The following is a 230,686-nucleotide window of genomic DNA, read 5'->3' on the forward strand; positions in this document are numbered from 1 at the left end:
AAATGGGGGATTGGCGTGCTGTTTCTGGCGATCGCCGCGCTGTGCTACATCCTCGGTCAGTTGGGCTTTATCTCCTGGGTTCCGGAATACGCCAAAAGCCTGGGTATGAGCCTGAACGACGCAGGTAAACTGGTCAGCGACTTTTGGATGTCTTACATGGTTGGCATGTGGGCGTTTAGCTTCATTCTGCGTTTCTTCGATTTGCAACGCATCCTGACCGTACTGGCGGGTCTGGCCACCGTACTGATGTATCTGTTTATCACGGGTACGCCGGAACATATGCCGTGGTTCATTCTGACGCTGGGCTTCTTCTCCAGCGCGATTTATACCACCATCATTACCCTTGGCTCCCAGCAGACGAAGGTCGCCTCACCCAAACTGGTTAACTTCGTTCTGACCTGCGGCACCATTGGTACTATGCTCACCTTCGTGGTAACCGGCCCTATTGTGGCACATAGCGGCCCGCAGGCGGCATTGCAGACGGCTAACGGCTTGTATGCGGTTGTATTCGTAATGTGCTTTATTCTTGGCTTCGTCACGCGTCATCGCCAGCATAACGCGCCAGCAACGCATTAATCTCAGTGTCGGGGGCGCTTCGCTAGCCCGGTCTACACACTGCCGGATGGTATCCACATCATCCGGCATATTTTCGCCTCCTCTCTTCTTTCACTGGTCATGTAGGCCAATTCTTACAAAAACCCCTTAATTTGTACGCTATTTATACAAACACGAAAACTCAAATAATTCCGTCACTTATAAAAATGCTGACAAATCAGTTATATACCTCTTAAGGAGTATATAAGGGCGAATTTGATTTGCATCAATAAGTGCGGTTGCTGAATCGTTAAGGTAGGCAGTAATAGAAAAGAAATCGAGGCAAAAATGAGCAAAGTCAGACTCGCTATTATCGGTAATGGTATGGTCGGCCATCGCTTTATTGAGGATCTTCTTGATAAATCCGACGCTGCCAATTTTGATATTACCGTCTTCTGTGAAGAACCCCGCAAAGCATACGACCGCGTACACCTGTCTTCCTACTTCTCCCACCACACCGCCGAAGAGCTTTCTCTGGTGCGTGAAGGATTCTACGAGAAGCACGGCGTTAAGGTGTTAGTGGGCGAGCGCGCAATTACCATTAATCGCCAGGAGAAAGTAATCCACTCCAGCGCAGGTCGTACGGTTTACTACGATAAGCTAATCATGGCGACAGGCTCTTACCCGTGGATCCCACCGATTAAAGGTTCGGAAACCCAGGACTGCTTCGTTTACCGCACCATCGAAGACCTCAACGCGATTGAGTCTTGCGCGCGCCGTAGCAAACGCGGTGCCGTGGTCGGCGGTGGCCTGCTGGGCCTGGAAGCCGCTGGTGCGCTGAAAAGCCTCGGCGTTGAAACCCACGTGATTGAATTCGCCCCAATGCTGATGGCTGAACAGCTGGATCATATGGGTGGCGAGCAGTTACGTCGCAAAATTGAAAGCATGGGCGTGCGTGTGCACACCAGCAAAAACACCAAAGAGATCGTTCAGGAAGGCACCGAAGCGCGCAAAACCATGCGTTTTGCCGACGGTAGCGAACTGGAAGTCGATTTCATCGTCTTCTCTACCGGTATTCGTCCACGCGACAAACTGGCCACCCAGTGCGGCCTTGACGTCGCGCCACGCGGCGGTATCGTCATTAACGACACCTGCCAGACTTCTGACCCGGACATCTATGCCATCGGCGAATGTGCAAGCTGGAACAACCGCGTGTATGGTCTGGTCGCTCCTGGCTACAAAATGGCGCAGGTTGCCGTTGACCATATTCTCGAAACTGAAAACGCCTTTGAAGGCGCGGACCTGAGCGCCAAGCTGAAGCTGCTCGGCGTTGACGTCGGCGGTATTGGCGACGCGCATGCTCGCACGCCGGGCGCACGTAGCTATGTCTATCTCGACGAAAGCAAAGAAGTCTACAAACGCCTGATCGTTAGCGAAGATAACAAAACCCTGCTCGGCGCGGTTCTGGTTGGCGACACCAGCGATTACGGCAATCTGCTGCAGTTGGTGCTGAACGCCATTGAACTGCCGGAAAATCCAGATTCACTGATTCTGCCAGCACATGCGGGCAGCGGTAAGCCATCTATCGGTGTCGATAAACTGCCGGACAGCGCGCAGATTTGCTCCTGCTTTGACGTCACCAAAGGCATGCTGGTTGCCGCTATCAACAAAGGCTGCCATACCGTTGCGGCGCTGAAAGCGGAAACCAAAGCCGGTACCGGATGTGGCGGGTGTATCCCGCTGGTAACGCAGGTCCTGAACGCCGAACTGGCGAAACAGGGTATCGAAGTTAACAACAACCTGTGCGAACACTTCCCGTATTCACGTCAGGAACTGTTCCACCTGATCCGCGTAGAAGGCATTAAAACTTTCGAAGAGTTGCTGGCTAAACACGGTAAAGGTTACGGCTGCGAAGTGTGTAAACCTACCGTGGGTTCCCTGCTGGCGTCCTGCTGGAATGAGTACATCCTCAAACCGCAGCACACGCCGTTGCAGGACACCAACGACAACTTCCTGGCTAACATCCAGAAAGACGGTACTTACTCCGTGATCCCGCGCTCTGCGGGCGGTGAAATTACCCCTGAAGGCCTGGTGGCCGTGGGCCGTATCGCGCGTGAATTTAACCTGTACACCAAAATTACCGGTTCTCAGCGTATCGGTCTGTTCGGCGCGCAGAAAGATGACCTGCCGGAAATCTGGCGTCAGCTGATTGAAGCTGGTTTTGAAACTGGCCACGCGTATGCCAAAGCGCTGCGTATGGCGAAAACCTGCGTAGGTAGCACCTGGTGTCGTTATGGCGTCGGCGATAGCGTCGGCTTCGGCGTGGAGCTGGAAAATCGCTACAAAGGCATTCGTACCCCGCACAAAATGAAATTCGGCGTCTCCGGTTGTACCCGCGAATGTGCGGAAGCTCAGGGCAAAGACGTGGGTATCATCGCCACTGAGAAAGGCTGGAACCTGTACGTTTGCGGTAACGGCGGGATGAAACCTCGCCATGCAGACCTGCTGGCAGCAGATATCGATCGCGAAACGCTGCTCAAGTATCTTGATCGTTTCATGATGTTCTACATCCGTACCGCCGACAAACTGACCCGTACCGCACCGTGGTTAGACAATCTGGAAGGCGGTATCGAGTATCTGAAGTCCGTCATCATCGACGACAAGCTGGGCCTGAACCAGCATCTTGAAGAAGAGATGGCCCGTCTGCGTGAAGCGGTGGTCTGCGAGTGGACAGAAACCGTTAACACTCCATCCGCGCAGGTTCGCTTCAAACACTTTATCAACAGCGATAAACGCGATCCGAATGTCCAGGTTGTGCCTGAACGTGAACAACATCGTCCGGCCACGCCTTATGAGCGTATCCCGGTGACTCTGGTGGAGGAAAACGCATGAGCCAGTGGAAAAACATCTGCAAAATCGATGACATTCTGCCTGCAACAGGCGTCTGCGCCCTGTTAGGTAACGAGCAGGTTGCAATTTTCCGCCCGTATCACAGCGACCAGGTGTTTGCGATCAGCAACATCGACCCGTTCTTTGAGTCCAGCGTGCTTTCTCGTGGGCTTATTGCTGAACATCAGGGCGAATTGTGGGTTGCCAGCCCGCTGAAAAAACAGCGTTTTCGTTTAAGCGACGGACTGTGCATGGAAGACGAACAGTTCTCCGTGAAACATTACGAAGCGCGAGTGAAAGACGGCACGGTGCAACTGCGCGGTTAATAAATTTTTGGGAGGCGCAACGCCTCCCCTTTTTTGACGTATTTGTAGGTCTTTTATTGGTAGGCCTGATAAGCGTAGCGCCATCAGGCAATTGCAAAAGCACATTGCCGGATGGCGGCATAAATGCCTTATCCGGCCTACGGTTACGATTTCTTTTTATTTTTGTACTTCAAGGATAATCAACACATGTTCACAGACACTATCAATAAGTGTGCGGCTAACGCTGCGCGCATCGCACGCCTGTCGGCAAATAACCCGCTCGGGTTCTGGGTCAGTTCGGCAATGGCAGGGGCCTACGTTGGCCTCGGCATCATCCTTATTTTTACCCTTGGTAACCTGCTCGACCCGTCCGTACGTCCGCTGGTGATGGGTGCAACCTTTGGTATCGCCTTAACGCTGGTTATTATTGCCGGTTCAGAACTGTTTACCGGTCACACCATGTTCCTGACGCTCGGCGTCAAAGCGGGCACCATCAGCCACGGCCAAATGTGGGCTATCCTGCCGCAAACCTGGCTGGGAAATCTGGTCGGATCCGTGTTTGTCGCCCTGCTTTATAGCTGGGGAGGCGGCAGTCTGCTGCCGGTCGATACCAGCATCGTCCATTCGGTCGCGCTGGCGAAAACCACCGCGCCTGCAACGGTGCTGTTCTTTAAAGGCGCACTGTGTAACTGGTTGGTTTGTCTGGCAATATGGATGGCAATCCGTACCGAAGGCGCGGCAAAATTCCTCGCTATCTGGTGGTGTCTGCTGGCGTTTATCGCTTCCGGCTACGAGCACTCGGTGGCCAACATGACGCTGTTTGCCCTCTCCTGGTTCGGTCATCACAGCGAAGCTTATACCCTGTCAGGAATTGGTCATAACCTGCTGTGGGTGACACTCGGTAATACTTTGTCCGGTGTCGTATTCATGGGATTAGGTTATTGGTATGCTACGCCAAAATCGGAGCGTCCGGCTCCGGCAAAAATCAACCAGCCAGAGGCGGCTTCTAATAATTAATTAAGGGGTAATGTCGTGGACCATTTGCCTATATTTTGTCAACTACGTGACCGCGACTGCTTGATCGTCGGCGGTGGTGATGTCGCAGAACGCAAAGCGCGGTTACTGCTGGAAGCGGGCGCCCGTTTAACGGTTAATGCACTGGCGTTTATTCCGCAGTTCAAAGTATGGGCAGATGAAGGCATGCTGACGCTGGTTGAGGGACCGTTCGATGAGTCCCTGCTCAACACCTGCTGGCTGGCTATTGCCGCCACCGATGACGATGCCGTCAACCAAAGCGTCAGCACCGCCGCGGAGTCACGTCGTATCTTCTGCAACGTGGTCGACGCGCCAAAAGCAGCCAGTTTTATCATGCCCTCTATTATCGACCGCTCGCCGCTGATGGTGGCGGTCTCCTCCGGCGGGACATCGCCGGTGCTTGCCCGTCTGCTGCGTGAAAGGCTTGAATCCGTACTGCCTCAGCATTTGGGCCAGGTCGCACAATATGCCGGCAAGTTGCGCTCCCGGGTGAAGAAACAGTTTGCCAGCATGGGTGAACGTCGCCGCTTCTGGGAAAAATTGTTCGTGAATGACCGCCTGGCGCAGTCGCTGGCGAACAATGACCTGAAAGCCGTCGAGGAAACCACCGAGCAAATGCTCAGCGAACCGCTGGATCACCGTGGTGAAGTGGTGCTGGTTGGCGCCGGTCCTGGCGATGCCGGCCTGCTGACGCTGAAAGGGCTACAGCAGATCCAGCAAGCGGATGTCGTGGTCTATGACCGCCTGGTTTCCGACGACATCATGAACCTTGTACGCCGCGATGCAGACCGGGTGTTCGTCGGCAAACGTGCGGGCTATCACTGCGTACCGCAGGAGGAGATCAATCAGATCCTGCTGCGTGAAGCACAACAGGGCAAGCGCGTGGTACGACTGAAAGGTGGCGACCCGTTCATCTTTGGCCGTGGTGGCGAAGAGCTGGAAACGCTGTGCCATGCCGGTATTCCATTCTCTGTAGTGCCTGGTATTACCGCAGCATCCGGTTGTTCTGCCTATTCCGGCATTCCACTGACCCATCGTGATTACGCTCAGAGCGTGCGTCTGGTTACCGGACACCTGAAAACCGGCGGTGAGCTGGACTGGGAAAACCTGGCGGCCGAGAAACAGACGCTGGTGTTCTACATGGGACTGAATCAGGCAGCCACCATCCAGGAAAAACTGATTGAATTTGGCATGCAGCCTGATATGACCGTCGCGCTGGTAGAAAACGGGACTTCCGTGAAGCAACGCGTCGTCAACGGGGTTCTGACACAGCTCGGCGAGCTGGCACAGCAGGTTGAAAGCCCGGCGCTGATTATCGTCGGTCGCGTGGTTGGACTACGCGATAAGCTGAACTGGTTCTCGAATCATTAATTGAATGCTAATAAATGCCCTGATATTCAGGGCATTTATTTATGATTCACAAAAGTTAATATTTAATCTAAATAAAATATCATTCATCAATTTATTAATAATAGATACATTTCATAGCATTTTAATTCATTAAAAATATAATTTACCCTAACATTATCACGTCCTTATTCGGACTATTTAAAATCTTCCTTAGTTGATATCTTAACCGCCGAGAAATGGATTTCATCCATTTAAAAAATAGATATCTTACAAGGATTTTATCATGTTTAAATTTGCAAAAATCACCATCGTGGCAGGTGTACTGGCTACGTTGACCGCATGTACTGGTCATATTGAAAACACAAAAAACAACTGTAGCTACGATTATTTATTCCATCCGGCGATTTCAATTTCTAAAATTATCGGTGGCTGCGGCCCGGCTGCAAATCAATAATATACGCGATTGCGCAGATACAAAAAAACCGGGAATTTCCCGGTTTTTTCATTTTAGATTTACGCTCACTCACATGCACTCACGCTTTCCCGCAAAATCCGCAGCACCGTGTCCTCGCCACTGCGATTGGGATTAATACGAATCGCATAGTCGCTCAGCTCTGGATTCGCTTCACGGAAGGTCCCGGAGAGGCGATAAAACAGCGGCGGGATTTCATATTTCGACTCCGCTCCTACCGGATACGGTAGCGCACCTCTCTCTTGCGCCGCTTTCAGCACACCGGCGGCAATCGGCTGGTGAAACTCCACGATCAGCACCTTCGACTGGGCATTAGCAATAACCGCTTTTTTCACCTCAGGTATCGCTCCACTATCGAGCAGATTCAGCAGACGCTCAGAAACGCCAGCCTGCACCGCATGCATCACCGGAGCGAAAACCAGACCGCGAAGTACCTCGAGCGCCTGCGCTCCCTGGATCTGGCTGCCGCCGGAATAGAGGGTGCTACGAATTTTAGCGATGACCTCTGCCTTGCCGACAACCGCCCCTACGCCTTCCGGGCCGAAGAGCTTAAAGCAGGAAAAGGTGGACAGCGTCGCCCCACACTCGCAGCCGATACCCTCTACTTTCATCACCGCGTAGTTATCATCGGTTAACGTCGGCACGTCACACCGTGTAATTTCCGCCAGTACCTCGGCTAAAATATAGCTGTCCTGTGGTTGTTGACGCGTATGCTGCACCAACGCTGCATCGGGGCGGTGCTCAGTGATAGCCCGCTTAATCGCCGAAAGATCGTTGAAATCAGTCCTGACCAGCACGATCCCCATCTGATCAATAAGCACCTGTGTAGTGGGATACACAGGCGCATCATGAACCAGAAGCTGCTGGCCGGGTTTGAGCAGTGCGGCCAGCCCGGCGCGAATAGCCCCGGTGCCAGCACCCTGAACCAGCACGGCGGCTTCAGCATGAAACGCCTCGGCCAGCACCTTTTCCACACGCTGCGTGACCCGGGGCTGATTCAGCCCCGGGGCCAGCCCCAAATCGCCACCGGCCAGAAAGTCAGCGCCAGGAAAGTGACGGCAGAGCGTATCCACCAGCGCAAACTGCTTTTGTTGTGCTTGCGCGAGCGTAAGACTTTGCAGAGGGAACGTCTTCATGTTTTACGCCTCCTCAGGCCGGAACAAACAGACCAAACCAGTAGAGAATATTCAGCACAATACCCGTAATCATCACCGCCACGACCGGGGCCGCCATCTTCTGCACCGGACGCCCTATCGATTCGTTAAGGAAGTAAATCGCCACCGCAATCGAGAAACCGGTGTAGCCAGCCATCTTAATGGCGGCAAAAATCGAGCCTATCAGCAGCGCCATTTCCATCAGCATATTCATCGCATTACGAATATTGTCCGATGCGTTACGCACTGACGGATAACGCCCCAGCCATTTGCCAATTGAGCGCAGCAGCAGCGCTTCCGCGGAAATCACGATAGCGCCCAGGATGGCCGCTATCCACGGGTTCGGAGCCAGATAACCAACGGAATAAACAAAGGTGAAGCCCGCTACCGCGTATACACCGGTTGCCAGCGCGGTGGTGGCAATCAACGGCACAAAACCCAACCCACGCATAAATTCCGCCAGCGCCGCCTGGTTAACCAGCGTCTGCGATTGCTCAGGCGTAATCCCCGCTGAATAGGCTTTTTCCAGCGTAAAAATTGAGACCTCGCTACCAGCAAAAATTTTCATACTGGCAACGGCGGCAATCAGCGCGCCGACAATCGCGATGTACGGCAGGTTTTTAATAATCCGTGAGGTTCGTTCTTCAAAGACCGATAGCCCGCTGGCATCCATCTCCTCATCACCGCGATGGCGAATATCATGCGTAATGGCGATCGCCAGCAGCATCATCATCCCCACAAAAATCTCAATTGATTCCGGGTTCAGATGCGGGAAGTAACGCACCACCACCACGCGGGTCATCAGTACTACCACCGCCGCGATAATGCTGTGCTTCCAGCCAAACTGGTAGAAAATCGCCACCAGCGGGAAGAGTGCGAATGCGGAAACCACCGGAGAACTCAGCTCACCGAGGCTGCCCAGTACATCAACCGGCAGCGCCGTGAGCAAATGGTTCACCGGCAGCAGGCAGGTCAGAATCAATATGCCCCAGATAGCGCCCAGACCGAACGCGAGCAGGCTGTTCATTGCCAGCACGCCGAGAATATCCGTCGGCAGAAACAGCAGCCAGGCGTTGAGCAAGCCGGTTTTCAGGGTAAAGGAGATCCCCACTGACGCGACAAAGCCGATACTCAGACCAAACGCGATACTTCCCGCCTCCCGGCGGTTCATGTACCCCTCGATCAGCTGCGGCAGGATCGGGCGGATGCCGTCATGAAAGACGGCCGCCGAGCGGTGTGCCAGAAGTGACGTCATGCCGGTCAGGCAGGCCACCACCACAATCTGAATATACAGATCCATAGTCATGCCTTTTATTTCAGGTGGTTAACCAGCATCGGAATCGCATGTTCAACATGTTCGACGGAGAGACCAAACGCCACTTTCCCTTCCGCAACCATTTTTGCGATATGTTCGTCTTTCGCCTTAATACCCGGCTTGGCGATAGTGCAGCTTTTGTTGTAGCCAATCACCGCGATGGCAATCGACAGTGCTGCACCCGCGCCGGTGTTACAAGCGCCGATGTAGTAATCCAGTTGTCCGGATTTCACCTTCATCGCCGCTTCCATATCGTTATGAATGGAGACTTCAAAGCAGCCCGGTGCTGCGGTTTCGATGGTTTTTTTAATCTGCTCACGCTGTAAGCCAGCAACGCCAATCTTTTTCATGATTCTGTCCTTATTGGAAAAATTTTGAGGGGTTATCACGTAACATCGTGTCCACATCGGCCTGACTGAATCCTGACTGGCGCAGCTGTGGGATAAAGGTGGTTAACAGATAGTCGTAGCCATTGCCGCCATTGGCTTTTAAATGCGAGCGGCGGGTAATGTCCATAGAGAGCATGACGTGGCTAAGCAGTCCACGATCGCGTATCGCGTGCAGCATGGCGATGCGTTTCTCGTCCGGGTAATAGTTGTTTTTTCCGATGGTATCGAATTGCACATACGCGCCGAGCTCGATCATGCGTAAGATATTGTCGAGATTATCTTTCAGGTCGCAGTGACCAACGGTTACGCGGGAAAGGTCGACGCCGTGCGCCTGTAGCAACACCAGCTGTTCCACTCCCATCGTGCTAAAAGAGGTATGGGTTGAGATGGGGCGTCCGGTTTCGATGTGTGCCCGTGCCGCGGCGATAAACACCTTCTCTTCAAGCGGCGTAATCACGCCTTCACTAGAGCCAATTTCCGCGATAATTCCGGCCTTCAATTCAGTACCATCAATACCGATGACTATCTCATCGACCATCTCCTGCGCGAGCTGTTCCACGCTGTGCGCCGCAACATGTTCAGGGAAGAACGCATCCTGGTAATAGCCTGTGCAGGCCACGACGTTGATTCCGGTATCGCGCATCAGGTCGAGCATGAATTGCGGATTACGTCCCATATAGCGGTTGGTCATCTCAATAATGTTGCTGACGCCTGACGCCCGGAGATCCTTCATTTCCTGACAAATGAGATCGTACTGATCTAACCGGCAGTCGAGGTTATTCTTAAATCCGGAGAGATCGATATGCAGATGTTCGTGGACCCAGGTGTAGCCCGTCGGATCAAAGTTCATAAGGTGTCTCCTGTAAGGCGCAATGCCGAGAGAAAAGAACAGCCGTTTTGTGGCGCCGCCGCGCCGAAAAATTCACACACCGTAGCGCCAACATCGGATAACGTCGCCCGGATGCCTAATTGCGCAGGCTCAAGCCCCTGTTGATACACCAATACCGGCACAACTTCCCGGGTATGGTGGCTGTGCCCTATGGTCGGATCGTTGCCGTGATCGGCCATGACCACCAGACAGTCATTTGGCTCCATAGCGGTCAGAAGGCGTGAAAGATTAAGATCAACAAGCTGCAGCCGTTCGGCATAACGTGCGACGTCTTCAGCGTGTCCGGCGAGATCGGTTTCCTGAATGTTGGTACAGATAAATACCGTCGATTCCGCGTTAAATTCGTTAAGCGTGATATCCATAATCTGCTGGCTATCCACCAGGTTTTGCCAGCTGCGCCCGTGCGGATTGCCAACGATGTCCGCCACTTTACCGACCAGCACGGTAGGGATTCCGGCGTCATGCAGTTTTTGCGGTACCTGTACCTGCTCATCTACGCCATAGCCCATATGCCTGACCTGAAAACCGCTTTCATACGCGCCGGAGCGTGGGGCATTAATGCCGACAAAGCGCCCTTCCATCGTTTCGGCGGCATCCAGAATGCGCTGGCTGTTCGCAAGCTGGCCGCCAAAGGTGATGACGCGCCCGACCTGAACCTGTTCACGCACTACGCGGCCAATCTTTAGCACCTCATCAAACGCAATAGCGGACAGGTTGGCTGTGACGTTGTAGACCTGACCTAAATCCGCCTCTAGGTTATCGCCCACTGCAACCGCATCGTTGATCCAAAGAAACGACAGGTCACCGCCGCGGCGTTCCACCTGCCAGCCCGCGACTTTCAGCGCTTGCTCAACGCGATCAATAACGTCGCTAAATGGCATCCGCAGCGGTGCCTGAGGCCGTGTGCCTAAAATCTCCTGATGGCCCATAAAGGTATCTCCCCCTTCATGCTGCAGCTCCGCAACGCCCCAGACTGCCGATTCCGAAGGTTTCATCACGCCCGGCGCAAAGCCCAGAGCGTTAATCAGCCCCAACTTCTCAAGCGTTGGCAGCCGTAACTGCGGGAGTTCGCCCAGGATATGACCACAGGTATTCGCTCCGGCATCCTGCGGTCTGACCCGCGTGACGTCTTTCATTGCGCCAACGCCAAAACTGTCGATTACCAACACCACAAATCGGGCCATTAGTCCTCCAGAATATTGCCGAGACTGTCGTATCGCGCGACGATTTCAGCTACGCCGCGCTGAATGCCCGACACCAGCACCACGTCGCTACGCGTCACGAAGATCTGGGTGCGAAAACAGAAGATCACCGCGCTGCTCACCGGAAACTCACCGGCCACAGGCAGGTAGTAGTCAATGCTGCTGTCGTCCACGGGTTTTAGCTTCGCTGCGATCGGCGCATCATTTTCTGGCGTAAAGACCAGCGCATTTTGCGCATGGCCGCGACGATAATAGCCCCCGCCGTAGCAATAACTGTCTCCGCGAAAATTGTGCGATATCTCGCTCAACCACAGCATCGCAATGCGTTCCGGCTGGTCGCCTTTTTGATTGGAAGGAATGGTGCCGGTCAACGCATGACCCGGCTCCGCATGGGTGACGCCATATTCCGCCAGCAGGGGGAGTGACGAACAGCTACTGGCTGACGGCGCATTAAGCTGCTCAATGGCAATCCCGGCCTCAACCAACTGACGTCGGGCATTTACCAGCGTATGCAGATTAGGCGTCGGCATCGTCTGCGCGGAGTTTTCATCCCATAACAAGCAGGGGAAATGGGTGAGGCCGCTCAGGCGCAGGCCCGGCAGCCTGCGGATTTCATTGACCACATCCGTCAGATACATCAGCGGAAATCCGCTTTCCTGCCCCGGGTAGAGAAAATCATCTTTGTCGTACACCTTCAGCATCACGTTCTGTTCACAGCCGGCCTTCACCGCAGCAGCGGAAACTTCGCGCGCTTTCTCCAGTGAGAACAATGTGATGACTTCAGTACCTTGCGCTACAGCCTCATTGACCAGCCGCGACGGGATCTGCACCAGATGTCCCTGATGCGCAACCGGCAACCCGGCACGGCGCATGACGCGACTCTCCTTGTAATCGACAACCACGATGCCTTCATAGCCAAGCTGCAACAGTTTCTCCGCCAGCCACGGGTTACGTCCAACCTGTTTGGTCATCAGATACAGCGAGATACCATGTTGCCCCGCGACATCCAGCAGACGTTTGCCATTCTCAATAACCTGGTCAACATCAATGACCCAACTATCAGGGGCGATCTTTCCCTGCTGCCATAACGCGATAGCGGCGGAGATTAGCGCGGGGTTCTGGCGTTTCAATGCGTCTATAAACATTTCTCGGCCTCGTTTCTAATCCTTCAGTTAAATATTCATTTTTTTGAATATTTAAGATGCAATAAGCTCATTCCCCATTGATTTCAGACGCCTTCGTTCGCCGCCATCCACAATCCATACAAGTTCGCCAGCATATAGCCTTCTTCATTCGCGTGCAGCGCCACCGTAAACTCTTTCATCAGCGCCTGATGTACCAGCAAAATAGTTGGCCAGAGATGAGATTGCGCCAACTCCTCCAGCAACTCGCCATCCAGCGCTTCAATCACTTCGCCCTGGCGGCTGCGCATTAACGCACTCGCCATATGGGTCATCGCCATGGTTCCTTGCTCGCTGTGAATCGGCAAACGCCACTCTTCATCCAACCGCCTGACCACTTGCAGCATGCCGCTACAAATATCCTTGTCGATAACGCCTGCTTCACACAGCAGGTTAAGCCTGTTTTCCATGTCGTTTGCCTTCACTTAATAACTGGGTTCCTGTTCACCGTTCGCCACACGTTGTTGGTGGGCAAGCAGCGCCTCTTTGTTAACAACGGCGCGCAGTAGCTGCTGCATCGCATAATCCTCTGCGCGGGTAAGTACCACGGCCTCCGTGGCCTGCAGAAATCGCGGGTCGTTGGTGAGCGGCGTGGCTTCTAACCCCAGTACCGCCAGCTCGGCCTCTGCAACCACGTTCCAGATAACCGCATCCACATCCCCTTTCGCGATGCGCTGCAAGCTTTCGTGATAAGGCATATCGATCAATTCAACGTTACGGTTGCCAAAACAGGCCTCGGTCATGATTTTCTGATCCGCCGAACGGTTATCGAGCCCGACACGTTTTACAACTGCAGATTCGCCCTTGCGACAAATTAGCTGATGCTCGCCAACGTAGGTATGTGGTCCCAGCGCCAACGTGATGCGCAGCCCGTCCTGAGCAAGGTAACTTTCCGCCGCCAGACGAGAAACCACCGCCATGTCGTAGACGCCGTTTAGCAGGCATTCCACGCGAATATCAGCCCCACGCATGTGTGCGTAATAAAACGGGATCCCATCGAACTGCGCTTTCAGCCCACTCGCCAGCCCTTCATATAAACGGGTGTAAGGCAGCGGCATCGCACAGACCACGTTATTAATATCCACATGCTTTAGCAGCGTACGGTTATCCATCTCCACCAGATAGCTACCGTTGCGCCCACGACGCTCAATACGGATTGCCCCAGAGGATTCCAGCGTTTTCAACGCAGCCTGGGTTAACCCTACCGATGAGTGACACTCGGCTGCCAGTTCATCGATAGTTTTCAATCTGTTACCGCACTTCTCACCGAGCAGGTAACGGGCCAGGGTTGTCAGCACAACCCCCTCTTTCTTGATAAATGTCCGACGCATTTTATATTTTCAGTAAATTGAATATTTATATCTTCATTAAAGTGAAGATATAACGCAATGAGGAAATATGCAAACGGCGAGGCGCTTCACATTTTTTGAGGTTCACAAACCAACAGGCGAAAAAAAACCGGGCGTAACCCGGTTTCTTCAACAACACAGAGCGCATTACGGCTTGGCGACAAAACCAATCGCTTCGTAAACGGCTTTCAGCGTAACAGACGCACGTGCGCTGGCTTTTTCCGCACCGTCTTTCATCACTTTCTGCAGGAAAGCTTCATCGTTACGGAAACGGTGATAACGCTCCTGAAGCTCGGTCAGCATACCGGAAACGGCCTCTGCGACTTCACCTTTCAGATGACCATACATTTTGCCTTCGAAGTGCTGTTCCAGCTCCGGAATGCTCTGGCCGGTGACCGCAGAGAGGATATCCAACAGGTTGGAAACGCCCGCTTTGTTCTGCACGTCGTAGCGTACAACAGGCGGCTCTTCAGAGTCGGTCATCGCGCGTTTGATTTTCTTAACCACAGATTTCGGATCTTCCAGCAGACCGATCACGTTGTTGCGGTTGTCATCCGACTTGGACATTTTCTTCGTCGGCTCCAGCAGCGACATCACGCGCGCACCGGATTTAGGAATGAACGGCTCAGGCACTTTGAAGATCTCGCCATACAGGGCGTTGAAGCGCTGGGCGATATCGCGGCTCAGTTCCAGATGCTGTTTCTGATCTTCGCCAACCGGTACCTGGTTGGTCTGATACAGCAGAATGTCTGCCGCCATCAGTACCGGATAATCAAACAGGCCGGCGTTGATGTTCTCCGCATAGCGTGCGGATTTATCTTTGAACTGGGTCATACGGCTCAGCTCGCCGAAGTAGGTGTAGCAGTTCAGTGCCCAACCTAACTGTGCATGCTCCGGTACGTGAGACTGCACGAAAATTGTACTTTTTTCAGGATCGATACCGCATGCCAGGTACAGCGCCAGCGTATCGAGCGTTGCTTTACGCAGCTGCTGCGCATCCTGACGAACGGTGATGGCATGTTGGTCAACGATGCAGTAGATGCAATGGTAGTCATCCTGCATGCTCACCCACTGACGCAGCGCACCCATATAGTTGCCAATGGTCAATTCACCTGAGGGCTGTGCGCCACTAAAAACGATGGGCTTAGTCATTTTTTGATTCCTGATTTTCGCTATGCGGAAGCCCGAGAGCGGGCAGTAGTTCATTAATACGGTCGTAAATAACGTCGGGCTGGCTCAGCGCGATCGACTCACCGTAGTTGTAGCCATAGGTCAGGCCAACGGACGGACAGCCAGCAGCTTTTGCCGCCTGAATATCATTGCGTGAATCCCCTACGAAGAGCATTTGCTCAGGCTTGATGCCAAGCTTGCTTGCCACCAGCAGCAGCGGATCCGGATGCGGTTTTTTATTCTGCACGTCGTCACCACCGATGACCACGCTAAAGTATTTGGCGATATCTAATGCTTCGAGTAATGGTGCGACAAACGGGGTCGGTTTGTTGGTCACCAGACCCAGCGGCAATCCTTTCGCATGCAGCGCGCCCAGCGTGTCGGCAACATCAGGGAACAGGAATGTCCCCTCTTCTGCGACATCACCGTAGTATCTGTCGAACAGCTTACGCAAAATACGTACCTGTTCCTCAGCGGGAATATCATCATCAACGGGCGGTTTACCCATCGTTTTACGTAATGTCGCGCGCTCCTGACGAGACCACGCCAGCGCGCGCTCCATCAGTACGTCTGCACCGTTGCCAATCCAGGTGATAACGCGTTCTTCTCCGGCAACCGGCAATTCCAGCGCATACAGCGCCATATCCACCGCTGCGGCTAATCCCGGCGCGCTGTCGACCAGCGTACCGTCGAGGTCAAATGCAGCGCCCCGAATATCCTGAAACTTATCCATGACTTACCTTCGCCAGTTCATTGCGCATTTCATCAATGACTTTTTTGTAGTCTGGTTGGTCGAAAATCGCGGAGCCTGCGACAAACATATCTGCGCCTGCCGCGGCAATTTCGCCAATGTTGTTCACTTTGACACCGCCGTCCACTTCGAGGCGGATATCGTAGCCAGATTCATCAATGCGACGACGCACTTCGCGCAGTTTATCCAGCGTTTGTGGGATGAAGGACTGCCCGCCAAAGCCTGGGTTAACGGACATCAGCAGGATCACATCAAGCTTATCCATGACGTAGTCCAGATAGCTCAGCGGCGTTGCCGGGTTGAACACCAGGCCCGCTTTACAGCCATGCTCTTTGATCAGCTGTAAAGTGCGATCGACATGCTCGGAGGCTTCCGGGTGAAAAGTAATGATGCTGGCACCGGCGGCGGCGAAGTCCGGGACAATACGATCGACCGGTTTCACCATCAGGTGAACATCAATCGGGGCAGTGATGCCATATTTACGCAGCGATTTCAGTACCATCGGTCCGATGGTCAAGTTCGGTACGTAGTGATTGTCCATGACGTCGAAGTGCACAACGTCGGCACCGGCAGTCAGCGCCCTCGCGGTGTCCTCACCCAGGCGGGCAAAATCAGCCGACAGAATTGAGGGGGCGATCAAATACTGTTTCATCCGCTTCTCCTTGAGATTTATTTCTTCGCAGGCGTTACGACTCCTGGTTTATACAGTGCCAGCAGTTCGTTCACCTTTTTACGCGTGCCGCCATTGCTGCTTATGCTGCGCCGCACTTTGACCTGAAAATGTTTCGCCGCTCGGTACCATTCACGGGTATCGGGCGTGTCATGGTTCGAAATTAACACTGGGATCTGCTTACTGACCAGCTTTTCTGCCATCTCGGCCAAATGCGCCTGTTCTTTCGGGCTAAAGCTGTTGGTGTGATACGCAGTGAAATTTGCCGTCGCCGAAAGTGGTGCATAAGGCGGGTCGCAATAGACCACAGAGTTGCTATCCGCACGGTCCATGCACTCTTCATAGGAGAGGCAATGGAACTCCGCATTCTGCGCTTTCTCAGCAAAATGGTACAACTCGGCTTCCGGGAAGTAAGGTTTTTTATAACGCCCAAACGGGACGTTAAACTCGCCGCGCAGGTTATAACGGCATAATCCGTTGTAACCAAAGCGGTTCAGATACAAGAACAGCACTGCTCTGCGGAACGGATCCTGGCTGGCATTAAATTCTTCTCTGAACCGATAGTACACCTCAGCCTGATTGGTTTCAGGCATAAACAGCTCACGAGAAGCCTGCACATACTCATCGGTACGCGTCTTCACGATGTTATAGAGACTGATAAGGTCGCTGTTGATATCGGCAAGAATATAACGAGAAAAGTCGGTGTTGAGAAACACCGACCCGGCACCCACGAAAGGTTCAATCAGGCACTCACCCTGAGGTAAATGCCGTTTGATATCATCAAGCAGGGGGTATTTCCCCCCTGCCCATTTCAAAAAAGCGCGATTTTTTTTCATGCTGACTAACTAATTACACCTTCTCCGGCTGTGGAGAAAGCTCCGACAGCATCCTGCGCTTTAGTCTTTGTCCCGCAATTGGGCGAAACAGCAAACCATTGCAGAACATATCCTATCTTACTTCAAATCGGCCTGAACCTGGTGCAGCGGTTTTGCCCACGGGTTTTTCGCCTGAATATCAGCGGGTAACGTAGACACTGCACGTTTCGCATCTTCTTTAGACGCATACACGCCTGTCACCAGAACATACCACGGTTGACCGTTACGCGTCGTCTGGTACACCACATAGTTCTTCAGGTTTTCTTTCTTCGCCCAACCGTTCAGATTGTCGTAGTTAGAAGAACTGCTGAGCTGCAGCGTGTAATGGCTGGACGGCGCAGATTTTAACGCTCCAACGTTACCTGCACTTTTCGCTCCGCCAGCAACAGGTGTTGTCGTTGTTGCTGTCGCCGTTGGCGCAGGCGTTGCGGTCTGTGCTGGCGCCGTCGTGGTTGCTTTCGGCTCAGCGGTCGCTTTCGGCGTAGCGGTTACCACAGGCGCTTTGGTTGTGGTAGTCGGCGCAGTTGCGGTTGGTTTTGCCTGGGCAACAGGTTTCGGCTCTGTCGGCGTCGCTTTCACCGTAGTTTGCGGTTTGATCTTCGGCTCAATTACGGCCTGTTTACGTTCCTGATGCGTAGCCGCAGGACGTTCAGTCGTTTCCGTTTTCGCAGTCTGGCGCGCAGCATTACCATTACGCATCGGCGCAACGGTCGCAGGTTCGGTCGGCAGCGTAGAGTTAACCACAGCGTTGTTAACTTGCTCCTGGCCTTGCGGTTGTGTCAGAGCGTTGTTCAAATCGCCCTGCACTTCAACACGCTGCTGCCCTTCAGTTGCCGCAGGTGCCTGACCTTGAGTCGGGGTAGAGGAAATCGGTGGCAGGGAAACATCCTGCTGGGTATTGCCAGCAGTCTGCTCTGCGCCCGTTGCAGGTGTCGTTGCACTCGCCTGATCCGTTGCATTGCTGCCAGAGAGATCGATGCTCTTCTCACCAGATGCGGCCTGCTCATTGGAAGAAGATGAGGGGGCTTTCAGCGCAGAACCAATGCCGATAATCAGCAGCAGCAGTACCAGAACACCCACGCCCATCATCATATACTGGCGGGAGGCAGGCTTGCTGGCGACTTTCTTACGCTTGCGCGGACGACGTTCTACACGCTCTTCATCCACGGTATCGTCATCAGATTCATACTCTTCTTCAATGTTCTGCTCTTCATCACGCTCTTTGCGTGCGCGCGCAGGACGGCGATCGTCAGCATCCAGATCAACATCATCAAAATTGATTTGCGGCTCATTATCGCGTTCAGACGATTGACGAGAACGACCAGTACGACGATCGCTGGGATCGGGTTTCAGCTCGTCTTCTGGTTTGAATTCATCCATTTAACACCCCACTCAAAGGTTAATGCTTACGACTTTGCACATAACCTGAAGCTAAAAGACCTACGTTTCGCAACGTAAGCCTGACCTTTCTTGTTGTTACGCCTGCTGGCAATCAGCAATAGCGTTAAGAACCACCTCGTGCGACACTCCGCCGCGCACTTCACTCTTCCCTATCGCTCGCGGAAGCACCAAACGAATCTCTCCCGCTAACACTTTTTTATCTCGCAGCATGTGCGGCAGATAAGCCTCAGTGGACATTTCACGCGGCCCGTTCACCGGTAAGCCTGCTCGCTGTAACAGCGTAATGATGCGCTGCGTATCAGCGGAGGTGAACTGACCCAAACGTTCAGACGTACGGGCAGCCATTACCATACCTGCTGCAACTGCTTCACCATGTAACCAATTGCCATAACCCATTTCAGCTTCGATCGCATGGCCAAACGTGTGCCCCAGATTCAGTAAAGCACGTAAGCCCATTTCGCGCTCGTCTGCTGCGACAACTTCTGCTTTCAGCTCACAACAACGACGAATACAGTACGCCATCGCCGGACCGTCCAGACGCAACAACGCATCCAGATTGTCTTCCAGCCAGCTGAAAAATTCACCGTCAAGAATGATGCCGTATTTGATCACTTCCGCCAGCCCCGATGCCAGCTCACGCGCAGGAAGCGTTTTCAGACAATCGAGATCCACCACCACGGAGGCCGGTTGGTAAAACGCGCCAATCATGTTTTTACCGAGGGGATGGTTTACGGCGGTTTTGCCGCCAACGGAGGAGTCGACCTGCGACAACAGGGTTGTCGGGACTTGAATAAAACGAACACCACGTTGATAGCTGGCTGCCGCAAAACCGGTCAGATCGCCAATCACGCCGCCGCCAAGGGCAACTAACGTGGTATCACGACCGTGCGGTTTTTGCAGTAACGCGGTGAAAACCGTATCCAGAACCGTCAGGCTTTTATGCTGCTCGCCATCGGGAAGGATAACGCTATCAACGTTAACACCCGCCTGTTCAAGTACGCCGCGAACCTTATCGAGATAAAGGGGGGCCAGGGTTTCGTTGGTCACCAACATAACCTGATCGCCCGATTTCAGCGGTAAGAATGAAGCTGGCTCATTGAACAAACCAGCCGCGATGGTGATAGGGTAACTACGTTCCCCGAGAGTGACTGTGATCCTCTCCATTACGCGACATCCACCTTAGTTACTTGTACCCGCAGACGAGTGTGTATTCAGCCAGAATTAGTTGCTTTCCAACATATGAATAATCTGGTTTGCTACGACTTTTGCGCTCTGATCGTCGGTGCGAATGGTCACGTCAGCAATCTCTTCGTACAGAGGATTGCGTTCGTCAGCCAACGCTTCCAGAACTTCACGAGGCGGTGATTCTACCTGCAGCAACGGGCGTTTCTTGTCACGTTGAGTACGCGCAAGTTGTTTTTCAATTGTCGTTTCAAGATAGACCACGACGCCACGCGCGGAAAGACGGTTACGTGTTTCACGTGATTTTACAGAGCCACCGCCAGTTGCCAGCACAATACCCTGTTTTTCCGTCAACTCGTTGATGACTTTTTCTTCGCGATCACGGAAGCCGTCTTCACCTTCTACATCGAAGACCCAGCCCACATCAGCTCCGGTTCGTTTCTCAATCTCTTGATCAGAATCGTAAAATTCCATATTGAGTTGTTGAGCTAACTGGCGCCCAATAGTGCTTTTTCCGGCACCCATAGGCCCAACCAGAAAGATATTGCGTTTCTCTGCCATTTTTTCGGTACTACTAAGACTATTCGTTAATGGTAAACCCGCTTCGCAGACACCCAGCGCAGCAGGACATGAACTGAAACCTCATAAGATATTGCGAGAGTCAGACTGAAAATTATCTCAATACTCAAGCGGGTTTGGCAACTGAATAAATCACCAAACCTAACGCATTTCTGGTCGTGGCAGGCATGCTACCCTGCAAACATCAGACCTGGCGACGTATCGCGCAGCCAAATGACACCCAATAAGCCTATGGCACACCACCGGAAAGGCAAAGCGTATTCACTGCCGCATAAGTAAAGAAAAGTACCGACGCTCAAATCGGTACTCCTTGTATGCTAAATACACCCTCACGTCAAATCCCTGAAACGTGTTCAGTGCAAAAACAATGGCTTTTCATGCATAAGTTATTCCGTTGAAACCAGTCTGGGCGTTATAAAGACCACTAATTCGCGCCGTTCATCTTCTTTACCATCATGGCGAAAAAGAGAGCCAAGCCAGGGAATGTCGCCTAATAGCGGCACGCTGTCGGCTGCGGATTTATTCTTATGTGAAAAAATCCCGCCAAGCGCAATCGTCTCGCCGCTTCTTACCTCGACCTGCGTTTCAATCTCTTGCTTGTCGATAGCCAACACTTCGCCATCTGCCTGCTGTAGAACCTGTCCCGGAACATTCTGGCTGATATGCAGTTTCAGCCTGATTCTCCCTTTCTGCAACACCGTTGGCGTCACCTCCATCCCCAGTACCGCTTCCTTGAACTCGACGGATGTCGCACCGCTTTCACCGCTGGAGACCTGATAAGGGATCTCACTGCCCTGCTTAATACTGGCAGGTTGCAGGTGAGATGCCAGTAATCGTGGACTGGCAATGATATCCAGTTGCTGTTTTTGCTCCAGCGCAGACAACTCCAGTTCCAGTAAACGACCGTTAATACGGCCAATGTTAAATCCCACACGGGATGTGGCGGTGGCTACAGAGAGATCGCTGGCAAGCGTTGTGACATTCCCAACCGCCCCCGGTTGTTGTGCGTCAGCCAGTGACCACTTCACCCCCAGCTCACGCAAACTTTTCTCATTAATGGTGACGATATGCGCCGCCAGTTCAACCTGGGCAACCGGCAAATCCATTTGCGCCACCCACGTTTCCAGGGTGTTGAGAACAACACGATTGTCACGCAGCAGTAAGCGGTTGGTTCGTTTATCCACCGTCATGCTTCCTTTGGCACTGAGCAGCTTTTCTCCGGCTTTTACCAGCTCTGTGGCATCAGCATAGTGCAAAATGATGCTGCGATGTTCCAGCGGAAGACTAGCCTGAATCCGCGCCTGCTCGTTTTCCTGGCGGGCCGCATTTTCACTCTGCCATTGAACAGAATGCACATGCAGAATATTGCCCTCCTGGCGTAATACCAGACCGGCGCTTTTCACCACCGTCTGCAATGCCTGCTTCCAGGGCACATTCGTCAGATGCAGCGACAGCACACCGCTGACATCCGGCGAAACCACCAGGTTTTTTTGTTCCTGTTCAGCCAGCGCCTGCAATACCTGCGTAACCGGCACATCATCGACTACCAGCGTCACGTTTTGCGGTTTCGTCGCCAGCGCGCTTGTTATCCCGACCGCCAGTGCCATTACTATCAACGCTATCCATCGCTTCATTTACCGCTCCTTGTCGCTGCCACTGCCACCGCGGCGGTTCGCAGTTTTTTTCTGTGTCGAGAGTTATGTTCTGGGCCGTTATCTGCATAATCGTCCAACCGTTTTTCAGGACGTCATTTCGCTTAACCCGCCGCCATTTTTTCTGGCTATCCTGAACGATGCCGATGGGTCGTGTGCCCTGACTCACCATGCCCTGAAAACGCCATGTCGACAGCTCAGCAATTTGACAACGGTCCTCCGGCGGCAGGAAGGGATTACGCATACCGGTAAGCATCAGTACGCTTACGCATATCAACAGCCAGCGCTCAACCATCATTCAGGCGCTCCAGCTTTAGCGTTAGCAGCAGCTCCGTGCCTTCTGCGCTAAGCGAAAATCGGCTGACGTTCATCCCCTGAGCCGCCAACTGGACAAACGTCAGCGGGATAGCATCCCAGGCCGATATCAGCGCCATCTCTCCCCCCTGAGCTGAGGGTTGCCAGTGGATAAGACGGGTAAGTGAATTCTGAAACAGCAGCGGGGAGAACAGGGGCAGTTTCTCTTCTGACTCTGCTGGTGATGCCGCCAGCAGATATACATCTCGCCATTGCATCTGAATAGCCGCACGTTGCTGGACCAGCGACTCGCGTTGCATAGTCCGCTCCCGCGCTACGGGGTAAAGACATAGCGTCACCAGTATGAGTAACCCCAACATCCAGCCGCACCAGCATATGATTCGAAAGCGTGGCGACTGCGCTAACCAGACATCACAGAGCGTTATCATGCGCACCGCTCCGTGTCAGTCGAAAGTGGAATTGCCAGCGTCCCTGCGCATCCTGCTGCGTTTCTCCAGGGCTGTTCAACATAAACAACGGCAACTGGCGTAATTGCGCTTCCAATGCCTTCAATGCGGCAAAGTTCAGTGTGTTTCCCGTCAGTTCCAGCGTGTCCTCCTGCCAGGTCATTTTTGTTAACCACGCCTGCTCCGGCAGTAATTCCGCCAGCCCTTGCAAAGCCCGCTGCCAGCTTCGGGTCTGCTCACGCTGTTTGTTCCGCGCCTGAACCTGCTGCCATCGTTGCTGGCGCTGTTGCATACGCGGCTTCAGCGCCATGAGGGCCTCGGCCCGCGTCTTTTCGGCGTCTGCCAGCAACAATTCAGCCCGATTTTCTACACTCAAAGCGCTGTAATAGCGCAACAACACTCCAATACTAAGCAAGAGTGAAGCGCTAAATAAGATGCCCCAGAAGCGCAGGCAAGCGTAACGCCGAGCCTGACGCCAGGGCAGAAGATTAATGGTCGCAATCATCAGTACACGCCCCCCATAGCGAGTCCCAGCGCAATGGCGAAGTGATGGCTTTGCGTTGGAATGGGCGGCTGGCGTACAAACACGGCGCTTAAAGGATCGAAGCCGCCGGGGGAGCATTGCGCAATGGCTGTCGTGGGCAGAGATAATGTCGTGGCAAGCTCCTCGATACAGCTAATATCGCCCGTTGATTTACGTCCCCATGCTGAACGGGTCGCCCATAACCACTGGGCATCATCACGCCATACCAGACACTGGTGATGCTCCGGCAGGAAGGGAATAAATCGCTGTAACGCGCTGGCGTCCGGGGTAATCGCCGTAACCTGCACCTTCAGGGTTTGGATAAGCGTCAGAAGCGCTGAAATCTCTTTGCTTTGCGCAGCAGTGACGTTAAACGCCGGGCTCAACGTGTCTTCGCTATAATCAAAATGCAGCGCATCCGGCGCCATATCCAGTTCACGCGCCATCGAACCGGACAACCATGCGGTTTGCTCTGGCTCGCGTAACGTCATTGTCGGACGAGGAAACTTTTTTTGTAACGTCCTGTTGGCGGGAAAAGAGAGATGAATATGGTGTCGGCGAGGGAGCTCCCGACTCCACGACAGTAGCGCGGCGACCAGCTGTTCAGGCTCGCGAATGTGGCCATCGACGATAACCTGAGGCGTCAGCGGTATACGCCACCAGCGTTGCAGATACCAACCTGATGCTTCGCGAACGATAGCGACAGCCAGCACTTCATGTTGCTGAATATGCAGACCAATTTTCCAGATATTGAAAGCCATTGCTGATGATCTCCTTATCACCCGTCGCTTTAACGGGTATATCAATGCGTCTGGCTTGCCTTTATACTACCGCGCGTTTGTTTATAAACTGCCCAAATGCCACTAAATGGGAAATCTCCAGTGAAGTTCGTAAAGTATTTATTAATCCTTGCAGTATGTTGCATCCTGCTGGGAGCAGGCTCGATTTATGGCCTTTATCGCTATATCGAGCCGCAATTACCTGACGTCGCGACGCTCAAAGATGTGCGTTTACAGATCCCGATGCAGGTTTACAGCGCTGACGGCGAGCTAATCGCGCAGTATGGCGAGAAACGTCGAATCCCGGTCACGCTGGATCAGATGCCGCCGGTAATGGTTAAAGCCTTTATCGCCACAGAAGACAGCCGCTTTTATGAGCACCACGGGGTAGACCCGGTGGGGATTTTCCGTGCGGCCAGCGTAGCATTGTTCTCTGGTCACGCGTCGCAAGGGGCGAGTACCATTACCCAGCAGTTGGCGAGAAACTTCTTCCTGAGCCCGGAACGTACGCTGATGCGTAAGATCAAAGAAGTGTTCCTGGCGATCCGCATTGAACAACTGCTGAGTAAAGATGAGATCCTCGAGCTGTATCTGAACAAGATTTACCTAGGGTATCGCGCCTATGGCGTGGGTGCTGCCGCGCAGGTCTATTTCGGTAAAACGGTGGATCAACTCAGCTTAAGTGAAATTGCGGTGATTGCCGGTCTGCCAAAAGCGCCGTCAACCTTCAACCCTCTCTATTCGATGGACCGGGCAACCGCGCGACGTAACGTTGTACTGTCGCGTATGTTGAGCGAAAACTACATCACGCAGGCCCAGTACGATCAGGCGCGCGGCGAGGCCATTGACGCCAACTACCACGCGCCGGAAATCGCTTTCTCGGCACCATATCTGTCTGAAATGGTGCGCCAGGAGATGTATAACCGTTATGGAGAGAAAGCCTATGAAGACGGGTATCGCATCACCACCACCATTACACGCAAAGTACAGCAAGCAGCTCAGCAGGCAGTACGTAACAACGTGATGGATTACGACATGCGCCACGGCTACCGCGGCCCGTCGAACGTGCTGTGGAAAGTGGGCGAAAGCAGTTGGGACAGCAAAAAAATCACCGATACGCTGAAAGCGCTGCCGACTTATGGACCGCTGTTACCGGCGGTTGTTACCAGTGCCAATCCGCAGGAAGCCATTGCCGCGCTGGCGGATGGTACGTCAGTGTCATTACGCATGGATGGCATGCGCTGGGCGCGTCCTTACCGCTCGGATACTCAACAAGGCCCAACGCCGCGTAAAGTGACCGACGTAGTACAGGCCGGCCAGCAAATCTGGGTACGTCAGGTGGGCGATGCCTGGTGGCTGGCGCAAGTGCCAGACGTCAACTCCGCACTGGTCTCCATCAATCCGCAAAACGGCGCGGTGCTGGCACTGGTTGGTGGTTTTGACTTCAACCAGAGCAAGTTTAACCGCGCAACGCAGGCGTTACGCCAGGTGGGTTCTAACATCAAGCCATTCCTGTATACCGCCGCGATGGATAAAGGTCTGACGTTGGCGAGCATGCTCAACGACGTACCAATCTCCCGCTGGGATGCCGGTGCTGGTTCCGACTGGCAGCCGAAGAACTCCCCGCCGCAGTATGCCGGTCCTATCCGCTTACGTCAGGGGCTGGGTCAGTCGAAAAACGTGGTGATGGTACGCGCCATGCGCGCCATGGGCGTGGATTACGCGGCAGAGTATCTGCAACGTTTCGGTTTCCCGGCACAGAACATTGTGCATACCGAGTCACTGGCGCTGGGTTCGGCTTCGTTCACACCGTTGCAGGTGGCGCGCGGTTACGCAGTGATGTCTAACGGCGGCTTCCTGGTCGATCCGTATTTCATCAGTAAGATCGAAAGCGATATGGGCGGCGTTATCTTCGAAGCGAAGCCGAAAATTGCCTGCCCGGAATGCGATATTCCGGTGATTTACGGCGATACCCAGAAATCTAACGTGCTGGAAAACAGTAACGTAGAAGATGTCGCCGTCTCGCAGGAACAGCAGAATGCCGCCGTGCCTATGCCGCAGCTTGAGCAGGCTAACCAGGCACTGGTCGCGCAAAGCGGCACACAGGAATACGCTCCGCACGTGATCAACACACCGCTAGCCTTCCTGATTAAAAGCGCGCTGAACACCAATATATTTGGTGAACCAGGCTGGATGGGAACCGGTTGGCGCGCAGGTCGCGATTTACAGCGTCATGATATCGGCGGGAAAACCGGAACCACCAACAGCTCTAAAGATGCGTGGTTCTCCGGTTACGGACCAGGTGTGGTGACGTCAGTATGGATCGGCTTTGATGATCATCGCCGCAACCTTGGTCATACGACAGCTTCCGGCGCGATCAAAGACCAAATCTCCGGCTACGAAGGCGGTGCGAAGAGTGCGCAGCCAGCATGGGATGCCTACATGAAGTCCGTGCTGGAAGGCGTGCCTGAACAGCCGTTGACGCCGCCACCGGGTATCGTGACGGTCAATATCGATCGCAGCACAGGACAACTGGCAAGCGGTGGCAATAGCCGCGCAGAGTACTTCATTGAAGGCACTCAGCCGACGCAACAGGCGGTGCATGAAGTGGGGACGACCATTATCGATAATGGTGAGACGCACGAACTGTTCTGATCAAAAAAGGCGCTTAGGCGCCTTTTTTGTTGTTCGTGTATTAGCTGCAGAGAAATTAAAGCCGCCCCTGCCCTTTCAGCCATTCGCGTACGAGGAACAACGCACTGACATTACGCGCTTCGTGAAAATCAGGATCTTCCAGCAGGTCCATCAAATGCGCCAGCGGCCAGCGCACCTGCGGCAATGGCTCAGGTTCATCACCCTCCAGCGATTCAGGATATAAATCTTCTGCCACCACGATGTTCATCTTGCTGGAGAAATAAGATGGTGCCATGCTGAGTTTCTTTAAAAACGTCAGATCTTTTGCGCCAAACCCCACCTCTTCTTTCAGCTCCCGATTCGCCGCCTCAAAAATGCTTTCGCCAGGATCGATTAATCCCTTAGAAAAACCCAGTTCGTAAGATTCGGTCCCGACTGCGTACTCGCGGATGAGGATCATGTGGTCGTCAACAATCGGCACAATCATTACCGCTTCACGCGTGGATGGACGCATACGTTCATAAACGCGGCGTACGCCATTGCTGAACTCAAGGTCCACGCTTTCGACTTTAAACAGCCGGGATTGGGCGACGGTTTCCACTTTCAAAATCGTGGGTTTCTGTAATGATTTGCTCATTGTGAGGATCTTTGCTGTGAAATCTGGGGTTATTGTGCGATATACCGCACGGTTTCGGCAATGTGAATTGCCGTTTATTTACATTTATGTAACGTACTAAAAGTTAATCCCTATTTCAAATTAAAAGTCAATAGGTTGAAATAACTCCAGGAATTTGCTGATATTCCATTTTTAGTGATTTTGCTATGATTCGCTTTTACTGGGCTGTACTTAAAGATGCTCAAGTTCGACTCCACACTTGCCGATAGCCAACCACAGAATCACGAATATTGAACAGGGTGCGACTGACCACGCCTGACAGACTAAGTAAGATGGGGAAAGCATGAGCACCATTCTGATTTTTTTAGCTGCTTTGCTGGCCTGCTCATTGCTTGCAGGATGGCTACTCAAATCAAAATCCAGGCAGAAAAATTTACCCTTGAGCAGCGTCTTCTCAGACGCCTCGAAACGTAAACTCGCGCCTGAAGAACGCACTGCCGTCGAAAACTATCTCGAAAGCCTTAGTCAAATTCAGCAAGTACCTGGTCCAACTGGAGCCAGTTCTGCGCCAGTCTCATTAACGTTGAATGCCCAAAGTAATAGCGTCATCGTGCTTACTCGTTCGATTACACGTTACGGCATCACTACCGACGATCCTAACAAATGGCGCTACTATCTTGATTCCGTTGAGGTACACCTTCCCCCTTTCTGGGAACAATACATCAATGACGAAAATAGCGTTGAGATAATCCATACCAATACAATACCGCTGGTTATCTCGTTGAACGGCCATACGCTGCAGGAATATATGCAGGAAGCGCGTGGCTATGCGTTGCAGCACACCGCTTCTACCCAGGCATCCATTCGTGGTGAAGAAAGTGAGCAGATTGAACTGCTGAATATTCGCCAGGAAACCCATGAAGAATATGCGCTCAGCCGCCCTTCGGGATTGCGCGAGGCGTTGCTGATAACCGCATCATTCCTGCTGTTCTTTTTCTGTTTGGTTATCCCGAATACGTTTGTTCCATGGGCAGTCGGTGGCGCGGTGTTGCTGTTAGCTGCGGGTCTGTGGGGATTATTCGCCCCGCCGTCCAAAACCGCCCTGCGGGAAATTCATTGTCTGCGCGGTACGCCGCGTCGCTGGGGGTTGTTTGGCGAAAACGACCAGGAGCAAATTAATAATATCTCGCTGGGTATTATTGATCTGATCTACCCACCTCACTGGCAACCTTACATCGCCCAAGACCTTGGCCAGCAAACGGATATCGATATTTATCTCGATCGCCACGTTGTCCGCCAGGGGCGTTTTTTATCTCTGCACGATGAAGTCAAAAATTTCCCGTTGCAACATTGGCTGCGCAACGCCGTCATCGCTGGCGGCTCGTTGCTGGTACTGCTGATGCTGCTGTTTTGGATCCCGCTGGATATGCCGATAAAGGTCACGCTTTCCTGGATGAAGGGCGCGCAAACTATCGAAGCCACCAGCGTTAAACAGCTCGAAAACGCGGGCGTTCGCGTGGGTGACACGCTGCACCTGAGCGGTACGGGTATGTGTAATATTCATACCCAAGGGAGCTGGAATGCACAGCCCACCACGCCGTTTATGCCTTTCGATTGCTCGCAAATTATCTGGAATGACGCACGCGCATTACCACTGCCCGAATCCGATTTGGTGAATAAGGCCACTGCGCTCACGCAGGCCGTGAACCGCCAGCTGCATCCCAAACCTGACGATGACTCTCGCGTCAGCGCATCGCTACGCTCGGCAATCCAAAAGTCCGGCATGGTGTTACTGGACGATTTTGGTGAGATTGTCCTGAAAACGGCCGATCTGTGTGCAGCCAAAGATGAATGTGTACGCTTAAAGAATGCGCTGGTTAACCTCGGTAACAGCAAAGACTGGGCCGCGCTGGTAAAGCGAGCGAACGCAGGCAAACTGGATGGGGTGAACGTGCTGCTGCGTCCGGTAAGCGCTGAGTCGTTAGATAATCTGGTGAATACCTCTACGGCACCATTTATTTCACGCGAGACTGCGCGAGCGGCCCAGGCGCTGAATAGCCCTGCTCCCGGCGGTTTCCTGATTATCAGCGATGAAGGCAGCGATCTGGTCGATCAGCCGTGGCCGACGACCTCGCTATATGACTATCCTCCCCAGGAACAGTGGAACGCCTTCCAGCGCCTGGCGCAGATGCTGATGCAGACACCGTTTCGCGCAGAGGGGATCGTCACCAATATTTCGACTGACGCCAATGGCACCCAGCACATTGGCCTGCACCGTATCCCGGATCGTTCAGGGTTATGGCGCTACCTTGGCACGACGCTGCTGATGTTCTCCATGCTCGGATGCGCTGTCTACAACAGCGTGCAGGCATTCAGACGCTACCAGCGTCACCGCACCCGCATCGCGGAAATTCAGAGCTACTACGAAAGTTGCCTGAATCCAACGCTGATTGACGACCCGGAAAGCCTGATTCGATAACACGCTCGCACGACAGGATATGCTACTCTGTCGCGCATCATGTTTTCTTGTGGGGAGTTTCCATGCATATCAATATTGCCTGGCAGGATGTCGACACCGTGTTGTTAGATATGGACGGCACGCTGCTCGACCTGGCATTCGATAACTATTTCTGGCAAAAACTGGTGCCGGAAACCTATGGCGCGAAGCAGGGTATCTCTCCCCAGGAAGCCCAGGACTATATTCGTCAGCAGTATCATGCCGTGCAGCATACGCTAAACTGGTACTGCCTGGATTACTGGAGCGAGTGCCTGGATCTGGATATTTGCGCCATGACAACGGAACAGGGACCGCGCGCCGTTTTGCGTGAAGATACCGTACCGTTTCTTGATGCTTTAAAAGCCAGCGGCAAGCGCCGTATTTTGCTCACCAACGCGCATCCGCATAATCTGGCGGTGAAGCTGGAGCATACCGGTCTGGCCTCACACCTTGATTTATTACTTTCCACCCACACATTTGGTTATCCCAAAGAGGATCAGCGGTTATGGCACGCTGTGGCTGAAGAAACGGGAATGAGTGCAGAGAAGACGCTGTTTATTGACGACAGCGAACCCATTCTCGACGCCGCTGCTCTGTACGGTATTCGTTACTGCCTCGGCGTGACCAATCCCGACTCCGGCATCGCCGAAAAGCAGTACGCACGCCATCCGTCACTGAATGACTACCGCCGACTGATCCCCTCACTGATGTGAAGGAGACGCCATGAAAGAAAAGCCCTCTGCTGAAGTCAGGCTGGATAAATGGCTGTGGGCTGCACGCTTTTACAAAACGCGTGCGCTAGCCCGCGAAATGGTTGAAGGCGGTAAGGTGCACTACAACGGCCAGCGCAGTAAGCCGAGCAAGATTGTCGAGCTGAACGCCACACTCACCCTTCGCCAGGGAAATGACGAGCGAACGGTCATTATCAAGGCCATTACCGAGCAGCGTCGCCCGGCAACGGAAGCCGTTACGCTGTATGAAGAAACCGCGGAAAGCGTGGAAAAACGCGAAAAAATGGCGCTGGCGCGTAAACTTAACGCGTTAACCATGCCGCACCCGGACAGGCGACCGGACAAGAAAGAGCGCCGCGACCTGTTACGATTTAAACATGGCGACAGCGAGTGACTGTCACCTGCAAGAGAGATGATTATGCCGCAACATGACCAATTACATCGTTATCTGTTTGAAAACTTTGCCGTGCGCGGCGAGCTGGTGACCGTTTCGGAAACCCTGCAACAGATCCTCGAAAATCATACTTATCCGCAGCCGGTCAAAAACGTACTGGCTGAGCTGCTGGTTGCCACCAGCCTGCTCACCGCTACGCTGAAGTTTGCCGGTGATATCACTGTGCAGTTGCAGGGTGATGGTCCGCTGAGCCTGGCCGTCATCAACGGCAACAACAATCAGCAGATGCGCGGCGTGGCCCGCATGCAGGGTGATATTCCTGAAGATGCCGATTTGAAAACCCTGGTGGGCAACGGCTACCTGGTGATCACCATTACCCCGGAAGAAGGCGAGCGTTATCAGGGCGTGGTCGGTCTGGAAGGTGACACGCTGGCAGCCTGTCTGGAAGACTACTTCATGCGTTCCGAACAGCTGCCGACACGCCTGTTCATCCGCACTGGCGACGTTGATGGCAAACCCGCTGCTGGCGGAATGCTGCTGCAAGTGATGCCGGCGCAAAACGCACAGGCAGATGATTTCGATCACCTGACCGCCCTGACCGAAACCATCAAGGCCGAAGAGCTGCTGACGCTGCCGGCCAACGAAGTGCTGTGGCGCTTATACCACGAAGAAGAGGTTACTCTCTACGATCCGCAGGACGTTGAGTTCAAATGCACCTGTTCACGCGAACGCTGCGCAGGCGCACTGAAAACGTTGCCGGACGAAGAAGTTGACAGCATTCTGGCGGAAGAAGGCGAGATAGATATGCACTGCGATTACTGCGGTAGCCACTATCTGTTTAACGCCATGGATATTGCAGAGATCCGCAGCAACGCCTCCCCTGCCGATCCACAGGTGCATTAATCACCGTCTTGCCTGAAGGCGCGGCGCTTATCAGGCCTACGGAAAAACTGTCGTAGGCCTGATAAGGCGTTCGCGCCGCTATCCGGCAAAAACGCGGTCGGCAACACACTCACTCGGTGTAATAAGTCATCGGCAGTCTTTTGCCATCAATAGTGATATCCCGCCAGATTCTGGGGGCTGACCCCAGTTGCTGATTCGCCACCGCCTGCAGCAATTTATCCTTATTGAATCCTTCAGGTAGCCTGGCAACAGCTAACAAATCCCATTTGTTTTTCTGCATGCCGAAGACCAGACTCTCCCCATCGCCAAAAGCATATAGCACCTGCTCAGGATGACCATCCGCATTGAGGTCCTGACTCACCAATACGCACGCATTCTGCTCAGCACAAGAGGTGATGCGATACCCCTGTGCTTTGACAAACGTCCAGAACGCATCGTCTGGCTTCTCGCTCCCCGGAGCAATCACAACCTTCGATACTAACTGTGTTGCGGTTAGCTCTTTAACCGGATCCCGGCTCCCTTGCAGCAGAGAATTCAAGTCGCGTCTGCGCTTACTGTCTTGATTAAACGCCACATCTTTTTGTAATGCTTCCAACGCTGCGCGCCCCGGTTTTCCGCTGTGATCCAACATATACAGGCTGACCTGATCCGGTTTAATTTTCCCGCTGTGATACAGCCCCATATGGCTGTTAACGCTGATACGCCAGGCATCAATAACCGGCGACGACAGCAGAACCAACAGCCCCAACGCCAGCAACGAAACGCCAAGAATGACCGGCCCCTGAAGCTCAAGCGGATTGCGCCCGCGGCGTAAAATGCTGGCCAGATAGCCAAACGACCATACCAGCAGTACCACGACCACCAGCACGCCATACAAACGCTCAGGCGTCCAACCGTACTGCTGTATTCGCACCCACAGTGACCAACCAGCAATCAGCATATAGATGGGCGCGACAATCAGAGAGCATTTGATCAGGTAGCGTAACGCGCCAGGATAGGGTAACGCCTCTTTTTGCGGTTCACGCACGATAGCCATCAACAGCAACAGGAGCAGCGTCAGCGTTGACATCAACCCGGCCGCAGACACGCGTTGCGAAATAGCCTCCAGTCCGGTGAAGGGCAAGGTCAGTATGAACATCAGCGCCAACAGCGCGACCAGAGGTAACAGACCGGTGGCAATAAACGTCAGTAATTTTTGTACCGCCGTGACCAAACGCGACTGTGTACGAGCCAGTACCACTGCCAGTGCGGTAATCAGACCAAAGGCCACATAGCCAAACCAGTCGGTATCAAAGAAGAGCGTGCTGAAGAAGGGAATACCGACCAGCTTAAACATCTCGCTCCATAGCAGGAGCACCAGCCAGAACAACCCGTTGGAAATGAACACAATCAGCAGCGTCAGCGTGTTAAGCCACAATTGTGTATAAAATTGCGCATAGCGTGTCTGTTGGCGGGACGCGCGAAGCGAGTACTGAATCCAGGGCAAGGCAAGCATCGCCATCAGCAGTAAGCGCCAACCGTAGAACATAAAAACTTCATGTTGCCGCCACTTATCACTGTCCTCAACTTGCCACTTTAGCCAGATGCTCATCGCCAGCACCACAACAAAGATCAGCACCATCCAGTACCACAGCGCGCGTTGTTTGAAAGAAACGACAGTAAGCAAAAGTGCCGAGGTGATCGCAATCGTCGCAGGCATGCCATAGAACAGCCAGCCGTCGTTATGGGGCACCAGATATGTCATCAGCAGGTAGCATAATGCCCCCTGCAGCAGGCCGATAAATATCATGCCCAAACGCGTTGTACGTGAAATTTCAGCACTATCCATGTCAGTTTCCAGAATGAAGGGAAAAGCTAATTATCGCATCAACTTCACAATTTTGAGCATTGGTAGGCTGATTTCAGACTAACGCGACGGGAAGTGAATCGATATTGTATATGTATGAGTTACGTTATTTTCTTACGTGAATGCGATTACACTCACAAGATTCCCGCCAAAAACACTCTTCATTAACGTTTTAAGAACATTTTCCACAACAAAAAAGGGTTTCCTGCCATAATATCCGCCTCTTTGTGACAGGAGTCGCAGCGTATTCGGTAACCCGTGATTTTCCCGGATGCGTAAATCTATGAGCCTTGTCGCGGTTAGCAATCCCTAAAAAACCTTACTATTCCAGGTAATACATATTGGCTAAGGAGCAGTGAAATGCGTGTGAACAACAGTTTAACCCCGCAAGATCTCAAGGCTTATGGTATCAATGACGTTCAGGATATCGTTTACAATCCAGACTACGACACGCTTTTCCAGGAAGAACTTGATCCAAACCTGGAAGGTTATGAACGTGGCGTGTTAACGAATCTGGGCGCCGTTGCCGTTGATACCGGTATCTTTACCGGACGTTCGCCAAAGGATAAGTACATTGTCCGTGACGACACCACGCGCGACACGCTCTGGTGGTCCGACAAAGGTAAAGGTAAGAACGACAACAAACCGCTCTCCCCGGAAACCTGGCAGCATCTGAAAGGATTAGTTACCCAGCAACTTTCCGGCAAGCGCCTGTTTATCATTGATGCATTCTGCGGCGCTAACGCCGATACCCGTCTTTCCGTGCGCTTCATTACCGAAGTTGCCTGGCAGGCGCATTTCGTCAAAAACATGTTCATCCGCCCAAGCGACGAAGAGCTGGTTGATTTCAAACCGGATTTCATCGTGATGAACGGCGCTAAGTGCACCAACCCACAATGGAAAGAGCAGGGTCTGAACTCTGAAAACTTCGTGGCTTTCAACCTGACTGAGCGTATCCAGCTGATTGGCGGCACCTGGTACGGCGGCGAAATGAAGAAAGGTATGTTCTCCGTGATGAACTACCTGCTGCCGCTGAAAGGCATTGCCTCCATGCACTGCTCGGCAAACGTCGGGGAAAAAGGTGATGTGGCAGTCTTCTTTGGCCTGTCCGGTACCGGTAAAACAACGCTGTCCACCGATCCGAAACGCCGCCTGATTGGCGATGACGAACACGGCTGGGATGACGACGGCGTATTTAACTTCGAAGGCGGTTGCTACGCGAAGACCATCAAACTGTCTAAAGATGCCGAGCCAGAAATCTACAACGCAATTCGTCGTGACGCGCTGCTGGAAAACGTCACCGTGCGCGAAGATGGTTCCATCGACTTCGACGACGGTTCCAAAACTGAAAACACCCGCGTTTCCTACCCGATTTATCACATCGATAATATCGTTAAGCCAGTGTCAAAAGCGGGTCATGCGACCAAAGTGATCTTCCTGACTGCCGACGCATTTGGCGTGCTGCCGCCGGTTTCTCGCCTGACAGCAGACCAAACTCAGTACCATTTCCTGTCTGGCTTCACCGCCAAACTGGCCGGTACCGAACGCGGCGTTACCGAACCGACCCCTACCTTCTCTGCCTGCTTCGGCGCAGCATTCCTGTCTCTGCACCCAACGCAGTATGCAGAAGTGCTGGTGAAACGTATGCAGGCGGCAGGTGCGCAGGCGTATCTGGTTAACACCGGCTGGAACGGTACTGGCAAACGTATCTCTATCAAAGATACCCGTGCGATTATTGACGCCATCCTGAACGGTTCGCTGGATGACGCAGAAACGTTCCGTCTGCCGATGTTTGACCTGGCTATCCCGACCGAGTTGCCGGGCGTGGATACGCGCATTCTCGATCCGCGTAATACCTACGCGTCTCCAGAGCAGTGGCAAGAAAAAGCCAATGCACTGGCGAAACTGTTTATCGAGAACTTCGAGAAATACACCGACACCCCTGCGGGTGAAGCGCTGGTTAGCGCCGGACCGAAGCTGTAATTTTTGATTCCTTATATAGCCCCTTATCCGAGAGGGTAAGGGGTTTTTTATTGTGTTTATCTTTTAAAATGTACTCGGTACACCTATAATCTGTACTATCAACCCCATGCGCAGGACGCGCTATGTTCACATTTATTGAGCTACAAGGATTTAGTAAACGCCGTCCGTTACTTTTGCCTGACGATGAGTTTCGCGCTTTTCAAGAGGCGCTTATAGAGAACCCTGAGGCTGGAGATACTATCGCTGGTACAGGTGGATTCAGAAAAATTCGCTGGAGTCGCTCTGGTATGGGCAAACGCAGCGGTATTAGGGTTATCTATTACAACGTGACGCGCAAAGGTCGAATCTATCTCGCTTTGCTCTATCCTAAAAATGAACAGGATGATTTAACCGAAGAGCAAAAAAGAGTTTTAATGCACTTATCCAATATGCTGATTTAATCATGGGAATTTTAATCATCAGGACACCGCTATCCGGTGTGGTGAGGCCAAAATGAAAGACGAATTATTTGCCGATTTGCTGGCCAGTGCAGAAGAAATGGTGCGTATAGAGAAAGGTGAAGAAACACCTAAGCCTGAACATGTACATACCTTTAGCGAAATTGATGTTAAAGCCATCCGCGAAGCAACAGGGTTACGCCAACAGGATTTTGCCATAGCTGTTGGCGTGAGTTATGACCTGGTTAAAAGCTGGGAAACGAAACGACGCCAGCCGACTGGTGCACCAAGAAAACTGCTTTTATTAATTCAAAAAAATCCATTTATAATTAATCAATTAAAAGCAATTTAAGCCAGAGGTTTTACTCTGTATCCCGTAAACAAAGGGAGGCATTTCGCCTCCCTTTCTTATACGTCTTTCGTGATACCCTGCGCGCGAGTGAAAGGAACCGGAAGCCATGCACGAATCGACAACCCACCACGTTCACTGGTACCAATCTCCAGCATGCCGTTATGGTTATCGATAATACGTTGCACAATCGCCAGACCCAGCCCCGTGCCGCTGGTACTGCGCGCGCTGTCGCCGCGGACAAATGGCTGGAACAGGTGCTTACGCTGCTCCGGCTTGATGCCCGGACCATCATCTTCTACCTGGAACCAGGCGCGATGCGTCTCCGTACCGCTACTGACCTTAATCCAGCCGTTGCCGTAACGGGCGGCGTTAACCACCATATTGGCAACCGCACGCTTGATCGACAGCGGGTGCATTTTCACCTGAATGGCGCCAGGCTGCAGCGCAGTTTCGATTTCACGTTCGTATCCGCTTTCTGCCGCAACCACTTCACCCAGCACCGAGTTCAGATCCGCCATCTCCATCGGCATCTCCTGACCGGTACGCAGGTAATCGATGAACTGCTCGATGATGGCGTTACACTCTTCGATGTCCTTATTGATGGACTCCGCAAGATAACCGTCCTCTTCGCCCATCATTTCCGTTGCCAGACGAATACGCGTCAGCGGAGTACGTAAATCGTGGCTCACGCCCGCCATTAACAGCGTACGGTCATCGGCCAACTGCTTCACACCTGCGGCCATATGGTTAAAGGCTCGGGTTACGGAGCGCACCTCTGAAGCGCCATACTCCCGCAACGGCGGTGGAATGATACCTTTCCCCACCTGCAGCGCCGCATGTTCAAGATCCACCAACGGTCGGTTCTGGATACGGATAAACAGCCACGCGCCACCGATAGCCAGCAGCATAATCGCCAGCGTATAGCGGAACAGCGGTGAGAAATCGCCTTGATGAATTTCCGTAAGCGGCACACGTACCCAGATGTTGGGCGACAGCCAGGTTTTCAGCCACACAACCGGCGAGCTTTTGTTTACCTCAACGCGGACTTCCGTTGGGCCACCCAACTGCTGCGCCATCTGATGGCTTAAGAATTCATAGTGTTGCGCCCAACGCAGTCCGGCTTCTTCAGCGGCCTCGTTGGAATAGAGGGAAATACCCAGCTCACGATAAATTTCCCGACGGAATGCGGGCGGCACCACCAGTTGCGTACCGTCCTCCAACTGTAGTTTATCGGTCATCAGCATACGAACTTCGTAGGCCAGGACCTTATTAAACTGCTGGAGGCTCGGCAGAATCGCGAAGTTCAGCACTACCAGGTAAGTCGTCACCAGGCTGGCAAACAGCAAGGTGACGATGAGCAATAACGTGCGGGCAAACGAACTTCGTGGCGAGAAGCGCATTCGCCTCATGCTTTAGAACCGTCCGGAACAAAGACGTAGCCCAGACCCCATACGGTCTGAATGTAGCGTGGATGCGCCGGATCTTCTTCCACCATGCGACGCAGACGGGAAATCTGGACGTCGATAGAACGTTCCATCGCAGAATATTCACGACCACGGGCGAGGTTCATCAACTTGTCGCGGGACAGCGGCTCACGCGGATGGCTGACCAGTGCTTTCAGCACCGCAAACTCACCGCTGGTGAGCGGCATAGGCTCATCTTCACGGAACATTTCACGCGTACCGAGGTTCAGTTTGAACTTACCAAACGCAATAACTGCTTCTTCCTGAGAAGGCGCGCCCGGCAGTTCGTTCGCCTGACGACGCAGCACAGCGCGAATACGCGCCAGCAGTTCACGCGGGTTAAACGGTTTCGGAATGTAATCGTCAGCGCCGATTTCCAGTCCAACGATACGGTCCACTTCTTCGCCCTTCGCCGTAACCATAATGATCGGCATCGGGTTGCTCTGGCTGCGCAGGCGACGGCAAATAGACAGGCCATCTTCTCCCGGCAGCATTAAATCCAGCACCATCAGGTGGAAAGACTCACGGGTCAGCAGACGATCCATCTGCTCAGCGTTTGCGACGCTTCGAACCTGGAAGCCCTGCTCGGTCAGATAACGCTCCAGAAGCGCACGTAAGCGCATGTCGTCATCGACCACCAGAATCTTATAGTTCTCTTGCATTGTTATTACTCCCAAAGGTTCGCAACAATTAAGTGTATATTCTTAAGAAAGCTAACGTGAGTCACCAGCGAATTCTGGTATGAATTCCAGGCTAAATTGTTACAAAGCATATTAAACAGCAGCTTAAGTATACAATGTTTCTCGCAATACATTATTTATTCTGTTGATATGCTCACGTAATACTAATTGTGCGCATCATCACAGAGTCGAAGGTAAAACAATAAGATGAAAACGCCCCTGATAACCCGTGAAGGGTATGAAAAACTCAAACAAGAGCTGAATTATCTCTGGCGTGAAGAGCGCCCGGAAGTCACCAAAAAAGTTACCTGGGCCGCAAGTCTGGGTGACCGCAGCGAAAATGCCGACTACCAGTATAATAAAAAGCGCCTGCGTGAGATCGACCGCCGCGTCCGATATTTGACCAAGTGCATGGAGAATCTGAAAATCGTCGATTACTCCCCGCAGCAGGAGGGCAAAGTCTTCTTTGGCGCATGGGTTGAGATTGAAAATGACGATGGCGACATCCGCAAATTCCGTATTGTTGGCTACGATGAGATCTTCGGTCGTAAAGATTACATCTCTATCGACTCACCAATGGCGCGAGCGCTGCTGAAAAAAGAAGTCGGCGATCTCGCAGTAGTAAACACTCCTGGTGGCGAAGCCAGCTGGTACGTGAACGAGATTGAATACGTTAAGTGAGACCGGAACAATCCGAAGCCCCGGCAGATGGCTGGCATTTTTGTCAGTCAATCCGTATAACTATCCCCTGATTTTTTATCCTATAGACGAAGCTATCCATGATGAATGATTCTTTCTGCCGCATTATCGCAGGTGAAATTCAGGCTCGTGCTGAACAGGTAGAAGCTGCCGTTCGCCTGCTTGACGAAGGGAACACCGTGCCGTTTATCGCACGATATCGTAAGGAAATCACCGGCGGTCTGGACGATACGCAACTGCGTAATCTGGAAACCCGTCTGGGATATCTGCGTGAACTGGAAGACCGCCGTCAGGCAATCCTGAAATCTATCGGCGAGCAAGGCAAACTGACCGACGACCTGGCGAAAGCGATCAACGGCACGTTAAGTAAGACCGAACTCGAAGATCTCTATCTGCCGTACAAACCTAAACGCCGTACCCGTGGGCAGATCGCCATTGAAGCAGGCCTTGAACCGCTGGCAGACCTGCTGTGGAACGAGCCGTCTCACGACCCGGAAACAGAAGCCGCTAAATATCTCAACGCCGACAACGGCGTGGCGGATACCAAAGCGGCCCTCGACGGCGCACGTTACATCCTGATGGAACGCTTCGCTGAAGATGCCGCGCTGCTGGCGAAAGTGCGTGACTATCTGTGGAAGAACGCGCATTTGGTTTCCACCGTGGTAAGCGGTAAAGAAGAGGAAGGCGCGAAATTCCGCGACTACTTCGATCACCACGAACCGATCTCTACCGTGCCATCCCACCGTGCGCTGGCCATGTTCCGTGGCCGTAACGAAGGCGTGCTGCAGCTTTCGCTGAATGCCGATCCGCAATTCGATGAGCCGCCGAAAGAGAGCCACGGCGAACAGATTATCCAGAACCACCTGGGACTGCGCCTGAACAACGCACCGGCAGACAGCTGGCGTAAAGGCGTTGTAAGCTGGACATGGCGAATTAAGGTGCTGATGCACCTCGAAACCGAACTGATGGGCACCGTGCGCGAACGCGCGGAAGATGAAGCAATCAACGTCTTTGCCCGCAACCTGCATGACCTGCTGATGGCGGCTCCGGCCGGCCTGCGCGCCACCATGGGCCTCGATCCCGGCCTGCGTACCGGCGTGAAGGTGGCGGTTGTTGACGGTACCGGTAAGCTGGTCGCGACCGACACCATTTATCCACACACCGGTCAGGCCGCCAAAGCCGCCGTTGCCGTTGCGGCGCTGTGTGAAAAATACAACGTTGAGCTGGTGGCGATTGGTAACGGTACAGCGTCGCGCGAAACCGAGCGCTTCTTCCTCGACGTGCAGAAACAGTTCCCGAAAGTCACCGCGCAGAAAGTGATCGTCAGCGAAGCCGGGGCATCGGTTTACTCGGCTTCCGAGCTGGCGGCGCAGGAGTTCCCGGATCTCGACGTTTCATTGCGTGGCGCAGTGTCTATCGCCCGTCGTTTGCAGGATCCGCTGGCTGAGCTGGTGAAAATCGATCCGAAATCCATCGGTGTAGGCCAGTATCAACACGACGTTAGCCAGACACAACTGGCGCGTAAGCTGGACGCGGTGGTGGAAGACTGTGTGAACGCCGTCGGCGTCGATCTCAATACCGCTTCCGTTCCGCTGTTGACCCGCGTGGCCGGCCTGACACGCATGATGGCGCAAAATATCGTTGCCTGGCGTGATGAGAACGGTCAGTTCCAGAACCGTCAGCAATTGCTGAAAGTCAGCCGTCTGGGGCCAAAAGCTTTTGAACAGTGCGCAGGCTTCCTGCGCATCAACCATGGCGATAACCCACTGGATGCCTCCACCGTTCACCCGGAAGCCTATCCGATTGTGGAACGCATTCTGGCCGCTACCGAGCAATCGCTGCGTGACCTGATGGGCAACAGCAACGAACTGCGCAATCTGAAAGCCGCCGATTTTACTGACGAACGCTTCGGGGTGCCGACCGTCACCGACATCATCAAAGAGCTGGAAAAGCCGGGTCGCGATCCGCGTCCTGAATTTAAAACCGCGCAGTTTGCCGATGGTGTCGAAACCATGAACGATCTGCTGCCGGGAATGATCCTGGAAGGGGCGGTCACCAACGTCACCAATTTCGGCGCGTTTGTTGATATCGGCGTTCATCAGGATGGCCTGGTGCATATCTCTTCGCTGTCGAATAAGTTCGTCGACGATCCACACACCGTGGTGAAAGCGGGCGACATTGTGAAGGTGAAAGTGCTGGAAGTGGACCTGCAACGTAAGCGTATCGCGCTGACCATGCGTCTGGACGAGCAGCCGGGTGAAACCAATGCGCGTCGCGGCGGCGGGAATAACGATCGCACTCAGGGCAATCGCCCAGCGCCAAAAGCGGCGAAACCGCGTGGCCGTGACGCCCAGCCTGCGGGCAACAGCGCTATGATGGATGCGCTGGCGGCGGCAATGGGTAAAAAGCGCTAAGTTTAAACCGTGTGCCGGATGACGGAATCAATACCTTATCCGGCATATTTAATATATCCCCCGCTTTTCACCACAATATATTTATCACTTTATTAACAGATGAAACCTTAATTAAACATTAAGATTCTCAATAATTACCTCCGCGAACCATTCTTTCCCTACAAGAATAAATATTGAGGAATATCAAAATTGGCTCAAATTATTATCCAATTGTACATTCCGTCACATTTATTCTATTGATGATAGAAACCATTCTCATTATCATTGTTTTGTTGATTATTTACTCTTTCCTTACGTTGGCTAATCATCTGGTCTCATGCCGCCCTGTCGCCCCATGAGGTAATCATCCAGTTAGCGAGATATAAGTAGGTCCCTATGCAATTCACTCCTGACAGTGCGTGGAAAATTACCGGCTTTGCCCGTGAAATCAGCCCGGCTTATCGTCAGAAACTGTTGTCACTTGGCATGCTGCCCGGCTCCTCCTTCAACGTAGTACGCGTCGCCCCGCTCGGCGATCCTATCCATATCGAAACGCGTCGCGTAAGTCTGGTATTGCGTAAAAAGGATTTGGCGTTATTAGAAGTGGAAGCGGTTTCCTGTTAATACAGTGAGTCTATAAAAATGAAAAAACTAACCATTGGTTTAATTGGTAATCCTAATTCCGGCAAGACAACTTTATTCAACCAGCTTACCGGCGCGCGCCAGCGTGTAGGTAACTGGGCTGGCGTTACCGTTGAGCGTAAAGAAGGTCATTTCGCCACAACGGACCATCAGGTCACGCTGGTGGATTTACCCGGCACCTATTCTCTGACGACAATCTCATCCCAGACCTCTCTCGATGAGCAGATTGCCTGCCACTATATTTTAAGCGGCGACGCGGATCTGTTGATCAACGTGGTCGATGCTTCAAACCTTGAACGCAACCTCTACCTGACGTTGCAACTGCTTGAGTTGGGCATCCCCTGCATCGTCGCGTTGAATATGCTGGATATCGCTGAAAAGCAGCAAATCCGTATTGATATCGACGCCCTCTCAGCACGTCTTGGCTGCCCGGTGGTTCCGCTGGTTTCCACCCGCGCCCGCGGCATTGAAGCGCTGAAGCTGGCGATCGATCGCTACAAAGAAAACGACACCGTCGAGCTGGTCCATTATGCCCAGCCGTTGCTGCAGGAAGCGGATTCCCTCGCCGACGCGATGGCCAAAGATATGCCGCTCAAACAGCGCCGCTGGCTGGGCCTGCAGATGCTGGAAGGCGATATCTACAGCCGCGCATATGCGGGTGATGCCGCGCAAAATCTCGATGCTTCCATCGCACGCCTGAGCGAGACTATGGACGATCCGGCGCTGCACATCGCCGATGCGCGCTATCAGTGCATTGCCGCTATCTGCGATACCGTCAGCAATACTCTGACGGCAGAACCGAGCCGTTTCACCACCGCGGTAGATAAAATCGTTCTCAACCGCTTCCTCGGGCTACCGATTTTCCTGTTCGTGATGTACCTGATGTTCCTGCTCGCCATTAACATCGGTGGCGCGCTGCAACCGTTGTTTGACGTTGGCTCCGTAGCACTCTTTATCCATGGTATTCAGTGGATTGGCTACACGCTGCACTTCCCGGACTGGCTAACCATCTTCCTGGCCCAGGGCCTTGGCGGCGGGATTAACACCGTGCTGCCGCTGGTACCGCAAATCGGCATGATGTACCTGTTCCTCTCCTTCCTTGAAGACTCCGGCTACATGGCGCGCGCCGCGTTTGTGATGGACCGTCTGATGCAGGCGCTGGGACTGCCGGGCAAATCGTTCGTCCCGCTGATCGTCGGCTTTGGCTGTAACGTACCGTCCGTGATGGGCGCACGTACGCTGGACGCCCCGCGTGAGCGTCTGATGACCATCATGATGGCGCCGTTTATGTCCTGCGGCGCACGTCTGGCGATTTTCGCCGTCTTTGCCGCGGCGTTCTTTGGTCAGAACGGCGCACTGGCGGTCTTCTCGCTGTACGTACTGGGTATCGTGATGGCTGTGTTGACGGGCCTGATGCTCAAACACACCATCATGCGTGGTGAAGCAACGCCGTTCGTGATGGAGCTGCCGGTATACCACGTGCCGCACATCAAGAGTCTGATTATTCAGACCTGGCAACGGCTGAAAGGCTTCGTTCTGCGTGCAGGTAAAGTCATCATCATCGTCAGCATTTTCCTCAGCGCGTTTAACAGTTTCTCGCTGAGCGGGAAAATCGTCGATAACATCAACGACTCTGCTCTGGCCTCCGTTAGCCGTGTTATTACTCCTGTGTTTAAACCGATTGGCGTTCACGAAGATAACTGGCAGGCAACCGTAGGTTTGTTCACCGGCGCGATGGCGAAAGAAGTGGTGGTGGGTACGCTGAACACGCTCTATACCGCGGAAAACATTCAGGAAGAAGAGTTCAACCCGGCAGATTTCCACCTCGGTGACGAGCTGCTCGGCGCAGTGGATGAAACCTGGCAAAGCCTGAAAGACACCTTTAGCCTGAGCGTACTGGCTAACCCTATCGAAGCCAGCAAGGGCGACGGCGAAATGGCGACGGGCGCAATGGGCGTGATGGGCGAGAAATTTGGCAGCGCCGCCGCCGCGTACAGCTACCTGATCTTTGTTCTGCTGTATGTGCCGTGCATTTCAGTGATGGGCGCTATCGCACGTGAATCCAGCCGTGGCTGGATGGGCTTCTCGGTTCTGTGGGGGCTGAATATCGCTTATTCGCTGTCAACGCTGTTTTATCAGGCGGTCAGCTACAAAGAACACCCGACCTACAGCCTGGTGTGCATTTTAGCGGTCATTCTGTTTAACATCGTGCTGCTGGGCCTGCTGCGTCGAGCTCGCAGCCGCGTGGACCTCGCACTGCTGGCAACCAACAAAACGGCGAGTTCCTGCTGTTCCAGCACGACTGGCGATTGCCACTAAGGTTATCGACAATGGCATCACTTATTCAGGTTCGTGATTTATTGGCTTTGCGGGGGCGTATGGAGGCAACACAAATTAGCCACACGCTGCATACCCCGCAGCCCATGATTGACGCCATGCTGAATCAGTTAGAAAAGATGGGCAAAGCGGTGCGGATTCAGGAAGATGCCGACGGGTGTCTTTCCGGAAGCTGCAAAAGTTGCCCGGAAGGTAAAGCCTGCCTGCGCGAATGGTGGGCTTTACGCTAATCAGATGCTCTTTGCCGGATGGCGCTACGCTTATCCGGCCTACAAATGATGCAAACGTCCAGGCCGGATAATTCGTTTATGCAGATATCCGGCTTTTTTGCGTAATGGATTCCACATAGATTTCATTATTTCAGCAAAAAAGATCTATCCTCCAGCCAGCCACGCATCGTTATTAATTCGTGGATGATTACTGCCGACCATGAAAGTAGAGTCTCGTCATCTTGTTCCTCAGGTGACGGACCGCCATGAATGCTGACACGACTGCTACGCCGCATGACGCGATTTTCAAAACGTTCTTAAACCACCCGGCAACCGCACGCGACTTTCTACAGCTCCATCTTCCAGCCTCTTTACAAAAACTATGCGATCTTAAAACGCTGCAACTGGAATCAGGCAGCTTTATCGAGGACGATTTACGCGCGTACTATTCCGACGTGCTGTGGTCGTTAAAAACTCGCGAAGGTGATGGTTACATTTACACCATTATTGAACATCAAAGCAGCGCCGATGCTCACATGGCATTTCGGCTAATGCGCTATGCCATTGCGGTAATGCAGCGTCATCTGGATGCGGGACATAAGAAACTGCCTCTGGTAATCCCCCTACTTTTTTATCATGGTGCAACAAGCCCCTACCCCTATTCACTTTGTTGGCTGGACGAGTTTGATGACCCGGAGTCCGCCAGACAGCTTTATAGCACCGCGTTTCCACTGATCGATATCACCGTTGTGCCCGATGACGAGATTATGCAGCATCGCCGGATGGCGCTGTTGGAACTCATCCAAAAACATATCCGTAAACGCGATTTGATGGGGCTGGTAGAAAAACTGGCCATCCTGCTTGTTAAAGGACACGCTAATGACAGCCAGTTGAAAGCCTTGTTTAATTACCTGATGCAAGCCGGAGACACCGTGCATTTTGGCGAGTTTATTCATGAAATCGCCGAACGTTTACCCCAACATAAGGACAAGTTGATGACTATCGCCGAAAGATTACGACAGGAAGGGCATCTTAATGGCCTTCAGGAAGGCCATCGGAAAGGATTACAAGAGGGGTTACAAACGGGCAAACGAGAGGAAGCTTTGCGCATCGCGACGACCATGCTAGCGGATGGTATCGACAGATTAACAATACTCAGAATTACTGGGCTTAGCGCTGAAGACCTGCCAGCACAACCCCATTAATTTCAGGCCCGGCAAGCGCGACGCTACCGGGCAAATCAACAGGGGCTATAGCTGGTGTTTTAACGCCACCAGCGCTGAGCAGAACTCCGCCGGATGCGAGATAAACGGCGCATGCGCCGCCTTAGCAAACACCAACGACTCACTCTGCGGCCACAGGGCATCCAACATCGGGACGACTTTGCGCGGCACCAGGCCATCAAGATAGCCGTATAGCCGCAGGAAAGGCATTTCCACCGTGCACAGCGGTTCTCGCAGATCGACCGTTTTCAGGATCTCCAGCCCGCCATTAAGCACTTCGACGTCCGGCATGGGTAAAGCCAGCACCGTTTTCTTCAACGCTCGCGCATCCTGACGCGCGGTTTCCGTACCCATCGTTTGCAATGCCAGAAAACGCTCCACTGTACGCTGGAAATCTTCGCTCAGCTGCTGCTGGAAGCCTGCCAGCACCTCTGGCTTGATACCCGGCCACTCATCCCGCGCGCTAAAGCAAGGGGAAGACGCGACGGTCACCAGCGCCTGAACACGCTCAGGATGCGTTAGGGCTACCTGACTCGCGACCAGCCCGCCCAGACTCCAGCCGAGCCAGATAGCTTTCTCCGGTGCCTGTTTCAATACCCGCTCAGCCATCTCTTCCAGCGACATTGCACCGAAACCCTGGCTACGACCAAATCCCGGTAAGTCGACAAGATGCAGCGTAAAATGCGAACTCAGTTCCTCGCTTATGCAATGCCACACTTGCGCATTCAGTCCCCATCCGTGCAGCAGCACAAGATGGCAATTTCCCGAACCCTGGGTCTGCCACCAGATGTCATTCATCAGTTATTGTTCTCTTTTAGCCTGAAAGGATGCATCTATGCTAACAGTACCGGGATTGTGCTGGCTATGCCGAATGCCCCTGACGTTAGGGCATTGGGGGATCTGCTCAGTCTGTACGCGGGCAACGCGCCAACACGCCAGCCTATGCCCCCAATGTGGACTCCCTGCCGCTCATACCGTCATTCCCTGTGGGCGCTGCCTGCAAAAACCGCCGCCGTGGCAGCGGCTGGTCACCGTCAGCGACTATGCTCCGCCGTTGAGCGGGCTTATTCACCAGCTCAAGTTTTCGCGACGCAGCGAAACAGCCTCCGCTCTTTCGCGTTTGCTGTTGCTGGAGGTACTACAGGCCCGGCGCGTCAGCGCTCTTCCTCTGCCGGACAGGCTGGTCAGCGTCCCGCTCTGGCAACGCCGACACTGGCGCAGAGGGTTTAATCAGAGCGATTTACTGTGCCGTCCGCTTGCACGCTGGCTGGGTTGCGACTGGGACAGCCGGACCATCTCGCGGGTTCGGGCAACCGCCACACAGCACCATCTCAGCGCCCGATTACGTAAACGTAACCTGAAAAATGCCTTTCGCCTTGAATTGCCGGTGCAGGGACTCCATATGGTTATTGTGGATGATGTCGTCACTACCGGAAGTACCGTCGCGGAAATCGCGCAGCTGCTTTTACGCAACGGCGCGGCGACTGTCCAGGTATGGTGCCTGTGTCGAACCTTGTAGAGCCTCGATGATGGGCGTATTATAACCAAGTAAAATAGTCAACTATTAGGCCATTACTATGATCCATATTTCCGATGCTGCACAAGCGCACTTTGCCAAACTGCTGGCAAATCAGGAAGAAGGGACGCAAATCCGCGTATTTGTGATTAATCCCGGCACGCCTAACGCTGAATGCGGCGTTTCTTATTGTCCGCCGGACGCCGTGGAAGCAACCGACACCGCCATTAAATTTGACCTGCTGACCGCATATGTTGATGAACTGAGCGCACCGTATCTGGAAGATGCAGAAATCGATTTCGTTACCGACCAGTTAGGCTCCCAGCTGACCCTGAAAGCACCAAACGCCAAAATGCGTAAAGTTGCCGATGATGCGCCGCTGATGGAACGCGTGGAGTACATGCTGCAATCGCAGATCAACCCACAGCTGGCTGGCCACGGTGGTCGCGTATCTCTGATGGAAATCACCGATGAAGGCTACGCCATTCTGCAGTTTGGCGGCGGCTGTAACGGCTGTTCAATGGTCGATGTGACGCTGAAAGAAGGTATCGAGAAGCAGCTGCTGGCTGAATTCCCTGAACTGAAAGGCGTTCGCGATTTAACCGAACACCAGCGCGGCGAGCACTCTTACTACTAACGACCAGACTTGTAGGCCCGGTAAGACGCATCCGCGTCGCCACCGGGCATCGATGCCGGATGGCAGCGTAAACGCTTTATCCGGCCTACGCCCTTACATTTCTCTGCACGTACCCTGTAATAATCCCCTGCATAATTTGACCAGCCTCTCATAATTTAAATTTTGCCTGCCCAGGTGATTTTCAAGCGCCACATGTTACCCGTATCATTCGTATCAGCACCTAACACACACATAATAGCCAGCTAAACTGATTAGTTTTGCAGGCAACCAGCATTGGTGCTGAGAATACTCTGTTCCCGGTCGGGACAATCGGAATTTGTCATCTAAACACTGACGTTACCCATAACAAAGTTAAGGCCAGGTAAATCATGCCATTAGTCATCGTTGCTATCGGTGTAATCTTGTTACTCCTCCTGATGATCCGTTTCAAAATGAACGGTTTCATCGCTCTCGTCCTGGTGGCGCTTGCTGTCGGATTGATGCAAGGGATGCCACTGGATAAAGTCATCGGTTCAATTAAAGCCGGCGTCGGCGGAACCCTTGGCAGCCTCGCCCTGATTATGGGTTTTGGCGCCATGCTGGGCAAAATGCTGGCGGACTGCGGCGGCGCACAGCGCATCGCAACCACCCTGATTGCTAAATTCGGCAAAAAACATATTCAATGGGCGGTGGTATTAACCGGCTTCACCGTTGGTTTTGCCCTGTTCTACGAAGTTGGTTTCGTACTGATGCTGCCGCTGGTGTTCACCATTGCCGCTGCTGCCAATATCCCGCTGCTGTACGTTGGCGTGCCAATGGCTGCGGCACTGTCCGTAACGCACGGCTTCCTGCCACCGCACCCGGGTCCAACCGCTATTGCCACCATTTTCCACGCAGATATGGGTAAAACCCTGCTGTTTGGTACGATTCTGGCAATCCCGACCGTTATTCTCGCCGGTCCGGTATACGCACGTTTCCTGAAAGGCATTGATAAGCCAATCCCGGAAGGTCTGTACAGCGCAAAAACCTTCACTGAAGAAGAGATGCCAGGCTTTGGCGTCAGCGTCTGGACCTCTCTGGTCCCGGTTATTCTGATGGCAATGCGCGCCGTGGCGGAGATGATTCTGCCGAAAGGTCATGCTTTCCTGACGGTTGCAGAATTCCTCGGTGACCCGGTCATGGCAACGCTGATTGCAGTGCTGATTGCGATGTTCACGTTTGGTCTGAACCGCGGACGTTCGATGGATCAGATTAACGACACGCTGGTGTCTTCAATCAAAATCATTGCGATGATGCTGTTGATCATCGGCGGCGGCGGTGCCTTCAAACAGGTTCTGGTTGATAGCGGCGTCGACAAATACATCGCCTCAATGATGCACGGCTCTAACGTGTCTCCGCTGCTGATGGCATGGTCTATCGCTGCAGTACTGCGTATCGCATTGGGTTCCGCAACCGTTGCAGCGATCACCGCTGGTGGGATAGTGGCGCCGCTGATTGCAACAACCGGCGTAAGCCCTGAGCTGATGGTTATTGCGGTTGGTTCCGGTTCTGTCATCTTCTCCCACGTGAACGATCCAGGTTTCTGGCTGTTCAAGGAGTACTTCAACCTGACCATCGGTGAAACCATCAAGTCATGGTCAATGCTGGAAACCATTATCTCCGTCTGCGGTCTGGTAGGGTGTCTGCTGCTGGGTATGGTGGTCTGATAAAACGGTGCCGGGTGGCGCTTCGCTTACCCGGCCTACCGCTGTCATCGTAGGCCGGATAAGACGCACTCTGCGTCGCCATCCGGCAAAATAACACTACTTCTTCTTCGCCGCCGCTTTTCGCCGCTTATCCAAATCCTTAATCAGCTTATTCACTCTCTCATCGGCAAACATCTGCTCCAGCGTGGCGGTGAGCTTACGCCGCCAGTTTTTGTACTGGTCGCTGGTCCCCGGAATGTTGACCGGTTCAGCCATATCCAGCCAGTCTTCCGGTTGTAGGCCCAGCAGCGCACTGTTGCTGTCAGCGATGTAGCGTTGCATGCCGCGATTAAGAATCGGCGTCATCGACATCAGGGATGCCTTGTGACCGGCACGTTTTGGCAGGCAGCCGTATTTGTGCAGCGCGTCCAGCAGCCCCTGTTTCGCCAGTTCTCGGTCCTGATACAACCCGCGCAGCACGACTTCATCCGGATACAGGCCCAGTGCTTTACCTAGCGTCAAATCGCCGCTATCCCAATAACCTTTAAGCGTAGGAAGGTCATGCGTCGCCGCGACTGCCATTGATTGTTCCGGGTACGCTTTCGGCGTACGGAAGTTTTTCTCATGGTCATTCTCGAAATAAAGCACTTTGTAGGAGTACACGCCGCTGTCGCGCAGCTTGCTGACGATCTCCACTGGCACAGTACCCAGATCCTCACCAATTACCATGCAGTGATGACGTTTACTCTCCAGCGCCAGAATTGAAAGCAGGTCATCGACCGGATAGTGCACGTAAGCGCCGTGATCGGCAGTTTCACCGTAGGGGATCCACCACAGACGCAGCATCGACATAACATGGTCGATACGCAGCGCACCGCAGTTCTGCATATTGGCGCGCAGCAGTTCGATAAACGGTTCGTAGGCGCGTGCCGTAATGATGTGCGGATCCATCGGCGGCAGCCCCCAGTTTTGTCCGAGCGGACCGAGAATATCCGGCGGCGCACCAACCGAGGCTTTCAGGCAATACAGCTCGCGGTCGCACCAGGTTTCCGCCCCACCTTCGGCCACACCAACCGCCAGATCGCGATACAGTCCAATCGGCATCGCAAAACTCTGGCTGGTTTTCCAGCAGTCAGCAAACTGGGTATACGCCAGCCACTGTAACCACAGATAGAAATCCACATCGTCACGATGTTCTTCGCAGAAGTGTTTTACCTCCGACGAGTCCACTGACTGGAAAGCTTCCGGCCACACCGGCCATCCCCAGCGCAATGCGTCCTCTTTCACCTGATGCGCATGCAGCGCATCAAAGGCTGCCTGCCAGTAGAGGCTGTCCCCTTCCTGAGACACAAACTGGCGAAATGCCGCCATCTGCTCATCATCACGTGCGGAGAAGCTTTTCCACGCCATACGTAGCGCCGTCATCTTCAGTGCAGTAACGGCAGAATAATCAACCCACTCGGCATCGCGCGCACGTTGCAGAGCTTGCTGAGTCGCGGGTTTCTGCCACCACGCCTGCGCCTCTTTACTCAGGCGGAAATCGTCTACGGCGTTCACATCAATATAAATCACGTTCAACCAGCGGCGTGAAGACGGGCTGTACGGGCTGGCGCTCTCCGGGTTAGCCGGATACAGCGCGTGAATAGGATTTAGCCCGATAAACGCGCCGCCGCGTTGCGCCACATCTACCAGCATGGCGCGGAGATCGCCAAAGTCGCCAATCCCCCAATTCTTTTCTGATCGCAGGGTGTAGAGCTGAACGCATGCGCCCCACAGCTTCTGCCCGGCTAACAGCGCCTGCGGTTCATAGCAGCGCTTTGGCGCCACGATGATACGACAATGGGTACGCAGCTCGCCCTGGGTCAGGGTCAACGTGTGATACCCCTCCGGCAGCTTCGCCGGAAGAGTGAAAGATTTACCGCCGACGGCATGCCCTTTGTGCTGCACGCCCTCTTCGGTGGTCAGCAGCCAGTTAAACTCTCCGCTTCCCTCAACCGCCAGCGGCATTTTCTTGCCAGCGGTGTAGACCATGACATTCGGCACCGGAGTTACCGCCACCTGAGTGGCAGCGGTGGTGCGATGCATGGCGTCAAGCAAACGCCGTTTGGTTTCGGCACCAATAGACTGCGGTTTACCGTGGGCATTAATGTAATTGGGGCTGATCCCCGCCGCCAGCGCGGCATTATCCAGACGTTTGCTTTCCATCGCGATTCCTTAACGTTTCGCCTGCCAGATACGAGCCTGATAATCGCGGATGGAGCGATCCGAGCTGAACATGCCGCAACGTGCGGTATTCAGAATCGCCGCCCGGGTCCAGGCTTCCTGGTCACGATACAACACGTCAACCTGCTTCTGAGCTTCAACGTAGGCCGCGAAGTCCGCCATCACCAGATACGGGTCGCCGCCCTGCTTGCCGATACTGTGCAGCATCTGGTCAAAGGCATGCTTGTCGCCGTCGCTGTATTTCCCGCTTTCCAGCTCTTTCAGGACAGCATCCAGCACTTTGTCTTTTTTACGCCATTTCACCGGGTCGTAGCCTTTGGCTTTGAGCACCTTCACCTCTTCCACGGTATGACCAAAGATAAAGATATTCTCGTCACCTACCTTCTCGGCGATTTCGACGTTTGCGCCATCCAGCGTACCAACGGTTAACGCACCGTTCAGCGCCAGCTTCATGTTACCGGTGCCGGAAGCCTCTTTCCCTGCGGTTGAAATCTGCTCAGAGATATCCGCCGCCGGGATCAGCATTTCCGCCGCCGAGACACAATAATCCGGCAGGAAGACGACCTTCAGCTTGTCGCCAACTTTCGGGTCGTTATTGATAGTTTGTGCAACCTGGTTGATGGCGAAGATGATATTTTTCGCCAGGTAGTAACCTGGAGCAGCTTTTGCGCCAAACAGGAATACGCGCGGCACGCGATCTGCCTGCGGGTTCTCACGGATTTCTTTGTACAACGCCAGAATATGCAGCAGGTTGAGGTGCTGACGCTTGTACTCATGCAGACGTTTAATCTGAATATCAAAGATAGCGTTAGTCGTTATTTCAATACCGGTACGCGCTTTAATAAACTTCACCAGACGCTCTTTGTTCGCCAGCTTGATGTCGCGATACTGCTGACGGAACTTCGCGTCGTCTGCATATTTTTCCAGGTTAATCAACTGGTCGAGGTCGTTGGCCCACTCTTTTTTCAGCGTTTTATCCAGCAGTGCGGCAAGCGCCGGGTTGCACTGCTTAATCCAGCGACGTGGGGTAATCCCATTGGTGACGTTATGGAATTTGTTCGGCCAGAGCTGGTGATATTCAGGGAACAGATCTTTCACCACCAGATCGGAGTGCAGCGCCGCCACACCGTTAACAGCAAAGCCGCTGACCACGCACATGTTAGCCATGCGCACCTGTTTGTTGTGCACCACCGCCAGCTTCGCCCAGACTTCAGCATCACCCGGCCAGGTTTTATCGACCAACGTCTTAAAGCGCTCGTTGATCTCTTTGATGATTTGCATATGGCGCGGCAGTAGCGCTTTCACCAGCTTCTCGTCCCAGCACTCCAGCGCCTCTGGCATAAGGGTGTGGTTGGTGTAAGCAAAGGTTTTGCTGGTAATGGCCCACGCATCGTCCCAGCTCATCTGGTGCTCATCAATCAGCACGCGCAGCAGCTCAGGAATGGCAATGGTCGGGTGAGTATCGTTGAGCTGAATAACTTCAAAATCAGCCAGCTCATGCAGTTTACGCCCTGCCAGATGATGGCGGCGCAGAATGTCAGCTACGGAACAGGCACACTGGAAGTACTGCTGCATCAGGCGCAGCTTTTTACCCGCGGTGTGGTTATCGTTCGGGTACAGCACTTTCGTCAGTTTTTCGGCGTCGATGCCCTGCTGCTCTGCGCGCAGGAAATCACCGTCGTTAAATTTGGTCAGGTTAAACGGATGCGCGTGGCTGGCCTGCCACAGACGCAGCGGTTGCGCTACGCCGTTACGGTAGCCGAGAACTGGCAGATCCCAGGCCTGACCGGTGATGGTAAAACCTGGCTCCCAGTGGCCTTCTTTGCTGACCTTACCGCCAATCCCAACCTGCACATCCAGCGCCTCGTTGTGACGGAACCACGGGTAGCTGCCACGATGCCAGTCATCCGGGGCTTCCATCTGTTGCCCATCGGCAAACGACTGACGGAACAGGCCGTACTGGTAGTTGAGGCCATAGCCCGTCGCCGACTGGCCGACAGTCGCCATCGAATCGAGGAAGCAGGCTGCCAGGCGTCCCAATCCACCGTTACCCAACGCCGGATCGGTCTCTTCTTCCAGCAGGTCGGTCAGGTTGACATCATGTGCTTTCAGCTCATCGCTCACCTCCTGATACCAGCCGAGGTTGAGTAAGTTGTTGCCGGTCAGACGGCCAATCAAAAACTCCATCGAGATGTAGTTAACGTGACGTTGATTTTTTGCCGGTTTCGCCGCAGGCTGGGCGCTGAGTAACTCAGCCAACGCCCCACTCACTGCCTGCCACCACTGGCGCGACGTCATTTCTTGAGCCGACAGTAAACCGAAGCGCTGCCACTGACGCGTCAGGGCAGCCTGAAATTGATCTTTGTTGAAAGTAGGCTGTGACATAGGGGTTCCAGATCCTTAGGTAATAAAACAACGTTATCGCTAGTTTGCCTGGCTCGTTGTTGACATTCCTCATCCTGGCACGGATTAGGGAGGGAGGAGGAGCGGGGATGAGCATAAAAGTGTGATCTCCGCCACTTAAAGGGGGCGTAATCACCCGTAAATTCGCGCAAACCGTGCATAACGCCCTTTGGATGACGCATTAATAACAAAGGATTAATCCACAATCTCAAATAATGGAGTGACGATGAGAAACAAAATGTAAATAGAGAAATAGTTTCTAACCTGAAATATCTATGCCGGGTAAGATAATTCACATAAAAATTTTAAGTCGGCCACAAAATTCGTCGATTTTGATTAGTCGCCTGAGTAACTATATAAAAACAGAGGGATTTTTCGACACATTAAAAATTACAACGGATCCAGTCGCCACGCCTGTTGCGACTCTTTAAAACAATTATTGCAATAGATGTATAGATTTGTGACATAGTGCAAAATCAGACACACAAAAAGTCCGCTTAGCTTGCATAAAACACCAATCTGGCCGACCTTATATCTATTAATTACGAAGCGCAAAAAAAATCATTCTTCCCTATTTTCACACAGTGAAGTGACTAACTTATGTTGATTCCGTCTAAATTAAGTCGTCCGGTTCGACTCGACCATACGGTGGTTCGTGAGCGCCTGTTGGCTAAACTTTCCGGCGTGAACAATTTCAGGCTTGCCCTGATAACAAGTCCTGCTGGTTATGGAAAAACAACGCTGGTTTCACAATGGGCGGCGGGGAAGAACGACTTAGGCTGGTACTCTCTGGATGAAGGCGATAATCAACAAGAGCGCTTTGCCAGCTATCTGATCGCCGCCATCCAACAGGCAACGGGTGGACATTGCACCACCAGCGAAGCGATGGTGCAAAAGCGCCAGTACGCCAGTCTGACGTCACTGTTTGCCCAGCTATTTATCGAACTGGCCGAGTGGCACCGTCCGCTCTACCTGGTGGTGGATGATTATCATCTGATCTCCAATCCGGCTATTCACGAAGCGATGCGTTTCTTCCTGCGCCACCAACCTGAAAACCTCACGCTGGTCGTACTGTCGCGCAACCTGCCGCAGTTAGGTATTGCCAACCTGCGGGTGCGCGATCAACTGCTGGAGATAGGCAGCCAACAGCTGGCCTTTAACCATCAGGAAGCCAAACAATTTTTCGACCGACGCTTGTCCTCTCCCATTGAAGCGGCAGAAAGCAGCCGGATGTGCGATGACGTTGCTGGCTGGGCCACAGCGTTACAGCTGATCGCCCTTTCCGCCCGCCAGAACAATAACTCTGCTCACCAGTCGGCACGACGCCTCGCCGGGATCAACGCCAGCCATTTGTCCGATTATCTGGTTGATGAAGTGCTGGACAGCGTCGACCTCGGCACCCGTCACTTCCTGCTGAAAAGCGCCATTCTGCGTTCCATGAACGATGCGCTGATCGTCCGCGTTACTGGGGAAGAAAATGGCCAGATGCGACTGGAAGAAATTGAGCGCCAGGGGTTATTCCTGCAGCGGATGGATGACGTTGGCGAGTGGTTCAGCTATCACCCGCTGTTTGGCAGCTTTTTACGCCAGCGCTGCCAATGGGAGTTGGCGAACGAACTGCCCGAAATACACCGCGCCGCCGCCGAAAGCTGGATGGCGCAAGGCTTCCCCAGCGAAGCTATCCACCACGCGCTGGCGGCCGGTGACGCCCATATGCTGCGCGATATCCTGCTTAATCATGCGTGGGGACTGTTTAACCACAGCGAGCTGACGTTACTGGAAGAGTCGCTGAAAGCCCTGCCGTGGGAAAGCCTGCTGGAAAATCCGCGTCTGGTTCTGCTACAGGCCTGGCTGATGCAGAGCCAGCACCGCTACGGAGAGGTTAACACCCTGCTGGCGCGCGCAGAGCAGGAAATAAAAGGCGACATGGAGCCAACGCTGCACGCCGAATTCAACGCTTTACGGGCGCAGGTAGCGATTAACGATGGCAACCCTGACGAAGCCGAACGCCTGGCAAAACTGGCGCTGGATGAATTACCCATCGCCTGGTTCTATAGTCGTATCGTCGCCACCTCGGTGCACGGCGAAGTCCTGCACTGTAAGGGCGATCTCACGCGCTCTCTGGCGTTAATGCAGCAAACCGAGCAAATGGCACGTCATCATGACGTCTGGCATTACGCACTGTGGAGCCTTATCCAGCAAAGCGAAATTTTGTTTGCCCAAGGCTTTTTACAGGCCGCCTGGGAGACTCAGGAAAAAGCGTTCCAGCTGATCAAAGAGCAGCACCTGGAACAGCTGCCAATGCACGAGTTCCTGGTGCGCATTCGTGCGCAGCTACTGTGGGCATGGGCGCGTCTGGATGAATCAGAAGCCTCTGCCCGTAGCGGTATTGAACTGCTTTCCACTTTCCAGCCGCAGCAGCAGCTACAGTGTCTGGCGCTGCTGGTTCAGTGTTCACTTGCGCGGGGCGATCTTGATAACGCTCGCAGCCTGCTCAACCGTCTGGAAAACCTGCTGGGCAACGGTCACTATCACAGCGACTGGATCTCCAACGCCGATAAGGTGCGGGTGATTTACTGGCAAATGGTGAGCGACAAAAACTCTGCCGCCAACTGGCTGCGCCACACGCCGAAACCAGAATTCGCCAATAACCACTTCCTGCAAAGCCAGTGGCGCAACATCGCTCGCGCGCAAATCCTGTTGGGTGAGTTTGAACCGGCTGAAATTGTGCTGGAAGAGTTGAATGAAAATGCACGCAATCTGCGCCTGATGAGCGATCTGAACCGTAACCTGCTGCTGCTTAATCAGCTCTACTGGCAGGCAGGACGCAAAAATGACGCCCAGCGTGTGTTACTCGAGGCCCTACAGCTGGCGAACCGCACCGGGTTTATCAGCCACTTTGTTATCGAAGGCGAGGCCATGGCGCAACAACTGCGTCAGCTGATTCAGCTCAATACCTTACCGGAACTCGATCAGCACCGCGCCCAGCGCATTTTGCGTGAAATTAACCAGCATCATCGCCATAAATTCGCCCACTTCGATGAAGGGTTCGTTGAGCGTCTGCTGACTCACCCGGAAGTACCGGAGCTTATCCGCACCAGCCCGCTGACCCAGCGCGAATGGCAGGTTCTGGGACTAATTTATTCGGGCTACAGCAACGAGCAGATCGCCGCAGAGCTGGCCGTCGCGGCAACGACCATCAAGACGCACATCCGCAATTTGTACCAAAAGCTCGGCGTCGCACACCGCCAGGATGCGGTGCAACATGCGCAGAAGCTGCTGAAAATGATGGGATACGGCGTGTAGTTAATGCCTGATACGCGACGCTTATCAGGCCTGGAATTACCTTAGCACAGCTCTAACTGAATATGATGGTCAGCAATCACCTGCATCACACCAGCAGGCGGCAGCGTGTCGGTATACACCGCATCCACCATGCTGATGCTGCCCATATTCACCATCGCGTTACGCCCAAACTTCGAGTGGTCCACCACCAGCATCACATGACGTGAATTCTCAATGATCGCGCGTTTGGTGCGAACTTCGTGATAATCAAATTCCAGCAGCGAACCATCGCTGTCGATACCGCTGATGCCTAAGATGCCGAAGTCCAGACGGAACTGAGAAATAAAGTCGAGGGTCGCTTCGCCCATAATACCGCCGTCGCGGCTACGCAGTTCGCCACCGGCGAGGATTATGCGGAAATCCTCTTTCGCCATCAGCGTATTCGCCACATTGAGGTTGTTGGTCACAATGCGTAAATTGCTGTGATTGAGCAGCGCGTGAGCCACCGCTTCCGGCGTGGTTCCGATATCAATAAACAGCGTAGAACCGTTCGGGATCTGCGTGGCAACTTTGCGAGCAATGCGCTCTTTTTCCGCCGTCTGCGTTGCTTTACGGTCATGCCACGGGGTGTTAACCGAGCTGGATGGCAACGCCGCGCCGCCGTGATGGCGCAAAATCATGTTCTGTTCGGCCAGATCGTTAAGATCGCGGCGAATCGTCTGCGGGCTGACGGAGAAATGCTCCACCAGCTCTTCAGTACTGACGTATCCCTGTTTTTTTACCAGCTCGATGATCGCGTCATGTCGTTGTGTTTGCTTCATTATTGTTCCCTGAAATTTTGCCGGATGCGCTGACGTTTATCCGGCCTACAAATTGGTCCAAACGCACACCGCCTTCCGGCACCACAAAACTTGAATCAAGTTCGTTTTCGTACATTTATAGTATCGGCAAACGCCATTGCCAAACCCACGGCCAACCCGGCGATATGAGCACCATTCGCCATCGACATGCCGAATAGATCAAACCAGCCGGCAACAATCCAGATCAAGGCAAAGATAATCAAACCACGCTGCAGGAAAATACCGCTCTGCGGATCGCGCTCGCCGCGCAACCACACGTAGCCCATCAGCGCATACACCACGCCAGACAATCCACCAAACCACGGGCCGCTAAATTTCTGCTGAACATAGCCGCTCAACAGGGCGCTGATCACGGTAATAACAATCAGTTTTCCACTGCCCAGACGCTTTTCAACCGCACCGCCGAGATACCACCACCACAGCAGGTTGAACAGAATATGCATCAGCGAGAAGTGCATAAAAGCGTGGGTGAAATAACGCCAGAATTCAAATTTCAGTGAAGGGTCAAACGGCCATGCCAGCCAGAGCATCACAGCCTGGTCGCCCAGCACGTTCATCGCGATAAACACCAACACACACGCGGCCATCACCAACCAGGTTACCGGACCTGCGCGTTCGCGCAATGTGGCCAGGAACGGATAACGTTGGTAGCGCAGACCGCTGTCGGTCTGACCCGACTGCCAGCTTGCTGCGAGGTAGCGCGGATCGCCCGGATTCTCCAGAAACCGCACCAGTTCAGCGTGCACGCGCTGAGCCTGGGACTCATCCGCCAGCCAGACATCCGTTTGCTGATGTTGTTGAATCGTCAGGATAACGCCCTGTGTCGCCATATAATCAACAAATGCCTGCGCCACGCGGGGGTTAGCAAAAGAGGTAATCATCAACATGGTTGCTGTCGCTTCATCCACACAAAAGAGGACAGTATATATACCCTTCTTACTTCGAGCTGCATCTTTGTTGGCTTTCCTCGCTCACTCCGGTCACGTACTGTTCGTACGCTCCCGGAGATTCGCTGCGTCGCCGTCGCGATGCAACTCGAATTAATTTGGGTATAGCCTTACGAACCGTATGCCACTTCTGCCGGAAAATGTCGATGCCAGGCATCGAAGCCGCCGTCAACGCTGTAAACCGCGTCATAGCCCTGCTGCAGAAGATATTGCGCTGCGCCTTTACTACTGTTGCCGTGATAACACATCACCAACACGGCAGTGTCGAAATCATGCTCGCGCATAAATGATCCCAGCGTGTCGTTCGTCAAATGAAATGCCTGTGGGGCATGGCCCATTGCATAGCTTTGCGGGTCGCGAATATCCACTAACACCGCCGCCCCCTGATGCAGCTTCTGATGCGCTTCTTCGACATTAATACATTCAAACTGATCCATTGCTCTCTCTTCTTTTTTTGGCAGGTGACGCTTTTCGGACATGTTACTGCTTAGTGTAAGTCCCGACGGCAGTTAAACGCCATAATGTTATATGTATCACTGTAAATTGTTTATCCGATGTTACCAATGGCGCGATTCTTTGCTATTATGCTCGATAACGAACATTAATGAGCTATAACGAAAGTGCGAGAGGCCAGCATGGAAACCAAAGATCTGATTGTGATAGGTGGAGGCATCAACGGTGCCGGTATCGCGGCAGATGCCGCTGGACGCGGTTTATCCGTGCTGATGCTGGAAGCGCAGGATTTAGCCTGCGCCACCTCTTCCGCTAGCTCCAAACTCATCCACGGTGGCCTGCGCTACCTGGAGCACTACGAATTTCGTCTGGTGAGCGAAGCGCTGGCCGAACGTGAAGTGCTGTTGAAAATGGCACCACACATCGCCTTCCCGATGCGCTTTCGTCTGCCCCACCGCCCGCACCTGCGTCCGGCGTGGATGATCCGCATTGGTTTGTTTATGTACGATCATCTGGGCAAACGCACCAGTTTGCCAAGTTCTACCGGTTTGCGTTTTGGCGCAGATTCCGTAATGAAACCTGAGATTGTGCGCGGTTTCGAATATTCTGACTGCTGGGTAGACGATGCACGACTGGTTTTGGCAAACGCCCAAATGGTCGTACGCAAAGGCGGAGAAGTATTAACCCGCACTCGCGCCACCTCTGCTCGCCGTGAAAACGGTTTGTGGATTGTTGAAGCTGAAGATATCGATACCGGCAAAAAACACACCTGGCAGGCGCGTGGCCTAGTCAACGCCACCGGTCCGTGGGTGAAAGAGTTTTTCGACGACGGTATGCACCTGCCATCGCCGTACGGTATTCGCCTGATTAAAGGCAGCCACATCGTGGTGCCGCGCGTCCATACCCAGAAACAGGCTTACATCCTGCAAAACGAAGATAAACGTATTGTGTTTGTCATCCCATGGATGGACGAATTCTCGATCATCGGGACGACCGACGTCGAATACAAAGGCGACCCAAAAGCGGTGAAAATTGATGAGAGTGAAATCAATTACCTGCTGAAGGTCTACAACGCGCACTTTAAGAAACAGCTGGGCCGTGATGATATCGTCTGGACTTACTCAGGCGTGCGCCCGCTGTGCGACGACGAGTCCGACTCGCCGCAGGCTATCACCCGTGATTACACGCTGGATATCCATGATGAAAACGGCAAAGCGCCGCTGCTGTCGGTCTTTGGCGGTAAGCTGACGACCTATCGTAAGCTGGCTGAACACGCGATGGAAAAACTGGCATCGTACTATCAGGGAATTGGTCCGGCGTGGACCAAAGAGTGCATTCTGCCAGGCGGTGACATTGGCGGCGATCGCGAAGACTACGCGGCCAAACTGCGCCGTCGCTACCCGTTCCTGACCGAGTCGCTGGCGCGCCATTATTCTCGCACCTACGGCAGCAACACCGAATGGGTCATCGGCGAAGCCACCTCGCTTGCCGAGTTAGGTGAAGACTTTGGCCATGAGTTTTATGAGGCCGAGCTGAAATACCTGGTCGATCACGAATGGGTTCGTCGTGCGGAAGATGCGTTGTGGCGTCGCACGAAAGAAGGTATGTGGCTGAACGCTGAGCAGCAGTCGCGCATGACCCAGTGGCTGGCTGAATACATTGAGAAGCACCAGCTGTCGCTGGCGTCCTGATAAAAATGCCGGATGGCGGCGACGCCTTATCCGGCCTACAAAGGTGCATAAACGTAGGCCGGGCAAGCGCAGCGCCCCCGGCCTCGTGTTTTACAACCGCACCGAATCAATATGCCAGATGTTTTCGGCGTACTCTTTGATCGTCCTGTCCGACGAGAAGTAGCCCATGTTGGCGATATTAATCATCGACTTAGTAGTCCACTCTTCCGGATGACGATACAGTTCATCAACCTTATCCTGACAATCAACGTAACTACGATAATCCGCCAGCACCTGATAGTGGTCGCCAAAGTTGATCAATGAGTCCACCAGGTCGCGATAGCGTCCCGGCTCCTCTGGGCTGAATATGCCACTGCCGATCTGCGTCAGCACCTGGTGCAGTTCCTCGTCTTTCTCGTAATATTCACGCGGCTTATAGCCCTGACTACGCAAAGCCTCAACCTCTTCCGCCGTATTACCAAAGATAAAGATATTTTCTGCGCCCACATGTTCCAGCATCTCGACGTTGGCACCATCCAGCGTACCGATGGTCAACGCGCCATTCAGCGCAAATTTCATGTTACTGGTCCCGGAGGCTTCGGTCCCGGCCAGTGAAATCTGCTCAGACAGGTCGGCTGCAGGAATAATCACCTGCGCCAGGCTGACGCTGTAATTGGGGATAAACACCACTTTCAGTTTGTCGCCAATTTGCGGATCGTTATTGATCACTTTTGCGACGTCGTTGATCAGATGAATAATGTGCTTCGCCATGTAATAGGCCGAAGCCGCTTTACCGGCGAAGATATTCACACGCGGCACCCACTCGGCGTCAGGATCGGCCTTAATGCGGTTGTAGCGGGTGATCACATGCAGCACGTTCATCAGCTGACGTTTGTATTCGTGAATACGCTTGATCTGTACGTCAAACAGCGATTTCGGATTCACTACCACGTTAAGCTGCTGGGCAATGAGCGTGGCCAGACGTTTTTTGTTCTCCAGCTTCGCCCGGCGTACCGCCTGGTTCACCAACGGGAAATCACAGTGCTGTTCAAGCTCGCTCAACTGGCTGAGATCGGTACGCCAGGTGCGGCCAATATTCTCATCCAGCACCTCAGAGAGCGGCGGGTTAGCCAGCGCCAGCCAGCGACGCGGCGTCACGCCATTGGTAACGTTGCAGAAGCGGGTCGGGAAGATCTTCGCAAAGTCAGCAAATAGCGACTGCACCATCAGGTTGGAGTGCAGTTCAGACACACCATTAACCTTGTGGCTCACCACGACCGCCAGCCATGCCATACGCACCCGGCGGCCGTTAGATTCATCGATAATCGACGTCCGCCCCAGCAGACCGGTATCGTTCGGATACTGCTCCTGCAGCGTTTTCAGGAAGTAGTCGTTAATCTCAAAAATGATTTGCAGATGGCGCGGCAGAATTTTGCCCAGCATATCCACCGGCCAGGTCTCCAGCGCTTCGCTCATCAAAGTGTGGTTGGTATACGAGAAAACCTGACAGCACACTTCAAACGCATCATCCCAACTGAACTTGTGCTCATCAATCAACAGACGCATCAGCTCAGGGATCGACAGCACCGGGTGGGTGTCGTTGAGGTGAATGGCGATTTTATCCGCCAGATTATCGTAGGTTTTGTGCAGTTGATAATGACGATTCAGAATGTCCTGCACCGTGGAGGAGACCAGGAAATACTCCTGGCGCAAGCGCAGCTCGCGTCCTGAATAGGTGGAGTCATCCGGGTAAAGCACGCGGGAGACGTTCTCGGAGTGGTTTTTATCTTCCACCGCCGCAAAGTAGTCGCCCTGGTTAAATTTACCGAGGTTGATCTCGCTACTGGCCTGGGCATTCCACAGGCGCAGCGTGTTGGTGGCATCGGTGTCGTAACCGGGGATAATCTGGTCGTAGGCAACCGCGAGGATCTCTTCAGTTTCTATCCAGCGCGTTTTCTTGCCTTCCTGCTGTATACGCCCGCCAAAGCGCACTTTGTAGCGCGTATTGTGGCGTTTGAACTCCCATGGGTTACCGTATTCCAGCCAGTAGTCCGGCGACTCTTTCTGTCGGCCATCAACAATGTTTTGCTTGAACATGCCGTAGTCATAGCGAATACCGTAGCCGCGTCCCGGCAGTCCCAGCGTTGCCAGCGAGTCCAGGAAGCAGGCCGCCAGGCGCCCGAGGCCACCGTTGCCAAGACCCGGGTCGTTTTCTTCATCGATCAGATCTTCCAGATCCAACCCCATACCTTCCAGCGCATTTTTGACATCGTCATAAATACCCAACGATAACAGTGCATTGGAAAGCGTGCGGCCAATCAGAAACTCCATTGACAGGTAATAGACCTGACGAGTTTCCTGGGATAATTGCGCACGGTTAGAACGCAGCCAGCGCTCCACGAGACGATCGCGCACCGCGAACAACGTGGCGTTCAGCCACTCATGTTTATTGGCAATGACCGGGTCCTTACCAATCGTGAACATCAGCTTGTAGGCGATAGAATGCTTAAGTGCCTCTACGCTGAGTGTGGGCGATGCATAAGTAAATGGAGCATTCATATAGGTGATTCCTGGATAACTATTTCAAGCGATAGTAAAGCTCACGGTATGACTTCGCCGCGACTTGCCAGCTAAAATCCATGGTCATGGCCTGACGTTGTACAAACCGCCACAGCGAAGGCCGGGACCACAATACGAAAGCACGCCGGATCGCACGTAGTAGCGACCAGGCATTACTATCTTCAAATACAAACCCACTGGCGATACCGTCCGCCAGGTTTTCCAGCGAACTGTCAGAGACCGTATCAGCCAGCCCACCGGTGCGCCGCACCAGCGGCAGCGTGCCGTACTTCAGTCCATACAACTGCGTTAAGCCACATGGCTCAAAACGGCTGGGAACCAATATCACATCGGCCCCACCCATGATGCGGTGCGAGAAGGCTTCGTGATAGCCAATCTGCACGCCCACTTGCCCCGGATGTTCCGCCGCTGCGGCGAGGAAACCTTCCTGCAACACTGGATCGCCCGCGCCAAGTAACGCCAGTTGCCCCCCCTGCTCTAACAGACCCGGCAGAGCCTCCAGCACCAGATCCAACCCTTTCTGACTGGTCAGACGGCTCACGACAGCAAACAGCGGCACTTTGTCGTTAACCTTAAGTCCCATCGCGATCTGCAGCTGACGTTTGTTCTCCGCCTTCTCTTCCAGCGTGTCACGCGTATAGCGCGACGCCAGCAGCAGGTCGGTTTCCGGGCTCCAGATTTTTTCATCCACGCCGTTCAGCACGCCGGAAAGCCGTCCTTCCCGATGACGCTGCTGCAACAGACCTTCCATACCATAGGCAAACTGCGGCTCGGTAATCTCCCGCGCGTAAGTTGGACTCACTGCCGTAATGTGGTCTGCGTAGTACAACCCTGCCTTCAGGAACGAAATCTGGCCGTTAAACTCCAGCCCGTGCACATTAAAGAACGACCATGGCAATTGGATGTCATCCATATGCTTTGCATAAAACATGCCTTGATAAGCCAGGTTGTGTACGGTGAACACCGATTTCGCCGGATGGCCGCGCGCCGCCAGATACGCCGGGGCCAGACCGGCATGCCAGTCGTGCGCATGCACCACATCCGGGCGCCAGAATGGGTCAAGGCCGCAGGCCATTTCACATCCGGCCCAGCCAAGCAACGCAAAACGCAGGACGTTATCGGTATAAGCGAACAGGTTGGTGTCGTGATACGGGCTACCGGGACGGTCGTAAAGATGCGGCGCGTCAATCAGGTAAATACCCACGCCGTTGAAATGCCCGAAAAGCAGCGTGATACGTCCAGCGAAGGTATCGCGACGCGTCACGACCTGTGCATCGGGAATGCCGCGACGAATATCTGGAAACGCCGGGAGCAACACGCGGGCATCCACGCCGTCCGCAATTTGCGCGGCAGGTAACGCCCCAATAACATCCGCCAGTCCCCCGGTTTTTAACAGGGGGAACATCTCTGAACAAACGTGTAAAACCTGCATTATCGCTCCTGTTTGATCTGCAGTTTGCGCAGCATTTCACGCGTGACCAGCACAATGCCTTCCTCTGAACGGTAGAAACGACGCGCATCTTCTTCCGCGTTTTCACCTATCACCATGCCTTCAGGAATAACGCAGGCGCGGTCGATAATGCAACGACGTAAGCGGCACGAACGTCCCACCCACACTTCAGGTAACAACACTGCCGAATCAATGTTACAGAATGAATTCACCCGCACTCGCGGGAACAGAACGGACTGCACCACCACCGAACCTGAAATTATGCATCCGCCAGAAACCAGCGAGTTCAGCGTCATTCCGTGGCTACCGGAACGGTCCTGCACAAATTTCGCCGGTGGCAGCGATTCCATGTGCGTTCGGATTGGCCAGTCCTGGTCGTACATATCCAGTTCAGGCGTCACCGAAGCCAGATCAAGGTTCGCCTTCCAGTAGGCTTCCAGCGTCCCCACATCGCGCCAGTACGGTTCGGATTCCGGGTCAGACTGCACGCAGGACAACGGGAATGGATGTGCATACGCCATGCCAGCTTCGGTGATTTTCGGGATAATGTCTTTGCCAAAATCGTGACTGGATTTTTCATCGAGATCATCTTCCGCCAGCAGTTCATACAGATAATCGGCGTTGAAAATGTAGATCCCCATACTGGCAAGAGATTTGGTCGGGTCGCCTGGCATGGCTGGCGGGTTGGCGGGTTTTTCAACGAACTCGATAATTTTATCGGTGTCGTCCACGTCCATCACGCCAAACGCGCTGGCCTCTTCAATAGGCACTGGCATACAGGCCACGGTGCAACGCGCGCCCTTCTCGACGTGGTCGATCAGCATGCGTGAGTAGTCCTGCTTATAAATATGATCGCCCGCGAGGATCACCACGTATTCCGCTTTATAGCGTCGAATGATGTCCAGGTTTTGGGTCACCGCATCCGCCGTACCGCGATACCAGTTTTCACCCTGCATTCTCTGCTGGGCAGGCAGCAAATCGACAAACTCGTTCATCTCTTCGCTAAAGAACGACCAGCCGCGCTGAATATGCTGCACCAGCGTATGGGACTGGTACTGGGTGATCACGCCAATACGGCGGATCCCGGAGTTAATACAGTTGGATAAGGCAAAATCGATAATGCGGAACTTACCGCCAAAGTGCACAGCAGGTTTGGCACGTTTGTTGGTCAAATCTTTTAAGCGGGTACCGCGGCCACCGGCCAGGATCAGGGCAACAGATTTTAATGGCAGCTGGCGCGCCAACATTACACGATCGTTCTTCTCTAAACTCACCATGACTAACTCCTTTTTTATCTTCTCTGGAACACACACAGTCCGTGCGCAGGTCCCTGCCAGACAGCCGTAAGCACCGGATTATCCTCTCCGGCAAATGGGGGAATGGCATGCCATTCCCCTTCAGGTAAAACGATATCTGTCACCTCAAGCGTGGCGTTTATTGCAATAAGAAAACGGTCTGAAAGCTGGATTTGCATCTGCCTCGGGCCGTTTTGCCACTCATCCGCACTTAAGGGTTGTGCGTACTTATTCAGCCAACGAACATTGCCATCGCCCTCTTCCCACCAACAATCCCCTGTTAATGCTGGGATTTGCCGGCGCAGATGAATCAGCGCGGCGGTAAATGTGGTTAGCCCACTGTTTGCCTGCTGCCAGTCCAGCCACGTTAAGGCGTTATCCTGACAGTAAGCGTTATTGTTGCCGTGCTGGCTATGACCATGCTCATCGCCCGCCAGCAACATCGGCGTCCCCTGAGAGAGCAACAGCGTAGTTAACAGCGCATGAATGCTGTCGCGCCGTCGCTCAATCAGGTCCAGCGTGCCGCCTAATCCTTCTTTACCATGATTGTCGCTGTAGTTATTGCTAGTGCCGTCGCGATTTTCCTCACCATTCGCTTCATTGTGCTTATTTGTGAAGCACACACAGTCGCGTAGCGTAAAACCGTCGTGCGCGGTCACCAGATTGACCGTGGCGCTGGGTTTGCGACCCTGGCGTTTAAACACATCGCTGGATGCGGCAAAACGCCCGGCAAACTCGCCCAACGAGAGATTACGCTGGAGCCAAAAGCGTCGCGTCGCATCGCGGAAATGGTCATTCCACTCGGCAAACGGAGGGGGGAAATTCCCCACCTGATACCCGCCTTCACCAATATCCCACGGTTCCGCAATCAGCTTCACGCGTGAGAGCAGCGGACAGGTTTGGATCGCGGTAAACAGCGGCGCATCCTGACGAAACGCAGGTGTACGCCCCATGACGGAAGCCAAATCAAAACGAAAACCATCTACATGGCAGGTTTCAACCCAATAGCGCAGGCATTCACATGCGTATTCCACAACGCCGGGATGGCTCAAATTGAGGGTGTTCCCACAACCGGTCCAGTTGTAGTAATCACCATCGTCCCTGATCCAATAATAGCTACGGTTATCAATTCCGCGCAGCGAGAAGACAGGCCCTTCGAGATCCAGCTCGGCGCTGTGGTTCAAAACGATATCGAGAATGACCTCAATCCCCGCTTTGTGCAGCGCTTTTACCGCGTCGCGAAACTCATCAAGCGCACTCTCCGGCGAACAGGCATAGGCCGGATGCAGCGCGAACATGGCCACCGGGTTGTAGCCCCAGTAGTTCGACAGGCCCAGCCGCTGAAGTCGCGGTTCGCTGGCAAAATGCGCCACCGGCAGCAGCTCCAGCGCGGTAATGCCGAGACGCTTGAAATAGTCGATCATCACCGGATGACCCAGCGCTTTGTAGGTTCCGCGAATCTCTTCCGGCAGGTCAGGATGCAAATACGTCAACCCTTTGACATGCGCTTCGTAAATTACGGTATTGCCCCACGGCGTGCGCGGCGGGGCATCATCCTCCCAGTCATAATGGTCGGACACCACCACGCCCTTCAGCGCGATGGTGGCATTATCATGGTGATCCGGTTCATTTAGCCCGCCGTGCAGCAGCGGGTTATCTTTTAACTCGCCCTCTACCCGACGGGCGCAAGGGTCGAGCAGCAGCTTGGCTGGGTTAAACCGGTGGCCCTGCTGCGGTTGCCATGGGCCATGGACGCGATAGCCATAGCGCAGACCGGGCCGGGCGTTGGCCAGATAGCCGTGCCAGACATCGCCGCTACGCCCCGGCAGGTCGTAGCGGAGTTCGCAACCGTCCTCGTCAAATACGCATAATTCAACGCGTTCAGCGTGGGCTGAGAAGAGAGTAAAATTAACGCCATGGCCGTCATACGTTGCACCATGGGGGGTGGCGTTGCCGGTTGCCAGTTGCGTCATTCCCCCTCCCGAACCAGCCAGATCGTTGCCAACGGCGGCAACGTGAGGCTCAGTGAATGCTGACGACCATGACTGGCGATTTCATCACTGTGCACCGCACCGCCGTTGCCAGTATTGCTGCCGTGGTAATGCATCGAATCGGTATTGAGGATCTCACGCCATTTCCCCGGCTGATTGATACCGAAGCGATAGCCGTGGCGGGGCACAGGCGTAAAGTTACTGACCACGATGATTTCATTGCCGACCTTGTCACGACGCACGAAAGCCAGCACCGAACGTTCTTTGTCATCCACCACCAGCCACTCAAAGCCATAGGCGTCAAAGTCGAGCTCGTGCAGCGCTTTGTGATGACGATAGGTGAGGTTCAGATCGCGCACCAGACGCTGTACGCCGTGATGCCAGTTATCACCGCCTTCCAGCAGGTGCCAGTCGAGGCTCGCGTCATGGTTCCATTCACGTCCCTGCGCAAACTCGTTGCCCATAAACAGCAGTTTCTTGCCTGGGAAGGCCCACATCCAGCCGTAGTAGGCGCGCAGGTTGGCAAACTTCTGCCACGCATCGCCCGGCATGCGGTCGAGAATCGATTTCTTGCCGTGCACCACTTCATCGTGCGACAACGGCAGGACAAAGTTCTCGGTGTAGTTGTACAGCATGCCGAAGGTCAGCTTATCGTGGTGATGTTGGCGATAAACCGGATCCAGTTTCATGTAGTCCAGCGTGTCGTGCATCCAGCCGAGGTTCCACTTATACCAGAACCCTAAACCGCCCATGTCCTGCGGTCTTGAAACGCCAGCAAAATCAGTGGACTCTTCCGCCATGCTCACCGCACCAGGCACCTGTTCGCCAAGAATACGGTTGGTATTGCGTAAAAACTCAATGGCTTCGAGGTTTTCACGACCGCCAAATTCATTTGGGATCCATTCCCCTTCTTTACGGCTGTAGTCGCGATAAATCATCGATGCCACGGCATCCACGCGCAGCGCGTCGATACCAAAGCGCTCAATCCAGTACAGGGCGTTGCCCACCAGATAGTTGCTGACTTCACGGCGGCCATAGTTGTAGATCAGCGTGTTCCAGTCCTGGTGATACCCTTCTCGCGGGTCGCTGTGCTCATACAGCCTGGTGCCATCAAACTCTGCCAGACCAAAGTCGTCCGACGGGAAATGGCCCGGCACCCAGTCAAGAATGACGTTCAGCCCCGCCTGATGCGCGGCATTCACAAAATAGCGGAAGTCATCGCGCGTACCAAATCGACGGGTCGGCGCATACATGCCGGTAGGTTGGTAACCCCAGCTACCGTCGAACGGATGCTCGTTAATCGGCAACAGTTCAAGGTGGGTAAAGCCCATCCACTTGGCGTAAGGCACCAGTTGATCCGCCAGCTCGCGGTAGCTCAGCCAGAAGTTGTTATCGGTATGACGACGCCATGACCCCAGGTGCACTTCATAGATAGAAATCGGCGCATCAAACTGGTTGGCTTTTTTACGCTCCTCGCTTTGCACCACTTTTTCCGGCAGACCACAGATAAGCGACGCGGTTTCCGGGCGCATTTGCGCTTCGAAGGCGTAAGGGTCCGCTTTGATTCGCAGCTTACCGTTGGCATCGATCATCTCGTATTTATACAGCTGACCATGCTGCGCACCGGGGATAAACAGCTCCCAGATACCGCTCTCTTTACGCAGGCGCATCGGGTGGCGGCGGCCATCCCAGTAGTTGAACTGCCCCACCACTGACACGCGTTGCGCGTTAGGTGCCCAGACAGAGAAGCGCGTACCGGTGACGCCATCCATGGTATCCGCATGCGCGCCCAGCGTTTCGTAAGGTCGCAGGTGCGTACCTTCAGATAACAGCCAGGCATCCATATCCTGGATCAGCGGGCCAAAACGATAAGGGTCATCAATCAGATTCTGCTGTCCATGCCAGACAACGGCCAACTGATAGCGAAAGAAATTTTTACGGCGGGGAAGTACAGCACAGAAAAAGCCACGAGAGTCGAGGCAATCCAGCTTGCCGACTTTGCGTCCGGTTTTGGGTTCGATCACCCACACTTCGGTGGCGTCAGGTAATAGGGCGCGGACTTCAAGTCCAGCGTCAGTTTGGTGCATACCGAGTACGGAAAAAGGATCCGCAAAATGGCCTGCAATTAGCGCATTAATCACGTCTCTATCGATACGAACGGACATGGTTGTCATCCTGTTTTATGGTGTCACCCCTTCCAACTGATTTTCGACATCAGGTAGCGACACTTTTTTTGACCTGAACGGCGCAGCACAATTGTGCATCCTCTCTGCGTCGTCCCACCTTCAGGCAACAACTTAATACCTCCGGTACTAAGTCACCCTTAAAGAATAGCCAATGCTTTATCTTACTCCCGGTAAAAAATGAAACATCTGCGCTTACTCCTGTATTACGCAAAAAAAAGGGTGACTCAGCACCCTTTGATCATTAACAAACCATTACGCCAGTTGACGTAACATGCGGCGCAATGGCTCCGCAGCACCCCAAAGCAGCTGGTCACCTACGGTAAAGGCTGACAGGAACTCCGGTCCCATATTCAGCTTACGCAGACGACCTACTGGCGTGGTCAACGTGCCGGTAACGGCCGCCGGGGTTAACTCACGCATGGTGATTTCACGATCGTTTGGTACTACTTTCGCCCACGGGTTGTGCGCCGCCAGCAGTTCTTCCACGGTCGGAATAGACACATCTTTTTTCAGTTTGATGGTGAACGCCTGGCTGTGGCAGCGCAACGCGCCGACGCGCACGCACAGACCATCAACCGGGATCACGGAAGACGTGTTGAGAATTTTGTTGGTTTCCGCCTGTCCCTTCCACTCTTCACGGCTCTGACCGTTATCGAGCTGTTTGTCGATCCACGGAATCAGGCTACCGGCCAGCGGTACGCCGAAGTTATCAACCGGCAGTTCGCCGCTGCGGGACAGCGTCGTTACTTTACGTTCGATATCGAGAATAGCAGAGGATGGGGTCGCCAGTTCATCGGCCACATGGCCATACAGATGACCCATCTGAGACAACAGCTCGCGCATATGACGCGCGCCGCCGCCGGAAGCCGCCTGATAGGTCGCCACGGAGACCCAGTCGACCAGGTCGTTGGCAAACAGGCCACCGAGGGACATCAGCATCAGGCTAACGGTACAGTTACCGCCGACAAAGGTCTTAATCCCTTTATTCAGGCCATCGGTGATGACATCCTGGTTAACCGGATCGAGAATAATGATGGCATCGTCTTTCATACGCAGCGAAGAGGCCGCGTCAATCCAGTAACCCTGCCAACCGCTTTCACGAAGCTTTGGATAGATTTCGTTGGTATAATCGCCGCCCTGACAGGTCACGATGATATCGAGCGCCTTCAGCGCATCCAGATCAAAAGCGTCCTGAAGCGTGCCGGTCGCGGTTCCACCGAATGTCGGTGCCGCCTGCCCGAACTGGGAAGTAGAAAAGAAAACAGGGCGAATGGCGTCGAAGTCACGCTCCTCAACCATGCGTTGCATGAGAACAGAGCCGACCATACCGCGCCAGCCGATAAAACCAACATTTTTCATAGCGTTTTTTCCTGCAGAGATGTGTGCTGTGTATGTATGCCAGTGTCCTGGTGGCATATCCTTCACCATACAAAATGCAGCCAAAGTCGCAAGTGAAATTAATCAATGATAGCGAAGCCATCAGTAATGCGACTTATCCCGCTGCGCAAGCAAGCAGAAAGTCCGCGGTAATTATCAGGGAATTTGAGTTATGAATGAAATCATTTCAGCGGCAGTTTTATTGATCCTGATTATGGATCCACTCGGAAATCTGCCCATTTTCATGTCCGTATTGAAACATACCGAACCGAAACGCCGCCGCGCGATTATGATTCGCGAGCTGTTCATTGCGCTGTTAGTGATGCTGATATTCCTGTTTGCGGGCGAGAAAATTCTGGCATTTCTTAACCTGCGCGCGGAAACCGTTTCTATCTCCGGGGGCATCATTTTGTTCCTGATCGCCATTAAGATGATTTTCCCCAGCGCCACCGGGAATAGCACCGGGCTTCCGGCGGGTGAAGAGCCGTTTATCGTCCCGCTGGCGATTCCGCTGGTGGCAGGCCCAACAATCCTGGCCTCATTAATGCTGTTGTCGCATCAGTACCCGAACCAGATGGGGCATCTGGTGATTGCCCTGCTGATCGCCTGGGGCGGTACGTTTGTGATTCTGTTGCAGTCGTCGCTGTTTTTGCGTCTGCTGGGGGAGAAAGGGGTGAACGCGCTGGAGCGCCTGATGGGGCTGATTCTGGTGATGATGGCCACCCAGATGTTCCTTGATGGCGTACGGATGTGGATGAAGGGGTGACCGTTTTGAAGCTGGAGAGCATGGCATTTCAGAGAACGATTCCGTTCACGTTATGTTCATTGCTTCTCTGAGATCTCGTCACCAGTGAACGTGTTAAGGGGGCTACGCAGCCCCCTTAACAATCCCGGCTCCCGGCAGGAAAATTGCCACTTCGTGGTTCCCTCCACTTATTCCTCCAGGCTACCGGGCCGGGCGCGAGGCAGCGTCCATGCAAAACGCGCCCTGAACCCGCATCCCTGCGGGTTCTCCCGGCCTTACGGAAACGCGTCGGCAATTTTCAGCCGGACCAGCCCACACCTGACCACCTGAGCTTTTACTTGAATACCTCTGAACAGCAAAACGGATATAGCTGAAAGCCAGATCGCTGAAGCGACACCCTGGTCCGGCTGAAAATCGATGAGGCGTTGACGGCTGACCGGGTCTGCCCGCAGGGATGCGGGCAGAGGGGACGGCCTGCATGGATGTAGGCTCGGCCCCGACCCGACAGGCAGACGGAATAAGACGAATAACTCGCGCAGCGACGATTTTCCCGCCGGGAGCCTGGGTTGCAAGGGAGGCGGCGGTGAGCCTCCCTTGCACGTTCACGGGCATCAGCGCTTCAGAGAAATGACACCACTGAGGTGAACGGAACCCTGAGCAATAATCACATGTTCACCCTACATGCTTAACTGAACGGCATTGCACTGTAATACCAGGTATTCCTTATGCTTTTAAGTCGCTGATATAACGTATTTTCATTTCTGCGAGGTGCCTTCCAGAATGCCCTCTTGTCAGCATCGTGGATAAGCCTTATCTTCTCGCTGCACCTGCAAAATCAGGTGTCAGAATTAGCCTTCTGAAAATCATACTGGCGACATATACTTCTATGTCGTGCGACCGATTTCGCCTCAATGGCGGGTCGAGCGGGGGCGTCGCAAGACGCGCCGGTATCCAGTATGACCGGTAAGGCTAACTCCGCTCGATTCTGCCACCCGCGAGATTAGCCTCTCCGGTGGTGGTTTAAATAAAACATACTGGAGGCTGCCCTATGGCGACTACCCCTCTCTTTTCACACTCTTTATTTACCCTGCCCTTTAGCCATGCCACGGATTTCACCGAGCTGGCGGATAACTGCGAGCGTTTTGTCGAAGGGCTGGTTGAATGCCATGACCCGGTTGAAAAGCTGGCGATTTGTGCACGTCTGTCGGCCTGTTTCGCGTTATTACAACCGACCTTAACGGAACCTGTACCGCAGCATCTACAGGCCAGTCTGACGGTAGAAACCTTACCGACCCGTTTTCCCCTTTTCGAGCCTGAGCCCGACCAGATGGGGCGTTACTGCCAGCTTTTGACGCATTTGCTGATGAGCAAAACGCTTTCTGATGATATGGAGCGAGTGGCAGGTGATTTGCTGCAGGATTTGGTGGGTTATTTCGCCGACACGCTGAAAGCACCGCGCTGGTTGAAAACAGATGAAGGCATGGTAATGCTGTAAAAAAGCCGGGTGACGCTTACCCGGCTTACGGTGTGCAATGAATTCAGGCCCGGTAAGCGCAAGCGCCACCGGGCAACAAGACTCAGCTCAACAGCTGGAAGGCAATCATACCGACAATTGCGCCGACCGTGCCGAGGATGGTTTCCATCATCGTCCAGGTCTTCAGCGTTTGTGCTTCCGTTGCGCCGGTAAATTTACCGAACAACCAGAAACCGGCGTCGTTAACGTGGCTGACCACGATCGAACCGCCCGCGATACAAATTGACAGTGCCGCCATCTGCGCACCGGAGAAGTTCAGCTGTTCAATCACCGGCATCACCAGACCGACCGCCGTTAAGCAGGCCACGGTCGCGGAACCCTGAATGATACGCACCGCCGCCGCCAGTACGAAGCAGGTAATGGCAATCGGCAGACCCATTCCGGTTAACGCTTCGCCCAGCGCCGGACCGACGCCGGAATCAACCAGCACTTGTTTAAACACGCCACCTGCACCGATCACCAGCAGGATAATTCCCGCCGGTTGCAGCGCATGACCGCAGATCTCCATCACTTTGTCTTTTGGCATACCCTGGCGAATCGCCAGACCGTAAATCGCCACCAGACAGGCAACCAGAATCGCGGTAAACGGGTGGCCGATAAACTCAAACCATTCGTAAGTTGAAGAACCAACCGGCACAAAGCGCGCGGCGATGGTTTTCAGACCAACCAATACCAGCGGCAGCAGGATCAGCGACAAGCTAAAGCCGAAGGACGGCATTTTACCTTCGCCCAGATGCGGCTCGGTAATGTCATCAGGAATGTTCAGCTCAACGTAACGGCTGATGAAATTACCCCACAGCGGCCCGGCGATAATCATGCCCGGAATCGCGGCACACAGGCCAATCAGGATCATCCAGCCAAAGTCAGCGTGCATCTGCGAAGCCAGCAACATCGGCGCTGGCCCCGGCAGTAAAAACGCCGCAGCCGCCGCTACGCCGGCAAACAACGGAATGACTAATTTAACCAGGTTGGTACCGGTGTGACGCGCCATCGAGAACGCTACGCTAATCAGCAGCACAATCGCCACCTCAAAGAACAGCGGCAGCGCGCAAATCAGACCGGCCAGGCCAATCGCGTAATGCGCGCGGCTGTGGCCGAAGGATTTCAGCATTTTGACGGCAATTTGATCGACTGCGCCGGTCTCATGCAAAATCTTGCCGAACATCGCCCCCAACGCCACAACAATCGCCAGGAAACCGAGCGTGCCTCCCATCCCTTTTTCCATAGTCGCGGCGATTTTATCGAGCGGCATACCGGAAAAGAGACCTGCACCAATAGACACCACCATCAAAGCAAGGAAGGCGTGCATACGCGCCTTCATCACTAAAAACAGCAGTAATAAAACGGACCCTACTGCTGTTAAAACAAGCGTTAATGTACTCACTACTTACTGCCCTGGTTAATAACCTCAATGGTGCTGGCGACCACACCGTCCAGTGGTTGATCGATATCGACCACCAGTACATCGTTTTCATTCGCACCTGGTTCTTCCAGCGCTTCAAACTGGGTCACCAGCATCTGCGTTTTGAAGAAGTGGCCTTTACGCGCTTTCAGACGGCTTTCGATAACGTCAAAATCCCCTTTCAGATAGATGAAAGAGAGGTTCGGGTTACCTTCGCGTAGCTGGTCGCGATAGACTTTTTTCAGAGCGGAACAGACGATCAGCGAAACCTTGTTGGTACGCTGCATCGCAAAGGCGGCGTCGTTCAGCGCCTGTAACCACGGTTTACGGTCATTATCGTTGAGTGGCTCACCGGAAGCCATTTTCATGATGTTGCTGCGCGGATGGAGAAAATCGCCATCAAGAAACGCGGCCTGCAGTTGATGCGCCACTTCGCTGGCGACAGCAGATTTACCGCTGCCCGATACGCCCATCAGAACGTAAACGTGGTGATCATGATTAGTCGTGCTCAAAGCGTTGCCCCCACTGGTACAAGAATCTGGAAATTGTTACGGGTAACTGTTATCGGTAACATTGTCCAGCCGGATAAATAGAGAAGCAATATCCATTCGTGCTCGAAGTGTATAAGTGTGAGCTACTTCAAACTTGTTGGCTTAAATAGATCCGCCCGGTGACAAGGTGAAACCTAAATCTAACATTTTAGGTGTGACTGCTTCACCACGGATGCGTGCCAGCAGACGTTCAGCACCAATGCTGCCCATCCGTTCACGCGGCGTGAGCACGCTCGCCAGACGCGGCTCCATCACCTGCCCGATGTCGTGACCGTGGAATCCGGCAATCGCCATGTCATCCGGGATTTTCAGCCCTAAACGCTGGCATTCGAAGGCCGCCCCTACCGCCAGGTCATCGTTGGTACAAAAAATGCCGTCGAGCTGCGGATATTCGCGCCGCGCCTGACGGATGAGTTCAATACCGGATGAGTAAGAAGAAGACTGTTCCACCATCACACTGTACGGCACCAGGTTGGCATCGCGCATTGCCTGCTCGTAGCCCCGCTGTTTGATGATAGTACGTTCATCAAGACGTGCGCCAAGATAGGCAACATGACGGTGCCCGCGGGCGATGATAGCGGCGGTCATTTGACGCGCGGCTTCGAAGTTGTCAAAGCCGACGGCGATATCCAGACACGGGGACTGGCTGTCCATCAGCTCAACCACCGGGATACCGGCGACCTCAATCATTTTCAGCGTACGAGGCGTATGGCTACGTTCGGTGAGGATCAGGCCATCGATATTCCACGACAGCATCGATTCCAGACGCTCCTGTTCCATCTCGGGTTTATAGCCGTAGTGCGCCAGCATGGTTTGATACCCATGGGCGTCGGTAACGGCCTCAATGCCGCGTAACACTTCAGCAAAAACCTGGTTAGTGAGAGACGGTAACAACACGCCGATAGCGCGGCTGGTGGCGTTAGAAAGGATATCAGGAGCGCGATTGGGAATGTAACCCAGCTCATCAAGTGCAGCGGCAATTTTGCCCCGCAGCGCCACGGAGACCTGCTCCGGGTTACGCAAAAAGCGACTGACCGTCATTTTGGTCACGCCCACGCGGTCGGCTACATCCTGAAGTACGGGTCTTTTCTTTTTCATCGTCCTGAAGCGTTAAAAAGGGATAGATTCCCCCAGTTTACCACGGACGTGCATGAACCTTTGCAGAGAAAAAAAGGAGTTTTTATTGTGAGAAATACACAAAATCATTCGAGTTGCATCAAGGCGGCGACGTAGTGAATCCCCGGGAGCGTACATTAAGTACGCGACCGGGGTGAGCGAGGAAAGCCAACACAGATGCGGCTTGAAGGATGCCGTGTATTTTTATACAGGCGGCAGGTCAAACAACAACACTTCGCTGTCGCTGTCGGCATGAATAGAAATTGCCTGTTCATCCCAGATTGCCAGACCATCACTGGTGGTCGCTTTGGTTCCGTTAATGGTGACGTTGCCTTTAACGACCTGGATCCAGACGCGACGTTCAGCGGCAATCTGATGTACCGACTGCTCATCTTTGAGTAACGCCCAGCGGTACAGCTCCATATCCTGGTACACTTTCAGCGAGCCATCGCGGGCATCAGGCGACAGCACCAGTTGTTTACCCTGAGCGGCATCGAAACGGCGCTGTTCATAGCGCGGCGTAATACCGTTTTCCTGCGGCATGATCCAGATCTGATACAGATGCAGCTTCTCAGTATTACTCGGGTTGTACTCCGAGTGACGGATCCCCGTCCCGGCGCTCATAATCTGGAACTCACCGGCAGGAACCTGCTCTTTGTTGCCCATGCTGTCCTGATGTTCTACTGCGCCTTCCAGCACGTAGGTCAGGATTTCCATGTCTTTATGGGGGTGAGTGCCAAAGCCCTGGCCTGCGTCAATCACGTCATCGTTAATCACGCGCAGTGCCGAGAACCCCATAAAGTTCGGGTCATAGTAGTTGGCAAAAGAGAAGGTATGCCAGGAATCGAGCCAGCCATGATTCGCATGACCGCGGTCGTTAGCTTTGCGTAAATAGATCATTGTGTTCACCCCCAGATGTTTTCGATGGAGTAAGTGTGGACTCAATCCGCCTGGGATCATAGAGGGTGAAAATTGACTCCTCTGTTCAAAAAATATGAATAAACCCAGAGGAGTCTGTGCAGGCTATTTGGCGAGGGTTATCGTCGCAGGCGTTGCCTGTTCGAAGGCGCGTTCGAGGATCTCCAGGTTGGTTAGAACTTCAGATTCCTTGACGTAATTAGGCGTACCGGCGGTCAGCGTCTGGTACAGCGCATCATAGACGCGACCGTAATCCCCCACCTCCGGCTTCACCTCTTCTTTTACTGTGATGCCGTCATCGTTGACATACTCCAGCATTCCGATGGAATCATCAGCAGCAAAACCGGGCTCACCCGGCATGATATTGGCCTTCAGGCTGGTTTCCTGCTGGTCGATACCGTACTTCACAAACGAGCCTTTGGTGCCATGAACGATAAACTTCGGATAGTCGATTTTTACCAGGTGGCTGGTTTTGACGATAGCCTTCAGGTCGCCGTAAAACAGTTGCGCTTCAAAGGTATCGTCCGGGTTCGCTTTATTACGCAGGCTGCGGATGTCATACGCCACATGATCGGGGCGTCCGAACAGCGAGATAATCTGATCCATGGTGTGTACGCCCAGGCCATAAAACGCGCCGTCCTGCGGCAGTCCCGGCTTAGTTTCCGCCTCGGGACGGTAATAATCAAAATGGCTTTCAACCTCAACAATCTTGCCGAGTTTGCCGCTCTCAATCGCCTTTTTGGCGGTAAGGAAGCAGGAGTCAAAACGGCGATTCTGGTACGGCGTAACGGTCAGTCCTTTGCTTTGCGCCAGTTCGAACAGCACTTTTGCTTCTGCCAGCGTCGGCGTGAACGGTTTCTCAACCAGCACGTTTTTACCCGCCTCCAGCGCACGTTTGGCGTAGTCAAAATGGCTGTCAGCATGGGTACAGACGATCACTAACTTCACCTGCGGATCGTTTAAGATCTCGTCGAGGTCGCTGGTGAAGTGAATATGCGAATACTGCGGCGCCTGCTCTTCCGGCCTGGCGTTACGGCGGAAAATGTGCGCGACATGCCAGCTATTTTTGCGATTGAGGACGTACGGCAAATGGTAGCGAGTGGTACTTTTACCAAAACCAATAAATGCGCAGTGTAAGGTCATGAGACAGTCCTTTTGAAGATGATTATCTACACCATAGCGCAAAGCGGCTGGAGACTGAATGTTGGATCTTTGCCGGATGGCGTTTGAACTGCACCACAGGTGCGACAGGATCGGCCGTCGGCGTCGCGGTCAGTTTGTTCACGGCAAGCGCGCAGGACCCGGAGCGTACTAAATGTACGTGAGGAGCACGAGCACTTCCCGGGGACAAAATGACAAGTAAGCCAGGCTGAAACAAAACCCCAAAAAAAAAGCCAGCAAAAGCTGGCTAAAGTAATACTGGAAGCAATGTGAGCAATGTCGTGCTTTCAGGTTCTCCGTAGGGGTTCCCCTGAACGCAGAGCAATAATAATCATTCTCATTCGCACTTGTCTACTTCTTTTTGCAAAAAAATGCAGTTGACGGAATTTTCTTTCTCAGCGAGGGTAAAGACTCAATTAACCCTGAAGGAGATAAGGAATGAGTGAGATAGTGATACGCCACGCTGAACAGAAAGATTACGACGCAATTCGTCAGATCCATGCCCAGCCGGAGGTGTATCACAACACGCTACAGGTTCCTCATCCTTCCATGGAGATGTGGCAAGAACGACTAACCGAACGGGTCGGAATCAAACAACTGGTCGCGTGCATTGACGATATCGTCGTGGGGCACCTCTGTATTGAGGTCGCGCAGCGCCCGCGCCGCAGCCATGTCGCCGATTTTGGTATCTGCGTGGATGCCCGGTGGCACAATCGCGGCGTTGCCAGCGCGCTGATTCGCACGATGATCGACATGTGCGACAACTGGCTGCGCGTCGAGCGTATCGAGTTAACAGTGTTTGTGGATAACGAACCTGCTGTTGCGGTCTATAAAAAGCATGGCTTTGAGATCGAAGGCACCGGTAAGAAATACGGCCTGCGCAACGGCGAGTACGTGGATGCGTACTTTATGGCGCGCGTGAAATAACGGGTAAGAAACCGTCAGGAAGCACTCGCCGGGCCTGCATCAACGGCAGACCCGGCAATACCATCAGTATCCCGCCGTTAAATCATCCACGGAACGCGGGTCGGACGCGCCATACAGTGCGCCATCCGGTCCTACCATAATGCTCTGCGTGCTGCCCATCGCTTCCTTCAGCGCGACTTTCTGCCCTTTCTGCTCCAGCAGCTTAATGGTGTCCGGGCTAAACCCTTTCTCAACGCGCAGTTCATCCGGCAACCACTGATGATGGAAGCGCGGCGCGTTGGTTGCTTCGGCGACGTTCATTCCAAAATCAATGCTGTTGACTACCATTTGCAGCACGGTAGTGATAATTCGGCTCCCACCAGGGCTGCCGGTAACCAGCCAGGTTTTCCCGTCTTTTACCACGATAGTCGGCGACATTGATGACAGCGGACGCTTCTTAGGCCCAACCGCGTTGGCATCACCGCCCACCAGTCCATAAACGTTTGGTACGCCCGGCTTAGCGGAGAAATCGTCCATTTCGTTATTAAGCAGAATGCCGGTGTTACCCGCCACAATCCCGGTGCCGAAGGTGGTGTTCAGCGTATACGTCACCGCCACGGCATTACCGTCTTTATCCACCACCGAGAAATGGGTGGTCTGATTGCTTTCATACGGCGCGAGCTTGCCAGGTTTGATCTGGCTGGAAGGCTTCGCCTTGTTGATATCAATCTGATCGGCAAGCGATTTGGCATAGGCTTTGTTGGTCAGCGCCTGCCACGGTACTTTCACAAAATCCGGGTCGCCCAGATACTCCGAGCGGTCGGCGTAGGCATATTTCTCCGCTTCAGCCATCACCTGCATGGCATCAGCGCTGCCAAACCCGTACTTCTTCATATCGAAGTTTTCAAGAATATTGAGGATCTGCACGATGTGAATACCGCCAGAGGACGGCGGTGGCATGGAGAAGACCTGATACCCGCGATAGTCGCCGCTAATCGGCGTACGCTCCACGGCTTTATAGGCGGCTAAGTCCTCTTTCGTCATCAGCCCGCCGTTTTTCTGCATTTCCTCCGCAATCTGATCGGCAATCGCCCCTTTATAAAACGCATCCGGACCGTTCTCGGCAATCATCTCCAGGCTTTTCGCCAGGTTCGTTTGCACCAGCTTGTCGCCCTTTTTCAGCGGCTCGCCGTCTTTCCAGAAAATGGCTTTGCTGTTCTCGTGATTAGGGAGCACTTCGCTGCCATAGGTTTTCAGATCGTCAGCCAGCGCGTCGTTAACCACAAAGCCTTCTTCCGCCAGCTTCATCGCCGGGCGCACGACTTTGTTCAGCGGCATCGTGCCGTATTTCTCCAGCGCCAGCGAGAAACCCGCCACCGTACCCGGCGTACCGGATGCCAGATGCGATGTCAGCGACTTTTTCGCATCGGCGTTGCCCTGCTCATCGAGGAACATGTCGCGGGTCGCGCCAGCAGGGGCCATTTCACGAAAATCAATCGCCGTGGTGTTACCGTCTTTGGTACGCAGCAGCATAAACCCACCGCCGCCCAGATTGCCCGCCTGCGGATGCGTCACCGCCAGCGCGTAACCAACGGCAACGGCGGCATCAACGGCATTCCCGCCCTGTTTAAGAATATCCACCCCAACCTGGGTGGCTAAAGCATCCACGGAAGCCACCATCCCCTGCTGAGCACGAACGGGATGGAACACATCTTCCTCAACGCCGTAGGATACCGGCGGTGGCGCAGCCGGTGCGGCAGCCACGCTAAAACAACTTCCTGAGAGCAGAGCAGCAATGGCTACCCGGCGTAAAAACGTCGGTTTTATCATCGTTATTCTCCAGATGTACGGGGTCGGCCCCCAATAAGCCTGGTGCATAACTCTGAAATAATCATCGTAACGGCGAGAAAGGAGTAAACTTAAACGATCCCCGAGAGGAGAAAAGCGATGAAACGACTCTTACTTTTAGCCATGCTCTTGCCGTTTGCTGGCTTTGCACAGCCCATCAACACCATGAATAACCCGAATCAACCCGGTTATCAGATCCCGAGTCAGCAGCGTATGCAAACCCAAATGCAATCACAGCAGATTCAGCAGAAAGGGATGCTCAACCAGCAGTTGCAAACGCAGACGCGCATGCAGCAACAGCATATGGAAAACCAAATCAACACGAACACCCAGCGCGTGCTGCAGTCTCAGCCGGGCGAGTTGAATCCTGGACAGCAGCAAATGCTGCCTAACAGTAACGGTGGGATGTTGAGTGGAACCCGTAATCCGGACAGCTCGCTCAATAAGCAACATATGCTGTCGGAGAAAAAGAACGGCGACATGCTGAAGCCCTCCAGCACGCCGCAGCCTAACGTTCCGTTAAAAACGATTGGGCCTTAACAGGGCTGGAAATCCGGGCCAATCGTATCAATGGCATCGGTACAGATGCAGTCCACACCCCAGCGCAGCAGTTCCGCCGCGCGCTGGGGTCGGTTGACGGTATACACCAGAATACGTAGCCCCGCATCGCGCAGCGCATCCACGCGCGCCTCATCCAGCAGCTTATGATTAAGATGAATAGAGACGCAGCCAAGCCGCGTGGTCAGCTCGCGCCAGTCTTCGCGCCATTCATCCAGCAGCAAACCTCTCGGCAGTTCAGGCACCGCCTGCTGCGCCGCTTCTAGCGCATCAATTTCAAAGGATGACAACAGTGGTGGCGTCATTCCCGCCCACAGTTCCCGCGCGGCCAGCGCCACGACCTTCCCGGTGAGCGCCCCCGTCCCGGTGGTGGGTTTGATCTCAATATTTGCCATCATGCCGTGCTGGCGACAGCGCTCAGCAACTTGCGAGAGCAGCGGCAACGGTTCGCCTTTAAACTCACCGCTAAACCAGCCGCCGGCGTCCACGCGCAATAGATCCTGCCAGTTCAATTCGCCAGCCACGCCCCAGCCGTTGCTGGTGCGTTCCAGGTTGTCGTCATGCAGTAAGAAGATCTCACCGTCTTTCGACAATTTAGCGTCAAACTCAATCATGGTATGCCCGTATCGCGCCCCCACGTCGATCGCCGCCAGGGTATTTTCCGGTGCCAGCTTACCGCCGCCACGATGGGCGACAATATGGGGGTAAGGCCAGTTACTCATACACGTTGTCCTGTTTCGCCATCAAAAAGATGCAGATGATTTTCTGGCAGATGCAGCCACAGCGTGCTACCTGCCGTCGGGCGATGCTGATGCGCCAACCGCACCACCAGCTTTTGCTCACCCCAACGTCCATGTGCCAGATTATCCGCACCCAGCATTTCCAGCGTGTCGACAACCAGCGGCACGCCGCCTTCAGCCTGCGAGCTTAGCGCAATATGCTCCGGGCGGATACCCAGCGTCATGTTACGCCCAATACACTCCCTGGCGCTTCTTCCGATGGGCAACGTCATGCCGCCCTCCAGCTCAAAATGGGTACCCGCAGCGCTGATGCGCCCGTCGAGCAGATTCATCGCCGGGCTGCCGATAAAGCTCGCCACAAAGCGGCTGGCAGGCTTTTCATACACCTCAACCGGCGTCCCTACCTGCTCGGCAATGCCTTTGTTCATCACCATCACCCGTTGGGCGAGGGTCATCGCTTCAACCTGGTCGTGCGTCACGTACAGCGAGGTGGTTTTCAGTCGGCGATGCAGATGTTGTAACTCCAGACGCATCTGTACGCGCAGCTTGGCATCAAGGTTAGAAAGCGGCTCATCGAACAGGAATACCGCCGGGTCACGCACAATCGCTCGTCCCATCGCTACGCGCTGGCGCTGGCCGCCGGAAAGTTCGCGCGGACGACGTTTGAGCAGCTCACCCAGCTCGAGAATACGTGCCGCCTCTTTTACCCGCTCAGCAATATGCTCCTTGCCCATCCCGCGGATTTTCAGCCCCCAGGCCATGTTTTCTTCCACGCTCATATGCGGGTAGAGAGCATAGTTTTGAAAGACCATCGCAATGCCGCGATCCTTCGGCTCCATCTCGGTGACGCGTTTATTATCAATCCAGATATCGCCGCCGCTTACCCGTTCAAGCCCGGCCACCATCCGCAGCAGCGTAGACTTACCGCAGCCGGATGGCCCAACCATCACAATAAATTCCCCGTCCGCGACGTCCAGCGTCAACGGTTTAATCACCTGGGTTTTGCCGTCCCAGCTTTTGGTTACTGCCTGTAGTTTTAAACCAGCCATTTTTATTTCTCACTATCGACCAGGCCACGTACGAAGGCACGCTGCATGGCTAACACGATGATTACCGGAGGGATGAGCGTCAGCAGCATGGCTGCCATTACCTGGTTCCACTGCGTTGTGCCTTCACCGGTGGCAATCATGCCTTTGATACCCGCCACCGCAGTGCCCAAATTGACGTCGGTAATAATTAACAACGGCCACAGATACTGGTTCCAGCCGTAGATAAAGGTAATAACGAACAGCGCCGCCAGATTGGTTTTTGACAACGGTAGTACGATATCGCGGAAAAAACGCATTGGTGACGCGCCGTCAATACGCGCCGCCTCAACCAGTTCATCCGGCAGGGTCATAAAGAACTGACGGAACAGGAAAGTCGCTGTCGCAGATGCCATCAACGGCAGTGTCAGACCCGCATAGCTGTCGAGCATCTTCAGATTGGCGATCACTTCTACCGTCGGGAAAATACGCACCTCAACCGGTAGCATCAGGGTGATAAAAATCATCCAGAAGAACAGGTTGCGCAGCGGAAAGCGAAACCAGACGATGGCGAATGCGGAGAGCATAGAGACGGTAATTTTCCCTACCGTAATGCTGAACGCCATGATGAAACTGTTGAGCATCATCAGCCAGAACGGCGCGCTGTTGACGCCCACGCCGTTGACCCAGATGTATTTCATGTTTTCCAGCAGTTGCGAGCCGGGAACCAGTGTCATCGGCGTCTCAAACACCGCTTTGTTGTCCAGCGTCGCCGCGACAAACGCGACGTACAACGGAAACAGGATCACCATGATCCCCATAATCAACATGGCATGGCTGAATATTGTCAGCCCACGACGGTTCTCAATCATTGGTAACGCACCTTACTTTCCACATAGCGGAACTGCACCACCGTCAAAATAATGACCAGGAACATCAGCACCACCGATTGTGCAGCGGAAGAAGCCAGATCCAGCCCGACAAAACCTTCGCGATAGATCTTATAAATCAGCGTCGTGGTCGCCTGTACCGGCCCGCCTGCAGTGGCAGCATCAATCACCGGGAAGGTGTCAAAGAAGGCATACACCAGATTCACCACCAGCAGGAAGAAGCTCACCGGGGCAATGAGCGGCAGCGCCAGTTTAAAGAAGCGGCGAACCGGCCCCGCACCGTCAATCGCGGCGGCTTCAATCAGTGAGCGAGGAATAGACTGCAGTGCGGCAAAGAAGAACAGGAAGTTGTAACTAATCTGCTTCCAGACCGACGCAAACACCACCAGGAACATTGCCTGACCGCTGTTTTGCGCATGGTTCCAGTCATAGCCAAACTCACCGAGAAAATGGGTAATCAACCCGCGCCCGGGGTTAAACAGGAAGATCCACAATACGGCAGCAACGGCGGGCGCAACGGCGTAAGGCAACAGCATCAGCGTTTGGTAAAAACGGCTGCCGCGCACCACGTAATTCACCAACGCCGCAAAAAATAACGACACCAGCAGACCGCTTACCGTGACTAACGTACTGAACTTAATGGTGGTCCAGAATGAGTCGAGGTAGTACGGGTCATGAAACAGCGCGACAAAGTTTTCCAGTCCGACAAACTGGCTGGAAAGACCAAACGGATCAACGGATTGTAGCGAGTACCACAGCGCTTCACCGGCAGGCCAGATAAAGAAAATAACGGTGATAACCAGCTGCGGAGCCACCAGTAAATAGGGAAGCCAGCGCGAACGGAACACCGGACGGGATGAAGACATGGAAGTTTGATTCCTGAACAGCGCCGGATGGCGCTACGCTTATCCGGCCTACGCGCATTTGTAGGCCGGGTAAGGCGCAGCCGTCACCCGGCATTTCACATTACGATTTGGTCGATTGCTCAAAGCGACGCAGTAACTGATTGCCACGCTCAACGGCGGCATCCAGCGCCTGCTGCGGGGTTTTCTTCCCGGTCCAGACGCTTTCCAGCTCTTCATCCACGATGGTGCGGATCTGCGGCATGTTGCCCAGACGCAGCCCTTTGGTGTACGGCAACGGCGGCTTGTTGAGCATTTGACGCGTAGCGATATCCGCCCCCGGATTCTTCTCATAGAAGCCCTGCTCACGGGTCAAATCGTAGGCCGCGGTGGTGATCGGCAGATAGCCAGTCTTCTGGTGCCATTCGGCAGCAATTTCAGGCTTCGCCAGGAAGTTGAGGAACTTCGCCACGCCTTCGTAGGTGGGTTTGTCTTTACCCTGCATCACCCACAGGCTGGCTCCACCGATAATGGCGTTCTGCGGCGCGCCCTTCACATCGGCATCGTACGGCATCATCCCGACGCCATAGTTGAATTTCGCGTAATGGCGGATGTCAGCCAGAGAACCGGAAGAGGCGGTGGTAATGGCGCAATCCCCGTTATAGAACTTCTCAGTGGATTCGTCCTTACGCCCGAAGTAGCTGAAATCGCCTTTTTTGTTCAGCTCTTCCAGCAGGGCGATATGTTTTACCTGTTCCGGTTTATTGAACTCCAGCACCGCGTCAGTACCGTCAAAACCGTTGTTTTTGGTAGCGACCGGCAGACCGTTCCAGGCGCTGAAGTTTTCAATCTGAATCCATCCCTGCCAGCCGCTGGCGTAACCGCACTTCATGCCTGCCGCTTTCAGCTTCGCGGTGTACTCCGCCAGGTCCTGCCAGGTTTTCGGCGGCTGCTCAGGGTCTAAACCAGCTTTTTTAAAGGCATCTTTGTTGTAGTACAGCACCGGAGTGGAGCTGTTAAACGGTTGAGAAAGCAAATGTCCGCTTTTAGAGTCGGTGTAATAACCGGATACCGTCGGTACGAACTGAGACTCATCGAAGTTGATGCCAGCCTCTTTGAATACTTCATAGACCGGTTTAATGGCTTTCGAAGCCATCATCGTTGCCGTACCCACTTCATAAACCTGTAGCAGCGCAGGCGCGTTTCCGGTACGGAAAGCGGCAATTCCTGCACTCAGGCTCTGCTCGTAGTTGCCTTTGTACTGCGGAACAATTTTGTAGTCGGGATTGGCGGCATTAAAACGTTGCGCCAGGGAATCAACTTCTTTACCCAGTTCGCCTTCCATTGAGTGCCAGAATGGGATGGTGGTGACCGCCAGTGCCTGACCTGCAAACGCCAGGCTAAGTGCCAGTCCTAAAGCTGTATGTCGTAACGATATCATCGGTTATCTCTCTTGTTGTGCCGGATGCGCGATATCACGCGTTTTATGCTCGCGGGGGTAACATGACATGCTCGAATGACAGAAAAATAACTTTTTTATTACAAAAAAAAGATAGTAAGGCGACAAACAGATGGCAAGGCGGTGAAAGCGTAGTGACAGGAAAATGCGGAGTGGTGCACAACAAAGCCGGGTAGCGGTATGCCTTACCCGGCCAGGATGGCGTTATCTGTTGCTGCAGGAGAAAGATTAATCTCTGCGCCAGCGTCGTTCGTACTCATTCTGTAAACGCTGCTGCTCTCGTCGCTCACGTTCACGTTGGATATCTGATTTATCATCTTCCCAGCCCGGGCATACCGAGCTGGTAAACACTTCGCAGGGCGAGTCGGATTGCGCTAACGGGTTGTCCGATTTCTCTTCCCAGATTGCGGGATCGCGCGGGTCAAACGCTGGCGGTGTCGAGGCCAGGGTAGTTAAAGAAAGCGTCAAAAACAAACTGCCAATCATCATGCAGGTACCTGAACGAATCATCCTTTCTCCATGTTCATTTTTTATTATTGATAATTATTCTCAATAATAACATAGCGCAATAAAAAGGGGCCACAGCGGGCCCCTTGTCTATTCAGAGAATGATTAACCGCCCAGATACGCACTGCGCACCGCTTCGTTAGCCAGTAGCGCATCGCCGGTGTCTTCCAGCACCACATGACCGTTTTCCAGCACGTAGCCGCGATCGGCGAGCTTCAGCGCCTGGTTAGCGTTCTGTTCGACAAGGAAAATGGTCATCCCCTGCTCGCGCAGTTGCTCAATGGTGTTAAAGATCTGCTGGATGATAATCGGCGCCAGACCCAGCGATGGTTCATCAAGCAGTAGCAGCCTCGGCTGGCTCATCAGCGCACGGCCTATCGCTAGCATCTGCTGTTCACCGCCGGACATCGTTCCCGCACGTTGAATACGACGCTCATGCAGGCGAGGAAACAGGTCATACACCCACTTGATGCGTTCCTGAAACTGGTCTTTCTCGGCAAAGAAACCGCCCATCGCCAGGTTCTCTTCCACCGTCATACGGGAAAACACGCGACGCCCTTCCGGCACAATCGCTACCGCTTCGCGCATGATTTTCGCCGTCTGCCAGTCGGTAATGTCTTTACCATCAAAGACGATTCGCCCGCTGGTCGCTCGCGGGTCGCCACACAATGTGCCGAGCAGCGTGGTTTTTCCCGCGCCGTTGGCACCAATCAGAGTAACGATTTCACCCTGGTTGATATACAAGCTGACGTCATGCAGCGCCTGTATCTTGCCGTAGTGGGCGTTGACTTTGTCGAACGATAACATCGCCTTATCCATATTAATCCTCGCCCCCATTATGCTTCACCTAAATAGGCGCGGATAACATCCGGGTTATTACGAATCTGTTCCGGCGTCCCATTCGCCAGCGGCGTGCCCTGGTTCACCACGTAAATACGATCGGAAATACCCATCACCAGCTTCATGTCGTGCTCAATCAACAAAATGGTGGTGTTGTGATGGTTACGCAGTTCAGCAATCAGCTCGTCCAGCTCTTTGGTCTCTTTCGGGTTGAGTCCCGCAGCGGGTTCGTCGAGCATCAGAATTTCCGGCTGGGTCACCATGCAACGGGCAATCTCCAGACGACGTTGATCGCCATAGGCCAGGTTACTCGCCTGACGGTTGGCGTGCTCCAGCAAACCAATACGCTCCAGCCAGGTGGCGGCACGATCCAACGCTTCACTCTGCGCGCGACGGAACGACGGAGTTTTCAACAGGCCGGAGAAGACGCCGGTTTTCAGTTGCTGATGTTGCGCCACCAGCAGGTTTTCAATCACCGTCATTTCGCGAAACAGACGTACGTGCTGGAAAGTACGCACCACGCCCATACGCGCGATTTGCTGACCCGGTAGTCCTTCCAGGTGCTGGTCGCGCAGCTTAATCGTCCCGCCGGTCGGCTTATAAAAACCGGTCAGACAGTTAAAGACCGTGGTTTTTCCCGCGCCGTTTGGCCCGATTAACGAAACTATTTCCTGCGGCCGCAGTTCCAGTTCAACGTTGTTTACCGCCAGCAGACCGCCGAAGCGCATCATCAGGCCGTTAACGGATAATAATGGCTGACTCATGCCTGCTCTCCTTTTGCTTCCCCGTTTTTCAGCTTCAACTGTGGACGGGTCATCGGCAACAAGCCCTGCGGACGCCAGATCATCATCAGTACCATTAAACCACCCAGCATTAACATGCTGTATTCGTTGAAATCACGCATCAGCTCGCGTGACACTACCAGCAGGATGGCCGCGAGGATCACCGCAAACTGTGAGCCCATTCCGCCCAATACCACAATCGCCAGCACAAAGGCCGACTCGGCAAAGGTGAAGGATTCCGGGCTGACGAAGCCCTGGCGCGCGGCAAACAGCGTACCGGCAAAACCGGCAAACGCAGCGCTGATGGTAAAAGCTGTCAGTTTGATGCGCGTAGGGTTTAAGCCCAGCGAGCGACAGGCTATTTCATCTTCACGCAGCGCTTCCCACGCACGGCCCAACGGCATACGCAGCAGACGGTTAATCACAAACAGCGAGAAGACCACCAGCAGCAGCGCCACCAGATAGAGGAAAATGACGCGGTCAGAGGGATCGTACTTGACGTTAAAGAAGTTGCTGAAGGTATCCCAGCCACCTTCACGAGCGGTACGGCTAAACTCCAGACCGAAAAAGGTCGGTTTCGGGATCTGGCTGATACCGTTCGGGCCACCGGTCACTTCGGTGTTGTTGAGCAGCAGGATACGGACGATTTCACCGAAGCCTAAGGTCACAATAGCCAGATAATCACCGCGCAGGCGCAGTACCGGGAAGCCGAGCAGGAAGCCAGCAGCAGCGGAAACCAGCCCCGCCAGCGGCAGACAGGTCCAGAAGCCGAGTCCGTAATAGTGGTTCAGCAGCGCGAAGGTGTAAGCGCCGATGGCATAAAAGCCGCCGTAGCCCAGCACCAGCAGGCCGGAAAGCCCCACCACCACGTTTAAGCCGAGGCCGAGGATGATATAAATCATCGTCAGCGTGGCGATATCCACCGTACCGCGCGAGACCATAAACGGCCACGCCACGGCAATCACCAGCAACGCCACCAGGAACAGCTTCTGTTTAACGGTGGAGCCGTCAATCGCCGGCAGAATAAACTTCGGTCCGGAGACGCTCTTCAGGCCCTTCTGGAAAGCTGGACGCAGCAACTGAAAGAGGAAGACCACGCCAGTACCAATAAACACCCACTGCCAGCGAATATCCGCCGCGGAATCCACCACCAGTTTGGTGCCGTCAAGCTCTAACTGAACGCCCATAAAGACGCCCGCCAGGACAAAGAACATGGCGGCAGAGAGCAGCGCCATTGCAAAATGCATCGGTTTCATACTTTCTCTACCTCCGGGCGACCCAGAATACCGGTCGGCATCACCAGCAGCACCAGAATCAGCAGCGCGAATGAAACGACGTCTTTGTATTCAGTACTCAGATAAGCAGAGGAGAGCGCTTCCGCGACGCCCAGAATCAGGCCGCCGATCATCGCCCCAGGAATGCTGCCGATGCCACCAAGCACCGCTGCGGTAAAGGCCTTCATCCCGGCCATAAAGCCGATGTACGGGTTAATTACGCCATAGAATTGACCAAGCAGCACGCCCGCGACCGCCGCCATTGCCGCGCCAATCACAAAGGTCAGCGCAATCACGCGATCGGTGTTGATGCCGAGCAGGCTGGCCATTTTCAGGTCTTCCGCGCAGGCACGGCAGGCGCGACCCATACGGGAGTAACGGATAAACAGCGTCAGCGCCAGCATCGCCAGGAAGGTTACAATCCAGATAACCAGCTGCATGGTGGTGATGGAAGCAGAGAAGTTTTCGCTACTGCCAACGGTCCACTGGCCATTAAACAGGCTGGGCAGTGCCACATCGCGCGAACCTTCCGTCAGGCTGACGTAGTTTTGCAGGAAGATGGACATCCCGATAGCGGAAATCAGCGCGATCAGGCGCTTAGAGCTGCGCACGGGTCGATACGCCACGCGTTCAATGCTCCAGCCGTAGGCGCTGGCAATCACAATCGCGCCAACGAAGCCCGCCGCGACCAGTAGCCAACTGGAATCAATGCCCATCATCATTAGCGCGGCGATGATCATAAAGGAGACATAGCTGCCGATCATATACACCTCGCCATGGGCGAAGTTGATCATGCCGATAATGCCGTACACCATCGTGTAACCGATGGCGATCAGCGCGTAGGTGCTTCCCAGCGTGACGCCGTTAAACATCTGCTGCAAGAAATAGAGGAACTGCTCGGACATAAGGTAACCTTTTTATACCCGCCCATTTTACACGGGCGGTGGGATAACTCGTCTTCAGGTATTACTTCGCGACGGTCGATGAACCGTCCGCATGCCACTGGAAGACACCAAACTCAAATCCCTTCAAATCGCCTTTTTCGTCCCATTTCAGCGGCCCAATCACGGTATCAGCCCCGTGTGCTTTCAGATCTTTCACCAGGTCCAGCGGCTCTTTGCTACCGCTGCGATCCATTGCTGTCGCCAATGACTGGACGGCTGCATAAGTGATCCACACGTACGGTCCAGTTGGATCTTTCTTGTCAGCTTTGAGCGCATCGACGATAGCTTTATTCGCCGGATCCTGGTCATAGCGTTTTGGCATGGTCACCAGCATGCCTTCAGCTGCATCACCAGCAATGTTAGACAGCGACGCATTGCCGACACCCTCTGGTCCCATAAACTGGGTTTTCAGCCCGACGGAACGTGCCTGGCGCAGCATCTGCCCCATTTCCGGGTAGTAGCCGCCGTAATAAACAAAGTCGATATTTTCTTTTTTCAGGCGAGCGATCAGCGCAGAAAAATCTTTTTCCCCGGCGGTGATACCGTCAAAGAAAACGATGTTGGCTTTGCCCGCTTTCAGGCTGTCCTGCACTGAACGCGCCAGGCCTTCACCGTATTGCTGTTTATCGTGAATGATGGCAATGCGCTGCGGCTTCACCTTCTCCAGAATGTATTTCGCGGCGGTCGGCCCTTGAGAGGAGTCCAGGCCCGCTGTACGCATAATGTGAGCGTAACCGCGCTGGGTCAGTTCCGGGTTTGTGGCGCCCGGAGAAATCATCAGAATGCCTTCATCTTCATAGATATCTGATGCGGGCTGCGTGGAAGATGAGCACAGATGTCCAATAACGTACTGAATGCCGTCATTGACGATTTTGTTCGCTACCGCAACGGCCTGTTTCGGATCGCAGGCGTCGTCATATTCCACAGCGACCAGTTTGTCGCCTTTGACCCCGCCTTTGGCATTGATATCTTTAATGGCCTGACGTGCGCCATTAAATTCCATATCACCCCACTGCGCGACCGGACCTGACATCGCGCCGACAACAGCGACCTTGATATCTTCCGCCATGACCGCGTGTGACATTGCCAGTGCTATCACCCCTGCGATGATTGTTTTCGCATTCCGTTTCATTACCTGAATCCCCATTCGTGACGTAATTAATATTTTGTATTTATGTGGTTAAAAAGCAGTCTGTGCTTTTTTTGAACTGCACTATTTTTACCAGTCTCATTAATGGTTTAGCGCAGTCATTTAAGCAAAATCAGGCTAAAATCTCTATTTTTCAGTCGATTAAGAAAAGATAATATTCTGCTTTTCACTATAGATAAACAAAAAAAAGCACGTTTGTCAGCATAAAATAACGGTACAAAGAGCCGAATAAAATGCTGCATTCCAGGGTATTATTCTGCCTGTTTTTCAATCTCTACGGTTTCAAACTGTCATTACTGTTGTTACAAAATTATTAATCTGGTTATTCACATAAAAAAGAGAAAGCATCCGGGTGAATTATTTCGGTACACTCATTCCATCTTTTGTGATTTGGACATGCTGTTAATGAAGCTGACCATCGTTCGTTTAGAGAACTTTAGCGACCAGGACCAGATTGATCTGGGCAAAATCTGGCCGGAATATTCCGCCTCATCATTAAGCGTAGATGAAACGCACCGGATCTACGCCGCGCGCTTTAACGAGCGTCTGTTAGGCGCAGTTCGCGTAACCCTGAGCGGCACGCAAGGCGCATTGGATTCCTTGCGCGTACGCGATATCACCCGCCGCCGCGGCGTCGGGCAGTATTTGATCGAAGAAGTGATCCGGGAAAACCCTGACGTGAGTTCATGGTGGATGGCCGACGTCGGCGTTGAAGACCGCAGCGTGATGGCCGCGTTTATGCAGGCGTTAGGGTTTACGGCCCAGGAAAATGGCTGGGAAAAAAGATAAAAAAGCCGGATGGCGCTGACGCTTATCCGGCCTACATGCTGGGAGCAAAAAATAAAAAACCACCTCGCAATTTTCCAAGAATTTCACGTTGCAGGAAGGCGGCAAGTTATGAAGTCCCCGGAAGCTTACATAAGTAAGTGACCGGGGTTGAATAACGCAGCCAACGCGTCTGCAGCGCGAAAGGCGCCAGGAAAATTATTTGGCGTCGGTCGCCGTCCCGTTTGCATGCCAGTCAAACACGCCGAATTCGAAGCCCTTCAGATCGCCCTTCGCATCCCATGACAGCGGCCCCATTACGGTTTCCACTGAGTTTGCTTTCAGGTATTTGGCAATTTCAGCCGGGTCGTCAGACTGGTTCAGACCGGCCTGCAAGGATTGCAGCGCGGCGTAGGTGGTCCATACGAATGCACCGCTCGGATCCTGTTTCTTGGCTTTGATCGCGTCCACAATCGGTTTGTTCGCCGGAACCTGATCGTAGTTCTTCGGTTTCGTTACCAGTAAGCCTTCTGCAGACTCACCCGCGATGTTAGACAACGACACGTTCGCTACCCCTTCTGGTCCCATAAACTGGGTTTTCAGACCCGCAGCGCGTGCCTGGCGCAGAATCTGCCCCATTTCCGGGTGGTAACCACCGTAGTAAACGAAATCGATATTCTCTTTCTTCAGACGCGCCACCAGAGTAGAGAAATCTTTCTCGCCAGCGGTGATCCCGTCGAAGAACACCACGTCAGCGTTGGCTTTCTTGAGGTTGTCCTGCACGGAACGCGCCAGGCCTTCACCGTACTGTTGTTTGTCGTGAACGATCGCAATGCGCTTCGGCTTCACTTTTTCAACGATATATTTGGCAGCAGTCGGGCCCTGATCGGAATCCAGACCGGTGGTACGTAACACCAGGTTATAGCCGCGTGCGGTCAGCTCTGGCGCCGTTGCCGCTGGGGTAATCATCAGAATGCCTTCGTCTTCATAGATATCTGACGCAGGCTGAGTGGAAGATGAGCACAGGTGGCCGATAACATATTTAATCCCGTCGTTGACCACTTTGTTAGCTACCGCTACCGCTTGTTTCGGGTCACAGGCATCGTCATATTTCACCATGACCAGTTTGTCGCCTTTCACGCCGCCTTTGGCATTGATATCTGCAATCGCCTGCTCTGCGCCAGTAAATTCCTGATCGCCATACTGCGCTACCGGACCGGACATCGCGCCGACGACAGCAACTTTAATATCCTTAGCAAACGCCATATTGCTCAAAGACAGGGCGATACATCCTGCCAATAACGCTTTACCCTTCATATTCATCCTGACAATCCCCATTATTGTGGTTATTACGTGTGTTGTGATGTTGTTGTTCAGCACTTTATTTCGATTATTGGATAGCCACCCGTGCTTTAGCAGCATACTCTGCTAAAACATACCCGATTTTTATTATTTTGGAATAGCTAAATTTGACATGCAGATAACAACTTGATGACAAAAAGCATAAACGTCAGGAGAGAGGGGGAGAGATAAAAACAAAAAACCCCGGATTTTCATCCAGGGTTTATCAGCATTTCCAGGTCGGCTGGAAGATTATGCTTCGATCGCCGCGCGCAATTTTTTCATGGCGTTCTTTTCAAGCTGACGAACACGTTCAGCGGAAACGCCGTAGCGATCGGCCAGTTCCTGCAACGTCGACTTGTTGTCTTCGTCCAGCCAACGAGCACGAATGATGTCCTGGCTACGCTCGTCCAGACCTTCCATTGCGTGGGTCAGTTTGTTCGCGGCCTGATCTTCCCAGTTATCTTCTTCAATGCCGTCGGCAAAGTTAGAAGATTTATCCTGCAGATACAGCACCGGGGCCATCGGCTGGCTGTCAGACTCATCGTCTGAAGACATGTCAAACGTCATGTCCTGCGCCGCCATACGGGATTCCATTTCGCGCACGTCTTTGCTGGAAACACCCAGCTCGCGAGCAACCATTTCAACTTCGTCCTGGTTAAACCAGCCCAGACGCTGCTTGGTTTTACGCAGGTTAAAGAACAGCTTACGCTGCGCTTTAGTGGTCGCGACTTTAACGATACGCCAGTTACGCAGAACGTATTCGTGGATCTCAGCTTTGATCCAATGCACAGCGAAGGAAACCAGGCGCACACCCACTTCCGGGTTGAAACGGCGCACGGCTTTCATCAGGCCGATATTACCTTCCTGAATCAAATCCGCCTGCGGCAGGCCATAGCCCGCATAATTACGAGCAACATGAACAACAAAGCGCAGGTGAGACAGGATCAGCGTTTTAGCTGCTTCCAGATCGCCCTGGTAATGCAGCTTTTCAGCCAGTGCCCGCTCCTCGTCAGCCGACAACATCGGCCACGCGTTCGCAGCCCGGATGTAAGATTCCAGGTTACCAACAGGGGCTAAAGCTAAATTTTGCATTTCTTTGGTCATTCAAATCCTCTCAATCTTTTCATCTGGCGCATTGGCTAAAACCAATAGCAACAACCATGCCAGAGCTTATGAGCAACGAGAATATCATTCAATCTTTTATCAGACAGTGATTTTATCCACAAGTTCCATGTCGTAATGTGTATAGATTACGCACAAAATGTGACATCACAATGAATACGCCGGGAAGAGATCACAGGGACTCTTTCCCTGCAGAGCGAACTACTCAGTGCAGGGAAAGATTATACCAGAGATTTTTTAATCGGGGGTAAAGTGGCGTAAATGTTGAACCGTGGCAAGCCAGGCTGCCACCCAGCCAATCATCGAGCACACCAGCAGCAATAACAGGCATTCATCGAATGATAAGCCATTGATATCAAACTTGGTTCCAAATACCTGTGCCACTTCAGTCACCGCTGACGACAGACGCATCACCAAAATTTCTGACAAAATCAGTGAAAGAAATGCACCGGAAAAACCGAGCAGTGCCCCGCCGTAGAGGAACGGACGCAGGATAAATCCATCCGTCGCGCCAATCAGTTTTTGCACGTTAATGGTATCGCGACGCGCAAAAATACTCAGACGCACGCTGTTACCGATGACGAGGAAGACCGCCGCTACCATCAGCACGCCAATCATCGCGGAAACGCGTCCGACAAGGCCCGTCAGCGCCGCCAGGCGAGCGAACCAGCTGTCATCCATCCGCACTTCATCAATACCGTTGATTTGTGCGATGCGGTCACGCAGCGTGTTTAGCGACTCCGTACCCTGGAAATCCAGTTTCGGGATCACCACCGCCACGGCCGGCAGCGGGTTCTCTTCCAGCATATCCAGCGCACCGCCAAATCCAGACCAGTTACGGAATTCGCCCAGCGCGTCGTCACGGGAAAGATAATTCACTTTCTCCACGCCCTGCTCGGCCTGCAACTGACCAACCACCCGCGCCGCCGCATCATCATCCAGCGTTTTTTGCAGGTAAACGGTGATCTGCGGGGACGGATAATACTGGCTTGCTGCATGGTTTACGTTCTTATAAACCATGTAGCACACGCTTGGCAGCGTCAGGGAGATGGCAATAACCATCACCGTCAGGAATGTCGCCAGCGGCTTGCTTTTCAGGTCCTGTAACGCGCCCTGGAACGCATAACGTACCTGCTCATTAAAGACATTGGTTTTACGCGAGTTCGGCTTTGGCGCGGCCTTCGCACGCTTAGGCGCGTTGCGACCGCCGTCACCCGGCGCACCGCCCGATTTACGAAAGCGATCCAGTCGGCCACCGAACTGTTTGATTTGGTTAATAGCGTCACGTCTATTCATGCGCCAGGCCTCCATGCAGATGTCCATCGCTCAGAACCATTTGGCGATAGGAGCGACGGGAGATCAGGCCAATATCGTGCGTGGCCATTAATACCGTGACCCCGACGCGGTTAAACTCTTCGAACAGGCGCAGGATTCCTTCCGACAGCGCGTCATCCAGGTTCCCCGTTGGTTCATCCGCCAGCAGCACCGCTGGTTTATTCACCACCGCACGGGCAATGCCGACGCGCTGCTGTTCACCGCCAGAGAGCTGAATAGGGAAGTTTTTCGCTTTGTCCAACAGCCCGACCTTATCCAGCGCCGCTGACACGCGACGACGAATATCGTCCCCGCTGGCGCCCGCGATGATCAGTGGGATTGCCACGTTGTCAAACACGGTTCTGTCCATCAACAGGTGGTGATCCTGAAAAATCATGCCAATCTGACGACGCAGAAACGGCACTTCGCGGTTTTTCAAACGGCTGATGTCATGCCCGCTAAAGTAGATTTTCCCGGCGCTGGGCCGTTCAATTCCACAAATCAGCTTCAGCAGGGTACTTTTCCCCGCGCCGGAGTGGCCGGTCAGAAACGCCATCTCGCCAGGCTGCATATGGAAGGTCACTCCCTGCAGCGCTTGTCTCCCACCGAGATAGGCCTTGCTGACATGTTCAAAGCGAATCATTGTTAATCCTCTCGGGCAAAAAGTGCCTCTATAAAATCGTCCGCTTTAAACGGACGTAAATCCTCGATACGTTCGCCCACACCGATATAGCGGATAGGGATGCCAAACTGATCGGCAACCGAGAAGATAACCCCGCCCTTCGCCGTACCATCCAGCTTGGTCAGAGTGATACCGGTTAAGCCCACCGCTTCATGGAACAGTTTGGCCTGGCTTATCGCATTCTGCCCGGTGCTGGCGTCGATAGTCAGCATAACTTCATGCGGCGCATCTTCGTCCAGCTTCTTCATGACGCGAACGATTTTTTTCAATTCTTCCATCAGGTGCGATTTATTCTGCAAACGCCCTGCGGTATCAGCGATCAGCACATCTACGTTACGCGCCTTCGCCGCCTGGATGGCATCAAAGATAACGGACGCGGAATCCGCACCGGTATGCTGAGCAATCACCGGGATATTATTACGCTGACCCCAGACCTGCAGCTGTTCTACCGCCGCCGCACGGAAAGTATCGCCCGCCGCCAGCATTACTGATTTACCCTGCTGCTCAAACTGACGCGCCAGCTTACCAATAGTGGTGGTTTTGCCCACACCGTTGACGCCAACCATTAAGATAACAAATGGTGTTTTGCCCTCAACATTCAGCGGTTCGTCAACCTTCGCCAGAATCTCGCCCATCTCTTCTTTCAGCAGGCCGTACAGCGCTTCCGCATCTTTAAGCTGCTTGCGGCTGGCACCTTCTGTCAGATTCGCAATGATCTTACGGGTCGTTTCTACGCCCACATCGGCGATCAGCAGCTGCTCTTCCAGCTCTTCAAACAGATCATCGTCGATCTTTTTACCACGGAACAGACTGATAAATCCGGAACCGAGGTTTTCTTTTGTTTTCAGCAGGCTGCGTTTCAGACGCGCAAAGAAACCTTCTTTGGTTGGTTTTTCCTGCTCCTGGACCACCTCTTCTTCTACCGGTTCTTCCACAGCAGGTTCTTCTACCGGCGCCACCATAACCGCTTCTTCAGCAGCCTCAGCGGCCAGCGCCTGGGCTTCCAGCTCTTCGTCGGTCAGTTGCGGCTCGTTTTCAGCTTCTTCTTCAGCCGCCTCAACGATTTCCACGGTTTCCGCTTCGGCCTGCCACTCTTCGGCAGAAACTTCTTCGGTTTTCACCTCTTCCGGCAGCGGCAATTCTTCGCGTTCGATAACCACCGCCGCTGGCGTTTCCACTACAGTTTCAGCAACGGGTTCAGCAACCGGCTCAATTTCCGGCTGCGCTTGTTCGGCGACAGGTTCTTCTTCCGGCTGAGGTTTCTCAATTTCCGCAACCTGTTCAGTTACTTCAACGACTTCAGCTGCAAAGGCTTGCGTTTCCGCCTCGCTACGGGTTTCCTCGGCGCGCGGCTGTTCGTCAACGACGGTAGTTTCTTCAGCAACCGGTTGTTGTTCTTCGTTTTTTACTTCTGTCTCGTTTTCCGGTGCCTGCTCTTTTTGACCAAAGCCCAGCCAGGAAAAAAAGCCACGTTTTTTCTCTTTCGCCATTTGCGACTACACTCCCCCGCTGTTGCTTCATGGCACAGCGTCAACGCTATGTACATAGCAGCTAAAAAAATGATGAAATAGTCTATCACTTATACCCAATGAATTTCGAGTTACGTCAAGGCGGCAAGCGCACGAATCCCGATGAGCTTACTTTTAGTAAGTGATTCGGGTGAGTAAGTGCAGCCAACGAAGAGGTAACTTGAAAGGCGACGGGTTAACTTAACTCACATCACCGCCTGGAATGACATGCTATAGGCGGATTGAGCAATAATAGAAATGAAAAAACCGAATCACTCTGGTAGCGGCCAGATCCGCATTATTGGCGGACAATGGCGTGGCCGTAAACTCCCGGTTCCGGACAGCCCCGGCCTGCGTCCGACCACCGACCGTGTGCGCGAAACGTTGTTTAACTGGCTGGCCCCGGTAATGGTCGATGCTCACTGTCTGGACTGCTTCGCCGGCAGCGGCGCGCTGGGGCTGGAAGCCCTCTCTCGCTATGCGGCAAATGCGACGCTTCTGGAGATGGATCGCGCGGTATCTCAGCAGCTACAAAAGAATCTCGCCACGTTGAAAGCCTCCCATGCCCGTGTCGTCAATACCAATACGCTGGCATTTTTGGCTCAGACGGGTACGCCGCATAACGTGGTATTTGTGGATCCGCCGTTTCGCAAAGGGTTACTGGAAGAAACATTAACGCTTCTGGAAACTCATGGCTGGCTGGCAAATGAAGCGTATATTTACGTTGAAAGCGAAGTAGAAAACGGTTTGCCGCCGGTTCCGGTGAACTGGTCGCTATACCGTGAGAAAGTTGCCGGACAGGTCGCCTATCGCCTGTACCAACGTGAAGCACGAGGAGAACACGATGTTGATTAACCTGGGACGCCTGCTGATGCTGTGCGTCTGGGCATTTTTACTACTGAATATTTTCCAACCCTTTCCACGCCCGCTTAACATCTTCGTTAACGTCGCACTGATATTTATGGTGCTGATGCATGGCATGCAGTTGGCGCTACTAAAAAGCACCATGCCTAAAGATGGCCCACAGATGACCAACGGAGAGAAAATCCGTATTTTTCTGTTCGGCGTCTTTGAGCTACTGGTGTGGCAGAAGAAGATTAAAGATCAGTTGAAGAAGTAACTGCGATCTTTTCGCCCGGCGGCACGTTGCGAGCCGGGGCGAAAAAATCTGTAGGCCGGATAAGGCGTAAGCCGCCATCCGGCTGCAGTCAGATGACACCTTAGCGTTCAAGCGTAAAATCAACAAAACGCGAACCTTTGTAACTTAGCGTGCCTTTATCCCCGACCGTTAGCGCATGGTACTGCTGAGCATCCAGACGAAACGTCTGCTCCAGGCCGCCGTTTTGTGGCTTAAAGCTGGCTTCATAGCGCATGCTGGTTCCCGCCGGGCTCACTTCCTGTTGACGGGATCGTCGTTCGTTAAGCGGTTTTTCCCGTTTGTTACTCACCACCACCTGCTTTTGCACCAGCGGCGCCGCATCATTATCGGCTTTTTCACGCCGCTGCTGAACAAAGCGAAACGACGCGGCGACAACAATTAAGATAATGATAACAATGAAAAAAAGTGGTGGTTTGCTCATAGTATTAACCCATCAGAAAATGCGGAAATAAGCATACATTGCCCGTTATGGTGTTGTCATCTGGCAGTGTCGACCTCTACACTGGACAGTAGAGCCGTAAGCACCCCGCTTACGAAAAAATAACGAATTCAAGGAACTAAGATGCTTTGGTCGTTTATCGCTGTCTGCCTTTCCGCATGGTTGTTCGTGGATGCTTCCTATCGTGGGCCCGCCTGGCAACGCTGGGTCTTTAAACCCCTGACGTTACTCCTGCTGGCGCTGCTGGCCTGGCAGGCGCCAATGTTTAACGCTATCAGTTACCTGGTACTGGCTGGTCTGCTGGCCTCGCTGCTGGGCGATGCGCTGACGTTATTGCCGCGCCAACGCCTGCTGTACGCAGTTGGGGCATTCTTCCTGTCGCATCTGCTGTATACCATTTACTTCGCCAGCCAAATGACGCTGTCATTCTTCTGGCCTTTGCCGCTGGTACTGGTGGTACTGGGGGCGTTGCTGATCGCCGTGATCTGGACGCGTCTGGAAGAGTTGCGCATCGCTATTTGTACCTTTATTGGCATCACGCTGATGATGGTCTGGATGGCTGGCGAACTGTGGTTCTTCCGCCCGACCGCTCCGGCGCTGTCGGCATTTATGGGCGCATCGCTCCTGTTCATCGGCAATATTGTCTGGCTGGGTAGCCATTACCGTCGTCGCTTTCGCGCCGATAACGCCATTGCCGCCGCCTGCTACTTCGCCGGACATTTCCTGATTGTTCGTTCGTTGTATCTTTAAAACGCTTGACTCTGGAGTCGACTCCAGAGTGTATCCTCCGGTTAATACGAAATGATTATCAACCGGAGGATGCCATGTCGACACCTGATACCAGTGGCAAAAAGGCCCCACAATTTTCTTCTTTCAAACCAGCGCCTGCGCCACAAAAGGCGGATGACTGCTGCTGCGAAGGAAGCTGCTCCACTACACCGCCCGTATCCGATACCGTACTAGGTACCCGCTATTCCTGGAAAGTGGCAGGCATGGACTGCGCAGCCTGCGCCCGCAAAGTAGAGAATGCGGTCCGCCAGGTCAGCGGCGTCAACCAGGTCCAGGTTCTGTTCGCCACTGAAAAACTGGTGGTCGATGCCGGTTCCGATATCCGCCAGCAAGTTGAAAACGCGGTGCAAAAAGCAGGCTATACCCTGCGCGATGAGCACGCGACGGACGCCGCCCCCGAGTCACGTTTTAAAGAAAACCTACCGCTGATTTCGCTGATTATCATGATGGCGATTAGCTGGGGGCTGGAGCAGTTCAATCATCCCTTCGGTCAGATAGCGTTTATCGCCACCACGCTGGTCGGTCTGTATCCCATTGCCCGTCAGGCCCTGCGTCTGATGAAAACCGGCAGCTACTTTGCCATTGAAACATTGATGAGCGTGGCCGCCATCGGCGCACTGTTTATCGGCGCGACGGCGGAAGCCGCCATGGTGCTGCTGCTGTTTTTAATTGGCGAACGCCTGGAAGGATGGGCCGCCAGCCGGGCCCGTAAAGGGGTCAGCGCACTGATGGCGCTCAAACCGGAAACCGCCACGCGCCTGCGTAACGGCGGGCGCGAAGAGGTGGCTATTAATAGCCTCCGCCCTGGCGATGTTATTGAAGTTGCCGCGGGTGGGCGTTTACCTGCCGACGGCAAACTGGTTTCCGGCTTTGCCAGTTTTGATGAAAGCGCACTGACCGGCGAATCGATCCCGGTTGAACGCGCCACCGGCGAGAAAGTCCCGGCAGGTGCTACCAGCGTGGACCGTCTGGTTACGCTGGAAGTGCTCTCCGAACCGGGCGCCAGCGCCATTGATCGTATTCTGAAGCTGATTGAAGAAGCGGAAGAACGTCGCGCCCCCATTGAGCGCTTTATTGACCGTTTCAGTCGAATTTACACTCCAGCCATTATGGCGGTTGCGCTGCTGGTCACCCTCGTACCGCCGCTGCTGTTTGCCGCATCCTGGCAGGAGTGGATTTATAAAGGACTGACGCTGCTGTTGATTGGCTGTCCTTGCGCACTGGTGATTTCAACCCCCGCAGCCATTACCTCTGGTCTTGCCGCCGCGGCGCGTCGTGGAGCGTTAATCAAAGGCGGTGCCGCGCTGGAACAGTTGGGTAGGGTCACGCAGGTGGCGTTTGATAAAACCGGCACCCTGACCATCGGTAAACCGCGCGTCACAGCGATTCATCCGGCAAGCGGTATTGGTGAGGATGAACTGCTGGCACTGGCGGCAGCGGTAGAGCAAGGTGCGACACACCCGCTGGCACAAGCGATTGTCCGGGAAGCACAAACACGCGAACTAACTATTCCTGTCGCAAGAGAGCAACGGGCTCTGGTTGGCTCTGGAATTGAAGCGCTGGTCAACGGCGAACGCGTGCTGATTTGCGCCGCCGGTAAGCAGCCTGCTGATGCCTTTGCCGGGCAGATAAGCGAGCTGGAAAGCGCGGGCCAAACGGTGGTGCTGGTGCTGCGTAACGATACTGTACTCGGCGTGCTGGCCCTACAGGACACGCTGCGCGACGACGCTCGCAGCGCTATCGCCGAGCTTGATCAGATTGGCGTGAAAGGCGTGATCCTGACCGGTGATAACCCGCGTGCGGCGGCCGCCATTGCCGGTGAACTGGGTCTCGAATTTAAAGCAGGACTCTTGCCGGAAGATAAGGTGCAGGCCGTTACCCATCTCAACCGACAATCGCCGCTGGCGATGGTTGGCGACGGTATCAACGACGCTCCGGCAATGAAAGCGGCTACCATCGGCATTGCGATGGGAAGCGGGACCGACGTCGCGCTGGAAACCGCCGATGCCGCCCTGACCCACAACCGCCTGCGCGGTCTGGTGCAAATGATTCAATTGGCGCGGGCCACCCATGCCAATATTCGCCAGAACATTGCAATTGCGCTGGGCCTGAAGGGGATTTTCCTCGTCACCACGCTGCTCGGGATAACCGGATTGTGGCTGGCAGTGCTGGCCGATACGGGGGCAACGGTACTGGTGACCGCTAACGCGCTGCGGTTGTTACGTAAAGGATAGTTTTTTGCCGGATGACGGCGTGGCCTTATCCGGCCTACGGGTTACACGTTCTTTGTAGGCCGGATAAGCGTTAGCGCCATCCGGCAAACAAAACTAGTGACCTTTACGCAGCAGATAGCGGTACGGCAGCGAGTCGGTCTCTTTAGCCACCAGCTCATGCTCCATAAAGGTACAGAAACCAGGAATATCGCGGGTTGTTGCCGGATCGTCGGCGACAATCAGCAGTGTTTCACCGGCCTGCATGCCACGTACGGTTTTACGCACCATCATCACCGGTTCCGGGCAGCGCAGTCCCTGGGCATCAAGAGTATGGTCGGGGGAAGTAAACAGGTCGCTCATCGTCGTCTCATTCATACAAAAACGGCGTTATTTTACGCTCTGTTGTGGCGTAAGCCAATCAGGTTAACGATTGCGTGAAAAACAACCATTGCAATGTGCTCTTAAAGCAGTATCATGCGACGGTTTTTTATTGGGTTCCCTCACCCCATCCAACAAAAAGGTCACAATATGACTCCGTTTACACAAACTCAGCGCGTAAAAGCGTTGTTCTGGCTATCGCTATTTCATCTGCTGGTGATCACCTCCAGCAACTATCTGGTGCAGCTTCCAATCTCCATTTTTGGTTTCCATACCACATGGGGCGCGTTTAGCTTTCCGTTTATTTTCCTCGCGACCGACCTGACCGTGCGTATTTTTGGCGCGCCGCTGGCTCGACGTATCATCTTTGCGGTGATGATCCCCGCGTTGCTGATCTCCTATGTCGTTTCGTCCTTGTTTTATATGGGATCGTGGCAGGGATTTGGCGCACTGCTGCACTTTAACCTGTTTGTTGCCCGTATCGCCGCCGCCAGCTTTATGGCTTACGCGCTGGGACAAATTCTGGATGTGCATGTCTTTAACCGCCTGCGCCAGAACCGTCGTTGGTGGCTGGCACCGACAGCGTCCACGCTATTTGGCAATATCAGCGATACGTTGGCCTTCTTCTTTATCGCTTTCTGGCGTAGTCCGGATGCCTTCATGGCCGAGCACTGGATGGAAATCGCGCTGGTCGATTACTGTTTCAAGGTGCTGATCAGCATTATTTTCTTCCTGCCAATGTACGGCGTGCTGCTGAATATGTTGCTGAAAAGGCTGGCAGATAAATCCGAAATCGCTGCATTGCAGACGAGTTAAAGGTTCATTTTCCGAGTTGTGATAAGATGGACGAATGAGCCGTTATGGCCGTTTATCGAAAGGAAGAAGTCAATGCGCAATCTGGTTAAATATGTCGGTATTGGCCTGCTGGTTATGGGGCTTGCAGCCTGTGATAATAGCGATACAAAAGCGCCAGCCGAGGGTGCTGCCGCAGAAAGTAGCGCCAGCGGACAACCGGTCAGCCTGCTGGACGGCAAACTCAGTTTTTCCCTGCCAGCGGATATGACCGATCAGAGCGGCAAGCTGGGCACCCAGGCGAACAATATGCACGTCTATTCTGACGCAACCGGCCAGAAAGCGGTGATTGTGATTGTTGGCGACAACACCAACGAAGACCTGGCCGTGCTGACAAAACGTCTGGAATATCAGCAGCGTAGCCGCGACCCACAGCTGCAGGTCGTCACCAATAAATCTATTGAGCTGAAAGGCCACACGCTGCAGCAGTTAGACAGCATCATCTCAGCCAAAGGCCAGACCGCTTACTCTTCCGTAGTGCTGGGTAAAGTGGACAATCAACTGCTGACCCTGCAAATCACGCTGCCTGCTGACGATCAGCAAAAAGCGCAGACTACCGCAGAAAACATCATTAACACGCTGGTTATCCAGTAACGGTTAAGACGATGACGCGGCCTCCGGTGACACCACCTGAGGCCGTTTTTTTAGCCGCCAGGTCAGCAATAGCGCCACCGCTACCAACCCTGCTGCCGCCAGATAGATAACCGGCACGCCCGCCCACGTCATTATCAACCCGGCCAGCGGCCCGGTAACCCCCAGCGATAAATCCATAAACACCGTGTAGGTCGCCAGCGCAGCGCCCTGATTTTGCTGCGGGACGGCTTTTACCGCGACCACGCCCAGCGCCGGGAAAACCAGTGAGAACCCAGCCCCAGCCAGCAGAACGCCGATTTTCGCCATCCACGGCATGGAAGCCATCCCGACCAGCAGCAGCCCGACAATCTCGACGCTAAAGCAGATCATTGCCACATTCAGCCCGCCTAAACGGTTGATACCATTTGGGAACAACAGTCGAGTGCCGACAAATGTGCAGCTAAAAAGCGTCAGCGCGAAAGCTGCGCCGTCCCAGCCTTTGGCATCATAAAACAGGGTAATAAACGTGGCGATCACCCCAAATCCAGCGGAGGCCAGGGCCAGCGCCATACCGTACAACCAGACACGCCCGAGCACCGCGCGAAACGGCAACGGTTTGCCTTTGCTGGCCTTCACCGCAGGACGAGGGAGCGCCAGCAGTATCGCCACCAGCGCCACGCCCATCACGGTCAGCGCCAGCCCCTGTAAGCCCCCCCAGGCATAAAACAGAACGCCCAGCGGCGCGCCTATCGCCATCGCGCCATAGGTCACGATGCCATTCCAGGAAATCACCCGTCCGATGTGCATTGAGCCAACAACCCCCACGCCCCACAGCGTAGAGCCAGTTCCGGCAAAGCTCTGCCCAATTCCGAGAATCACCCGCCCCAGACACAGCAGCAGCAGACTAGCCAACGGCCAGCCGTTCGTTGATCCCGCCAGCAAATAGCCCAGACCACTTAAAAAGCAGCCACACAGCCCGAATACCACAATCTTCTTTGGCCCCAGCAGGTCGGCATAGCGACCGGCATGCGGACGGCTCAGCAGCGTAGCGAAATATTGCAGGCTGATAACCAACCCAGCCCAGAAGGCGCTGAACCCCATCACATCGTGGACGTAGCCCGGCAATACCGCGAGCGGCAGGCCGATGGTCAGATAGCTGGCGAAGTTGAACATCACCACAGAGACAATGCGCAGGTTAAGGCGTAAACCGCTCAGCGTCGGTTCAGCGACGGGTTCGGGCATGGAGGGTCACCACATTTTCACAACAGTGTTTCATTTCTACCATGTTGCCGCGCAGAAATCAGCAGTCAGTTTAGGAATCTCAGCCGCAAGCCAGCCGCTACACTTAATGCAAAAACGCAAACAGGAAGAAAATATGACAACCGCTCAGCCCGATAAAACGGGTTTGCACATTTTACTCAAACTGGCTGCTTTGGTGGTGATCCTCGCCGGTATTCATGCCGCGGCGGATATCATTGTGCAACTGCTGCTGGCCCTCTTTTTTGCCATTGTATTGAATCCGCTGGTCGCCTGGTTTATTCGCCGGGGAGTACGTCGCCCGGTTGCCATTACGCTCGTAGTGGTGGTGATGCTGTTCGTCCTCACGGCACTGATCGGCGTCCTCGCGTCTTCGATCACGGAATTCATGGCCATGCTACCCAAATACAACAAGGAGCTGACACGTAAGGTCCTGCATCTGCAAGAGATGGTTCCCTTTTTAAATCTGCATATGTCCCCGGAGCGTATGCTGCAACGTATGGACTCCGACAAAATAATGACCTTCACCACCACGCTGATGACAAGTCTTTCCGGCGCCATGGCCAGCGTCGTTCTGCTGGTGATGACAGTCGTCTTTATGCTGTTTGAGGTACGTCATGTTCCTTATAAGCTGCGCTTTTCGCTGAACAACCCACAAATCCATATTGCGGGGCTGCATCGGGCGCTCAAGGGCGTATCTCACTATCTGGCACTGAAAACGTTGCTCAGCTTATGGACCGGTGCCATCATCTGGCTGGGTCTGGCGCTGATGGGGATTCAGTTTGCTCTGATGTGGGGCGTGCTGGCCTTCCTGCTAAACTACGTGCCCAACATTGGCTCGGTCATTTCCGCCGTCCCGCCCATGATCCAGGCGCTGCTGTTCAACGGCATTTACGAATGCGTACTGGTTGGTGCGCTATTCCTGGTGGTGCATATGGTTATTGGCAATATCCTCGAACCCCGCATGATGGGGCATCGGCTGGGATTATCGACGCTTATCGTCTTCCTCTCTTTGCTGGTATGGGGATGGCTGCTCGGCCCGGTAGGCATGCTGCTCTCCGTGCCGCTAACCAGCGTGTGTAAAATCTGGATGGAAACGACCACAGGCGGTAGCAAACTGGCAATTTTACTGGGACCCGGCAGGCCCAAAAGTCGATTACCGGGATAAACTTGCAAACAGCATGTGAAGAGTGGTACACAACCCCATTATTACTAAAGGTTAGTCCTGATATGTACCGGATCGTTCATGGGAAAGTTTCTGTTTTAAGCGCTGGCGAACTGCCTGCCGCTATGAAAGAGCAAGCGCCGCAAGGTGTTCGCCGTGCGCGCTGGCTGGCTGGTCGCGTGCTGCTTTCCCATGCCCTTTCGCCATTACCGAACATCATCTATGGCGAGCAAGGAAAACCGGCCTTTTCCGCCGACACGCCGCTGTGGTTCAATCTCAGCCATAGCGGCGATGACATCGTCCTGCTGCTCAGCGACGAAGGGGAAGTCGGCTGCGATATTGAAGTTATTCGCCCGCGCGATAACTGGCAAACGCTGGCAAATACGGTATTCAGTCTTGGGGAACACGCTGAAGTTGAAGCCGAACACCCGGAGCAACAGCTGGCGGCGTTCTGGCGCATCTGGACGCGTAAAGAAGCTATCGTGAAACAGCGCGGCGGCAGTGCCTGGCAAATCGTCAGCGTCGACAGCACCGCACTGACCTCCTCACTCTCCGTCAGCCAGTGCCAGATCGATACCCTGAGCCTGGCGGTTTGCACCCCCACGCCATTTACCCTGACCGCCGACGCCGTACACAGGCTGTAATGTTTTCATTCCCGTGCGCCGCCGCGCAATATCGTAAGGTTGAAATCTGATGCAACGTATCACCATCACACTTGATGACGATTTATTAGAAACGCTCGACGGCCTGAGTCAGCGCCGTGGCTACAACAACCGTTCCGAAGCGATCCGCGATATTCTGCGCGGCGCACTGGCGCAGGAAACCACTCAGGAGCACGGCACTCAGGGCTTCGCGGTGCTCTCGTATGTTTATGAGCATGAGAAGCGTGACCTGGCGAGCCGCATTGTTTCTACCCAACACCACCACCACGATTTATCGGTCGCCACGCTGCACGTGCACATCAATCATGACGACTGCCTGGAAATCGCCGTACTAAAAGGCGACATGGGCGATGTACAGCATTTTGCCGATGACGTGATCTCCCAGCGCGGCGTGCGCCACGGTCATTTGCAGTGCCTGCCGAAAGAAGAGTAATTGCCTGTTTCGTTGCCGGATGGCGGCTACGCATTATCCGGCCTACTCCGTTACCGTTTGTAGGCCAGGCAAGCGAAGCCCCCCTGGCAATAATGTTTACGCCATCGTGCCAATCGTCTTTCTAAAGCGCAGCAGCGCTATCAGGAAGAACGCGCTGCCAATCGCCAACAGCGTCAGGAACTGCGGCCAGACGATGCCAAACCCAGCGCCGCGGTAAAGTATCGCCTGCGCGAGGCTGACAAAATGGGTAGTTGGCATAGTCAGCATTATGTCCTGCACCGCCTGCGGCATGCTTTCACGCGGTGTAGAACCACCAGAGAGCATCTGTAGCGGCAGCAGTACCAGAATCATCAGTAACCCCAGTTGCGGCATAGAGCGCGCCAGCGTGCCCATAAAAATGCCGATCGAGGTGGTGGCGAACAGGCTCAGCGCCACGCCCAGCATAAACAGTGGTATCGAACCTTCAATGGGTACGCCGAGCACGCCTTTTACCATCAGCATCAGCGACAGACCGGAAACCACCAGCACCACCAGACCCATCGACCAGATTTTTGCCATCATGATCTCAAACGGCGTCACCGGCATAACCAGCAGATGTTCTATTGTCCCGTGCTCGCGCTCGCGGATCAGCGCCGACCCGGTAAGCACGATCGCCAGCATGGTGATGTTGTTGATAATCGCCATCACCGCGCCAAAGCGGGCAGGTTCCAGATTAGGGTTAAAGCGCATACGCATTTCCAACGCCACCGGCGGCTCATTGTTGTCACGGTAACGCGCCACAAAGCTGTTCACCTCGCCGCTGATGATATTCTGGATATAGCTGTTGCCGGTAAAGGCCTGGCTCATCCGCGTGGCATCGACGTTAACCTGTATATCCGGCTGCCGACCGGCCAACACATCACGCTGAAAATCAGGTGGAATGTTCACGGCGAAGGTGTAGCGCCCGGCGTCCAGTCCGGCATCCATCTCATCAGCGGTGATCATCTCCGGCGGTAAAAACCACGGGCGATAAAAGCTGTTCACAATCCGGTTCGACAACTGCGACTGGTCCATATCGGCAATAGCAATCGGAGCCAGATGCAGCGAACCCGGCAGGACGGTCGCGGAAGAATAAACCGAAATCGTGAAGGCAAAGACGATCAGCGTCAGCATCGCTTTGTCACCCAGCAGGCTGCGCAACTCTTTGATGCCGAGGTTATAAATATTGCGTAATCGGCGCATCACCCCTCCTGTTTTTTCAGCAGTAATACGCTCAGACCAATCACCACCGGAATGGCTACCACCAGCGGAATAAACAGCTGCCAGAGATCGGTCAGATCCAACGCTTTAGAGAACGTCCCACGCGCGATGGTCAGAAAATGGCTGGTCGGGTAAATTTCACCAATCCAGCGTCCAGGCCCTTCGAGCGAGGCGACCGGATCGATCATCCCGGAAAACTGCGTCGCCGGGATCAGCGTAATAATCGCCGTACCAAAAATAGCCGCGATCTGGCTTTTCATAAACGTGGAAATTAACAGACCCAGCCCGGTGGCAATGGTGACGTACAACAGCGCGGCCAGCGTCAGGGTTAAAAAACTCCCTTTATGCGGGACGCCGAACACAAACACCGACAGCGCACACAGCAGCAGGAAGTTCAGCATCCCCAGCAAGATGTACGGCAACTGTTTGCCAAGTAAAAACTCGCTGCGGGTCGTGGGCGTAACGTACAGGTTGATAATCGACCCCAGCTCTTTCTCACGCACTACGCTGAGGGCGCTGAGCATCGAGGGGATCATCATCAGCAGCAGCGGGATCACCGCCGGAACAATCGCCGGCAGACTCTTTACATCCGGGTTGTAACGATAGCGAGTTTCAATGGTCATCAGCCCATTTTGCCCACTGGCATTGGGTTGACGCGCCATCACATCCTGCAGCCAGGTCTGGTGCATCGCCTGTACGTAGCCTCTGACCGTTTCAGCGCGGCTCGGCATTGCGCCATCGACCCAGACGCCAATCTTCACCGGCGTGCCACGCGCGATATCGCGGCCAAAGTTTGGCGGGATCTCTATTGCTACCGCCACTTCGCCCGAACGCATCCGTTTGTCCAGCTCGTCATAACTGGTGAGCGGCGGCTGTTCGATAAAATAGCGCGATCCCGCCAGATTCAGCGTCCACGCCTGGCTGCTGACGGTCTGGTCACGATCGAGCACCGAAAAACGCAGGTTCTCCACATCCATGCTGATGCCGTAGCCCATGATTAGCATCAGGATCACTGTGCCCATCAGCGCCAGCGTTGAACGTACCGGATCGCGTCGTAGTTCCAGCGCTTCACGGCGGCTGTAGCTGAACAACCGCCGCAGGCTAAAGCCCTGCCGCGGCGGCTGACTATTTTCATGCACTATCGGAACATTGGCTGGCGGTAACTGAGCTTCCGGAGCCGGGCCTGCCGCTTCCTGTAACCAGGAGATAAACGCCTCTTCCAGACTGGCGGCGCCACGCTGTTTCACCAGTTCCTGCGGCGTGCCGCTGGCCAGTACTTTTCCGGCGTGCATCAGCGACATCCGGTCGCAGCGCTCCGCTTCGTTCATAAAGTGGGTGGAGATAAAAATGGTCACTTTGTCCTGCCGCGACAGATCGACCATCAGTTGCCAGAACATGTCCCTCGCCACCGGATCGACCCCGGAGGTCGGCTCATCAAGAATGAGCATTTCCGGGCGATGGATCACCGCCACCGCCAGCGACAGGCGTTGACGGATCCCCAACGGCAGCGCGCCGGGCAACGCGTCTTCGACATCGGTCAGCGAAAAACGCTCGCTCATCTCTTGTACCCGCCCGGGGATTTCCGCTTCGGGGATATGGAACAGCCGCGCATGTAGTTCGAGGTTTTGCCGGACGGTCAGCTCGCTGTAGAGCGAAAACGCCTGCGACATATAGCCCACCCGGCGGCGGGTATCGATATTCTTCGGGTCAACCGCTTGCCCAAACAACCAGGCCTCACCTTCGCTTGCGGGTAGCAGACCGGTGAGCATCTTCATGGTGGTGGATTTACCGCAGCCGTTGGAGCCGAGAAAACCGAAGATTTCCCCGCGCGGAATACGAAAGTTAACGTGGTCAACGGCGACAAACTTACCGAAGCGCATAGTCAGGTCTTTCGCCTCGATGGCAATCTCTTCCTGCTCAGCGTGATACGGCGGGATCACCACCGGCTTATGCGCCTGGCGCTGGGCTTCAGGTAGCAGCGCGATAAACGCCTGCTCCAGCGTGTTGCTGTTGGTTTGTTCGCGTAGCTGCTGGGCGCTCCCGGTGGCTAACACCTCCCCGGCGTTCATCGCTACCAGCCAGTCAAAGCGCTCGGCTTCTTCCATGTAAGCGGTCGCAACCAGCACGCTCATGTTGGTCTGCCGCTGGCGAATGCTGTTAATTAGATCCCAGAACTGGGCGCGGGACAGCGGATCGACCCCGGTGGTGGGTTCATCGAGAATTAACAGTTCCGGGTCGTGGATTAACGCGCAGCACAGCCCCAGTTTTTGCTTCATCCCGCCCGAGAGTTTCCCGGCGGGACGGTCGCGAAACGGTGCCAGGCCGGTGCTGTTCAGCAGCTCGGTAATCCGCGCTTCGCGTTCCGCTTTATCATGACCAAACAGCCGGGCAAAGAAATCGACGTTCTCATACACCGACAGCGTATGGTACAGGTTTTTCCCTAACCCCTGCGGCATCCAGGCAATGCGCGGGCAGACATCCCGTCGATGTTTTGGGTCGCGCATATCGCCGCCCAGCACCATCACGTTGCCGTGTTCAATGACCCGCGCGCCGGAGATGAGCGACAGCAGGCTCGATTTTCCGACGCCATCCGGGCCAATAAGCCCCACCATACAGCGGGCAGGGATATCCAGCGTGATGTTGTTCAGCGCGACCGTTTTCCCGTAATGCTGACTCACGCCGTCAAGGTGCGCCACGGGAGGAACGGGAACCAGCGCCAGATGCGTCATTGCGGCAACCTCACCACCAGGTCGTCAGGCCAGGGGCGATTTTCATCAACACGCACCCACGCCATGCCCGGCAGACCGGTTTTCACGTACTCCAGATGCTGCTGCAACAGCTCTGGCGGGATACGCGCTTTAACGCGGAACATCAGCTTCAGCCGTTCATCACTGGTTTCGACCGTTTTCGGCGTGAACTGCGCGACGCTAGCCACAAAGCTAATGGTCGCCGGAATACGCAGATCCGGCGCAGCATCCAGCACCAGGCGAGCTTCACCGCCAATCTTCAATAAACCAGCCTGTTCGGTAGGTAAGAAGAACGTCATGTAGACATCGCTGAGATCGACCATATTCAGTACGCGACCGCCCGCGGAAAGCACCTCGCCCGGTTCAGCGACGCGGTACTGCACACGACCATCGCGCGGGGCTTTCAGCTCGCTGTCATCAATATCAGCGGCAATGCGACGTTCGGTGGCCTGCGCGGCTTCTACACGGGTTTGCGCCTGAATGATGCTGGTACGGGCGGCTTCAATTGCGGCTTTTGCCGCAGAGACCTGCGCCTTGGCGGATTCCAGTGCCGCGCGAGCACTTTCAGCCGCGGCCCTGTCGTCATCCAGCTGTTGCTCGGATACAGCCCCACGCAGGGATAGCGAACGGGAGCGAACGTGACGTTTAGAGACCGACTGCAGTTCCGCCTCGCGCTGTTTTACCACCGACTGCGCGGCGCGCATTTCACTTTGCCGCTGCTCTAACAGCGCTCGCGCCGCCGCCACCGCGCTTTCGGCTTCTTTGATTTGCGCGACAGCTTCCAGTCGCTGCTCCTGCAGCACGCGGGTATCCATTTTCGCCAGCACCTCGCCCTGACGAACGAACTGTCCTTCCGATACGAGGATCGTATCGATACGCCCGGCAATTTTGGTGGCAATATCCACTTCGGTAGCTTCTATTCTGCCGTTGCTGGCCGCGAAACCTTCCGGAATCCCCGCAGGACGCAACATCCACCATGCTATTGCAGCAACCACCACCACAATACCCGCGCCCCACCACACCAGATGACGCTTAATCTTTTCCATATCCGACCCGCCGTAATCCCTGTTATCAAACGATGCGTGTCACAAAGCCCACTGAACAGCTATTCAGCGGGAGATTCCATCCGGGATGAGAAGGAATGAGAAATAATGGCCAGAGTGCGGACAGGCGTTATAGCAACGCACACCGCGAAGGAAGTGAGTGACGAAAATGCTGCGAAATCGGGTACTAATGTTGTCATCATCAGCGTTCCTGGCCGGAAATGAAACACGCATACTCATAACTGCTGTCTATTGAATACTAACACCTGGATTCAATATGTCTATTCGGTTGTCGTTTCCAGTTCAGCCCTGGCACAAGAAATATTTCGTATATCAACGATTGATAAACAATCGCAACTATAAACATAATCAATGATTAGGCATCCCTATAATAGCGGCTCATTTACCGATCTCGTTATGGCGAGGCTCCTGTACAAATACAAGTTACCGCCCTGCTGGTATCGAGAGAGACCACTCAGGGAAATACAGGCATCCATCGAATCAAGGTGTTGCCAAGGTAACTTCTGACGATTTCACCATCGGACAGATACGTTGTTCAGTGCTAAAACCAGGACGTAGGGATCTGCCTGTGCTAACCCTGTCTTGTTCGCCCCTATGAGAGATTTTTATAGGGAATTACACCATGTCATCTATGCCACTCTGCGCCGCTCATCATCCTATGCCGGATTTCAATGGCGACGCTATCGCCCAATATATGCGCACCGATTTTATTACTCTGCCAGACCATCTCAGCGTGAACGGCGCTCGCGAGTACTTTGTCTCCCAACTCACAACGGATGACATCCCAGGCCAGGTCTTTGTTGTGGCCGGAAAAGCGCTGCGCGGGGTGTTATCCATCAAGCGCTTATTGCAGGAAAAAGATACGTCGCTGAACATCAATCATCTTACGGACAGCTGTTTATTTCATGTAAAGCCTGATGATGAACGGGCGCAGGTCGTTGCCGAGTTAGCCGAACGCGAAGTCGATCTGGTTGCTGTCGTTGAGAGAGGTGAGCTGGTCGGTTGTCTGATGGAAAAAGAGATCGCTCATCTACAGGAAGATGATGTTACCGAAGACGTTCAGCTTCAGGGCGCCACGCTACCGCTGGAAAAACCCTATCTGGAAATTAGTCCGTGGACATTGTGGAAAAAGCGTTCGGTCTGGCTCCTGCTGCTGTTTGTCGCAGAAGCCTATACCAGCAGCGTGCTTCAGCATTTTGAAGAGGCGCTGGAATCCGCAATTGCCCTGGCCTTTTTTATTCCGCTATTAATTGGTACTGGCGGCAACAGCGGTACGCAGATCACTTCGACGCTGGTACGTTCAATGGCGCTGGGAGAAGTGCGGCTGCGCGATATGGGCCGGGTGATCCGCAAAGAAGTTTCAACTTCGCTGCTGATCGCTCTGACGCTGGGCCTGGCAGGGTGCTTGCGCGCGTGGATGATGGGCATCGGTATGGAAATCACGCTGATCGTCAGCCTGACGCTGGTTTGCATTACGCTGTGGAGCGCCGTGGTGTCATCAGTGATCCCCATGGTGCTCAAGCGTATCGGCATTGATCCCGCCGTGGTTTCGGCCCCGTTTATCGCCACGCTTATCGACGGTACCGGGTTAATTATCTACTTTAAAATCGCCCAGCACTTTCTTGGTCTGAACTAATGATAACGCCCGGCAGCTCAGGTTGTCGGGCGTCACAGTCAGGCTGGCGCTAAATCTTGCGCGCACGCCCAGGCACTCGACCATGCCCACTGGAAGTTATAGCCTCCCAACCAGCCGGTAACGTCCATAACTTCGCCGATAAAATAGAGTCCCGGCACTTTACGTGCTTCCATCGTGCGCGATGAAAGCTCATTGGTATCAACGCCGCCCAGCGTGACTTCAGCGGTACGATACCCTTCTGTACCGTTCGGCTGCACCCGCCAATCGGTCAGCGTCTCAACCAGCGTTTGTTGATCGCGCACGTTAAGCTGTTTCAGCGAGACGTCCGGGATTTGCCCTAACTGCTGTAAACATTCCACCAGACGTTTTGGCAACTGCATAGCAAGCGTATTCTTTAAGCTCTGATTAGGGTGGGCGCTGCGTTGGTCATCGAGGAAGCTCGCAAGGTCAACATCCGGCAACAAATTAATGCTGACAAATTCGCCTGGCTGCCAAAAACTGGAAATCTGCAGTACGGCCGGACCAGAAAGCCCACGGTGCGTAAAGAGCAGATTTTCACGAAAGACGGTGCCGTCCTCGGCGGTGATAACGGAAGAAACGGACACGCCAGAGAGCACCTGAAGCTGCTCCAGCAGTGGCTTATGCAACGTAAAGGGCACCAGTCCTGCGCGCGTTGGCAATACGTTCAGACCGAACTGTTCGGCAATTTTATAACCAAACGGCGTTGCCCCCAGACCCGGCATAGAGAGACCACCGGAGGCAATAACCAGCTTTTTCGTGCCCACGGTCATCCCGTTCAATTCGAGAATGAAATCATCACCCTCTCGCTCGACGCTCAGGACTTCGCTACGTAACCGCATAGTTACGTTACCTTTTTCACACTCGTCTACCAGCATATCGACAATTTGCTGTGCGGAATCATCGCAGAACAGCTGGCCTAGCGTTTTTTCGTGCCAGGCAATACCGTGTTTGCCCACCAGGTCGATAAAATCCCACTGCGTGTAACGCGCCAGCGCCGATTTGCAAAAATGGGGGTTTTGGCTCAAATAGGCGGCAGGCTCGACATAAAGATTGGTAAAGTTGCAGCGTCCCCCGCCAGACATGAGAATCTTACGCCCCGGCTTTTTACCATTATCAATCAGCAGTACGCGACTACCTGCTTGTCCTGCCTGCGCGGCACAAAACATACCCGCTGCGCCAGCGCCTATAATAACGGTATCAAACCTTTCCACGTTGCGATCCTCTCTAAAAAGCGGGTGTGAATTGTAAAGATTCCTCAGTGGTCGCACCAGCACCAAACTACCGATAAAGGGTATTTAACTGAAATATATAGGATAATTCTTTAGTGGTGTAAAACAAAGCAGGAGACAAATCAAAAAAACTCTATATTTCACTTTGCCCGCGCCGCCAAAGTCACTGATAATGCGCCGCGTTCATGTCCTCAAAATGGCGTAACGTCCTATGCTACATTTGTTTGCTGGCCTGGATTTACATACCGGGCTTTTACTATTGCTTGCTCTGGCTTTTGTGCTGTTCTACGAAGCGATTAACGGCTTCCATGATACAGCCAATGCTGTCGCAACCGTGATCTATACCCGTGCAATGCGTTCGCAATTGGCGGTGGTCATGGCTGCGGTGTTCAACTTCTTTGGTGTTTTGCTGGGCGGTCTCAGCGTGGCGTATGCCATCGTGCATATGCTACCAACGGATCTGCTGCTTAATATGGGATCGTCACATGGCCTCGCCATGGTGTTCTCCATGCTGCTGGCGGCAATTATCTGGAACCTGGGTACCTGGTACTTTGGTTTGCCTGCATCCAGCTCCCACACGCTAATTGGCGCCATTATCGGTATTGGTTTAACCAATGCGCTGATGACTGGCACTTCTGTGGTGGATGCACTTAACATTCCGAAAGTTATCGGTATTTTTGCCTCGCTTATCATCTCGCCAATTGTTGGTCTGGTGGTTGCGGGCGGTCTTATTTTCATTCTGCGTCGCTACTGGAGCGGTACAAAAAAACGTGCCCGTATCCACCTGACGCCAGCAGAACGTGAAAAGAAAGATGGCAAGAAAAAGCCGCCGTTCTGGACCCGTATTGCCCTAATCCTCTCCGCTATCGGCGTGGCGTTCTCTCATGGCGCTAACGACGGGCAGAAAGGCATTGGTCTGGTGATGCTGGTGCTGATTGGCGTAGCGCCTGCAGGCTTCGTGGTGAATATGAATGCTTCCGGTTACGAGATTACCCGTACCCGTGATGCCATCAATAACGTCGAAGTCTTCTTCCAGCAGCGTCCTGACCTCCTTAAACAGGCCACAGGCGTAGACCAGTTGATTCCGTCCCCGACGGACGCGGCACCAGCGACGACGACAGAGTTCCATTGCCACCCGGCGAATACCATCAACGCGCTGGAACGTGCGAAAGGTATGCTGGCGAACCTGGAAACCTACGACAAGTTAAGCGTCGAACAGCGTGGTCAGCTGCGTCGCATTATGCTCTGCATCTCTGATACCACCGATAAAGTGGTTAAGCTGCCTGGCGTAAGCACTGACGATCAGCGTCTGCTGAAGAAACTGAAAGCTGACATGCTGAGCACCATTGAGTACGCGCCTATCTGGATCATTATGGCCGTCGCACTGGCGCTGGGCATTGGTACCATGATCGGCTGGCGTCGCGTAGCCACCACCATTGGTGAGAAAATCGGTAAGAAAGGCATGACCTATGCCCAGGGGATGTCGGCACAGATGACTGCCGCAGTCTCTATCGGTCTCGCCAGTTACACCGGTATGCCCGTTTCCACCACCCACGTTCTCTCTTCTTCCGTTGCGGGGACGATGGTTGTTGATGGCGGCGGTTTACAGCGTAAAACGGTGACCAGCATTCTGATGGCCTGGGTCTTCACCCTGCCAGCCGCAATTCTTCTTTCCGGCGGGCTTTACTGGCTCTCTCTGAAGCTTATCTAAGCGAATGCACGGTAAAAAAGCGGGTCAGTTTTCTGACCCGCTTTTTTTGTATCTGTCGTTGGCATCAGTGCCAGATAATCAGCGCAACCATGCTGATTAGCACCAGGCCACATAGCGCGCTGGTGAGGATGAACTGACCGCGAACCCGCTCACAGCGGCGAATAAACTCATCATCATGATGATCGCGGTAACGCTGAGCGTAGATATACCACACCAGACGCATCTGCTTGTTCGGTTGCCCATGCGAGGTAAAAAAGCCCCCACCATCTACATACTGGTAAAGCAATGGATCGCAACCACGAAGTACCACTAACAGTGCGCGTAGCGAAGAAAAATAGCGCGCCATATTAACAATGCAAACGACACATAAAGCCCAGAACAATGCAATGGTGCTTATCATACCTCCTCCCCGGCGACCCGCCCACGGAACTCCTTTCCGGGACTACCGCTCCCCGATACCCTGCCAAACCATTCAGTGAAGAGTACAGCCGAACCGTTCGTATTAGTATCACGCATCCGAACGCCTCTCTAGATAGTGTAGGAGATTAGTTAATTTTTTTGCCAGAAGGTTAATCGCTATCAATGCAATTAACTAAAAAATTTGTTTAACTGCTTGGCAAGCAAGGCGGATTGACGGATTATCCTGGTCGCTATAATGTAAGGATAGTCCTTATATGGTACGTTTTTACGACTGGGCTAGCCCCGCGCGCAAGGTTCGCAGGATGCGGATGACGCGGCGGCAGGTAAACGCCAGCAGGCTAGTCATCGACAACTTATGGAAGGAGTAACACTATGGCTTATAAACACATTCTTATCGCGGTTGATCTTTCTCCGGAAAGCAAAGTTCTGGTTGAAAAAGCGGTCTCTATGGCGCGGCCTTACAATGCTAAAGTCTCCCTTATCCACGTTGACGTAAACTATTCCGACCTGTACACCGGGCTTATCGACGTGAATCTGGGCGACATGCAGAAACGCATTTCTGAAGAAACCCACCACGCGCTAACCGAGCTTTCCACCAACGCAGGCTACCCTATCACCGAAACCCTGAGCGGTAGCGGCGACCTGGGTCAGGTTCTGGTTGATGCCATCAAAAAATACGACATGGATCTGGTCGTTTGTGGTCACCACCAGGATTTCTGGAGCAAGCTAATGTCCTCCGCGCGCCAACTGATCAACACTGTCCACGTCGACATGTTGATTGTTCCGCTGCGTGACGACGAAGAAGCATAAAACGCTGGCCGTCGGGAGATAACCCGACGCGCTACAAGTCGTTAAGCCTGTAAACGCCCGCCTTTGCGGGCGTTTTTGTTTTTATCATTCAGACACAATTAGTACATCAATCCAACAAATAAATCATAATTAGTGTGATCAACTAATTGGATCGAAAACTATCTCTATAATACTCTACGCCTGCGGCCAATAACCGCAGTCTATAACAAAATAAGACTTTTTCGGCGCGTTTAAGCATACGCGTTCATACTTTTCGGGATGGCTTTGAAAGGCGATGGAATATGAATAAAACTGCACCTACGGGCTTGCTGCAGCAACCTCGTCCGTTCTTCATGATCTTCTTTGTTGAATTATGGGAACGATTTGGCTATTACGGCGTTCAGGGCATCCTGGCGGTATTTTTTGTTAAGCAGCTCGGCTTTTCGCAGGAACAGGCATTTGTCACCTTTGGTGCATTTGCCGCGCTGGTCTACGGCCTGATCTCGATCGGCGGCTACGTCGGCGACCATCTGTTAGGTACCAAGCGCACGCTGGTACTCGGCGCCATTGTGCTGGCGATCGGCTACTTCATGACCGGGATGTCACTGCTTAAGCCCGACCTGATTTTTATTGCTTTGGGTACCATTGCCGTCGGTAATGGGCTGTTTAAAGCCAACCCGGCAAGCCTGCTGTCAAAATGCTATCCACCGAAAGACGCCCGTCTGGACGGTGCTTTCACCCTGTTTTATATGTCGATTAACATCGGTTCACTGCTGTCGTTGTCGCTGGCACCGGTGATTGCCGATAAGTTTGGCTATGCGGTGACCTATAATCTGTGCGGGGCCGGGCTTATTGTCGCGCTGTTGGTCTACTTTGCCTGCCGTGGAATGGTGAAGAATATCGGTTCAGAGCCGGACCATAAGCCGCTGAATTTCCGTAATCTATTCTGCGTGCTGGCTGGAACGGTAGTGATGGTATTTATCTGCGCCTGGCTGATGCACAACGTGCAGATTGCCAACCTGGTGCTGATCGTCCTGTCAATTGCCGTGACGATCATCTTCTTCCGTCAGGCCTTCAAACTGGATAAAACCGGGCGCAACAAAATGTTCGTGGCCTTTATCCTGATGCTGGAAGCGGTGGTGTTCTACGTCCTGTACGCGCAGATGCCAACTTCGCTGAACTTCTTTGCTATCAATAACGTGCACCATGAAATTCTTGGTTTCGCCATCAACCCGGTAAGCTTCCAGGCGCTGAACCCGTTCTGGGTGGTACTGGCGAGTCCGGTACTAGCTGCAATCTATACCCGTCTGGGCAACAAAGGTAAAGACCTGACCATGCCGATGAAGTTTACGCTCGGTATGTTCCTGTGCTCGCTGGGTTTCCTGACCGCCGCTGCAGCCGGAATGTGGTTTGCCGATGCGCAGGGGCTGACGTCGCCGTGGTTTATCGTGCTGGTGTATCTGTTCCAGAGCCTGGGTGAACTGCTGATTAGCGCCCTGGGGCTGGCTATGGTCGCCGCTCTCGTGCCACAACACCTGATGGGCTTTATTCTCGGGATGTGGTTCCTGACCCAGGCAGCAGCCTTCCTGATGGGGGGTTATGTCGCGACGTTCACCGCCGTACCAGAGAACATCACCGACCCGCTGCAAACGCTGCCTATCTATACCAACGTCTTCAGTAAGATTGGTCTGGTGACCCTGGCCGTAACGGTGGTGATGGCGATTATGGTGCCATGGCTGAACCGCATGATTAATACGCCGAGCACCGAGCAATAACCTTCAGTGCCGGATGGCGGCTATTGCCCTATCCGGCATTTTCACTCACTACCCTTTACGCGCGTCTATCCACTCCTGCACTTCCACCACAAAGGTGTCCGGCGCTTTGCGGTACATTTTGCGCGCCAAGTCCAGAATCGTATGCTGACCGAGCGCTTCTTCCATCCGCTGCTGAGCCATGTCCATTACCGAACGCACACCACAAATGCCTTCACAGGCCCACTCTGGTGGATGCTCCTCAAATACCGCCAACCGCTGGCGAATTTCACGACATTCAAAGATGCGCTTATCACCATCAATAGCATTCACCACATCCAGCACAGTGATGTGTTCAGCAGGTTTAGCTAACTGGAAACCACCGCCCTTGCCTTCAATGCTGCGCACCAGACCCGCTTTGGACAGACGGGTGAAAATTTTTGCCAGATAGTCATATGGCACACTTTGCAGTTCGGCAATTTCCCGCACGCTCATATCCCTCGCGTCGCCCTTACTATCGACCATACACATCAGGCTATGAATGCCGTACTCAACCCCAGAACTGTAGAATGCCATTCTCTTATCTCAGTCAAAATTAATCTGAGTTTATTGTAGCTTTTTCGTTTCACTCATTCCAGACAGCAAAGTAACCCCTCTTCACAATAAAAATTTAAATGCATATTTATCAAATAGATAATAAAAAACCCTCACCCTTTGAAGCAAAAAGGATCTCGATCGCATTGCAATTCTTAACTACGACAAATAAAATCCGAGTAAATAATTCGTAGTCACCAGTGAGAAAACCCCAATGCGTAAACAAATTCTGATCGTGGGCGCCGGCTTTGCCGGTATGTGGGCAGCATTAAGCGCCGCACGACTGGCGGATAAACATCAGCAGGCCATTGATATTACAGTAATTGCGCCACAGCCAGAGCTGCGTGTCCGCCCACGTTTTTATGAAAGCGCCGTTCATACGCTGGTCGCACCACTGCAACCGCTGTTTGACGTTACCGGCGTCAACTTCCTGCAAGGTCACGTCGAGCAAATCCTCCCGGACTCTAAAGAGGTGAGCTGGAAAGATGCCAACGGTGACATTCATCTGCGCCGCTACGACCGCCTGGTGCTTGCCAGCGGAAGTCACGTAAACCGCGACACCGTCACCGGTGCCGCCGAGCACGCGTTTGACCTCGACCAACTTGAGAGCGCCGCCGTACTGGAGCAGCACATTAACGATCTGGCATTACAACCGGAAAGTGAGGCTCGCAATACGGTAGTGGTCTGCGGCGGCGGCTTTACCGGCATTGAAATGGCGCTGGAATTACCAGGTCGTTTGCGCGAAATATTGGGCGCTGATGCTAAGACCAGAGTTGTCGTAGTTGAACGCGGCGCTCAGCCGGGCGGACGCTGGAGCCAGGAATTACGTGACGTGATTATCGAAGCCTCTGCTGAACTGGGTGTCGAGTGGCTGGTCAATGCGGAAGTAGAGTGCGTGGATGCCTCTGGCGTCACGCTGAAAGATGGACAGGTGTTTTCTTCCCAGACAGTTATCTGGACCGTCGGCGTTCAGGCTAATAGCCTGACAGCACAGATTAACGCCCCGCGCGATCGCCAGGGCCGTCTGCATGTAAATGCCAATCTGCAGGTTGTGGGTCACGATGATATCTACGCCACTGGCGATGTAGCCTACGCCGCCACCGACGACAAAGGCAATCATGCGCTGATGACCTGCCAGCACGCCATCTTGCTGGGTAAATTTGCCGGTAATAACGCCGCGGCAGACCTGTTAAACATAACACCACTGCCATATCGTCAGGAAAACTACGTCACCTGCCTGGATCTTGGTGCCTGGGGTGCGGTGTATAGCGAAGGATGGGATCAGCAGGTGAAACTGACGCGCGCAGAAGCGAAAAAGCTGAAGGTGTCGATTGTCAGCGAGCTGATTTACCCGCCGAAGGCGGACCGCGCGGTAGCGTTTGAGATTGCCGATCCGCTGGCACCGTTTGTTTAACCCGTGATGCCGGATGCGGCTACCGCCTTATCCGGCCTACTAACGGCACCGAGCTGTAGACCCGATAAGGGCACTATAGCTGACCATCTGGCCTATGCCGTTCCCGCATAAATATCGAACCGATGCCCTTTTGTAACTACCGCGTTCGGCGTTGCCACGTCGGCCAGCGGCGGCGCGTAGTCCGGACGCTTTACCACCACTCGTTTGGTGGCTAACTGACGAGCAGGCTCCAGCAGCCCATCCGCATCCAGATCCGGCCCCACCAGCGACTGAAACACACGCATCTCTTTTTTCACCAGCGCGCTTTTCTGCTTATGCGGGAACATCGGGTCGAGGTACACCACCTGCGGGCGCGGCGTGATATCGGTTAACGCCGTCAGGCTCGACGCGTGAATCAACTGCAAACGCTCCTGCAGCCACGGACCGATTTCCGGGTCGGCATACCCGCGCGCCAGGCCATCGTCAAGCAGCGCAGCAACCACCGGGTTTCGTTCCAGCATTCGTACGCGACAGCCTACCGAGGCCAGTACAAACGCATCGCGCCCCAGCCCTGCGGTTGCATCGACCACATCCGGCAGGTAATCGCCTTTAATGCCGACCGCCTTCGCCACCGCTTCACCGCGGCCACCGCCAAATTTGCGCCGATGGGCCATCGCACCGCCCGCGAAATCCACGAAGATACCGCCGAGTTTAGGTTCGTCACGTTTGCGCAGTTCCAGATGTGCTGTCGTCATCACCAGCGCCATCAGGTTATCTTCATCGTGTTCCAGTCCCCAGCGGGCGGCCAGAACAGATAAGGCGCCGTCTCCGGCGCCTGTTTCATCAATTAAGCAGATTTTCAATTCCGCTTTACCCTAAATAATTCGAGTTGCATCAAGACAACAAGTGAAGGAATCCCTGGGAACGTACAAATAGTACGTGACCAGGGTGAGTGAGCGCAGTTGCCGAAGAGGCAGCTTGAAGTATGACGGGTAAATCAGCCTTTAATCCCGTAATGCTCCAGCATCGCATCCAGCTGTGGCTCGCGGCCACGGAAGCGTTTGAACAGTTCCATCGGCTCTTCAGAACCGCCACGGGTGAGGATGTTATCGAGGAACGATTGTCCGGTTTGACGGTTGAAAATCCCTTCATCTTCGAAGCGAGAGAAGGCATCCGCCGCCAGCACGTCGGCCCACAGATAGCTGTAGTAACCCGCCGCGTAGCCCCCTGCAAAAATATGGCTGAAGGCATGCGGGAAGCGGCCCCAGGTTGGGCCCGGCACCACGGCGACCTGTTTCTTGATTTCCGCCAGCGTATCGAGGATTTTCGCCCCTTGCTGCGGGTTAAATTCCGCGTGCAGACGGAAATCAAACAGACCGAACTCCAGTTGACGCAGAATAAACAGCGCCGCCTGGTAGTTTTTCGCCGCCAGCATTTTATCCAGCAGTTCCTTCGGCAGCGGTTCGCCGGTTTCATAATGGCCGGAGATAAACGCCAACGCTTGTGGCTCCCAGCACCAGTTTTCCATAAACTGGCTCGGCAGTTCGACCGCATCCCATGGCACACCGTTGATACCGGAAACGCCCGCGGTTTCGATACGGGTCAGCATATGGTGCAGACCGTGGCCGAACTCGTGGAACAGGGTAATCACTTCATCGTGGGTAAACAGAGCGGGTTTGCCGTTCACCGGACGGTTAAAGTTACAGGTCAGGTAGGCGACCGGTTTTTGCAACGTGCCGTCGGTTTTACGCATCTGGCCGACGCAGTCGTCCATCCACGCCCCGCCGCGTTTATGTTCACGGGCATACAGGTCGAGGTAGAAGCTGCCGCGCAGCTCGTTGTTTTCGTCGTACAGCTCGAAGAAACGAACTTCCGGGTGCCAGACGTCAACATCGGTGCGCTCTTTGGCAGTGATGCCATAAATACGTTTAACCACTTCAAACAGACCGTTAACGGCTTTGTTCTCCGGGAAATAAGGACGAAGCTGCTCGTCGCTGATGCTGTAGAGGTGCTGTTTTTGTTTCTCGCTGTAGTAAGCGATGTCCCACGGCTGAAGCTCATCAACGCCAAATTCCGCTTTCGCAAAGGCGCGCAGTTGAGCCAGCTCTTTCTCCCCCTGCGGACGGGCACGTTTCGCCAGATCGGTCAGGAAGTCGAGGACCTGCTGCGGGTTTTCCGCCATTTTGGTAGCCAGAGATTTAAAGGCGTAGCTTTCAAAGCCCAGCAGTTGCGCCAGTTCGTGGCGCAGCGCGAGGATCTCTTCCATTATCGGGCTGTTGTCCCATTTGCCAGCGTTCGGCCCCTGGTCAGACGCGCGCGTGGAGTAAGCGCGATACATCTCTTCACGCAGTCCCTGGTTGTCACAGTAGGTCATCACCGGCAGGTAGCTTGGGATATCCAGCGTTAACAGATAGCCTTCCTGCTCTTTGGCTTCCGCCTGGGCCTTCGCCGCAGCCAGCGCGCTTTCCGGCATACCAGCCAGCTCGGCTTCATCGGTGACTAACTTCGTCCAGCCCATCGTGGCATCAAGGACGTTATTGCTGTACAAGTTGCCGAGCTCAGACAGACGGGTGGCGATTTCACCATAGCGCTGCTGTTTTTCCTTCGGCAGACCAATACCAGAAAGCTCAAAATCGCGCAGCGCGTTATCGACCGCTTTTTTCTGTGCGGTGTTCAGGGTGGCGTAATGATCGCCATCACGCAGGTCGCGGTACGCTTTGTACAGGCCTTCATGTTGTCCAACCCAGGTGCTGTATTCAGACAGCAGCGGCAGCGTTTGTTCGTAGGCTTCACGCAGTTCCGGGCTGTTTTTCACCGAGTTCAGGTGGCTAACAGGAGAGAAAATACGCCCCAGCACATCGTCAACTTCCGCCAACGGCTGGCAGAGATTTTCCCAGGTGTACGGCGCGCCCTGCGCAACCACTCGCTCAACGTTTTCGCGGCAATCGTTCAGCGCCTTAGTGACGGCAGGCACGACATGCTCAGGCTGAATTTTAGAAAACGGCGGCAGTTCGAAGGGAGTCAGCAATGGATTGGTCATTAGCGCGGTCCTGTTGAAAAGAGTGAATGAAGCGCGTATCCGGCGCTGTGCATATTAATTTGTACAATGGGGTTAAGTGTAGAGGATTTCAATGCTAACCGTGACGGAAAGACGCCCGGTGGTGCTGCGCTTACCGGGCCTACGGGTAATCTGTGCCGATCTGCTGTAAACTGTGGCAAATCGTCATTTCAGCGGAATTTCATTACCCATGCTCAGTTATCGCCACAGTTATCACGCAGGCAACCACGCCGACGTCCTGAAACACACCGTCCAGAGCCTGATCATTGAATCGCTCAAAGAGAAAGAAAAACCGTTTCTCTATCTGGACACCCATGCTGGTGCTGGCCGTTATCAGCTGAGCAGTGAGCATGCCGAACGTACTGGTGAATATCTGGAAGGGATCGCCCGTATCTGGCAGCAGGACGATTTGCCTGCCGAACTGGAACCCTACATTGGCGTAGTGCAACACTTCAACCGTAGCGGTCAGTTGCGCTACTACCCGGGCTCTCCGTTAATTGCTCGCCAGCTGCTGCGCGAACAGGATAGCCTGCAATTAACTGAACTGCACCCGAGCGACTTTCCCCTGCTGCGCGGCGAATTTCAGAAAGATGAGCGCGCACGCGTGGCCAAAGCAGATGGTTATCAGCAGCTGAAAGCAAAATTGCCGCCGGTTTCACGTCGTGGGCTGATCCTTATCGATCCACCCTACGAAATCAAAAGCGACTACCAGGCGGTGGTCACCGGTATTAACGAAGGCTACAAGCGTTTCGCGACCGGCACCTATGCGCTGTGGTATCCGGTGGTTCTGCGCCAGCAAATCAAGCGCATGATCCACGATCTCGAAGACACCGGCATCCGCAAAATTCTGCAAATTGAACTGGCGGTGCGCCCGGACAGCGATCAGCGCGGTATGACAGCGTCTGGCATGATTGTGATTAACCCGCCGTGGAAGCTGGAGCAGCAGATGAACAACGTTCTGCCGTGGTTGCACAGCAAACTGGTTCCGGCAGGAACCGGTCATACCTCGGTAAGCTGGATCGTGCCGGAGTAATCGCAGCCATCGGTGGAACCTTTTAATATCAGGTATACAATCGCGAATATTTTGGCGGATGGCGTAACGCTTCTCCGCCCTACAATGAACATGAAGGAGCGGTCATGACCAAGCACTATGATTACATCGCTATTGGCGGCGGCAGCGGCGGTATTGCCTCCATTAACCGTGCAGCAATGTATGGCCAGAAATGCGCACTTATTGAAGCCAAAGAGTTAGGCGGAACCTGCGTTAACGTGGGCTGCGTACCAAAGAAAGTGATGTGGCATGCCGCCCAGGTTCGCGAAGCGATCCACATGTACGGGCCGGATTACGGTTTCGACACCACCATCAATAAGTTCGACTGGGATAAACTGATCGCCACGCGTACCGCTTATATCGATCGTATTCATACCTCGTATGACAATGTGCTGGGCAAAAATAATGTCGATGTGATTAAAGGTTTTGCCCGCTTTGTGGATGCCAAAACCATTGAAGTGAACGGTGAAACCATTACTGCCGATCATATTTTGATTGCTACCGGCGGTCGCCCGAGCCATCCGAACATTCCGGGTGTGGAATACGGGATCGACTCCGATGGCTTCTTTGAGCTGCCCGCACTGCCGAAGCGCGTTGCGGTCGTCGGCGCAGGTTACATCGCCGTTGAGCTGGCAGGCGTGATTAACGGCCTGGGTGCCCAAACGCATCTGTTCGTGCGTAAACACGCGCCGCTACGCAGCTTCGACCCGATGATCGTCGACACGCTGGTTGAGGTGATGAACGCCGAAGGCCCGACTCTGCATACTCACGCGATTCCGAAAGCGGTCGTTAAAAACGCTGACGGCAGCCTGACCCTGCAACTGGAAGATGGTCGTAGCGAAACGGTAGATTGCCTGATTTGGGCAATTGGTCGTGAACCAGCCACCGATAACTTCAACCTGGCAGTTACTGGCGTGAAAACCAACGAAAAAGGCTACATCGTCGTTGATAAATATCAGAACACCAGCGTGCCGGGAATTTATGCCGTCGGCGATAACACCGGTGCCGTTGAGCTGACGCCGGTTGCTGTTGCCGCGGGCCGTCGCCTGTCCGAGCGTCTGTTTAACAACAAACCGGACGAACATCTGGACTACAGCAACATCCCGACCGTGGTCTTCAGCCATCCGCCAATTGGCACCGTCGGCCTGACCGAGCAGCAGGCTCGTGAACAGCACGGCGATGACCAGGTGAAAGTGTATAAATCATCATTTACCGCGATGTATACCGCTGTCACTTCACATCGTCAGCCGTGCCGCATGAAGCTGGTTTGCGTCGGTCCGGAAGAGAAGATTGTCGGTATTCACGGTATTGGTTTTGGAATGGATGAAATGCTGCAAGGCTTCGCGGTCGCACTGAAAATGGGCGCAACCAAGAAAGACTTTGATAACACCGTTGCGATTCACCCAACGGCAGCAGAAGAGTTCGTTACCATGCGTTAATCTGAATGACCGGTGTCAGGAAATGAGTAATTCCCCGACACCGGTACACTCTTCAAAAACAAACATCCTCCGATGCACATTCAGCAGACGCATTCCCGCCACATTGCAACGTCGTAGAACCACAGGCTGTACGATCACGCAGTATGAAAACCAAACATTTCGCATGACACAATCTTCGAAAATAAGATTTTCAAGATAACAACGATTCAGAGTTAAATTTGCGAAAAGAATTTTATTAAAACTACTATTAATTAAATTACTGCGAAAGAATATCGCTTTTACAGGTTGACTCTGAATATGCTGGCCTATGAATTGCTGGTGTTCTTGCAAGCCATTCACAGCAAATTGCGTGAGTTTATCTCCTTGATGTTGCAAAGTATTCTTCTCACGAGTATTTTGCAAACACAAAGGGGTAGTCCCCTGGCGCTTAGCGTTAAGGTTCATAAAGATTCCAATAATTGTGACGTTATCCGGACGGATAACAAATATGAGGAACCTTTAAATGACCTGTTTAACTAACTGGAAACAAGACCGTTTTTATCCAGTTATTTGCAGAGTTGCGTAACGATATAAAAGTTCAAAAAAACAGTTATTACACAAACCCAAAAAAATAATTTCACTTAGGTGTATATTTCATGCCAAAAAGCAAAAGCAGTAATTGTATCCTGGTCATTGAATCACCCTGGAAACTGGATGATCATGATTCCAATCGTTCTTCGGTCGTTCCATTTATTCAAGGGATCGCCAGACTCCAGGGCGACACTGAGGTCTATTTTCTGAATTTCTACAATAAGAAGAGCTTCGAAATTGCCCTTGAGTGCCTTTGTATGCAGGTTTTTCGCAATACGATTGTTTACGTCGCCGCACATGGTAGCGAATCAGACATTGGCGGCATTCTGCTGAAAGATATTCTAAAAACAGTCAGTGAAAAAGCCGCAGACAATAACATCAGTGGCTTGATGCTGGGATCGTGTTTTGCAGGAACCAAAACTCAGCTGTTGAAAGAGTACACTCAGGGAAGTGGTTTGCGCTGGTGTGCAGGTTACTCTTCATCATGTGACTGGTTGACCGGAACAATGATTGACAGCGCTATCATCAGTAACGCCCTCAGCATCAAGAAGTCACATTACGCTAGTCGCGAGAAAATGGTTCAGGCTTTCGCTTGTGCAGTTGCGCCTTTTGCGCCCGGTGCCGTCATCGGCCAGAACAAAAAAGACAGCGGCGTTCCCCTTTCTCAATCGTTGAAGATTGTTATTCAACCTGAGGGTCAGGGGTACCATGCTCTCGTTTCCTCCGAAGAAATATTTGCGCAAGCGCAAGAAAGCTATGTGCAGGAAGAAGAGGAATACATTGCTTAACTCATCACCCGATATCGACATATTGTTGTAACCGCGCAGGCATGTTATACCGGTTCATAGAGAAAAATTATCCAGCCTGCAAAACGCGTCAGGCTGGATAATGTCAGGGATTATTTACCCTGCATATACGGCGTATACACGCCGTTTAAGCTTTCGAGGAACGCCACGATATCGTCGATATCTTCCTGCGGCAGTTCTTTACCCACCTGATAACGCAGCATCAGTTTTACCGCACCGTCGAGCGTAGGCACATCACCTCGATGGAAATAAGGCGCGGTCAGCGCAACGTTACGCAAGCCAGGGACTTTTTGACGCAGCTTGTCACGTAATTCATTAGTGACGTTCATGCGGCCAATATCTGCGGCAGTGACCTCGCCGAAATTAAAGTCCTTTTTCAAACCCAATGGCTCAAATGAACGCCCGCCTAAAATAATACCGCCATGACAGGTCGCGCACTTATTATCTTTAAACAACTGATAGCCATGTTTCTGCTGGGCAGTTAACGCCGCTTCATCGCCGCGTAGCCATTTATCAAACGGCGAATTTGGCGTAATTAGCGTTTTCTCAAACTCAGCAATCGCATCGGTAATATTATCTCCGCTGAATCCCTGCGGATAAACCGCGATAAACTCTTGTTTGAGTTGCGGATCTTTATCCAGTTTCTGAATAATTTCATCCCAGGATTTAGACGCCATCTCGATAGGGTTCAACGGCGGGCCGCCTGCCTGCGCCTGCAATGTTGGTGCTCGACCATCCCAGAATTGTTCCACGTTGAAGACAGAGTTAAATACCGTCGGCGCGTTGATAGGACCAACCGCGCCGCCTACGCCGATTGACGTTTTGCGACCATCTACGCCGCCCGCATTCAGGGCATGGCAGTGCGCGCAAGAAATCGTGCTGTCACCGGAAATACGCGGGTCGTGGTAAAGCGTAAAGCCTAGCGCCACTTTGCGGGCATCGGTCGGAATGCTTTCCGGTATCGGCTGCACAGGCTCGTTACGATGCTGCGCGGCGGTATCGTTACTGGCGTAATACTGCTCGCGCTGTTTCGCAATCCAGCCCAGGATCTCTGCTCGCTCCGTATCGCTTACCTTGCCAGCCCAGTGCAGTGCGGTATAACGCGTCGGCGGCATGGTGTCGTACTGCATCACCCATTCAATTTTATTCAGGTCGCTTTGCGAAACGGGTTTATCTGCGACCAGCGCCGCACGAACGGCCTCAAGATTGAATGATTTGTATCCCAGTTGAATATCGTAATTCATCAACTGCTTAGCGACAGGAAAAGAAGAATAGAAAGGTAATTCAGCTGAAGGCGTGTGACAATAATCGCATCCTTTTTCGCGTAAAAAACCTAATACTTTATTATTTTCTTCCAGCGTAGAGGCCTGAACATCTGCCTGTTTACTACGTTGATTATCGTGATACCACACATAACCGGATAATCCAAAATAACAAATCACGACGCCAGCTATGGCTATCGCGGTAAGACGGGTAATGATTTTCATTATTTTACCCTCACCGTTGTGAGTTATTGTGACCCAGAAAAATTAGAATAATGAGTGCATAGTCTTTATCAGACTTAACCATCATAGAAAGTAAGGGATTTATTATTTTGATAAGTATCAAGCAATTACATGGGGGATAACTATCGATAGAATAGCCTGTGCCTATTACGGAGATAAGCCGTTATGGTTTTCCGTTCACACCTCGTTGCAATCGAATGTTCTGAAAATGAAATATCTTCAGGTCACGCAGAATTATGAATTCTTCATTATATTCATTGGGATAGTCTTATTTTCTAAATAATATGCAGCACTAAAACGTGATCAACCGCACGCTTTACTCACCAGACACCGAAGCGAATGTCTACGCTTAACTGACGACCGGGCAATAGCCTTAATCTTTCAACGTCCATCGGAGGTCTTTCTCATTATGCTCAACCAGAAACTACCCCACGCCCCTTCAGAAGAAATGACGATCGATATCGATCTGCTTTATGAAATGGATCCGTGCGAGTTAAAGCTGGATGAAATGATTGAGGCAGAGCCAGAGCCGGAGATGATTGCAGGGTTACCCGCGTCAGATGCGTTAACCCCCGCCGATCGTTACCTCGAGCTGTTTGAACACGTCCAGTCATCCAAACTATTCGCTGATAGCAAAACCTTCCCTGATTGTGCGCCCAAAATGGACCCACTGGACATTTTGATCCGCTATCGCAAAGTTAAACGCCACCGCGACTTTGATCTGCGACGTTTCGTCGAGAACCATTTCTGGCTACCGGAAACGCCCTCCAGTGAATATGTGTCCGATCCGGCAAGCTCGCTGAAAGAGCATATCGATCAATTGTGGCCTGTGCTGACGCGCGAGCCGCAGGATCACATTCCCTGGTCCTCGCTGCTGGCGTTACCGCAGTCATATATTGTGCCCGGCGGACGTTTTAGCGAAACCTACTACTGGGATTCCTACTTTACCATGCTGGGTCTGGCAGAGAGCGGCCGCGAAGATCTGCTGAAGTGTATGGCGGATAACTTTGCCTGGATGATTGAAAACTATGGTCACATCCCCAACGGTAACCGTACCTACTACCTGAGCCGTTCGCAGCCACCGGTCTTTGCGCTGATGGTGGAACTGTTTGAAGAGGATGGCGTGCGCGGCGCGCGTCGCTACCTTGAACATCTAAAAATGGAATACGCATTCTGGATGGATGGCGCCGATTCCCTGGTGCTCAACCAGGCCTACCGTCACGTGATCAGAATGTCGGACGGCTCTCTGCTCAACCGCTATTGGGACGATCGTGATACGCCGCGTGATGAATCATGGCTTGAAGACGTTGAGACCGCCAAGCATTCGGGTCGTCCACCCAATGAGGTGTATCGGGATTTGCGCGCGGGCGCGGCCTCCGGCTGGGATTATTCCTCGCGCTGGCTACGTGATGCAGGCCGCCTTGCCAGCATACGCACCACGCAGTTCATCCCGATTGATCTGAACGCCTTCCTCTACAAGCTGGAAAGCACTATCGCCAATATTTCCGCGCTGAAAGGCGACAAAGAAACGGAAGCGCAGTTTCGCCAGAAAGCCAGTGACCGTCGCGATGCGGTAAACCGCTATCTGTGGGACGATGAAAACGGCTGCTATCGCGATTACGACTGGCGGCGCGAACAAATGGCCCTGTTCTCTGCCGCCAGTATTGTGCCGCTGTATGTCGGTATGGCAACACATGAACAAGCCGACCGGCTTGCTAACGCGGTTCGCAGTCGCCTGCTCACGCCCGGTGGTATTTTAGCCACGGAGCATGAAACTGGGGAACAGTGGGATAAACCGAACGGCTGGGCGCCGCTGCAGTGGATGGCGATTCAGGGCTTCAAACTGTACGGTGACGACCATCTCGGGGATGAAATCGCCCGTAACTGGTTGAAAACGGTGAATCTCTTTTATCAGGAACACCACAAGCTTATCGAAAAATACCACATAGCCGACGCAGCGCCGCGCGAAGGCGGCGGCGGGGAATATCCGTTGCAGGACGGCTTTGGCTGGACCAATGGCGTGGTGCGCCGACTCATCGGTTTGTATGGCGAACCCTAGCGGCTGACGGTCTGAGTCATCAGGATGTCAGTTAATCGCATCGTACAACTCGGCGTGAATTTTCTGCCATTTCTTGTTCTCAGGGCTTGGCTGGGCGCGAACACGCAGCTCGGCCTGCTCAAGATCATATTGCTGACGCGCAACGACCGCAGGCACGGAACAAAAACTTTGCAGATAACTTTTATGCAGCGATGTGAGTGACGCCCCATTCGACATCGCATGGCTGAGCGTAGTCATAAACTGTCGGCATGGTTTGCTTTCATCCATCTGCGAAGGGTAACGCAGCAGCAGTCTCAACACCTCGGTATTGCCCGCTGAGAACGCCTGCTCCGTCCACGCCAGCTTCCAGTCCATCCCACCCTGCAGGAACAGTGACGTCACGCGGGTGTCATTGCGATCGATAGCCGCCCGCATGTTAAAGGCATCCCAGGTGATACCCATTCGGGTCACCGCCTCCCGCGCGCTGGGGGCGTCACGTCGCGGTTCCTCCTGCACAATTTCAACGGATTGTCCGGAGGACGCCTGTGGCGCTGGCGAAGTGAATAACCAGAACGCACCCAGCGAAATCGCCAGCACCATCACGCCGACCGCTACCCACAACATGCCGGAAATCAGCTGTTCACGTTCTTCCGCCGAGCGTTTGGCCCGCTTCTCCGGCGGATCAATACTGTCTGCGATTTCATGCTTATCGCCTCCCACTTGCTCGTCTTTTTGCTTTGCCGTTTCCCAAAACTGGCGGACCATGGACTCATCAGATTCCAGATACGACGCAGGATTAATGCGCGTACGCCGTTCTTCAAATGCCCGTTGCACAGGATGAGTTATCTGTCGGTACTGGTAGTCCAGCAACAGCAATTGTACTGAGGTTAGCGGTTGTTGCGCGATAACACAGTTACGAGCCAGGCGGCAATCATCTAAAAACATGCGTAGCGTGATGCGCGGCTCAACAAACGACATCAGCACCGAGGTATCGTTAAAAATCTGCGTAAAGTGGCGAACGAATAATTTCTTATCGACGACCATCAGTGCCAGCTCGCTAAACATCATACCGTCCAGCGCATCTCGTCCTTCGCCTAACTTTAGCCAGCGACGCAGACGTTCACCGCCAAAGTGCTGTTTCAGAAAGCTGTTGAGAGGATGTTGATCCGGCCATACCCGCGCAATCAGGGATTTGAGGGTTAATTCTATTGCGCGAAGTTGACGCTGCGCCCGCATCTGAGCATCCGGCTCTACAGGTGCAATTTCGGTTTGATACTTCAGGATGGGCTGTTGCTGGCGCAATTGTTCCAGAGAGGCCACAAAGCGCAGCGCTGAAATCAGCTGGTTTTCACTGACGTCCTGGCCATTTTCATATTGGGGTACACTCTGTTGAAGATGGCGTAGCCGCAGAGTGAACTGGCTCAATTGCGCATCATTCATCTGCAACCGTCTGGCGACAGCCCCCCAACCGCCCAGATTCAGTCGTGCCTGATCCAGTTGTTCGAGAAACCACCGAGGGTCTTTGCCTTCTGTGACATGTACGCCTAACAGCAGTAATATTTCTATCGACGCCTGACGGATAATCCCCAGACAATGTTCAAAGGGTGTACATGTCGCTTGTAACGCGCTATTGGTCATCATCTTCCCTAAAAGGACCCAAAACGTGCGGCCTCATCATGGTATGTAATTATCTTTTTTAAACGCAACGTTGTGCCGATGTAGACTAAAACACATTCATATAGCAAATAAATAAGTTTTACAGTGACTTCCGCACAATCATTGAAAATTATTCTGGAGATAAGCCTGTGCCTGTATTGCAAACATCACGTCTGCTCTGCCGCCCACTGACAGAAAATGACTGGACGTTCTTCTTAACGCTACAGCAGAATCCAGATGTGATGCGCTTTGTCGCTGACACGCGTACTGAAGAGGAGATACGGACAGCCTTCAACTCCCGCCTGCCTGAATGGTCTCCCGGCAGCCCGCACTGGCTATGTCTGGTCCTGTGCGATAAGGCATCGGGAGCACCGCTTGGAGTGACTGGATATATTCATGAAAACAATGAATGTGCCGAGGTCGGTTTTCTGCTCGCCCCTGAAGCGCAGGGGAAAGGTTATGGTACTGAATCTCTGCATGCAGTTTGCGATTTTGCATTTACCACCGGAGGGCTACGCCGGCTTACGGCTTGCGTCACCGCAGGAAACGAAGCCTCACGGCGTCTGTTGGAAAAGGTCGGGTTCATTCACGAAGGCACGCTGCGGGAAAGCTACTGGTTGCATCAAACCTGGAATGATGACTGGATTTTCGGCCTGTTAAAACACGACTATCAGCCACCCGCAGCATAAGACGTTTTGCTGAAAAAACTGGCTGTATGACAACTGGCGTAACGGAGGCGGTTTCTTAAAATAGGTCTCTTTGTACAGAGATGAATATGCCACTCCATTCAACGTATTTCACGCCCGCCTGTGTTGCATTTATTAAACAATGGCAAGGCCTGTCACTGGAAAAGTATCAGGACAAAAATGGTGTCTGGGTGATTGGCTACGGGCACGAAATCACATCCGATGAAAGCTTTCCTGCGCCTGTTTCGGTAACGCAGGCAGAAACACTACTGCTCGCGGATCTGGAAATCTGCGAGGAATTCATACACCAGAAAATGCCGCAAATAAAAGAAAGGTTTCAACAGGAAGCGTTAATTGCGTGGATGCTCAGCGTGGGGATAAGCCGGTTTTGTGCTGCAGAATTCTGCTCGGGGGTTATTTCACAGCCAGAAACGTTCTGACTGTGAAATATTCGCCCGTTAAATTGCGTCGTTTAACATCATTGCCGCCTGCGTACGGTTTTTTACCTCGAGGCGCTGATACAGCGATTCAAGATGGGCTTTGACCGTTCCGGTGCTGATATTTAACAATCGACCAATTTGTTTATTTGATTCTCCGGCGGCAAGCATAGTCAGAATCTCTCGCTGACGCGCGCTAAGCGATCTGATATTTTGCCCGCTGCTCTCGGGGGTTGTCATACAATCTCTGGGGATAAATATCATTCCCATCGCAATGCTATTGAGAGCCAGCGTGAAGGTTTCCGCGTCAGAGTCGCGTGGAACAATGGCCAGCACATTCAATTGCGTAACCTCCTGCAGCCATTTTTTACGGCAGTCCGTTGCTGTTACCAGCACTTTTACTGTCGAAAAGCGTTGCGCTATCTGCTGTAGCAAGTTACGGCAGAACTCGGCGTCCTGGTCGCCATCCAGCATTATCAGTGCATCAGGGGTGTCTTCCAGTTTCTGCCAAAGGTCATCTGCCTGACTGACACCCTGAACATCCACTCCTGGAATACGCTCTTGTAAACTTACATTCATTCCATGAATAAATATCGACTGCCTGTCAAACATTATTACCTGCATTACTTATCTCCGTCTGAATAAGATACTAGCCTTAACACGCGGAAGGGTATTACCCGAGGGGTAAAATAAGAAGTCACCATTTGGCGGGGGCCATTTTACCGATAGACGGAGAAGAAAAAAGGAGAAATCGAAAATAGTTACAGCTCAAACCAAATAATCACACAAATGGACAAAAACGGCGCTAAACATTAAGGAAATCCTTAATATCCAATGTTCAAAACCAGCTTATTAATATTAATTTTTCGAAGTTTATATTCTTTGATAAAAATAAGGAACTCACGATAGCAGACAAATATGTTACAAAACGAAATATCGCATTAAATGATCATCAACTGTAGTTTTCCGCCTAACAGCGTTGCTATATCAATCGACACTGAAGGCTACGGGTGATTGCATCACTGTGATCAGGACTTCAAACAAACTGGTCTTGTAAAAAATCACAGTTCTTTAAGCGCAAATAATGGGCCTGAACCTGAGTCTCAACACCTTCGGCTATCGCCCGCAGATTCATCTTCTTCGCCAGTTCGATAACCCGCTGAACGCTTGCAGGGGCAAGCTTTTGCATGAGCGCCATCGCATCTGACTCAAAGTGCGCTTAGCGAACATTCATTGAAAATAGAAAGTAAATATAACGATAAAAAAAGCCCCTCGCGCTGCATGCTCGGGGCAAATACCTGGGTTGACATCACTCACTCAGGTTATCTATTTTCTCCCTTTTTTTGACAGCATGAGTTGGGAGTTCGCTCACTTTATAATAAACGGGAATGACATCAGGATAATTGATGACATAACCCTGACCTCTTATATTAAGGATAAAATCCCTGGGTAACCCCAGCAGGCCAAGTTTATTATTAAGATTGTGCAGGACTTGCCATAATCTTTGCGCAGAAGGGCTCAGATTATGCGCTTCCCAGATTTTTTCATATAACTCTTCTTTCGGTACCGGCTGGCTCCTGGCATTTATTAATAAATACAGGAAAAGCCTGAGCATTGTTTCATTAAAGTAAATTGACGCAAAAACGATGTTTTTCTCGGTATGGCTACCAGTAAGCCGATACAGTCGGCGATTAGAAATGTCAAAATGAATTTCAGCACCAATCATAAATCCATATAGACGATAGCCCATATCTTATACCCACGTTAAATGAAGACGAACATGCACCTCTACATATAAGCGTTGAGATAATCCATACCGTTTGTATGGTGGATTATATGACTGCTATAAATGCTTTCCAATCTTCATCCCAATCTACTATGAGGAAGCGGTCGTTTAGTATTCGTTTATGGTAGATTTGAGGTTATAAATGAAATTCACGATTTATTATTCTTCCTATGCGAAATTTTTAGCACATAGGCCATGTTTTCACATACGCGATCGAACGCTCAATTTTTAATGTCGAATTTTTAACATTTTAAAGAATTAAATTCTGAATCCGTGGGGGATGGGGAAGTGATCATGGTTTCTTCTGAGACAAATCCGCTGTCGAAGAAAAATGAGTTATTCAGAAAGTTTATCCCGGATTTCTTTCGGCACCGCGATCGCTGAATTAGATTGCAGGTAATATCGGTAACGCCACTAGCTATATTTTTACCTGGAGTGGCGCACCGGTTTTCTATTGCTCAAAAGCTGAATAAGATACGAGCGATTTACAGGAACATTCCGCCCGATACTTCGATACGCTGCGCTGTCATCCAGGCCAGCTCATCGCTGAGCAACGCGGCAATCGCGTCGCCAATATCATCCGGCAAGCCCGCGCGTCCCAGCGCCGTTTGCGATGCCACATATGCATTCAGCTCTTTATTATCCCGCAGTCGACCGCCGCCAAAATCGGTTTCAATCGCCCCAGGCGCGATGATATTTACTGAAATACCCCGCTCTCCCAGTTCTTTCGCCTGATAACGCGTCAGTACTTCCATCGCCCCTTTCATTGAGGCATAGGCGGCATACCCTGGCAGTGCAAAACGCGCCAGTCCCGATGAAACATTCAGGATCCTGCCGCCATTCTGGATCAACGGCAACAGACGTTGGGTCAGGAAGAAGGGGCCCTTAAAGTGAATGTTCACTAATTGATCAAACATCGCTTCGGAGGTATCGGCAAAAGCGCCATACAGACCAATTCCGGCATTGTTCACTAAATAATCAAACGCCTCACGATTCCACATGCTCTTCAGCTGCGCTTGTACCTCATGGGTAAAGGACTCAAAGCCAGCCACATCGCTGACATTCAGTTGTATTGCCGCAGCTTTTCTGCCTTTTTGCTCAATTTCAGCAACCACATCCAGCGCCGCCTGCTGCTGGCTGTTGTAGGTAAAGATAATGTCCGTTCCTCTGTCAGCCAGCTTAAGTGCGGCGTTTTTACCGAGCCCACGACTACCACCAGTCACTAATGCGATACGTTGCGTCATAAGAAACCTCATTTCCGACGTTGTGATGATTGAGATAAAGCTTATTAGGTGATAGAAAAACAATAAATGTCGTCTGTTGCGCATTACTGTTTCATTTGGAACAACAATAGGGCATAAGAATGGATAAAATTCACGCAATGCAGTTGTTCATCCGCGTCGCAGAACTGGAGAGCTTTTCGCGTGCGGCAGACACCCTTGGTCTTCCTAAAGGTAGCGTATCTCGCCAAATCCAGGCCCTGGAAAATCATCTGGGCACGCAGTTGTTGCACCGCACTACCCGCCGCGTTCAGCTCACACAAGACGGTATGATCTATTACGAACGCGCAAAAGATTTGTTGAGCAATCTGGATGAGCTGGATGGACTATTTCATCACGATCCGTCCAGCATCAGCGGCAAGCTGCGCGTCGATATGCCGGTTGGCGTGGCGAGAAATCTGGTGATGCCCCGCTTACCCACTTTCTTGCATCAGTATCCCGGCCTTGAGCTCGAACTCAGCAGCAGCGACCGCCTGGTGGATCTGGTCCGCGAAGGTTTCGACTGTGTGGTACGCGTAGGCACGCTGAAAGATTCAGGGCTGATTGCGCGCCCACTGGGGAAACTCACGCAGATTAACTGCGCCAGCCCGCAGTACCTCGCCCGCTTTGGTTATCCGGAAAGCCTGGAGGATTTAGCTTCACATGCAGTGGTGCACTACTCGGTCAATTTGGGAACGCGTGCGCAAGGCTTCGAAGTGGCGACAGAAAACGGCACGCAATGGGTTAAAACCGGCGGCATGCTAACGGTAAACAGTACCGAAACCTATCACGCGGCATGCCTTGCCGGTCTGGGCATTATTCAGGTACCGCGCGTTGGCGTGCGTGATGCCCTGCGCGCCGGTACGCTGGTCGAAGTGTTGCCGCAATATCGCGCCGAGCCAATGCCGGTCTCTTTGCTTTATCCGCATCGACGCAACCTCTCTCGCCGGGTACATCTGTTTATGGAATGGCTGACTGGCGTGATGAAAGACTATGTGGACTGACAAGCTATACTGTCCTGAGAATGAACAGAACAAGGATTATTGCCCTGATGACGCAGGAAAAAGAGATTAAACGCCCCATTCAGGAACTTGAGCACGCCCCCATCCTAAAAATTGAGCCCCTGGAGCAGGAAAATACAGAAACCAATGGTAAGACCAACCAGGCGTTGAAAACTGCCCTGACCTTCGCTGAAAAAGTTCAACGCCAGCCCATGATTGCCCATCTGATTCGGGCTGCGGAGCGGTTTAACGATCGCATGGGAAATCAGTTTGGCGCCGCGATTACCTACTTCTCGTTTCTGTCGATGATCCCTATTCTGATGGTGTCGTTTGCCGCCGCGGGTTTTATTCTCGCTTCGCATCCTACGCTGTTACAGGATATCTTCGGCAAAATTCTGCTCAACGTCAGCGATCCGACGCTCGCCTCTACGCTGAAAAACACCATTAATACTGCCGTACAGCAACGTACCACCGTCGGTCTGGTGGGGCTTGGCATCGCGCTCTATTCCGGCATTAACTGGATGGGAAACCTGCGCGAAGCAATTCGTGCCCAGTCGCGGGATGTCTGGGAGCGTACCCCGCAGGATCAGGAAAAAATTTGGGTCAAATATCTGCGTGATTTTATCTCATTGATTGGCTTACTGATTGCGCTGATTGTTACTCTGTCCATTACCTCCATTGCCGGCTCCGCCCAGCAGATGATTATCTCTGCGTTGTATCTCGACGGTATCGAATGGCTGAAGCCCGCCTGGCGGCTGATCGGCCTGACCATCTCTATTTTCGCCAACTACTTGCTGTTCTTCTGGATTTTCTGGCGGCTACCGCGTCACCGACCGCGTAAGAAAGCGCTCATACGCGGCACATTTATCGCGGCTCTGGGGTTTGAAGTCATCAAAATGATCATGACATATACCCTGCCGTCACTGGTGCAATCGCCGTCAGGCGCGGCGTTTGGTTCCGTACTTGGATTGATGGCGTTCTTCTACTTCTTCGCTCGTCTGACTCTGTTTTGCGCTGCCTGGATTGCCACGGCAGAATACAAAGACGACCCGCGTATGCCGGGGAAAACGCAGTAGCCGCCGCCGGATTAGTTGTTAATTGCCGGATGGCGACGCACGCGTCTTATCCGGCCTACGGGTGAGTTTTGTAGGCCGGATAAGCGCAGCGCCATCCGGCAATTATAATGCCGCCCAATCTCACCGATTTAGTGAATAAATCCAACCCGTAACTTTTATTTAACCAAAAACCAGTTTTATCATCTAAGTTTTAAATTATGTGAAGCATTTCATGGAAGTGAAATCTCGAGCCTAAAAATTATCCCCTTTTTGCTCTATTTTTGACCGCTCTCAAAGTTTGTTACAGATTGAAATGTCTCTTTTGCTGTGCGTAATATGGCCTCTCGTTCGGCCAAAAATAAGAAAATATTATGCAAGCAACAGCCACAACACTCGACAACGAACAGGAACACACCCCGGTCAACTCGCGCAATAAAGTCGTCGTCGCCTCGCTCATTGGCACCGCCATTGAGTTCTTCGACTTCTATATTTACGCCACCGCCGCGGTGATCGTGTTCCCGCATATCTTCTTCCCGCAGGGGGATCCGACTGCCGCGACGCTACAGTCCCTGGCGACTTTTGCTATCGCCTTTGTGGCACGACCGATCGGTTCTGCGGTATTCGGGCATTTCGGCGATCGCGTCGGCCGTAAAGTCACGCTGGTTGCCTCACTGCTCACCATGGGGATCTCGACGGTTGTGATTGGCCTGCTGCCGGGCTATGAAACAATCGGCATTTTCGCCCCCTTGCTGCTGGCGCTGGCGCGTTTTGGTCAGGGTTTAGGTCTGGGCGGTGAATGGGGCGGTGCTGCGCTGCTGGCGACGGAAAACGCGCCACCGCGCAAACGCGCGCTGTACGGATCATTTCCGCAGTTGGGCGCGCCTATCGGCTTCTTCTTCGCCAATGGTACCTTTCTGCTGCTCTCCTGGCTGCTGACCGACGAACAGTTCATGAGCTGGGGTTGGCGCGTACCGTTCATCTTCTCTGCGGTACTGGTGATTATCGGTCTGTACGTTCGCGTTTCGCTGCATGAATCCCCGGTCTTCGCCAAAGTAGCCGCGGCGAAAAAGCAGGTAAAAATCCCGCTGGGTACCCTGCTGACCAAACATGTTCGCGTGACGATCCTCGGCACATTCATCATGCTGGCGACCTATACGCTGTTCTATATCATGACCGTCTATTCGATGACGTTCAGCACCGCTGCCGCGCCTGTGGGACTTGGCCTGCCGCGTAATGAAGTGTTGTGGATGCTGATGATGGCGGTGATTGGCTTTGGCGTCATGGTGCCGGTGGCGGGCCTGCTGGCCGACGCATTTGGTCGTCGCAAGAGCATGCTCATCATCACCACGCTTATCATTCTGTTTGCGCTGTTTGCCTTTAAACCACTGCTCGGCTCTGGCAATCCGGTGCTGGTTTTCGCCTTCCTGTTGCTGGGCTTAAGCCTGATGGGGCTGACATTTGGTCCGATGGGCGCGCTGCTGCCGGAGCTGTTCCCGACCGAAGTGCGCTACACAGGGGCGTCGTTCTCGTACAACGTTTCGTCGATTCTTGGTGCGTCCGTTGCCCCTTACATTGCCGCATGGCTGCAGGCGAACTATGGTCTGGCGGCAGTCGGTACGTATCTGGCATCAATGGCGGCGTTAACGTTAATTGCGCTGCTGTTAACCCATGAGACACGGCATCAATCGCTGTAATTTGATGGCCTGATGGCGCTATGCTTATCAGGCCTACAAACTGCAATCCCCCGTAGGCCGGATAAGGTGTTTACACCTCATCCGGCGCTCTCATCACTTTTTCATCTGCGACAGGATTGTCCGGCACTGATTAGCATCCCCTTCAGAAGGTGAAATCAGCGCCAGCAGGGCCGCCGCTGGCGTCACCAGCGTTGCCAGCGCAGCAGCAACCGCACCGCGCGCAATCAGCGGTCCGGCCTTCACGCCTGCCTGCGGATTCTTAAAGGTACCGCGAACATACAACGGCGAACGCAGAGTAATAATACGAATCCCTTTGCTCTCCGGATCGATGGTTAAATCCAGTTGCTCCGACGCAAAGCTCGCCGTACCGGTGACATTAATGACTGCGTTTTCCGTATCAAAAGCAAAAATCTGCGGACGCGCCACGCCGTTAACAATATCCAGATTCGCCGCCGCGCAGTTCACCCGCACTTCGTCATCGCCAAATATCTGCCCGACAAGATAGTTCCCCAGATTCAAGCCCACAATTTCCATCAGATTCCGGCTGATCAAACCGTCATTCATCAGCAGTTTCAGGTTGCCATTGCTGTTACCCAACAGCGCCGCCACCGAGTTTCCGCTCCCACTAAACCTGGCGTCACCGTTCATTTCACCAAGCGTTTTTTGCATCAGTTCCACATCCGGCATCAGCGCTTTAAGCTTCAGGCGGCGAGCCTGGATATCCGCCTGCCCCCGCATCGGCTTTTTATCCCCTTCCAGATGGATGCTGGAAACAATGCTGCCTCCAGCAAGACCAAATTTCAGCGGTTGCAGACGCAGGTCGGCATTTTTCAGGATGATATGAGTGGAGAGATCGCTGATCGGTAGGTTACTGCCATGCTCAATACGCCGTCCTTTGAAACGCACGTCAGCGTCCATTACGTTCCATTTGTCAGTTTCAAAACGGTCATACGGCAACACCTTGTCCGCAGGCTGAACGCTCTTCTCACCTTTGCGCTGTTCAGATTGTTTTGCCCGTTCCGCCCCTTTGCCTGAATCCACCCCGATCAGCGGCCCCAAATCGGCCAGCCTCAGCTGGCGTGATTCCACATCGCCCTTCAGCATTGGTCGCGGCTTGCCGGTGGTGTAGGCCAGCGTTCCGTGAATATCGCTGTCGCCAATGCGGCCATTGAAATCGCGATAATCAAAAACAGAGGATTTTTCCGGGTCAATTTTCGCCACCAGACGTCCGTCGGTTTCAAACGGCGGCGTATCCGGGAGCAGCACGCCGGTCAAATCGTATAAATCCCCTAGCGAATCTCCCGAGAATTTAAGTCGTAGATCCGCCCCGCCCATGTTCATCGGATCGTTTATCGTGCCGATAAACGCTACGCGCGTATTGCCCGAACGGAAATCAGCCTGAATCGGGAAAGGCGTATCTTCACCACGCAGCGCCAGCATTCCGCCAATTTTTCCGCTACCGCTTAGCGGTTCGCCGTTATATCGCCCTTGCGCTTTCAGACCAAACACGTAGTCCTCGACGTGGGCGTTGCTCTCTTTACCTTTTGCGCCGGTCACTTCGCTAAAGGGCAACGGTTTGCCCAGCGGATCGACCAGGATCTCAATCTCCGACTTCGTCACCTTATCGTTAATGGCGATGCGTCCCTGGTCAAACAGAATGTTATCCAGCCGGAACGACCACGCGGATGGCGGCGCATTAGAATCGCGGTTTTCGTCCCCAGCTAAGTTAAAGGTCCAGTTATTGTTTTTCTCCGACAGGCGGATCAGCCGCGCATCGGGTTTGACCAGCTTGACCCACGGGAGCCAGACGTTTTTTGTCAGCAGTGCCAGTGGGGCGAGCGTAGCTTCAACACGCGGGAGATGCACCATGGTAACGTCAGGAATGTCTGGCGGGTTGCCGAGGATGATATCTTCAGCATGAACATGCGGCCACGGAACCCAGCTACGCCAGCCGGTTTCCTGCTTCTGGCGTTCCCAAACCACGCCCAGGTCACCCCGTATAGCAAAGGGCCGGTTGAGTTCTGTAGAGACTTTCTGGTTGATGGTCGGTTTGAGCCGGTTCCAGTCAAATGTCGCAATCACAATGATGAGTACGACGATCAACAACAAGAAAACCCCTATTACTGAAGTGGTTATTTTACCTGTTTTCGTCATGTCTAACCTCTCTACTTCCTTCCTTGCCTGTCCTAAAGATAGTCCAGCAGGATGAAAAGGAGGTGTGCTACGTCCTCATCAAAGCGACAGGATCACCTCTTCAAGCGTGTCCAGAGGCACTGGACGAGAGAGAAAATAGCCTTGTGCGGCAAAAGCCGGTGAGTTTTGCACATCGCGCCACTCTTCCAGCGTTTCAACGCCTTCGACAATCACGCCGCGGCAATAGCGGTTCATCAGCTGTAATAGTAGTGTGAAGAGATTACGTCCCTCCGGCGTCTTGCGCAGCATGACGAACAGGTCTCGCGCCACTTTGATATAGTCATAATTCACTTCACTAAGCGCCGAGAAGTTCGCCATTCCGGTACCAAAATCATCCAGCCAGAGCGGGCCAAACTCGCACATTGAGGCGAAGGACGACCCCTTCGGTAAGCGGATATGTTCCACTAGCTCAAAACGCAGCCACGGCAGGCCTTCAATGATTTTCAGGATTTCGGGATCCTGGCGCATCGCTATGAGCGTTGGTCCGTCGACGTTCACGGAAGCCAGCAGGTTGTTGGCTCTGAAAAAGTCCCCTTTCAGCTCAAGTTGAAGAAGTTGCTCTATCACCACATCAACACGATGTCGGACGGTTACTTCGGCAAAATAGCGGTCTGGCGCAATACGTTGGGATGGATTATCAGGATGGCTCACGACAGTCAGCAGTTCAACGGCCATCAGTCGTCCATTGGTCTGGTAAATTGGCTGGTAGGTGTAAGCACGCTCGCACTGCAGCCAATAGCGTCTCTCCTGCAAGTTTTCAATACTCGCATCGAGCGTAATGAGCTGCTGGGTAACCTGCTTTATCATCTGAGATGTCCTGTAAATAAGAGTGTGACTGACCGGACTCGTCAAAGGTTATCGGCGCTCAGACGCAGAACTTTACGTTCAGCTGTGCGCAAAAATAAAAACTAAGCGGCAAAAACAACGCAGAACACGTGCTGGCTCAAAAAAATAATGGAACGTTGTTTTAATATAGTTGACCACTTAACACCCACAGCGCACACTAACGCTAATTTTTTTCAGAGCAGGTTACGACTATGTCCAGAAAGATTGCCGTGATTGGCGAATGCATGATTGAGCTGTCACAGAAAGGCGCTGACGTTCAGCGCGGATTCGGTGGCGACACGTTGAATACATCCGTTTATATCGCCCGTCAGGTCGATGCTACGGCACTTTCCGTACACTATGTGACTGCACTGGGTACCGACAGTTTTAGCCAACAAATGCTGGAGTCCTGGCAGGGTGAAAACGTGGATACCTCATTAACCCAGCGCATGGAAAACCGCCTGCCGGGTCTCTACTACATTGAGACCGACAGCACTGGCGAGCGCACCTTCTATTACTGGCGTAATGAAGCCGCCGCAAAATTCTGGCTGGAGAGCGAGCAGTCTGCCGCGATTTGCGAAGAGCTGGCGACATTTGATTACTTGTATCTGAGCGGAATCAGCCTGGCGATTTTAAGCCCGGCAAGTCGTGACAAGCTGCTGTCGTTGCTGCGTGAATGCCGTGCCAACGGTGGAAAGGTCATTTTTGATAATAACTACCGCCCACGTCTGTGGAGCAGCAAAGAAGAAACCCAACAGGTGTATCAGCAGATGCTGGAATGCACCAATATCGCATTCCTGACGCTGGACGATGAAGACGCGCTGTGGGGTGAAAAACCCGTTGCTGAGGTGATTGCCCGTACTCACGCAGCTGGTGTACAGGAAGTGGTTGTGAAGCGTGGCGCAGACTCTTGCCTGGTTTCCATCGCGGGCGAAGCGCTCATCGACGTTCCGGCCGTTAAATTGCCGAAAGAGAAGGTGATCGATACCACTGCGGCCGGAGACTCCTTCAGCGCCGGATATCTGGCGGTACGTCTGACCGGTGGCGATGCTGCTGAGGCCGCAAAACGCGGCCACCTGACGGCAAGCACCGTGATTCAGCACCGCGGGGCGATTATCCCACGCGACGCTATGCCGCAATAACGTCGATTATCCGGTCTGCATACCGTAGGCCGGGCAAGCGAAGCGCCCCCGGCATCTCCAATGCCGGATGGCGGCGTAATCGTCTTATCCGGCCTACAGGTTATTGTACCGGCGGGATATCCGTCACTTCAGGGTGTGATTCATCCGTTTCAACAGATGTTGCCGCTGCGGTAACGGGCGCCATAATGCTATCCCACGTCGCCTGCAGATCCTTCATATTGAATTCAGGTTCACCCTTCGGTTGCAGCAGAATTAACGCCATATCTTGCGACAGCTGCTGTCGCAGGTCCTGATTCAACATCTCAACGCTCAGGCTGTTGAGGAAGCTCTGGCGTAAACGCTGATACTGTTCAGGCGCAATATCCACCACCTGATTTTGCAGCGAGCGCAAACGCTGGCTGATCAAAATATCGGTATCGGTACGACCATAGGTGGCAAACAGCTTCTGCAGTTCCAGATTCTTTTGCGCGACCAGCGCATTGAACTCTTCTTCCGGAAGTCCCTTATCACGCACTTTCGCCAGCTCACGCGCAACCGTACCCAGATTGGCGTTCAGCTTATCGTTTGGCGACTCAACGTTAATCGCACACTGCGCGCGCAGGAACAGCACCCGGCAGTCAAATCCGAGGCCAATGTCTTTGGCATTGTTTTTAGTTAGCTCTTGCTGAATGTGCCAGAACAGCGCCTCACGAGCTAAATCAGCGCGCCAGTATCGTAACAACGCGGCAGATTCACGGATCGGTTGCCACGGCGTATCCCACATAATAGACAGGCGATCCTGGCGTACCGCATCGGTCATAATGCTTACGGCTTCTGCTCGCAGCGGAGAGAGCGTAGGTACCGGTGCAGGCGTTTCGCGTTTTCCTTTTAACTCGCCAAAGGTTTTATTGATTTGCTCAGCTACGCTGCGTGCATCAACGTTACCGACGATGATCAGCGTCATCGCGTCCGGGGTATACCATTTCTGGTAGAAAGACTGAATTTTCGCCGCATCTACAGGCGTTTTCAGCGGATCGGCGGGATCGTGTCCCAGCAGAGTCGATCCCTTCAGACGGTAACGCCACCACCCTTCTTTGGTATCTGACGGCCAGGTTGCAACCATATCTTCGCTGCTCAGCGCATGATTGACCGTTTCAGAGGTGATGCTCAGATTGCCGGAGATATTCGCCAGGTAAGAAAGTGACTCTTTCAGTAGATCGTTACGGCTGTTTGGCAGACTGAGGTTGTACAACGTGGAATCATAGGAAACGATAACCGGCGGCATGGGACGTTTGGGATCGAACCCCTGCTGCCACAATGAACGGGCTTGCGTGGCATCAAGGCCACCGCTTTGCGTCAGCGCGATACGCGGGATCGCATGGCTGAAACCACTCTGTTGCGTACTTTCGGTGAGTGAACCGGTATTAACCAGCAGGCGGACCTCAATACGGTCGCTGGGGCGCTGGGGAGTGGCTAACACTTGCCACTGTAGACCATTTGCCAGCGTGCCCTGTTGCCACGCCGGGTCAGGCTGGAGCGCATCTGCCTGCACATAGCTGGCAGTGGCCATCATCAGCAAGCCGCCCGCTAAAAGTCGAATTTTTGTGCCCTGCATGTGAACCCCTGATCAACTATCCTGGAAATAAAAAGACAGCCCTCGAAAGGACTCTCTGAATATGACGTTAAAAACACTTCGTGTTAGACCGCGAGAACATAAAAATGTCACGGAAGAAGTGAAAAAATCCCGAGCCGCCGAATCGACGGTTTCAGGCACAGGGGGTAATTATGCGCAAACGCCCGCAGTCCTGGAAGGGACTACGGGCATAAGTGACGAGATTAAGAGGATAAATCGTGCGTTTTGCCATCCGGCGCACGATTATTCAGCACATCGTCCAACTTTTTGTGGTCCAGTTCTTTGACCCATTTAGCGACGACGACAGTTGCCACACCGTTGCCGACCAGGTTAGTCAGCGCACGTGCTTCAGACATAAAGCGGTCAATACCAAGAATCAGTGCCAGACCCGCAACCGGCAAATGGCCCACAGCAGAGATCGTCGCGGCCAGAACAATGAAGCCACTCCCGGTCACACCCGCTGCACCTTTTGAGGAGAGCAGGAGCACCACCAACAGGGTTATCTGATGGAAGATATCCATATGGCTGTTGGTTGCCTGAGCGATAAACACCGCCGCCATCGTCAGATAGATTGATGTCCCATCAAGGTTAAACGAGTAGCCCGTGGGTATAACCAACCCGACAACCGACTTCCGGCAGCCCAGTTTTTCCATCTTATCGAGCATACGCGGCAGCGCGGATTCAGAAGAAGACGTACCCAGTACGATCAGCAGTTCTTCACGGATATAGCGGATGAATTTGAAAATGCTGAAGCCGGTTGCGCGAGCAATGGAGCCCAGAACCACAACCACAAACAGAATACAGGTGATGTAGAAGCAGATTATCAGCTGACCCAGTTGCACCAGCGTTCCGACGCCATATTTACCGATGGTAAAGGCCATAGCGCCGAAAGCACCGATCGGCGCCAGACGCATGATCATATTGATGATGCCGAAAATAACCTGCGAGAAGCTTTCAATCACGTTGAAAATCATCTGGCCTTTGCTGCCCAGACGGTGCAGCGCAAAACCAAACATTACCGCAAACAGTAATACCTGCAGGATGTTACCGCTGGCGAACGCGCCAATCACGCTACCCGGGATAATATCCATCAGGAAGCCTACGATCCCCTGGTCTTTTGCCTGTTCAGCGTAAATGGCAACCGCTTTAGCGTCCAGCGTCGCCGGATCGACGTTCATTCCGGCACCGGGTTGCACCACGTTGACGATGATAAGGCCGATGATCAGCGCAATCGTACTGACAATTTCAAAATAGAGCAGTGCAACCGCACCTGTGCGGCCTACTGCTTTCATACTTTCCATGCCTGCAATGCCGGTCACGACAGTACAGAAGATGACAGGTGCGATGACCATCTTGATGAGCTTAACGAAAGCATCACCAAGCGGCTTCATTTGGGCGCCTAATTCAGGGTAGTAATGGCCAAGGAGAATACCAATGGCAATTGCTGTCAGGACCTGAAAGTAAAGGCTTTTGAATATAGAGGTCTTCATAGGGTGTCCTTAAAGTAAAAACCACAGGTCTTGTAAGGTTTTGTTTAACCTGCGGCCTTAAAGTAACACCCACTCAACATGACAGAAATGCACCTGGATCATAATTGATACAAAAATGTTAAAAATTTTGAGCTGGCTCGCACAAGCGAGACCTTTTTTAACTTTTGTAATCAGCGCTTTCCGGTGCCAGATAACGTTCTTCAAAGATATTTGCCGGAACGGGTCGAGCAAACAGGAATCCTTGCGCCACTTCCACCCCGGCTTTTGATAACCATTCGCGTTGCGCTTCGGTTTCAACGCCTTCGGCGATCATCTGCAAGTTGAGGCTATGTGCCAGCTGAATGATGGCGGAGATCATGCTGCAATCTTCGGGCACGCCATCGACAAACATCTTATCGATTTTGAGTACATCCACCGGCAGCGACTTCATATGCTGTAGCTGTCGCAGACCCGCATACCCCATGCCAAAGTCATCCAGGGCGATGCGCACGCCCGCGTTGCGCAGCGGTCGCAAAATGGCCACTGCGGCGTGAGGATCGTCAATATGCCGGCTTTCAGTCACTTCCAGAATCAATGTGCCTGGCTTAATGCGATAGCGCGTCAACAATTCCAGCAGATCAGACACCATACTTGGGTGCATCAACTGGAGAGCTGATAAATTCACCGAGAGCGGCAGCATGAGACCGCGTTCTTGCCAGGCTGACAGCTGGCGGCATGTTTCTTCCAACACCCAATAACCGACGGTCACCATCAGACCACAAGACTCAATTCTGTCGATTAACCCTTCAGGCAGCTCCCAGCTACCGTCCGGCTGCTGCATCCGCAATAATGCTTCTGCGCTCAATACCTTGCCGCTGGACATCTCTACCTGGGGCTGCATCCAGAGCGCAAATTGCTGGTTATCCATGGCGGTTAAAATATCGTTCTCTTGGGTTAAACGCTGCTGCGCCTCTTCCATCTGCAACGGATCAAAGAACTGAATTTGGTTTTTACCTTTATGACGCGACGTTAACACAGCTGACAGGGCGCGGCGGTAGAGCTGCTCTGCGGTTAAATCACCATAAAACATCGCCACCCCAATGTTGCAGGTAGGACGTAGTTGAATGCCCTGAATCGGTAACCGCTCATTAACGATAGTGAGTACTTGCTGACCTAGCGTAATAGCGTGCCAGGGTTCTTTTACACCATGGGCGATAATGGCAAAGTCATAGCCACTCACCTGGGTAAGCACCATCCTGGGAGACAATACAGACTTCAGTTTTTCGACCAGCGTAAGTAACAGGATTTCTCGCTGGGTTTCGGTTAACACACCCGCGGTGTCACGTAGGGTTTCGCAGGTGACAATCATCAGCGCCGTCGTCTGTTGGCGGGTAACAACCTGCTCCAGCAGCCCCATTAAAAACGACTTATTGGGCAGTTCGGAAACCGGGAAACGCATTGCTAAGTCGCTTTGATCTTCGCTATGTCGCTGAATCAACTGCTGATTAAGATTGTAGCTACGCACCAGCATACCAATCTCATCATCCTGATGTAGACGCGGCAATGCCAGTTGATAACCAATCAGGTCCTGCTGTTGAATGTCGTTCAGCTCACGGGCAATTTTACGTAAGGGGTGCACAATCAAGCGGTTAATGCACCAGGAGATAGCGACGGTCAGTATTAGCGACAAAAGTAAGTAAATGGTCACTAACGTCGAGAGCGTACTCATCACGAATTTGTACATGCGGTACGAATCCGCCTGCAGCACCAGATACGCCAGCGGTTGTGGGTTAGCGGAACGTTCAAGAGAATAGATAGGCAGCGAAATTTGTACCGGAAGCTCAAACAGGCGAGTCACCGTAACCGGAACCGGACGTTCAGGTATAAAGCTCATCCGCAGCGCCTGAAACTGATTAGGCAGCACCACATCGGCGCGACTTACCACGCCTGCTGGCCGAATACTTCTTAAAATAGCTTCCGCTTCGGGAATATCCCCTTTCAGGATAGTGTTCGACAGAGGTTCACGAACGGAGCGAGCGATACTTTCCAGTTGCGTAGCCGTGTTATAGCGGTTTTGCTGGACCAGATGGAACAACAAAACGGTGCAAAAAATAAAAACGAACACCATAACAACGGCCGCAACCATTGCCATCTGCTTAATTGTTAACGAGCGACTGACACGCAAACTGACTCTCCACGGATAGACGAAACTGCCGTCAGAGTATACCCGATCGTAGCGGTATTAAGAGAGGCGGTATCTGAAAACTTCCCAGCGTGCATTATCGCGACAGGATAGGCACCTGGCGACGAGATTTATCTGCATTTAAGCCGAAAAAGGCCGCAAGGTTAGCCCCTGCGGCCTGGTTCGGGCGCATGTTGCCATTACGGCAGGCAGACGCCCGCAAAGTGCATTACTTCCTGTTACGCAGCCAGTTCACAATCAAGCTGGCAATAATGCCAGCGATAATTGGAGCCGCTAAATCGTGCCAGAAAGCCACGCCTAACTGTGCGAGCGTCATATAGCCGCCTGTGTTGCAATGGCAACTGTTCGCGGCTATTCTTGAGTTGTTGAGGTTCAAGTTAGCCCCCGTTTTGTTGCCAGGTTTATACCGAACAACGTGCGGGGGTTTTCTCTTTCCAGCAACATATGCCGCCGGGGATCAAGCCCCCGCAACATCGCGCCTCACCGGGTAAACCCGGCTTGCTGCTGATTCTACGGTAACACTTTCGTCTCATCACCCCGAGGTGATCCAGTCTGCGTAAAGCCTCGCAATTACGGCTTAATAAATCCGCCAATCGCTGGAAAGTTTCTTGCCAACTGGCAACTTTCCTGACGGCCACCCGCACGATAAAACCACTAAAACATTGATATCTATTAGTTTATTTTCTGGCACAGCGATTGCTATATGACTGTGAGCTGTTCTGTTCCGAATCAAAGGAGATATCATGTCTGACTGTCGTACTTACGGATTCAACACCCAGATCGTTCACGCGGGGCAACAACCCGACCCTTCAACTGGCGCGCTCAGTACGCCTATTTTCCAGACTTCAACGTTTGTTTTTGACAGCGCCGAACAAGGTGCCGCCCGCTTTGCGCTCGAAGAGTCCGGGTACATTTACACCCGCTTGGGTAACCCTACCACTGATGCGCTGGAGAAAAAGCTGGCGGTACTGGAAAGAGGTGAAGCCGGGCTGGCTACCGCGTCCGGTATTTCTGCGATCACCACAACGCTGTTGACGCTTTGTCAGCAGGGTGACCATATCGTTTCCGCCAGCGCGATTTACGGTTGTACCCACGCGTTTTTGTCGCACAGCATGCCGAAGTTTGGGATTAACGTCAGCTTTGTCGACGCCGCGAAACCGGAAGAAATCCGCGCCGCCATGCGCCCGGAAACCAAAGTTGTGTATATCGAAACGCCCGCTAACCCGACGCTGTCGCTGGTCGACATTGAAACCGTAGCCGGCATCGCCCATCAGCAAGGCGCATTACTGGTGGTGGATAACACCTTTATGTCGCCGTACTGTCAGCAGCCTTTGCAACTGGGCGCAGATATTGTGGTGCACAGCGTCACCAAATATATCAACGGTCACGGGGATGTGATTGGCGGCATCATTGTTGGTAAGCAGGAGTTTATCGACCAGGCGCGGTTTGTTGGCCTGAAAGATATCACCGGCGGCTGCATGAGTCCTTTCAATGCGTGGTTGACGCTGCGCGGCGTTAAAACGCTGGGCATTCGTATGGAGCGTCACTGTGAAAATGCGCTGAAAATCGCCCGCTTCCTCGAAGGGCATCCGTCCATTACTCGGGTGTATTATCCAGGCCTGTCATCGCATCCGCAGTATGAGCTGGGCCAGCGACAAATGAGCCTGCCAGGTGGAATTATCAGCTTCGAAATCGCTGGCGGCCTCGAGGCTGGCAGACGGATGATCAATTCTGTAGAATTATGCCTCCTCGCGGTCAGTCTCGGTGATACCGAAACCCTCATTCAGCACCCAGCGTCTATGACACATTCGCCCGTTGCGCCAGAGGAACGGCTTAAAGCAGGTATTACCGACGGGCTTATCCGTCTTTCTGTGGGTCTTGAAGATCCAGAAGATATTATTAACGACCTTGAACACGCCATCAGAAAGGCAACATTCTGACCAATATGGCCTGAACCGACGCCGTTCGGTTCAGGTTGTTGAGAATCAAGGCACAACAGTCTGGCAATACGCGCAATCCTCTTTCGGGGAGAACGTGTATTTTGGGCAGGGGGTTCTATGCAGGACAACACATTACAATTAAGCAACAATACAGCAACCGCCGTACCATTCTCAAAAAAAATACCGTTTACGAAATACGATTTTGGCTGGGTATTACTGTGCATAGGCATGGCCATTGGTGCCGGAACGGTACTGATGCCGGTACAAATTGGCTTAACAGGCATTTGGGTATTTATTGTCGCCTTTATTATTGCTTATCCGGCAACTTATATTGTGCAGGATATTTATTTAAAAACATTATCAGAAAGTGAAACCTGTAATGACTACACGGATATTATAAGTCATTATCTGGGAAAAAACTGGGGCGTATTTCTTGGCGTCATCTATTTTCTGATGATTATTCACGGCATATTTATTTATTCCTTATCCGTGGTTTTTGACAGCGCCTCATATATCAAAACCTTCGGCTTGACCGAGTCCGATCTTTCACAGTCGATAATCTACAAAGTGGCCATTTTTGCCGTGCTGGTCGCCATTGCTTCCGGGGGAGAAAAACTGCTATTCAAAATCTCCGGCCCGATGGTAGTGGTCAAAGTGGGTATCATCATCGTATTTGGTTTTGCGATGGTTCCACACTGGAACTTCGCTAATATCAGCGCCTTCCCTGAAGCCTCGGTGTTCTTTCGCGATGTGCTGCTAACCATCCCGTTCTGCTTCTTCTCCGCGGTGTTTATTCAGGTGTTGAACCCTATGAACATCGCCTACCGCAAACGGGTGGCAGACCGGGTACTGGCCACTCGTATGGCTATACGTACGCATCGGATCAGTTACATTACGCTGATTGCGGTCATCCTGTTTTTCTCTTTTTCTTTTACCTTTTCCATTAGCCATGAAGAAGCCGTTTCAGCCTTCGAACAAAATATTTCCGCACTGGCGCTGGCGGCACAGGTGATTCCGGGACAGATTATTCATATCACCTCAACGGTATTAAATATCTTCGCCGTATTAACCGCGTTCTTTGGTATTTATTTGGGATTCCACGAGGCGATCAAAGGAATTATTCTTAACGTACTGAGCCGCGTTATTGACGTGGAAAAAATTAATCCTCTGGTGCTTACGCTGGGTATTTGTACCTTTATTGTTATCACCCTGGTGATTTGGGTATCGTTTCGCGTATCAGTACTGGTGTTCTTCCAGTTAGGCAGCCCGCTGTACGGGATTGTGTCGTGTATTATTCCGTTTTTCCTGATCTATAAAGTCACACAGCTGGAAAAACTACGCGGGCTGAAAACCTGGCTAATCCTGCTGTACGGGATCCTGCTGTGCCTGTCGCCATTACTGAAGCTGATTGAATAACCCGCGTAAACTGCGCCGTCAGCTCCTGGCGGCGCTTAGCTCACACTCTCCAGTTGATAGCTGCGAATTTTATTCAGTACCGTGGTATGTGACACCCCCAGCGCTTTGGCGATATGCCGCGACGACACATTCTCTTCCATCATCTGTTCAATAAGCTGGCGTTCCGCATACAAAACCTGCTCTTTAAAAGGACGTTCTGTCGGGCCTTGCTCAGCGGCGGGCAAATTCACCATCCCTAATTCTTCGGGCGTAATGACATCGGATTCCGCCATTAGCATCAGACGAATAATGGTATTTTCCAGTTCGCGCACGTTTCCCGGCCAGCTGTGATGGTGCAAGGCATCAAAACAAGCTTTATCCAGAATGATCCGCCGCTGGAATTCCTTTGCGTATTTCTGCACAAAGTGGCGAATCAACAGACTGATATCCTGCGGACGCTCCCGCAAAGGCGGAATAGTCAGGGAAAGTACATTGATGCGGTAATAGAGATCGGCGCGCAACAGACGTTGTTCCACCATATCTTCCAGATTGGCGTTGGTTGCCACAATAATGCGTACATTAACCGGAATAATTTGCGCCCCGCCAACGCGACGGATCCCGCCATCCTGCAGGACGCGCAATAATTTAGCCTGTAAGCCCAGCGACATTTCACCAAATTCATCGAGAAAAAGGGTGCCTTTATCGGCCATTTCAAACAGCCCTTTTTTGCCTTTACAATCCGCGCCGCTAAAAGCCCCTTTCTCATAGCCAAAGAATTCACTCTCCATAAGCGACTCAGGTAGCGCAGAGCAGTTGACCGGAATAAACGGATAAAAACGTCGCTGCCCGGAATTATGGATAGCCCGGGCCAGCAGCTCTTTGCCGGTACCCGTATCGCCACGGATCAGAACGGTATATTTGCTGTCAGCAATTTTTATCGCCTTTTCGATAAGCGCGTGCATGCTCTGGCTGCTGCAAATAATGTCAGAGAAATAACGCGGGCGTTCCGGCTCCGGCGTTGACAGCTCGCTTATCTCCTCACAGAGGTAGGCGACATTAATAATATCGGCGCGCTGGCTTAAACAGGATTGCACACAGGAAATATCCTGTAGCTGGCGGCACCAGGATTTAATCAGGATCCGTCCAGGTGTGACTTTCATGGAGATGATATTGATATCGCAGCAGGAAAATTCCTTCAGGACATCCTCAACCATCGACAGACGATCAATTGTTTTAATATCCCAGCGTATCGTGACCACATTTGCTCCTGATAGTTAGCAACTGCGAAATAGATATTTCTGTGGCGAGAGGAAACCTGACTACATTTTAGACGCTGTGGAATAATGTTCTGCCAGAGGACTCACATTGTGGACGGAAAAACAAAATATAAAAAAACCGGAGCACAAGGCTCCGGTTATCGGGTCATAACCCACGTTTATTGCTGTGGGTTTTCGTCCTGGTCAACGGCGAAACAGGCCACCAGTTGACCGCCATAGTCTTTTAACTGTGGCTGAAGCTGAGTACACGGACCAAAGCGACGACGGCAACGGGCGTTGAATGCGCAGCCTGGTGGCGGATTCAGCGGGCTTGGCAGCTCACCGGTCAGCTTGATACGCTCGCGGCGATCGTCCGGGTTCAGGCGCGGCGTTGCGGAGAGCAGCGCCTGAGTGTACGGATGCCGTGGATTATTGAAGATCTGATCCTTGGTCCCTTTTTCCACACAGCGGCCTAAATACATCACCATCACTTCATCGGCAATGTGCTCTACCACCGACAGGTCGTGCGAGATAAAGACGTATGACAGCCCCAGTTCCTGCTGCAAATCCATCATCAGATTCAGCACCTGCGCACGCACCGAAACGTCCAGCGCTGAGACCGGTTCATCGGCAATCACCACGTCCGGATCAAGCATCAGACCGCGAGCGATGGCAATACGCTGACGCTGACCGCCGGAGAACATATGCGGATAGCGGTCGTAGTGCTCGGTTTTCAGCCCCACTTTCGCCATCATCGCCAGCGCTTTTTCACGACGCTCCTCTTTGCTTAGCGTGGAGTTGATTAGCAACGGCTCTTCCAGAATCTGCCCTACTTTTTTACGCGGGTTCAGGGAACCATAGGGGTTCTGGAACACTATCTGGATTTTCTGCCGACGCAGCTTCTGCGCCTGCGGGTCATGCTTGAGTAAATCCTGTCCCTGGTAATACAGCTCACCGCCAGTCGGGATTTCAATCATCGTCAGCAGACGGCCAAGGGTGGATTTCCCACAGCCCGACTCACCTACCACCGCCAGCGTTTTACCGCGCTCCAGAGTAAAGGAAACGCCATCCAGCGCTTTCACCAGGCGTTCCGGGGCGAACATGCCCTTCTTCACCGGGTAGTGTTTTTTCAGGTCAATTGCCTGCAACAGCGGCTGTTGCGCGGCGGCCTTTTGCGTACTCATAGCCCAGGCCTCCCGGCATCATCAAGTGGGTAGTGGCATTTCGACTGACGACCGCCTTCCAGCAGGTTCAGTTCAGGTTCTTCAGCGCGGCATTTGTCGGTCGCATAGGGGCAGCGTGGATTCAGCAAACAGCCGCTCGGGCGGTCATATTTACCGGGAACCACGCCCGGCAGTGAGGCCAGACGCGCTTTGTCCTGAGCAAACTCCGGCAGCGCGCGCAGCAGCGCCTGGGTGTAAGGATGACGCGGCGCGCGGAAGATATCCTGCGCGGCCCCGGTTTCCACTACCTGCCCAGCGTACATCACGATGATTTTGTGTGCCGCTTCAGCCACCAGCGCCAGATCGTGCGTGATTAAGACCAGCGCCATGTTCTCTTTTTGCTGCAATTCCAGCAGTAGCTCGATGATCTGCGCCTGAATGGTCACATCCAGCGCCGTTGTCGGTTCATCTGCAATCAGCAGCTTCGGACGACAGGCAATTGCCATCGCGATCATCACGCGCTGACTCATCCCACCGGACAACTGGTGCGGATAGACATCCAGACGCGAGGCCGGATCGGGGATCCCCACCAGCGTCAGCAGGTCAATTGCCCGCTGAATACGCGTTTTTTTGTTGCCGCCCTGGTGCACCTTGATGGCTTCCATAATCTGGTAGCCGACGGTGTAGCAGGGGTTAAGGCTGGTCATCGGGTCCTGGAAGATCATTGCCACTTCCGCACCCACCAGTTGGCGACGCTCTTTCTCAGAGATGCGCTTCAGGTCGCGACCATTAAACTCCAGATTTTCGGCCATAACGCGGCCAGGGTAGTCAATCAGTCCCATAATCGCCAGCGAGCTGACGGACTTACCAGAACCAGACTCCCCAACAATGCCAACCACTTCACCCTGATTCACACTGTAGCTAATGCGGTCTACGGCGCGGAATTCGGAACCTACGTCGCCGAAATGCACCGATAATTTATCTACATTTAATAACGCCATCTCGAACCTCTTACTGCTTCAGTTTGGGATCGAGCGCGTCACGCAGACCGTCACCCATCAGGTTAAATGCCAGCACCGTCAACAGGATCGCCAGCCCCGGGAAGGTCACGACCCACCAGGCGCTTTGGGCAAACTGCAGAACGTCAGAGAGCATGGTGCCCCATTCCGGCGTAGGCGGCTGTGCACCCATCCCCAGGAAGCCGAGGGCAGCCATATCGAGAATGGCGTTAGAGAAGCCAAGCGACGCCTGAACAATCAGCGGCGCAAGACAGTTAGGCAGAATATTGACGAACATCTGGCGCATCGCGCCGGCTCCCGCCACGCGGGATGCGGTGACGTAGTCGCGGTTAACTTCCACCAGCACAGCGGCGCGCGTCAGACGCACATAGTGCGGCAATGCCACAAACGTCAGCGCCAGCGCAGCGTTGCCTATCGAGGGGCCAAATACCGCCACCAGCACCAGCGCCAGTAACAGACTCGGCAATGCCAGCATGATATCGACCACACGCATGATGACGTTATCGACAATTCCACCAAAGTAGCCGGCGATCAGCCCAAGAACCACGCCCATCAGCAGGGAGAGTACAACCACCAGACAGCCAACCAACAGCGACAGACGCGCACCGTACATCAGGCGGGACAGCACGTCGCGGCCCACATCATCAGTACCAAACAGATGCGCCATGGAACCGCCTTCCTGCCACGCAGGAGGTGCTAGTAGCGTATCGCGGAACTGGTCTGCCGGGTTGTAGGGTGCAAGGACGTTGGCAAAGACCGCAATCAGGATCATTACCACCACATACACCAGCCCAACAACCGCGCCTTTGTTGCGTTTAAAATAGTGCCAGAACTCCTGCAGCGGCGTCATCGGCACCGGTGCAGCAATAACTTTGTTTTCAGTAACCTGTGACATGATGGCCCCTTACTTCTTATGCCGAATACGCGGGTTCACCACGCCATACAGCAGGTCTACCAGCAAGTTGACGAGGATAATCATCGTCGCGACCAGCAGTACCCCGCCCTGCACTACCGGATAATCACGGCGTTGCAGCGCATCGATCAGCCAGCGTCCCAGCCCCGGCCACGAGAAGATAGTCTCGGTCAGGATTGCCCCAGCCAGCAACGTACCAACCTGCAGGCCGATAACGGTTACAACGGGCAGCATCGCGTTACGCAGAGCGTGAATGATGATGACGCGCATACGGGTCAAACCTTTAGCGCGCGCGGTACGAATGTAATCCTCGCCCAGTACTTCCAGCATCGACGAACGTGTCATACGCACAATGACCGCCAGAGGAATGGTACCCAGCACCATCGCAGGCAAGACCATATGCGCCAACGCATCGATAAAGTTACCCTCTTCACCCCAGATGGCGGTGTCTATCAACATAAAACCGGTCAGCGGATTGGAATCATCAAGGAACACCATGTCGCTCACCCGCCCAGAAACTGGCGTCAGGTTCCACTGCACGGAAACCAGCATGATCAGCATCATGCCCCACCAGAAAATCGGCATGGAGTAACCGGTCAGCGCCAGGCCAACGGCGGTGTGATCGAAAATGGAGCCGCGCTTAACTGCAGCAAGTACACCCACCGGGATACCCACTGCGACGGCGAAAATCATCGCGCAGACGCCGAGTTCCAGCGTGGCTTTGAATCGAGGTACGAACTCTTCCCACACCGGTAAGCGGCTTTTCAGTGAGATACCTAAATCGCCATGCATAACCCCCCAGATATAGTGGAGGTACTGCTGCCACATAGGCTTATCCAGACCGAGTTCAGCCAGCAGTTGAGCATGACGCTCAGGGGAGATCCCACGTTCACCTGCCATGATCATAACCGGATCGCCGGGGATCATATGGACGAAGGCAAAGGTGAGAAGAGTGATACCGATAAACGTGGGGATGACGAGTCCCAAACGTCGGAGAATGAACTGCAACATAACCCGGATTCTCTCTAATGACGCACGGCCTGGAACCGTGAGTCTGTATTGCTCACAAATCTTATCCCACGCAAACTGCATCGCGGGTAAAGCATTACGCCGGAGGGCGCTGCGCTTATCCGGCCTACACAATACCGGGGCGCAGCGCTTCCTTAATTGCTTTTAATTATTCGACAGAGACGTTTTCGAAGTGGTGTTTGCCTAATGGATCAACCACATAGCCTTTCACTTCTTTACGCACTGGTTCGTACACGGTGGAGTGAGCAACAATCAGAGCTGGGGCCTGATCGTGCATAACAACCTGAGCTTGCTTGTACAGTTCAATACGTTTGTTGTGATCGTCGGTCGCACGCGCCGGTTGGATCAGGTCTTCAAACGGTTTGTAGCACCAGCGAGAGTAGTTGGAGCCGTCTTTCGCTGCCGCACAACTGAACAGGGTGGCGAAGAAGTTGTCCGGATCCCCGTTGTCACCGGTCCAACCCATCATCACCGCCTGATGTTCACCCGCTTTGGCGCGTTTCAGATACTCGCCCCACTCGTAGGTCACAATCTTGGCCTGAACGCCAATTTTCGCCCAGTCAGCCTGAACCATTTCCGCCATACGACGAGCGTTCGGGTTGTAAGGACGCTGTACCGGCATGGCCCACAGTTCAACGGTAAAGCCTTTGTCCTGACCGGCTTCCTTCAACAGCGCTTTGGCCTTCTCAGGATCATAGGTGTAGTCTTTAACGTCGTCGTTATAGCCCCACATGGTCGGTGGGATCAGGTTTTTCGCGGCAACGCCAGCACCCTGATAAACCGCTTTGATGATCGCTTCTTTGTTTACCGCGTAGGTCAGCGCCTGACGGACTTTCACATCATCAAACGGTTTCTTCTCGGTGTTGAAAGAGAGGTAGCCAACGTTCAGACCGGCCTGCTCCATCAGGTTGATATTTTTATCCTGCTTCATGCGTGCGATGTCAGCCGGGTTCGGGTACGGCATCACCTGGCACTCGTTCTTCTGCAGTTTGGCGTAACGCACAGAAGCGTCAGGCGTAATGGAGAAGACCAGACGGTCGATCTGCGGCTTAGTGCCCCAGTAACCTTCGAATGCTTTATACAGAATACGAGAGTCTTTCTGGTACTGCTGCAGCTGGAACGGACCGGTACCGATTGGGTTCAGATCCACTTTCTCCGGGGAACCGGCTTTCAGCATGTTGTCCGCATATTCTTTGGAAAGAATAGAAGCGAAGTCCATCGCCAGGTCAGCCAGGAACGGTGCTTCCGGGCGAGTCAGCACGAACTGAACGGTTTTATCATCCACTTTTTTCACTTCGGAGATCAGGTCTGGCAGACCCATCCCTTCGAAGTATTCATAGCTGCCGCCAGAAACTTTATGGTACGGGTTCTGGGCATTTTTCTGACGATCGAAAGAGAACACCACGTCATCGGCGTTTAAATCGCGCGTCGGTTTGAAATCTTTGTTGTCCTGCCACTTCACGCCCTGACGCAGGTGGAAGGTATAGGTTTTACCGTCTTCGCTGATTTCCCACTTCTCAGCAAGTCCCGGGATCACTTCAGTTGTGCCGGTTTTGAACTCGACCAGGCGGTTATAGATCGGCACGGAGCTGGCATCATAGGTGGTACCAGAGGTGAAAAGCTGCGGGTTAAAGCCTTCAGGAGATCCTTCTGAACAATAAACCAGAGTTTTAGCCTGTACGCTTGCTGCGACGGTCATAGCCACCAGGCTCAGACCAAGCTTCAGCATCCCTGACTTCTTCAAGGAAATACTCATTCTTCTGCTCCAAATGTGATGTTTGTTGTTTTACCCTTTGCAATGGGTTTGCACCGCCTGGCCTTTTTTGTTTTTTACCCGGCCGGGTCAGCGTTAAGAGGATGGGGATTCCGTTCACATAAGCGACTGAGTTGCAGTGCGGATTCTCCATGAAATGCCCCTCATACCCTACAATCTGTCAACAGAATGTGAAAACGTCAATACAGGTAACCGCGATTTACACCAACGGTGAGAATTGGCAAACAAAGATTAAAAAAAGTGCAAGCGGGTATTTTCAGCAGGGAAATTTGTGCTACGCGCACTATGCCAGAATAAACATCTTCATACTTCGCAACATTTGGAGATTAACATTTATGCAATTTATTCAAATTTTCCCAATGAATGCTGCATATCTGAGCGATTAATGCCATGAACGTTAAAACGCACAGCGGAAAATGCCAGCGCCAGCCATAAGTAGCGCAAAAAAAGTTTCAAGCAAACATAAAAAAAGGCAATGGAATATGTCACAGAATCGTTAACTGTCAGTGGGAAGTGATGCACAATTTTTGCAGATAAAAGGAAGGTCAAAGGTGGGGTTGGAATAACGCCATACACGCCGGGATGAAACTGAGTCTGTAGGCCGCATAAGGCGCTTGCGCCGCCATCCGGCAATGTCTCCAATATTGCCTGATGGCGCTTCGCTTATCAGGCCTACAAAACAAAAAACCCTGCTCGTTGAGCAGGGTTTTAAATTTGGTCGGTGATAGAGGATTACTCGCCACTACGTGGCTCGCCCCGCGGGCCGTTGCTGACGCAACGTTCTCTCGCTACGCTCGAGTCGAACCTCTTACCCCCGGAGGTTCTCATCCTCCTGGGCTATAAAGCAAAAAACCCTGCTCGTTGAGCAGGGTTTTGAATTTGGTCGGTGATAGAGGATTCGAACCTCCGACCCCTTCGTCCCGAACGAAGTGCGCTACCAGGCTGCGCCAATCACCGAATGCGGGGCGCATCTTACTGCTCAGCCGCGCGCCCGTCAATCCCTTAGTAACAAAATGCCATTCGATCGGCGAGAAAGTCAGCAGGCCTATTACTGGGCCGCTGCTTTCTTCCCGTCAGGGATACGACACCAGTTGTTATTCTCGTTAATCCCCCCATTTGGCGAGGTATAACCAAGGCAACCCAGAACGGTATCGTACAGTTCCACATGACGACGCGGCACCTTCATCTCAGCTTCTTGCTTCAGGTGCGCAAATGCCTTCGCATGGTCAGGGTCTTCCAGATATTTGTCTGACATCCACACCATCATAGGAACGCGGAACTGCTCAGGCGGCGCCATTTTACGCGGCGTACCGTGCAGGTGCTCACGTTCGTTAATTGACTCACCGTGATCGGCGGCGTAAAACACGATCGCTTTCTTATCGCGCAGCTGATCAAACACCTGGGTAATAAAGTGATCAACGTAGGTTACCGAATTATCAAATGAATTAATCATCTCAGCTTTCGAGCAGCCACTATCAACATTGACACACTCCGGCTTCCACTGTGCATATTCGCGGGTGTAGCGCTGGGTGTAGTTAAAATGCGAGCCCTTGGTGTGCAGAATAATCAGACGCTTTTCGCCATCATCAGTCTTCTGTAAAGATTGCTGCATCTCATTAATCAGCAGCATATCGTCAACGTTTTTGCCACGGTTACGCGGCTCTGCGCCAATCTGTTCACGATAGGCAATGTTTTCCGCCATGGTATTGCTGTAGAACCACATCTCGCTTTGCATCGCGTAAAGATCGGTCTTGAACCCTAACTGGCCGAGCACGGAAAAGACGTTTTGTTCTTTCAGAGTACGCTGCGGGTTTTCTTCCGCCCCGCCCTCGCGCACAAACATACAGCGCAGCGAAAGTTTAGTTGCCGTATCACAGGAATATCCTCGGAACGCGGCCAGATTTTTCTCCTGGGCGAGCCTTGGCGTGGTATTGCGCTCATAGCCAAAAATCCCCATATGATCCCAGCGGGTCGTTTCGCCGATAATAAAGACCACGTAGGTGTCGTCGAGATTGTTGGGGGCAACGTAGGTGAACTTCTTCGCCGGGTTCATCAGCGATTTGTTGTCTGAAGATTCATCCACCTGCGCCCAGGCGTACAAACCCAGCGCAGAGAGCCAGTTTGACGGCAAATAGGAGTTCGCAACGACTCCGCCGTAGCTGGGTAAATCGATCCCTGTTTCACGCTCAACGCTTTTTTGTTGCATGCTGAGCAGACGAATGGGCGCCCACACCATCAGGCCAGCCAATAAAACCGCCGCTACGCTACGCCATCTCATGCCAGGCGTACGAATCTGTTTCATCAGGGTATAACGACAGCGGTTACTCCAAATCAACACCAATGGGATAATACTGACTGAAACCAGCCAAACGATAAAATGCCAGCCGACGACTTCTTTTGATAAATCAATATCGGTGGTCATGACCGAGGCAATAATACCGTAGCCAATGACCACATTCAGGAAGGTCATGTAATAGCTGGCGCCGGCAGAGCAGAGCACCACAAACGTTGCCAGGACACGCCAGACGCGTCGGCCAAATAAAGAGAGAACACGGAGTAAAAAAAAGGTCACCAGCACAGTGCCAGCTAATTCAACAACCGCAGAGAGTCCTTTCCAGACGGTAAACTCGTGCGCATATCCGCTAAAGCGACGGAAAAACACAGCGCAATTCATAAAAAGACCGATATAGATCGCCAGCAAGAAACTCAGCTTCTGCTGCGTCATCGATTTGATATATCTCATGCAAACAAACCCTGGAGGAAGGGATAAAAACACCCTGCGCAAAAGCCTGTCAGGCCATACAGGGGAAAAGTGCGACAAGTGCAGATAATAAGAAAATTCTACAGCGCAGGTAAGTAGACCACAGGAGGGAAGAAAAGTGCTTATAGAGAATGCAAACGGCGCATATATTTTTGTAAATATATGCGCCGGGCATTAATCAGACCACTAATAGATTCAGGCGTGTGCCTCGGTATAGACGCTACGCTGCGGCTGACGAATAGTGGTAGAAAGCGCCAGCGAGATAATTAACAGCGCAAAGATAACGCAGAAGGTCACATAGAATCCGCCGAACAGCGAGGCGATAATGGAACCACAAATGCTGCCGATACCGAAACCTAAGTAAATGACACCGTAGTTTTTAGCCAGGTTGTTCAAACCGAAGAACTCACTCACCAGTGACGGGAACACGGTGATGGTGCCGCCAAAGTTAAATGCCACACAGGCAATCGCCGTAAAGAAGGTCACATCATTCAACGGCGCGAACAGCAGTGCGGCCATACCCACCAGCGAAACGACCTGACCAATGGTGATAACGCGAATACGAGAGATTTTGTCGGACAGAATCCCCAGAACCAGACGACCGGACAGGTTAGCGATAGAAATCACGGTCACCGCGTTTGCCGCCGTTGCCACATCCATATGTGCCAGACTTTGTGCGATATCTTTCGCCACGCCAATTACGTACAGCCCGCTCATACATGCCGTCAGGAACATGACCGCCAGCATCCAGTACTGCGGTTTACGCATGGACTGCGCCAGGGTGTAGTCATTCTCAACCACGCCATTTTTCGTTTTCACTTCCTGATTCGGCGCGTCTTTCATCAGCGTGGAGCCAAAGACGATCATTACCAGCACAATCGCGCCCCAGATCATGAAGGTTTTTTCCAGACCCACGGTGCTCAACAGTTGGCTATCGATGAATTTAAAACCGAGGCTGCCAAGACCGTAAGAACCGATAGCGAAGGCGGAAATCAGCCCTTTACGCTCCGGGAACCATTTTACACAGTTGGAAAGTGTTAACAGGTAGCCTGCGCCATCCGCCAGACCAACCAACACACCAGCGCTCAGCCACAGCATAATCAGGCTGTCAGAGTGGGCGGTTAAGAAGAAGCCCACACCGAGTAAAATACCGGAGGCCATGGTGACGCGTTTCACGCCAAAACGTTCCTGCAGTTTCCCGGCGACGGAAGAAGAAATTGCCAGCCCGAGGCTCAGCAGGCCAAAGGAAAAGGCAACCTGACTCACCGGCGCATCAAGCTTAGAAGAAAGCGCACCGTTAAACAGGCTCCAGGTATAAACAGAACCTAAAGCAAATTGGGTAATGATGGTGCCGATCAGTGTCAGCCAGCGGGTACGCTGATAATCAGAAGTTTTCATGGCAGTCTTCCTGCATAAACAAAAGGGGAAATTCTCTGCCAACAACCATACCGAAGCGTTTTTATGAGCAGGGGAAAACGGCATGAAATGCCGCCAGGACGGAATGAAATGCCTGGAATGCGGAATGAATGACGAGACAAAAAGTCGGGTTACTGAATTTTATCGCATGAGTTAGTACACGCTATCGCTGGAGTGCGTGTGATTGTTGATCTCAACATGTAATCAAGATGTTTATGTGATGATTGTTTACGTTAAAATTTGGCGCTCACTCCCATGGTGTACATATAGTCGCTGTTGTTGGTGCTATTTTCCGCCTGCGACAGCGCCGCGTAAGCCGCCATGTGCGGGTTCAACAGCATATCCGCACCGACGGTAACATCTACCCAGTTACCGTCCTGACCCGCCGCCGTCATGCGACTGAGACCCGACTGCGCCTTCCAGATATTTTCGCCAAACTGCTGGTTATAGCTGATTTGCGCCCACGGTCGCACATCACCGAACTGCGAATTGACTCGCCAGCCCAACGAGCTCACGCTGGCATGCCACAGCGGATCGTTCTGCGTTACCGACGTCGCGCTATCGCCAAATTCGTTGTAAGTGGATGTGGTGGAACCGTCATAATGCAGCGCGGCAACCGGACCGGTTGTCACCTGCCTTGAAAGCGGGAAGTTCCAGCCCATACTCATGCCGCTGGTGGCATCCATAGGTGTCTCATCCGCCAGATTCACCACGGGCCCCGCCACGTTCTGAGTGGAACGAATACGTTCTTCCAGAATGTCGTTATAACGTGGTTGGTGATCGCTGTCCCATGTATAACGTTCAGCCGTATGCCCTGACAGCGCATCAACGATATATTCTTGTTGCCAGCCATATGCTGTATTGATGGACAGCGCACAAACTATGACGCTCGCCAGAGTTAACCTTTGGCGACCACTACTGTTTCTTATAAGCATCAACGCGACTCCAGAAAAGAGCCGAATTCGGCGATATTATTGTCATTGTGTGAAGTATTTGGGCCAGCAGGCCTTGTATTAAATATTGTCTTTTTAGCTGGCGCGTCAAGGCGGGCCGAATGAAATTTTTACGCCAGTAAAAACAGCGAGGAAGAATATGCAGCGTTGCGGATGGGTCAGTCAGGATCCACTTTACATTGCCTACCACGACAAGGAATGGGGCGTCCCCGAAACCGATGGCAAAAAGCTGTTCGAAATGATCTGCCTCGAAGGCCAGCAGGCCGGGTTATCGTGGATTACCGTACTCAAGAAACGGGAAAATTATCGCCACGCTTTCCACCATTTTGACCCGGAAAAAGTGGCGGCCATGACCGAAGAGGATGTGGAAAGGCTGGTACTGGATGCCGGCATAATTCGCCATCGCGGAAAAATTCAGGCCATTATCGGCAACGCTCGTGCCTTTCTGACGATGGCACAAAACGGAGAGTCGTTTAGCGAGTTCGTCTGGTCATTTGTTGATAACCAACCACAAGTGACCCGCGCCGCCAACCTGAGCGATATTCCCACCTCCACGCCTGCGTCAGACGCGCTGTCTAAAGCGTTAAAAAAACGCGGTTTTAAGTTTGTCGGCACCACCATTTGTTACTCCTTTATGCAGGCATGCGGCCTGGTCAACGATCATGTCACCAGCTGCATCTGTTATCCGGGAGAACAACATGATTCGTGAATCAAAGGCTGAAGATCTACCAGCGATTCTGACGCTGTGGATGGAAAGCACAATCCATGCCCATCCGTTTATCGAAGAGCGCTACTGGCGCGAAAGTGAATCAGTGGTGCGGGATGTTTATCTGCCAGCCGCGCAAACCTGGGTATGGGAAGAAGAAGGCGAGCTCAAAGGTTTTGTCAGCGTCATTGATGACCGCTTCCTCGGCGCGCTGTTTGTCGCGCCTGCCGCCATCAGAAGCGGGATCGGCAAAGCGCTTGTGCAGCATGTGCAGCAGCGCTTTTCGTTACTCAGCCTTGAGGTGTACCAGAAGAATCAATCCGCGGTGAACTTCTACCATGCGCTGGGTTTTCGCATTGAAGACGGCGCATGGCAGGAAGAGACTCACCATCCCACGTGGATTATGGGCTGGCAGGCGGATCAAACGCCGTAAGCGTCAACGTGGGTCCGTTGTATTTTTCAAGCCACGCCAGCGCGGTGTTGCCCGCGCAGCCATTCCCCAGCTTCGAGCTGGGGAGATCTTTGGTCAGCACGTTGACGGCGCCATTTTTACAAATACCGTTCGCTGCGAGATCCAAATCAGGCCAGGCGCCTTCATGAATACAGATAACGCCGGGTTTAATACCCGCCGTCACCACCGCGCCCGCCAGAACTTGACCACGCTGGTTCCACACCCTGACCGTATCGCCATCCGCAATGCCGCGCGCGTGGGCATCCTGCGGATGAATCGTTACCGGCTCACGATCCGCTACCGCGTACTGCTCACGTAGCGCACTGTAGTTAAGCTGACTATGCAAACGGTGCGCCGGATGGGCGGAAAGCAGCTGTAGCTGGTCCGGTTCGGCGTTACCGAACCACTCATCCGGCTCCAGCCACATCGGGTGCCCCGCACAGTCCGCGTAGCCGTAACCAGCAATCCTCGCGGAGTAGATTTCAATTTTTCCGCTGTCCGTTTTCAGCGGATGAGCCTGCGGGTCGCGGCGAAAATCCGCAAAACGGATAAACTGCGCGCTGGCGGCATTTTCCGGCATTTCGATCAGGGCGTTGCGCTGCCAAAACTCGGCGAAAGGCGGCAATGTCACCTGCTGACTGGCCCCACGTTGCCCGGCAATATTGTAAAACGTCTCCAGCCATTCCAGCTCGCTTTTGCCTTCGGTGAATCGCTCGTAACCGCCCTCTTCCCAGCGTTCACTCAGCTCGGCAAAAACATCATAATCATTTCGCGCTTCGTCCTGCGGCGGCACAACCTGCTTCATCGGCACCAGGTGCTGGTTGCTGTAGTCGCCGGTCATGGTCAAATCATTGCGCTCAAAGGAGGTGGTCGCCGGCAGTACGATATCGGCATGCTTCGCTGCGGCGGTCCAGAAACACTCCGAGATAACCACCAGCTCCGGTTTTTGCCAGGCGCGAATTAAACGGTTAGTGTCTTGATGATGGGTGAAGTTAGCGCCACCAGCCCACCACAACATGCGGATGTCCGGGAAATGGCGGTCCATGCCGTTGTGCTGGTAAAAACCACCGGGATTTTCCAGCGCTTCAACAATTCGCGCCACCGGGATTTTATCTACCGCGTCGGTACCGCCTTTAACGCTGCCCTGCATTGAAGCCAGCACCGCAGCCCGGCGCGTTGGGTTGCCTCCGTTGGCAAAATGGTACGACAGCCCAAAACCGCCGCCTGGCGTCCCGATTTGCCCGAGCATGGCGGCCAGGGTGACGATCATCCAGTGTTTCTGCTCACCATACTGTTGGCGCTGCATCCCCCATCCGGCCATCAGCATGGTGGTATTTTGGTGAAATATCGCCGCAAGTTCGCGTATTTTTGTTGCGGGTATACCGCAAATCTCCGCAGCCCACTCTGCCGTTTTCACAACATCATCAGATTTACCCAGCAGATAGTTTGCAAAACGGTCATAGCCGGTGGTACACCGGGCGAGAAAATCCTCGTCATGCCAGCCGTTTTCCACCAGCGTATGCGCGATGCCCAGCATCAGCGCCACGTCGGTCCCCATATGCGGGGCAATCCATTCCATCTTTTCGCCAAAGAATTCGACGCTTTCCGATCGCATCGGATCGATACAGATCAACCGTTTACCGCTGTCGCGCAAAGCCTCAAAGTAAGCGAGCCCCTGCTCATCGGACGCATTCCAGGCAATCTTCAGTGTATTCAGCGGATTAGCGCTCCATAACACCACCACCTCGCTGTTCTCAAGCACCACTGGCCAGCTGGTTTGCTGCTGGTAAACTTCGTTACCGCCCACCACGTACGGCATGATCGCCTGCGCAGCCCCCGTCGAATAATCTCCCAGATGCCCGGTATAACCGCCTGCCAGCGCCATATAGCGTTGTAGCAGGGTTGCCGCTTTGTGTAACACGCCGTTAGAGCGCCAGCCGTAGGAACCGGCAAAAATCGAGGCCGGGCCGTAGCTGTCACGGATGCGTTTATGCTGCGTATGGATAAGATTCAGCGCGTCGTCCCAACTGACGCGAACAAATTCATCCTGCCCACGCACGCCCTGGGGATTCTCCGGCGAGGCGAGAAAGCCTTTACGCACCATTGGAAAACGTACCCGCGTTTTACTGTGAACCTGGTCGCGCACCACGGTTTGCAAAGAGTTGGGATGGGAAGTGGGCAGCGCGCCACGCGAGGAGAAAACCGTCTCACCATCGGTGTCGACGAGAATTGGTCCCCAGTGGGCGGCGGTTAACACCGAGTAATGTGCGGGTGAATTAGCCAAGATGGCGCTCCTGAATGCGATGTGACGGCTTATTTATTATGCCGTTCAATGTTACTTACAAATTTCAGAGTCTTCCCTGGAATTTTCTTCATGTTCACACGTCATAATCAACCGCCACGGTCGCTGTGGCAAAGAAGAAAAAGTCATTAAGGAATTAAGATGAAGAAACGTGTTTTTGTTATTGCTGCCATTGTGAGCGGCGCCCTGGCGGTTTCTGGCTGCACAACAAACCCTTACACCGGCGAACGCGAAGCAGGTAAATCCGGCATTGGCGCGGGTATTGGCTCTCTGGTCGGCGCGGGCATTGGCGCACTCTCTTCTTCGAAGAAAGATCGCGGTAAAGGCGCACTGATTGGCGCAGCGGCGGGTGCGGCCGTTGGCGGCGGTGTCGGTTATTACATGGACGTGCAGGAAGCCAAACTGCGCGACAAAATGCAGGGAACGGGCGTCAGCGTGACGCGTAGTGGCGATAACATCATTCTGAATATGCCGAATAACGTCACCTTCGACAGCAGTAGCGCCAACCTGAAACCTGCTGGTGCCAACACCCTGACCGGCGTGGCAATGGTACTGAAAGAGTACAATAAAACCGCCGTCAACGTGCTGGGCTTCACCGACAGCACCGGCAGCCAGGATCTGAATATGCGTCTGTCTCAGCAACGCGCGGACTCCGTGGCCAGCGCCTTAATCACGCAAGGGGTTGCCGCTAATCGTATCCGCACTCAGGGCATGGGTCCGTCAAATCCGATCGCCAGCAACAGCACGGCGGAAGGTAAAGCGCAGAACCGTCGCGTAGAGATTACGTTGAGTCCTATGCAGTAATCGTTGAGCCGGGTGGCGGCTTCGCCTTACCCGGCCTACGTTCGACATGTAGGCCCGGTAAGCGCAGCGCCACCGGGCAAATTACTTGCTTCGTCAGATTTTCCCGCTAAGGTATTCACACGAAATTCAGGGAAATCAGCGATGAGCAAATCAACACGGGCAACCATCAGCGATGTGGCGAAAGCCGCAAAAACCGGCAAGACCAGCATTTCACGCTATCTCAACGGTGAAAAGCACCTGCTTTCCGACGCGCTACTGGCCCGCATTGAACAAGCCATTGCCGATCTCGACTACCGTCCCAGCCTGATGGCAAGAGGACTGAAACATGGTCGTACCCGCCTGATTGGTCTGATCATCGCCGATATTACCAATCCCTACTCCGTCAACGTGTTGAGCGGCATTGAAGCTGCCTGTCGTGATAAAGGCTTTACCCCGCTGGTGTGTAACACCAACAACGAAGTGGATCAGGAACTGCATTATCTTGACCTGCTGCGCAGCTACCAGGTCGAAGGGATTGTGGTCAACGCCGTCGGGATGCGCGAAGAGGGGCTAAATCGGCTGCAGCAGTCTGCGCTGCCGATGGTGCTGATTGACCGTAAAATTCCCGATTTCGCCTGTGATATGGTCGGGCTGGATAACACCCAGGCGGCAACGGTTGCCACGGAACATCTGGTCGAACAAGGTTTTGAAGCCATCCTGTTCCTCAGCGAACCGCTCGGCATGGTGAATACCCGCCGCGAACGCCTGAGCGCTTTTCGCGCCACCCTCGCACAGTACCCCGGCGTTATCGCACAAAATGCCGAAGTCCCGCTCACGGACAATACGCAGCTGGACGAAACCCTGCGCCAGTTCCACCAGCAGCACCGGGGAATGCGCAAAGCTGTTATCTCAGCTAATGGCGCTCTCACACTGCAGGTTGCCCGCGCCCTGAAACGCATTGGCCTTAACTGGGGCAGCGATATCGGCCTGCTCGGTTTTGACGAACTGGAATGGGCCGAACTGGCGGGCGTTGGTATTACCACGTTGAAACAACCTACCTGGCAGATTGGCTACACCGCCGTTGAGCAGGTTGTACGCCGGATCGATGGCGGCTCTGCTGCCATTCAGGAACAGGTCTTCTCCGGCGAACTGATCGTTCGCGGCTCTACCGCCCGTTAAATTTCCTTCGTGATGGTGATCATAAATTCAACATCATAAGCTTTTCTTTGGAACCGGTTCCATCTAGCGTTATAGCAAGAACGCTAGTCTGGAGTTTCCATGAAAAGAAAAATTATGGTGGTCACCGCCGCTTACGGCCACGACCAGGTACGGGCCGCTGGCGGGCAAACGGCAATGCTGCCCATTATCGCTGAAGCCGGTGCTGACGGCGTCGAAATCCGCCGCGAATTGCTGACCGACGCCGAGCTGCACACGCTGTCCACGGTGGCATCTGCTATCGAAATCTTCGGCCTGCTGGCCTGTTACTCAGCGCCTGAGCCGTTGTTCCTTGAGGACGGTAGCCTCAATCCCCGACTTCCTGCGCTACTTGAAGAAGCACAGGCCCTGCAGGCGCTATGGCTAAAAGTCTCCCTCGGCCATTTCTCCCATACAGAACAGTTCAACGTGTTACGTGAATGGCTGGACAACAGCGGAATGGAACTGGTTGTCGAAAACGATCAGACCGCCTGCGGACGCCTGAAGCCGATGCAGCGCTTTAACGAAGCCTGCCAGACGCAAAATCTGCCGATATCTCTGACCTTCGATATGGGCAACTGGCTGTGGGTGGGCGACTCCCCGGAACAGGCGGCGCAGAAACTGGCGTCAACCGTTGGGTATATCCATGTCAAAGCCGCCGTTGCACATCGCGACAGCTACCGTGCCGTACCGCCTGATGCAGCCGATCCGCGCTGGCTGACGCTGTTGAAAACGCTGCCGGGCGATGTTCCACGCGGCATTGAGTTTCCCCTGGAAGGGCAGGATTTGGCGGCGGTTACCCGCCGTTACGTCGAGTTGTTACGCGAGGAGTAACGCATGAAAAAGTCACTGGATGTGGTAACGATTGGTGAAGCGATGGCGATGTTTGTCGCCACGCAAACCGGCGAACTGGCGGATGTGGAGCAGTTTATCAAGCGCGTTGCTGGCGCTGAACTCAATGTGGCGACCGGTCTTGCCCGGCTGGGCCTGAAGGTCGGTTGGGTAAGCCGTGTAGGCAACGACAGTTTTGGCCGTTTTATCGTTAAGTCGCTGGAAAAAGAAGGGATTGATGCGCAGGGAGTCACCCAGGACGAGCGTTACGCTACCGGCTTTCAGCTTAAATCTAAGGTCGAAAATGGAACCGATCCCATTGTGGAATACTTCCGCAAAGGTTCCGCTGCCAGCCACCTCAGCATTGAGGATTATCACGAAGCCTACTTCGCCAGCGCGCGCCACCTGCACCTGAGCGGCGTAGCGGCGGCACTTTCTGCCAGCTCTTATGAACTGTTAGCCCATACCGCCCGCACACTGAAAGCACAAGGGAAGACCATCTCGTTCGACCCGAATTTACGCCCTGTGCTGTGGAAAAGCGAAGCCGAGATGGTGGAAAAACTGAACCGTTTGGCATTCCAGGCCGACTGGGTTTTGCCTGGATTAAAAGAGGGCATGATTTTAACCGGTCAGCAGACGCCTGAAGCCATCGCCGACTTTTATCTGCGCCACGGGGTGAAGGCCGTGATCATCAAAACAGGGGCCGATGGCGCCTGGTATAAAGCCGCCAACGGCGAGCAGGGCTGCGTCGCACCGGTAAAAGTCGACAACGTGGTCGACACCGTCGGCGCAGGCGATGGCTTTGCGGTCGGCGTTATCAGCGCCCTGCTGGAAGGTCGCTCGCTGCATCAGGCGGTGACCCGCGGCAATAAAATTGGCGCTCTGGCCATTCAGGTTCAGGGCGACAGCGAAGGATTACCCACACGTGAACAATTAGGGGAATAAATTCCCGGTCAACTCTGTCTCTGTACCCTACATTCAGAGGCGGCGTAACAGCATAATCAGAGGGCAGTCTATGAATAGCTCAACAAATGCAGCAAAACGCTGGTGGTACATCATGCCAATCGTGTTTATCACGTACAGCCTGGCGTATCTCGACCGCGCGAACTTCAGCTTCGCCTCCGCCGCCGGTATCAACGAGGATCTCGGCATTACTAAAGGGATCTCTTCCCTGCTGGGCGCGCTGTTTTTCCTCGGTTATTTCTTCTTCCAGATCCCAGGCGCGATTTACGCCGAGCGTCGCAGCGTAAGAAAACTGATTTTTGTCTGTCTGATCCTCTGGGGTGGATGCGCATCACTGACCGGCATGGTCAGTAACATTCCCATGCTCGCCGCCATTCGCTTTATTCTCGGTGTCGTTGAAGCTGCCGTGATGCCCGCAATGCTGATTTATATCAGCAACTGGTTTACCAAATCCGAACGTTCACGCGCCAACACCTTCCTGATCCTTGGCAACCCGGTCACCGTGCTGTGGATGTCCGTGGTTTCCGGGTATCTGATCCAGGCGCTGGGCTGGCGGGAAATGTTCATCATCGAGGGCTTCCCGGCCATCATCTGGGCGTTCTGCTGGTGGGTGCTGGTAAAAGACAAACCGTCTCAGGTCGGTTGGCTGTCAGAATCTGAAAAAGCCGCCCTTCAGGCACAACTGGAAAAAGAGCAGCAAGGAATCAAAGCCGTACGGAACTATAGCGAGGCTTTCCGCTCACGTAACGTCATCCTGCTGTGTATGCAGTATTTCACCTGGAGTATTGGCGTCTATGGTTTTGTCCTGTGGCTGCCGTCGATTATCCGCAACGGCGGTGCAAATCTGGGGATGGTTGAGGTTGGCTGGCTGTCATCCGTACCTTATCTGGCGGCGACTGCGGCGATGATCCTCGTTTCCTGGGCCTCCGATAAACTGCAAAATCGTAAGCTGTTTGTCTGGCCACTGTTACTGATAGCTGCTTTCGCTTTTATCGGCTCCTGGGCCGTGGGCGTAGACCACTTCTGGATTTCTTACACGCTTTTGGTTATTGCGGGTGCGGCAATGTATGCCCCTTATGGTCCTTTCTTTGCCATCATTCCGGAAATGCTGCCGCGCAACGTTGCCGGGGGTGCAATGGCGCTGATTAACAGTATGGGCGCGCTAGGCTCATTCTTTGGTTCATGGTTTGTCGGCTACCTCAATGGCGCTACCGGCAGCCCGTCCGCCTCGTACATTTTTATGGGGGTAGCGCTTTTTGTCTCAGTATGGCTAACTCTCATTGTGAGGCCGAGTCCTGCCATTGAACACACCGTCGACACTGTGGCAGAACCGCGTAATCAAGGCGGAGGGCGCTGGGCATAGTGAACTATGCCCAAGCCAGACAACGAAGAGTTCGTGGTTCTGACGCGTGTCCCGAAGGGCTGGGGCTATTTTTGCCCATTGCGGCGTTACTCCCAGCTCGTTTGGTTCACCAAACTTCTCTGCTCGTGCCTTGCACTGGGCAAAAATAACCGCCAGCGACGTGCGTGTGCAACGGCAGGACTCGGCCTGAGCCTGCTAATAATCAACAGCTACCTATTGGCGCACGCCACGCTTAAATTTTAACTTACGGAGATTCGCATGAAGCCGTCCATTATTCTCTATAAAGCGTTACCTGACGATTTACTGCATCGCCTGGAAGAGCATTTTACTGTGACTCGTGTGCCTAACCTGCGCCCGGAAACGGTCGCACAGCACGCCGAAGCGTTTGCCAATGCGGAAGGTCTGCTGGGCTCCAGTGAAGCCGTCAATACCGCTCTACTGGAGAAAATGCCGAAACTGCGTGCGACCTCCACGATTTCCGTCGGCTATGACAACTTCGACGTCGATGCCCTTAACGCGCGTAAGGTGCTGTTGATGCACACGCCAACCGTACTGACAGAAACCGTCGCCGATACGGTGATGGCGCTGGTGTTAAGTACCGCTCGCCGCGTGGTAGAAGTGGCTGAACGGGTGAAGGTCGGTGAATGGACCAAAAGTATCGGGCCGGACTGGTTCGGTACGGATGTGCACCACAAAACGCTGGGGATTGTCGGCATGGGCCGTATTGGCTTGGCGCTGGCACAACGTGCGCATTTCGGCTTTAGCATGCCGATTCTCTATAATGCGCGCCGTCATCATCAGGAAGCAGAAGAACGCTTCAATGCGCGCTACTGCGATCTTGATACGCTGTTACAAGAATCCGATTTTGTCTGCCTGATCCTGCCGTTAACCGACGAAACGCATCATCTGTTCAGCACCGAACAGTTTGCCAAAATGAAGTCTTCCGCCATTTTCATTAACGCCGGACGTGGGCCGGTGGTCGATGAAAAAGCACTGATTGCCGCCCTGCAAAACGGCGAAATTCATGCCGCTGGCCTGGATGTGTTTGAGCAGGAGCCATTACCGGCAGACTCACCGCTGCTGTCGCTGCCAAACGTGGTTGCTGTGCCGCACATTGGTTCAGCCACGCACGAAACACGCTATAACATGGCGGCCTGTGCGGTGGATAACTTAATCGATGCGCTGCAAGGACGCGTTGAGAAGAACTGCGTAAACCCGCAGGTCGCGCGATAAACAAAAGGCCGGGTAGCGCTTACGCTCACCCGGCCCTTCATATCTTACAGCGGCTTAATTACTGAGCGGCATTCACCGCAGCAGTCCAGGCCTGGTTAAATGCCTGATGTTGAGAAGCCAACGGGCCAATCAGCGTGTTGTACTGACTTGCCTGCTGTGACGTTGGGAACTGGATACCGTTGGCGACAAAGCTCACCTGCGTATCCTGCTGCGCCACAAAATCACCAACCTGCACTAACTGCTGCGTGAAGATTTGCGCTGCAGGGATCAGCGGCTGTAACGCCTCTGCAGGTACAGTGACGACTTTATTGTAAACCTGGTCAAAGACCGGCTTCAGATCTTCGCCCTGCTTCAGCGCGCCATGCGCAGCATCTGCCTGTAGTTTCGCATTCTGCAACTGTTGCCCTAATACACCTAGCGCACCATTTGCCTGACGCAGCGGCTCACGCTGAGTCACATAATCCTGAGGAACACGAATCGCATTTACGCTATCAACCACCGGACGCAGACCGGAGTCCATCGCCTGATTAACCTGCTGCGAATAGCCATACAGAATCGCGTAATCGGACACAAACGGGCCAAACTGTTTTTTCTGATCGGCGGTCAGCGTTGGTAAACGCTCTCCGCTACGCATTGCAGTATTCTGCAGAAAATCGATAAACGCTTTGCGTTGATCGCCTTCTTTATCAAAACACCCACTCAGGCCAACTACCATTAAGAGCGCCAAAACAGGCGCAAACCAGCGAGAGCAGGACTTACCTGTCGCCATTTTAATACTCCTTTCACCCAAAAATGCGCACAACGACACCCGCGTGCCTGACGTTAACAAGGATAGTCCAGGTCAGCCCCGCAAGATACCCTTTCCGCATAATCTTGTGGGGGAAAATAACCGTTCCCACCACCGTTCGTTTTGCTAAACAATGCTGCATTTACTACTCGGCGTCATATTTTAGTCATCTTTACAATCGTAATCGATCGTTCGGAGATCCCGACCTTTATCAGTTCGTTAGCCAGAAACAGATTGTCACCTGCGATCTGCTGAAACGAATCCATCTCTCAAACCCCGAATCCGACTTCATTTTTTGCGACTACTCTTAATGAGCTTCGAGAAAATTCACGATCCCGCTGTGTGATTTATAGGAGTTCTCAATGGAATACAAAGATCCTATGTTTGAACTGCTAAGCAGTCTGGAGCAGATTGTTTTTAAAGATGTATCGCAGACGGTCACTCTGACGCAAAAAACCAACCCTTTCACCGAATTTGAACAGTTACGACGAGGGACGGGTTTAAAAACAGATGATTTTGCCCGAGTAATGGGCGTGACAGTCGCGATGGTTCATGAATGGGAGTCTAAACGCGTAAAGCCTTCCACTACCGAATTGAAGTTAATGCGCCTGATCCAGGCAGATCCAAGATTAAGTAAGCAACTGATGGATTGAACTATTTTTCAATTTTGCTTAAGAACGGTCCTGTAACGGGGCCGTTCCCTTACGAAGGTTATCCACAAAAAAGAAAATAGTAGTTGCATCCACATGCGTAAAATGAGTTAATGCCCTCAACGGTTTGACGTACAGACCATTACAGCAGTTAGTAAGGCAAGTCCCTTCAAGAGTTATCGTTGATACCCTTCGTAGTGAGCATTTCCTTTACTGTTAAAAAATCTGTAAAGCACGCCATATCGCCGAAAGGCACACTTATTTTTTAAAAGGTAATACACTATGTCCGGTAAAATGACTGGTATCGTAAAATGGTTCAACGCTGACAAAGGTTTCGGCTTCATCACTCCTGACGATGGCTCTAAAGACGTGTTCGTACACTTCTCTGCTATCCAGAACGATGGCTACAAATCTCTGGACGAAGGTCAGAAAGTTTCCTTCACCATCGAAAGCGGCGCTAAAGGCCCGGCAGCTGGCAACGTAACCAGCCTGTAAGCTTAAAAAGCTCAAGATTCTGAATCCCTGCCAAACGGCGGGGATTTTTTTTATCTGTACTTCTTAAAACGCCTCGCCCACACGCGTCTTTGCATTACTTTACCCGCAGCCCCTTTGACCTTTCCCTAAGGGCAAGCTTTATAGTGAGCCAGTCTGTATTCCACAACGTTCACAAGGAATTGAAGCTATGTCGAAATCCTCATTACTGCTGGTTTTAGGTTTACTCACCACCGGTAGCGCGTTCGCCGCAACCCCTGAAGCCACTTTTTTGGCGGAACACGGGCTCAGCGGAAAATCCGTCGAGCAAATCGTCGAGGCCATTGACCAGTCTCCACAGAGCCGCCCACTGCCCTACTCGGCATCCGTCACCAGCACTGAACTGAAGCTCTCTTCAGGCGATCAGATCTATACCCTGCCGCTCGGTGACAAGTTCTATCTGTCATTTGCCCCTTATGAATGGCAAACACATCCTTGCTTCAACCACAGCCTTTCCGGTTGCCAGGGCGAAATGCCGGAGAAGACATTCAATGTCAAAGTGACGGATAACAAGGGTGACGTAGTGCTACAAAAAGAGATGAAGAGCGGTCGAAATGGCTTCGTCGGGGTTTGGCTACCGCGCAATATGGCAGGCACCATCGCAGTAAGCTACAACGGCAAAAAAGCGGAGTATCCCATTAAGACCATGGAAGACAGCCAGACCTGTCTGACTAAATTACAGCTGCGCTAACAACATAAAAAAATGCCGGATGGCGCAATGCTTATCCGGCCTACTGGTGTTTATCTCGTAGGCCGGATAAGGCGAAGCTGCCATCCGGCATTTTCTAAGTCAGCTCAGGACCGTTACTGCAGCAGCGAAATATCCGCCACGCGCAGGAACAGTTCGCGCAGTTTTTCGAGCATGGAGAGACGGTTGATACGCAGATCTTTATCTTCTACGTTGACCATCACTTTCTCGAAGAACGCATCAACCGGCTCACGCAGTTCCGCTAACTCAACCAGCGCTTCCTGGTAATGGCCAGCGGCGAAAACAGGCTCCAGCTTATCGCGCAGCACCACAACCTGCATCGCCAGCGCAATTTCTTCCGGCTCTTTCAGCGTTGCCGCATTCACACGGTCATTCAGCGTTTCTTCAGACTTCGCCAGAATATTTGATACGCGCTTGTTCGCGGCAGCCAGCGCGGACGCGGCCTCCAGGGTACGGAAGTGCGAAACCGCCTTCATACGTGCGTCGAAATCAGCCGGACGAGTCGGACGACGAGCCAGCACGGCCTGAATGGTATCGACGGTATAACCTTCGTCCTGATACCAGGCGCGGAAGCGACCAAGCATAAAGTCGATAACGTCATCCACCACGTTGGCGTTGGTCAGCTTGTCGCCATACAGACGAACAGCCTCTTCCGTCAGCGTTTGCAGATCCAGATTCAGGTTCTTCTCAACGATGATACGCAGCACGCCCAGCGCAGCACGACGCAGCGCAAACGGGTCTTTGTCGCCTTTCGGATGCTGACCAATACCGAAGATACCCGCCAGGGTGTCCATCTTGTCAGCAATCGCCACGGCACAAGCCACCGGGTTAGACGGCAGGTCATCACCGGCAAAACGCGGCTGATACTGCTCGTTCAGCGCCACAGCGACATCTTCCGCTTCGCCATCGTGACGCGCGTAGTGCATTCCCATCACGCCCTGGGTGTCGGTGAACTCGAAGACCATGTTGGTCATCAGGTCGCACTTGGACAGCAGGCCAGCACGGGTTGCGTGGTTAACGTCAGCGCCAATTTGACCAGCAATCCAGCCCGCCAGCGCCTGGATACGGTCAGTCTTGTCGCGCAGCGTACCCAGTTGCTGTTGGAACAGCACGGTTTGCAGACGCGGCAGATGGTCTTCAAGGCGTTTTTTACGGTCGGTATTGAAGAAGAACTCGGCATCCGCCAGACGCGGACGAACAACCTTCTCGTTACCGGAGATAATCTGGGTCGGATCTTTCGATTCGATGTTGGCAACGAAGATAAAGTTCGGCAGCAATTTGCCGTCGTTCGCATAAACCGGGAAGTACTTCTGGTCACCTTTCATGGTGTGTACCAGCGCTTCAGACGGAACAGCGAGGAATTTCTCTTCGAATTTCGCGGTAAGCACTACCGGCCATTCTACCAGCGAGGTGACTTCTTCCAGCAGGCTGTCGCTCAGGTCAGCGTTACCGCCAATTTTACGCGCCGCTTCTTCAGCATCGGCTTTGATTTTCGCTTTACGCTCAGCGTAATCCGCAATGACTTTGCCTCGCTCACGCAGGATTTCCGGATACTGATCGGCAGAATCGATAGTGAATTCCGGCTCGCCCATAAAGCGGTGTCCACGGATCACACGATCGGACTGAATGCCCAGAATCGTTGCCGGAATAACTTTGTCGCCCAGCAGCAGAGTCACGGTGTGAACCGGACGCACGAAGTGAACGTCAGACGCGCCCCAGCGCATCAGTTTCGGGATCGGCAGCTTCGCAAGCGAAGTGGCGATCATGTTTGGCAGCAGCGTTTCAGCGCTTTCGCCTTTCACATGTGCGCGATACAGCAGCCATTCGCCTTTGTCGGTAGTCAGACGCTCAGCTTGATCAACCGTGATGCCGCAGCCACGTGCCCAACCTTCTGCCGCTTTGCTCGGTTTGCCTTCAGCGTCAAACGCCTGGGCAATGGCCGGACCGCGTTTTTCAACTTCACGATCGGGTTGAGATTCCGCCAGATTCGCGACTTTCAGCGCCAGGCGACGCGGTGCAGCAAACCACTCAACGTTGCCGTGCGCGATGCCAGCGTTGTCCAGCTCCGCGGTAAAGTTTGCAGCAAAGGACTCAGCCAGGCTGCGCAGTGCTTTTGGTGGCAGCTCTTCAGTGCCGATTTCCACCAGAAAAGTTTTCTCAGACATGGCCGCCTCTTATTTGTCTTTGTTGCACATCGGGAAGCCAAGGGCTTCACGGGAAGCGTAGTAAGCTTCTGCCACTGCTTTGGTCAGGGTGCGAATGCGCAGGATATAGCGCTGACGCTCGGTGACGGAGATGGCTTTACGCGCATCCAGCAGGTTGAAGCTATGGGCGGCTTTCAGAATACGTTCATACGCAGGCAGCGGCAGCGGATTTTCCAGCGCCAGCAGCTGCTGCGCTTCTTTCTCGTACTGCTCGAAGCAGGTGAACAGGAAGTCCACGTCGGCGTATTCAAAGTTGTAGGTGGATTGCTCCACTTCGTTCTGATGGAACACGTCACCGTAAGTGGTTTTACCCAGCGGGCCGTCGCTCCAGACCAGGTCGTAAACGCTGTCTACGCCCTGAATGTACATGGCCAGACGTTCCAGACCGTAGGTAATTTCCCCGGTTACTGGTTTACATTCCAGACCACCAACCTGCTGGAAGTAGGTGAACTGAGTCACTTCCATGCCGTTCAGCCACACTTCCCAACCCAGACCCCAGGCACCCAGCGTCGGGTTTTCCCAGTTATCTTCCACGAAACGGATATCGTGAATGGTCGGGTCCATACCCAGCTCTTTCAGAGAACCCAGGTACAGCTCCTGAATGTTGTCCGGTGACGGCTTAATCACTACCTGGAACTGATAGTAGTGCTGTAAGCGGTTCGGGTTTTCGCCATAGCGGCCATCGGTCGGACGACGGGAAGGCTGCACATAAGCAGTCGCCATCGGTTCCGGCCCCAGCGCACGCAGGCAGGTCATTGGGTGAGATGTTCCCGCGCCGACTTCCATGTCCAATGGTTGAACAATGGTGCAGCCCTGGCGAGCCCAGTAATCCTGTAAGGTCAGGATCAAGCCCTGGAAGGTCCTGGTATCAAACTTTTGCATATTATTTCGTGCTGGATACGTGTGGATTTAAAGGAAGCGATCAGTATACCCGCTGGCTGCAAGATATACAGTACGAAACGGGAAAAAGGGGGAACTTAGCGCATGGAAAGGTGCAAAAACTGCCCGTCTGCATCAAAAGAACAGACAAAACTCTCTTTACGGAAGGTAGAACCACGCATCTCATAGCTGCCCTGGAATTGCTCCAGGCCGGAGATATCAATTTTCTGCGCGCCAGTGTTGTAGCGTTGCGCCGCCTCATTTTTGCACAATGACTCCATATCCAGCGAACGTGTGGCACTGACCTTAACCTTTTGCGCTTTCTGCGCGGGTGCAGACGGTTGTGTGTCAGCGCACGCTACCAGCAAAAGGGTAGCGATTGTGGGAAAGAAATACTTCATCATCATTTTATTACCGCCTGGTTTGCTGGTCAGTCTTATTATTAGTGTCTGGAAACAGATCCTATTTTGAGAATCTCATCAGACCATCTCAAGCTTTAGCGTAAGAACTCGGATTATTCCAGTGAGCTACGTTCGCAAAATATCGGTCAGACTTTTTTTAATGGACACAGAGGAACTGATGCAGCCCAAAATTTTCTGGATTGATAACCTGCGCGGGATAGCCTGTTTAATGGTCGTGATGATCCACACCACGACCTGGTACATCACCAATGCGCAAAGCGTCAGCCCGTTGAATTGGGATCTGGCTAACGTGCTCAATTCAGCCTCTCGCGTCAGCGTCCCGCTGTTCTTTATGATTTCGGGCTATCTGTTTTTTGGCGAGCGTAGCGCCAAACCGCGCCATTTCCTGCGCATCACGCTCTGCATTCTGTTTTACAGCAGCGTGGCGCTGGCCTATATCCTGCTGTTTACCTCGATCAACGCTGAGCTGTCGCTGAAGAACCTGCTGCAAAAGCCGGTGTTCTATCATCTGTGGTTTTTCTTCGCGATCGCCGTCATCTACCTGGTTTCTCCGCTGATACAGGTGAAAAATATCAGCGGCAAGATGCTGCTGGCGTTGATGGTGGTGATAGGCGTGATTGCCAATCCCAATACCGTCTCGCAAAAAATTGGCGGTTTTGAATGGCTACCCATTAACCTGTACATCAGCGGCGACACCTTCTATTACATCCTGTACGGCATGCTGGGCCGGGCGATTGGCATGATGGATACGCAAAAGCGCGCGCTCAGCTGGCTCTGTGCGGCGTTATTCATTACCGCAGTATTTATTATTTCTCGTGGCACATTGCATGAACTGCGCTGGCGAGGCAATTTTGCCGACACCTGGTACCTCTACTGCGGCCCTGCGGTATTTATTTGCGCCGTCTCACTCCTGACGCTGGTCAAAAATACGCTCAGCACACGTACTCTGCCGCTACTGGGCCTTATTTCTCGCCATTCATTGGGCATTTATGGTTTTCATGCGCTGATCATTCACGCACTACGAACCAACGGAATTGAACTCAAAAACTGGCCACCGCTGGATATGCTGTGGATTTTCAGCGCCACGCTGGCAGGCAGTTTACTGTTGTCCATACTGTTGCAGCGTATCGATACGCGCAGGCTGGTGAGTTAATCCCCCGTATTTTGCAGACGTAGCAACAAAACTTGCCCCAGTAAACATACGATGAATGCCACCGGGTACAGCCCTTTTTCGAGGGGGGATAACGGGGCATTCCATACACCCACCAGCAGCAATCCTGCCGTGATGAGTGTGACCATTTGACATACAGAGGCGAAGCGTTCGTCGCTCTGATTGAGATTCACTGCACGCTGATAAACATACGCCACAAACATCCCTGTCATTAGCACGCCCAGAAAATAGCCTTTGCCACTCAATAACGGGCATGCCTGCCATAAGCCAATAACGTAAATCAGTGCGCCAGACAGGAATAATATCCATGGCAACAGCCTTGTCGTCTTCATTGGGATCTCCTTATCCATCATGGATACAATATGAATAACCCGCTAAAGACAACACAGAAAAATGGCACTACGCCGGACTTTCAGAATAAATCCATGCGTACTAACTATTTATTGGATTGAAATATACATTTGATAAATCCCCTCTGTTTACCAGAGGGGAACGAGGATCAGGACATCAGCGGTTGCAACTGCTGGTAGATTCGGCGGAAGGTTTCCCGACGTTGTTGGTAAAGCGCGTGGCGCCCGGCGTCAGAATAATGCGCTTGTTCCAGCGTAAGCTGAGGCAGAAGGTCTGATAAAGGCCGCTGCGGATTCATGGCAATTTGCGCCAGTCGCGCCGCACCAAGTGCAGGGCCGACATCACCGCCGGTACGATAATCCAGCTGCAATCCGCTGATGTCAGATAGCATCTGACGCCAGTATTCACTGCGCGCCCCGCCGCCAATCAACGTAATGCTGGCGGGCTGCACGCCGCAGGCATGTACCACGTCCATACCGTCAGCCAGCGCAAACCCCACACCTTCCAGCACCGCCTGCGCCAGTTCTGCCGGACCATGCTGATGCGTCAGACCGAAAAATACGCCCTTGGCCTGCGGATTGTTATGCGGCGTACGTTCACCGGAAAGATAAGGTAAAAACCAGACCGGCTCCGCGTGTTCATCGGCCTGTTGCGCAGCGTCAATCAATGCAGGAACGCTCGCCAGTCCGGTTAATTTTGCCGCCCAGTCCAGACACGATGCCGCACTTAACATCACAGACATCAGATGCCATCGCTCAGGCAAAGCATGGCAAAAACTGTGAACCGCACTTTCCGGTTTGCTAAGGAAACCATCACTCACCGCAAAATAGACACCGGATGTCCCCAGCGAAAGCATCGCCTGACCGGCATTCATCATGCCTACGCCAACCGCCCCCGCCGCGTTATCACCACCTCCGGCAACAACCGCAACCTCCTGCATTCCCCAGGCTTTAGCGACATCTGGCAACAAGGTTCCGGTAATCTCGCTGCCTTCATAGAGCGCAGGCATATGTGCGCGAGTCAGTTTACAGGCAGCCAGCATGACATCGCTCCAGTCACGCTTCGCGACATCCAGCCACATTGTCCCTGCCGCATCAGACATATCGCTGGCAAAATCACCGGTCATGCGCAAACGCAGGTAATCTTTCGGCAGCAGGACTTTATCAATCTGGTTGAACATTTCCGGCTCGTGGCGTTGCACCCACAGCAGTTTTGGCGCGGTAAAGCCAGGCATCATCAGGTTGCCGGTGATCGCACGAGACTGCGGAACCTGATTCTCCAGCATCACGCACTCTTCACCACAGCGACCATCGTTCCACAGAATAGCCGGACGCAATACCTTCTGTTGCTCATCCAGTAGCGTCGCGCCGTGCATCTGTCCGGCAATCCCCAGCGCTTTCACCTCGCGAAGCGAATGCTGCTGGCCCAATGCTTTCACAGCCCGATCCGTTGCCGACCACCACTGCTCAGGGTCTTGTTCAGACCATAACGGATGCGGGCGCGAGACGGTGAGTTTCTCCGTGTGCGAAGCGACCACATCCCCCTGCTCGTTGAGCAGGATGGCCTTTACGCCTGATGTGCCAAGATCTATCCCGATATACATAAGGCATCGTTCCTTAAAGAAAGGCCCGGTAGCGCGAGCTGACCGGGCTTACGGACGTTCTCAGAAACCCATTATTTGTCGAACAAATAATGGTTCACCAGATTTTCAAGCAATTCCTGATGACCGCTCTGGTGCACCGGCGCCAGGTTATGTTGTTCAGCGTACTGCGCAATTTCCGTCAGCGTCATCTGCCCTTTCAGAATTTGCTGGCCCAGCTCACCATTCCAACCGGCATAACGTTTTGCCACGCGCTGATCCAGACCACCGTCTTCAATCATACGGGCCGCAATTTTCAACGACAGTGCCATGGTATCCATCGCGCCAATATGACCATAGAACAGATCATATTTATCGGTACTCTGACGACGCACTTTGGCATCGAAGTTCAGGCCACCGGTGGTGAAACCGCCCGCTTTCAGGATTTCGTACATCACCAGCGCGTTCTCTTCTACGCTGTTCGGGAACTGATCAGTGTCCCAGCCCAGCTGCGCGTCACCACGGTTGGCATCAACAGAGCCAAACAGACCCAGCGCGATAGCGGTGGCGATTTCGTGATGGAACGAGTGGCCCGCCAGCGTGGCATGGTTAGCTTCGATATTCAGTTTGATCTCTTTTTCCAGACCGAACTGCTTGAGGAAGCCGTAGACGGTCGCCGCATCGTAGTCGTACTGGTGCTTGGTCGGTTCCTGCGGTTTCGGCTCGATAAGCAAAGTGCCCTGGAAACCGGTTTTGTGTTTGTGTTCCACCACCAGTTGCATGAAGCGACCAATTTGCTCACGTTCCTGACGCAGATCGGTATTCAGCAGCGTCTCATAGCCTTCACGACCACCCCACAGAACGTAGTTTTCACCGCCTAACTTGTGCGTGGCATCCATGGCCGTAACCACCTGCGTGGCGGCCCAGCTGAACACTTCTGGATCCGGGTTTGTTGCCGCACCCGCACCGTAGCGTGGGTTGGTAAAGCAGTTTGCTGTTCCCCACAGCAGCTTCACGCCGCTCTGTTCCTGTTTTGCCGCCAGCACATCAACCATCTGCGCAAAGTTGTTTTTGTACTCTTTCAGTGAAGCCCCTTCAGGCGAGACATCCACATCATGGAAGCAGTAGTAAGGCACGTTCAGCTTGTGGAAGAACTCAAATGCCACGTCCGCTTTGCGTTTCGCCAGCGCCAGTGCTTCACCAGGCTGCTGCCACGGACGATCGAAAGCGCCCATACCGAACATATCCGCACCGTTCCAGCAGAAGGTATGCCAGTAGCAGGCAGCAAAACGCAGATGCTCTTCCATACGTTTGCCCAACACGATTTCGTCAGGATTGTAATGGCGAAATGCGAGCGGGTTGGTGGATTGAGTACCTTCAAAACGAACACGATCGAGTTGGTCAAAATAAGCCGGCATAATAAGCTCCATAATCAGGTAATACGGTAAGTAAACTGCGATATGGCTATACTGGAATTTCCTGATTTATTGCTCAATTACGTTATTTCACACCGCTATTAAGAGAATACCCAAACGTGCGCTGGCTCCCAAAAAAACGCGCTGAAAAACGAAATAAAAAAGCGATCGCGATCGAAGGTTAGCCATTAAACAAAAAACCGTAATGCGCAGATGAAAAATGACAATTGTCATCCCGCTGACAGTATGTAAATTTTGCCTGGCCTCAGGCAATCAGGAAATTTGTCACGCTTCATCAAGCAGTCGTACCGGCGGTTTTGCTAGTATCGACAGGCCCACGTTAACCTTTCCAGGACAGGTTCTTATGTTTGATAAACGTCACCGCATCACTCTGTTATTCAATGCCAATAAAGCCTATGACCGTCAGGTGGTAGAAGGAGTGGGTGAATATTTACAGGCATCGCAATCCGAGTGGGATATATTCATTGAGGAAGATTTCCGCGCCCGTATCGATAATATTAAAGACTGGTTAGGCGATGGCGTTATTGCCGATTATGACGATGATGACATTGCGCAATTACTTGCCGATGTCGATGTTCCGATCATCGGCGTTGGGGGTTCCTACCATCGGGAGCAAGATTATCCCCCGGTACATTACATTGCTACCGACAACCACGCGCTGGTAGAAAGCGCTTTTCTGCATCTGAAAGAGAAAGGGGTTAACCGTTTTGCGTTTTACGGCCTGCCTTCCTCAAGCGGTAAACGCTGGGCCGCAGAACGTGAATATGCCTTTTGCCAGTTGGTGGCTAAAGAAAAGTACCGAGGCGTCGTCTACCAGGGGCTGGAAACTGCGCCGGAAAACTGGCAGCACGCGCAAAATCGTTTGGCAGACTGGCTACAAACGTTGCCGCCGCAAACCGGCATTATCGCGGTCACCGACGCGCGGGCACGACACGTCCTGCAGGTCTGCGAGCACCTACATATCCCGGTACCGGAAAAGCTATGCGTGATAGGAATAGATAACGAAGAACTGACCCGTTACTTATCACGGGTAGCGCTGTCATCCGTGGCTCAGGGAGCCCGGCAGATGGGCTACCAGGCCGCAAAACTTCTGCACCGCTTGCTGGCGAATGAGGCGCTGCCGCTGCAACGCATTCTGGTTCCTCCGGTGCGCGTGGTTGAGCGGCGCTCAACCGATTACCGCTCCTTGACCGATCCTGCCGTCATTCAGGCGATGCACTTTATCCGCAATCATGCCTGCAAAGGGATTAAGGTTGAGCAAGTTCTTGATTCAGTAGGGATTTCACGTTCAAATCTGGAGAAGCGTTTTAAAGAAGAGGTCGGAGAGACTATTCACGCCGTGATTCATGCCGAAAAGCTGGAAAAAGCGCGCAGTCTGTTGATTTCTACCACGCTTTCAATCAACGAAATTTCACAGATGTGTGGCTATCCGTCTCTGCAGTATTTCTATTCGGTCTTCAAGAAAGAGTACGACACGACGCCAAAAGAGTATCGCGATGTGAACAGCGAAGTGTTGCTGTGAGGATTATTGCCGGATACGGCGAAGCCGCCATCCGGCACACAGAATTACATATGCGCGGCGATTAAACGCTGGTTATCCTGATACATTGCGAACAGATAGTTGTTGTAGCTCTGTCCTTTAGTGGAATAACCCTTCAGCTTATGGATCATCGCGGTAGCGGTGACTTCCTGATCGGCTTTACGCAGCTGCGCACGTGATTTACGGAAAGAAGAGTAAGCCGGGTGCGTGTTCAGGTTGATGACGTAAGCATTCACCGACTCTTTCACCGATTCAAACTGTGAGTAGCCTTTCACCTTACCTGGGGCATTGTTACAACGACCTTTGCCACATTTCATGCCAAACAGGTTGTTATTGCTACGCGCCAGCTTCGACGTACCCCAGCCGCTTTCGGCCGCAGCCATGGTTGCCACCATGCTCGTCGGGATAATGTCTACGCGCTCAAGCAGCGTATTCCACGGAATTTTACGCGTGTTGCCAGACCAGCTCACCTTGTAGCGCTTCGCGATGTCTTTCATACGCGTACGCTCAGTCGGTGACCAGCGATTCTGGTACTGTTTTGAAATCAGCCAGTTACGGTCCGCAGTAATGGCAGCATTTTGACTGGTAATATAAGGCATAACCGTCCGGAGAAACGCTTTTTTCCTTGGTGTTCCGGAAGGGTATTTTCGCAAATCAGGAAGTGAACTACTCTTTGCACTATTGCGAGAATACTCTTGTTTACTGCTAACCTGTTTATTACTTGCCTTGGTTATCTGGGGCTTGTGACTCGTTGTCGCCGTGTGTGTCTTTGCCAGCACCTCACCCGAAAATGCAACGGTGAGTAACATAAGAATCATTGCCCCATATCGTCGAATGGGAGTCAATATCATTAGGTCTCCTGGTCGGATTTATACATTCCAACACCTTATATTTTTCACAAAAATGAGAGATGAATCTCAAATCATATCAAAAATAGCCGTCAAGAGCACCCAAAGGAATAGTCCAATTCTGAAACTATGTCACGCATTAACGGTTCAAGGTGCCATTAATTCGAAGAAAATGTGGAGGTTATCGCAAAATAAGTTCATTTTTTGAACGCGATCGCTCACCCTCACTTCTCCTCCTGGCGGAATCGACTCAAAGGATGAGTTTCCAGCCTGATTTCACTGGCAAACTGGCGAAAACAGCAGCACCAAGGACAGCATTATGAAACTTGCCGCCGTTGCGCTGGCGCTCATGCCCGGCATTGCCATCGCCTCATCATGGACTTCTCAGGGACTCCCCAACTTCGAAGCGGAAGGTACGGGTAAATTCGTCAGCCATGCAGCGTTGACGAAGGGTACTCGTCCTTTAATCCTGAATTTTGACCAACAGTGCTGGCAGCCTGCTGATGCGATAAAACTCAACCAGATGCTATCGCTAAAACCGTGTGAAGGCGCGCCGCCGCAGTGGCGTTTATTCAAAGACGGCGATTACACGCTGGAAGTCGATACCCGCTCCGGAACGCCAACGTTGATGCTTTCGGTAAAAAGCGCCGCAGACCCTGTCACGACCCAGATTCGCCAGTGCCCGAAATGGGATGGTTCGCCGTTAACACTGGATGTGAGCCAGACCTTTCCGGAAGGTGCCGTGGTGCGCGATTACTACAGCAAACAAACGGCAACCGTAAAGAATGGGTCGATTACTCTACAGCCTGCCGCAGCCAGTAACGGGCTGTTGCTGCTGGAACGGGCAGAAACCGATGCCCCGGCTACTTTCGACTGGCATAACGCTACGGTGTATTTCGTTCTGACGGATCGCTTTGTAAATGGTGACCCAGGCAACGACCACAGCTACGGACGTCGCAACGACGGCATGCAGGAAATTGGCACTTTCCACGGTGGCGATTTGCGCGGACTCACCAGTAAACTCGACTACCTGCAACAGTTGGGCGTCAACGCCTTGTGGATCAGCGCACCGTTTGAGCAAATTCACGGTTGGGTCGGCGGCGGCACCAAAGGCGATTTCCCCCACTACGCTTATCACGGCTATTACACTCAGGACTGGACCACGCTCGATGCGAATATGGGTGATGAAGCTGACCTGCGTGCCCTGGTTGAGGGTGCGCACCAGCGCGGCATTCGTATCCTGTTCGATGTCGTCATGAATCATACCGGCTACGCCACGCTGGCGGATATGCAGGAGTATCAGTTTGGAGCGCTGTACTTGTCGGGCGATGAACTGAAAAACACGCTCGGTGAACGCTGGACGGACTGGAAGCCAGCCGCCGGGCAAAGCTGGCACAGCTTTAATGATTACATCAACTTCAGCGATAAAGCAGGTTGGGAAAAATGGTGGGGGAAAAACTGGATCCGTACCGATATTGGCGATTACGACAATCCTGGCTTTGACGACCTGACCATGTCACTGGCCTTCCTGCCCGATCTGAAAACCGAATCCACCACGCCTTCCGGGCTGCCAAACTTTTATCAGCACAAACCAGATACGCACGCTAAAGCTATTGCCGGTTACACGCCCCGCGATTATCTGACGCACTGGCTCAGCCAGTGGGTGCGTGATTACGGGATTGACGGCTTTCGGGTTGATACCGCCAAACACGTCGAGCTTCCCGCCTGGCAGCAATTAAAAACACAGGCCAGCGCAGCGCTGGCTGAATGGAAGAAAGCCAACCCGGATAAAGCGCTGGATGATAAACCTTTCTGGATGACCGGCGAGGCCTGGGGTCACGGCGTAATGCAAAGCGACTATTACCGTCACGGCTTTGATGCGATGATCAATTTCGACTACCAGGAGCAGGCGGCAAAGGCCGTCGATTGTCTGGCAAATATGGATGTCACCTGGCAACAAATGGCTGAAAAACTGCAGGATTTCAACGTCATGAGCTATCTCTCCTCGCACGATACGCGTCTGTTTCGCGAAGGTGGAGACAAAGCCGCCGAGCTATTGCTGCTGGCGCCTGGCGCGGTACAACTCTTTTACGGCGACGAGTCGGCCAGACCCTTTGGACCAACAGGTTCAGACCCATTGCAGGGCACGCGCTCAGAAATGAACTGGCAGGATGTGAGCGGGAAATCTGCCGCCAGCGTCGCACACTGGCAGCGCATCAGTCAGTTCCGAGCCAGACATCCCGCCATCGGCGCCGGTAAACAGACTGCGCTGACATTGAAGCAGGGATACGGATTTATCCGCGAGCATGGCGACGATAAGGTGATGGTGGTGTGGGCCGGCCAGCCCTGATCCCAACAGGCTTCCCGCTGTGCATACGGCGGGAAGCCCAACACAAAATAAAAAACCAGCCAGGCAAACATCTGCAGCACAAAACATCAATCCGGTCCGCTTCCCCTGATTTGCACCCTGCCATGGGTAGCGCTATGGTTAGCCACTTTACTACTCGGTTCGACAGACCCCCTGCTATGACATTCTCACTTTTTGGCGACAAATTTACCCGCCATTCAGGCATCACCCGCCTGATGGAGGACCTCAACGACGGTTTACGCACCCCAGGCGCCATCATGCTCGGCGGTGGTAATCCGGCGCAAATTCCAGAGATGCAAAATTACTTCCAGTCTCTGCTGACAGATATGCTGGCAAACGGCAAAGCCACTGATGCGCTTTGCAATTATGACGGTCCGCAAGGGAAAACCGAGCTCCTGTCTGAGTTGGCGAAACTGCTACGTGAGAAGCAGGGATGGGATATCGAGCCACAAAATATTGCACTGACAAATGGCAGTCAGAGCGCGTTTTTCTACTTATTCAATCTGTTCGCCGGACGCCGCGCTGACGGAACAACGCAAAAAGTGTTATTCCCATTAGCCCCGGAATACATTGGCTATGCCGATTCCGGGCTAGAAGAAGATCTTTTCGTCTCCGCACGTCCGAACATCGAACTGTTACCGGAAGGCCAGTTTAAGTATCACGTTGATTTTGAACACCTGCACATCGGTGAAGAGACGGGGATGATCTGCGTGTCACGCCCCACTAACCCGACAGGCAACGTGATCACAGACGACGAGCTGATGAAGCTGGACCGGCTGGCCAACCAGCATGGGATCCCGCTGGTGATTGATAACGCCTATGGCGTACCATTCCCTGGCATCATCTTTAGCGAAGCGCGTCCGCTGTGGAACCCCAACATTGTGCTGTGCATGAGCCTTTCCAAGCTGGGTCTGCCAGGTTCCCGCTGCGGCATCATTATCGCCAATGAAAAAATCATCACTGCGATTACCAATATGAACGGCATCATCAGTCTTGCTCCTGGCGGGATGGGACCGGCGATGATGTGCGAGATGATTAAACGTAACGATCTACTGCGCCTGTCCGAAACGGTAATTAAACCGTTTTACTATCAGCGCGTTCAGGAGACGATTGCGATTATTCGCCGCTACTTATCAGAAGATCGCTGCCTTATCCATAAACCTGAAGGCGCGATTTTCCTGTGGTTATGGTTCAAAGATTTACCGATCACCACCGAACTGTTGTATCAGCGTCTGAAAGCGCGCGGCGTACTGATGGTTCCCGGCGACTACTTCTTCCCGGGGCTGGATAAACCGTGGCCACATACCCATCAGTGCATGCGGATGAACTACGTGCCAGAACCAGAGAAAATCGAAGCTGGCGTGAAGATTCTGGCTGAAGAGATCGAACGCGCCTGGCTGGAAGGCTAACGCAAACCCGACCCAAGTGCGGGTCGGGCTCACTTCACAGCGGTTGTGAACGCAGACGCTGTCGCTGAATACTGACGGCATCAATACACTGCAACGCGCTGGTCGGGCAGGCTTCTACACACGCTGGCCCCGTCTCACGATGCCAGCACAAATCGCATTTTATCGCCTGCACCCGCGACGAACGGGCAACGACATTCATTGCCCCAAACGGGCAGGCCAGCATACAGCTTTTACAACCAATACAACGTGTCTGTTCAACGAAGATATGCCCATGTTCACGACGAATGGCGTGCGTTGGGCAAACATTCGCACAGGGAGCGTCTTCGCATTGATGGCAGGCGACCGCCGTTGTAAAGGTGTCATCTTTGATTACCCGAATCCGCGGTATAAACGCAGAAGAAGAGACCGACGCACAGTCCTGGTTTTGCTGGTGCGCGACGACGCAGGCAACTTCGCAGGTACGACACCCAATACATTTTGCCGCATCCGCCATAATAAACGCGTTCATTGCCCCCTCCCTCTGCGTAAAAACCACAGAGTGCCAGAGAGGTTGCCCCTGTCGCTTTGATCGGACAGGGGAAACGGTTAAATTTTGTCAGATGCCTGAACGACAATGGCGTTTTGCCTAATCGCGAACGCTAAAGCCCAGCTCATTGGAAATAGCCTGCGCGGTTTCCCGTAGCGGCTTGAGTAAATTCTTTTCTCCGACCTGCTTCAGTCGCGAGGTAGAGAGTGAAATCGATACCGAGTACGGCACCCGCCTATGAATATCAAACACCGGTACGGCAATGCAGGAAACGCCCAGCTCGTTCTCTTCCCGATCCATTGCCATGCTGCTTTCGCGGATCTGCGCCAATTCGTCGTACATCGCCGGTAAACCGGTAATCGTATTGCGGGTCAGCGGCTGAATAAGATCCTGATGGCTCTGCCAGTAAGATTCCACATAGTCCGGATGACCAAACGCCATATAAATTTTACCCATCGCCGAGCAATACAGCGGCATATGCTGACCAATATAAGCGCGGGTACGCAGCATGCCCGTCGTCGGCTCCAGCTTATAAATCAAAATCGCATGGTCATCTTCACGGCTTGAGAAGTTGATGGTTTCACCGGTGGCGATATTCAGCGCTTCGAGGTGCGGCGCAGCAACATGGATGATGTTCAGTGACGACAACGCCTTCTGACCCACGGCAATAAATTTGGTGGTCAGGCGATAACTCCCTGCCGCTGGCGCGGGGGTGACATACCCACAGGATTGCAGCCCTTGCAGCAGTCGATGCACAGTACTTTTGTTCAGCCCTGCCAGTTCAGACAAATGCGCCAACGGGCACCCATTCGGATAGTTACTCAGAATCTCAATCAACATCAAACCACGGAACAGGCTCTGACTTCCGGCCGGCCTCTCTTTGTCTTGCGTCATTTCACTCTCTTTTGTGCCCATCGCTTCCGCTCCCCTTTTCGTCGCGCTCTGATGGTAGCGCAAAGTGTGTTTCAGTTCACGATCTGAACCGAAAAAACACAACTATTTGATTTTGATGATTTTAAAAAATAGACCACCCCGTTGATCTGTCAAAATTTGATCGCTATATTTGAAATCAGATTTCGCATAGTGAAATTTAGAGATAAAAAAGCGATCAAATTTAAACAAGGAAACAGGAATGAAAGTCACTTTTGAGCAGTTGAAAGATGCGTTCAATCGGGTACTGCTGGCACGCGGTATCGCCGTTGAAACCGCCGATGCCTGTGCCGAAATGTTTGCGCGCACCACCGAGTCCGGCGTGTATTCGCACGGCGTGAATCGTTTTCCTCGTTTTATTCAGCAATTAGATAACGGCGACATCATTCCTGAGGCCAAACCGCAACGCATTACTAGCCTGGGAGCGATTGAACAATGGGATGCCCAGCGTTCGATCGGAAATCTGACGGCGAAAAAGATGATGGACAGAGCCATTGAGCTGGCCTCCGATCACGGTATTGGCCTGGTCGCACTGCGTAACGCCAACCACTGGATGCGCGGCGGCAGCTATGGCTGGCAGGCGGCGGAGAAAGGTTACATCGGTATCTGCTGGACTAACTCGATTGCCGTCATGCCGCCGTGGGGTTCGAAAGAGTGCCGCATTGGTACTAACCCGTTGATCGTCGCGATCCCCTCATCGCCAATCACCATGGTTGATATGTCGATGTCGATGTTCTCCTACGGCATGCTGGAAGTGAATCGCCTGGCCGGTCGCGAACTGCCGGTAGATGGTGGCTTTGATGATGAAGGCAATCTCACTAAAGAGCCGGGCGTTATCGAAAAAAACCGCCGCATTTTACCAATGGGTTACTGGAAAGGTTCAGGTCTGTCGATTGTGCTGGATATGATCGCCACCCTGCTTTCAGACGGTTCTTCCGTGGCCGAGGTCACCCAGGACAACAGCGATGAATATGGCGTTTCACAGATTTTCATCGCCATTGAAGTAGACAAGCTGATCGATGGCGCCACCCGTGATGCCAAGCTACAGCGGATTATGGATTTCATCACCTCCGCCGAACGCGCCGATGAAAACACACCTGTCCGCCTGCCGGGCCACGAGTTTACAAAGCTGCTGGAAGAAAACCGCCGCAACGGTATCACCGTTGACGACAGCGTCTGGGCAAAAATTCAGGCCCTGTAAGGAGCAACACCATGATCTTCGGACATATCGCTCAGCCTAACCCATGTCGATTACCCGCGGCGATTGAAAGGGCGCTCGACTTTCTGCGCAGCACAGACTTCCGCAATCTGGAACCGGGCGTGGTAGAAATCGACGGTAAAAATATCTTCGCGCAGGTTATCGATTTAACCACGCGTGACGTTGCCGAAAATCGCCCGGAGGTGCATCGCCGCTACCTGGATATTCAATTTCTGGCCTGGGGCGAAGAGAAAATCGGGATCGCGATTGATACCGGGAATAACCAAATCAGCGAATCGTTATTAGAACAGCGCGATATTATTTTTTATCACGCCAGCGAACATGAATCTTTCATTGAAATGATTCCGGGAAGCTACGCCATATTTTTCCCGCAGGATGTTCACCGTCCTGCATGTCATAAAACTGTCGCCACGGCGATCCGCAAAATAGTTGTGAAGGTTGCTATTTCAGTTTTATAAAAGGAGCACAACATGAGCGTTAATAATGCCGGTTATATTATCGGTGCGTACCCCTGTGCACCCTCATTTCACCAAAAGAGTGAAGAGGAAGAGAAGGAATTCTGGCGACAGCTCGCCGATACTCCGGATATTCGCGGTCTGGAGCAGCCCTGCCTTGAACATCTTCACCCGTTAGGCGACGAATGGTTATTACGTCATACGCCGGGCGACTGGCAAATCGTGGTCACCGCCATTATGGAAACCATGCGCCGTCGCGCCGCAAACAGCGCTTTTGGGCTGGCCTCCAGCGACGAAGAACAGCGTAAAGCCTGCGTGGCGTATTACCGTCATCTGCAGCAGAAAATCAACCATATCAATACGGCACACGCCGGAAAAGTGATTGCGCTGGAACTGCATGCCGCCCCCAATGCCAGCAACCCAAATGTTGCACAGGCCACCGACGCGTTTGCCCGTTCGCTGAAAGAGATTACCTCCTGGGACTGGTCCTGCGATCTGGTGCTGGAACATTGCGACGCCATGACCGGCATTGCGCCGCGCAAAGGCTTTCTGCCGTTGGACAACGTGCTGGAGGTCATTGCCGGGTATGACATCAGCCTGTGCATTAACTGGGCGCGATCGACCATTGAAGGGCAGAACCCCGCCCTGGCGCTGGCCCACACGCAGCAGGCCAAACGGGCTGGAAAACTGGGCGCGCTGATGTTCTCCGGTACCACGCTTGCGGGGGAATACGGCGAATGGCAGGACTTACACGCGCCGTTTGCCCCATTCTGCCCACAAAGCCTGATGACCACCGACTATGCCCGCGAACTATTCGCCTGCGCAGAAGCCGAACCATTGCAATTTGCCGGTATTAAATTGCTGGAAATAAATGCCAATGCAGATGTGAACCATCGCGTAGCAATATTGCGCGACGGTATCGCCGCATTAAATAAAGCAAAACTATAAAAATAAAATACTACTCTACGAGAATATTAATATGAACATGACCTCTCGCCCTACACTCAAAGATATACCCCGTCAGCGCTGGCTGCGGATTATTCCACCTATTCTCATCGCCTGTATTATTTCTTATATGGACCGCGTCAATATCGCTTTCGCGATGCCGGGCGGAATGGATGAGGAATTAGGTATTTCCGCCACCATGGCAGGACTGGCTGGCGGTATTTTCTTTATCGGTTATCTGTTTTTACAGGTTCCCGGCGGAAAAATTGCCGTTCACGGCAGCGGCAAGAAATTTATCGGCTGGTCGCTGGTTGCCTGGGCGGTTATTTCCGTCCTCACGGGGTTAATCACTAATCAGTACCAACTGCTGGTTCTGCGCTTTTTACTCGGCGTTGCCGAAGGCGGCATGCTGCCGGTGGTGCTGACGATGATCAGTAACTGGTTCCCCGACGCCGAGCGTGGTCGCGCCAATGCGATTGTGATTATGTTTGTGCCGATTGCCGGGATCATTACCGCCCCGCTCTCGGGCTGGATTATCACCGTTCTCGACTGGCGCTGGCTGTTCATCATTGAAGGTTTGCTTTCCGTCGTTGTACTGGTGTTGTGGGCCTATACCGTTTACGACCGTCCGCAGGAGGCGCGCTGGATCTCTGAGGCCGAGAAAAATTACCTGGTCGAAACGCTGGCCGCCGAGCAAAAAGCCATTGCCGGAACGGAAGTCAAAAATGCCTCTCTGGGCGCGGTGCTTTCCGATAAAACCATGTGGCAGCTCATCGCGCTGAACTTCTTCTATCAGACCGGGATTTACGGTTACACCCTGTGGCTGCCGACCATCCTCAAAGAGTTGACGCACAGCAGCATGGGACAGGTCGGTATGCTCGCCATTCTGCCGTACGTCGGGGCCATTGCCGGGATGTTCCTGTTCTCTTCTCTCTCTGACCGCACCGGTAAACGCAAGCTGTTCGTCTGCCTGCCGTTGATTGGCTTTGCCCTGTGCATGTTCCTTTCCGTGGCGCTGAAAAATAACGTCTGGCTGGCTTATGCCGCGCTGGTCGGCTGCGGCTTCTTCCTGCAATCGGCAGCGGGCGTGTTCTGGACCATTCCGGCGCGTTTGTTCAGTGCGGAAATGGCCGGTGGCGCGCGTGGAGTCATCAACGCGCTGGGCAACCTCGGCGGCTTCTGCGGTCCTTATGCGGTCGGCGTACTCATCACCCTGTATAGCAAAGATGCGGGGGTTTACTGCCTGGCTATCTCACTGGCTCTGGCCGCGCTGATGGCGCTGCTGCTGCCAGCCAAATGCGACGCCGGTGCCGCTCCGCTAAAGACACTGAATCCACATAAACGTACAGCGTAAAACAATGCCCGGTGGCGCTGCGCTTACCGGGCCTACAGGTAGCAACCGTCCCAGGCCGGATAAGCGCAGCGCCATCCGGCAAAAATGAGATAACAAGATGAGTGAGAAAGAGACCTTCTGGCTGGGTATTGATTGTGGCGGTACGTATCTGAAAGCTGGGTTGTATGACGCCAAAGGTCATGAACATGGCATTAACCGGCAATCGTTGCAGACCGCATCGCCATTGCCCGGTTACGCCGAACGCGATATGCACCAGTTGTGGCAACAGTGTGTAGCCACGATCGCCGGGCTGTTAGCGCGCACCGGCGTCTGCGGCGATCAAATCAAAGGCGTCGGTATTTCCGCTCAGGGCAAAGGCCTGTTCCTTCTCGATAAGCAGGATAAACCGCTGGGCAATGCCATCCTCTCTTCCGACCGCCGGGCGATGGATATCGTTCAGCGCTGGCAGCAGGATGGGATCCCTGAGCAGCTCTACCCGGTCACCCGCCAGACATTGTGGACCGGGCATCCGGCATCATTGCTGCGCTGGGTGAAAGAGAATCAACCTCACCGTTACGCGCAAATTGGCTGCGTCATGATGGGCCATGACTATCTGCGCTGGTGCTTAACCGGCGTCAAAGGCTGTGAAGAGAGCAATATCTCCGAGTCGAACCTCTACAACATGACTTCGGGTCAGTACGACTCGCGCCTGACCCAGTGGCTGGGCATCAGTGAGATCGACAATGCGCTACCACCGATTGTCGGTTCAGCAGAAATATGCGGGGAAATCACCGCTCAGACAGCCGCCATAACCGGTCTGGCGGCGGGCACGCCCGTCGTCGGCGGACTGTTTGATGTGGTTTCCACCGCACTCTGCGCCGGTATCGAAGATGAATACACCCTCAACGCGGTGATGGGTACCTGGGCCGTCACCAGCGGGATCGCTCACGGTCTGCGCAACCACGAGGCCCATCCCTATGTTTATGGGCGCTATGTCAACGACGGGCAGTACATCGTTCACGAAGCCAGCCCGACCTCTTCCGGCAATCTGGAATGGTTTACCGCCCAGTGGGGCGAACTCTCTTTTGCTGAGATCAATCAGGCCGTCGCCAGCTTACCGAAAGCCGGTAGCGAGCTTTTCTTCCTGCCCTTTTTGTACGGCAGCAACGCCGGGCTGGAGATGACCAGCGGCTTTTATGGCATGCAGGCAATACACACTCGCGCCCACTTATTACAGGCCATCTACGAAGGCGTGGTTTTTAGCCACATGACCCACCTCAACCGCATGCGCGAACGTTTTACGAAGGCGCATACCCTGCGCGTCACCGGCGGTCCGGCGCACTCCGACATCTGGATGCAAATGCTGGCAGACGTCAGCGGTTTACGTATCGAATTGCCGCAGATTGAAGAGACCGGTTGCTTTGGCGCTGCGCTCGCCGCCCGCGTCGGCACCGGCGTTTATTCCAACTTCAGCGACGCCCAGCGCAGCCTACAGCACCCGGTGCGCACGCTATTGCCGGACGCCGCCGCGCAGTCGAGCTACCAGCGTAAATACCGCCAATACCTGGATTTAATTACCGCACTACAGGGCTACCACGCCCGCATTAAGGAGCACGAATGATGAGTCGACCATTACTGCAACTGGCGCTCGACCACACCAGCCTTGAAGCCGCACAACGCGACGTCGCGCTGCTACAAGAGAACGTCGATATCGTTGAAGCGGGGACGATTCTCTGCTTAACCGAAGGGCTGAGCGCCGTGAAAGCACTGCGTGCCCAGTGCCCGAATAAAATCATCGTCGCCGACTGGAAAGTGGCCGATGCGGGCGAAACCCTCGCGCAGCAAGCCTTTGGAGCAGGTGCAAACTGGATGACCATTATCTGTGCTGCGCCGCTGGCGACGGTAGAGAAAGGTCATGGCATCGCGCAGTCCTGCGGCGGCGAAATTCAGATGGAGCTGTTCGGCAACTGGACGCTGGATGATGCCCGCGACTGGTATCGCGTTGGCGTTCGTCAGGCGATTTACCATCGTGGCCGCGATGCTCAGGCCAGCGGACAACAGTGGGGAGAAGCAGACCTGGCGCGCATGAAGGCGCTTTCTGATATTGGTCTGGAACTGTCGATTACCGGTGGGATCACGCCCGCCGATCTGTCGTTGTTTCGCGATATTAACGTCAAAGCTTTTATTGCCGGGCGCGCGCTGGCGGGAGCGCAAAACCCAGCGCAGGTTGCTGGCGAATTCCATGCGCAAATCGACGCCATCTGGGGAACACAGCATGCGTAATCATCCATTAGGTATCTATGAAAAAGCGCTGGCGAAAGACCTCTCCTGGCCGGAACGGCTGGTGCTGGCAAAAAGCTGCGGTTTTGATTTCGTCGAGATGTCGGTGGATGAAACCGATGAACGTCTGTCGCGTCTCGACTGGAGTCCGGCTCAGCGCGCATCGCTGGTGAGCGCGATGCTGGAAACCGGCGTGGCGATCCCATCAATGTGCTTGTCCGCCCACCGTCGTTTTCCCTTTGGCAGCCGCGATGAAGCCGTGCGTGAGCGGGCGCGAGAAATAATGAGCAAAGCCATTCGTCTGGCGCGCGATCTGGGTATCCGCACTATTCAACTGGCTGGTTACGACGTCTATTACGAAGAACATGACGCAGGAACGCAGCAGCGCTTTGCCGAAGGGCTGGCATGGGCAGTCGAGCAAGCCGCTGCCGCGCAGGTGATGCTGGCGGTAGAAATCATGGATACCGCGTTTATGAACTCGATCAGCAAGTGGAAAAAGTGGGATGAAATGCTGTCATCGCCGTGGTTCACCGTTTATCCGGACGTGGGCAACCTCAGCGCCTGGGGGAATGACGTCACTGCCGAATTGACGCTGGGCATTGACCGCATCGCTGCTATCCATCTGAAAGACACGCTGCCGGTAACCGAAACTCATCCGGGCCAGTTTCGCGATGTGCCGTTTGGCGAAGGGTGCGTGGACTTTGTTGGCATCTTCAAAACGCTGCATCAGCTGAACTATCGCGGGTCGTTTCTGATTGAAATGTGGACTGAAAAAGCGAAGGAGCCGGTACTGGAAATTATCCAGGCACGGCGCTGGATAGAAGCACGCATGCAGGAAGGAGGATTTCCATGTTAGAACAACTGAAAGCCGAGGTGCTGGCGGCAAACCTGGCGCTCCCGGCTCATGGCTTAGTCACCTTTACCTGGGGCAACGTCAGCGCAGTGGATGAAACACGTAAACTGATGGTGATTAAGCCATCCGGCGTGGAATATGAGGTGATGACCGCCGACGACATGGTGGTAGTGGATATTGCCAGCGGCAACGTAGTGGAAGGCAACAAAAAACCGTCGTCCGACACGCCAACCCATCTGGCGCTGTATCGTCGTTATCCACAGATCGGCGGGATCGTCCATACCCATTCTCGCCACGCGACAATCTGGTCGCAGGCGGGTCTGGATCTCCCTGCATGGGGCACCACGCATGCCGATTATTTCTATGGTTCTATTCCGTGTACGCGTCTAATGACCGCTGAAGAGATCAACGGCGAATATGAATATCAAACCGGAGAGGTGATCATTCAGACCTTCGAGCAGCGCGATCTCAATCCACTGCAGGTTCCGGCGGTATTGGTGCACTCCCACGGACCGTTCGCCTGGGGTAAAGACGCCGCAGACGCGGTGCATAACGCTGTGGTGCTCGAAGAGTGCGCCTACATGGGGTTGTTCTCTCGCCAGTTAGCCCCGCAGTTGCCGGATATGCAGTCTGAGTTGCTGGATAAACATTATCTGCGCAAACACGGGGCGAATGCGTATTACGGACAATAACGGGTCAGGCGCTATTGATATGTTCTTTGCAATAGCGCCGTTTCCACGCCGCGGGCGTCAGGCTGGTGTGCTTGTGGAATATTTTGCGAAAATAACCCACATCATTAAATCCACATTTCATCGCCACCTCGGTTAGCGACAGCGAATCGCTGATTAACAGTTTTTCTGCCGCCCTTACCCGCTGACGGTGCAACGCTTCGGTTAGCGTCAGCCGGAAAGCGCCACGGAAAACGCGCCCCAGATAATCCGCATTGCAATGCAGCTCTTTCGCCAACGTTGAGGCGGAAATCGGCAGGTGGAACCGGGTGTGAATGATTTGCTGCGCTTTCCAGGCCAACGCATTCCCGGGGCTGTCGACAGGTTGCTCGCTGGCGGCTGCGGATATTTGCTGCAAAATCAGCAGCAGGATCAGTTCCAGCGCCATGCTGCGATGAATATTTTCCTGCTCGCGTAAGAACTGGCGAAACAGCGAAATAATATATTGGGGCTCGCCCACCCGGGTATGTTGAGGGATAGCAAGTAACGGTTCCGTTATTGATGCGTCGTTTTCTGCCGTCACCTCAAAATGCAGCCAGTAAAATTTCAAATCAGCCGGAAATTGCCCAACGCCAATATGCAAGCGCTGCGGCCACAGCAGCAAACTTTCTCCGGCATTCACGCAAAAAACTGTCTGGCCTTCGCGAATCGTTAATGTCCCTTTTTCAACAAAGATAATTTCCCAGGATTGCAATCGTCGCGCAGGATGACTGCCCACGCCCCGGGAAATAAATAGCCCACCATTTTGCACTTTAATCGGAAGAGACATGGATAATTCGAGCATATATATTCAAATTCCCGCTTTCTACATTATTTAAACCGATCTTTATCATTGATTATTCACGATAAACCTGCTTTCCGCCGGATCGAAATCACATTTTTATAATGAAGTCGGAATTGTCATCTTTTTATATTTTTCTCTTCCCTTGTTGACCCAAACATTTCGTGCAGAATAAATAACGTATTTTGCAAATTACAAACAAATAACCCGCAACGTAGCGGGATACTTTCTGAACATCCTCTCCGGGAGTTATTTATGACTTCGGCTCCGATTACAACATCTGATTTGGCACAGCGTGCCCAGGACGACAAATTATCCCTGCGTGAAAAAATTGGTTATGGACTAGGCGATGCTGGCGGGACAGTAATTACCTGCCTGATCATGAACTTCCTGACATTTTTCTACACCGATGTCTTCGGGTTAACGCCTGCGCTGGTCGGCACATTATTTATTGCCCTGCGTGTATTTGACGCCATTTCCGACCCCATCATGGGTGTGCTAGCCGACCGTACGCAAAGCCGCTGGGGGCGCTTTCGCCCGTGGCAACTGTGGGTTGCGATTCCGATCGGTATTATTGGCGTGCTCACTTTTACCGTCCCGGACGCCAGCATGGGGGTCAAGATCGCCTGGGCATTCGGCACCTATCTCCTGCTCTCTGTCGGCTATACCGCCATCAACGTACCGTATTGTGCGCTGATCAACACCATGACGACCCGCCATAACGAGGTGATCGCCTGTCAGTCCTGGCGCTTTGTGCTGTGCGGCGTGGCGGGATTCCTGGTTTCCGTTGGTCTGCCGTGGATGGTGGATATTCTGGGTCAGGGCAATGCCGCACAGGGTTATCAGTTTGGCGTGGGCATCCTGTGTGCCATCGCGGTGGTGATGTTCCTGTGCTGTTTCTTCTGGGTTCGCGAGCGTGTACCGCTGGCGATGATGGGGAAATTTACCCTGCGTGAACACATTGGAGGGCTGCGCAAAAACGATCAGCTATTGTTGATGCTGGTAATGTCTTTCCTGCTGATCAACGTCTTTAATATTCGCGGCGGCGGGTACATGTATTTTATTACCTACGTGCTGGAAGGCAGCACCGCCTATACGTCGCTGTTTTTCACCATGGTCACTTTCGCGTCCATCATCGGTTCAGTGATTGTCAGCCCCCTGACCCGCCGCATCGATACCGTCAAACTCTATTACTACACCAATCTGGTGCTGACGGCTCTGGCGATACTGATGTGGTTCCTGCCAACCGGCCCGGCTTATCAGACGCTGTGGCTGGCAGTCATCCTCGGTAACGGCATTATTTTAGGCTTCACGCTGCCGTTGCACTTCTCACTGATGGCCTTCGCCGACGATTACGGCGAGTGGAAAACCGGCGTACGTTCCTCCGGCATGAATTTCGCCTTCAATCTGTTTTTCATCAAGCTGGCCTGGGCCTCAAGTGCGGGGATCATCAGCCTGCTGTTTATTTTTGTCGCCTATCAGCCAGGCGCTGGTAACCAAACCGCCAGCTCGCTGCAAGGAATTACCGCGATGGAGACGCTGCTTCCCGCACTGTTCCACCTGCTGTTGGCGCTGTCCATCCGCATCTGCAAACTCAATAATCCGATGATGTCGCGCATTGCCACCGATCTGCGTCAGCGTCATGTACAGCCTTAAGGAGCACGAAATGAACGTACTGGAAGTCGACCTGCATAAGCTCACCGTCAGCGATCCGTTCCTCGGACAATATCAGCAGTTGGTGCGTGACGTGGTGATCCCCTATCAATGGGATGCGCTCAATGACCGCATTGCAGAGGCGGAACCAAGTCATGCGATAGAGAATTTCCGTATCGCCGCGGGCCTGCAGGATGGCGAATTTTACGGCATGGTTTTTCAGGATAGCGACGTAGCAAAGTGGCTGGAGGCCGTTGCCTGGTCCCTGTGCCAGAAACCCGATGCGGAACTTGAAAAAACGGCCGATGAAGTCATTGAACTGGTGGCGGCCGCCCAGTGTGAAGACGGCTATCTCAATACGTACTTCACAGTGAAAGCACCGGATGAACGCTGGACCAACCTCGCCGAGTGTCATGAGTTGTACTGTGCAGGTCATTTGATCGAAGCAGGCGTCGCGTTCTTTCAGGCGACGGGTAAACGCCGTCTGTTAGAGGTGGTGTGTCGCCTGGCAGATCACATCGACAGCGTATTTGGACTCAGGGAGAATCAACTGCGCGGCTACCCAGGACACCCGGAAATCGAACTGGCTTTAATGCGCTTATACGAAGTGACCCAGCAACCACGCTATATGGCGCTGGTAAATTACTTTGTGGAACAGCGCGGCGCACAGCCCCATTTCTATGACGAAGAGTACGAAAAGCGCGGCCAAACCTCTTACTGGCATACTTACGGTCCGGCATGGATGGTGAAGGATAAACCCTATAGCCAGGCTCATCAGCCCATTTCAGAACAGCAAACGGCGATCGGGCATGCGGTGCGCTTTGTCTACCTGATGACCGGCGTCGCTCATCTGGCACGCTTAAGCCAGGACGAAGGCAAGCGTCAGGATTGCCTGCGTCTGTGGAAAAACATGGCCCAGCGCCAGTTGTACATTACCGGCGGGATCGGTTCACAAAGCAGCGGCGAGGCGTTTAGTTGCGATTACGATCTGCCCAACGACTCCGTGTATGCGGAAAGCTGCGCCTCTATCGGCCTGATGATGTTCGCCCGCAGAATGCTGGAAATGGAAGCCGACAGCCAGTATGCCGACGTGATGGAGCGCGCCCTGTATAATACCGTATTGGGCGGGATGGCGCTCGATGGCAAGCACTTCTTCTATGTGAACCCGCTGGAAGTACATCCTAAATCATTAAAATTCAATCATATTTATGACCACGTGAAACCCGTTCGTCAGCGCTGGTTTGGCTGCGCCTGTTGCCCGCCGAATATCGCCCGCGTGCTAACCTCAATTGGCCACTACATCTATACACCGCGTCAGGACGCGCTGTATATCAATATGTACGTGGGCAATAGCATGGAGGTCCCTGTTGTAAACGGCTCGCTTAAACTGCGTATTAGCGGAGATTACCCATGGCATGAGCAGGTAAAAATCACCATCGAATCACCGCGGTCGGTTTATCACACTCTGGCTCTGCGCCTGCCAGACTGGTGCTCCGCGCCGCAGGTTTTGTTGAATGGTCAGCCGGTTGAGCAGGATATTCGCAAAGGCTATTTGCACATCAGTCGAACCTGGCAGGAAGGCGATACGCTCAGTTTGACCCTGCCAATGCCGGTGCGTCGGGTATACGGAAATCCATTAGTGCGTCATGTTGCCGGTAAGGTCGCCATTCAGCGTGGGCCACTGGTATATTGCCTGGAGCAGGCCGACAACGGCGAGGAATTGCATAATCTGTGGTTGCCAAAAGAGAGTGAGTTCAGAGTATTCGAAGGTAAGGGATTGTTCAGCCATAAAATGTTAATTCAGGCTGAAGGTGTGAAGCAAAGTGCAGCCGATGCAGCACAACAATCGTTGTGGCACTACGATGTTTCCCCAACTTCGCGTCAGGCGCATACATTGACGTTTATTCCGTGGTTTAGCTGGGCAAACCGTGGTGAAGGCGAAATGCGTATCTGGATAAACGAGCAGTAATTAAACCGTGCCGGATGGCGACGCTTCACGTCTTATCCGGCCTACAACACCTATCCACGTAGGCCTGATAAGCGAAGCGCCATCAGGCACGTATTTAAATCAGAAACGCCAGGTCAGACCGGACATAAAGGTAAAGCTGTCATCGCGATCAACCATCGGGCTATTTTTAATGTCATCCGGCAGTGCGCTATAATTGGCGCTTGCCAGCAGCGTCAGGTTAGTGGTCAATGCGTATTTAGCGGACAGGCCAACATACGGTGTCCAGCTATCGCCTGGGGAATAGCTTGATAAGCCACTACGACGGGACTCATTACCCGATATGCCGTAGTAGTATTCATTGAAGTTTTCGTCATAGTAGAGCACGCCTATCGATGGCGTCAGCGTCAGCTTGCCCATCGGCATTGGACGGAACAGTGAAACTTCCCCTACCCAGCCATTACTGTTGTCCAGCACATCCGCAGCGGCGGAGACTTTCACGCTACCCCATCTTTCATGGTGATACCACGCGGCACCCGCCATTGCAGTTGCGTCACGCTTATCCAGCTTTTTCATCGCATGATCGTCATTATCGCCGGGATCAAACTCAAGCGGCATATAAGAGGCAGTAATACTAAATTCATTACTTTCACTCTTAGACAAAATATAACCTAGCGTTGTTTGCCTAAAATAAAATGATTCACTTTCGTAACTGACTAGCGGTACTGCGTGAACATTATCATTATACCCGCGATAAGGTGATTCATTATATACAGCACCAGCGCCAATTGAAAACTCTGCGGCAGTTGCACTCGCCATAAAAGAAAAGGCGAGCAGCGCCACAATATTGTGTTTAATTAACATGCCAACATTCCATTTTAAAATAAGCTACAAAACTGGTGCATAATAATGCTTACAATTTCATCGATGCAAGGTTCATATTTATATAGTAATATATAAAAAATTATATATATTGGGCTTGGCGATGAATAAATTACAACTTAAACACCGGGAGCTGAAGATTATTTCGGTAATCGCTGCCAGTGAAAATATCAGTCATGCCGCGACTGTTCTCGGCATCGCACAGGCCAACGTCAGTAAATATCTTGCTGATTTTGAATCAAAAGTTGGATTAAAGGTGTTTGACCGCACCACCCGGCAACTGACCCTCACGCCGTTTGGTATAGCGTTACTTCCTTACATCAATGACATGTTAGACAGAAACGAGCAGTTAAATAATTTCATTGCTGATTATAAGCACGAGAAACGTGGAAAAGTAACGGTATATGCACCAACCGGAATTATCGCTTACTTATCGCAACATGTTATTGCAAAAATTATGGATATTGGCGATATCAGTCTGGTGCTAAAAACCTATAACCTGGAACGTAAAGCCTTTTATGAAGGAGTCGAATTTCCTGATGACTGTGATGTTTTAATTACTTATGCACATCCAAAAGATGAATCTTTGGTCGCCAGTTTTATTACCAAATATGTAGTTACCGCTTTCGCCAGTAATCAATATCTGGCCCAACATCCCATCAGCACTCCTGAAGAACTTGAGCATCACTCCTGTATTCTGATTGATTCCATGATGATTGATGATGCTAACATTTGGCGATTCTCCTCCCCCGGAGGTAAAGAGATGCATGACTATCGCGTAACGGGTAATTATGTTTGCGACAATACGCAATCTGCGCTGTCGTTGGCGCGAAACCATCTGGGCATTGTTTTTGCACCCAAGGCGAGCGTACAAAAAGAAAGTCAGCCTAACGGGCTGGTTCCGTGTTTCTCCGGACAGCATGAATGGTGGCTGGATCTGGTGGCGATTTTCCGCAAACGTGAATATCAGCCATGGCGGGTACAGTTTATTCTTGATGAGATGTTGGCGGAGATTCGCCGGCAACTTGCTCAGTCGCTGGATCAGCAGACTGAGCAAGCAAAATAGCCTGAGTTTAATGATCGAGATACAGGTAATGCACCCAACTGGTCATGCGCAACAAGACTTTGCGCATGACGGACACATGTTCGAAGTGGTCAGAATAAACCGCGACCTGCGCGTAGATCCCATCAGGTAACGCGCTAACCTCCGCATTATCATTCAGCTCAATCGTGGCGATCACCCCTTCCGAACCGGGCGTAGAATTTAAGGATTGCAGCGCTCCATTCGACTGGTATGTCCCGCCCGGCACTGCCGGACTAATTGCAGCCAGTTTACCGCTGAATACCTTACCCGGCAGCGCGTTAAATACCACTTCCGCTTCATCGCCAGGTTCCAGACGCAGCAGCGAGTTCTGACGGAACTGGGCGATAATTTGCCTTTTTTGATCCGGGATGAATACCATCACCGGACGCATCGGCAGCGCGGCGGCATAGGTTCCCGGGCGCATCAGCACCTGCGTCACATAGCCATCGCTGGGCGCGCGAACCACCGTCTGGTCCAGGTTGAACTCCGCTTCGGCTAACTGCGCTTTCAGGCTGGCAATTTGCGAATTCTCGCCCAGTATCAGGCTGTCTAACTGACTCTGGATTTGCTGCTGCTCCGCGACGGAGGATTTCACCGACGCTTCCTGCGCCAGATAGTTTTGCCGCGCCGCATCGATATCGCGTTCAGAAAAAGGATTCACCTTCGCCTGACTACCCTGTGCATAGCGCTGGTAATCTTTTGCCAGTTTGTCACGCGTGGCCTTTGCCCGCTGCGTGTTGGCTATCATTTCGTCTAACTGCGCAACCAGAGCCTGCTCTTTATGCTGTGCGGTGACAATATCAGCTTTCAGGCGATCGACCCGTGCCTGATAACGCCCTGGATTAAGCTTAAACAGAACCTCGCCTTTTTTGATTAGCGTATTCTTCTTATCCGTCACTTCTGTCACTACACCCGTTACCTGCGGCACCACGGGAATAGAAATTACCGCCTTTTGTGCTTTAAAGGTATACGGATGGTTATAATTCATCAGTAATATAAGCCCGCAAACAATGAATATACCGCCTAATGCTGCGGTAGGAACTGTCCATTTATTTACAGGAATTTTAAAAATTTTAAAAATTGACCATGCACACGCCACATAGGTCAGAACAATTAGTAAATCCATCGATATTACTCCGCCGGAGAGGTCTTGGCCTCACCCAGTTTCTTTTCCAGATCCGCAACCCTTGCCTGAAGCTGGATCAGGGAAGAATCCGCGCTCTGCATACCCCATCCGCGCTCCGGACGATAAAGCGTTGCCCAGATCCATAAAAAGGGCCAAATAACATGTAAGGTAAACAAACTAACCCAACCCGCAACATGTATTGCGTCGGCATGAGGATGGTTACGTTTCTTTGCAATTAGATAGGGAATATCATGCAGAATAATAATCCCGTAAAAAATGACCAGGAATACAAAAATAAGCACTCCTAATGCAAAATAATTAAGGAACATATTTGCCTCAGGGATTTAAATTAAGGAATTCAGATACAATTTGATTTAAACAATAGAGTTGATAATAGTATTGGAATGACCAGACTGGATGCAATTTTCTTATTTATATAACGATATATGGGTTTCTATATAACTGCAGAATAAAGATATGCCCGGTGCAAAACCGGGCAATCAGTGACGTGAAATTAAAACAGCCCCAGTGGTTTATCAGAGTAGCTCACCAACAGGCACTTGGTTTGCTGATAATGTTCAAGCATCATCTTATGCGTCTCGCGCCCGATGCCCGACTGCTTATAGCCACCAAACGCCGCATGTGCCGGATACGCATGGTAACAGTTGGTCCAAACTCGCCCCGCCTGAATCCCACGTCCCATTTTGTACGCCAGATTTCCATTACGACTCCAGACGCCAGCGCCAAGCCCATATTGGGTGTCATTAGCGATTTCCAGCGCCTCTTCCATGGTTTTAAACGTTGTGACAGCCAGCACCGGCCCGAAGATCTCCTCCTGGAAAACCCGCATGTTGTTCTTACCAAACAGAATGGTTGGTTCGAGGTAGTACCCCTCTTTTAACTCGCCATCCAGCTGCTTGCGCCGCCCGCCGGTGAGAACATCTGCTCCTTCTTTCTTACCAATGTCGATGTAATTCAGAATAGTTTCCAGTTGACCATGCGACACCTGCGCGCCCATTTGCGTCACGCTGTCTAACGGGTTGCCGCTACGGATACTTTCCACCCGACGAATGGCTCTTTCCATAAAACGTTCATAAATGGATTCCTGAACCAGCGCACGACTCGGACAGGTACACACTTCGCCCTGGTTGAAGGCAAACAATGCAAAACCTTCCAGCGCTTTGTCAAAGAACGCATCTTCTTCATCCATCACGTCCGCGAAGAAGATATTGGGTGATTTCCCGCCCAGTTCCAGCGTGACAGGAATAATGTTCTGCGTGGCGTACTGCATGATCTGCTGCCCAACTTCCGTTGAGCCGGTAAACGCCACTTTCGCAATACGTTTTGACGTCGCCAGATACTCACCGATCTCCCCACCCGCGCCGTTTACCACGTTCACCACGCCAGGCGGGAGCAGATCGCCGATGACTTCCATCAGCAACAGCACGGACAGCGGCGTCAGGCGCGCGGGTTTAAGCACCACGCAGTTACCCGCCGCCAGCGCGGGTGCCATCTTCCAGCTGGCCATCAGCAGCGGGAAGTTCCACGGGATAATTTGCCCTACCACGCCAAGAGGTTCATGGAAGTGATAAGCCACGGTTTCGCTATCAACCTCGCTGATTCCCCCTTCCTGCGCACGAATACAGGAGGCAAAATAGCGGAAATGGTCAATTGCCAGCGGCACATCTGCCGCGCTGGTTTCGCGGATGGGTTTACCGTTATCCCAGGTTTCAGCCGTTGCCAGCAGCTCCAGATTTTGCTCCATACGATCGGCAATTTTGAACAAAATCGCCGCCCTGTCCTGCACGGAAGTCTGCGCCCATTTATCTTTTACTTTATGCGCGGCATCCAGTGCCAGATCGATGTCCTTTTTGCCGGAAGAGGCCACTTCGCACAGTAATTGCCCGGTTACCGGCGTCAGGTTTTGGTAATACTCGCCGTCCACCGGGGCGACCCAGTCACCACCGATAAAGTTATCGTATCGGGCTTTTAACTTCAGGGGGTAACCATACTCGCCGGGGTAAATACGCGTTGAAGGGGGGTTATTGGTCATGACCGTCTCCTTGCTGTAGGGGTACTACAAGGGTAGACGGGACTGGCGAATTATTCGCCAGCCTTTTACTGCTTTACGACAGGTATCACGAATTACATGGCAGCACGATAAATCGCCATGATTTCTTCATGTGTCGCCTGAATAGGGTTAGTGAAACCACAGGCATCTTTCAGGGCATTAGTCGCCAGAACGGCAAAATCTTCTTCCTTCACGTTCAGCTCACTCAGACCGGCCGGTATATTCACTTTCTGCGCCAGTTCGCGGATCGCTGCGATGCAGGCTTCTGCCCCTTGCTCTTCGTTGAGATCAGCAACGTTCACACCCATTGCCGAGGCGCAATCGCGCAGGCGGGCGGCAGCAACTTTACTATTAAATACCTGTACATGCGGCAGCAGTACGGCATTACATACTCCGTGTGGCAGATCGTAGAAGCCACCCAGTTGGTGCGCCATTGCATGCACGTAGCCAAGAGAGGCATTGTTAAAGGCCATACCTGCGAGGAACTGCGCATAGGCCATGGCTTCGCGCGCCTGAGCATTACTGCCCTCTTCAACGGCGACCGGCAGGTTTTGCGCAATCATGGTGACCGCTTTCAGCGCACATGCATCGGTAATTGGCGTGGCAGCAATCGACACGTAGGCTTCGATAGCGTGGGTTAACGCATCCATACCGGTAGCCGCCGTCAGAGACTTCGGCATGCCGACCATCAGCGAGGAGTCGTTAACCGACAGCAGCGGCGTAACGTGCTTATCCACAATCGCCATTTTAATGTGGCGTACTTCATCGGTGATGATGCAGAAGCGGGTCATTTCAGATGCCGTACCCGCCGTGGTGTTGATGGCAATCATCGGCAGCTGCGGTTTTGCAGAACGGTCTACACCTTCGTAATCGCGAATATCGCCACCGTTAGCCGCCACCAGCGCAATACCTTTTGCACAATCGTGTGGAGAACCGCCACCGAGAGAAATAACGCTATCACAGTCGTTTTCAGTCAACATTTGCAGGCCAGCGGCAACGTTGCTGGTCGTGGGATTAGGATGCGTACCGTCGTAAATTACGCTGAAAATATCACGTTCCTGTAATGCTTTTTGAATCTCGCCAGCCATACCTAATTTCGTTAGCATGGCATCCGTGACAATCAGCGTACGGCGAAAACCATATTCCGCCATTGTATTCATTGCGTCTTTTAATGAATCAGCGCCGATTACATTCACGGAGGGAATAAAAAATGTTGAAGCAGCCATTGTACGATCCTTAATTACTCTAAAAGAGTCAGGAAGCATACGAGTGAAATATCCAACAGAATATGATCATGGTTGTTATTTTAATAACAACCAAAATTAAAAAGCACATTAGGTTCATAATCTAATGTGCTTATTTCAATCAATATCTATTTTGTATTAATTCATTTAATTCCTGAATTAATTGTTTCATTACTTTTCGGGGAACAGCAATGCATCGCGTAATAAATGATCATTTCCCCGACGGCGAGTAAAACCAATGCGGTCAAAATATTCCAGAATCTGAATAGCCAATTTGCGCCCGATGTTAAGCCTGTCGCGAAAATCAGCGGCACATGTCGATCCCCTTTCCTGATCCAGTTCGCGGATCATATTGGCAAAGGCCACTATCCGATCGTTACGGTAATAACGATCTTTCACGATCGCGGTGATGATGCCTTGCTGCGCCGCTTGTCGTAACACCACACGCATCATTTGCTCATCCGTGCCCGTCTGTTTTGCCAGGTCGCGCACCCACCACGGCTCATCGCCAAAAAGCGGTTCTGCTTTTTGCCAGATAGCCTGCTGCTCATCGCTGAAACCGGCCTTGTGATCGGGCAAATGCAGCCAGCCATGATGACTATGGATGACGCCGCTCTCGCGCATCTTTTCAATCAGCAGCAGAACCAGCGCTTCATCTTCCATCGGCAAAGCCATCCGGCGCAGGCGTTCGCGCCCAGGTCCAGGCTCATCGCGGTGCTGGTCGTGGTAAGTCGCCAGCGTATCGAGGATTTTGCGCTGCCAGCGCGCTGCAACAGTGGCATCCAACAGACTGTATCCCGCCTGAATAAAACCATGCTGCTCGATCAACGGACGCATGCCGTTACCGTTGAGCTGACGCGCCCAGGCGAAGTCGGGAATATTTACCGCTCCACGCGTCAGGTGCAGCGCCAGAGCGTCACCATCACTCTGTGCGTTTTCCAACGCCGACAGCCACTGCAAATATTCCGGCTTACGCTTCCCGCGACGCGGCGGATTGAGCGTGACCACGCGCGCACCGGCCAGCGTCGTGCGAGCCGAAATATCACGCAGCACCAGACGGTCGTTATCGGCGAGCCAGAGTGGTGTATCAAACACTAGTTCCGCCAGCGTCCCTTTGAGCAGGGAAATACGCCCGGTGACGTGGCTGGCCGCGTGGTGAATATGCAACGGTTGCCACTGCATCAGCGGCGCGGCATGTTCTAAAGAAACAATCACGCGGGTAAACGCCTCTGGCGGCGCATCAGCAAGCAGCCAGTCGCCGCGGTTAAGTTCTTCTTTTTGCGCATCACCGGCAATATTTAGCGCAATACGTTGTCCCGCCTGCGCGCGATCGGTGGCCTGATTTTGTGCATGCAGGCTACGTACGCGCATCGGTTTGTTGACGCCCGTGAGCCACAGTGTGTCACCGACATTCACTTCACCGCTGAGCGCCGTCCCGGTCACCACCAGTCCCGCGCCTTTGACCGTAAAGGCACGGTCAATCGCCAGGCGGAAGCTGTGATCGCGGGCATGCTCACGCGACGTTAATTGCAGCAAATGTTCGCGCAGTTCCTCGATGCCACGGCCTTCACTGGCGGCAGTGACGAAAAGCACCGACTCCGCGAAACCATAATTCCCCAGCGTGGCCTGAATCTCCGCACGCACCTCTTCAATTCTTGCTTCGTCCACGCGGTCGGCTTTCGTAAGTGCCACGGTGATCTGCGGATTACCCGTCAGTTGCAGAATTTGCAAGTGCTCACGCGTTTGCGCCATCACGCCGTCATCACACGCCACCACCAGCAGTGCGTGATCAATCCCGCCAACACCCGCCAGCATGTTAGACAGAAACTTTTCGTGTCCGGGTACATCGATAAATCCCAGTATCCGCCCGTCCGGCTGCGGCCAGTAGGCATAGCCGAGATCGATGGTCATGCCGCGCTTTTTTTCTTCCGGCAGACGGTCGGCATTCACGCCGGTAATCGCCTGTAATAACGTTGTTTTTCCGTGGTCAACGTGTCCGGCGGTTGCAATAATCATTTCAGCATCATCTCCATAAACCGGGTCTCGTCTTCAAGGCAGCGCAGATCCAGCCACATGCGGCCATCATAAATCCGGCCAATGATCGGCACGGGCAGTGCACGCCAACGGGCGGCCAGTGCCTCGAGGCGGCTACCGCGCCCGTCATGGGGGGTAAAGGTTAATGCCGCGCTGGGCAGCCTATCAACCGGTAGCGAGCCGCTGCCAATTTGCGACAGGCAAGGCATGACGTTCAGAGCGAATTCGTCACCGTAATGCTCGGTAAGCCGTGCCTGTAAGTGTTGGGCCTGCGCGTGGACAGCCTCCTGCGAGCGAGTGAGCTGGCGTAACGTCGGCAACTTCTGCGCCAGCGCTTCCGGGTGCAGGTAGAGCCGCAGCGTCGCTTCCAGCGCAGCCAGTGTCATTTTATCAGCCCGTAATGCGCGTTTCAGCGGATGGCTCTGTAAGCGAGCGATCATCTCTTTTTTACCGACGATAATCCCGGCCTGCGGCCCACCCAGTAATTTATCGCCAGAGAAGCTCACCAGACTGACGCCAGCGGCAATCAGCTGTTGCGGCATCGGCTCCTGCGGTAATCCATACTGGCTGAGATCGACCAGTGAGCCGCTGCCGAGATCCGCCACTACCGGCACATCCAGTTCCTTGCCAATAGCGGCCAGCTCAGCCTCATCCACCGACTTCGTAAAGCCTTCAATGCTGTAATTACTGGTATGGACTTTCATCAGCAGAGCGGTATTTTCATTCACCGCCTGACGGTAATCTTTCGCATGGGTCCGGTTGGTGGTACCGACTTCGCGCAGAACACATCCGGCCTGGCACATCACGTCCGGAATACGAAACGCGCCGCCAATTTCCACCAGCTCACCGCGCGAAACGACCACCTCTTTGCCGTTGGCCGTGGCGGCCAGCATCAGTAAAACCGCTGCCGCATTGTTATTGACGATACAGGCGTCCTCCGCTCCCGTCAGACGGCAGAGTAAATCCGCCAGCGCCCGATCCCGATGTCCACGTCCGGCATCATCCAGGCTATATTCCAGCGTCACTGGCGTGCGCATTGCTTGCACCACCGCCTCGATCGCTTCTTCGGCCTGCGACGCTCGCCCAAGGTTGGTATGCAGCACCGTTCCGGTCAGGTTAATCACCGGACGCAGCGCGCTTTGCGATTCTCGTTCCAGCCGGGCGCTGGCTTCTTGCGCCCAGTCCTCACACCATGCCGGGAGCGCGTGCGTGTCGCGAATCGCATCTCTGGCTTCGTCAAGCATATGACGCAGCAGGTCAACCACCCGGGTATGACCGTGAGATTCACGTAAGGCTGGGAAGGCGCTATCGCGCAATAAACGATCGATAGCGGGAAGCTGGCTGTAGAGTGAACGCATGTCGGTTGTCATGAAAGGGCCTGGCTGTTGGTGGCCCTCTCCACCGCGGAGAGGGCTATCGATATAGGAAGGATTGTACCGTGACTTTGCTCAGGCAGGTATTATCTGCATCAAGCCTTTGGCGGTTCTGTGCGGGCAAAACTTTCGCGTTGAAAAAGCGTTTCCACCAGTTTGACCAGACGTGGGCGGTCCACACACCAGCCGGGCGCGACCCGACGGAAATTGAGATAACCGACGGCACAGGCAATCGCGATGGTAGCCAGGTTAACCGTATCCGTTTTCAGCGTACCGTCCGCCAGATAGCCTTCCAGCATATCCAGACTGCGGGTGATCTTCTCCCGCTGGCGTAACAGTTCAGTTTCTGACTGCTGCGCGGCGGGGCGAGCCTGCTCGCGCACCGAGACTAATCCCGCATCCATAATACCGTCGGCCAACGCTTCCAGTTGACGAACTTTGAGTGCCGCTAACGGTTCACCCGGTAGCATGGCTGGCGCAATATCCAGCAGCTCGATGTATTCTGCGATGATCGGAGAGTCAAACCAGTACTCACCCTCATCGGTGACCAACGCGGGTACTTTTCCTAGCGGGTTATAACGCGCCACGCCGCTATCCGCGCTATAGGGAAGTTCATTAACAAATTCGAAGGTGATGCCCTTTTCCAGTAACAGAATAGAAATTTTACGCACAAAAGGGCTGGTATAGCTGCCAATGAGTTTCATGCCGGGTCCTTTTTGCCAACAAAAATATCAGTATGGCTCAGGTCACCGTAAATGGCAGGTGATGACGGTCTCAATGATCCAAATAAAGGTAATGCATCCAGCTGGTCATGCGCAGCAGCACTTTACGCATCACTGAAACGTGAGCGAAATGGTCGGAATAGACCGCCACCTGAGCATAGATACCGTCCGGCAGCGCATCCACATCGGCATTAGGATCCAACTCAATCGTAGCCAGCACGCCATCGGTACCCGGCACCACAGTTAAGGACTGTAATGCCCCCTGCGCCTGATAAGAACCGCCCGGCACAACCGGAAGAATGGAGGTCAACTTACCGGAGAAAACCTGACCAGGCAGCGCGTTGAAGACCACTTCCGCTTCATCACCCGGTTTAAGACGCAGCAACGAGTTCTGGCGGAATTGCGCCACAATTTGCCGTTTCTGTTCCGGAATAAATACCATCACCGGGCGCAGAGGTAGTGCGGCGGCGTAGGTCCCGGGCCGAATAAGCACCTGCGTAACATAGCCGTTGCTGGGGGCACGGACGATAGTCTGCTCAAGATTGTATTTGGCTTCAGCGAGCTGAGCGCGCAGAGACGCAACCTGAGATTGCTCCCCGTTGACCATACTGTCTAACTGACTCTGAATCTGCGTCTGTTCGGCAACGGAACCTTTTACCAGCGCGTCCTGTGCCAGATAGTTCTGCCGGGCGTTGTCGATATCGCTTTCAGAGAAGGGATTAACCTTCGCCTGGCTGCCCTTCAAATAGCGTTGATAATCTTTATACAGACGATCGCGTTCAGCGGAAACGCGGGTAGTGTTGGCGACGGCTTCAGAAAGTTGGGCTTTCAGATTGTCGATGTTGTGTGTGGCGGTAACAAGATCAGCCTGCAGTCTGTCAACACGTGCCTGATAGCGGCCTGGATCGAGTTTAAATAACACTTCGCCTTTTTTAATCAACTGATTATTTTTATCCGTTACCTCACTAACAATTCCTGTGACTTGCGGAGTGATCGGAATTGAAATAACCGCTTTTTGCGCCGTAAAGGTATACGGGTGGTTATAGTTCATTAATAAGATCAGTCCCGCAACAATGAATACCCCACCTAATGCAGCAGTAGCGAGCGTCCATTGGTTTACCGGAATACGGAATATTTTAAAGATGGCCCAGGCAAAGGCCACATAGGTCAGGACTATCAACAAATCCATGATTAAATCTCCGGAAAGGTGGAGTAATCTGTTTTCTTCTCCCCATCCAGTCTTTTTTCCAACTGGGTGATACGCGCTGCCAGTGCGGCAATCTCGGGGTCTGGGTCCTTTCCGTTCGACATGATGTGTGATTGCATGCCCCACCCCCGTTCAGGCTGGTAGAGCGTCGCCCAAATCCACAGGAACGGCCATATTGCATGGAGTGTAAACAGGCTAATCCAACCCGCCGTATGAATGGCATCAGCATGAGGATGGTTGCGTTTTTTAGCCATATTATAGGGAATATCGTGAATGGCGATGATTCCGTAAAACAGAACCAGAAAGACGAAGATCAGCACGCCCAGTGCGAAATAATTTAGAAACATACCTGCCTCGAATTCACGCTAATTAGAGTTTTTTTATGCCGGCAGCCGCATGCACCCAGGCTGATGTTTTGAACATAACTGCAGTTTGGGGTTTTCGCCATACCACAAAATAAATATTTTTTCTGGTGAGAAGTTGCTTTGTTTGCAATAAAAATATCGGGGGGTAGAACCTGCTGTAGATCACATCCGAGCAAATGCAGATGAAAATACTTTGCGATCTGCATCACAAAGATTCAACAAACAGCAAAGGATAAAATGTGAATCAGTTCACATTTACCCCCCATTTTTGGCGAATTCTGATCCAGTGATGTTTTTTTGTACCGATATTTTGTGATTAAGATCACATTAACTAACGCCATACACCCTATATTTACGTGACGAATATCACATAAAAGGTCGTCGACTGGACAGTTGAACGATTCAGTGCCAGATTTCGCAGTATCTACAGGGTCCGGCTACCTCCTGCCGCTACATTAACAAACCTCGGGCTTTCAGCCTGCGCGATAGCAAACATAAGAAGGGGTGTTTTTATGTCATCCGATATTAAGATCAAGGTGCAAAGCTTTGGTCGATTCCTCAGCAACATGGTGATGCCAAATATCGGCGCGTTTATCGCGTGGGGTATTATCACCGCATTATTCATTCCGACAGGGTGGTTGCCGAACGAAACGCTGGCGAAGCTTGTCGGTCCTATGATCACCTATCTGCTGCCGCTGCTGATCGGTTATACCGGTGGTAAGCTGGTTGGCGGCGAACGTGGCGGCGTGGTTGGTGCTATCACCACCATGGGCGTTATCGTCGGTGCAGATATGCCAATGTTCCTCGGCGCGATGATCGCAGGCCCGCTGGGCGGCTGGGCTATCAAACATTTCGACAACTGGGTAGACGGTAAGATCAAGTCCGGTTTTGAGATGCTGGTGAATAACTTCTCCGCAGGCATCATCGGGATGATCCTCGCCATTCTGGCATTCCTTGGCATTGGCCCATTGGTTGAAGCACTGTCCAAAATCCTGGCGGCAGGCGTTAACTTCATGGTTGTCCATGACATGCTGCCGTTGGCGTCTATCTTCGTTGAACCGGCGAAAATCCTGTTCCTCAACAACGCCATCAACCACGGTATTTTCTCACCGCTGGGTATTCAGCAGTCCCATGAGATGGGCAAATCCATCTTCTTCCTGATTGAAGCTAACCCGGGTCCGGGTATGGGCGTTCTGCTGGCATACATGTTCTTCGGTCGCGGCAGCGCTAAGCAGTCTGCGGGCGGCGCGGCAATCATTCACTTCCTGGGTGGTATCCACGAAATTTACTTCCCGTACGTGCTGATGAACCCACGTCTGATCCTGGCCGTTATCCTCGGCGGTATGACTGGCGTATTTACCCTGACTATCCTGAACGGCGGTCTGGTTTCTCCGGCCTCTCCGGGTTCTATCCTGGCCGTGCTGGCCATGACGCCGAAGGGCGCTTACTTCGCTAACATCGCTGCTATCTGTGCTGCTATGGCAGTCTCCTTTGTGGTTTCAGCCATTCTGCTGAAAACCAGCAAAGTGAAAGAAGATGATGACATTGATGCCGCAACCCGTCGTATGCACGACATGAAAGCGGAATCCAAAGGCGCATCTCCGCTGGCGGCTGGCGACGTGACCAACGACCTGAGCCATGTGCGTAAAATCATCGTTGCCTGCGATGCCGGCATGGGTTCCAGCGCCATGGGTGCGGGCGTACTGCGTAAGAAAGTACAGGATGCAGGTCTGTCTCAGATTTCCGTCACTAACAGCGCGATTAACAATCTGCCGCCGGATGTGGATCTGGTCATTACCCACCGTGACCTGACCGAACGCGCGATGCGCCAAGTGCCTCAGGCACAGCACATTTCACTGACCAACTTCCTCGACAGCGGCCTGTACTCCAACCTGACCGAACGTCTGGTCGCTGCACAGCGCCACAACGTGAACGAAGAGAAAGTCCGCGATCACCTGAAAGACAGCTTTGAAGAGGGTGATACCCACCTGTTCAAACTGGGTGCGGAGAATATCTTCCTCGGTCGTAAAGCCACTAACAAAGAGGAAGCAATTCGCTTTGCTGGTGAGCAACTGGTGAAAGGCGGTTACGTTGAGCCAGAATACGTCGAGGCGATGCTGGACCGCGAAAAACTGACTCCGACTTACCTCGGGGAGTCCATCGCAGTACCGCACGGAACGGTTGAAGCCAAAGACCGCGTGCTGAAAACCGGCGTGGTGTTCTGCCAGTATCCGGAAGGCGTTCGCTTCGGTGAAGAAGAAGACGATATTGCCCGCCTGGTGATTGGTATCGCAGCGCGTAACAACGAGCACATCCAGGTGATTACCAGCCTGACCAACGCGCTGGATGACGAATCCGTGATCGAACGTCTGGCCCATACCACCAGCGTGGATGAAGTTCTGGAGCTGCTGGCTGGTCGTAAGTAAACGTTATTGCCCGGTAGCGCTCACGCTTACCGGGCCTAAAAATCCTCTCCCTTGTGGAGAGGGTTAGGTTGAGGGAAAAGCCTCACCCCAGCCCTCTTGGGTAAAAACATTGATGAAGGTTAATACTATGAAAGCATTACATTTTGGCGCAGGTAATATCGGTCGTGGCTTTATCGGCAAACTGCTGGCGGACGCGGGGATACAGCTGACGTTCGCGGATGTAAATCAGGTCGTGCTCGATGCCCTGAATGCCCGTCATAGCTATCAGGTTCATGTCGTAGGTGAAAACGAACAGGTTGATACCGTCTCCGGCGTCAACGCCGTGAGCAGCATCGGCGATGATGTCGTCGACCTGATTGCCCATGTAGATTTAGTCACTACCGCCGTCGGTCCGGTCGTGCTTGAGCGTATCGCTCCGGCCATCGCCAAAGGGCTGGTTAAACGCAAGGCACAGGGCATAGCTACTCCGCTGAATATCATCGCCTGTGAAAACATGGTGCGCGGAACGACCCAGTTGAAAGGCCATGTAATGAACGCGCTGGCAGATGAAGACAAAGCCTGGGTTGAAGAACATGTTGGCTTCGTCGATTCCGCCGTGGACCGCATTGTTCCGCCTTCGGCTTCAGCAACCAATGACCCGCTAGAAGTTACCGTAGAAACCTTCAGTGAGTGGATTGTCGACAAAACACAGTTCAAAGGTGAACTACCAAATATCCCAGGAATGGAATTAACTGATAACCTAATGGCATTTGTCGAACGTAAACTCTTCACGCTGAACACCGGGCATGCTATAACCGCGTACCTCGGAAAATTGACCGGTCATCAGACCATCCGTGACGCGATTCTCGACGAGAAAATCCGCGCAGTGGTAAAAGGTGCGATGGAAGAGAGCGGCGCGGTACTGATCAAACGCTATGGTTTTGATGCAGCAAAACATGCGGCATACATTCAGAAAATCCTCGGTCGCTTTGAAAACCCGTATCTGAAAGATGACGTTGAGCGCGTGGGTCGTCAGCCGCTGCGTAAGCTGAGCGCGGGAGATCGTCTGATTAAACCGCTGCTGGGTACGCTGGAGTATGGTTTGCCGCATGCGAATCTGGTTATCGGTATTGCGGCAGCGATGCACTATCGCAGCGAAGAAGATCCGCAGGCACAGGAACTGGCCGCGCTGATTGACGAAAAAGGTCCACAGGCCGCGCTGGCGCAAGTTTCCGGGCTGGATGCCAACAGCGATGTCGTGCTTGAGGCTGTTAACGCGTATAACGCAAAGAAATGATGCAGGACCTGGCGCAGGATATCCTGCGCCTGAATAATAGATTGTCAGATATGCAGGCAATAATGGAACAAACGCAGGCCTTTGAAAATCGTGTGCTTGAGCGTCTGAATGCTGGCAAAACCGTACGCAGCTTCCTCATCACCGCCGTAGAACTGCTCACCGAGGCGGTGAATATTCTTGTGCTTCAGGTATTTCGCAAAGACGACTATGCGGTGAAATATGCTGTAGAACCACTGCTTGACGGCGACGGTCCGCTGGGCGATCTTTCCGTTCGCCTGAAGCTCATCTACGGTCTGGGCGTACTCAGCCGGCCGGAGTATGAAGACGCCGAGCTTCTGATGGCGCTGCGGGAAGAGTTAAACCATGACGGCAATGAATATGCGTTCACCGACGATGAAATTCTTGGTCCGTTTGGCGAACTCCACTGCGTGACGGCACTCCCGCCGCCACCGCAGTTTGATACCTCAGACTCAGGTCTGCACGCGATGCAGATCCAGCGCTACCAGCAGATGGTGCGCTCCACGATGGTACTTTCCCTGACCGAGCTGATTTCTAAAATCAGCTTAAAAAAAGCCTTTCAAAAATAAGACGATGCTTGCTTATTTCTCTTCCTGCTGCGGTCGATAAAGCTGCCGATAGTACGCCAGACGTTGCAGATACAACTGCGCATTCTCCTGCGGTATTTCAGAAGGGACAACGTTGCGTGGCGGTGTTTTATTCAGATACTCGCGAAAAGCCTGGCTTGAAGCCATAAAATCGACCGTCTTATCAATTAGAGCCGAAACGTTCTCACCTATTTTCGCCATAATCTTCCCTCCTCCATGTATTAACCGCGCTCAGCCTGCGCGGTTGATCATTTAAGTTTAGGATCGGTTTGGCAATTACATTAAGGAAAACGTGCTTCACTATGAACCCGCCAACAAAATGCGCCATGGTCGATCTTATCGCTTAAAATTCCTTATTAATCAAAATAGTAATATTTTCATTAGCTGAATAATACTTGCAACATTTGATTATTTATCTTCGATTAGTTGTGAATAATCCCGCTCTGCGCGCATACTATAGGATATTCATCCTATTTTTATCAGAAGCTATCCTATGAAAGAAGTCGAAAAAAACGAAATTAAACGCCTGAGCGATCGTCTGGACGCTATCCGCCACCAGCAGGCTGACCTGTCTCTGGTTGAAGCCGCCGACAAATATGCCGAGCTAGAGCAAGAGAAAGAAACTCTGGAAAACGAGATTGCGCGTCTGCGTGAAGTCCATGGTCAGAAGCTGAGCAAAGAAGCGCAAAAGCTGACGAAACTCCCTTTCCGTCGTACCATCACCAAAAAAGAACAGGCCGACATGGGCAAGCTGAAGAAGAGCGTGCGCGGCCTGATTGTCGTTCACCCGATGACCGAGCTTGGCCGTGAAATGGGCCTGAAAGAGATGACGGGCTTCGCGAAGAGCGAGTTCTGATCTCCCACCGGGCAACATCCGCTTGCCCGGTCCTTCACTTCCCCCTCGCAATTGGCCCTACCAATTTTAGCCAGATCATACCAGCACCTCACATTTCATTAAAATTTGCGTACAATACCGTTGCCAATAAATAACATTTGATTAACCATTCATTGTCATTACCCCTACACAACAATATTGGCAGGGCCACTTTTACACATAATGTGACGAAGATTTGAGCAAAGACTCATTCCATTATGTCGGCGGCCCCCAGGAGACCTGCAATGAATCTCTGGCAACAGAACTACGACCCGGCCGGTAACATCTGGCTTTCCAGTCTGATCGCATCGCTCCCCATCCTGTTCTTTTTCTTCGCCCTGATTAAGCTCAAGCTGAAAGGCTACGTTGCGGCGTCATGGACGGTGGTGATCGCTTTGTCGGTCGCCCTGCTGTTTTACAAAATGCCGGTCGATCACGCTCTGGCATCCGTAGTGTACGGTTTCTTCTACGGTCTGTGGCCAATTGCCTGGATCATTATCGCCGCGGTATTCGTCTATAAAATCTCGGTAAAAACCGGGCAGTTCGACATTATCCGCTCCTCGATACTCTCGATTACCCCAGACCAGCGTCTGCAAATGCTGATTGTCGGTTTCTCCTTTGGGGCATTCCTCGAAGGGGCGGCAGGCTTCGGTGCTCCGGTAGCGATTACCGCCGCGCTGCTGGTTGGCCTTGGCTTTAACCCACTGTATGCGGCAGGCTTGTGCTTAATCGTAAACACCGCTCCAGTCGCTTTTGGGGCAATGGGCATTCCGATTCTGGTTGCCGGTCAGGTTACCGGGCTGGACAGCTTCGAGATTGGCCAGATGGTGGGCCGTCAACTGCCGTTCCTGACCATTATCGTGCTGTTCTGGATTATGGCGATTATGGATGGCTGGCGTGGCGTGAAAGAAACCTGGCCTGCGGTGATGGTCGCTGGCGGCTCGTTTGCTATCGCGCAGTATCTCAGCTCTAACTTTATCGGACCGGAACTGCCGGACATCATCTCTTCTCTGGTTTCCCTGGTCTGTCTGACGCTGTTCCTGAAGCGCTGGCAGCCGGTACGCATCTTCCGCTTTGGTGATATGGGCGCTTCGCAGGTCGATATGGATCTGTCGCGCACCCGCTACACCGCCGGGCAAATCATCCGAGCCTGGTCGCCGTTCCTGTTCCTGACAGCTACCGTCACGCTGTGGAGCATACCGCCGTTTAAAGCGCTGTTTGCGCCAGGCGGCGCGATGTACCACTGGGTGGTCAATATTCCGGTTCCGTTCCTCGACAAGCTGGTTGCCCGTATGCCGCCGGTCGTACACGAAGCCACAGCCTACGCGGCGGTGTACAAATTTGACTGGTTCTCCGCGACCGGTACCGCAATACTGTTTGCCGCCCTGCTGTCCATCGTCTGGCTGAAGATGAAGCCGTCTGCTGCGCTTCAGACCTTTGGTAGCACGCTGAAAGATCTGGCGCTACCTATCTACTCCATCGGGATGGTGCTGGCATTCGCGTTTATCTCTAACTACTCCGGGCTTTCATCCACCCTGGCATTGGCCCTGGCTCACACCGGCAGCGCATTTACCTTCTTCTCGCCGTTCCTTGGCTGGCTGGGGGTATTCCTGACTGGATCCGACACCTCATCAAACGCACTGTTTGCCGCCCTACAGGCTACGGCCGCTCAGCAAATCGGTGTTTCGGATGTATTGATGGTGGCTGCAAATACCACCGGCGGCGTGACCGGAAAAATGATCTCTCCGCAATCTATCGCTATCGCCTGTGCGGCAGTGGGATTAGTGGGAAAAGAGTCTGACCTGTTCCGCTTTACCGTGAAGCACAGTCTGATTTTCACCTGCATGGTGGGTGTGATTACCACACTGCAGGCCTATGTCTTAACCTGGATGATTCCATGATAGTGATGCCCAGACGCTTGTCAGACGAGGTCGCATCTCGTGTGCGGGCGCTGATTGAAGAACAACAGCTGGAAGCGGGCATGAAGTTGCCCGCTGAGCGCCAGCTGGCCGTACAGCTTGGCGTGTCGCGCAATTCGCTACGCGAGGCGCTAGCAAAGCTGGTAAGTGAAGGCGTGCTGATTAGCCGTCGTGGCGGTGGGACGTTTATCCGCTGGCAGCATGAAGCGTGGTCCGAACAAAACATTGTTCAGCCACTGAAAAGCCTGATGGCGGATGACCCTGATTACAGCTTCGATATTCTCGAAGCCCGCCACGCCATCGAAGCCAGTACCGCCTGGCACGCAGCGATGCGTGCCACTGCTGCCGACAAAGAGAAGATCAGGCTCTGTTTCGAGGCCACACAAAGCGAAGATCCAGATCTCGCCTCGCAGGCAGACGTTCGCTTTCATCTCGCCATTGCAGAGGCCTCACACAACGTGGTGCTGTTACAGACCATGCGCGGTTTCTTCGACGTATTGCAGTCTTCGGTGAAACAGAGCCGCCAGCGTATGTACCTCGTGCCGCCCGTATTTTCACAACTGACGGCACAGCATCAGGCCGTACTGGATGC

The 230,686-nt window shown here is 53.2% G+C and carries 204 protein-coding genes, 1 tRNA gene, 1 other RNA gene, 1 pseudogene and 1 riboswitch (2 of these 208 cut by a window edge); of the genes and pseudogenes, 89 read left to right on the forward strand and 118 right to left on the reverse strand.

From position 1 onward, the window contains the following. The 6 genes from tsgA to WC1_RS24160 all read left to right on the forward strand — a co-directional run. On the forward strand, nt 1-576 hold the end of the coding sequence (gene tsgA / locus WC1_RS03065; RefSeq protein ID WP_003023593.1) for an MFS transporter TsgA. 606 nt of this gene lie to the left of the window's left edge; only the last 576 of its 1,182 coding nucleotides appear in the window; the start codon falls outside the window, past its left edge; the stop codon is at nt 574-576. A 306-nt stretch (nt 577-882) separates the two neighbouring features. Beyond that, a complete protein-coding gene (gene nirB / locus WC1_RS03060; RefSeq protein WP_003023592.1) occupies nt 883-3,426 on the forward strand; it encodes an NADPH-nitrite reductase large subunit in 2,544 nt (847 codons plus the stop codon). After that, nucleotides 3,423-3,749 carry a nitrite reductase small subunit NirD gene (nirD, locus tag WC1_RS03055; RefSeq protein WP_003023590.1) on the forward strand — a complete coding sequence of 109 codons (327 nt, stop codon included), beginning with the start codon at nt 3,423-3,425 and terminating at the stop codon, nt 3,747-3,749. Before nirB ends, nirD begins: the two co-directional genes overlap by 4 nt. A gap of 186 nt (nt 3,750-3,935) precedes the next feature. Then, nucleotides 3,936-4,745 carry a nitrite transporter NirC gene (gene nirC / locus WC1_RS03050; RefSeq protein WP_016151090.1) on the forward strand — a complete coding sequence of 270 codons (810 nt, stop codon included), beginning with the start codon at nt 3,936-3,938 and terminating at the stop codon, nt 4,743-4,745. A 15-nt stretch (nt 4,746-4,760) separates the two neighbouring features. Further along, complete coding sequence (gene cysG / locus WC1_RS03045) at nt 4,761-6,134, forward strand: siroheme synthase CysG (RefSeq protein ID WP_016151091.1); 1,374 nt, start codon at nt 4,761-4,763, stop codon at nt 6,132-6,134. A 262-nt stretch (nt 6,135-6,396) separates the two neighbouring features. After that, nucleotides 6,397-6,567: a YhfL family protein gene (locus tag WC1_RS24160; RefSeq protein WP_003837939.1), complete on the forward strand. Its 171-nt coding sequence runs from the start codon at nt 6,397-6,399 to the stop codon at nt 6,565-6,567. 65 nt (nt 6,568-6,632) lie between these two features. Here the strand turns inward: WC1_RS24160 and WC1_RS03035 are convergent, their stop codons facing one another. From WC1_RS03035 to WC1_RS02950, 20 genes are all read right to left on the reverse strand, one after another. Further along, nucleotides 6,633-7,721, reverse strand: coding sequence for an aminotransferase class I/II-fold pyridoxal phosphate-dependent enzyme (locus tag WC1_RS03035; protein WP_016151092.1), 1,089 nt, complete (start codon nt 7,719-7,721; stop codon nt 6,633-6,635). Between the two features lie 13 nt (nt 7,722-7,734). After that, nucleotides 7,735-9,039, reverse strand: coding sequence for a YhfT family protein (locus WC1_RS03030; protein WP_016151093.1), 1,305 nt, complete (start codon nt 9,037-9,039; stop codon nt 7,735-7,737). Between the two features lie 11 nt (nt 9,040-9,050). Beyond that, complete coding sequence (locus WC1_RS03025; RefSeq protein ID WP_003023576.1) at nt 9,051-9,404, reverse strand: DUF2620 domain-containing protein; 354 nt, start codon at nt 9,402-9,404, stop codon at nt 9,051-9,053. Between the two features lie 10 nt (nt 9,405-9,414). Continuing rightward, on the reverse strand, nt 9,415-10,293 hold the full coding sequence (locus tag WC1_RS03020; protein WP_016151094.1) for a phosphotriesterase-related protein: 879 nt from the start codon (nt 10,291-10,293) through the stop codon (nt 9,415-9,417). Next, the gene (locus WC1_RS03015) at nt 10,290-11,516 is read right to left on the reverse strand and encodes a phosphopentomutase (RefSeq protein ID WP_016151095.1); all 1,227 of its coding nucleotides are present in this window, start codon (nt 11,514-11,516) and stop codon (nt 10,290-10,292) included. Before WC1_RS03015 ends, WC1_RS03020 begins: the two co-directional genes overlap by 4 nt. Further along, the gene (locus tag WC1_RS03010) at nt 11,516-12,679 is read right to left on the reverse strand and encodes a YhfX family PLP-dependent enzyme (RefSeq protein ID WP_003023571.1); all 1,164 of its coding nucleotides are present in this window, start codon (nt 12,677-12,679) and stop codon (nt 11,516-11,518) included. Before WC1_RS03010 ends, WC1_RS03015 begins: the two co-directional genes overlap by 1 nt. An 83-nt stretch (nt 12,680-12,762) precedes the next feature. Then, nucleotides 12,763-13,125: a hypothetical protein gene (locus WC1_RS03005; protein ID WP_003023568.1), complete on the reverse strand. Its 363-nt coding sequence runs from the start codon at nt 13,123-13,125 to the stop codon at nt 12,763-12,765. 15 nt (nt 13,126-13,140) lie between these two features. Then, nucleotides 13,141-14,046, reverse strand: coding sequence for a GntR family transcriptional regulator YhfZ (gene yhfZ / locus WC1_RS03000; protein WP_003837923.1), 906 nt, complete (start codon nt 14,044-14,046; stop codon nt 13,141-13,143). 165 nt (nt 14,047-14,211) lie between these two features. After that, nucleotides 14,212-15,216 carry a tryptophan--tRNA ligase gene (gene trpS / locus WC1_RS02995; protein ID WP_003023564.1) on the reverse strand — a complete coding sequence of 335 codons (1,005 nt, stop codon included), beginning with the start codon at nt 15,214-15,216 and terminating at the stop codon, nt 14,212-14,214. After that, the gene (gene gph / locus WC1_RS02990; protein WP_003837920.1) at nt 15,209-15,967 is read right to left on the reverse strand and encodes a phosphoglycolate phosphatase; all 759 of its coding nucleotides are present in this window, start codon (nt 15,965-15,967) and stop codon (nt 15,209-15,211) included. Before gph ends, trpS begins: the two co-directional genes overlap by 8 nt. Continuing rightward, on the reverse strand, nt 15,960-16,637 hold the full coding sequence (gene rpe / locus WC1_RS02985) for a ribulose-phosphate 3-epimerase (RefSeq protein WP_003023561.1): 678 nt from the start codon (nt 16,635-16,637) through the stop codon (nt 15,960-15,962). The genes gph and rpe overlap by 8 nt, the downstream gene beginning before the upstream one ends. Before the next feature lie 17 nt (nt 16,638-16,654). Further along, on the reverse strand, nt 16,655-17,491 hold the full coding sequence (dam, locus tag WC1_RS02980; RefSeq protein ID WP_003023558.1) for an adenine-specific DNA-methyltransferase: 837 nt from the start codon (nt 17,489-17,491) through the stop codon (nt 16,655-16,657). A gap of 117 nt (nt 17,492-17,608) precedes the next feature. Beyond that, nucleotides 17,609-18,910 carry a cell division protein DamX gene (damX, locus tag WC1_RS02975; RefSeq protein WP_016151096.1) on the reverse strand — a complete coding sequence of 434 codons (1,302 nt, stop codon included), beginning with the start codon at nt 18,908-18,910 and terminating at the stop codon, nt 17,609-17,611. Between the two features lie 96 nt (nt 18,911-19,006). Further along, nucleotides 19,007-20,095: a 3-dehydroquinate synthase gene (aroB, locus tag WC1_RS02970; RefSeq protein ID WP_003837915.1), complete on the reverse strand. Its 1,089-nt coding sequence runs from the start codon at nt 20,093-20,095 to the stop codon at nt 19,007-19,009. A gap of 57 nt (nt 20,096-20,152) precedes the next feature. Continuing rightward, a complete protein-coding gene (gene aroK, locus WC1_RS02965) occupies nt 20,153-20,674 on the reverse strand; it encodes a shikimate kinase AroK (RefSeq protein ID WP_003023552.1) in 522 nt (173 codons plus the stop codon). Between the two features lie 404 nt (nt 20,675-21,078). Beyond that, the gene (gene hofQ, locus WC1_RS02960) at nt 21,079-22,326 is read right to left on the reverse strand and encodes a DNA uptake porin HofQ (RefSeq protein WP_016151097.1); all 1,248 of its coding nucleotides are present in this window, start codon (nt 22,324-22,326) and stop codon (nt 21,079-21,081) included. Further along, entirely contained in the window at nt 22,229-22,642 is a 414-nt protein-coding gene (locus WC1_RS0122985) for a HofP DNA utilization family protein (RefSeq protein ID WP_032948200.1), read from the reverse strand. The genes hofQ and WC1_RS0122985 overlap by 98 nt, the downstream gene beginning before the upstream one ends. Then, nucleotides 22,632-23,087 carry a HofO family protein gene (locus tag WC1_RS0122990; protein WP_032948202.1) on the reverse strand — a complete coding sequence of 152 codons (456 nt, stop codon included), beginning with the start codon at nt 23,085-23,087 and terminating at the stop codon, nt 22,632-22,634. The genes WC1_RS0122985 and WC1_RS0122990 overlap by 11 nt, the downstream gene beginning before the upstream one ends. Next, nucleotides 23,071-23,610 carry a PilN domain-containing protein gene (locus WC1_RS02955; RefSeq protein WP_003847989.1) on the reverse strand — a complete coding sequence of 180 codons (540 nt, stop codon included), beginning with the start codon at nt 23,608-23,610 and terminating at the stop codon, nt 23,071-23,073. The genes WC1_RS0122990 and WC1_RS02955 overlap by 17 nt, the downstream gene beginning before the upstream one ends. After that, nucleotides 23,610-24,389, reverse strand: a complete 780-nt coding sequence (locus tag WC1_RS02950) for a type IV pilus biogenesis protein PilM (protein WP_003847992.1) — start codon at nt 24,387-24,389, stop codon at nt 23,610-23,612. The genes WC1_RS02955 and WC1_RS02950 overlap by 1 nt, the downstream gene beginning before the upstream one ends. A 120-nt stretch (nt 24,390-24,509) precedes the next feature. Here WC1_RS02950 and mrcA point away from each other — a divergent pair, with 120 nt between their 5' ends. After that, the gene (mrcA, locus tag WC1_RS02945) at nt 24,510-27,062 is read left to right on the forward strand and encodes a peptidoglycan glycosyltransferase/peptidoglycan DD-transpeptidase MrcA (protein WP_003837905.1); all 2,553 of its coding nucleotides are present in this window, start codon (nt 24,510-24,512) and stop codon (nt 27,060-27,062) included. Nucleotides 27,063-27,117: 55 nt separating this feature from the next. Here the strand turns inward: mrcA and nudE are convergent, their stop codons facing one another. Continuing rightward, the gene (nudE, locus tag WC1_RS02940; RefSeq protein WP_003023537.1) at nt 27,118-27,678 is read right to left on the reverse strand and encodes an ADP compounds hydrolase NudE; all 561 of its coding nucleotides are present in this window, start codon (nt 27,676-27,678) and stop codon (nt 27,118-27,120) included. 322 nt (nt 27,679-28,000) lie between these two features. Here nudE and igaA point away from each other — a divergent pair, with 322 nt between their 5' ends. The 4 genes from igaA to hslO all read left to right on the forward strand — a co-directional run bounded on the left by igaA (nt 28,001) and on the right by hslO (nt 32,182). Beyond that, the gene (gene igaA / locus WC1_RS02935) at nt 28,001-30,136 is read left to right on the forward strand and encodes an intracellular growth attenuator protein IgaA (RefSeq protein WP_003023535.1); all 2,136 of its coding nucleotides are present in this window, start codon (nt 28,001-28,003) and stop codon (nt 30,134-30,136) included. Nucleotides 30,137-30,198: 62 nt separating this feature from the next. Continuing rightward, on the forward strand, nt 30,199-30,867 hold the full coding sequence (gene yrfG, locus WC1_RS02930; RefSeq protein ID WP_003023533.1) for a GMP/IMP nucleotidase: 669 nt from the start codon (nt 30,199-30,201) through the stop codon (nt 30,865-30,867). A gap of 10 nt (nt 30,868-30,877) precedes the next feature. Further along, nucleotides 30,878-31,279, forward strand: coding sequence for a ribosome-associated heat shock protein Hsp15 (gene hslR, locus WC1_RS02925; protein ID WP_003837900.1), 402 nt, complete (start codon nt 30,878-30,880; stop codon nt 31,277-31,279). A gap of 24 nt (nt 31,280-31,303) precedes the next feature. Beyond that, nucleotides 31,304-32,182, forward strand: coding sequence for an Hsp33 family molecular chaperone HslO (gene hslO / locus WC1_RS02920; protein WP_003023531.1), 879 nt, complete (start codon nt 31,304-31,306; stop codon nt 32,180-32,182). 109 nt (nt 32,183-32,291) lie between these two features. Here hslO and WC1_RS02915 read toward each other — a convergent pair whose 3' ends face one another. Then, nucleotides 32,292-34,010, reverse strand: a complete 1,719-nt coding sequence (locus WC1_RS02915) for a DUF4153 domain-containing protein (protein ID WP_016151099.1) — start codon at nt 34,008-34,010, stop codon at nt 32,292-32,294. 378 nt (nt 34,011-34,388) lie between these two features. On the opposite strand from WC1_RS02915, the gene pckA reads away from it, so the two are divergent. The 3 genes from pckA (at nt 34,389) to nadS (ending at nt 36,800) form a co-directional block, all read left to right on the forward strand. Further along, nucleotides 34,389-36,011: a phosphoenolpyruvate carboxykinase (ATP) gene (pckA, locus tag WC1_RS02910; protein WP_003023529.1), complete on the forward strand. Its 1,623-nt coding sequence runs from the start codon at nt 34,389-34,391 to the stop codon at nt 36,009-36,011. A 122-nt stretch (nt 36,012-36,133) separates the two neighbouring features. After that, complete coding sequence (locus tag WC1_RS02905; protein WP_003847996.1) at nt 36,134-36,451, forward strand: type II toxin-antitoxin system RelE/ParE family toxin; 318 nt, start codon at nt 36,134-36,136, stop codon at nt 36,449-36,451. A 52-nt stretch (nt 36,452-36,503) separates the two neighbouring features. Beyond that, complete coding sequence (gene nadS, locus WC1_RS02900) at nt 36,504-36,800, forward strand: NadS family protein (RefSeq protein ID WP_003837894.1); 297 nt, start codon at nt 36,504-36,506, stop codon at nt 36,798-36,800. 56 nt (nt 36,801-36,856) lie between these two features. On the opposite strand, the gene envZ is transcribed toward nadS, so the two are convergent. Both envZ and ompR read right to left on the reverse strand, forming a co-directional pair. Further along, on the reverse strand, nt 36,857-38,209 hold the full coding sequence (gene envZ / locus WC1_RS02895; RefSeq protein ID WP_003837891.1) for a two-component system sensor histidine kinase EnvZ: 1,353 nt from the start codon (nt 38,207-38,209) through the stop codon (nt 36,857-36,859). Further along, nucleotides 38,206-38,925: an osmolarity response regulator transcription factor OmpR gene (gene ompR / locus WC1_RS02890; RefSeq protein ID WP_001157751.1), complete on the reverse strand. Its 720-nt coding sequence runs from the start codon at nt 38,923-38,925 to the stop codon at nt 38,206-38,208. Before ompR ends, envZ begins: the two co-directional genes overlap by 4 nt. Nucleotides 38,926-39,150: 225 nt before the next feature. On the opposite strand from ompR, the gene greB reads away from it, so the two are divergent. The 6 genes from greB (at nt 39,151) to WC1_RS02860 (ending at nt 46,428) form a co-directional block, all read left to right on the forward strand. Continuing rightward, nucleotides 39,151-39,624, forward strand: coding sequence for a transcription elongation factor GreB (gene greB / locus WC1_RS02885; RefSeq protein WP_003023524.1), 474 nt, complete (start codon nt 39,151-39,153; stop codon nt 39,622-39,624). Between the two features lie 98 nt (nt 39,625-39,722). Next, complete coding sequence (locus WC1_RS02880) at nt 39,723-42,056, forward strand: Tex family protein (protein WP_016151100.1); 2,334 nt, start codon at nt 39,723-39,725, stop codon at nt 42,054-42,056. A 375-nt stretch (nt 42,057-42,431) separates the two neighbouring features. Continuing rightward, nucleotides 42,432-42,659, forward strand: coding sequence for a ferrous iron transporter A (feoA, locus tag WC1_RS02875; RefSeq protein ID WP_003023519.1), 228 nt, complete (start codon nt 42,432-42,434; stop codon nt 42,657-42,659). An 18-nt stretch (nt 42,660-42,677) separates the two neighbouring features. Next, nucleotides 42,678-44,996 carry a Fe(2+) transporter permease subunit FeoB gene (gene feoB / locus WC1_RS02870; protein WP_016151101.1) on the forward strand — a complete coding sequence of 773 codons (2,319 nt, stop codon included), beginning with the start codon at nt 42,678-42,680 and terminating at the stop codon, nt 44,994-44,996. An 11-nt stretch (nt 44,997-45,007) separates the two neighbouring features. Then, the gene (gene feoC, locus WC1_RS02865) at nt 45,008-45,244 is read left to right on the forward strand and encodes a [Fe-S]-dependent transcriptional repressor FeoC (RefSeq protein ID WP_003023516.1); all 237 of its coding nucleotides are present in this window, start codon (nt 45,008-45,010) and stop codon (nt 45,242-45,244) included. Nucleotides 45,245-45,489: 245 nt separating this feature from the next. Further along, entirely contained in the window at nt 45,490-46,428 is a 939-nt protein-coding gene (locus tag WC1_RS02860) for an Rpn family recombination-promoting nuclease/putative transposase (RefSeq protein WP_016151102.1), read from the forward strand. Between the two features lie 45 nt (nt 46,429-46,473). Here the strand turns inward: WC1_RS02860 and bioH are convergent, their stop codons facing one another. Next, nucleotides 46,474-47,244, reverse strand: coding sequence for a pimeloyl-ACP methyl ester esterase BioH (gene bioH / locus WC1_RS02855; RefSeq protein WP_016151103.1), 771 nt, complete (start codon nt 47,242-47,244; stop codon nt 46,474-46,476). A gap of 37 nt (nt 47,245-47,281) precedes the next feature. Between bioH and gntX the strand changes: the two genes are divergently transcribed. From gntX to gntT, 3 genes are all read left to right on the forward strand, one after another. Continuing rightward, nucleotides 47,282-47,965, forward strand: coding sequence for a DNA utilization protein GntX (gene gntX, locus WC1_RS02850; RefSeq protein WP_016151104.1), 684 nt, complete (start codon nt 47,282-47,284; stop codon nt 47,963-47,965). Between the two features lie 58 nt (nt 47,966-48,023). Further along, nucleotides 48,024-48,599 (forward strand): Fe-S biogenesis protein NfuA, encoded by a 576-nt coding sequence (nfuA, locus tag WC1_RS02845; RefSeq protein WP_003023509.1) that lies wholly within the window; start codon nt 48,024-48,026, stop codon nt 48,597-48,599. 368 nt (nt 48,600-48,967) lie between these two features. Then, nucleotides 48,968-50,284: a gluconate transporter gene (gene gntT, locus WC1_RS02840; protein ID WP_003023507.1), complete on the forward strand. Its 1,317-nt coding sequence runs from the start codon at nt 48,968-48,970 to the stop codon at nt 50,282-50,284. A gap of 96 nt (nt 50,285-50,380) precedes the next feature. Here gntT and malQ read toward each other — a convergent pair whose 3' ends face one another. Then, a complete protein-coding gene (malQ, locus tag WC1_RS02835) occupies nt 50,381-52,468 on the reverse strand; it encodes a 4-alpha-glucanotransferase (RefSeq protein ID WP_016151105.1) in 2,088 nt (695 codons plus the stop codon). Nucleotides 52,469-52,477: 9 nt separating this feature from the next. Further along, complete coding sequence (gene malP / locus WC1_RS02830; protein ID WP_016151106.1) at nt 52,478-54,871, reverse strand: maltodextrin phosphorylase; 2,394 nt, start codon at nt 54,869-54,871, stop codon at nt 52,478-52,480. A gap of 618 nt (nt 54,872-55,489) precedes the next feature. Here malP and malT point away from each other — a divergent pair. Beyond that, nucleotides 55,490-58,195: an HTH-type transcriptional regulator MalT gene (malT, locus tag WC1_RS02825; protein WP_003848003.1), complete on the forward strand. Its 2,706-nt coding sequence runs from the start codon at nt 55,490-55,492 to the stop codon at nt 58,193-58,195. A gap of 41 nt (nt 58,196-58,236) precedes the next feature. On the opposite strand, the gene WC1_RS02820 is transcribed toward malT, so the two are convergent. The 3 genes from WC1_RS02820 to glpE all read right to left on the reverse strand — a co-directional run bounded on the left by WC1_RS02820 (nt 58,237) and on the right by glpE (nt 60,418). Beyond that, nucleotides 58,237-58,995, reverse strand: a complete 759-nt coding sequence (locus WC1_RS02820; protein WP_016151107.1) for a DeoR/GlpR family transcriptional regulator — start codon at nt 58,993-58,995, stop codon at nt 58,237-58,239. Nucleotides 58,996-59,090: 95 nt separating this feature from the next. Then, on the reverse strand, nt 59,091-59,921 hold the full coding sequence (gene glpG, locus WC1_RS02815; protein WP_003023496.1) for a rhomboid family intramembrane serine protease GlpG: 831 nt from the start codon (nt 59,919-59,921) through the stop codon (nt 59,091-59,093). Nucleotides 59,922-60,091: 170 nt separating this feature from the next. Continuing rightward, complete coding sequence (gene glpE / locus WC1_RS02810) at nt 60,092-60,418, reverse strand: thiosulfate sulfurtransferase GlpE (protein ID WP_003023495.1); 327 nt, start codon at nt 60,416-60,418, stop codon at nt 60,092-60,094. A gap of 198 nt (nt 60,419-60,616) precedes the next feature. On the opposite strand from glpE, the gene glpD reads away from it, so the two are divergent. Next, nucleotides 60,617-62,125, forward strand: coding sequence for a glycerol-3-phosphate dehydrogenase (gene glpD, locus WC1_RS02805; protein WP_003023494.1), 1,509 nt, complete (start codon nt 60,617-60,619; stop codon nt 62,123-62,125). 90 nt (nt 62,126-62,215) lie between these two features. Here the strand turns inward: glpD and glgP are convergent, their stop codons facing one another. The 6 genes from glgP to asd form a co-directional block, all read right to left on the reverse strand. Then, nucleotides 62,216-64,663: a glycogen phosphorylase gene (glgP, locus tag WC1_RS02800; protein WP_016151108.1), complete on the reverse strand. Its 2,448-nt coding sequence runs from the start codon at nt 64,661-64,663 to the stop codon at nt 62,216-62,218. Nucleotides 64,664-64,682: 19 nt separating this feature from the next. After that, nucleotides 64,683-66,116: a glycogen synthase GlgA gene (gene glgA / locus WC1_RS02795; RefSeq protein WP_003023490.1), complete on the reverse strand. Its 1,434-nt coding sequence runs from the start codon at nt 66,114-66,116 to the stop codon at nt 64,683-64,685. Then, the gene (gene glgC / locus WC1_RS02790) at nt 66,116-67,411 is read right to left on the reverse strand and encodes a glucose-1-phosphate adenylyltransferase (RefSeq protein WP_003023489.1); all 1,296 of its coding nucleotides are present in this window, start codon (nt 67,409-67,411) and stop codon (nt 66,116-66,118) included. Before glgC ends, glgA begins: the two co-directional genes overlap by 1 nt. Nucleotides 67,412-67,425: 14 nt before the next feature. Then, nucleotides 67,426-69,402, reverse strand: a complete 1,977-nt coding sequence (gene glgX / locus WC1_RS02785) for a glycogen debranching protein GlgX (RefSeq protein WP_003023487.1) — start codon at nt 69,400-69,402, stop codon at nt 67,426-67,428. Then, nucleotides 69,399-71,585 carry a 1,4-alpha-glucan branching enzyme gene (gene glgB, locus WC1_RS02780; protein WP_016151109.1) on the reverse strand — a complete coding sequence of 729 codons (2,187 nt, stop codon included), beginning with the start codon at nt 71,583-71,585 and terminating at the stop codon, nt 69,399-69,401. The genes glgX and glgB overlap by 4 nt, the downstream gene beginning before the upstream one ends. A 273-nt stretch (nt 71,586-71,858) precedes the next feature. Next, nucleotides 71,859-72,965: an aspartate-semialdehyde dehydrogenase gene (gene asd / locus WC1_RS02775; RefSeq protein ID WP_016151110.1), complete on the reverse strand. Its 1,107-nt coding sequence runs from the start codon at nt 72,963-72,965 to the stop codon at nt 71,859-71,861. 190 nt (nt 72,966-73,155) lie between these two features. Here asd and yhgN point away from each other — a divergent pair, with 190 nt between their 5' ends. Further along, a complete protein-coding gene (gene yhgN / locus WC1_RS02770; protein ID WP_003023480.1) occupies nt 73,156-73,749 on the forward strand; it encodes an NAAT family transporter YhgN in 594 nt (197 codons plus the stop codon). A gap of 1,027 nt (nt 73,750-74,776) precedes the next feature. Next, the gene (locus WC1_RS02765) at nt 74,777-75,223 is read left to right on the forward strand and encodes a lipoate--protein ligase family protein (protein WP_016151111.1); all 447 of its coding nucleotides are present in this window, start codon (nt 74,777-74,779) and stop codon (nt 75,221-75,223) included. Nucleotides 75,224-75,305: 82 nt separating this feature from the next. Here WC1_RS02765 and gntU read toward each other — a convergent pair whose 3' ends face one another. The 5 genes from gntU to WC1_RS02740 all read right to left on the reverse strand — a co-directional run bounded on the left by gntU (nt 75,306) and on the right by WC1_RS02740 (nt 80,392). Beyond that, the gene (gntU, locus tag WC1_RS02760; RefSeq protein WP_003023477.1) at nt 75,306-76,646 is read right to left on the reverse strand and encodes a gluconate transporter; all 1,341 of its coding nucleotides are present in this window, start codon (nt 76,644-76,646) and stop codon (nt 75,306-75,308) included. Then, the gene (gene gntK, locus WC1_RS02755; RefSeq protein WP_016151112.1) at nt 76,646-77,176 is read right to left on the reverse strand and encodes a gluconokinase; all 531 of its coding nucleotides are present in this window, start codon (nt 77,174-77,176) and stop codon (nt 76,646-76,648) included. Before gntK ends, gntU begins: the two co-directional genes overlap by 1 nt. Nucleotides 77,177-77,317: 141 nt before the next feature. Beyond that, on the reverse strand, nt 77,318-78,313 hold the full coding sequence (gene gntR, locus WC1_RS02750) for a gluconate operon transcriptional repressor GntR (RefSeq protein WP_003023473.1): 996 nt from the start codon (nt 78,311-78,313) through the stop codon (nt 77,318-77,320). 222 nt (nt 78,314-78,535) lie between these two features. Continuing rightward, complete coding sequence (gene yhhW, locus WC1_RS02745) at nt 78,536-79,231, reverse strand: quercetin 2,3-dioxygenase (RefSeq protein WP_016151113.1); 696 nt, start codon at nt 79,229-79,231, stop codon at nt 78,536-78,538. A gap of 123 nt (nt 79,232-79,354) precedes the next feature. Then, nucleotides 79,355-80,392 (reverse strand): oxidoreductase, encoded by a 1,038-nt coding sequence (locus WC1_RS02740; protein WP_016151114.1) that lies wholly within the window; start codon nt 80,390-80,392, stop codon nt 79,355-79,357. A 456-nt stretch (nt 80,393-80,848) separates the two neighbouring features. Here WC1_RS02740 and yhhY point away from each other — a divergent pair, with 456 nt between their 5' ends. Next, nucleotides 80,849-81,337: an N-acetyltransferase gene (yhhY, locus tag WC1_RS02735; protein ID WP_016151115.1), complete on the forward strand. Its 489-nt coding sequence runs from the start codon at nt 80,849-80,851 to the stop codon at nt 81,335-81,337. Nucleotides 81,338-81,400: 63 nt separating this feature from the next. On the opposite strand, the gene ggt is transcribed toward yhhY, so the two are convergent. Beyond that, nucleotides 81,401-83,146 (reverse strand): gamma-glutamyltransferase, encoded by a 1,746-nt coding sequence (ggt, locus tag WC1_RS02730; protein WP_016151116.1) that lies wholly within the window; start codon nt 83,144-83,146, stop codon nt 81,401-81,403. 117 nt (nt 83,147-83,263) lie between these two features. Here ggt and WC1_RS02725 point away from each other — a divergent pair, with 117 nt between their 5' ends. Further along, nucleotides 83,264-83,704 (forward strand): DUF2756 family protein, encoded by a 441-nt coding sequence (locus tag WC1_RS02725; protein ID WP_003023456.1) that lies wholly within the window; start codon nt 83,264-83,266, stop codon nt 83,702-83,704. On the opposite strand, the gene ugpQ is transcribed toward WC1_RS02725, so the two are convergent. From ugpQ to livK, 11 genes are all read right to left on the reverse strand, one after another. Further along, on the reverse strand, nt 83,701-84,444 hold the full coding sequence (ugpQ, locus tag WC1_RS02720) for a glycerophosphodiester phosphodiesterase (RefSeq protein WP_016151117.1): 744 nt from the start codon (nt 84,442-84,444) through the stop codon (nt 83,701-83,703). The two genes, WC1_RS02725 and ugpQ, sit on opposite strands and share 4 nt — an antisense overlap. Next, nucleotides 84,441-85,511 (reverse strand): sn-glycerol-3-phosphate import ATP-binding protein UgpC, encoded by a 1,071-nt coding sequence (locus WC1_RS02715; protein ID WP_016151118.1) that lies wholly within the window; start codon nt 85,509-85,511, stop codon nt 84,441-84,443. Before WC1_RS02715 ends, ugpQ begins: the two co-directional genes overlap by 4 nt. A gap of 2 nt (nt 85,512-85,513) precedes the next feature. Beyond that, a complete protein-coding gene (ugpE, locus tag WC1_RS02710) occupies nt 85,514-86,359 on the reverse strand; it encodes a sn-glycerol-3-phosphate ABC transporter permease UgpE (protein WP_003837843.1) in 846 nt (281 codons plus the stop codon). Next, a complete protein-coding gene (ugpA, locus tag WC1_RS02705) occupies nt 86,356-87,243 on the reverse strand; it encodes a sn-glycerol-3-phosphate ABC transporter permease UgpA (RefSeq protein ID WP_003837841.1) in 888 nt (295 codons plus the stop codon). The genes ugpE and ugpA overlap by 4 nt, the downstream gene beginning before the upstream one ends. A gap of 100 nt (nt 87,244-87,343) precedes the next feature. Next, nucleotides 87,344-88,660 carry a sn-glycerol-3-phosphate ABC transporter substrate-binding protein UgpB gene (gene ugpB / locus WC1_RS02700; RefSeq protein WP_016151119.1) on the reverse strand — a complete coding sequence of 439 codons (1,317 nt, stop codon included), beginning with the start codon at nt 88,658-88,660 and terminating at the stop codon, nt 87,344-87,346. A 246-nt stretch (nt 88,661-88,906) separates the two neighbouring features. Continuing rightward, nucleotides 88,907-89,188: a hypothetical protein gene (locus tag WC1_RS02695; RefSeq protein ID WP_003023442.1), complete on the reverse strand. Its 282-nt coding sequence runs from the start codon at nt 89,186-89,188 to the stop codon at nt 88,907-88,909. 102 nt (nt 89,189-89,290) lie between these two features. Further along, nucleotides 89,291-90,004, reverse strand: a complete 714-nt coding sequence (livF, locus tag WC1_RS02690) for a high-affinity branched-chain amino acid ABC transporter ATP-binding protein LivF (RefSeq protein WP_003827581.1) — start codon at nt 90,002-90,004, stop codon at nt 89,291-89,293. A gap of 17 nt (nt 90,005-90,021) precedes the next feature. Then, complete coding sequence (gene livG, locus WC1_RS02685) at nt 90,022-90,789, reverse strand: high-affinity branched-chain amino acid ABC transporter ATP-binding protein LivG (protein WP_003023438.1); 768 nt, start codon at nt 90,787-90,789, stop codon at nt 90,022-90,024. After that, nucleotides 90,786-92,063 (reverse strand): branched chain amino acid ABC transporter permease LivM, encoded by a 1,278-nt coding sequence (gene livM, locus WC1_RS02680; RefSeq protein ID WP_003023436.1) that lies wholly within the window; start codon nt 92,061-92,063, stop codon nt 90,786-90,788. The genes livG and livM overlap by 4 nt, the downstream gene beginning before the upstream one ends. Then, nucleotides 92,060-92,986 carry a high-affinity branched-chain amino acid ABC transporter permease LivH gene (gene livH / locus WC1_RS02675; protein ID WP_003023435.1) on the reverse strand — a complete coding sequence of 309 codons (927 nt, stop codon included), beginning with the start codon at nt 92,984-92,986 and terminating at the stop codon, nt 92,060-92,062. The genes livM and livH overlap by 4 nt, the downstream gene beginning before the upstream one ends. Before the next feature lie 61 nt (nt 92,987-93,047). Beyond that, on the reverse strand, nt 93,048-94,157 hold the full coding sequence (gene livK / locus WC1_RS02670; protein WP_003023433.1) for a high-affinity branched-chain amino acid ABC transporter substrate-binding protein LivK: 1,110 nt from the start codon (nt 94,155-94,157) through the stop codon (nt 93,048-93,050). Between the two features lie 423 nt (nt 94,158-94,580). On the opposite strand from livK, the gene panM reads away from it, so the two are divergent. Together panM and WC1_RS25145 are read left to right on the forward strand one after the other, a co-directional pair. Next, on the forward strand, nt 94,581-94,964 hold the full coding sequence (gene panM / locus WC1_RS02665; protein ID WP_003846184.1) for an aspartate 1-decarboxylase autocleavage activator PanM: 384 nt from the start codon (nt 94,581-94,583) through the stop codon (nt 94,962-94,964). Continuing rightward, a pseudogene (locus WC1_RS25145) lies at nt 94,949-95,076 on the forward strand (hypothetical protein). The gene panM and the pseudogene WC1_RS25145 overlap by 16 nt, the downstream one beginning before the upstream one ends. Nucleotides 95,077-95,159: 83 nt before the next feature. On the opposite strand, the gene livJ reads toward WC1_RS25145, so the two are convergent. From livJ to ftsY, 5 genes are all read right to left on the reverse strand, one after another. Then, nucleotides 95,160-96,263: a branched chain amino acid ABC transporter substrate-binding protein LivJ gene (gene livJ / locus WC1_RS02660; RefSeq protein ID WP_003023428.1), complete on the reverse strand. Its 1,104-nt coding sequence runs from the start codon at nt 96,261-96,263 to the stop codon at nt 95,160-95,162. 270 nt (nt 96,264-96,533) lie between these two features. Further along, nucleotides 96,534-97,388 (reverse strand): RNA polymerase sigma factor RpoH, encoded by an 855-nt coding sequence (rpoH, locus tag WC1_RS02655; protein ID WP_003023425.1) that lies wholly within the window; start codon nt 97,386-97,388, stop codon nt 96,534-96,536. A 255-nt stretch (nt 97,389-97,643) separates the two neighbouring features. Next, nucleotides 97,644-98,702, reverse strand: a complete 1,059-nt coding sequence (ftsX, locus tag WC1_RS02650) for a permease-like cell division protein FtsX (protein ID WP_003837835.1) — start codon at nt 98,700-98,702, stop codon at nt 97,644-97,646. Further along, complete coding sequence (gene ftsE, locus WC1_RS02645) at nt 98,695-99,363, reverse strand: cell division ATP-binding protein FtsE (RefSeq protein ID WP_003023420.1); 669 nt, start codon at nt 99,361-99,363, stop codon at nt 98,695-98,697. Before ftsE ends, ftsX begins: the two co-directional genes overlap by 8 nt. Nucleotides 99,364-99,365: 2 nt before the next feature. After that, a complete protein-coding gene (gene ftsY, locus WC1_RS02640) occupies nt 99,366-100,892 on the reverse strand; it encodes a signal recognition particle-docking protein FtsY (protein ID WP_016151120.1) in 1,527 nt (508 codons plus the stop codon). A 276-nt stretch (nt 100,893-101,168) separates the two neighbouring features. Between ftsY and rsmD the strand changes: the two genes are divergently transcribed. Then, nucleotides 101,169-101,765 (forward strand): 16S rRNA (guanine(966)-N(2))-methyltransferase, encoded by a 597-nt coding sequence (gene rsmD, locus WC1_RS02635; RefSeq protein WP_016151121.1) that lies wholly within the window; start codon nt 101,169-101,171, stop codon nt 101,763-101,765. Continuing rightward, complete coding sequence (locus WC1_RS02630; RefSeq protein ID WP_003023415.1) at nt 101,755-102,030, forward strand: DUF1145 family protein; 276 nt, start codon at nt 101,755-101,757, stop codon at nt 102,028-102,030. Before rsmD ends, WC1_RS02630 begins: the two co-directional genes overlap by 11 nt. A gap of 100 nt (nt 102,031-102,130) precedes the next feature. Here WC1_RS02630 and WC1_RS02625 read toward each other — a convergent pair whose 3' ends face one another. Then, complete coding sequence (locus WC1_RS02625; RefSeq protein WP_016151122.1) at nt 102,131-102,490, reverse strand: DUF2500 domain-containing protein; 360 nt, start codon at nt 102,488-102,490, stop codon at nt 102,131-102,133. Between the two features lie 141 nt (nt 102,491-102,631). On the opposite strand from WC1_RS02625, the gene WC1_RS02620 reads away from it, so the two are divergent. Then, nucleotides 102,632-103,258, forward strand: coding sequence for a lysoplasmalogenase (locus WC1_RS02620; protein WP_016151123.1), 627 nt, complete (start codon nt 102,632-102,634; stop codon nt 103,256-103,258). Between the two features lie 74 nt (nt 103,259-103,332). Continuing rightward, nucleotides 103,333-105,531: a Zn(II)/Cd(II)/Pb(II) translocating P-type ATPase ZntA gene (zntA, locus tag WC1_RS02615; RefSeq protein WP_016151124.1), complete on the forward strand. Its 2,199-nt coding sequence runs from the start codon at nt 103,333-103,335 to the stop codon at nt 105,529-105,531. A gap of 93 nt (nt 105,532-105,624) precedes the next feature. On the opposite strand, the gene tusA is transcribed toward zntA, so the two are convergent. After that, complete coding sequence (gene tusA / locus WC1_RS02610; protein ID WP_003023404.1) at nt 105,625-105,870, reverse strand: sulfurtransferase TusA; 246 nt, start codon at nt 105,868-105,870, stop codon at nt 105,625-105,627. A gap of 168 nt (nt 105,871-106,038) precedes the next feature. Between tusA and WC1_RS02605 the strand changes: the two genes are divergently transcribed. Further along, complete coding sequence (locus tag WC1_RS02605) at nt 106,039-106,704, forward strand: 7-cyano-7-deazaguanine/7-aminomethyl-7-deazaguanine transporter (protein ID WP_003837818.1); 666 nt, start codon at nt 106,039-106,041, stop codon at nt 106,702-106,704. A 72-nt stretch (nt 106,705-106,776) separates the two neighbouring features. Further along, entirely contained in the window at nt 106,777-107,334 is a 558-nt protein-coding gene (locus tag WC1_RS02600; RefSeq protein ID WP_016151125.1) for a DcrB family lipoprotein, read from the forward strand. Between the two features lie 3 nt (nt 107,335-107,337). On the opposite strand, the gene WC1_RS02595 is transcribed toward WC1_RS02600, so the two are convergent. Beyond that, entirely contained in the window at nt 107,338-108,555 is a 1,218-nt protein-coding gene (locus WC1_RS02595; protein ID WP_016151126.1) for an MFS transporter, read from the reverse strand. Nucleotides 108,556-108,688: 133 nt separating this feature from the next. Here WC1_RS02595 and WC1_RS02590 point away from each other — a divergent pair, with 133 nt between their 5' ends. The 3 genes from WC1_RS02590 (at nt 108,689) to nikR (ending at nt 110,830) form a co-directional block, all read left to right on the forward strand. After that, the gene (locus WC1_RS02590; protein WP_003023393.1) at nt 108,689-109,738 is read left to right on the forward strand and encodes an AI-2E family transporter; all 1,050 of its coding nucleotides are present in this window, start codon (nt 108,689-108,691) and stop codon (nt 109,736-109,738) included. 62 nt (nt 109,739-109,800) lie between these two features. Beyond that, entirely contained in the window at nt 109,801-110,379 is a 579-nt protein-coding gene (gene acpT, locus WC1_RS02585; protein ID WP_003837810.1) for a 4'-phosphopantetheinyl transferase AcpT, read from the forward strand. 49 nt (nt 110,380-110,428) lie between these two features. Further along, a complete protein-coding gene (nikR, locus tag WC1_RS02580; protein WP_003023387.1) occupies nt 110,429-110,830 on the forward strand; it encodes a nickel-responsive transcriptional regulator NikR in 402 nt (133 codons plus the stop codon). Between the two features lie 96 nt (nt 110,831-110,926). Here the strand turns inward: nikR and WC1_RS02575 are convergent, their stop codons facing one another. The 3 genes from WC1_RS02575 to WC1_RS02565 are packed head-to-tail and all read right to left on the reverse strand — an operon-like array spanning nt 110,927 to nt 115,862. Continuing rightward, complete coding sequence (locus WC1_RS02575) at nt 110,927-112,051, reverse strand: ABC transporter permease (protein ID WP_003837801.1); 1,125 nt, start codon at nt 112,049-112,051, stop codon at nt 110,927-110,929. Next, nucleotides 112,051-114,798: a ribosome-associated ATPase/putative transporter RbbA gene (gene rbbA, locus WC1_RS02570; RefSeq protein WP_016151127.1), complete on the reverse strand. Its 2,748-nt coding sequence runs from the start codon at nt 114,796-114,798 to the stop codon at nt 112,051-112,053. Before rbbA ends, WC1_RS02575 begins: the two co-directional genes overlap by 1 nt. Beyond that, nucleotides 114,795-115,862 (reverse strand): HlyD family secretion protein, encoded by a 1,068-nt coding sequence (locus WC1_RS02565; protein WP_003023381.1) that lies wholly within the window; start codon nt 115,860-115,862, stop codon nt 114,795-114,797. Before WC1_RS02565 ends, rbbA begins: the two co-directional genes overlap by 4 nt. A 401-nt stretch (nt 115,863-116,263) precedes the next feature. Then, nucleotides 116,264-116,447, forward strand: a riboswitch (M-box (ykoK) riboswitch). A gap of 55 nt (nt 116,448-116,502) precedes the next feature. On the opposite strand from WC1_RS02565, the gene WC1_RS02560 reads away from it, so the two are divergent. Continuing rightward, entirely contained in the window at nt 116,503-117,516 is a 1,014-nt protein-coding gene (locus WC1_RS02560) for a magnesium transporter (protein ID WP_003837796.1), read from the forward strand. A gap of 38 nt (nt 117,517-117,554) precedes the next feature. On the opposite strand, the gene WC1_RS02555 is transcribed toward WC1_RS02560, so the two are convergent. Further along, entirely contained in the window at nt 117,555-118,748 is a 1,194-nt protein-coding gene (locus WC1_RS02555; protein ID WP_003837793.1) for a BaiN/RdsA family NAD(P)/FAD-dependent oxidoreductase, read from the reverse strand. A 229-nt stretch (nt 118,749-118,977) separates the two neighbouring features. Here WC1_RS02555 and pitA point away from each other — a divergent pair, with 229 nt between their 5' ends. Next, nucleotides 118,978-120,477 carry an inorganic phosphate transporter PitA gene (pitA, locus tag WC1_RS02550; protein WP_003023373.1) on the forward strand — a complete coding sequence of 500 codons (1,500 nt, stop codon included), beginning with the start codon at nt 118,978-118,980 and terminating at the stop codon, nt 120,475-120,477. A gap of 64 nt (nt 120,478-120,541) precedes the next feature. Here pitA and uspB read toward each other — a convergent pair whose 3' ends face one another. Further along, nucleotides 120,542-120,877 carry a universal stress protein UspB gene (gene uspB / locus WC1_RS02545; protein WP_003023371.1) on the reverse strand — a complete coding sequence of 112 codons (336 nt, stop codon included), beginning with the start codon at nt 120,875-120,877 and terminating at the stop codon, nt 120,542-120,544. Nucleotides 120,878-121,269: 392 nt separating this feature from the next. Here uspB and uspA point away from each other — a divergent pair, with 392 nt between their 5' ends. Then, a complete protein-coding gene (uspA, locus tag WC1_RS02540) occupies nt 121,270-121,707 on the forward strand; it encodes a universal stress protein UspA (protein ID WP_003023368.1) in 438 nt (145 codons plus the stop codon). A 281-nt stretch (nt 121,708-121,988) separates the two neighbouring features. After that, a complete protein-coding gene (dtpB, locus tag WC1_RS02535) occupies nt 121,989-123,461 on the forward strand; it encodes a dipeptide/tripeptide permease DtpB (protein WP_003023364.1) in 1,473 nt (490 codons plus the stop codon). Nucleotides 123,462-123,509: 48 nt separating this feature from the next. On the opposite strand, the gene WC1_RS02530 is transcribed toward dtpB, so the two are convergent. Beyond that, on the reverse strand, nt 123,510-124,013 hold the full coding sequence (locus WC1_RS02530) for an RrF2 family transcriptional regulator (protein WP_003023361.1): 504 nt from the start codon (nt 124,011-124,013) through the stop codon (nt 123,510-123,512). 232 nt (nt 124,014-124,245) lie between these two features. Between WC1_RS02530 and WC1_RS02525 the strand changes: the two genes are divergently transcribed. Next, a complete protein-coding gene (locus tag WC1_RS02525) occupies nt 124,246-125,445 on the forward strand; it encodes an NAD(P)/FAD-dependent oxidoreductase (protein WP_016151128.1) in 1,200 nt (399 codons plus the stop codon). 92 nt (nt 125,446-125,537) lie between these two features. On the opposite strand, the gene rsmJ is transcribed toward WC1_RS02525, so the two are convergent. Both rsmJ and prlC read right to left on the reverse strand, forming a co-directional pair. Next, nucleotides 125,538-126,287 carry a 16S rRNA (guanine(1516)-N(2))-methyltransferase RsmJ gene (gene rsmJ, locus WC1_RS02520; RefSeq protein ID WP_003846155.1) on the reverse strand — a complete coding sequence of 250 codons (750 nt, stop codon included), beginning with the start codon at nt 126,285-126,287 and terminating at the stop codon, nt 125,538-125,540. Between the two features lie 134 nt (nt 126,288-126,421). Continuing rightward, nucleotides 126,422-128,464: an oligopeptidase A gene (prlC, locus tag WC1_RS02515; RefSeq protein ID WP_016151129.1), complete on the reverse strand. Its 2,043-nt coding sequence runs from the start codon at nt 128,462-128,464 to the stop codon at nt 126,422-126,424. Nucleotides 128,465-128,672: 208 nt separating this feature from the next. Between prlC and WC1_RS02510 the strand changes: the two genes are divergently transcribed. Both WC1_RS02510 and gorA read left to right on the forward strand, forming a co-directional pair. Then, nucleotides 128,673-129,515, forward strand: a complete 843-nt coding sequence (locus WC1_RS02510) for a 23S rRNA (adenine(2030)-N(6))-methyltransferase RlmJ (protein WP_003023347.1) — start codon at nt 128,673-128,675, stop codon at nt 129,513-129,515. 104 nt (nt 129,516-129,619) lie between these two features. Beyond that, nucleotides 129,620-130,972: a glutathione-disulfide reductase gene (gene gorA / locus WC1_RS02505; RefSeq protein WP_003837777.1), complete on the forward strand. Its 1,353-nt coding sequence runs from the start codon at nt 129,620-129,622 to the stop codon at nt 130,970-130,972. A gap of 15 nt (nt 130,973-130,987) precedes the next feature. Here gorA and WC1_RS24185 read toward each other — a convergent pair whose 3' ends face one another. Further along, on the reverse strand, nt 130,988-131,416 hold the full coding sequence (locus WC1_RS24185; RefSeq protein ID WP_016151130.1) for a hypothetical protein: 429 nt from the start codon (nt 131,414-131,416) through the stop codon (nt 130,988-130,990). Between the two features lie 191 nt (nt 131,417-131,607). Between WC1_RS24185 and WC1_RS02500 the strand changes: the two genes are divergently transcribed. Beyond that, on the forward strand, nt 131,608-132,330 hold the full coding sequence (locus WC1_RS02500; protein ID WP_016151131.1) for a hypothetical protein: 723 nt from the start codon (nt 131,608-131,610) through the stop codon (nt 132,328-132,330). A 110-nt stretch (nt 132,331-132,440) separates the two neighbouring features. Here the strand turns inward: WC1_RS02500 and WC1_RS02495 are convergent, their stop codons facing one another. Further along, on the reverse strand, nt 132,441-133,835 hold the full coding sequence (locus tag WC1_RS02495; RefSeq protein ID WP_003837773.1) for a cytochrome-c peroxidase: 1,395 nt from the start codon (nt 133,833-133,835) through the stop codon (nt 132,441-132,443). Nucleotides 133,836-134,262: 427 nt separating this feature from the next. On the opposite strand from WC1_RS02495, the gene WC1_RS02490 reads away from it, so the two are divergent. Next, nucleotides 134,263-135,912 carry an alpha,alpha-trehalase gene (locus tag WC1_RS02490; protein ID WP_003837772.1) on the forward strand — a complete coding sequence of 550 codons (1,650 nt, stop codon included), beginning with the start codon at nt 134,263-134,265 and terminating at the stop codon, nt 135,910-135,912. A gap of 27 nt (nt 135,913-135,939) precedes the next feature. Here WC1_RS02490 and WC1_RS02485 read toward each other — a convergent pair whose 3' ends face one another. Beyond that, a complete protein-coding gene (locus WC1_RS02485; protein ID WP_016151132.1) occupies nt 135,940-137,529 on the reverse strand; it encodes an STY4199 family HEPN domain-containing protein in 1,590 nt (529 codons plus the stop codon). 167 nt (nt 137,530-137,696) lie between these two features. Here WC1_RS02485 and WC1_RS02480 point away from each other — a divergent pair, with 167 nt between their 5' ends. Together WC1_RS02480 and WC1_RS02475 are read left to right on the forward strand one after the other, a co-directional pair. Further along, entirely contained in the window at nt 137,697-138,236 is a 540-nt protein-coding gene (locus tag WC1_RS02480) for a GNAT family N-acetyltransferase (protein WP_016151133.1), read from the forward strand. Between the two features lie 86 nt (nt 138,237-138,322). Then, nucleotides 138,323-138,673 carry a glycoside hydrolase family protein gene (locus WC1_RS02475; protein WP_016151134.1) on the forward strand — a complete coding sequence of 117 codons (351 nt, stop codon included), beginning with the start codon at nt 138,323-138,325 and terminating at the stop codon, nt 138,671-138,673. An 18-nt stretch (nt 138,674-138,691) separates the two neighbouring features. Here WC1_RS02475 and WC1_RS02470 read toward each other — a convergent pair whose 3' ends face one another. From WC1_RS02470 to WC1_RS02455, 4 genes are all read right to left on the reverse strand, one after another. After that, nucleotides 138,692-139,294: a response regulator transcription factor gene (locus WC1_RS02470; RefSeq protein WP_016151135.1), complete on the reverse strand. Its 603-nt coding sequence runs from the start codon at nt 139,292-139,294 to the stop codon at nt 138,692-138,694. 412 nt (nt 139,295-139,706) lie between these two features. Next, complete coding sequence (locus WC1_RS02465) at nt 139,707-139,859, reverse strand: EAL domain-containing protein (RefSeq protein ID WP_225623515.1); 153 nt, start codon at nt 139,857-139,859, stop codon at nt 139,707-139,709. 120 nt (nt 139,860-139,979) lie between these two features. Then, the gene (locus WC1_RS02460) at nt 139,980-140,420 is read right to left on the reverse strand and encodes a winged helix-turn-helix domain-containing protein (protein WP_003023322.1); all 441 of its coding nucleotides are present in this window, start codon (nt 140,418-140,420) and stop codon (nt 139,980-139,982) included. A 521-nt stretch (nt 140,421-140,941) separates the two neighbouring features. Then, nucleotides 140,942-141,700, reverse strand: coding sequence for an SDR family NAD(P)-dependent oxidoreductase (locus WC1_RS02455; RefSeq protein ID WP_003023319.1), 759 nt, complete (start codon nt 141,698-141,700; stop codon nt 140,942-140,944). Nucleotides 141,701-141,819: 119 nt separating this feature from the next. Here WC1_RS02455 and WC1_RS02450 point away from each other — a divergent pair, with 119 nt between their 5' ends. The 3 genes from WC1_RS02450 to WC1_RS02440 all read left to right on the forward strand — a co-directional run bounded on the left by WC1_RS02450 (nt 141,820) and on the right by WC1_RS02440 (nt 145,465). Beyond that, complete coding sequence (locus WC1_RS02450) at nt 141,820-142,719, forward strand: LysR family transcriptional regulator (RefSeq protein WP_003837759.1); 900 nt, start codon at nt 141,820-141,822, stop codon at nt 142,717-142,719. Nucleotides 142,720-142,766: 47 nt separating this feature from the next. After that, a complete protein-coding gene (yhjD, locus tag WC1_RS02445; protein WP_016151136.1) occupies nt 142,767-143,792 on the forward strand; it encodes an inner membrane protein YhjD in 1,026 nt (341 codons plus the stop codon). A 350-nt stretch (nt 143,793-144,142) separates the two neighbouring features. Beyond that, on the forward strand, nt 144,143-145,465 hold the full coding sequence (locus tag WC1_RS02440) for an MFS transporter (protein ID WP_003023312.1): 1,323 nt from the start codon (nt 144,143-144,145) through the stop codon (nt 145,463-145,465). A gap of 93 nt (nt 145,466-145,558) precedes the next feature. Here the strand turns inward: WC1_RS02440 and WC1_RS02435 are convergent, their stop codons facing one another. Continuing rightward, nucleotides 145,559-147,619 (reverse strand): AsmA family protein, encoded by a 2,061-nt coding sequence (locus WC1_RS02435; protein ID WP_016151137.1) that lies wholly within the window; start codon nt 147,617-147,619, stop codon nt 145,559-145,561. 78 nt (nt 147,620-147,697) lie between these two features. Continuing rightward, complete coding sequence (pdeH, locus tag WC1_RS02430) at nt 147,698-148,465, reverse strand: cyclic-guanylate-specific phosphodiesterase (RefSeq protein ID WP_003023308.1); 768 nt, start codon at nt 148,463-148,465, stop codon at nt 147,698-147,700. A gap of 230 nt (nt 148,466-148,695) precedes the next feature. Here pdeH and WC1_RS02425 point away from each other — a divergent pair, with 230 nt between their 5' ends. Beyond that, on the forward strand, nt 148,696-149,625 hold the full coding sequence (locus WC1_RS02425; protein WP_016151138.1) for a 2-dehydro-3-deoxygluconokinase: 930 nt from the start codon (nt 148,696-148,698) through the stop codon (nt 149,623-149,625). Between the two features lie 100 nt (nt 149,626-149,725). Here the strand turns inward: WC1_RS02425 and WC1_RS02420 are convergent, their stop codons facing one another. The 4 genes from WC1_RS02420 to WC1_RS24790 all read right to left on the reverse strand — a co-directional run bounded on the left by WC1_RS02420 (nt 149,726) and on the right by WC1_RS24790 (nt 155,225). Then, nucleotides 149,726-151,219 (reverse strand): M16 family metallopeptidase, encoded by a 1,494-nt coding sequence (locus tag WC1_RS02420; protein ID WP_016151139.1) that lies wholly within the window; start codon nt 151,217-151,219, stop codon nt 149,726-149,728. A 221-nt stretch (nt 151,220-151,440) separates the two neighbouring features. Continuing rightward, entirely contained in the window at nt 151,441-152,727 is a 1,287-nt protein-coding gene (gene dctA, locus WC1_RS02415) for a C4-dicarboxylate transporter DctC (protein ID WP_003837746.1), read from the reverse strand. A gap of 157 nt (nt 152,728-152,884) precedes the next feature. Beyond that, a complete protein-coding gene (gene hmsP / locus WC1_RS02410; RefSeq protein WP_003846127.1) occupies nt 152,885-154,891 on the reverse strand; it encodes a biofilm formation regulator HmsP in 2,007 nt (668 codons plus the stop codon). A 226-nt stretch (nt 154,892-155,117) separates the two neighbouring features. Next, on the reverse strand, nt 155,118-155,225 hold the full coding sequence (locus tag WC1_RS24790) for a type I toxin-antitoxin system toxin Ldr family protein (RefSeq protein ID WP_003023297.1): 108 nt from the start codon (nt 155,223-155,225) through the stop codon (nt 155,118-155,120). A gap of 427 nt (nt 155,226-155,652) precedes the next feature. Between WC1_RS24790 and megL the strand changes: the two genes are divergently transcribed. Further along, complete coding sequence (gene megL, locus WC1_RS02400) at nt 155,653-156,849, forward strand: methionine gamma-lyase (protein ID WP_003023295.1); 1,197 nt, start codon at nt 155,653-155,655, stop codon at nt 156,847-156,849. A 117-nt stretch (nt 156,850-156,966) separates the two neighbouring features. Further along, nucleotides 156,967-158,265, forward strand: coding sequence for an aromatic amino acid transport family protein (locus WC1_RS02395; protein WP_016151142.1), 1,299 nt, complete (start codon nt 156,967-156,969; stop codon nt 158,263-158,265). A 35-nt stretch (nt 158,266-158,300) separates the two neighbouring features. Here WC1_RS02395 and WC1_RS02390 read toward each other — a convergent pair whose 3' ends face one another. The 13 genes from WC1_RS02390 to WC1_RS02345 form a co-directional block, all read right to left on the reverse strand. Further along, a complete protein-coding gene (locus WC1_RS02390) occupies nt 158,301-159,503 on the reverse strand; it encodes a sigma-54 interaction domain-containing protein (protein ID WP_003024321.1) in 1,203 nt (400 codons plus the stop codon). Between the two features lie 176 nt (nt 159,504-159,679). Next, a complete protein-coding gene (dppF, locus tag WC1_RS02385) occupies nt 159,680-160,684 on the reverse strand; it encodes a dipeptide ABC transporter ATP-binding subunit DppF (protein ID WP_003024319.1) in 1,005 nt (334 codons plus the stop codon). After that, nucleotides 160,681-161,664 carry a dipeptide ABC transporter ATP-binding protein gene (gene dppD, locus WC1_RS02380; RefSeq protein ID WP_003024317.1) on the reverse strand — a complete coding sequence of 328 codons (984 nt, stop codon included), beginning with the start codon at nt 161,662-161,664 and terminating at the stop codon, nt 160,681-160,683. The genes dppF and dppD overlap by 4 nt, the downstream gene beginning before the upstream one ends. A gap of 10 nt (nt 161,665-161,674) precedes the next feature. After that, nucleotides 161,675-162,577 carry a dipeptide ABC transporter permease DppC gene (dppC, locus tag WC1_RS02375; protein ID WP_003837734.1) on the reverse strand — a complete coding sequence of 301 codons (903 nt, stop codon included), beginning with the start codon at nt 162,575-162,577 and terminating at the stop codon, nt 161,675-161,677. Nucleotides 162,578-162,586: 9 nt separating this feature from the next. Further along, nucleotides 162,587-163,606 (reverse strand): dipeptide ABC transporter permease DppB, encoded by a 1,020-nt coding sequence (gene dppB / locus WC1_RS02370; protein WP_003837733.1) that lies wholly within the window; start codon nt 163,604-163,606, stop codon nt 162,587-162,589. Between the two features lie 166 nt (nt 163,607-163,772). After that, entirely contained in the window at nt 163,773-165,380 is a 1,608-nt protein-coding gene (gene dppA / locus WC1_RS02365; RefSeq protein WP_003837731.1) for a dipeptide ABC transporter periplasmic-binding protein DppA, read from the reverse strand. After that, nucleotides 165,295-165,531, reverse strand: coding sequence for a hypothetical protein (locus tag WC1_RS24880; RefSeq protein WP_127674029.1), 237 nt, complete (start codon nt 165,529-165,531; stop codon nt 165,295-165,297). The genes dppA and WC1_RS24880 overlap by 86 nt, the downstream gene beginning before the upstream one ends. Nucleotides 165,532-165,740: 209 nt before the next feature. Beyond that, nucleotides 165,741-166,040 (reverse strand): hypothetical protein, encoded by a 300-nt coding sequence (locus tag WC1_RS0123000; RefSeq protein ID WP_141110492.1) that lies wholly within the window; start codon nt 166,038-166,040, stop codon nt 165,741-165,743. Between the two features lie 73 nt (nt 166,041-166,113). After that, nucleotides 166,114-166,247, reverse strand: a non-coding RNA gene (locus WC1_RS24215) — RtT sRNA. Between the two features lie 31 nt (nt 166,248-166,278). Further along, nucleotides 166,279-166,355 (reverse strand) — tRNA-Pro (locus tag WC1_RS02360). Nucleotides 166,356-166,446: 91 nt separating this feature from the next. Further along, a complete protein-coding gene (gene eptB, locus WC1_RS02355; protein WP_016151143.1) occupies nt 166,447-168,141 on the reverse strand; it encodes a kdo(2)-lipid A phosphoethanolamine 7''-transferase in 1,695 nt (564 codons plus the stop codon). Between the two features lie 213 nt (nt 168,142-168,354). After that, entirely contained in the window at nt 168,355-169,557 is a 1,203-nt protein-coding gene (locus WC1_RS02350; RefSeq protein ID WP_003024301.1) for an L-lactate MFS transporter, read from the reverse strand. 251 nt (nt 169,558-169,808) lie between these two features. Beyond that, a complete protein-coding gene (locus WC1_RS02345; RefSeq protein ID WP_003846109.1) occupies nt 169,809-170,510 on the reverse strand; it encodes an autotransporter outer membrane beta-barrel domain-containing protein in 702 nt (233 codons plus the stop codon). Between the two features lie 157 nt (nt 170,511-170,667). On the opposite strand from WC1_RS02345, the gene tag reads away from it, so the two are divergent. Both tag and WC1_RS02335 read left to right on the forward strand, forming a co-directional pair. Continuing rightward, on the forward strand, nt 170,668-171,237 hold the full coding sequence (tag, locus tag WC1_RS02340) for a DNA-3-methyladenine glycosylase I (protein WP_003846107.1): 570 nt from the start codon (nt 170,668-170,670) through the stop codon (nt 171,235-171,237). Beyond that, nucleotides 171,227-171,667 carry an N-acetyltransferase gene (locus tag WC1_RS02335; protein ID WP_016151144.1) on the forward strand — a complete coding sequence of 147 codons (441 nt, stop codon included), beginning with the start codon at nt 171,227-171,229 and terminating at the stop codon, nt 171,665-171,667. The genes tag and WC1_RS02335 overlap by 11 nt, the downstream gene beginning before the upstream one ends. Here the strand turns inward: WC1_RS02335 and WC1_RS02330 are convergent. Next, nucleotides 171,636-173,969: a molybdopterin guanine dinucleotide-containing S/N-oxide reductase gene (locus tag WC1_RS02330; RefSeq protein ID WP_003846103.1), complete on the reverse strand. Its 2,334-nt coding sequence runs from the start codon at nt 173,967-173,969 to the stop codon at nt 171,636-171,638. The two genes, WC1_RS02335 and WC1_RS02330, sit on opposite strands and share 32 nt — an antisense overlap. Nucleotides 173,970-174,128: 159 nt before the next feature. Between WC1_RS02330 and WC1_RS02325 the strand changes: the two genes are divergently transcribed. From WC1_RS02325 to ghrB, 6 genes are all read left to right on the forward strand, one after another. Then, a complete protein-coding gene (locus WC1_RS02325; protein ID WP_003837719.1) occupies nt 174,129-174,791 on the forward strand; it encodes an OmpA family lipoprotein in 663 nt (220 codons plus the stop codon). A gap of 141 nt (nt 174,792-174,932) precedes the next feature. After that, a complete protein-coding gene (locus WC1_RS02320; protein WP_003837718.1) occupies nt 174,933-175,949 on the forward strand; it encodes a LacI family DNA-binding transcriptional regulator in 1,017 nt (338 codons plus the stop codon). A gap of 99 nt (nt 175,950-176,048) precedes the next feature. Further along, complete coding sequence (locus tag WC1_RS02315) at nt 176,049-176,798, forward strand: sugar phosphate isomerase/epimerase family protein (RefSeq protein ID WP_003024284.1); 750 nt, start codon at nt 176,049-176,051, stop codon at nt 176,796-176,798. 3 nt (nt 176,799-176,801) lie between these two features. Beyond that, nucleotides 176,802-177,740, forward strand: coding sequence for a sugar kinase (locus WC1_RS02310; protein ID WP_003837715.1), 939 nt, complete (start codon nt 176,802-176,804; stop codon nt 177,738-177,740). A 70-nt stretch (nt 177,741-177,810) separates the two neighbouring features. Then, nucleotides 177,811-179,121, forward strand: a complete 1,311-nt coding sequence (locus WC1_RS02305; RefSeq protein ID WP_016151145.1) for an MFS transporter — start codon at nt 177,811-177,813, stop codon at nt 179,119-179,121. Between the two features lie 258 nt (nt 179,122-179,379). Continuing rightward, nucleotides 179,380-180,354 carry a glyoxylate/hydroxypyruvate reductase GhrB gene (ghrB, locus tag WC1_RS02300; protein WP_016151146.1) on the forward strand — a complete coding sequence of 325 codons (975 nt, stop codon included), beginning with the start codon at nt 179,380-179,382 and terminating at the stop codon, nt 180,352-180,354. Between the two features lie 58 nt (nt 180,355-180,412). Here ghrB and WC1_RS02295 read toward each other — a convergent pair whose 3' ends face one another. Further along, nucleotides 180,413-181,123: a DUF3053 domain-containing protein gene (locus WC1_RS02295; RefSeq protein ID WP_003837709.1), complete on the reverse strand. Its 711-nt coding sequence runs from the start codon at nt 181,121-181,123 to the stop codon at nt 180,413-180,415. Between the two features lie 380 nt (nt 181,124-181,503). On the opposite strand from WC1_RS02295, the gene WC1_RS02290 reads away from it, so the two are divergent. The 3 genes from WC1_RS02290 (at nt 181,504) to cueP (ending at nt 183,013) form a co-directional block, all read left to right on the forward strand. Beyond that, nucleotides 181,504-181,794, forward strand: coding sequence for an HTH-type transcriptional regulator (locus WC1_RS02290; protein WP_003024273.1), 291 nt, complete (start codon nt 181,504-181,506; stop codon nt 181,792-181,794). A gap of 279 nt (nt 181,795-182,073) precedes the next feature. Then, entirely contained in the window at nt 182,074-182,286 is a 213-nt protein-coding gene (cspA, locus tag WC1_RS02285; protein WP_000014594.1) for a transcription antiterminator/RNA stability regulator CspE, read from the forward strand. 187 nt (nt 182,287-182,473) lie between these two features. Next, nucleotides 182,474-183,013, forward strand: a complete 540-nt coding sequence (gene cueP, locus WC1_RS02280; protein WP_003024269.1) for a copper-binding periplasmic metallochaperone CueP — start codon at nt 182,474-182,476, stop codon at nt 183,011-183,013. Between the two features lie 113 nt (nt 183,014-183,126). Here cueP and glyS read toward each other — a convergent pair whose 3' ends face one another. From glyS to WC1_RS02265, 3 genes are all read right to left on the reverse strand, one after another. Continuing rightward, entirely contained in the window at nt 183,127-185,196 is a 2,070-nt protein-coding gene (gene glyS / locus WC1_RS02275) for a glycine--tRNA ligase subunit beta (RefSeq protein WP_016151147.1), read from the reverse strand. Between the two features lie 9 nt (nt 185,197-185,205). After that, nucleotides 185,206-186,117 carry a glycine--tRNA ligase subunit alpha gene (glyQ, locus tag WC1_RS02270; protein WP_001168551.1) on the reverse strand — a complete coding sequence of 304 codons (912 nt, stop codon included), beginning with the start codon at nt 186,115-186,117 and terminating at the stop codon, nt 185,206-185,208. Between the two features lie 95 nt (nt 186,118-186,212). Beyond that, nucleotides 186,213-186,521 carry a YsaB family lipoprotein gene (locus WC1_RS02265; RefSeq protein ID WP_003024259.1) on the reverse strand — a complete coding sequence of 103 codons (309 nt, stop codon included), beginning with the start codon at nt 186,519-186,521 and terminating at the stop codon, nt 186,213-186,215. Nucleotides 186,522-186,693: 172 nt separating this feature from the next. Between WC1_RS02265 and WC1_RS02260 the strand changes: the two genes are divergently transcribed. Next, on the forward strand, nt 186,694-187,689 hold the full coding sequence (locus WC1_RS02260) for an acyltransferase (RefSeq protein WP_003024258.1): 996 nt from the start codon (nt 186,694-186,696) through the stop codon (nt 187,687-187,689). On the opposite strand, the gene yiaB is transcribed toward WC1_RS02260, so the two are convergent. From yiaB to xylA, 3 genes are all read right to left on the reverse strand, one after another. Then, nucleotides 187,686-188,039 (reverse strand): inner membrane protein YiaB, encoded by a 354-nt coding sequence (gene yiaB, locus WC1_RS02255; protein ID WP_016151148.1) that lies wholly within the window; start codon nt 188,037-188,039, stop codon nt 187,686-187,688. The two genes, WC1_RS02260 and yiaB, sit on opposite strands and share 4 nt — an antisense overlap. Nucleotides 188,040-188,206: 167 nt before the next feature. Continuing rightward, entirely contained in the window at nt 188,207-189,661 is a 1,455-nt protein-coding gene (gene xylB, locus WC1_RS02250; RefSeq protein WP_016151149.1) for a xylulokinase, read from the reverse strand. A gap of 71 nt (nt 189,662-189,732) precedes the next feature. Beyond that, entirely contained in the window at nt 189,733-191,055 is a 1,323-nt protein-coding gene (gene xylA, locus WC1_RS02245) for a xylose isomerase (RefSeq protein ID WP_016151150.1), read from the reverse strand. Between the two features lie 361 nt (nt 191,056-191,416). Between xylA and xylR the strand changes: the two genes are divergently transcribed. After that, entirely contained in the window at nt 191,417-192,595 is a 1,179-nt protein-coding gene (gene xylR / locus WC1_RS02240; protein ID WP_003024250.1) for a D-xylose utilization transcriptional activator XylR, read from the forward strand. Nucleotides 192,596-192,639: 44 nt separating this feature from the next. Here xylR and WC1_RS02235 read toward each other — a convergent pair whose 3' ends face one another. After that, nucleotides 192,640-193,464, reverse strand: coding sequence for a protein bax (locus WC1_RS02235; RefSeq protein WP_003024247.1), 825 nt, complete (start codon nt 193,462-193,464; stop codon nt 192,640-192,642). A gap of 316 nt (nt 193,465-193,780) precedes the next feature. On the opposite strand from WC1_RS02235, the gene malS reads away from it, so the two are divergent. Then, the gene (malS, locus tag WC1_RS02230; protein WP_016151151.1) at nt 193,781-195,811 is read left to right on the forward strand and encodes an alpha-amylase; all 2,031 of its coding nucleotides are present in this window, start codon (nt 193,781-193,783) and stop codon (nt 195,809-195,811) included. Nucleotides 195,812-195,987: 176 nt separating this feature from the next. After that, nucleotides 195,988-197,238: a valine--pyruvate transaminase gene (avtA, locus tag WC1_RS02225; protein ID WP_003837697.1), complete on the forward strand. Its 1,251-nt coding sequence runs from the start codon at nt 195,988-195,990 to the stop codon at nt 197,236-197,238. A gap of 34 nt (nt 197,239-197,272) precedes the next feature. Here avtA and WC1_RS02220 read toward each other — a convergent pair whose 3' ends face one another. Beyond that, the gene (locus tag WC1_RS02220) at nt 197,273-197,746 is read right to left on the reverse strand and encodes a 4Fe-4S dicluster domain-containing protein (protein ID WP_003024240.1); all 474 of its coding nucleotides are present in this window, start codon (nt 197,744-197,746) and stop codon (nt 197,273-197,275) included. A 117-nt stretch (nt 197,747-197,863) separates the two neighbouring features. Further along, a complete protein-coding gene (gene yiaJ / locus WC1_RS02215) occupies nt 197,864-198,679 on the reverse strand; it encodes an IclR family transcriptional regulator YiaJ (RefSeq protein ID WP_016151152.1) in 816 nt (271 codons plus the stop codon). Between the two features lie 217 nt (nt 198,680-198,896). Between yiaJ and yiaK the strand changes: the two genes are divergently transcribed. From yiaK to araD, 8 genes are all read left to right on the forward strand, one after another. After that, the gene (gene yiaK / locus WC1_RS02210) at nt 198,897-199,895 is read left to right on the forward strand and encodes a 3-dehydro-L-gulonate 2-dehydrogenase (protein ID WP_003024235.1); all 999 of its coding nucleotides are present in this window, start codon (nt 198,897-198,899) and stop codon (nt 199,893-199,895) included. An 11-nt stretch (nt 199,896-199,906) separates the two neighbouring features. Next, nucleotides 199,907-200,371: a YhcH/YjgK/YiaL family protein gene (locus WC1_RS02205; RefSeq protein ID WP_016151153.1), complete on the forward strand. Its 465-nt coding sequence runs from the start codon at nt 199,907-199,909 to the stop codon at nt 200,369-200,371. A gap of 12 nt (nt 200,372-200,383) precedes the next feature. Next, nucleotides 200,384-201,316, forward strand: a complete 933-nt coding sequence (locus WC1_RS02200) for a DUF4862 family protein (RefSeq protein ID WP_016151154.1) — start codon at nt 200,384-200,386, stop codon at nt 201,314-201,316. Nucleotides 201,317-201,347: 31 nt separating this feature from the next. Further along, entirely contained in the window at nt 201,348-202,667 is a 1,320-nt protein-coding gene (locus WC1_RS02195) for an MFS transporter (RefSeq protein WP_003837687.1), read from the forward strand. 97 nt (nt 202,668-202,764) lie between these two features. Beyond that, nucleotides 202,765-204,267 (forward strand): FGGY-family carbohydrate kinase, encoded by a 1,503-nt coding sequence (locus WC1_RS02190; protein WP_016151155.1) that lies wholly within the window; start codon nt 202,765-202,767, stop codon nt 204,265-204,267. After that, nucleotides 204,267-204,929, forward strand: coding sequence for a 3-keto-L-gulonate-6-phosphate decarboxylase UlaD (gene ulaD / locus WC1_RS02185; protein WP_003837682.1), 663 nt, complete (start codon nt 204,267-204,269; stop codon nt 204,927-204,929). The genes WC1_RS02190 and ulaD overlap by 1 nt, the downstream gene beginning before the upstream one ends. After that, entirely contained in the window at nt 204,922-205,782 is an 861-nt protein-coding gene (locus WC1_RS02180) for an L-ribulose-5-phosphate 3-epimerase (protein ID WP_003024218.1), read from the forward strand. Before ulaD ends, WC1_RS02180 begins: the two co-directional genes overlap by 8 nt. Further along, on the forward strand, nt 205,776-206,471 hold the full coding sequence (araD, locus tag WC1_RS02175) for an L-ribulose-5-phosphate 4-epimerase (RefSeq protein WP_003024215.1): 696 nt from the start codon (nt 205,776-205,778) through the stop codon (nt 206,469-206,471). The genes WC1_RS02180 and araD overlap by 7 nt, the downstream gene beginning before the upstream one ends. Before the next feature lie 4 nt (nt 206,472-206,475). On the opposite strand, the gene WC1_RS02170 is transcribed toward araD, so the two are convergent. Beyond that, nucleotides 206,476-207,291, reverse strand: a complete 816-nt coding sequence (locus tag WC1_RS02170) for a helix-turn-helix domain-containing protein (protein ID WP_003844563.1) — start codon at nt 207,289-207,291, stop codon at nt 206,476-206,478. Between the two features lie 252 nt (nt 207,292-207,543). Between WC1_RS02170 and WC1_RS02165 the strand changes: the two genes are divergently transcribed. Further along, nucleotides 207,544-208,944: an MFS transporter gene (locus WC1_RS02165; protein ID WP_003837680.1), complete on the forward strand. Its 1,401-nt coding sequence runs from the start codon at nt 207,544-207,546 to the stop codon at nt 208,942-208,944. 10 nt (nt 208,945-208,954) lie between these two features. After that, a complete protein-coding gene (locus WC1_RS02160) occupies nt 208,955-210,910 on the forward strand; it encodes a glycoside hydrolase family 127 protein (protein WP_016151157.1) in 1,956 nt (651 codons plus the stop codon). A 99-nt stretch (nt 210,911-211,009) separates the two neighbouring features. On the opposite strand, the gene WC1_RS02155 is transcribed toward WC1_RS02160, so the two are convergent. Beyond that, nucleotides 211,010-211,750, reverse strand: coding sequence for a MipA/OmpV family protein (locus WC1_RS02155; protein ID WP_003024206.1), 741 nt, complete (start codon nt 211,748-211,750; stop codon nt 211,010-211,012). Nucleotides 211,751-211,871: 121 nt separating this feature from the next. Between WC1_RS02155 and WC1_RS02150 the strand changes: the two genes are divergently transcribed. Continuing rightward, nucleotides 211,872-212,834, forward strand: a complete 963-nt coding sequence (locus WC1_RS02150; RefSeq protein WP_003844559.1) for a LysR family transcriptional regulator — start codon at nt 211,872-211,874, stop codon at nt 212,832-212,834. Between the two features lie 7 nt (nt 212,835-212,841). Here WC1_RS02150 and WC1_RS02145 read toward each other — a convergent pair whose 3' ends face one another. From WC1_RS02145 to WC1_RS02105, 9 genes are all read right to left on the reverse strand, one after another. Next, complete coding sequence (locus WC1_RS02145; RefSeq protein WP_003024202.1) at nt 212,842-213,978, reverse strand: HlyD family secretion protein; 1,137 nt, start codon at nt 213,976-213,978, stop codon at nt 212,842-212,844. 5 nt (nt 213,979-213,983) lie between these two features. Then, nucleotides 213,984-214,307, reverse strand: a complete 324-nt coding sequence (locus WC1_RS02140) for a DUF3302 domain-containing protein (protein ID WP_003024200.1) — start codon at nt 214,305-214,307, stop codon at nt 213,984-213,986. 185 nt (nt 214,308-214,492) lie between these two features. Next, nucleotides 214,493-216,031 carry an aldehyde dehydrogenase AldB gene (gene aldB / locus WC1_RS02135; RefSeq protein ID WP_003837670.1) on the reverse strand — a complete coding sequence of 513 codons (1,539 nt, stop codon included), beginning with the start codon at nt 216,029-216,031 and terminating at the stop codon, nt 214,493-214,495. 92 nt (nt 216,032-216,123) lie between these two features. After that, the gene (gene yiaY / locus WC1_RS02130) at nt 216,124-217,275 is read right to left on the reverse strand and encodes an L-threonine dehydrogenase (protein WP_016151158.1); all 1,152 of its coding nucleotides are present in this window, start codon (nt 217,273-217,275) and stop codon (nt 216,124-216,126) included. Nucleotides 217,276-217,464: 189 nt separating this feature from the next. Further along, nucleotides 217,465-219,309, reverse strand: coding sequence for a selenocysteine-specific translation elongation factor (selB, locus tag WC1_RS02125; protein ID WP_016151159.1), 1,845 nt, complete (start codon nt 219,307-219,309; stop codon nt 217,465-217,467). After that, complete coding sequence (gene selA, locus WC1_RS02120) at nt 219,306-220,697, reverse strand: L-seryl-tRNA(Sec) selenium transferase (protein ID WP_016151160.1); 1,392 nt, start codon at nt 220,695-220,697, stop codon at nt 219,306-219,308. Before selA ends, selB begins: the two co-directional genes overlap by 4 nt. A 98-nt stretch (nt 220,698-220,795) precedes the next feature. Beyond that, nucleotides 220,796-221,404 (reverse strand): glutathione S-transferase, encoded by a 609-nt coding sequence (locus tag WC1_RS02115; protein WP_003024191.1) that lies wholly within the window; start codon nt 221,402-221,404, stop codon nt 220,796-220,798. 70 nt (nt 221,405-221,474) lie between these two features. Next, on the reverse strand, nt 221,475-222,611 hold the full coding sequence (locus WC1_RS02110) for an HlyD family secretion protein (protein WP_003024188.1): 1,137 nt from the start codon (nt 222,609-222,611) through the stop codon (nt 221,475-221,477). A gap of 2 nt (nt 222,612-222,613) precedes the next feature. Beyond that, complete coding sequence (locus WC1_RS02105; protein ID WP_003024186.1) at nt 222,614-222,976, reverse strand: DUF3302 domain-containing protein; 363 nt, start codon at nt 222,974-222,976, stop codon at nt 222,614-222,616. Nucleotides 222,977-223,506: 530 nt separating this feature from the next. Here WC1_RS02105 and mtlA point away from each other — a divergent pair. The 3 genes from mtlA to mtlR all read left to right on the forward strand — a co-directional run bounded on the left by mtlA (nt 223,507) and on the right by mtlR (nt 227,283). Then, the gene (gene mtlA, locus WC1_RS02100) at nt 223,507-225,420 is read left to right on the forward strand and encodes a PTS mannitol transporter subunit IICBA (RefSeq protein WP_016151161.1); all 1,914 of its coding nucleotides are present in this window, start codon (nt 223,507-223,509) and stop codon (nt 225,418-225,420) included. Between the two features lie 127 nt (nt 225,421-225,547). Continuing rightward, a complete protein-coding gene (mtlD, locus tag WC1_RS02095) occupies nt 225,548-226,696 on the forward strand; it encodes a mannitol-1-phosphate 5-dehydrogenase (protein ID WP_003024180.1) in 1,149 nt (382 codons plus the stop codon). After that, nucleotides 226,696-227,283: a mannitol operon repressor MtlR gene (gene mtlR / locus WC1_RS02090; protein ID WP_003024179.1), complete on the forward strand. Its 588-nt coding sequence runs from the start codon at nt 226,696-226,698 to the stop codon at nt 227,281-227,283. The genes mtlD and mtlR overlap by 1 nt, the downstream gene beginning before the upstream one ends. 12 nt (nt 227,284-227,295) lie before the next feature. Here the strand turns inward: mtlR and WC1_RS02085 are convergent, their stop codons facing one another. Then, nucleotides 227,296-227,502, reverse strand: coding sequence for a hypothetical protein (locus WC1_RS02085; protein WP_003024176.1), 207 nt, complete (start codon nt 227,500-227,502; stop codon nt 227,296-227,298). Between the two features lie 292 nt (nt 227,503-227,794). Here WC1_RS02085 and WC1_RS02080 point away from each other — a divergent pair, with 292 nt between their 5' ends. From WC1_RS02080 to lldR, 3 genes are all read left to right on the forward strand, one after another. Then, nucleotides 227,795-228,157 carry a YibL family ribosome-associated protein gene (locus WC1_RS02080; RefSeq protein WP_003024174.1) on the forward strand — a complete coding sequence of 121 codons (363 nt, stop codon included), beginning with the start codon at nt 227,795-227,797 and terminating at the stop codon, nt 228,155-228,157. A 263-nt stretch (nt 228,158-228,420) separates the two neighbouring features. Then, entirely contained in the window at nt 228,421-230,076 is a 1,656-nt protein-coding gene (gene lldP / locus WC1_RS02075; RefSeq protein ID WP_003837651.1) for an L-lactate permease, read from the forward strand. After that, nucleotides 230,073-230,686 carry the 5' portion of a transcriptional regulator LldR gene (gene lldR / locus WC1_RS02070; protein WP_016151162.1) on the forward strand. It continues 163 nt past the right edge of the window, so the window shows 614 of its 777 coding nt (coding positions 1-614); its start codon is at nt 230,073-230,075; the stop codon falls past the right edge of the window. The genes lldP and lldR overlap by 4 nt, the downstream gene beginning before the upstream one ends.

It is taken from the genome of Citrobacter sp. KTE30, from assembly GCF_000398825.1.
GTDB classification, from domain to species: Bacteria; Pseudomonadota; Gammaproteobacteria; order Enterobacterales; family Enterobacteriaceae; genus Citrobacter; species Citrobacter freundii.

Coding starts and splice junctions, on each gene's coding strand:
- hslO (WP_003023531.1), top strand. CDS start 31,304: ATGCCGCAACATGACCAATTACATCGTTATCTGTTTGAAAACTTTGCC.
- yhfZ (WP_003837923.1), bottom strand. CDS start 14,046: ATGCGTCGGACATTTATCAAGAAAGAGGGGGTTGTGCTGACAACCCTG.
- WC1_RS03025 (WP_003023576.1), bottom strand. CDS start 9,404: ATGAAAAAGATTGGCGTTGCTGGCTTACAGCGTGAGCAGATTAAAAAA.
- WC1_RS02620 (WP_016151123.1), top strand. CDS start 102,632: ATGCTTTGGTCGTTTATCGCTGTCTGCCTTTCCGCATGGTTGTTCGTG.
- dam (WP_003023558.1), bottom strand. CDS start 17,491: ATGAAAAAAAATCGCGCTTTTTTGAAATGGGCAGGGGGGAAATACCCC.
- rbbA (WP_016151127.1), bottom strand. CDS start 114,798: ATGACGCATCTGGCGCTGGTTCCCGTTCCTCCCGTGGCGCACCTTGAC.
- dppF (WP_003024319.1), bottom strand. CDS start 160,684: ATGAGTACGCAAAAGGCCGCCGCGCAACAGCCGCTGTTGCAGGCAATT.
- eptB (WP_016151143.1), bottom strand. CDS start 168,141: ATGAGATATATCAAATCGATGACGCAGCAGAAGCTGAGTTTCTTGCTG.
- WC1_RS02530 (WP_003023361.1), bottom strand. CDS start 124,013: ATGGCATTCTACAGTTCTGGGGTTGAGTACGGCATTCATAGCCTGATG.
- WC1_RS02595 (WP_016151126.1), bottom strand. CDS start 108,555: ATGCCCGAACCCGTCGCTGAACCGACGCTGAGCGGTTTACGCCTTAAC.
- WC1_RS02200 (WP_016151154.1), top strand. CDS start 200,384: ATGAGCGTTAATAATGCCGGTTATATTATCGGTGCGTACCCCTGTGCA.
- nfuA (WP_003023509.1), top strand. CDS start 48,024: ATGATCCATATTTCCGATGCTGCACAAGCGCACTTTGCCAAACTGCTG.
- uspB (WP_003023371.1), bottom strand. CDS start 120,877: ATGATAAGCACCATTGCATTGTTCTGGGCTTTATGTGTCGTTTGCATT.
- malQ (WP_016151105.1), bottom strand. CDS start 52,468: ATGGAAAGCAAACGTCTGGATAATGCCGCGCTGGCGGCGGGGATCAGC.
- WC1_RS02335 (WP_016151144.1), top strand. CDS start 171,227: ATGATTCGTGAATCAAAGGCTGAAGATCTACCAGCGATTCTGACGCTG.
- WC1_RS03020 (WP_016151094.1), bottom strand. CDS start 10,293: ATGAACTTTGATCCGACGGGCTACACCTGGGTCCACGAACATCTGCAT.
- glgX (WP_003023487.1), bottom strand. CDS start 69,402: ATGACGCAACTGGCAACCGGCAACGCCACCCCCCATGGTGCAACGTAT.
- glyQ (WP_001168551.1), bottom strand. CDS start 186,117: ATGCAAAAGTTTGATACCAGGACCTTCCAGGGCTTGATCCTGACCTTA.
- dppD (WP_003024317.1), bottom strand. CDS start 161,664: ATGGCGTTATTAAATGTAGATAAATTATCGGTGCATTTCGGCGACGTA.
- ggt (WP_016151116.1), bottom strand. CDS start 83,146: ATGATAAAACCGACGTTTTTACGCCGGGTAGCCATTGCTGCTCTGCTC.
- araD (WP_003024215.1), top strand. CDS start 205,776: ATGTTAGAACAACTGAAAGCCGAGGTGCTGGCGGCAAACCTGGCGCTC.
- nirD (WP_003023590.1), top strand. CDS start 3,423: ATGAGCCAGTGGAAAAACATCTGCAAAATCGATGACATTCTGCCTGCA.
- WC1_RS02605 (WP_003837818.1), top strand. CDS start 106,039: ATGACTCCGTTTACACAAACTCAGCGCGTAAAAGCGTTGTTCTGGCTA.
- WC1_RS02310 (WP_003837715.1), top strand. CDS start 176,802: ATGAAAAAGTCACTGGATGTGGTAACGATTGGTGAAGCGATGGCGATG.
- WC1_RS24880 (WP_127674029.1), bottom strand. CDS start 165,531: ATGGAGAATCCGCACTGCAACTCAGTCGCTTATGTGAACGGAATCCCC.
- mtlD (WP_003024180.1), top strand. CDS start 225,548: ATGAAAGCATTACATTTTGGCGCAGGTAATATCGGTCGTGGCTTTATC.
- WC1_RS02305 (WP_016151145.1), top strand. CDS start 177,811: ATGAATAGCTCAACAAATGCAGCAAAACGCTGGTGGTACATCATGCCA.
- WC1_RS02080 (WP_003024174.1), top strand. CDS start 227,795: ATGAAAGAAGTCGAAAAAAACGAAATTAAACGCCTGAGCGATCGTCTG.
- pitA (WP_003023373.1), top strand. CDS start 118,978: ATGCTACATTTGTTTGCTGGCCTGGATTTACATACCGGGCTTTTACTA.
- WC1_RS02350 (WP_003024301.1), bottom strand. CDS start 169,557: ATGAAAACTTCTGATTATCAGCGTACCCGCTGGCTGACACTGATCGGC.
- glgP (WP_016151108.1), bottom strand. CDS start 64,663: ATGAATGCTCCATTTACTTATGCATCGCCCACACTCAGCGTAGAGGCA.
- lldP (WP_003837651.1), top strand. CDS start 228,421: ATGAATCTCTGGCAACAGAACTACGACCCGGCCGGTAACATCTGGCTT.
- glgC (WP_003023489.1), bottom strand. CDS start 67,411: ATGGTGAGTTTAGAGAAGAACGATCGTGTAATGTTGGCGCGCCAGCTG.
- malS (WP_016151151.1), top strand. CDS start 193,781: ATGAAACTTGCCGCCGTTGCGCTGGCGCTCATGCCCGGCATTGCCATC.
- aroB (WP_003837915.1), bottom strand. CDS start 20,095: ATGGAGAGGATCACAGTCACTCTCGGGGAACGTAGTTACCCTATCACC.
- WC1_RS02485 (WP_016151132.1), bottom strand. CDS start 137,529: ATGACCAATAGCGCGTTACAAGCGACATGTACACCCTTTGAACATTGT.
- nudE (WP_003023537.1), bottom strand. CDS start 27,678: ATGAGCAAATCATTACAGAAACCCACGATTTTGAAAGTGGAAACCGTC.
- cspA (WP_000014594.1), top strand. CDS start 182,074: ATGTCCGGTAAAATGACTGGTATCGTAAAATGGTTCAACGCTGACAAA.
- WC1_RS02905 (WP_003847996.1), top strand. CDS start 36,134: ATGTTCACATTTATTGAGCTACAAGGATTTAGTAAACGCCGTCCGTTA.
- megL (WP_003023295.1), top strand. CDS start 155,653: ATGTCTGACTGTCGTACTTACGGATTCAACACCCAGATCGTTCACGCG.
- WC1_RS02235 (WP_003024247.1), bottom strand. CDS start 193,464: ATGATATTGACTCCCATTCGACGATATGGGGCAATGATTCTTATGTTA.
- livJ (WP_003023428.1), bottom strand. CDS start 96,263: ATGAATATGAAGGGTAAAGCGTTATTGGCAGGATGTATCGCCCTGTCT.
- glpE (WP_003023495.1), bottom strand. CDS start 60,418: ATGGATCAGTTTGAATGTATTAATGTCGAAGAAGCGCATCAGAAGCTG.
- WC1_RS02470 (WP_016151135.1), bottom strand. CDS start 139,294: ATGCAGGTAATAATGTTTGACAGGCAGTCGATATTTATTCATGGAATG.
- WC1_RS02525 (WP_016151128.1), top strand. CDS start 124,246: ATGCGTAAACAAATTCTGATCGTGGGCGCCGGCTTTGCCGGTATGTGG.
- dppA (WP_003837731.1), bottom strand. CDS start 165,380: ATGAGTATTTCCTTGAAGAAGTCAGGGATGCTGAAGCTTGGTCTGAGC.
- WC1_RS02950 (WP_003847992.1), bottom strand. CDS start 24,389: ATGGCTTTCAATATCTGGAAAATTGGTCTGCATATTCAGCAACATGAA.
- prlC (WP_016151129.1), bottom strand. CDS start 128,464: ATGACCAATCCATTGCTGACTCCCTTCGAACTGCCGCCGTTTTCTAAA.
- hofQ (WP_016151097.1), bottom strand. CDS start 22,326: ATGAAGCGATGGATAGCGTTGATAGTAATGGCACTGGCGGTCGGGATA.
- WC1_RS02440 (WP_003023312.1), top strand. CDS start 144,143: ATGCAAGCAACAGCCACAACACTCGACAACGAACAGGAACACACCCCG.
- ghrB (WP_016151146.1), top strand. CDS start 179,380: ATGAAGCCGTCCATTATTCTCTATAAAGCGTTACCTGACGATTTACTG.
- WC1_RS03030 (WP_016151093.1), bottom strand. CDS start 9,039: ATGGATCTGTATATTCAGATTGTGGTGGTGGCCTGCCTGACCGGCATG.
- WC1_RS02345 (WP_003846109.1), bottom strand. CDS start 170,510: ATGCTTATAAGAAACAGTAGTGGTCGCCAAAGGTTAACTCTGGCGAGC.
- WC1_RS0122990 (WP_032948202.1), bottom strand. CDS start 23,087: ATGATAACGCTCTGTGATGTCTGGTTAGCGCAGTCGCCACGCTTTCGA.
- WC1_RS24185 (WP_016151130.1), bottom strand. CDS start 131,416: ATGAACCTTAACGCTAAGCGCCAGGGGACTACCCCTTTGTGTTTGCAA.
- WC1_RS02165 (WP_003837680.1), top strand. CDS start 207,544: ATGACTTCGGCTCCGATTACAACATCTGATTTGGCACAGCGTGCCCAG.
- WC1_RS02915 (WP_016151099.1), bottom strand. CDS start 34,010: ATGGATAGTGCTGAAATTTCACGTACAACGCGTTTGGGCATGATATTT.
- nirC (WP_016151090.1), top strand. CDS start 3,936: ATGTTCACAGACACTATCAATAAGTGTGCGGCTAACGCTGCGCGCATC.
- cueP (WP_003024269.1), top strand. CDS start 182,474: ATGTCGAAATCCTCATTACTGCTGGTTTTAGGTTTACTCACCACCGGT.
- WC1_RS03035 (WP_016151092.1), bottom strand. CDS start 7,721: ATGAAGACGTTCCCTCTGCAAAGTCTTACGCTCGCGCAAGCACAACAA.
- nirB (WP_003023592.1), top strand. CDS start 883: ATGAGCAAAGTCAGACTCGCTATTATCGGTAATGGTATGGTCGGCCAT.
- WC1_RS02180 (WP_003024218.1), top strand. CDS start 204,922: ATGCGTAATCATCCATTAGGTATCTATGAAAAAGCGCTGGCGAAAGAC.
- WC1_RS03010 (WP_003023571.1), bottom strand. CDS start 12,679: ATGTTTATAGACGCATTGAAACGCCAGAACCCCGCGCTAATCTCCGCC.
- mtlA (WP_016151161.1), top strand. CDS start 223,507: ATGTCATCCGATATTAAGATCAAGGTGCAAAGCTTTGGTCGATTCCTC.
- rpoH (WP_003023425.1), bottom strand. CDS start 97,388: ATGACCAAAGAAATGCAAAATTTAGCTTTAGCCCCTGTTGGTAACCTG.
- gntX (WP_016151104.1), top strand. CDS start 47,282: ATGCTAACAGTACCGGGATTGTGCTGGCTATGCCGAATGCCCCTGACG.
- yiaJ (WP_016151152.1), bottom strand. CDS start 198,679: ATGGGCACAAAAGAGAGTGAAATGACGCAAGACAAAGAGAGGCCGGCC.
- WC1_RS02435 (WP_016151137.1), bottom strand. CDS start 147,619: ATGACGAAAACAGGTAAAATAACCACTTCAGTAATAGGGGTTTTCTTG.
- gntR (WP_003023473.1), bottom strand. CDS start 78,313: ATGAAAAAGAAAAGACCCGTACTTCAGGATGTAGCCGACCGCGTGGGC.
- ugpQ (WP_016151117.1), bottom strand. CDS start 84,444: ATGAGTAACTGGCCTTACCCCCATATTGTCGCCCATCGTGGCGGCGGT.
- WC1_RS0122985 (WP_032948200.1), bottom strand. CDS start 22,642: ATGATGGTTGAGCGCTGGCTGTTGATATGCGTAAGCGTACTGATGCTT.
- yiaK (WP_003024235.1), top strand. CDS start 198,897: ATGAAAGTCACTTTTGAGCAGTTGAAAGATGCGTTCAATCGGGTACTG.
- WC1_RS02425 (WP_016151138.1), top strand. CDS start 148,696: ATGTCCAGAAAGATTGCCGTGATTGGCGAATGCATGATTGAGCTGTCA.
- WC1_RS02325 (WP_003837719.1), top strand. CDS start 174,129: ATGAAGAAACGTGTTTTTGTTATTGCTGCCATTGTGAGCGGCGCCCTG.
- WC1_RS24790 (WP_003023297.1), bottom strand. CDS start 155,225: ATGACGCTCGCACAGTTAGGCGTGGCTTTCTGGCACGATTTAGCGGCT.
- WC1_RS03015 (WP_016151095.1), bottom strand. CDS start 11,516: ATGGCCCGATTTGTGGTGTTGGTAATCGACAGTTTTGGCGTTGGCGCA.
- mtlR (WP_003024179.1), top strand. CDS start 226,696: ATGCAGGACCTGGCGCAGGATATCCTGCGCCTGAATAATAGATTGTCA.
- livG (WP_003023438.1), bottom strand. CDS start 90,789: ATGAGTCAGCCATTATTATCCGTTAACGGCCTGATGATGCGCTTCGGC.
- livF (WP_003827581.1), bottom strand. CDS start 90,004: ATGGATAAGGCGATGTTATCGTTCGACAAAGTCAACGCCCACTACGGC.
- xylR (WP_003024250.1), top strand. CDS start 191,417: ATGTTTGATAAACGTCACCGCATCACTCTGTTATTCAATGCCAATAAA.
- pdeH (WP_003023308.1), bottom strand. CDS start 148,465: ATGATAAAGCAGGTTACCCAGCAGCTCATTACGCTCGATGCGAGTATT.
- dctA (WP_003837746.1), bottom strand. CDS start 152,727: ATGAAGACCTCTATATTCAAAAGCCTTTACTTTCAGGTCCTGACAGCA.
- aroK (WP_003023552.1), bottom strand. CDS start 20,674: ATGGCAGAGAAACGCAATATCTTTCTGGTTGGGCCTATGGGTGCCGGA.
- panM (WP_003846184.1), top strand. CDS start 94,581: ATGAAGCTGACCATCGTTCGTTTAGAGAACTTTAGCGACCAGGACCAG.
- WC1_RS02600 (WP_016151125.1), top strand. CDS start 106,777: ATGCGCAATCTGGTTAAATATGTCGGTATTGGCCTGCTGGTTATGGGG.
- dppB (WP_003837733.1), bottom strand. CDS start 163,606: ATGTTGCAGTTCATTCTCCGACGTTTGGGACTCGTCATCCCCACGTTT.
- WC1_RS02220 (WP_003024240.1), bottom strand. CDS start 197,746: ATGAACGCGTTTATTATGGCGGATGCGGCAAAATGTATTGGGTGTCGT.
- trpS (WP_003023564.1), bottom strand. CDS start 15,216: ATGACTAAGCCCATCGTTTTTAGTGGCGCACAGCCCTCAGGTGAATTG.
- yhgN (WP_003023480.1), top strand. CDS start 73,156: ATGAATGAAATCATTTCAGCGGCAGTTTTATTGATCCTGATTATGGAT.
- feoA (WP_003023519.1), top strand. CDS start 42,432: ATGCAATTCACTCCTGACAGTGCGTGGAAAATTACCGGCTTTGCCCGT.
- gntT (WP_003023507.1), top strand. CDS start 48,968: ATGCCATTAGTCATCGTTGCTATCGGTGTAATCTTGTTACTCCTCCTG.
- yiaY (WP_016151158.1), bottom strand. CDS start 217,275: ATGGCTGCTTCAACATTTTTTATTCCCTCCGTGAATGTAATCGGCGCT.
- xylA (WP_016151150.1), bottom strand. CDS start 191,055: ATGCCGGCTTATTTTGACCAACTCGATCGTGTTCGTTTTGAAGGTACT.
- WC1_RS02320 (WP_003837718.1), top strand. CDS start 174,933: ATGAGCAAATCAACACGGGCAACCATCAGCGATGTGGCGAAAGCCGCA.
- WC1_RS02740 (WP_016151114.1), bottom strand. CDS start 80,392: ATGACCTTACACTGCGCATTTATTGGTTTTGGTAAAAGTACCACTCGC.
- WC1_RS02150 (WP_003844559.1), top strand. CDS start 211,872: ATGAATAAATTACAACTTAAACACCGGGAGCTGAAGATTATTTCGGTA.
- yhjD (WP_016151136.1), top strand. CDS start 142,767: ATGACGCAGGAAAAAGAGATTAAACGCCCCATTCAGGAACTTGAGCAC.
- WC1_RS02560 (WP_003837796.1), top strand. CDS start 116,503: ATGTCATCTATGCCACTCTGCGCCGCTCATCATCCTATGCCGGATTTC.
- zntA (WP_016151124.1), top strand. CDS start 103,333: ATGTCGACACCTGATACCAGTGGCAAAAAGGCCCCACAATTTTCTTCT.
- malT (WP_003848003.1), top strand. CDS start 55,490: ATGTTGATTCCGTCTAAATTAAGTCGTCCGGTTCGACTCGACCATACG.
- WC1_RS02420 (WP_016151139.1), bottom strand. CDS start 151,219: ATGCAGGGCACAAAAATTCGACTTTTAGCGGGCGGCTTGCTGATGATG.
- WC1_RS02290 (WP_003024273.1), top strand. CDS start 181,504: ATGGAATACAAAGATCCTATGTTTGAACTGCTAAGCAGTCTGGAGCAG.
- WC1_RS02765 (WP_016151111.1), top strand. CDS start 74,777: ATGGCGACTACCCCTCTCTTTTCACACTCTTTATTTACCCTGCCCTTT.
- yiaB (WP_016151148.1), bottom strand. CDS start 188,039: ATGAAGACGACAAGGCTGTTGCCATGGATATTATTCCTGTCTGGCGCA.
- uspA (WP_003023368.1), top strand. CDS start 121,270: ATGGCTTATAAACACATTCTTATCGCGGTTGATCTTTCTCCGGAAAGC.
- acpT (WP_003837810.1), top strand. CDS start 109,801: ATGTACCGGATCGTTCATGGGAAAGTTTCTGTTTTAAGCGCTGGCGAA.
- aldB (WP_003837670.1), bottom strand. CDS start 216,031: ATGACCAATAACCCCCCTTCAACGCGTATTTACCCCGGCGAGTATGGT.
- WC1_RS02490 (WP_003837772.1), top strand. CDS start 134,263: ATGCTCAACCAGAAACTACCCCACGCCCCTTCAGAAGAAATGACGATC.
- WC1_RS02160 (WP_016151157.1), top strand. CDS start 208,955: ATGAACGTACTGGAAGTCGACCTGCATAAGCTCACCGTCAGCGATCCG.
- rsmD (WP_016151121.1), top strand. CDS start 101,169: ATGAAAAAACCGAATCACTCTGGTAGCGGCCAGATCCGCATTATTGGC.
- WC1_RS02395 (WP_016151142.1), top strand. CDS start 156,967: ATGCAGGACAACACATTACAATTAAGCAACAATACAGCAACCGCCGTA.
- WC1_RS02260 (WP_003024258.1), top strand. CDS start 186,694: ATGCAGCCCAAAATTTTCTGGATTGATAACCTGCGCGGGATAGCCTGT.
- pckA (WP_003023529.1), top strand. CDS start 34,389: ATGCGTGTGAACAACAGTTTAACCCCGCAAGATCTCAAGGCTTATGGT.
- WC1_RS02145 (WP_003024202.1), bottom strand. CDS start 213,978: ATGGATTTACTAATTGTTCTGACCTATGTGGCGTGTGCATGGTCAATT.
- envZ (WP_003837891.1), bottom strand. CDS start 38,209: ATGAGGCGAATGCGCTTCTCGCCACGAAGTTCGTTTGCCCGCACGTTA.
- bioH (WP_016151103.1), bottom strand. CDS start 47,244: ATGAATGACATCTGGTGGCAGACCCAGGGTTCGGGAAATTGCCATCTT.
- WC1_RS02495 (WP_003837773.1), bottom strand. CDS start 133,835: ATGAAAATCATTACCCGTCTTACCGCGATAGCCATAGCTGGCGTCGTG.
- WC1_RS02715 (WP_016151118.1), bottom strand. CDS start 85,511: ATGGCTGGTTTAAAACTACAGGCAGTAACCAAAAGCTGGGACGGCAAA.
- ftsE (WP_003023420.1), bottom strand. CDS start 99,363: ATGATTCGCTTTGAACATGTCAGCAAGGCCTATCTCGGTGGGAGACAA.
- damX (WP_016151096.1), bottom strand. CDS start 18,910: ATGGATGAATTCAAACCAGAAGACGAGCTGAAACCCGATCCCAGCGAT.
- WC1_RS02195 (WP_003837687.1), top strand. CDS start 201,348: ATGAACATGACCTCTCGCCCTACACTCAAAGATATACCCCGTCAGCGC.
- WC1_RS02105 (WP_003024186.1), bottom strand. CDS start 222,976: ATGTTTCTAAATTATTTCGCACTGGGCGTGCTGATCTTCGTCTTTCTG.
- WC1_RS02315 (WP_003024284.1), top strand. CDS start 176,049: ATGAAAAGAAAAATTATGGTGGTCACCGCCGCTTACGGCCACGACCAG.
- glpG (WP_003023496.1), bottom strand. CDS start 59,921: ATGTTGATGATTACCTCTTTTGCTAACCCCCGCGTGGCGCAGGCATTT.
- selA (WP_016151160.1), bottom strand. CDS start 220,697: ATGACAACCGACATGCGTTCACTCTACAGCCAGCTTCCCGCTATCGAT.
- WC1_RS02860 (WP_016151102.1), top strand. CDS start 45,490: ATGAATGCTGACACGACTGCTACGCCGCATGACGCGATTTTCAAAACG.
- WC1_RS02465 (WP_225623515.1), bottom strand. CDS start 139,859: ATGCAAAAGCTTGCCCCTGCAAGCGTTCAGCGGGTTATCGAACTGGCG.
- yhhW (WP_016151113.1), bottom strand. CDS start 79,231: ATGATCTATTTACGCAAAGCTAACGACCGCGGTCATGCGAATCATGGC.
- WC1_RS02295 (WP_003837709.1), bottom strand. CDS start 181,123: ATGGCGACAGGTAAGTCCTGCTCTCGCTGGTTTGCGCCTGTTTTGGCG.
- ugpB (WP_016151119.1), bottom strand. CDS start 88,660: ATGATATCGTTACGACATACAGCTTTAGGACTGGCACTTAGCCTGGCG.
- yrfG (WP_003023533.1), top strand. CDS start 30,199: ATGCATATCAATATTGCCTGGCAGGATGTCGACACCGTGTTGTTAGAT.
- ugpE (WP_003837843.1), bottom strand. CDS start 86,359: ATGATTGAGAACCGTCGTGGGCTGACAATATTCAGCCATGCCATGTTG.
- WC1_RS02455 (WP_003023319.1), bottom strand. CDS start 141,700: ATGACGCAACGTATCGCATTAGTGACTGGTGGTAGTCGTGGGCTCGGT.
- WC1_RS02565 (WP_003023381.1), bottom strand. CDS start 115,862: ATGGAAAAGATTAAGCGTCATCTGGTGTGGTGGGGCGCGGGTATTGTG.
- asd (WP_016151110.1), bottom strand. CDS start 72,965: ATGAAAAATGTTGGTTTTATCGGCTGGCGCGGTATGGTCGGCTCTGTT.
- glyS (WP_016151147.1), bottom strand. CDS start 185,196: ATGTCTGAGAAAACTTTTCTGGTGGAAATCGGCACTGAAGAGCTGCCA.
- WC1_RS02085 (WP_003024176.1), bottom strand. CDS start 227,502: ATGGCGAAAATAGGTGAGAACGTTTCGGCTCTAATTGATAAGACGGTC.
- WC1_RS02695 (WP_003023442.1), bottom strand. CDS start 89,188: ATGATTCGTTCAGGTACCTGCATGATGATTGGCAGTTTGTTTTTGACG.
- hslR (WP_003837900.1), top strand. CDS start 30,878: ATGAAAGAAAAGCCCTCTGCTGAAGTCAGGCTGGATAAATGGCTGTGG.
- WC1_RS02625 (WP_016151122.1), bottom strand. CDS start 102,490: ATGAGCAAACCACCACTTTTTTTCATTGTTATCATTATCTTAATTGTT.
- dppC (WP_003837734.1), bottom strand. CDS start 162,577: ATGTCACAGGTTACTGAAAACAAAGTTATTGCTGCACCGGTGCCGATG.
- ugpA (WP_003837841.1), bottom strand. CDS start 87,243: ATGTCTTCATCCCGTCCGGTGTTCCGTTCGCGCTGGCTTCCCTATTTA.
- WC1_RS02820 (WP_016151107.1), bottom strand. CDS start 58,995: ATGAAGCAAACACAACGACATGACGCGATCATCGAGCTGGTAAAAAAA.
- malP (WP_016151106.1), bottom strand. CDS start 54,871: ATGTCACAGCCTACTTTCAACAAAGATCAATTTCAGGCTGCCCTGACG.
- WC1_RS24160 (WP_003837939.1), top strand. CDS start 6,397: ATGTTTAAATTTGCAAAAATCACCATCGTGGCAGGTGTACTGGCTACG.
- greB (WP_003023524.1), top strand. CDS start 39,151: ATGAAAACGCCCCTGATAACCCGTGAAGGGTATGAAAAACTCAAACAA.
- WC1_RS02265 (WP_003024259.1), bottom strand. CDS start 186,521: ATGATGATGAAGTATTTCTTTCCCACAATCGCTACCCTTTTGCTGGTA.
- glpD (WP_003023494.1), top strand. CDS start 60,617: ATGGAAACCAAAGATCTGATTGTGATAGGTGGAGGCATCAACGGTGCC.
- tusA (WP_003023404.1), bottom strand. CDS start 105,870: ATGAGCGACCTGTTTACTTCCCCCGACCATACTCTTGATGCCCAGGGA.
- selB (WP_016151159.1), bottom strand. CDS start 219,309: ATGATTATTGCAACCGCCGGACACGTTGACCACGGAAAAACAACGTTA.
- yhhY (WP_016151115.1), top strand. CDS start 80,849: ATGAGTGAGATAGTGATACGCCACGCTGAACAGAAAGATTACGACGCA.
- avtA (WP_003837697.1), top strand. CDS start 195,988: ATGACATTCTCACTTTTTGGCGACAAATTTACCCGCCATTCAGGCATC.
- WC1_RS02590 (WP_003023393.1), top strand. CDS start 108,689: ATGACAACCGCTCAGCCCGATAAAACGGGTTTGCACATTTTACTCAAA.
- WC1_RS02575 (WP_003837801.1), bottom strand. CDS start 112,051: ATGCGCCGATTACGCAATATTTATAACCTCGGCATCAAAGAGTTGCGC.
- WC1_RS02140 (WP_003024200.1), bottom strand. CDS start 214,307: ATGTTCCTTAATTATTTTGCATTAGGAGTGCTTATTTTTGTATTCCTG.
- ulaD (WP_003837682.1), top strand. CDS start 204,267: ATGAGTCGACCATTACTGCAACTGGCGCTCGACCACACCAGCCTTGAA.
- WC1_RS02630 (WP_003023415.1), top strand. CDS start 101,755: ATGTTGATTAACCTGGGACGCCTGCTGATGCTGTGCGTCTGGGCATTT.
- WC1_RS02115 (WP_003024191.1), bottom strand. CDS start 221,404: ATGAAACTCATTGGCAGCTATACCAGCCCTTTTGTGCGTAAAATTTCT.
- glgA (WP_003023490.1), bottom strand. CDS start 66,116: ATGCAGGTTTTACACGTTTGTTCAGAGATGTTCCCCCTGTTAAAAACC.
- ompR (WP_001157751.1), bottom strand. CDS start 38,925: ATGCAAGAGAACTATAAGATTCTGGTGGTCGATGACGACATGCGCTTA.
- WC1_RS02500 (WP_016151131.1), top strand. CDS start 131,608: ATGCCAAAAAGCAAAAGCAGTAATTGTATCCTGGTCATTGAATCACCC.
- WC1_RS02190 (WP_016151155.1), top strand. CDS start 202,765: ATGAGTGAGAAAGAGACCTTCTGGCTGGGTATTGATTGTGGCGGTACG.
- rpe (WP_003023561.1), bottom strand. CDS start 16,637: ATGAAACAGTATTTGATCGCCCCCTCAATTCTGTCGGCTGATTTTGCC.
- WC1_RS02510 (WP_003023347.1), top strand. CDS start 128,673: ATGCTCAGTTATCGCCACAGTTATCACGCAGGCAACCACGCCGACGTC.
- xylB (WP_016151149.1), bottom strand. CDS start 189,661: ATGTATATCGGGATAGATCTTGGCACATCAGGCGTAAAGGCCATCCTG.
- gorA (WP_003837777.1), top strand. CDS start 129,620: ATGACCAAGCACTATGATTACATCGCTATTGGCGGCGGCAGCGGCGGT.
- livH (WP_003023435.1), bottom strand. CDS start 92,986: ATGTCCGAGCAGTTCCTCTATTTCTTGCAGCAGATGTTTAACGGCGTC.
- WC1_RS03005 (WP_003023568.1), bottom strand. CDS start 13,125: ATGGAAAACAGGCTTAACCTGCTGTGTGAAGCAGGCGTTATCGACAAG.
- nadS (WP_003837894.1), top strand. CDS start 36,504: ATGAAAGACGAATTATTTGCCGATTTGCTGGCCAGTGCAGAAGAAATG.
- gph (WP_003837920.1), bottom strand. CDS start 15,967: ATGGATAAGTTTCAGGATATTCGGGGCGCTGCATTTGACCTCGACGGT.
- WC1_RS02205 (WP_016151153.1), top strand. CDS start 199,907: ATGATCTTCGGACATATCGCTCAGCCTAACCCATGTCGATTACCCGCG.
- WC1_RS02460 (WP_003023322.1), bottom strand. CDS start 140,420: ATGGGCTATCGTCTATATGGATTTATGATTGGTGCTGAAATTCATTTT.
- WC1_RS02475 (WP_016151134.1), top strand. CDS start 138,323: ATGCCACTCCATTCAACGTATTTCACGCCCGCCTGTGTTGCATTTATT.
- ftsY (WP_016151120.1), bottom strand. CDS start 100,892: ATGGCGAAAGAGAAAAAACGTGGCTTTTTTTCCTGGCTGGGCTTTGGT.
- nikR (WP_003023387.1), top strand. CDS start 110,429: ATGCAACGTATCACCATCACACTTGATGACGATTTATTAGAAACGCTC.
- livK (WP_003023433.1), bottom strand. CDS start 94,157: ATGAAACGGAATGCGAAAACAATCATCGCAGGGGTGATAGCACTGGCA.
- livM (WP_003023436.1), bottom strand. CDS start 92,063: ATGAAACCGATGCATTTTGCAATGGCGCTGCTCTCTGCCGCCATGTTC.
- feoC (WP_003023516.1), top strand. CDS start 45,008: ATGGCATCACTTATTCAGGTTCGTGATTTATTGGCTTTGCGGGGGCGT.
- glgB (WP_016151109.1), bottom strand. CDS start 71,585: ATGTCCGTTCGTATCGATAGAGACGTGATTAATGCGCTAATTGCAGGC.
- WC1_RS02725 (WP_003023456.1), top strand. CDS start 83,264: ATGAAACGACTCTTACTTTTAGCCATGCTCTTGCCGTTTGCTGGCTTT.
- WC1_RS02450 (WP_003837759.1), top strand. CDS start 141,820: ATGGATAAAATTCACGCAATGCAGTTGTTCATCCGCGTCGCAGAACTG.
- WC1_RS02155 (WP_003024206.1), bottom strand. CDS start 211,750: ATGTTAATTAAACACAATATTGTGGCGCTGCTCGCCTTTTCTTTTATG.
- WC1_RS02880 (WP_016151100.1), top strand. CDS start 39,723: ATGATGAATGATTCTTTCTGCCGCATTATCGCAGGTGAAATTCAGGCT.
- WC1_RS02170 (WP_003844563.1), bottom strand. CDS start 207,291: ATGCTCGAATTATCCATGTCTCTTCCGATTAAAGTGCAAAATGGTGGG.
- tag (WP_003846107.1), top strand. CDS start 170,668: ATGCAGCGTTGCGGATGGGTCAGTCAGGATCCACTTTACATTGCCTAC.
- WC1_RS02110 (WP_003024188.1), bottom strand. CDS start 222,611: ATGGATTTGTTGATAGTCCTGACCTATGTGGCCTTTGCCTGGGCCATC.
- WC1_RS02955 (WP_003847989.1), bottom strand. CDS start 23,610: ATGATTGCGACCATTAATCTTCTGCCCTGGCGTCAGGCTCGGCGTTAC.
- dtpB (WP_003023364.1), top strand. CDS start 121,989: ATGAATAAAACTGCACCTACGGGCTTGCTGCAGCAACCTCGTCCGTTC.
- igaA (WP_003023535.1), top strand. CDS start 28,001: ATGAGCACCATTCTGATTTTTTTAGCTGCTTTGCTGGCCTGCTCATTG.
- ftsX (WP_003837835.1), bottom strand. CDS start 98,702: ATGAATAGACGTGACGCTATTAACCAAATCAAACAGTTCGGTGGCCGA.
- feoB (WP_016151101.1), top strand. CDS start 42,678: ATGAAAAAACTAACCATTGGTTTAATTGGTAATCCTAATTCCGGCAAG.